194 protein-coding genes, 1 tRNA gene and 1 other RNA gene (2 of these 196 running past the window's edge) are annotated in these 230,686 nt (G+C 38.7%); 83 read left to right on the top strand and 113 right to left on the bottom strand.

Going from position 1 to position 230,686, the window contains the following annotated elements:
* The 8 genes from ACOQO5_RS09610 to ACOQO5_RS09575 form a co-directional block, all read left to right on the top strand.
* Window positions 1-3,962, top strand: the 3' end of a protein-coding gene (locus tag ACOQO5_RS09610; RefSeq protein ID WP_420581479.1) for a gliding motility-associated C-terminal domain-containing protein. The gene continues 19,609 nt to the left of window position 1, outside the view; only the last 3,962 of its 23,571 coding nucleotides appear in the window; its start codon lies off the left edge, out of view; it ends in the stop codon at window positions 3,960-3,962.
* A 6-nt stretch (window positions 3,963-3,968) separates the two neighbouring features.
* A complete protein-coding gene (locus tag ACOQO5_RS09605; protein WP_420581478.1) occupies window positions 3,969-4,898 on the top strand; it encodes a type IX secretion system membrane protein PorP/SprF in 930 nt (309 codons plus the stop codon).
* A 110-nt stretch (window positions 4,899-5,008) separates the two neighbouring features.
* A complete protein-coding gene (locus ACOQO5_RS09600) occupies window positions 5,009-6,265 on the top strand; it encodes a M24 family metallopeptidase (RefSeq protein ID WP_420581477.1) in 1,257 nt (418 codons plus the stop codon).
* Between the two features lie 127 nt (window positions 6,266-6,392).
* On the top strand, window positions 6,393-7,640 hold the full coding sequence (locus ACOQO5_RS09595; RefSeq protein ID WP_420581476.1) for a parallel beta-helix domain-containing protein: 1,248 nt from the start codon (window positions 6,393-6,395) through the stop codon (window positions 7,638-7,640).
* Window position 7,641: 1 nt separating this feature from the next.
* The gene (locus ACOQO5_RS09590; protein ID WP_420581475.1) at window positions 7,642-8,712 is read left to right on the top strand and encodes an SO2930 family diheme c-type cytochrome; all 1,071 of its coding nucleotides are present in this window, start codon (window positions 7,642-7,644) and stop codon (window positions 8,710-8,712) included.
* Window positions 8,713-8,795: 83 nt separating this feature from the next.
* Window positions 8,796-9,191, top strand: a transfer-messenger RNA (tmRNA) gene (gene ssrA / locus ACOQO5_RS09585).
* 235 nt (window positions 9,192-9,426) lie between these two features.
* Complete coding sequence (locus ACOQO5_RS09580) at window positions 9,427-9,975, top strand: REP-associated tyrosine transposase (RefSeq protein WP_420581474.1); 549 nt, start codon at window positions 9,427-9,429, stop codon at window positions 9,973-9,975.
* A 256-nt stretch (window positions 9,976-10,231) separates the two neighbouring features.
* The gene (locus ACOQO5_RS09575) at window positions 10,232-10,957 is read left to right on the top strand and encodes a porin family protein (protein WP_420581473.1); all 726 of its coding nucleotides are present in this window, start codon (window positions 10,232-10,234) and stop codon (window positions 10,955-10,957) included.
* A 78-nt stretch (window positions 10,958-11,035) separates the two neighbouring features.
* On the opposite strand, the gene ACOQO5_RS09570 is transcribed toward ACOQO5_RS09575, so the two are convergent.
* On the bottom strand, window positions 11,036-12,832 hold the full coding sequence (locus tag ACOQO5_RS09570; RefSeq protein WP_420581472.1) for a M2 family metallopeptidase: 1,797 nt from the start codon (window positions 12,830-12,832) through the stop codon (window positions 11,036-11,038).
* A 79-nt stretch (window positions 12,833-12,911) separates the two neighbouring features.
* Window positions 12,912-13,892, bottom strand: coding sequence for an SDR family oxidoreductase (locus ACOQO5_RS09565; protein WP_420581471.1), 981 nt, complete (start codon window positions 13,890-13,892; stop codon window positions 12,912-12,914).
* Window positions 13,893-14,212: 320 nt separating this feature from the next.
* Between ACOQO5_RS09565 and ACOQO5_RS09560 the strand changes: the two genes are divergently transcribed.
* Entirely contained in the window at window positions 14,213-14,662 is a 450-nt protein-coding gene (locus ACOQO5_RS09560; protein WP_420581470.1) for a hypothetical protein, read from the top strand.
* A 105-nt stretch (window positions 14,663-14,767) separates the two neighbouring features.
* Window positions 14,768-16,972: a B12-binding domain-containing radical SAM protein gene (locus tag ACOQO5_RS09555; RefSeq protein WP_420581469.1), complete on the top strand. Its 2,205-nt coding sequence runs from the start codon at window positions 14,768-14,770 to the stop codon at window positions 16,970-16,972.
* Here the strand turns inward: ACOQO5_RS09555 and ACOQO5_RS09550 are convergent.
* Both ACOQO5_RS09550 and ACOQO5_RS09545 read right to left on the bottom strand, forming a co-directional pair.
* Window positions 16,969-19,365 (bottom strand): PAS domain S-box protein, encoded by a 2,397-nt coding sequence (locus ACOQO5_RS09550; RefSeq protein WP_420581468.1) that lies wholly within the window; start codon window positions 19,363-19,365, stop codon window positions 16,969-16,971. The two genes, ACOQO5_RS09555 and ACOQO5_RS09550, sit on opposite strands and share 4 nt — an antisense overlap.
* 330 nt (window positions 19,366-19,695) lie before the next feature.
* Window positions 19,696-20,316, bottom strand: coding sequence for a histidine phosphatase family protein (locus ACOQO5_RS09545; RefSeq protein WP_420581467.1), 621 nt, complete (start codon window positions 20,314-20,316; stop codon window positions 19,696-19,698).
* A gap of 110 nt (window positions 20,317-20,426) precedes the next feature.
* Between ACOQO5_RS09545 and ACOQO5_RS09540 the strand changes: the two genes are divergently transcribed.
* The 4 genes from ACOQO5_RS09540 to ACOQO5_RS09525 are packed head-to-tail and all read left to right on the top strand — an operon-like array spanning window position 20,427 to window position 24,235.
* Window positions 20,427-20,792 (top strand): hotdog fold thioesterase, encoded by a 366-nt coding sequence (locus ACOQO5_RS09540; protein WP_420581466.1) that lies wholly within the window; start codon window positions 20,427-20,429, stop codon window positions 20,790-20,792.
* Complete coding sequence (locus tag ACOQO5_RS09535; RefSeq protein WP_420581465.1) at window positions 20,792-22,009, top strand: chorismate-binding protein; 1,218 nt, start codon at window positions 20,792-20,794, stop codon at window positions 22,007-22,009. The genes ACOQO5_RS09540 and ACOQO5_RS09535 overlap by 1 nt, the downstream gene beginning before the upstream one ends.
* A gap of 3 nt (window positions 22,010-22,012) precedes the next feature.
* Window positions 22,013-23,689 carry a 2-succinyl-5-enolpyruvyl-6-hydroxy-3-cyclohexene-1-carboxylic-acid synthase gene (gene menD / locus ACOQO5_RS09530; RefSeq protein ID WP_420581464.1) on the top strand — a complete coding sequence of 559 codons (1,677 nt, stop codon included), beginning with the start codon at window positions 22,013-22,015 and terminating at the stop codon, window positions 23,687-23,689.
* A 9-nt stretch (window positions 23,690-23,698) separates the two neighbouring features.
* On the top strand, window positions 23,699-24,235 hold the full coding sequence (locus ACOQO5_RS09525; RefSeq protein WP_420581463.1) for a DUF4136 domain-containing protein: 537 nt from the start codon (window positions 23,699-23,701) through the stop codon (window positions 24,233-24,235).
* Here the strand turns inward: ACOQO5_RS09525 and ACOQO5_RS09520 are convergent.
* Window positions 24,222-25,409, bottom strand: a complete 1,188-nt coding sequence (locus ACOQO5_RS09520) for an NlpC/P60 family protein (RefSeq protein ID WP_420581462.1) — start codon at window positions 25,407-25,409, stop codon at window positions 24,222-24,224. The two genes, ACOQO5_RS09525 and ACOQO5_RS09520, sit on opposite strands and share 14 nt — an antisense overlap.
* A 135-nt stretch (window positions 25,410-25,544) precedes the next feature.
* On the opposite strand from ACOQO5_RS09520, the gene hisS reads away from it, so the two are divergent.
* The 5 genes from hisS to ACOQO5_RS09495 are packed head-to-tail and all read left to right on the top strand — an operon-like array spanning window position 25,545 to window position 31,251.
* The gene (hisS, locus tag ACOQO5_RS09515) at window positions 25,545-26,915 is read left to right on the top strand and encodes a histidine--tRNA ligase (protein ID WP_420581461.1); all 1,371 of its coding nucleotides are present in this window, start codon (window positions 25,545-25,547) and stop codon (window positions 26,913-26,915) included.
* A 45-nt stretch (window positions 26,916-26,960) separates the two neighbouring features.
* Window positions 26,961-28,886, top strand: a complete 1,926-nt coding sequence (locus tag ACOQO5_RS09510; protein ID WP_420581460.1) for a gliding motility-associated C-terminal domain-containing protein — start codon at window positions 26,961-26,963, stop codon at window positions 28,884-28,886.
* Window positions 28,887-28,890: 4 nt separating this feature from the next.
* Window positions 28,891-29,229 (top strand): YbaB/EbfC family nucleoid-associated protein, encoded by a 339-nt coding sequence (locus tag ACOQO5_RS09505; protein ID WP_420581459.1) that lies wholly within the window; start codon window positions 28,891-28,893, stop codon window positions 29,227-29,229.
* Window positions 29,222-30,229 carry a glycosyltransferase family 2 protein gene (locus tag ACOQO5_RS09500; RefSeq protein ID WP_420581458.1) on the top strand — a complete coding sequence of 336 codons (1,008 nt, stop codon included), beginning with the start codon at window positions 29,222-29,224 and terminating at the stop codon, window positions 30,227-30,229. Before ACOQO5_RS09505 ends, ACOQO5_RS09500 begins: the two co-directional genes overlap by 8 nt.
* A gap of 11 nt (window positions 30,230-30,240) precedes the next feature.
* Window positions 30,241-31,251, top strand: a complete 1,011-nt coding sequence (locus ACOQO5_RS09495) for a metallophosphoesterase family protein (protein WP_420581457.1) — start codon at window positions 30,241-30,243, stop codon at window positions 31,249-31,251.
* Here ACOQO5_RS09495 and ACOQO5_RS09490 read toward each other — a convergent pair.
* The 17 genes from ACOQO5_RS09490 to ACOQO5_RS09410 form a co-directional block, all read right to left on the bottom strand.
* Window positions 31,248-32,705, bottom strand: coding sequence for a DUF5723 family protein (locus tag ACOQO5_RS09490; RefSeq protein ID WP_420581456.1), 1,458 nt, complete (start codon window positions 32,703-32,705; stop codon window positions 31,248-31,250). The two genes, ACOQO5_RS09495 and ACOQO5_RS09490, sit on opposite strands and share 4 nt — an antisense overlap.
* Entirely contained in the window at window positions 32,702-34,300 is a 1,599-nt protein-coding gene (locus ACOQO5_RS09485) for a hypothetical protein (protein WP_420581455.1), read from the bottom strand. The genes ACOQO5_RS09490 and ACOQO5_RS09485 overlap by 4 nt, the downstream gene beginning before the upstream one ends.
* Window positions 34,301-34,718: 418 nt before the next feature.
* Window positions 34,719-35,693, bottom strand: coding sequence for an NADPH:quinone oxidoreductase family protein (locus ACOQO5_RS09480; protein ID WP_420581454.1), 975 nt, complete (start codon window positions 35,691-35,693; stop codon window positions 34,719-34,721).
* 11 nt (window positions 35,694-35,704) lie between these two features.
* Complete coding sequence (locus ACOQO5_RS09475) at window positions 35,705-38,911, bottom strand: UvrD-helicase domain-containing protein (RefSeq protein ID WP_420581453.1); 3,207 nt, start codon at window positions 38,909-38,911, stop codon at window positions 35,705-35,707.
* An 11-nt stretch (window positions 38,912-38,922) separates the two neighbouring features.
* The gene (locus ACOQO5_RS09470) at window positions 38,923-40,710 is read right to left on the bottom strand and encodes an ATP-binding protein (protein WP_420581452.1); all 1,788 of its coding nucleotides are present in this window, start codon (window positions 40,708-40,710) and stop codon (window positions 38,923-38,925) included.
* Between the two features lie 14 nt (window positions 40,711-40,724).
* Window positions 40,725-41,147: a hypothetical protein gene (locus ACOQO5_RS09465; protein ID WP_420581451.1), complete on the bottom strand. Its 423-nt coding sequence runs from the start codon at window positions 41,145-41,147 to the stop codon at window positions 40,725-40,727.
* A 50-nt stretch (window positions 41,148-41,197) separates the two neighbouring features.
* On the bottom strand, window positions 41,198-41,428 hold the full coding sequence (locus ACOQO5_RS09460) for a hypothetical protein (protein WP_420581450.1): 231 nt from the start codon (window positions 41,426-41,428) through the stop codon (window positions 41,198-41,200).
* Window positions 41,429-41,484: 56 nt separating this feature from the next.
* Window positions 41,485-41,865 carry a hypothetical protein gene (locus ACOQO5_RS09455; protein WP_420581449.1) on the bottom strand — a complete coding sequence of 127 codons (381 nt, stop codon included), beginning with the start codon at window positions 41,863-41,865 and terminating at the stop codon, window positions 41,485-41,487.
* Window positions 41,862-42,308 (bottom strand): hypothetical protein, encoded by a 447-nt coding sequence (locus ACOQO5_RS09450; RefSeq protein ID WP_420581448.1) that lies wholly within the window; start codon window positions 42,306-42,308, stop codon window positions 41,862-41,864. The genes ACOQO5_RS09455 and ACOQO5_RS09450 overlap by 4 nt, the downstream gene beginning before the upstream one ends.
* 39 nt (window positions 42,309-42,347) lie before the next feature.
* Window positions 42,348-42,782: a globin domain-containing protein gene (locus ACOQO5_RS09445; RefSeq protein ID WP_420581447.1), complete on the bottom strand. Its 435-nt coding sequence runs from the start codon at window positions 42,780-42,782 to the stop codon at window positions 42,348-42,350.
* Window positions 42,783-43,064: 282 nt separating this feature from the next.
* Entirely contained in the window at window positions 43,065-44,915 is a 1,851-nt protein-coding gene (locus ACOQO5_RS09440; RefSeq protein WP_420581446.1) for a tetratricopeptide repeat protein, read from the bottom strand.
* A gap of 548 nt (window positions 44,916-45,463) precedes the next feature.
* On the bottom strand, window positions 45,464-46,792 hold the full coding sequence (locus tag ACOQO5_RS09435) for an efflux RND transporter periplasmic adaptor subunit (protein ID WP_420581445.1): 1,329 nt from the start codon (window positions 46,790-46,792) through the stop codon (window positions 45,464-45,466).
* Between the two features lie 4 nt (window positions 46,793-46,796).
* Window positions 46,797-48,245 carry a TolC family protein gene (locus tag ACOQO5_RS09430; protein WP_420581444.1) on the bottom strand — a complete coding sequence of 483 codons (1,449 nt, stop codon included), beginning with the start codon at window positions 48,243-48,245 and terminating at the stop codon, window positions 46,797-46,799.
* 6 nt (window positions 48,246-48,251) lie between these two features.
* Window positions 48,252-48,977 carry an L-serine ammonia-lyase, iron-sulfur-dependent subunit beta gene (gene sdaAB / locus ACOQO5_RS09425; RefSeq protein WP_420581443.1) on the bottom strand — a complete coding sequence of 242 codons (726 nt, stop codon included), beginning with the start codon at window positions 48,975-48,977 and terminating at the stop codon, window positions 48,252-48,254.
* A 118-nt stretch (window positions 48,978-49,095) separates the two neighbouring features.
* Window positions 49,096-49,890, bottom strand: a complete 795-nt coding sequence (locus tag ACOQO5_RS09420; RefSeq protein WP_420581442.1) for a thymidylate synthase — start codon at window positions 49,888-49,890, stop codon at window positions 49,096-49,098.
* A 141-nt stretch (window positions 49,891-50,031) separates the two neighbouring features.
* Window positions 50,032-51,024, bottom strand: coding sequence for an SMP-30/gluconolactonase/LRE family protein (locus ACOQO5_RS09415; RefSeq protein WP_420581441.1), 993 nt, complete (start codon window positions 51,022-51,024; stop codon window positions 50,032-50,034).
* An 87-nt stretch (window positions 51,025-51,111) separates the two neighbouring features.
* Window positions 51,112-51,312 (bottom strand): hypothetical protein, encoded by a 201-nt coding sequence (locus tag ACOQO5_RS09410; RefSeq protein ID WP_420581440.1) that lies wholly within the window; start codon window positions 51,310-51,312, stop codon window positions 51,112-51,114.
* A gap of 76 nt (window positions 51,313-51,388) precedes the next feature.
* On the opposite strand from ACOQO5_RS09410, the gene ACOQO5_RS09405 reads away from it, so the two are divergent.
* Both ACOQO5_RS09405 and ACOQO5_RS09400 read left to right on the top strand, forming a co-directional pair.
* On the top strand, window positions 51,389-52,204 hold the full coding sequence (locus ACOQO5_RS09405) for a hypothetical protein (protein WP_420581439.1): 816 nt from the start codon (window positions 51,389-51,391) through the stop codon (window positions 52,202-52,204).
* Window positions 52,201-54,273 (top strand): hypothetical protein, encoded by a 2,073-nt coding sequence (locus tag ACOQO5_RS09400; RefSeq protein WP_420581438.1) that lies wholly within the window; start codon window positions 52,201-52,203, stop codon window positions 54,271-54,273. The genes ACOQO5_RS09405 and ACOQO5_RS09400 overlap by 4 nt, the downstream gene beginning before the upstream one ends.
* Window positions 54,274-54,324: 51 nt before the next feature.
* On the opposite strand, the gene ACOQO5_RS09395 is transcribed toward ACOQO5_RS09400, so the two are convergent.
* Complete coding sequence (locus ACOQO5_RS09395) at window positions 54,325-54,558, bottom strand: hypothetical protein (protein WP_420581437.1); 234 nt, start codon at window positions 54,556-54,558, stop codon at window positions 54,325-54,327.
* Between the two features lie 214 nt (window positions 54,559-54,772).
* On the opposite strand from ACOQO5_RS09395, the gene ACOQO5_RS09390 reads away from it, so the two are divergent.
* Window positions 54,773-55,159, top strand: a complete 387-nt coding sequence (locus ACOQO5_RS09390; protein WP_420581436.1) for a hypothetical protein — start codon at window positions 54,773-54,775, stop codon at window positions 55,157-55,159.
* A gap of 3 nt (window positions 55,160-55,162) precedes the next feature.
* On the opposite strand, the gene ACOQO5_RS09385 is transcribed toward ACOQO5_RS09390, so the two are convergent.
* The 5 genes from ACOQO5_RS09385 to ACOQO5_RS09365 form a co-directional block, all read right to left on the bottom strand.
* A complete protein-coding gene (locus ACOQO5_RS09385; protein WP_420581435.1) occupies window positions 55,163-56,476 on the bottom strand; it encodes a hypothetical protein in 1,314 nt (437 codons plus the stop codon).
* A 65-nt stretch (window positions 56,477-56,541) separates the two neighbouring features.
* The gene (locus tag ACOQO5_RS09380) at window positions 56,542-56,703 is read right to left on the bottom strand and encodes a hypothetical protein (protein WP_420581434.1); all 162 of its coding nucleotides are present in this window, start codon (window positions 56,701-56,703) and stop codon (window positions 56,542-56,544) included.
* A gap of 176 nt (window positions 56,704-56,879) precedes the next feature.
* Complete coding sequence (locus ACOQO5_RS09375; protein ID WP_420581433.1) at window positions 56,880-57,350, bottom strand: DUF1987 domain-containing protein; 471 nt, start codon at window positions 57,348-57,350, stop codon at window positions 56,880-56,882.
* A gap of 153 nt (window positions 57,351-57,503) precedes the next feature.
* On the bottom strand, window positions 57,504-58,154 hold the full coding sequence (locus ACOQO5_RS09370) for a response regulator (protein ID WP_420581432.1): 651 nt from the start codon (window positions 58,152-58,154) through the stop codon (window positions 57,504-57,506).
* A 2-nt stretch (window positions 58,155-58,156) separates the two neighbouring features.
* On the bottom strand, window positions 58,157-59,593 hold the full coding sequence (locus tag ACOQO5_RS09365) for a histidine kinase (protein WP_420581431.1): 1,437 nt from the start codon (window positions 59,591-59,593) through the stop codon (window positions 58,157-58,159).
* Between the two features lie 265 nt (window positions 59,594-59,858).
* Between ACOQO5_RS09365 and hrpB the strand changes: the two genes are divergently transcribed.
* From hrpB to ACOQO5_RS09350, 3 genes are all read left to right on the top strand, one after another.
* Window positions 59,859-62,357: an ATP-dependent helicase HrpB gene (hrpB, locus tag ACOQO5_RS09360; protein WP_420581430.1), complete on the top strand. Its 2,499-nt coding sequence runs from the start codon at window positions 59,859-59,861 to the stop codon at window positions 62,355-62,357.
* 69 nt (window positions 62,358-62,426) lie between these two features.
* The gene (locus ACOQO5_RS09355) at window positions 62,427-62,861 is read left to right on the top strand and encodes a transposase (protein ID WP_420579690.1); all 435 of its coding nucleotides are present in this window, start codon (window positions 62,427-62,429) and stop codon (window positions 62,859-62,861) included.
* Between the two features lie 23 nt (window positions 62,862-62,884).
* Window positions 62,885-63,727, top strand: coding sequence for an IS3 family transposase (locus ACOQO5_RS09350; protein ID WP_420579689.1), 843 nt, complete (start codon window positions 62,885-62,887; stop codon window positions 63,725-63,727).
* Between the two features lie 58 nt (window positions 63,728-63,785).
* On the opposite strand, the gene moeB is transcribed toward ACOQO5_RS09350, so the two are convergent.
* From moeB to ACOQO5_RS09295, 11 genes are all read right to left on the bottom strand, one after another.
* Window positions 63,786-64,925: a molybdopterin-synthase adenylyltransferase MoeB gene (moeB, locus tag ACOQO5_RS09345; RefSeq protein ID WP_420581429.1), complete on the bottom strand. Its 1,140-nt coding sequence runs from the start codon at window positions 64,923-64,925 to the stop codon at window positions 63,786-63,788.
* A gap of 10 nt (window positions 64,926-64,935) precedes the next feature.
* Window positions 64,936-65,214 carry a MoaD/ThiS family protein gene (locus tag ACOQO5_RS09340; protein WP_420581428.1) on the bottom strand — a complete coding sequence of 93 codons (279 nt, stop codon included), beginning with the start codon at window positions 65,212-65,214 and terminating at the stop codon, window positions 64,936-64,938.
* Between the two features lie 4 nt (window positions 65,215-65,218).
* Complete coding sequence (locus ACOQO5_RS09335; protein ID WP_420581427.1) at window positions 65,219-65,647, bottom strand: M67 family metallopeptidase; 429 nt, start codon at window positions 65,645-65,647, stop codon at window positions 65,219-65,221.
* A gap of 1 nt (window position 65,648) precedes the next feature.
* Window positions 65,649-66,578 carry a PLP-dependent cysteine synthase family protein gene (locus ACOQO5_RS09330; protein WP_420581426.1) on the bottom strand — a complete coding sequence of 310 codons (930 nt, stop codon included), beginning with the start codon at window positions 66,576-66,578 and terminating at the stop codon, window positions 65,649-65,651.
* A 318-nt stretch (window positions 66,579-66,896) separates the two neighbouring features.
* Window positions 66,897-68,090, bottom strand: coding sequence for an L-2-hydroxyglutarate oxidase (gene lhgO / locus ACOQO5_RS09325; RefSeq protein WP_420581425.1), 1,194 nt, complete (start codon window positions 68,088-68,090; stop codon window positions 66,897-66,899).
* Window positions 68,091-68,137: 47 nt separating this feature from the next.
* On the bottom strand, window positions 68,138-68,533 hold the full coding sequence (msrB, locus tag ACOQO5_RS09320) for a peptide-methionine (R)-S-oxide reductase MsrB (RefSeq protein WP_420581424.1): 396 nt from the start codon (window positions 68,531-68,533) through the stop codon (window positions 68,138-68,140).
* A 2-nt stretch (window positions 68,534-68,535) separates the two neighbouring features.
* The gene (locus tag ACOQO5_RS09315) at window positions 68,536-69,369 is read right to left on the bottom strand and encodes a hypothetical protein (RefSeq protein ID WP_420581423.1); all 834 of its coding nucleotides are present in this window, start codon (window positions 69,367-69,369) and stop codon (window positions 68,536-68,538) included.
* Between the two features lie 51 nt (window positions 69,370-69,420).
* Window positions 69,421-70,101, bottom strand: a complete 681-nt coding sequence (locus ACOQO5_RS09310; protein WP_420581422.1) for an Ig-like domain-containing protein — start codon at window positions 70,099-70,101, stop codon at window positions 69,421-69,423.
* A gap of 50 nt (window positions 70,102-70,151) precedes the next feature.
* A complete protein-coding gene (locus tag ACOQO5_RS09305; protein WP_420581421.1) occupies window positions 70,152-70,940 on the bottom strand; it encodes a hypothetical protein in 789 nt (262 codons plus the stop codon).
* A 145-nt stretch (window positions 70,941-71,085) separates the two neighbouring features.
* Window positions 71,086-72,222 carry a response regulator gene (locus ACOQO5_RS09300; RefSeq protein WP_420581420.1) on the bottom strand — a complete coding sequence of 379 codons (1,137 nt, stop codon included), beginning with the start codon at window positions 72,220-72,222 and terminating at the stop codon, window positions 71,086-71,088.
* A 1-nt stretch (window position 72,223) separates the two neighbouring features.
* On the bottom strand, window positions 72,224-74,761 hold the full coding sequence (locus ACOQO5_RS09295) for an ATP-binding protein (RefSeq protein WP_420581419.1): 2,538 nt from the start codon (window positions 74,759-74,761) through the stop codon (window positions 72,224-72,226).
* A gap of 557 nt (window positions 74,762-75,318) precedes the next feature.
* Between ACOQO5_RS09295 and ACOQO5_RS09290 the strand changes: the two genes are divergently transcribed.
* Window positions 75,319-75,846 carry a hypothetical protein gene (locus ACOQO5_RS09290; protein ID WP_420581418.1) on the top strand — a complete coding sequence of 176 codons (528 nt, stop codon included), beginning with the start codon at window positions 75,319-75,321 and terminating at the stop codon, window positions 75,844-75,846.
* Window positions 75,847-75,849: 3 nt separating this feature from the next.
* On the opposite strand, the gene ACOQO5_RS09285 is transcribed toward ACOQO5_RS09290, so the two are convergent.
* Together ACOQO5_RS09285 and ACOQO5_RS09280 are read right to left on the bottom strand one after the other, a co-directional pair.
* A complete protein-coding gene (locus ACOQO5_RS09285) occupies window positions 75,850-76,173 on the bottom strand; it encodes a hypothetical protein (protein ID WP_420581417.1) in 324 nt (107 codons plus the stop codon).
* Window positions 76,174-76,220: 47 nt separating this feature from the next.
* Window positions 76,221-78,644, bottom strand: a complete 2,424-nt coding sequence (locus ACOQO5_RS09280) for a penicillin acylase family protein (RefSeq protein ID WP_420581416.1) — start codon at window positions 78,642-78,644, stop codon at window positions 76,221-76,223.
* Window positions 78,645-78,823: 179 nt separating this feature from the next.
* Here ACOQO5_RS09280 and ACOQO5_RS09275 point away from each other — a divergent pair, with 179 nt between their 5' ends.
* From ACOQO5_RS09275 to ACOQO5_RS09250, 6 genes are read left to right on the top strand one after another with little or no spacing between them, the layout of a single operon-like run.
* Window positions 78,824-80,305: a phytoene desaturase family protein gene (locus tag ACOQO5_RS09275; protein WP_420581415.1), complete on the top strand. Its 1,482-nt coding sequence runs from the start codon at window positions 78,824-78,826 to the stop codon at window positions 80,303-80,305.
* Entirely contained in the window at window positions 80,289-81,125 is an 837-nt protein-coding gene (locus tag ACOQO5_RS09270) for a phytoene/squalene synthase family protein (protein WP_420581414.1), read from the top strand. The genes ACOQO5_RS09275 and ACOQO5_RS09270 overlap by 17 nt, the downstream gene beginning before the upstream one ends.
* Window positions 81,122-81,574, top strand: a complete 453-nt coding sequence (locus tag ACOQO5_RS09265) for a hypothetical protein (protein ID WP_420581413.1) — start codon at window positions 81,122-81,124, stop codon at window positions 81,572-81,574. Before ACOQO5_RS09270 ends, ACOQO5_RS09265 begins: the two co-directional genes overlap by 4 nt.
* Window positions 81,575-81,577: 3 nt before the next feature.
* Window positions 81,578-82,099, top strand: coding sequence for an isopentenyl-diphosphate Delta-isomerase (gene idi, locus ACOQO5_RS09260; RefSeq protein ID WP_420581412.1), 522 nt, complete (start codon window positions 81,578-81,580; stop codon window positions 82,097-82,099).
* On the top strand, window positions 82,089-82,553 hold the full coding sequence (locus ACOQO5_RS09255) for a carotene hydroxylase (protein WP_420581411.1): 465 nt from the start codon (window positions 82,089-82,091) through the stop codon (window positions 82,551-82,553). Before idi ends, ACOQO5_RS09255 begins: the two co-directional genes overlap by 11 nt.
* Window positions 82,554-83,261 carry a lycopene cyclase domain-containing protein gene (locus ACOQO5_RS09250; protein ID WP_420581410.1) on the top strand — a complete coding sequence of 236 codons (708 nt, stop codon included), beginning with the start codon at window positions 82,554-82,556 and terminating at the stop codon, window positions 83,259-83,261.
* Here the strand turns inward: ACOQO5_RS09250 and pafA are convergent.
* Entirely contained in the window at window positions 83,234-84,868 is a 1,635-nt protein-coding gene (gene pafA, locus ACOQO5_RS09245; protein WP_420581409.1) for an alkaline phosphatase PafA, read from the bottom strand. The genes ACOQO5_RS09250 and pafA overlap by 28 nt on opposite strands.
* A gap of 113 nt (window positions 84,869-84,981) precedes the next feature.
* Between pafA and ACOQO5_RS09240 the strand changes: the two genes are divergently transcribed.
* The 3 genes from ACOQO5_RS09240 to ACOQO5_RS09230 all read left to right on the top strand — a co-directional run bounded on the left by ACOQO5_RS09240 (window position 84,982) and on the right by ACOQO5_RS09230 (window position 89,729).
* Complete coding sequence (locus ACOQO5_RS09240) at window positions 84,982-86,391, top strand: CCA tRNA nucleotidyltransferase (protein ID WP_420581408.1); 1,410 nt, start codon at window positions 84,982-84,984, stop codon at window positions 86,389-86,391.
* 38 nt (window positions 86,392-86,429) lie between these two features.
* Window positions 86,430-87,134 (top strand): tetratricopeptide repeat protein, encoded by a 705-nt coding sequence (locus ACOQO5_RS09235; RefSeq protein ID WP_420581407.1) that lies wholly within the window; start codon window positions 86,430-86,432, stop codon window positions 87,132-87,134.
* 210 nt (window positions 87,135-87,344) lie between these two features.
* Window positions 87,345-89,729 (top strand): ABC transporter permease, encoded by a 2,385-nt coding sequence (locus ACOQO5_RS09230; RefSeq protein WP_420581406.1) that lies wholly within the window; start codon window positions 87,345-87,347, stop codon window positions 89,727-89,729.
* Window positions 89,730-89,777: 48 nt separating this feature from the next.
* Here the strand turns inward: ACOQO5_RS09230 and ACOQO5_RS09225 are convergent, their stop codons facing one another.
* The 5 genes from ACOQO5_RS09225 to ACOQO5_RS09205 all read right to left on the bottom strand — a co-directional run bounded on the left by ACOQO5_RS09225 (window position 89,778) and on the right by ACOQO5_RS09205 (window position 98,227).
* Window positions 89,778-91,004 carry a hypothetical protein gene (locus tag ACOQO5_RS09225; protein WP_420581405.1) on the bottom strand — a complete coding sequence of 409 codons (1,227 nt, stop codon included), beginning with the start codon at window positions 91,002-91,004 and terminating at the stop codon, window positions 89,778-89,780.
* Window positions 91,005-91,006: 2 nt separating this feature from the next.
* Entirely contained in the window at window positions 91,007-91,792 is a 786-nt protein-coding gene (locus tag ACOQO5_RS09220; protein ID WP_420581404.1) for an outer membrane lipoprotein-sorting protein, read from the bottom strand.
* A 63-nt stretch (window positions 91,793-91,855) separates the two neighbouring features.
* Window positions 91,856-94,252: an efflux RND transporter permease subunit gene (locus tag ACOQO5_RS09215; RefSeq protein ID WP_420581403.1), complete on the bottom strand. Its 2,397-nt coding sequence runs from the start codon at window positions 94,250-94,252 to the stop codon at window positions 91,856-91,858.
* Between the two features lie 133 nt (window positions 94,253-94,385).
* Window positions 94,386-94,847: a MarR family winged helix-turn-helix transcriptional regulator gene (locus ACOQO5_RS09210; RefSeq protein ID WP_420581402.1), complete on the bottom strand. Its 462-nt coding sequence runs from the start codon at window positions 94,845-94,847 to the stop codon at window positions 94,386-94,388.
* A 614-nt stretch (window positions 94,848-95,461) separates the two neighbouring features.
* On the bottom strand, window positions 95,462-98,227 hold the full coding sequence (locus tag ACOQO5_RS09205) for a phosphoenolpyruvate carboxylase (RefSeq protein ID WP_420581401.1): 2,766 nt from the start codon (window positions 98,225-98,227) through the stop codon (window positions 95,462-95,464).
* Window positions 98,228-98,470: 243 nt separating this feature from the next.
* Between ACOQO5_RS09205 and ACOQO5_RS09200 the strand changes: the two genes are divergently transcribed.
* A complete protein-coding gene (locus tag ACOQO5_RS09200) occupies window positions 98,471-98,830 on the top strand; it encodes a LytR/AlgR family response regulator transcription factor (protein WP_318172083.1) in 360 nt (119 codons plus the stop codon).
* 19 nt (window positions 98,831-98,849) lie between these two features.
* Here ACOQO5_RS09200 and bglX read toward each other — a convergent pair whose 3' ends face one another.
* From bglX to ACOQO5_RS09185, 3 genes are all read right to left on the bottom strand, one after another.
* Window positions 98,850-101,102 carry a beta-glucosidase BglX gene (gene bglX, locus ACOQO5_RS09195; protein WP_420581400.1) on the bottom strand — a complete coding sequence of 751 codons (2,253 nt, stop codon included), beginning with the start codon at window positions 101,100-101,102 and terminating at the stop codon, window positions 98,850-98,852.
* Between the two features lie 121 nt (window positions 101,103-101,223).
* Complete coding sequence (locus ACOQO5_RS09190) at window positions 101,224-101,913, bottom strand: GIN domain-containing protein (protein WP_420581399.1); 690 nt, start codon at window positions 101,911-101,913, stop codon at window positions 101,224-101,226.
* Between the two features lie 71 nt (window positions 101,914-101,984).
* Window positions 101,985-102,794, bottom strand: coding sequence for a DUF481 domain-containing protein (locus tag ACOQO5_RS09185; RefSeq protein ID WP_420581398.1), 810 nt, complete (start codon window positions 102,792-102,794; stop codon window positions 101,985-101,987).
* A gap of 85 nt (window positions 102,795-102,879) precedes the next feature.
* On the opposite strand from ACOQO5_RS09185, the gene ACOQO5_RS09180 reads away from it, so the two are divergent.
* On the top strand, window positions 102,880-103,614 hold the full coding sequence (locus ACOQO5_RS09180; RefSeq protein WP_420581397.1) for a pseudouridine synthase: 735 nt from the start codon (window positions 102,880-102,882) through the stop codon (window positions 103,612-103,614).
* On the opposite strand, the gene ACOQO5_RS09175 is transcribed toward ACOQO5_RS09180, so the two are convergent.
* The gene (locus ACOQO5_RS09175; protein WP_420581396.1) at window positions 103,603-104,820 is read right to left on the bottom strand and encodes an NAD(P)/FAD-dependent oxidoreductase; all 1,218 of its coding nucleotides are present in this window, start codon (window positions 104,818-104,820) and stop codon (window positions 103,603-103,605) included. The genes ACOQO5_RS09180 and ACOQO5_RS09175 overlap by 12 nt on opposite strands.
* Window positions 104,821-104,919: 99 nt before the next feature.
* On the opposite strand from ACOQO5_RS09175, the gene ACOQO5_RS09170 reads away from it, so the two are divergent.
* The 6 genes from ACOQO5_RS09170 (at window position 104,920) to ACOQO5_RS09145 (ending at window position 114,219) form a co-directional block, all read left to right on the top strand.
* Window positions 104,920-106,515 (top strand): ABC-F family ATP-binding cassette domain-containing protein, encoded by a 1,596-nt coding sequence (locus ACOQO5_RS09170; RefSeq protein WP_420581395.1) that lies wholly within the window; start codon window positions 104,920-104,922, stop codon window positions 106,513-106,515.
* 115 nt (window positions 106,516-106,630) lie between these two features.
* Window positions 106,631-108,868, top strand: a complete 2,238-nt coding sequence (locus ACOQO5_RS09165; RefSeq protein ID WP_420581394.1) for a DUF5916 domain-containing protein — start codon at window positions 106,631-106,633, stop codon at window positions 108,866-108,868.
* Between the two features lie 226 nt (window positions 108,869-109,094).
* Window positions 109,095-111,071 (top strand): OmpA family protein, encoded by a 1,977-nt coding sequence (locus ACOQO5_RS09160; RefSeq protein WP_420581393.1) that lies wholly within the window; start codon window positions 109,095-109,097, stop codon window positions 111,069-111,071.
* A gap of 161 nt (window positions 111,072-111,232) precedes the next feature.
* The gene (locus ACOQO5_RS09155) at window positions 111,233-112,177 is read left to right on the top strand and encodes a DUF481 domain-containing protein (protein ID WP_420581392.1); all 945 of its coding nucleotides are present in this window, start codon (window positions 111,233-111,235) and stop codon (window positions 112,175-112,177) included.
* A gap of 295 nt (window positions 112,178-112,472) precedes the next feature.
* The gene (locus tag ACOQO5_RS09150) at window positions 112,473-113,330 is read left to right on the top strand and encodes a hypothetical protein (protein WP_420581391.1); all 858 of its coding nucleotides are present in this window, start codon (window positions 112,473-112,475) and stop codon (window positions 113,328-113,330) included.
* A gap of 55 nt (window positions 113,331-113,385) precedes the next feature.
* The gene (locus tag ACOQO5_RS09145; RefSeq protein ID WP_420581390.1) at window positions 113,386-114,219 is read left to right on the top strand and encodes a hypothetical protein; all 834 of its coding nucleotides are present in this window, start codon (window positions 113,386-113,388) and stop codon (window positions 114,217-114,219) included.
* Window position 114,220: 1 nt separating this feature from the next.
* On the opposite strand, the gene ACOQO5_RS09140 is transcribed toward ACOQO5_RS09145, so the two are convergent.
* From ACOQO5_RS09140 to ACOQO5_RS09115, 6 genes are all read right to left on the bottom strand, one after another.
* Window positions 114,221-116,470, bottom strand: coding sequence for a tetratricopeptide repeat-containing sensor histidine kinase (locus ACOQO5_RS09140; protein ID WP_420581389.1), 2,250 nt, complete (start codon window positions 116,468-116,470; stop codon window positions 114,221-114,223).
* A gap of 41 nt (window positions 116,471-116,511) precedes the next feature.
* Window positions 116,512-116,685, bottom strand: a complete 174-nt coding sequence (locus ACOQO5_RS09135; RefSeq protein ID WP_420581388.1) for a hypothetical protein — start codon at window positions 116,683-116,685, stop codon at window positions 116,512-116,514.
* A gap of 44 nt (window positions 116,686-116,729) precedes the next feature.
* Window positions 116,730-118,538, bottom strand: a complete 1,809-nt coding sequence (locus ACOQO5_RS09130; RefSeq protein ID WP_420581387.1) for a tetratricopeptide repeat protein — start codon at window positions 118,536-118,538, stop codon at window positions 116,730-116,732.
* 207 nt (window positions 118,539-118,745) lie between these two features.
* On the bottom strand, window positions 118,746-120,476 hold the full coding sequence (locus ACOQO5_RS09125; protein WP_420581386.1) for a DEAD/DEAH box helicase: 1,731 nt from the start codon (window positions 120,474-120,476) through the stop codon (window positions 118,746-118,748).
* A gap of 234 nt (window positions 120,477-120,710) precedes the next feature.
* Window positions 120,711-121,850 carry a saccharopine dehydrogenase C-terminal domain-containing protein gene (locus tag ACOQO5_RS09120; protein WP_420581385.1) on the bottom strand — a complete coding sequence of 380 codons (1,140 nt, stop codon included), beginning with the start codon at window positions 121,848-121,850 and terminating at the stop codon, window positions 120,711-120,713.
* A 345-nt stretch (window positions 121,851-122,195) separates the two neighbouring features.
* Window positions 122,196-122,387, bottom strand: coding sequence for a hypothetical protein (locus ACOQO5_RS09115; RefSeq protein WP_420581384.1), 192 nt, complete (start codon window positions 122,385-122,387; stop codon window positions 122,196-122,198).
* A gap of 400 nt (window positions 122,388-122,787) precedes the next feature.
* Here ACOQO5_RS09115 and ACOQO5_RS09110 point away from each other — a divergent pair, with 400 nt between their 5' ends.
* Window positions 122,788-123,375, top strand: a complete 588-nt coding sequence (locus ACOQO5_RS09110) for a hypothetical protein (protein ID WP_420581383.1) — start codon at window positions 122,788-122,790, stop codon at window positions 123,373-123,375.
* A 161-nt stretch (window positions 123,376-123,536) separates the two neighbouring features.
* Here the strand turns inward: ACOQO5_RS09110 and ACOQO5_RS09105 are convergent, their stop codons facing one another.
* The gene (locus ACOQO5_RS09105) at window positions 123,537-123,728 is read right to left on the bottom strand and encodes a cold-shock protein (RefSeq protein WP_420581382.1); all 192 of its coding nucleotides are present in this window, start codon (window positions 123,726-123,728) and stop codon (window positions 123,537-123,539) included.
* Window positions 123,729-123,841: 113 nt separating this feature from the next.
* Between ACOQO5_RS09105 and ACOQO5_RS09100 the strand changes: the two genes are divergently transcribed.
* Window positions 123,842-124,426, top strand: coding sequence for a hypothetical protein (locus ACOQO5_RS09100; protein WP_420581381.1), 585 nt, complete (start codon window positions 123,842-123,844; stop codon window positions 124,424-124,426).
* A 231-nt stretch (window positions 124,427-124,657) separates the two neighbouring features.
* Here the strand turns inward: ACOQO5_RS09100 and ACOQO5_RS09095 are convergent, their stop codons facing one another.
* Window positions 124,658-125,452, bottom strand: coding sequence for an alpha/beta fold hydrolase (locus ACOQO5_RS09095; RefSeq protein ID WP_420581380.1), 795 nt, complete (start codon window positions 125,450-125,452; stop codon window positions 124,658-124,660).
* Window positions 125,453-125,675: 223 nt separating this feature from the next.
* Here ACOQO5_RS09095 and ACOQO5_RS09090 point away from each other — a divergent pair, with 223 nt between their 5' ends.
* Window positions 125,676-127,331 carry a M1 family metallopeptidase gene (locus tag ACOQO5_RS09090; protein ID WP_420581379.1) on the top strand — a complete coding sequence of 552 codons (1,656 nt, stop codon included), beginning with the start codon at window positions 125,676-125,678 and terminating at the stop codon, window positions 127,329-127,331.
* Window positions 127,332-127,539: 208 nt separating this feature from the next.
* Here the strand turns inward: ACOQO5_RS09090 and ACOQO5_RS09085 are convergent, their stop codons facing one another.
* On the bottom strand, window positions 127,540-127,986 hold the full coding sequence (locus ACOQO5_RS09085; protein ID WP_420581378.1) for a nuclear transport factor 2 family protein: 447 nt from the start codon (window positions 127,984-127,986) through the stop codon (window positions 127,540-127,542).
* A gap of 108 nt (window positions 127,987-128,094) precedes the next feature.
* Between ACOQO5_RS09085 and ACOQO5_RS09080 the strand changes: the two genes are divergently transcribed.
* Both ACOQO5_RS09080 and ACOQO5_RS09075 read left to right on the top strand, forming a co-directional pair.
* Complete coding sequence (locus tag ACOQO5_RS09080) at window positions 128,095-130,500, top strand: ABC transporter permease (RefSeq protein ID WP_420581377.1); 2,406 nt, start codon at window positions 128,095-128,097, stop codon at window positions 130,498-130,500.
* A 201-nt stretch (window positions 130,501-130,701) separates the two neighbouring features.
* Window positions 130,702-131,169, top strand: a complete 468-nt coding sequence (locus ACOQO5_RS09075) for a CBS domain-containing protein (RefSeq protein WP_420581376.1) — start codon at window positions 130,702-130,704, stop codon at window positions 131,167-131,169.
* 35 nt (window positions 131,170-131,204) lie between these two features.
* On the opposite strand, the gene ACOQO5_RS09070 is transcribed toward ACOQO5_RS09075, so the two are convergent.
* From ACOQO5_RS09070 to ACOQO5_RS09015, 12 genes are all read right to left on the bottom strand, one after another.
* Window positions 131,205-132,113, bottom strand: a complete 909-nt coding sequence (locus ACOQO5_RS09070; protein ID WP_420581375.1) for a DUF4340 domain-containing protein — start codon at window positions 132,111-132,113, stop codon at window positions 131,205-131,207.
* An 11-nt stretch (window positions 132,114-132,124) separates the two neighbouring features.
* Entirely contained in the window at window positions 132,125-133,636 is a 1,512-nt protein-coding gene (locus ACOQO5_RS09065) for a GldG family protein (protein ID WP_420581374.1), read from the bottom strand.
* 44 nt (window positions 133,637-133,680) lie between these two features.
* Window positions 133,681-134,406 carry an ABC transporter permease gene (locus ACOQO5_RS09060; RefSeq protein WP_420581373.1) on the bottom strand — a complete coding sequence of 242 codons (726 nt, stop codon included), beginning with the start codon at window positions 134,404-134,406 and terminating at the stop codon, window positions 133,681-133,683.
* Window positions 134,407-134,417: 11 nt separating this feature from the next.
* Window positions 134,418-135,341 (bottom strand): ATP-binding cassette domain-containing protein, encoded by a 924-nt coding sequence (locus tag ACOQO5_RS09055; RefSeq protein ID WP_420581372.1) that lies wholly within the window; start codon window positions 135,339-135,341, stop codon window positions 134,418-134,420.
* Window positions 135,342-135,555: 214 nt separating this feature from the next.
* Window positions 135,556-136,302: an acyl-[acyl-carrier-protein] thioesterase gene (locus ACOQO5_RS09050; RefSeq protein ID WP_420581371.1), complete on the bottom strand. Its 747-nt coding sequence runs from the start codon at window positions 136,300-136,302 to the stop codon at window positions 135,556-135,558.
* A gap of 151 nt (window positions 136,303-136,453) precedes the next feature.
* Entirely contained in the window at window positions 136,454-136,828 is a 375-nt protein-coding gene (locus ACOQO5_RS09045; protein WP_420581370.1) for a hypothetical protein, read from the bottom strand.
* Between the two features lie 109 nt (window positions 136,829-136,937).
* A complete protein-coding gene (locus ACOQO5_RS09040; RefSeq protein WP_420581369.1) occupies window positions 136,938-138,770 on the bottom strand; it encodes a hypothetical protein in 1,833 nt (610 codons plus the stop codon).
* The gene (locus ACOQO5_RS09035; RefSeq protein WP_420581368.1) at window positions 138,771-140,645 is read right to left on the bottom strand and encodes a hypothetical protein; all 1,875 of its coding nucleotides are present in this window, start codon (window positions 140,643-140,645) and stop codon (window positions 138,771-138,773) included. It lies immediately after the preceding gene.
* Window positions 140,646-140,793: 148 nt separating this feature from the next.
* Window positions 140,794-141,906 carry a chorismate mutase gene (locus tag ACOQO5_RS09030; protein WP_420581367.1) on the bottom strand — a complete coding sequence of 371 codons (1,113 nt, stop codon included), beginning with the start codon at window positions 141,904-141,906 and terminating at the stop codon, window positions 140,794-140,796.
* 14 nt (window positions 141,907-141,920) lie between these two features.
* Entirely contained in the window at window positions 141,921-142,811 is an 891-nt protein-coding gene (locus ACOQO5_RS09025; RefSeq protein ID WP_420581366.1) for a prephenate dehydrogenase, read from the bottom strand.
* Entirely contained in the window at window positions 142,808-143,965 is a 1,158-nt protein-coding gene (locus ACOQO5_RS09020; RefSeq protein ID WP_420581365.1) for a pyridoxal phosphate-dependent aminotransferase, read from the bottom strand. Before ACOQO5_RS09020 ends, ACOQO5_RS09025 begins: the two co-directional genes overlap by 4 nt.
* Window positions 143,962-144,792, bottom strand: a complete 831-nt coding sequence (locus tag ACOQO5_RS09015; RefSeq protein WP_420581364.1) for a prephenate dehydratase — start codon at window positions 144,790-144,792, stop codon at window positions 143,962-143,964. The genes ACOQO5_RS09020 and ACOQO5_RS09015 overlap by 4 nt, the downstream gene beginning before the upstream one ends.
* Before the next feature lie 497 nt (window positions 144,793-145,289).
* Between ACOQO5_RS09015 and ACOQO5_RS09010 the strand changes: the two genes are divergently transcribed.
* Window positions 145,290-145,877: a tetratricopeptide repeat protein gene (locus tag ACOQO5_RS09010; RefSeq protein ID WP_420581363.1), complete on the top strand. Its 588-nt coding sequence runs from the start codon at window positions 145,290-145,292 to the stop codon at window positions 145,875-145,877.
* Window positions 145,878-145,887: 10 nt separating this feature from the next.
* Here ACOQO5_RS09010 and ACOQO5_RS09005 read toward each other — a convergent pair whose 3' ends face one another.
* Window positions 145,888-146,652 carry a DUF2490 domain-containing protein gene (locus ACOQO5_RS09005; protein WP_420581362.1) on the bottom strand — a complete coding sequence of 255 codons (765 nt, stop codon included), beginning with the start codon at window positions 146,650-146,652 and terminating at the stop codon, window positions 145,888-145,890.
* A gap of 245 nt (window positions 146,653-146,897) precedes the next feature.
* On the opposite strand from ACOQO5_RS09005, the gene ACOQO5_RS09000 reads away from it, so the two are divergent.
* Both ACOQO5_RS09000 and ACOQO5_RS08995 read left to right on the top strand, forming a co-directional pair.
* Window positions 146,898-147,311 (top strand): GNAT family N-acetyltransferase, encoded by a 414-nt coding sequence (locus ACOQO5_RS09000; protein ID WP_420581361.1) that lies wholly within the window; start codon window positions 146,898-146,900, stop codon window positions 147,309-147,311.
* A 47-nt stretch (window positions 147,312-147,358) separates the two neighbouring features.
* Window positions 147,359-147,817 carry an RNA methyltransferase gene (locus tag ACOQO5_RS08995; RefSeq protein ID WP_420581360.1) on the top strand — a complete coding sequence of 153 codons (459 nt, stop codon included), beginning with the start codon at window positions 147,359-147,361 and terminating at the stop codon, window positions 147,815-147,817.
* 6 nt (window positions 147,818-147,823) lie between these two features.
* On the opposite strand, the gene ACOQO5_RS08990 is transcribed toward ACOQO5_RS08995, so the two are convergent.
* Window positions 147,824-148,828, bottom strand: a complete 1,005-nt coding sequence (locus ACOQO5_RS08990) for a DHH family phosphoesterase (protein ID WP_420581359.1) — start codon at window positions 148,826-148,828, stop codon at window positions 147,824-147,826.
* A 279-nt stretch (window positions 148,829-149,107) separates the two neighbouring features.
* Here ACOQO5_RS08990 and ACOQO5_RS08985 point away from each other — a divergent pair, with 279 nt between their 5' ends.
* Window positions 149,108-149,476 (top strand): YccF domain-containing protein, encoded by a 369-nt coding sequence (locus ACOQO5_RS08985; RefSeq protein ID WP_420581358.1) that lies wholly within the window; start codon window positions 149,108-149,110, stop codon window positions 149,474-149,476.
* Window positions 149,477-149,525: 49 nt separating this feature from the next.
* Complete coding sequence (locus ACOQO5_RS08980) at window positions 149,526-150,134, top strand: hypothetical protein (RefSeq protein WP_420581357.1); 609 nt, start codon at window positions 149,526-149,528, stop codon at window positions 150,132-150,134.
* A 2-nt stretch (window positions 150,135-150,136) separates the two neighbouring features.
* Here the strand turns inward: ACOQO5_RS08980 and ACOQO5_RS08975 are convergent, their stop codons facing one another.
* From ACOQO5_RS08975 to pdxH, 3 genes are read right to left on the bottom strand one after another with little or no spacing between them, the layout of a single operon-like run.
* A complete protein-coding gene (locus ACOQO5_RS08975; RefSeq protein WP_420581356.1) occupies window positions 150,137-151,771 on the bottom strand; it encodes a hypothetical protein in 1,635 nt (544 codons plus the stop codon).
* 54 nt (window positions 151,772-151,825) lie between these two features.
* A complete protein-coding gene (locus tag ACOQO5_RS08970) occupies window positions 151,826-153,082 on the bottom strand; it encodes a glycosyltransferase (protein ID WP_420581355.1) in 1,257 nt (418 codons plus the stop codon).
* Between the two features lie 3 nt (window positions 153,083-153,085).
* Entirely contained in the window at window positions 153,086-153,733 is a 648-nt protein-coding gene (pdxH, locus tag ACOQO5_RS08965; protein ID WP_420581354.1) for a pyridoxamine 5'-phosphate oxidase, read from the bottom strand.
* A 128-nt stretch (window positions 153,734-153,861) separates the two neighbouring features.
* Between pdxH and ACOQO5_RS08960 the strand changes: the two genes are divergently transcribed.
* The 7 genes from ACOQO5_RS08960 (at window position 153,862) to ACOQO5_RS08930 (ending at window position 161,321) form a co-directional block, all read left to right on the top strand.
* Window positions 153,862-154,446, top strand: a complete 585-nt coding sequence (locus ACOQO5_RS08960; RefSeq protein WP_420581353.1) for a tRNA-(ms[2]io[6]A)-hydroxylase — start codon at window positions 153,862-153,864, stop codon at window positions 154,444-154,446.
* Window positions 154,447-154,609: 163 nt separating this feature from the next.
* Entirely contained in the window at window positions 154,610-155,188 is a 579-nt protein-coding gene (locus ACOQO5_RS08955) for a YqgE/AlgH family protein (RefSeq protein WP_420581352.1), read from the top strand.
* Window positions 155,189-155,232: 44 nt separating this feature from the next.
* Window positions 155,233-157,347 carry a DUF349 domain-containing protein gene (locus ACOQO5_RS08950; protein ID WP_420581351.1) on the top strand — a complete coding sequence of 705 codons (2,115 nt, stop codon included), beginning with the start codon at window positions 155,233-155,235 and terminating at the stop codon, window positions 157,345-157,347.
* A gap of 211 nt (window positions 157,348-157,558) precedes the next feature.
* A tRNA-Thr gene (locus tag ACOQO5_RS08945) sits at window positions 157,559-157,632 on the top strand.
* 114 nt (window positions 157,633-157,746) lie between these two features.
* Window positions 157,747-159,906, top strand: a complete 2,160-nt coding sequence (recQ, locus tag ACOQO5_RS08940; RefSeq protein ID WP_420581350.1) for a DNA helicase RecQ — start codon at window positions 157,747-157,749, stop codon at window positions 159,904-159,906.
* A 93-nt stretch (window positions 159,907-159,999) separates the two neighbouring features.
* Window positions 160,000-160,602, top strand: a complete 603-nt coding sequence (locus ACOQO5_RS08935; protein ID WP_420581349.1) for a transcriptional regulator — start codon at window positions 160,000-160,002, stop codon at window positions 160,600-160,602.
* Window positions 160,599-161,321 carry a DUF3307 domain-containing protein gene (locus tag ACOQO5_RS08930; RefSeq protein ID WP_420581348.1) on the top strand — a complete coding sequence of 241 codons (723 nt, stop codon included), beginning with the start codon at window positions 160,599-160,601 and terminating at the stop codon, window positions 161,319-161,321. Before ACOQO5_RS08935 ends, ACOQO5_RS08930 begins: the two co-directional genes overlap by 4 nt.
* On the opposite strand, the gene ACOQO5_RS08925 is transcribed toward ACOQO5_RS08930, so the two are convergent.
* From ACOQO5_RS08925 to ACOQO5_RS08900, 6 genes are all read right to left on the bottom strand, one after another.
* The gene (locus ACOQO5_RS08925; RefSeq protein ID WP_420581347.1) at window positions 161,318-162,343 is read right to left on the bottom strand and encodes a S1C family serine protease; all 1,026 of its coding nucleotides are present in this window, start codon (window positions 162,341-162,343) and stop codon (window positions 161,318-161,320) included. The genes ACOQO5_RS08930 and ACOQO5_RS08925 overlap by 4 nt on opposite strands.
* A gap of 120 nt (window positions 162,344-162,463) precedes the next feature.
* Complete coding sequence (locus tag ACOQO5_RS08920) at window positions 162,464-163,609, bottom strand: efflux transporter outer membrane subunit (RefSeq protein WP_420581346.1); 1,146 nt, start codon at window positions 163,607-163,609, stop codon at window positions 162,464-162,466.
* Between the two features lie 11 nt (window positions 163,610-163,620).
* Window positions 163,621-163,869, bottom strand: a complete 249-nt coding sequence (locus ACOQO5_RS08915) for a hypothetical protein (protein WP_420581345.1) — start codon at window positions 163,867-163,869, stop codon at window positions 163,621-163,623.
* 2 nt (window positions 163,870-163,871) lie between these two features.
* Window positions 163,872-164,087 carry an efflux RND transporter permease subunit gene (locus tag ACOQO5_RS08910; protein ID WP_420581344.1) on the bottom strand — a complete coding sequence of 72 codons (216 nt, stop codon included), beginning with the start codon at window positions 164,085-164,087 and terminating at the stop codon, window positions 163,872-163,874.
* Entirely contained in the window at window positions 164,087-167,023 is a 2,937-nt protein-coding gene (locus tag ACOQO5_RS08905; protein ID WP_420581343.1) for an efflux RND transporter permease subunit, read from the bottom strand. Before ACOQO5_RS08905 ends, ACOQO5_RS08910 begins: the two co-directional genes overlap by 1 nt.
* A 9-nt stretch (window positions 167,024-167,032) precedes the next feature.
* On the bottom strand, window positions 167,033-168,184 hold the full coding sequence (locus tag ACOQO5_RS08900) for an efflux RND transporter periplasmic adaptor subunit (RefSeq protein ID WP_420581342.1): 1,152 nt from the start codon (window positions 168,182-168,184) through the stop codon (window positions 167,033-167,035).
* Between the two features lie 135 nt (window positions 168,185-168,319).
* Here ACOQO5_RS08900 and ACOQO5_RS08895 point away from each other — a divergent pair, with 135 nt between their 5' ends.
* The 3 genes from ACOQO5_RS08895 to ACOQO5_RS08885 are packed head-to-tail and all read left to right on the top strand — an operon-like array spanning window position 168,320 to window position 170,044.
* Window positions 168,320-168,997 (top strand): hypothetical protein, encoded by a 678-nt coding sequence (locus ACOQO5_RS08895; protein ID WP_420581341.1) that lies wholly within the window; start codon window positions 168,320-168,322, stop codon window positions 168,995-168,997.
* Between the two features lie 50 nt (window positions 168,998-169,047).
* Window positions 169,048-169,548 carry a nuclear transport factor 2 family protein gene (locus tag ACOQO5_RS08890; RefSeq protein WP_420581340.1) on the top strand — a complete coding sequence of 167 codons (501 nt, stop codon included), beginning with the start codon at window positions 169,048-169,050 and terminating at the stop codon, window positions 169,546-169,548.
* Window positions 169,549-169,552: 4 nt separating this feature from the next.
* The gene (locus tag ACOQO5_RS08885; protein WP_420581339.1) at window positions 169,553-170,044 is read left to right on the top strand and encodes a glycine zipper domain-containing protein; all 492 of its coding nucleotides are present in this window, start codon (window positions 169,553-169,555) and stop codon (window positions 170,042-170,044) included.
* Window positions 170,045-170,090: 46 nt separating this feature from the next.
* Here the strand turns inward: ACOQO5_RS08885 and ACOQO5_RS08880 are convergent, their stop codons facing one another.
* Window positions 170,091-170,327, bottom strand: coding sequence for a hypothetical protein (locus tag ACOQO5_RS08880; RefSeq protein ID WP_420581338.1), 237 nt, complete (start codon window positions 170,325-170,327; stop codon window positions 170,091-170,093).
* Between the two features lie 112 nt (window positions 170,328-170,439).
* On the opposite strand from ACOQO5_RS08880, the gene ACOQO5_RS08875 reads away from it, so the two are divergent.
* The 6 genes from ACOQO5_RS08875 to ACOQO5_RS08850 all read left to right on the top strand — a co-directional run bounded on the left by ACOQO5_RS08875 (window position 170,440) and on the right by ACOQO5_RS08850 (window position 175,587).
* A complete protein-coding gene (locus tag ACOQO5_RS08875) occupies window positions 170,440-170,976 on the top strand; it encodes a DUF3347 domain-containing protein (protein ID WP_420581337.1) in 537 nt (178 codons plus the stop codon).
* Between the two features lie 357 nt (window positions 170,977-171,333).
* Window positions 171,334-172,071 carry an electron transfer flavoprotein subunit beta/FixA family protein gene (locus ACOQO5_RS08870; protein ID WP_420581336.1) on the top strand — a complete coding sequence of 246 codons (738 nt, stop codon included), beginning with the start codon at window positions 171,334-171,336 and terminating at the stop codon, window positions 172,069-172,071.
* A 25-nt stretch (window positions 172,072-172,096) separates the two neighbouring features.
* Window positions 172,097-173,053: an electron transfer flavoprotein subunit alpha/FixB family protein gene (locus ACOQO5_RS08865; RefSeq protein ID WP_420581335.1), complete on the top strand. Its 957-nt coding sequence runs from the start codon at window positions 172,097-172,099 to the stop codon at window positions 173,051-173,053.
* 7 nt (window positions 173,054-173,060) lie between these two features.
* Window positions 173,061-173,657 (top strand): bifunctional nuclease domain-containing protein, encoded by a 597-nt coding sequence (locus tag ACOQO5_RS08860; RefSeq protein WP_420581334.1) that lies wholly within the window; start codon window positions 173,061-173,063, stop codon window positions 173,655-173,657.
* 40 nt (window positions 173,658-173,697) lie between these two features.
* A complete protein-coding gene (locus ACOQO5_RS08855) occupies window positions 173,698-174,363 on the top strand; it encodes a uracil-DNA glycosylase family protein (protein ID WP_420581333.1) in 666 nt (221 codons plus the stop codon).
* Window positions 174,364-174,465: 102 nt separating this feature from the next.
* A complete protein-coding gene (locus tag ACOQO5_RS08850) occupies window positions 174,466-175,587 on the top strand; it encodes an aminopeptidase C (protein ID WP_420581332.1) in 1,122 nt (373 codons plus the stop codon).
* 8 nt (window positions 175,588-175,595) lie between these two features.
* Here ACOQO5_RS08850 and ACOQO5_RS08845 read toward each other — a convergent pair whose 3' ends face one another.
* On the bottom strand, window positions 175,596-176,048 hold the full coding sequence (locus ACOQO5_RS08845) for a hypothetical protein (RefSeq protein WP_420581331.1): 453 nt from the start codon (window positions 176,046-176,048) through the stop codon (window positions 175,596-175,598).
* Between the two features lie 114 nt (window positions 176,049-176,162).
* Here ACOQO5_RS08845 and ACOQO5_RS08840 point away from each other — a divergent pair, with 114 nt between their 5' ends.
* Window positions 176,163-176,597: a transposase gene (locus ACOQO5_RS08840; protein ID WP_420579690.1), complete on the top strand. Its 435-nt coding sequence runs from the start codon at window positions 176,163-176,165 to the stop codon at window positions 176,595-176,597.
* A 23-nt stretch (window positions 176,598-176,620) separates the two neighbouring features.
* Complete coding sequence (locus tag ACOQO5_RS08835) at window positions 176,621-177,463, top strand: IS3 family transposase (RefSeq protein WP_420579689.1); 843 nt, start codon at window positions 176,621-176,623, stop codon at window positions 177,461-177,463.
* 282 nt (window positions 177,464-177,745) lie between these two features.
* On the opposite strand, the gene ACOQO5_RS08830 is transcribed toward ACOQO5_RS08835, so the two are convergent.
* The 8 genes from ACOQO5_RS08830 to ACOQO5_RS08795 form a co-directional block, all read right to left on the bottom strand.
* On the bottom strand, window positions 177,746-177,922 hold the full coding sequence (locus ACOQO5_RS08830; RefSeq protein WP_420581330.1) for a hypothetical protein: 177 nt from the start codon (window positions 177,920-177,922) through the stop codon (window positions 177,746-177,748).
* A 9-nt stretch (window positions 177,923-177,931) separates the two neighbouring features.
* Entirely contained in the window at window positions 177,932-178,837 is a 906-nt protein-coding gene (locus tag ACOQO5_RS08825; RefSeq protein WP_420581329.1) for a WD40 repeat domain-containing protein, read from the bottom strand.
* Between the two features lie 561 nt (window positions 178,838-179,398).
* Complete coding sequence (locus tag ACOQO5_RS08820; protein WP_420581328.1) at window positions 179,399-180,313, bottom strand: glutaminase; 915 nt, start codon at window positions 180,311-180,313, stop codon at window positions 179,399-179,401.
* A gap of 74 nt (window positions 180,314-180,387) precedes the next feature.
* On the bottom strand, window positions 180,388-183,192 hold the full coding sequence (locus ACOQO5_RS08815; protein WP_420581327.1) for a CHAT domain-containing protein: 2,805 nt from the start codon (window positions 183,190-183,192) through the stop codon (window positions 180,388-180,390).
* A gap of 9 nt (window positions 183,193-183,201) precedes the next feature.
* Entirely contained in the window at window positions 183,202-183,648 is a 447-nt protein-coding gene (locus tag ACOQO5_RS08810) for a hypothetical protein (RefSeq protein WP_420581326.1), read from the bottom strand.
* A 2-nt stretch (window positions 183,649-183,650) separates the two neighbouring features.
* A complete protein-coding gene (locus ACOQO5_RS08805; protein ID WP_420581325.1) occupies window positions 183,651-185,705 on the bottom strand; it encodes a hypothetical protein in 2,055 nt (684 codons plus the stop codon).
* 80 nt (window positions 185,706-185,785) lie between these two features.
* Window positions 185,786-186,307 carry a flavodoxin family protein gene (locus tag ACOQO5_RS08800; RefSeq protein ID WP_420581324.1) on the bottom strand — a complete coding sequence of 174 codons (522 nt, stop codon included), beginning with the start codon at window positions 186,305-186,307 and terminating at the stop codon, window positions 185,786-185,788.
* Window positions 186,308-186,409: 102 nt separating this feature from the next.
* Window positions 186,410-187,627 (bottom strand): ABC transporter permease, encoded by a 1,218-nt coding sequence (locus ACOQO5_RS08795; protein ID WP_420581323.1) that lies wholly within the window; start codon window positions 187,625-187,627, stop codon window positions 186,410-186,412.
* Between the two features lie 67 nt (window positions 187,628-187,694).
* Here ACOQO5_RS08795 and ACOQO5_RS08790 point away from each other — a divergent pair, with 67 nt between their 5' ends.
* Complete coding sequence (locus ACOQO5_RS08790; RefSeq protein ID WP_420581322.1) at window positions 187,695-188,870, top strand: exo-beta-N-acetylmuramidase NamZ domain-containing protein; 1,176 nt, start codon at window positions 187,695-187,697, stop codon at window positions 188,868-188,870.
* A 6-nt stretch (window positions 188,871-188,876) separates the two neighbouring features.
* Here ACOQO5_RS08790 and ACOQO5_RS08785 read toward each other — a convergent pair whose 3' ends face one another.
* Window positions 188,877-189,257 (bottom strand): rhodanese-like domain-containing protein, encoded by a 381-nt coding sequence (locus tag ACOQO5_RS08785; protein ID WP_420581321.1) that lies wholly within the window; start codon window positions 189,255-189,257, stop codon window positions 188,877-188,879.
* Window positions 189,258-189,301: 44 nt separating this feature from the next.
* Between ACOQO5_RS08785 and ACOQO5_RS08780 the strand changes: the two genes are divergently transcribed.
* The 7 genes from ACOQO5_RS08780 (at window position 189,302) to ACOQO5_RS08750 (ending at window position 195,868) form a co-directional block, all read left to right on the top strand.
* Window positions 189,302-189,811, top strand: coding sequence for a GNAT family N-acetyltransferase (locus tag ACOQO5_RS08780; RefSeq protein ID WP_420581320.1), 510 nt, complete (start codon window positions 189,302-189,304; stop codon window positions 189,809-189,811).
* A 76-nt stretch (window positions 189,812-189,887) separates the two neighbouring features.
* Complete coding sequence (locus ACOQO5_RS08775) at window positions 189,888-190,838, top strand: bifunctional helix-turn-helix transcriptional regulator/GNAT family N-acetyltransferase (protein ID WP_420581319.1); 951 nt, start codon at window positions 189,888-189,890, stop codon at window positions 190,836-190,838.
* A 28-nt stretch (window positions 190,839-190,866) separates the two neighbouring features.
* Window positions 190,867-191,775 (top strand): DMT family transporter, encoded by a 909-nt coding sequence (locus ACOQO5_RS08770; protein WP_420581318.1) that lies wholly within the window; start codon window positions 190,867-190,869, stop codon window positions 191,773-191,775.
* A gap of 36 nt (window positions 191,776-191,811) precedes the next feature.
* Window positions 191,812-192,684 (top strand): TolB family protein, encoded by an 873-nt coding sequence (locus ACOQO5_RS08765; RefSeq protein WP_420581317.1) that lies wholly within the window; start codon window positions 191,812-191,814, stop codon window positions 192,682-192,684.
* 129 nt (window positions 192,685-192,813) lie between these two features.
* Window positions 192,814-193,437, top strand: coding sequence for a DUF4136 domain-containing protein (locus ACOQO5_RS08760; RefSeq protein ID WP_420581316.1), 624 nt, complete (start codon window positions 192,814-192,816; stop codon window positions 193,435-193,437).
* A 12-nt stretch (window positions 193,438-193,449) separates the two neighbouring features.
* Complete coding sequence (locus ACOQO5_RS08755) at window positions 193,450-194,046, top strand: hypothetical protein (RefSeq protein ID WP_420581315.1); 597 nt, start codon at window positions 193,450-193,452, stop codon at window positions 194,044-194,046.
* A gap of 85 nt (window positions 194,047-194,131) precedes the next feature.
* Window positions 194,132-195,868: an ABC transporter ATP-binding protein gene (locus ACOQO5_RS08750; protein WP_420581314.1), complete on the top strand. Its 1,737-nt coding sequence runs from the start codon at window positions 194,132-194,134 to the stop codon at window positions 195,866-195,868.
* Window positions 195,869-195,870: 2 nt separating this feature from the next.
* Here ACOQO5_RS08750 and ACOQO5_RS08745 read toward each other — a convergent pair whose 3' ends face one another.
* Both ACOQO5_RS08745 and ACOQO5_RS08740 read right to left on the bottom strand, forming a co-directional pair.
* Complete coding sequence (locus ACOQO5_RS08745; RefSeq protein WP_420581313.1) at window positions 195,871-197,181, bottom strand: hypothetical protein; 1,311 nt, start codon at window positions 197,179-197,181, stop codon at window positions 195,871-195,873.
* Window positions 197,182-197,330: 149 nt separating this feature from the next.
* On the bottom strand, window positions 197,331-197,876 hold the full coding sequence (locus ACOQO5_RS08740) for an REP-associated tyrosine transposase (protein ID WP_420581312.1): 546 nt from the start codon (window positions 197,874-197,876) through the stop codon (window positions 197,331-197,333).
* A 39-nt stretch (window positions 197,877-197,915) separates the two neighbouring features.
* Between ACOQO5_RS08740 and ACOQO5_RS08735 the strand changes: the two genes are divergently transcribed.
* Window positions 197,916-198,473, top strand: coding sequence for a hypothetical protein (locus ACOQO5_RS08735; RefSeq protein WP_420581311.1), 558 nt, complete (start codon window positions 197,916-197,918; stop codon window positions 198,471-198,473).
* A 225-nt stretch (window positions 198,474-198,698) separates the two neighbouring features.
* On the opposite strand, the gene ACOQO5_RS08730 is transcribed toward ACOQO5_RS08735, so the two are convergent.
* From ACOQO5_RS08730 to ACOQO5_RS08675, 12 genes are all read right to left on the bottom strand, one after another.
* The gene (locus tag ACOQO5_RS08730; RefSeq protein WP_420581310.1) at window positions 198,699-198,971 is read right to left on the bottom strand and encodes a hypothetical protein; all 273 of its coding nucleotides are present in this window, start codon (window positions 198,969-198,971) and stop codon (window positions 198,699-198,701) included.
* The gene (locus ACOQO5_RS08725; RefSeq protein ID WP_420581309.1) at window positions 198,952-199,704 is read right to left on the bottom strand and encodes a hypothetical protein; all 753 of its coding nucleotides are present in this window, start codon (window positions 199,702-199,704) and stop codon (window positions 198,952-198,954) included. The genes ACOQO5_RS08730 and ACOQO5_RS08725 overlap by 20 nt, the downstream gene beginning before the upstream one ends.
* Window positions 199,705-199,712: 8 nt before the next feature.
* The gene (locus tag ACOQO5_RS08720) at window positions 199,713-205,517 is read right to left on the bottom strand and encodes a hypothetical protein (protein WP_420581308.1); all 5,805 of its coding nucleotides are present in this window, start codon (window positions 205,515-205,517) and stop codon (window positions 199,713-199,715) included.
* An 87-nt stretch (window positions 205,518-205,604) separates the two neighbouring features.
* On the bottom strand, window positions 205,605-208,286 hold the full coding sequence (locus ACOQO5_RS08715) for a DUF6443 domain-containing protein (RefSeq protein ID WP_420581307.1): 2,682 nt from the start codon (window positions 208,284-208,286) through the stop codon (window positions 205,605-205,607).
* Between the two features lie 7 nt (window positions 208,287-208,293).
* Window positions 208,294-211,782 (bottom strand): hypothetical protein, encoded by a 3,489-nt coding sequence (locus ACOQO5_RS08710; RefSeq protein WP_420581306.1) that lies wholly within the window; start codon window positions 211,780-211,782, stop codon window positions 208,294-208,296.
* Window positions 211,783-212,270: 488 nt separating this feature from the next.
* Window positions 212,271-212,813 (bottom strand): hypothetical protein, encoded by a 543-nt coding sequence (locus tag ACOQO5_RS08705; protein WP_420581305.1) that lies wholly within the window; start codon window positions 212,811-212,813, stop codon window positions 212,271-212,273.
* Window positions 212,814-212,896: 83 nt separating this feature from the next.
* Complete coding sequence (locus tag ACOQO5_RS08700) at window positions 212,897-214,585, bottom strand: hypothetical protein (RefSeq protein WP_420581304.1); 1,689 nt, start codon at window positions 214,583-214,585, stop codon at window positions 212,897-212,899.
* Window positions 214,557-217,523 (bottom strand): tetratricopeptide repeat protein, encoded by a 2,967-nt coding sequence (locus tag ACOQO5_RS08695; RefSeq protein ID WP_420581303.1) that lies wholly within the window; start codon window positions 217,521-217,523, stop codon window positions 214,557-214,559. Before ACOQO5_RS08695 ends, ACOQO5_RS08700 begins: the two co-directional genes overlap by 29 nt.
* Window positions 217,524-217,604: 81 nt before the next feature.
* Entirely contained in the window at window positions 217,605-218,627 is a 1,023-nt protein-coding gene (gene holA / locus ACOQO5_RS08690; protein WP_420581302.1) for a DNA polymerase III subunit delta, read from the bottom strand.
* A gap of 109 nt (window positions 218,628-218,736) precedes the next feature.
* A complete protein-coding gene (locus ACOQO5_RS08685) occupies window positions 218,737-219,186 on the bottom strand; it encodes a hypothetical protein (protein WP_420581301.1) in 450 nt (149 codons plus the stop codon).
* 31 nt (window positions 219,187-219,217) lie between these two features.
* Window positions 219,218-220,024 carry an alpha/beta hydrolase gene (locus ACOQO5_RS08680; RefSeq protein WP_420581300.1) on the bottom strand — a complete coding sequence of 269 codons (807 nt, stop codon included), beginning with the start codon at window positions 220,022-220,024 and terminating at the stop codon, window positions 219,218-219,220.
* 14 nt (window positions 220,025-220,038) lie between these two features.
* Entirely contained in the window at window positions 220,039-222,150 is a 2,112-nt protein-coding gene (locus tag ACOQO5_RS08675) for a carboxy terminal-processing peptidase (RefSeq protein ID WP_420581299.1), read from the bottom strand.
* 128 nt (window positions 222,151-222,278) lie between these two features.
* Between ACOQO5_RS08675 and ACOQO5_RS08670 the strand changes: the two genes are divergently transcribed.
* From ACOQO5_RS08670 to ACOQO5_RS08660, 3 genes are all read left to right on the top strand, one after another.
* On the top strand, window positions 222,279-223,130 hold the full coding sequence (locus ACOQO5_RS08670) for a transketolase (RefSeq protein WP_420581298.1): 852 nt from the start codon (window positions 222,279-222,281) through the stop codon (window positions 223,128-223,130).
* 13 nt (window positions 223,131-223,143) lie between these two features.
* The gene (locus tag ACOQO5_RS08665; RefSeq protein ID WP_420581297.1) at window positions 223,144-224,103 is read left to right on the top strand and encodes a transketolase family protein; all 960 of its coding nucleotides are present in this window, start codon (window positions 223,144-223,146) and stop codon (window positions 224,101-224,103) included.
* A 160-nt stretch (window positions 224,104-224,263) separates the two neighbouring features.
* Entirely contained in the window at window positions 224,264-225,448 is a 1,185-nt protein-coding gene (locus tag ACOQO5_RS08660) for an aspartate aminotransferase family protein (RefSeq protein WP_420581296.1), read from the top strand.
* Between the two features lie 8 nt (window positions 225,449-225,456).
* Here the strand turns inward: ACOQO5_RS08660 and ACOQO5_RS08655 are convergent, their stop codons facing one another.
* The 5 genes from ACOQO5_RS08655 to ACOQO5_RS08635 form a co-directional block, all read right to left on the bottom strand.
* Window positions 225,457-226,626, bottom strand: a complete 1,170-nt coding sequence (locus ACOQO5_RS08655; RefSeq protein ID WP_420581295.1) for an aspartyl protease family protein — start codon at window positions 226,624-226,626, stop codon at window positions 225,457-225,459.
* Between the two features lie 195 nt (window positions 226,627-226,821).
* A complete protein-coding gene (locus tag ACOQO5_RS08650; protein ID WP_420581294.1) occupies window positions 226,822-228,702 on the bottom strand; it encodes a M23 family metallopeptidase in 1,881 nt (626 codons plus the stop codon).
* Window positions 228,689-229,297 carry a fumarylacetoacetate hydrolase family protein gene (locus ACOQO5_RS08645; protein ID WP_420581293.1) on the bottom strand — a complete coding sequence of 203 codons (609 nt, stop codon included), beginning with the start codon at window positions 229,295-229,297 and terminating at the stop codon, window positions 228,689-228,691. The genes ACOQO5_RS08650 and ACOQO5_RS08645 overlap by 14 nt, the downstream gene beginning before the upstream one ends.
* 92 nt (window positions 229,298-229,389) lie before the next feature.
* Window positions 229,390-229,929 carry a hypothetical protein gene (locus ACOQO5_RS08640; protein WP_420581292.1) on the bottom strand — a complete coding sequence of 180 codons (540 nt, stop codon included), beginning with the start codon at window positions 229,927-229,929 and terminating at the stop codon, window positions 229,390-229,392.
* 41 nt (window positions 229,930-229,970) lie between these two features.
* Window positions 229,971-230,686 carry the 3' portion of a hypothetical protein gene (locus ACOQO5_RS08635; protein ID WP_420581291.1) on the bottom strand. 619 nt of this gene lie beyond the right edge of the window, so 716 of the gene's 1,335 nt are visible here — the last part of the coding sequence; its start codon lies beyond the right edge, outside the window; the stop codon is at window positions 229,971-229,973.

Here is a 230,686-nt window from a genome sequence, read left to right as displayed (position 1 = left end):
GAGCTTCTATCAATGGTGCCGTAGGCGCTGCAGCTATGGTAGCTTCGGGTACATTGAGTGGCGTTGACGGTGGTTTCTATACACTTAGAGTCATTGATGAGCAAAATACTAGCGACAATTGTTTTGTAGATGCTACTTTCGAATTAACCGAAGAGCAGCCTACCATCTCTATTGCTACGGACGGAGCTGATTTCACCAACACCCCTAACGACAACTGTGCGGGTGGTGGATACAACGGTTCGTTCGAAATATTTGATATTGCCATCAACGGTGTACCTCAGGGTAACACCACAGGGTTTAACTTCACCTTCACCAAAGCAGGTGGTGCTGCTCATGGCGGTACCCAGGTAGGGTCTAACCCATTGGTCTCTGACCTGGAGCCTGGTGATTATCAAGTAGAAATCATTGATGCCACTGGATGTTCTAGTGGTTTGACCGACTTCACTATCGATGACATCTCTGTTAACCCTATCGCTGAGTTGAATACTAAAAACCCTGACACCAATTGTGTCTCTCCTGGAACCAACACTGGTAACGGTGACCTCACCGTACAAATCGTAGGTGGAGCAGCAGTAAGCAACTACTCGTTCAGATGGTTTAGAGGTACTGATGTGACCGATACTGACAGTGAAATCACAGCCGTGGCATTTACTAACGCTGATCAGGGATCTGCCGTAATCACCGGTGGTGATGATGAAACTATCTCTGACCTATCGCCCGGACAGTACACTGTACTAGTGACCGACAACGATGCCGACGATGACAATGACGGTTGTTTCTCTACTACCACTTTCACTATTACTAACGTGCCAGCTACTCATATACTTAATGAGGCTAACATAGACGCCGCTATTGTACATGTAACAGATTGTGGTGGCTCAAATGGAACAATCACCATTGCTGATGCTGATGTTACTTCAGGAGATGTAGATGACTATGAGTTCACATGGTATTCTGAAGGACCGCTGACTGATATAGGTGTACCAGTAAATACTACCATGATAAATACGTTGACTCCAGGTACGTACTATGTAAAAGCAACTCATATAGCCACCGGATGTAATACTGGCCAAATAGCATTTGAAATTGAAGACCAATCTGAAGCTCCCGGACTTAGCTTATCTGAGAATATAACTGACTCAAGTTGTGACCCAGATGCTAATGAAGGAAATGGAGCGATAGACTGGGTAATTGAAAACACAGCGGGTGGAACAGCCCCTGCCGGAAGCTATAATTTCCAATGGTATGTGGGTGCTACAGCTATTCCAGGTACTAATGAAGTAACAGGAGCAGGTATTGGTGGAATATCCGGAACTATCGGAGCAGGCTATAGTGGCACCATCACTGGACTAGATGGTGGTACATATACGTTAAGAGTAACTGATGGCACCAGCCCTAATAATACATGTTATGTAGATCAAACCATCACGCTATCCGAAACAATTCCGACATATGCAGTAACAGCATTCAATAACGATCCTAATACCAACTGTGTTGGAGGTGGATATAATGGAGAATTCGAGATAACCACGATAAGTGGTGGTGCATTGGCTGATTTCACTTACACCTTTGCAAAGAATGATGATCCAGGCTATGTATTCAACAATGTGACTGATTGGCACGTGGATCAATTAGCGCCAGGTAGTTATGAAGTATACTTCGTTAATACAGCTACTCAATGTGAAGGAAATGTGGTTGACTTCGTTATTGACGATGACACCACTCAACCCACAATATCATTCACGTTGGATCAAGCAGATGAATATTGTACAGGTGGAAATGGTCAAATTACGGTAGTTCCAGACGCAACTACTTTGGGTAATGCACCAACTTACCTATGGGCGCCTGGTGGAGAAACCACACAATCAATTTCTAATCTGGATCAAGCAACAACTAGTATATATACAGTGACAGTTACTGATCCAACTACAGGTTGTTCAGTGACTGACAGTTACGAATTGCCATTCGATCCAGTAGACATATTGGTAGATGTGAATGCTGATGTAAATATTAGTCCTACTACCATGTGTGGAGCGAATGTTAATGGTTCAATTGATATCACTAATATTTCTCCAGATGCCATAGGGAACTATACCTATACATGGTACCAAAATACCTATGATGCCACAGGTGCTGCCGCTATGGCAGCCCAAACCACAGCAAATGCTACCGGATTAGCTGCTGACACTTACTATGTGGAAGCTACCAGCGGGATATCTGGTTGTACTTCTAAAGTCTTTGAATTTATAGTGGAAGATCAAAGTGTAAACCCAGTAGTTGCATTAGTTGATTTTGAATTACAAAACAATTGTGATTTAACTCCTGGCAATGGAAATGGTTTCCTTTCTGTTACAGCAGATGGTTCTACTAATTTAGGAGACTATAGTTTCGACTGGACAAGTGCCTCTGGCGTACCTGGACCTGGTACTAACCCATTGTATTCAGACTTGGATGCAGGTACATATACCGTAGAAGTTGAGAATTTGACTACACTCTGTACAACATCTGAAACATACGGAATGATTAATGATACCAATAACCCTCTGGTTTTGAGTATCACTACAATTCCTAACGAAAACTGTGTGGATCCAAATGGTGCTTTGGCAATTAATGTATTGAATTCATTGAATCCAACGGCAGTATTTGAATATTACCTCATAGATGGCACAGACTCATCTCCTACTCCTTTTGATCCTACTGATCAAATGGCTAGCAACTTTGCGGATGACGTGGTTGATGGTGATTATACTGTCATGGTAGAAGATACAGATGGAGGTTGTTTGTCAGAGCCAACATTTATTACCATTGAATCTGATAAAGATGACATGCAGATGACTATTGTGGAAGATCATCCATTGACTAAATGTGACTTCCAAAATGTAAGAGCAGATGGGCAGGCAACAGTAACCCCTGGGCCAGAAAGTGCTTCTAGGTATACTATCTACTGGCATGATGGAGCAAGTTTGGCTGATGCCGTTATGGACTCTACACTTACTTTGCATGAATTACTAGGACAGACATATACTGTTGAAATGACGGATAGACTTACAGGTTGTTCTATTTCTGAATCAATTACCATTAACTCAGACATTGAATTGGTGCCAACTCCTTTGGTTGACTTGATCAGCGATGTAACCAATTGTATCACTCCAAATGGTTCCGTGAGTGCAGCGATTGACTCAGCAGGAACGGTTTCTGGATATACATTCGAATGGACAGACAATGGAGGTACAGTCATTAGCTCAACGTTTGGTGCTGCTGGTCTTGATCTGGGCACCTATTCTGTAAGAGCTACAGATCTGGAATCAGAATGTGTATCAGATGCAGCCTCTATCGAAGTAGTTGATGCGAGGGTTAATCCTGAGTTTAACGTAGAAACAACAGAATCAACATGCTCGGAATTAGAATTTGGCACTGATAATTATGCCGGCAATGGTGAGGCTTCTCTAACCTTCGCATCGTTTGTGACTTCAGGTATAGAGAATCAATATTGGGCTGAGGCTAGTGGAGTTGATGACACTTCACCAATAGATCCTACTGACGAGGCAAGTATTATAAGCACAAACGAATTGATGAGTGGAATGAACCCTGGAGATTACAAAGTTTTAGTTATAGATGATCAGGACTGCTCGTATCAAGCAAACTTCACGATAGAGACAGATATTGAGATTTTTAACGGAGTATCTGACAATGGGGATGGCAAGAATGACTACTTTAGAATTTCATGTGCAGATAGATTCCCACAGAATAGCGTGAAAATATATACGAGATCAGGTACGTTGGTATTCAAAACTTCTGGTTATGAAGATGATGTGAGTGGAAATGTATTTACAGGTAAACGTAATACTGGAGTAGGCGGTGGTAGTGACGGTTTGCCTGCTGGAACTTATTTCTATATTTTTGACAAAGGCGAAGGCAATGTAGGTGATGTATATCAAGGATATTTAGAATTGGTCAAATAACTATAAATGAAACTTGTAAAGGGATTTTTAATAAGTCTATTAATATGTATCTGCCAGCTGGCAACAGCTCAGCAGAGACCCGTATTCTCCACTTATCCGTATAATGGTTTAGCACTTAACCCGGCATATGCTGGAAGTTTAAATATGTTTTCGGCTATTTTGACTAACCGAAATCAATGGGTGAATATTGACGGAGCGCCTGTCTATCAATCTCTTACTGCGCATACTACTCTTCGAGAGAAGAATGTTGGTGTAGGTCTAAATGTAGTAAGAGATGTGGTTGGTGTTCATGAACAATACAGTGTTTACGGAAGTTTTGCCTATAAAATCAGAATGAATAAGGGTATTTTGGCCATGGGACTGCAAGGAGGATTCGATCAAAGAGCTTCGAATTTGGATCGCGTTAATGTATTGACACAAGATGATCCCCTGTTTGTATTTTCAAAAACTTTTAATCCAAATTTTGGTATGGGCATTTATTTTGCCAACAGGGATTATTTCATTGGTGCCTCCATTCCCTATTTCCTAACTCCAGATGTAATTGAAGGTTCTGGAGATGGAGCAATTCCATCGGAAGGCAAAGCGTCTAGATACTATTATATCAATGCAGGTTTTGTTAAAGATATTAATCGCAATCTCAAAATCAGCCCTTCCGTTTTGGTTCGGTTACAAGATAATTCTCCAGCAGCCTTTGACATTAATTTGAATTTCATAATCAATGAAATTGTCTATGCTGGAGTCTCTTATAGATATCAAGATTCTTTTTCTCTGATGACACAATTGGTGCTAAATGAAAACTTCAGGATTGGCTATGCTTATGATATTCCATTTGGAAGCTTAGGCACATATACAGCTGGGTCGCATGAAATATTTATAAATTATAGAATTCCACTCAAATTCAGTAAAAAAGATGGACTCTGTCCAGTTTACTTCTAAAAAGTACTGTCCCGCTTGATCGCGGGATTTTTTTTGACCGTTCATCAACTCTTCCTATTCTAATTTAGGATTTTCACTAAATTGGTTCTTCAATACAAAACTTACTCAAAGTGAATAGAAGAAAATTTATTGAAAATAGTGCCTTAGCCGGTTCTGGATTAGCTCTCGCAGGTGCTACCTCTTGTGTCACTCCAGACTCACCTAGTGAACCAGACCAAATTCAACCTATAGTCGGAGACATAGCGTTTATCAATACGAATGATAGAATTCAGCGTATTGAAAAAGCTTCTAAATTGATGCAGCAACATCAAATCGATGCCATTTTCATTGAGTCAGGCACCTCTCTCGATTATTTTGTGGGAATCAAATGGTGGCCCAGTGAGAGACTCACCGGAGTACTCATTTTTTCGGATGGCACATTAAAATATGTGGGCCCTGCTTTTGAAAAAGAAAGACTGGAAGAAATGATTGCACTAGACGGTGATGTATATAGCTGGGAGGAGCATGAAAATCCTTTTCAATTGGTAGCTAGACTATTTAAAGATAAAAGTGGAGCTACTGCTACTTTGGGTATGGAAGAGAACGTTAGGTTTTTTCAGTCAGATGGTATTTCTTCTTTTCTAGGGCAAGCAAATATTATCAATGCTAAACCAATTACTGCTGGATGTAGAGCTATTAAGTCACCAAAGGAGTTGGCTTTGATGAAAAAAGCCAATGAAATAACATTGGAGGCCTATCGGATAGGTTTCTCCAAGCTCAAAGAAGGTATGTCTCAATATGAATTAAGTGCGATTGTAGCCAATGCGAGCACCGCACTCGGAGCTATGGAAGCAGGTTGGGCTGGGTCTATGTTCGGAGAATACACAGCTTTCCCTCACGGAAGCAAAACTGCACAGCAGCTCAAGGAAGGCGATATGGTTTTAATAGACGGTGGATGCAAATTGGATGGGTATCAAGCAGATATAACCAGAACAACCATTTTCGGAAAACCAACACAGCGTCAACAGGACATTTGGAATATTGTGAAAGAAGCTCAAACAGCTGTTTATGAACAAGCCAAGGCTGGAGTTCCATGTGAACATCTAGATGCCACGGCAAGAGCTGTTGTCAACAAGCATGGATTTGGGGGTGGATATGAAAACTTTTTTCATCGAGTCGGGCACGGCATCGGAATGGACTTTCACGAATGGGAATATTTGGTAAAAGGAAACTCCACTCCTATGCAACCAGGCATGTGCTTTTCTAACGAGCCTGGTATTTATTTGTACGGCGAATTCGGTGTGAGACTCGAAGATTGTTTCTATATCACTGAAAATGGATACGAAGCTTTCACCCCTCAGATGGATTCAATTGACAGTCCAGTGTAGATCGATTGGCAAAGAATTCCAGGCAATATTTGAACGAATCATTGTTTTGTTCAAATATTGTAGTTTACATTTCATAACCAGGTAATTATTTGATTATATTAGAAGTTGCTAAACATCAACTCAGACTATGAAATTCATTGCTTATTACACGTTACTTTTGTTTTTATTTTCCTGTTCGGAAACATTGGAGTACAATCCAGAGCGAAATTTTTCGGATCAGCAAAAATCTATTCTTACCTCTTTCATTCTTGCCAATGATAGTTCTACAATCGAACTTCCCGAAGGACAATTCAGTTTTGATAAAAGCCTGATACTTGAAGGAAAAACTCAAGTCATCATCAAAGGCCAGGGAAAGGATAAGACTATACTCTCCTTTAAAGACCAAACACAAGGCGCGGAAGGCATTCGCATTGCCAATTGTAAAAACATTACGCTACAAGGCTTTACCATCGAAGATGCTGCAGGAGACAACATCAAAGTCACTGATACTGAAGGCATATTATTTGAAGATTTGGTTGTAGGATGGACCGGAAAGGTAGATTCAACCAATGGTGCTTATGGATTATATCCTGTTCTTAGCAAAAATGTAACGGTACGGAACTGCACGGTTTTTGGAGCAAGCGATGCGGGTATATATGTAGGCCAATCGGATACTGTCCTCATAGAAAACAACATTACTTATTGGAATGTGGCTGGAATTGAAAGTGAAAACTCCAAAGAAGTAATTATCAGAAACAATACTTCTTATGAAAATACTGGAGGCATCTTAGTCTTTGACTTGCCAGGCCTGACTCAATACGGAAAGAATATCGAAGTCTATGACAATAACGTGTATGAAAACAACACAGAAAACTTTGCTCCTCCGGGCAATATGGTAGGGGTCACTCCTCCCGGAACAGGCATTTTAGTATTGGCTACTAAGGGCGTACAAATCCATGACAATACCATTAGAAACAATAAAACTATTGGTGTCGGTATGGTTAGCTATTCCTTGTTAGAAGCTATGGGTGGTGAAGAAAATACTGGAGGCGGTGGTAGCCGAGAGGAACTGGAAAAACAAAATAAACTTGATACCAACTATGACCCATTCGTTGGAGACATTAAAGTTTATAACAACACTTATGAAAATACTTACCTCCTGCCCAATTTGAATAATGATTTTGGAAAACTTTTCTTACTGAAATTTGGCATGGACATTCCTCAGGTAGCGTGGGATGGACTACAGTCACCCAATTACTTCTTGGCAGATGGAAGTATAAATCCTGAGTATTCCATTTGTGTTAAAGAATCCGAAGGTATTCTATCGGTCAATTTAGATGCCGCCAACGAATTCGAAGGGCTCGAAGAGAACCCTGAAATTTTCAATTGCAATTGACATGAGAATTTGCATATACGGTTTAGTCGTTGCTGTCCTTGTGTCTTGTCAGCCACCTAAGCAACCGAAAATTGAAATACCGGTACCAAAAGGTAGTGACCAAACTATTTCTGAACAAGTACAGTATGCCTCGGTAGGACTTACTAAACTTTCCGATTACAATTTTTTCAAAGGAAAATTATCAGATCTGGTTCCTACAGAAAATGTACTTGCTTATGATCTAAATACTCCTTTATTCTCGGATTATGCAAAAAAGAAACGATTCATTTACATACCTAAAGGTGAAAAAATAGGCTATCGCGAAAAAGAAGTACTGGATTTTCCTGTGGGAACTATACTCATCAAAAATTTTTATTATGACGCTGGTCAATTGAATGAGAATTCAGATAAAATTCTTGAAACCAGATTGCTCATTCACGAAACTGATGGTTGGAAAGCCCTGCCCTATATATGGAATACAGAACAATCAGAAGCTTATCTAGAAATCACAGGGGGTAAAATACCTCTCTCATTGGCAGGCAAAGGCTCTATTAGCTACAATATTCCGGACATGAATCAATGTAAGAGCTGTCATGACCAAGATGGTAACATGACGCCGATTGGCCCATCAGTTAGGCAGCTCAATCGTGCGTCTCCAACAGATTCAAGTGGCACCAATCAATTGGCTCAAATGGTACAATTGAACTGGCTGAAAACACCTAATGGCGAACTTCCAATGCTTGCCCAATGGAACGACAAAACATCTGGAAGCTTAGATGAGAGGGCCCGTGCCTACTTAGACATCAACTGTGCACATTGCCACAATGATCAAGGACCAGCCAAAAACAGTGGATTAAACCTCACCATTCACGAATCAGATCCATATCGCATAGGTGTGAATAAAAAACCTGTGGCTGCCGGTCGTGGCTCAGCCAATCTAAAATATGGAATAGTTCCAGGTGAGCCAAATGCTTCCATCCTTGTCCATCGTATGCAAACCACTGAGCCTGGTACCATGATGCCCGAGCTTGGTAGGACGCTTCCTCATGATGAAGGAATAGCGCTGATAAAATCATGGATTGAGAAAATGTAGCATCTTCTCACGGCACTTCTCGTATTATCTACTAAGTTTGCAACCGCAAAAAGCGGAATGCTTCTTGCCGTTCATTGATTTATGGGGTCGACCGGTTTTGACAGTAAGTGTGGATATTGTACTTGCATGTCGGGTGTTGAGTAAGCACACGTGATCAATTTACTCATATTCTATTTGGCGAATCTAATTACGCCATGGCTGCTTAATTTTTTGCGATAGCGAAAATTATTAATCTTGGCTAAGAGTCAAGACAGACACATCCCTCCAGGCTTTTGTCTTATGAGCAGGATCAAGGGGTGTCACCCAGTAAGACTAGCTTGAGGCGAAGTTGCTAACCGATAGCGAAGCTAAAGTAACTGGTAGGAATAGTGGGTTGTTGAACGCCAGCTCTCCTACGAGATCCTAAGTTTCAACTATGCATGTAGACGGTCCAATATGACCTTATCTGGACGAGGGTTCGATTCCCTCCGACTCCACTTAAAGAAGGCTGCATTTTGCAGCCTTTTTTCATTTCGTCTACGGGGCGCCCCGCGACCTGGCCCCTCTTCGACACCCAACTAGCTCAAGTTTAGCGAAGCGTACCCCAACCGAGCGCGTTTGCAACCCTCTGGTCGTAGGTTAAGCGAAGCGATCCTAGGACCAATTATGGGAAAGGGCGTCCGCCCGATTGACTATATTAGCACTGCACATTAAACGATAATACCAATCTAACCAATGGGTAGAAAATATGCCATACGAGATCAGCTATCCATTTATAGCCTAACATTTACAGTTGTTAATTGGATAGACTTATTTATTAGAGATCAATATAAATTGATTATTCAATCCAGTTTACAATATTGTCAGGTAAATAAGCATTTAAAAGTCCATGCTTATTGTATAATGACCAGCCATATTCATATCATATTAAGTGTAGATAAGGGGGAGTTGTCCGATGTGATCAGGGATATTAAAAGTTTTACTTCACGAGCTTTGAGGGAGGAATTAGAAAATAAGGAAAACCGAGAAAGCCGTCGTGAATGGTTGCTTTGGATGTTTGAGAGGGCGAGTAAGAAGAATAAGAGAAATACAAATTTTCAGTTTTGGCAACAAAACAATCATCCGATAGAGTTAAGCACAAACGAAATGATAGATCAACGATTGGACTATGTGCACAACAATCCAGTAGAAGCAGGGTTTGTGTTTAAAGCTGAAGATTGGGTGTGGAGTAGTGCCAGACAATATGCAGGTGAAAATGGTGACATTGAGTTGGAATATTTATGACCGAGCGGACGCTCTCGTTGTTTTAGGTCTTAGCGGACGCTACGACCAGAGGGTTTATCTATCTTTATTTCATGTCAGAAAAGTATGCCGTAGGCATCCCTATGGGATAAATTCCAATCCCCATCAGGGTTGTACTTTGTCACCAGTACAGTGATTCAAATAGAGACGGCCTCTTTACTTTTTGTTCATATCTAAAAGAATTACTACCATAATTATAAAACTAGAGTAGTTTTACAACAGCTAACCAAATTTAAATATGAAAGCGATTTACCGAGTACTATTATTTTCCTTTTTGGTTTTTACACCTTCCCTTGTTCAAGCACAAGTATTGATTACACTACTTTTTGGAGATGCTTTAAATACAGACAAGATAGAATTTGGTCTTGTTGGAGGCTTAAATCGTTCATACATCAACACTATAAGCACTTCAGAAGGAATGAATAATTTCAATCTCGGCTTCTACTTTCATGTAAATCTTAAAAACAATACTTTTCTAAGTACAGGAGTCAATGTAAAGTCCAATGTAGGAGCCACCGGCATGCCTACCTATTCGCTAGGAGATGCCGATTTCGATTCGCTTTTTCTAGATGGAACTTTCACACGCAAATTACCCGTCTTTTATGTTCCCATTTTATTACATCAGCGATTCAATAATCGCTGGTACATCGAGGGCGGTCTACAATTAGGTTTGATACATAAGGCCGAGCATATTTTTGAAACTTCACAGCTCAATGGCACGATCACTTATACTACAAGTGCACAGGATGAGTACAAACATATTGATGCAGGATTAATGGGCGGTGTCGGCTATAAATTCAAGAAGAGGCTCAAGAGTACAGCGGCAGGAATCAACTACTATTATGGATTGGTAGATGTGAGTAACAACTCCAATGTTGAAGTTAGAAATTCTTCCCTCTATTTCTACCTTAAAATTCCAATTGGTCTTGGTAAGGCAAATGATAAAACAGAAGATTCTAATTGATTCTAGGACTTTCAAAGAAACAAAAAAGGGCTTTGAGTAAATATCAAAGCCCTTTCAGAGTCAGAGATATTCCCCCTATCACATAGGTTTATCGCCCAACGTATGAGTTCTTCCTTGATTTTGTTCCTTCAAGTAACTCACTAATGGCTCGAAGTATTTGAGCATGGCTCGGGCGCTGATTTCTTCCCCAGTGTTTTCTTTCATTAATTTTCTCCAATCTTCAGTTGCACCTTTGGACAATATATTCTGCAAGAAAGCTCCTGCTTCTTTAGAACCGTAATAGTTGGTTGAACGAGGATCTTGCTTCAAAATATTCTCGGCAATATGATTGTGCAATTGAAATAAAATAACCGTAGACAAGCTATAGTCATAGTATTGTGCAGGGTCATTGTTAATATGTGTTTTAGATGCCGCATCACAATACTCCTCTCCTCTTTCGGATGGAGGCACAATTCCTTGATACTTCTTTTTCAATTCCCACCACTTTTGATTGTATTGATCTATCGGTATAGATTCTGCATACAAACTGTTTTCAAACTGTGTCATCACGCCCGATCCCCACGGCATCACAACCACCATATCCAATGCCTCTTTGAGCAATGTTTGCATTTCATCAGTTTCTACACCAGCTTCTATCAAACCAAGTCCTTCTAAAAATGGTTTTTGCGTAGCTGCCAGACCCATTTGAGAACCCACACCCTCGTGGAAAGCTCTATTCGCTCCACCTCTCAACAATGGGGGTACGTTAGGGTTAGTGTATTCCATGTAGTAGTAGATATGCCCTAGTTCATGATGTGTAGTTTCATACCATCTAGAGTTCGGCGTCACGCTCATCAAACTTCTTACATCCTGCTGTAAGTCCATGTGCCAGGCTGAAGCGTGATTGTTTTTTTTATAATCTGCACCTTCAGGTAAAGGATATAAACTCGATTTATCATAAAAACTCTGAGGCAATGGCTCAAAACCCATACTTACATAAAATTGTTCGGCTTGCTTTACCAGCCATTCTGGGCCTTTTTCTTCCAGGATGCCATCCAGATCTATGCCTTCTACCTCTACCATCGATGACCAACTTTGTCCCCATCTATTGGGGAGCCAGTGCGCAGGCAGCATTTCTGGGACATCTTGCCCATATTTAGCTGCCAATTCATACCGAGCATACGTATGCAACTCTCTATACAAAGGCCAAATGTCTTGAATCAGTGTTTCACACAATACAAGCATCTCTTCTCTACTCATCCCATAATCTGACACCTGATAGGTAAAGTAATCCTGATAATTCAAAGCTTGCACCGTTTGGTTTCTCAAACTCACCAAACTAGACAGCCCATCTTTAAGGCCCACACCAACTTCTTTACTGGTTTCCCAAGCTTTCAATCTTTCCTCCAAATCATTGCTTGACTTGAGTATTTCATCCAATTCATTTGTGGTTACAGACTTTCCATCAATTTGAAAATCAAAACCAAATAGCGCTGCATTTTGAGCAGCGTCCGCTTTAATTTTTTGTTCAACCAACTCAGCCACTGTCCCTGGATTAGAAGCGGCCTCATACAAGATCGCTTCCAATTGTTTGACTTGAATATCACTTAAGGATTCTCGAACCTGAAGGTATTTGGTGGCATTTTCTATATTTTCTGCACTACCGGTAAAAGCAGCATAGGCACCACCGGCTTGAGATACGTTGTAAGCAGCCAGTGTGTCACCTTCTACAATCTTAGTATTTGCCTGCCATTCCGCTTCACTGTACTCAGCATATAGCTTCAGGTATTGTTCTGTGTAGGAATTAAGGAATTGATCTACTTCTGAGATGCTATTGTCTGTTTTACTACTACAGCCAACTGCGACTATCAGTAGAAAGAAAGCTAGTTTTTTCATGGGTCATTCATTTTATGAGTAACGAAAATAAGGAAGGGATAATCAAGTTCCTAAATACACCCCATTCAAAAGTTATAAACTATCTGTTTTCCCAAAACCACTTGACCGCCTCCTTCAACCCAGCTTGAAAATCAAATTGCGGATCGTAGCCCAAAAGTCGCTTAGCCTTATCAATATTGGCTAAGGAGTGCGGAATATCACCTTGGCGTTCGGGGCCGTGAGTAATTTCAATATTATTGATTTCAGCATCAAACTCACTTAAGTATTTCTGCAGCCATTGGGTCAAATCATTCAAGGTGTTCCGTTCCCCATAGGCTGTATTATAGACTTGATTCAAGGCTGCCTCATTCTTAGTACTCAGCGCCAAAAGATTCATCTGAATCACATTGTCGATGTATGTGAAATCTCTAGAGTATGACCCGTCACCATTGACTACCGGTGATTCATGCTTCATAAAGGTTTTAATGAACTTTGGAATAACAGCTGCATAACCACCATCTGGATCTTGTTTCCTCCCAAATACATTGAAGTACCTTAATCCAATAGAATTTAATCCGTAGTTCTTAAAAAATATGTCCGCGTACAGCTCATTCACATATTTTGTAATCGCATATGGAGAAAGTGGTTTCCCAATGTTCTCTTCTACTTTGGGTAGTTTTTCTGAGTCACCATAAGTGGAAGAGCTCGCAGCATATATGAATCGATTCACCTTGGCTTCTTTGGAAGCTACCAGCATATTTAAAAAGCCAGAGATGTTTACTTCGTTAGTGGTTATTGGATCCTTGATGGAGCGCGGAACAGATCCTAATGCAGCTTGATGCAGCACAAAATCAGCGCCTACTACCGCTGCATGACAATCGGCCAAATTCCTGATATCTCCTTCTATCAAAGTAAATCTGGCATCCTGCATAAAGGGTTCTATATTCTCCCTCTTCCCTGTTGAGAAATTATCCAGACAAATCACCTGATTATCTAATTCCAGCAATTTTTCACAAAGGTTAGAACCAATAAAACCTGCACCACCAGTCACAAGTATTTTCTTACCGCTTACAAAATCCATGGTCGCAAATTAAAAAGATTATTATCATTTGAATAGCATAAAATGACATCCCAGTCATATGCAAAATTTGGGCATTGATCGAAAATTATTGAAGTATCCATTCAAAATCACTCCATTAGCAAAAGAATCAATCTTCTTTTCACTAAATATCAAAACAAATGAGGGTAAACCCATCATCCGTTGTTTATAAAATATCCTGCTCGATACATAATATTGGTATCATTATTGAGTTTTAAAAATGTGTTATGAATTGGTCTCTCTAAGACCTCTAAATGGAGTCGATCGGTGGGTCGGCCTTTGAAATAAAAAATGTTAAGCAGATGAAAAAATTAGTAGCCATACTATTGGTCAGTGCTCTAGGAGCCACAGCGACCGCCCAGGAAATTAATTCCTACACTCAGCATAAAATCAATCAAGGGGTTAGTATTGAAGTAAAAAAAATCAAACGAGTCGAGAAATATGGCTGGGACAATTTCGAGGTGACTTATCGATTGAAAAACAATACCGAATTTGATTTATTTAAAGTAGATCTTACCTTGTATCTGGTAGACAAAAATGACCGTCAGGTAGGTATGGTTGAAGTTCACGATTTTAAAGTGCCAAAAAATTCTGACTCAGAGTATCACTACGTTGACTTGCATTCTCCTTATGTCAATGAAAAATTTGACAAGATAGTTGTTGTAAAAAACAACCTGGAGGTAATGATCGATACCCCTGAAGCGGTAAGCATTGCTAAAATCAACTGTGAACCTGCCTTCAGTATGAAGTAGCAAGAAAACATTAAACAGGTAATAGAGAGGGTGATTCATTGAGTTGCCCTCTTTTTGTTTTATGATGGTGGTAATTCAAAGACAATAGCGAACTTTACACCCAAGATGGCATCTAAAATTCACACACTACTAATCACGCCCCCATTTACACAACTTAATACCCCCTATCCTGCCACTGCCTATCTCAAAGGCTACTTGAACACCATCCATGTTCCAGCAAAACAAATGGATCTGGGAATTGAGGTTATACTCTCTTTATTCGCAAAAGATGGGCTTGCACGACTATTTCAATCCGTATCTGCTTCCAATGTAAGTCTTAAAGCCAATGAACAAAGGATATTCACCTTACAGGAAGAATATCTAGCTACGATCGAGCCAGTCATTGCCTTTCTTCAAAATAAGAATCCTACTTTGGCATACTCCATAGCGGAACGTGACTATTTACCAGAGGCTTCAAGATTCGAGCAACTAGATGATCTGGAATGGGCATTTGGCAACCTAGGCATTCAGGATAAAGCACGGCATTTAGCCACACTATATTTAGAAGACCTGGCTGATTTCATCAAAAACACCATCGACCCATTTTTTGGGTTTAGCCGCTATGCGGAACGCTTGAGCCTATCAGCTGAATCTTTTGATCCACTCTACAAGTCTCTTTGTAATAAGCCATCATTCACGGATGAAATACTCTTTAGCTGTCTCAAGCAAAAACTTGATAATCAAGCTCCGGAATTGGTCTGTTTGTCAGTTCCATTTCCTGGAAATTTGTATGGCGCCCTACGATGTGGACAATACATTAAAACCCATTATCCTAGCATTAAAATAGCAATGGGTGGTGGCTATCCAAACACCGAGTTAAGATCTTTGAAAGATGTCCGTCTCTTTGAATTTGTTGACTTTATCACCTTAGACGATGGTGAAAAGCCGATTCAAGTTTTGCTAGACTATCTGATAAACAAGACAGAAGTCTCAACGTTGAAGAGAACTCTCCTATTGTGTGATGGCCAGGTCAAGTATATCAATGGCTCAAAAACCCGTGATGTGTCTTTCAGTGAAACTGGAACACCTGACTATGAGGGGCTACCACTCAACCAGTATCTATCCGTAATCGAAATCACCAACCCCATGCATCGCTTGTGGAGTGATGGCAGATGGAATAAACTAACTATGGCTCACGGATGCTATTGGAAAAAGTGTACTTTTTGTGACATCTCTCTAGACTACATCAAAAATTACGAACCGGTAAGTGCTTCAATCATCTGTGATCGAATGGAGGGCCAAATTCGACAAACAGGAGAAACCGGCTTTCATTTTGTGGATGAGGCCGCACCGCCTGCATTGATGAGAGAGGTAGCCATTGAAATACTCAGAAGAAAACTCAAAGTCACTTGGTGGACTAACATCAGATTTGAAAAAAGGTTTACTCCGGACTTGTGCCGATTATTGAAGGCCTCAGGTTGTATAGCGGTTTCAGGTGGACTGGAAGTTGCTTCGGATCGATTGTTAGAAAAGATACAAAAAGGAGTAACTGTAGCTCAGGTAGCACAGGTAACAGATAATTTCACAGCTAGTGGCATCATGGTACATGCTTATTTGATGTACGGATTTCCTACACAAACCGAGCAGGAAACAATCGACTCTCTTGAAATGGTTCGTCAATTGTTTGAGCTAGGAGTAGTTCAATCTGGCTTCTGGCATCAGTTTGCCATGACAGCTCATAGCCCGGTAGGCATAGACCCTGAGGCTTTTGGAGCAAAGTCCCTTTTAGCTAAAGCTGGCAACTTTGCACATAATGATTTACCTCATGAAGATAATCTTGGCACAAATCACGATATGTTTAGTGAAGGCCTCAGAAAATCACTATTCAACTATATGCATGGTGCTTGTTTTGATTTCCCGTTACAAGAGTGGTTTGAATTTGACATACCTGAAACAATGGTTTCTCCATTTGAAATTGAAATGGCTATACAAAACAATCCCGGAACTCCAATAAATGATAACAGTAAACTCCTCTGGGTTATACCCCTACCAGAGATTTCATTTTATTCTAAAAAGCAAAAAGGAAAACAACAAGAAAAGTGTAAATTCTCAATTCACACCTATCAAATGACGGAAACTGCGATCTTTAGTAAATCTCAAGGTGAAATTTTAAAAGAACTGTTTTCAACATTAGCACTAAACACCAATGACCCGATGACACTTGCCATGTTTCGCAAGTCATTCGAAACCAATGGATCAGAAAATTTCGATAAGCTATCTAAATCCCAGGGTTGGCAGGTACTACGAAAAACGGGACTACTGATTGTTTAATCTACTCCAATGAGGTTAGGGATAGAAACGACGAATGTACTTCCCACTCCTACTTTTGAATCAACCTTAATGCTGCCTTCTAGCTTTGAAACTGCTTCTTTCACTATAAACAAACCTAAGCCCGTACCAGTAGCATAGTTGGTGGCTCTGTAGAACATGTTAAACACTTTGCTCAGATACCCTTGTTCTATACCTATTCCATTATCTTCTATTACCACTACTAGTTTTTCCTCATCTATATCCGCTACGATATTAATGAAGCCTTCTTGGCCTTTCTTAGAATATTTTATCGCATTAGACAATAGGTTATTAAAGATCACCTGAAGATTGTGTTTATCATTGACAAATTCAGCATTGGCATCTATTTTAATAGTCTTTTCGACATGATCATAGTTCTCCATGAATTGCATACCTTTCAAGATATTATTGATCATTTCTTCAACGGGAATCACATCTTTAGTCAAACCTAATTTAGCCACCTTTCTATAAGTGATAATATCCAAGATGATACTATCTAGCTGTTTGAGCTGTCCTTTCATGATGCCCAAAAGCTCTCGCTGTTCTTCGTCCTTTATCCTAACATCAAGCAAACTTTCTAATCCTAACAATGAAGCTATTGGCGCACGTAGATCATGGGATGTTCTATACACCAGCTGATCCATCTCAGAGTTAGTTTTGATAAGATTCTGACTCATTTCCTTAAGAATAGTGATATTCGTAATCACCCCATCAATAAGCTGTTCGTCTCCATCCATGGTTAAACTACAATCTAACAAACCCCAAAATGTTGTTCCGTCAGACCTTTTAAAATGCACCTCCTTATTTTCTACAGCACCATGCTGCAATATTTCATTATAAACTTTAAGATGCATATGTTTAAAAACATGAAAGTCTTGAATATTCACCAGCTTCTCACCAGGAGGCTCTACCCCAAACAAATCCAACAGTGCAGTATTCGAATACAAAAAGCCTCGACTAACACTGTATCTAAAAATTCCATCTTTAATGTTTTCGTTAATAGTCTGAATAAGCCTTTCTCGTTCTTCCAACTTCATTGAGACCATTTTTTCATCCGTGATATCCCGAATAAATGCCGTAACACCAATGATTTTTCCATCAATAGAATATAATGGAGAATAGAATTTATCGAGATAGCTGATTGAGCCATCTTTCTTATTCTTGTATTTTTCCAAACAGGCAAAGTCAGAACCATTTATGGCCATTTCAAAGCTCATACGGTACTCCGCTTTTTCAGCTTCATCACTTACAAAATCCAGGACATTCATGCCAATTTCAATATCTACATCAAAATCATCTTTAATAATTTTCGCATGATTTTTATTGAATGACCTATAGCAGAAATCATTGTCAATGGAGTAAGCCATTAAATCTTTAGGACTTTCTAGAATCTGATTCAGATATTGTTCCTTTTCACGAACATCCTTTAAGTTTCTTAATTCGGATATCTTTAATGCAGCTATTCCTGCAATTGCTTCTAAAAAATCTTTGTGCTTGATATTATAAAATCCAAATTCGGGAGACTCACTATCTATTACTCCAATCACTTTATCCTGAAACAGAATAGGTACACTAATTTCACTCAGTGCAGCGTAAGTGTCTTCCACATAATCCTTGTCTTTAGTCAGATCATCTACTACTACTGTTTTCTTCAATTCGGCACATTTACCAACAATACCTTTACCTAAGGTCAGACTAATCGGAGATAGCACTACTCCATCATTTCCTTTTGCACCGAAAGCAGCCTTTTGTCTAAGGCTTTGATCATTTTCATTATAGATATATATCACACAATCGCTGAGAGAAAGCAATCTGGCACACTCTTCGGCAAGCTCCCATAGTATAGCTTGCTCGCTATTGAGTTTTGAAATGGATAACGTCAGCTGCTGAATATTCTGGTAATGTTTCACACCTCTAGCCAACAAATTACTACTCATATAATTTTTTCCAATAGGTGTAATGAGTGCACTTATCCCAATTACTTTTCCTTTACTATCAAGTATGGGGGACTTTGAAGTTCGGGCTTGTTCAATTTTATAAGACGATTTGCTTCTGAAATCATAAAAGTTCTCCTGTGGTTGTTTCGAGTCTAAAACCTTTTGATCTTCAGCTCCCAATAATTCAAAGTCCTTGTAATCAGACGATATATCAAAAAGCTTACTATTGATCAAAGAAGTATGATCCATTTCGAATAAATCAAGCATCGCACGATTGGCGTAAGTCACCTTGCCATTTTCGTTAGTCAAATAAACGGCATCAGACATGGCATCCATGGCGGATATAAACAGTGAATGCTTATCTATTTTACCTTCAGCTTTGCGACTTGAATTGGATTTAGCTATGATCTTGAAATTAGGGTGAAATGTTGAAATCAATACCTCATATCAGTTGGGCATATAGAAAAGAGAACTATCAAAATAATGAATGAACACTTTGTATAAATCCTCAAAGGCTTGTTCTTTAGTATTCTCTTCCAAATGTGGCATTAAAACTGGGTTTAGGTCAATACAAAATAATAAAGAGTTGGGATACAGAGGGTGGATAATAAACCAAAACCCGGCTTCACCGGGTTTTGGGCTGAGTTAGCATTTTTAAAGATGGATTAAATCTCGCTGACTATGCCATGTCAACCGTTCAAGGACGGCTTCGGACAATTAAGTTAATCAATATTGAGAACAAGAGCAATGGCTCAATCAATAATTTGTTTACAAACCATGCAAATGTTCTGTGCTCCCATGTTGAACTATTTGATATTGACCATTTACATTTCGTAAATGGTACAGACAAAGGTTTGCATGTTCAAACACATCCATTTTTTCGAGTGGGTAATTCATCATCCAACACACCAACATTCGCATGGCACGCCCATGAGTAGCGATCAAAATATTTTCTTCAGCCTCATTGGCCATGATATGCTCCATGGCAACTTTTTGTCGTTTTACTACTTCCTTAGGGGTCTCGCCTTCCCCTACCGCCAAATCCAATTTGCCCATGGCCCAACCAGCAATAGTATCTAAATAAATTTTGTGCATCTCTGGATCATAGGACTGTCCCTCATGTTTCCCCCAACTGATTTCATCTAAACCATCATGGGTCTCGAATGGAATACCTAAGTCTATAAATTGCTGCACAGATTCTTTCGTTCGTTTCAATCCCGAAACGTATATTTTATCAAAAGGCACCTGTTTATAATATTCAAAAAATCCATTGGCCTGCTTACGTCCAGTCGCATTGATTGACGAATCTATCCCACGACCTTGCACTTTATTTTCTAGATTGAAATCTGTCTGACCATGTCGGATGATGTATATATTTTTGGTTTTCAAGTGAATTGTCTTTTTGTTTGTATCAAGCGAATATAACCCAGTAACTGAAAGAAAAAATGTTCCTCTCCTCGTTTACCCTCGAAGGTATCAATGGCTTTTCAAAAAACACAATGACTGACCACATTGGTATAGAATATACTGAAATTGGCGAGGATTATGTGAAAGCTACTATGCCGGTAGATAGCCGCACCGTGCAACCTTTCAGAATGCTTCATGGCGGAGCTTCAGTTGTGTTAGCCGAATCTCTAGGGAGTATAGCTGCTACTATGACAGTAGACCCCAACAAAAAATACTGCGTCGGATTAGACATCAACGCGAACCACATAAAATCCGTAAAAGAGGGACTGGTAGAGGGGACTGCCCGCCCTTTGCATGTGGGAAAAAAAACTCAAGTTTGGGAGATAAAAATCACGAATGAAGAAAATGAACTTGTTTGTGTAAGTAGGATAACTATGGCTGTGATTGATAAAAAATAATGGAAACAAGCAAACAATCTACACAAACCGTACTGACTACTGCATTCTTTGAAAAATTACAGAGCTTTTTTAGTACGGGAATTAAGATGGATCTGCCTTTTGCCATTTGGCGAAATCCTCAAGAAACTGTCATCCACTCTACCTTACAGCTAGATCAGAACAATGATATTCCAGAGGAATTAGAAAATTCTCCTACTGGTTTTATGGTGAGTCCCTTCGAACCTTCAGAAAATCATGACACTCAATTCATTAAATCTGATGTTCTACTTGATAGTGATCTCAACGAAATATTATTAAGTCCAGGGTTTAAAGACAAAGAAGGTAGATTTGAGAAATTTGTTCAACAGTTTTCTAAAGTTCATGAAGATTCTTCCTTTGATTATAGAGATTTTTTAGAAACTCCTTCCCCATTCAAAGCTTCCAAAGAATATTTTCTAGAACTGGTTCAAAAATGTAAAGACTCCATCAGTGAAGGTTACTATCAAAAAATAGTGCCTTCCAGGAGAGAAAAGTTCAGATTGGAAAAAAAATTCCATCCAGTTAATGAATTGATCAAACTATGCGAAGCGTATGAAAATGCATTCGTATCTCTTGTCTATTTACCCAATCAAGGACTATGGTTGGGAGCCACACCTGAACTTTTAATTGCTGTGGATGAGGCTGAAAATTTTGAAACGATTTCATTGGCAGGCACACAAGAGATCAGACCTGGTTTTGAACTGGCGCAAGTCAGCTGGACACAAAAAGAAATTGAAGAACAAGCGCTAGTGAGTCGATATATTGTGAATTGCTTCAAAAAGATAAGACTTCGGGAATTTGATGAATATGGACCGAAGACCGTTAAGGCCGGCAATCTCATCCATTTAAAAACTTCATTCAAAGTAAATATGAAGGAGGTTAATTTTCCTCAGCTAGGAAGTGTCATGCTTGATTTATTGCATCCCACTTCAGCTGTATGCGGTATGCCAATGATCCCAGCAGCTAAATTCCTTCAGGAAAACGAGGCATACGATAGAGAATACTATAGCGGTTACCTTGGTCCCGTAAACTACGATGGACAAACCGCTTTATATGTCAACTTAAGATGTGCGAAAGTCTATAAAAACGATCTTGTATTATTCGCTGGCGCTGGAGTTACGGAAGACAGTGATCCAGAGAAGGAATGGACAGAAACAGAAATTAAGTTTCAAACACTTCTAAATGTTATTCAAGCCTAAAGCATGAATATCCAACCTGTATTTGACCTAGCACAAATTTGCCATTTAAAAGGTATTAAACAAGCTGTAATTTCTCCAGGCTCAAGAAACGCAGCCTTGACAATTGCTTTTGCCAGGCATCCGGAAATCGAATGTTTCAGTGTTCCCGATGAGCGATCAGCTGCATTCATAGCCCTTGGTATAAGTTTAAAAACAAATCTTCCTACCGTACTCGTTTGCACCTCTGGTTCTGCAGCTCTCAACTATAATCCAGCTGTTTCAGAAGCTTACTTCAATCAAGTACCATTGCTTATACTTTCTGCAGATCGTCCACCTGAATGGATTGCACAGCGAGATGGTCAAACCATATATCAAGAACAGCTTTTTGGCCGCCATGTGAAACAATCTTTCGTCTACCCGTCGCTTGAAGAGAATGAAAAAGGCATCAAGCATGGTCATGAGATCATCAATGAAGCCATCAATACTTGCCTAGATGCTGAAATGGGACCAGTCCATATCAACTTACCTTTTAGAGAACCCTTTTACCCTACTTCAGAACAATCCCTTGTTTTCTCCAAGCAGCTACCGGTCATCGAATCAGAAAAACCTATTGCAAAAAATTGGCAACTTGAATTGAATAAAATTTCCAATTTCGACCGAGTGCTTATTCTTGTAGGGCAAACAAAAAGAAACGATAAATTACTGGGATTGCTTTCATTATTATCAAAGGAAAACAACATTCCGGTAGTAGCGGATATTATTTCTAATGTCCATGAAGTTGAAGGAGTTGTAAGCAGTCAAGACGTATTTCTTAAAAACTCAAAAAACAATGACCTTCAACCCGACCTATTAATCACATTGGGCATGTCAGTGATTAGTAAAAACCTAAAACTGTTTTTACGCAAATACAAACCAAAAACACATTGGCACGTTCGTAAAGAAACTCAGGCACCTGACACCTACCTTTCTCTTTCCAATCATTTTGCTGTTGGGGAAATTGAATTTCTACAAGAGTTGAAAAAATTACATTCAAATAAAATTATACAATCTGATTTTCAAAGCTTCTGGCAACAAATCAATATTAAGACTAACCAACACATAGAACAATTCAGCTCTGATGAATTTTCTGATTTCAACTGTTACAAGAAAGTATTACGTGCCATTCCATCGGGATCTGATCTTCACCTAGCCAATAGCATGGCAGTGAGATATTCCAATGTAATTGGATTGAATAAAGACAAGGACGTAGAAGTATATGGCAATAGAGGCACAAGTGGTATTGATGGCTCCAACAGCACTGCTGTAGGAACAGCTTTAATGACCAATAGGTCGACTTTTTTGCTCACCGGTGACATGGCCTTTCTCTATGATCGAAATGCCTTCTGGCATAATCATTTACCAGAGCATTTGAATATTGTCATTTTCAACAATCATGGAGGTGGTATTTTCCGGATGATCGACGGTCCTTCGAGTCAACCTGAACTTGAAGAATACTTTGAGACTCGCCAAATTCGAGATGCAAGTCATGTAGCAAAAGAATTTGATTTTGAATACTATCCTTGCACTACTTCAGCTGAATTAGATCAGAGTTTATCACATTTAGTCAAAACTGGAAAGAGAAAGATATTTGAAATTTTCACCAACGCTGAAGAAAGCAAAACTGCGTATAAGCAATTGTTTAAAACATTAATGATTGATTAACCTCATGCTATGAAATTGACCAGTTGGCTCTTCATTTTATTTGTGCTTCAAAGCTGTTCGTCTCCGAAGGTGATCAAGTTTCTAAATACTGATTTAGACTATAGTCAATACCATACTTATCGTCTCATTCACTACAAAAGCGATGACAAATCATACGCTGCCGAGGGTATGACCTTTTATACTGAAATAGAAAATGCCATAGAACAAAACATGGCAACTAAGGGATACCAACCGGCTGATCGGCCTGATCTTATCACCAGATACGAAATTGTATCAACTACGGCCACTGAAACTAGAAATCAAAACTACGACCCGTATAGATACAATTATTACATTCCTCCCACGACCAAAAAGTACACTGAAGGAATTGTACTTATAGAACTTCGAGATCGAAAACGCAAGAAATTGGTTTGGCAAGGAAGTTTAGACTTAAAATACACTATGAAAGGTGGTGCAAAACTCAACTTACTAACTTCTATTAATAGGATTTTTGAATCCTATCCTTACCAAGCTGGCTCAAATAAAAAATTGGTTACTGAAGAGTAAAGGCAGCGCTGACATCCATTATATTCCCTTCTTTATTTCTCAAATACCTCCTACTTCCCAGGTATCTGTTTTTATTGAATTCATCATAATTCAAGCTATTTGGATCGATAGAACTTACTCTTACTTGTTTGGACGCATGTATAAATTCATTATTCCCTAACCAAATACCGACATGCGTAGTTTTTTGTTTGGAGTTTTCAGTGGCAGGCTTTCCAAAAAAAAGAAGATCTCCTTTTTTCAATCCTTCGAATGTATTGTTTTCGTCTACCACAACACCTGCATTTATTTGTTGTGAAGCGTCACGTGGGATGATCAATCCATTCATAAAATAAACAGTCTTTGTAAAACCACTACAATCCATACCTTTCGCAGATGTACCACCCCATAAGTACGGTGTACCCATCATTGACCGCGCATAATATTCAACCAACAATTCAGAAGGTTTCATACCATCTAGCCACGTTTGAAAATCACTAACATCTGCAGTAGGAATGTACCCACTCCTTCCATCGGGAAATTGTACAGCAGTTACCTTCCCTTTAGTATTCACCCATTCCAGCACATTGCCCAATACCACATCGGCAACAACAGCAGATAATTTTTCATTTTTAAAAACTTGGCCAGCAGTTTTAGTGACTATCACTTTCTTGCTTTGCTGCCACCGCGCCATTTCAAATTTAGTTTTCAATTCAACGCCACCATGATCTACCCAGGAGATATAATCATCTGGCGTCTGAACCAGATACCATTCATCAGTGATTCGAAGCACTTTCAAGACAGTGCCTAAGATCGCTTGTGTGGCTAATTCAGCAGAATGCTTGGGTTTAGTTCTCAGGTTTGCCACTGAATTGTTAACTATAGCATATTTGTATTTCAATGTTGACGAATCAGGTAGCAGGGATACTTTATCTTCGATCTTTATTCCTTCAGCCAACATCTTATTCATAAAAGTCGCCAACACGTAGGGTTGATCTGTATCTCCTGAGATTTTCAATAAATCACCCGAAGTGCTTACCTCAATATCGAATCGAGCTACTCGACTATCAGGAATATATCGTGTCTTCAAGCTATCTAGTAATACTTCAGCTCTATCCAAGCTAGTATTAGAACTCTTTTCTTCACAAGCAAAAGAAAACCATAAAACCGCAGTAAAAACTAACAATCTGTAAACCATTCTTCATCTGATTTTAATGAGACGCTAATCTACAAAAATTATTCATTGAGCATTTGCTCAGAAATAATAAATAGAGAGATCACATTGCTTTGAAGAGTGTCGATTCTTAGTTTTGCTGCGAACAAAGAAAATCAAATGCAGAAGCCTGCTATACCAAGAGGAACACGAGATTTTGGTCCACTCCAAATGGCCAAAAGAAATTACATATTCAACACAATTCGAGGAGTCTACGAGCGCTACGGCTTTGCTCAATTAGAAACTCCTACCATGGAAAATCTGTCCGTACTCACTGGTAAGTATGGAGATGAAGGCGATCAATTACTTTTCAAAGTATTGAATTCTGGCGACTTTCTTTCTAAGACACATCAGGACGATTTTGCTACAGGTAGCAGAGCACTGCTACCCAAAATCTCAGAAAAAGGATTGAGATACGATCTAACCGTACCATTTGCCAGATATGTAGTGATGCATAGAAATGAAATTTCATTTCCGTTCAAAAGGTATCAGATTCAACCTGTTTGGCGCGCGGATCGTCCTCAAAAGGGGCGATACAGAGAGTTTTATCAATGCGATGCTGATGTAGTCGGCACTGATTCTTTGTTATGCGAAGCCGAAATCATCGCTATGATCAACGAAGTTTTCACCAGTCTGAAACTTCCTGATTTCACAATCAAACTGAATAACAGAAAAATCCTTGTAGGGATTACAGAAGCCATAGGTGCTGCAGGAAAGGAGGCTGAATTTTGTGTAGCTATTGATAAACTCGACAAAATTGGTTTGGACAAAGTCAATGAAGAATTGATCCAAAAAGGATTTACTCAAGAAAACATTGAAAGACTGAAGCCCATCTTTGAGTTTGAAGGTACAATTGGCGACAAATTGACTTTCTTAAAGGACTATTTCTATGCGAGCGAAACTGGCTTGAAAGGAGTTAGCGAAACGGAAGACATCCTGACTTACCTCCAATCTTACAATCTGGAAAATGACCACCTGGATCTGGACCTCACATTGGCACGAGGACTCTCCTACTACACAGGCACCATCTTTGAAGTAAAAGCCAACGGTGTGAAAATTGGCAGCATAACAGGAGGAGGAAGATATGATAACCTGACAGGAGTCTTTGGACTAAAGGATGTGTCAGGCGTTGGCATCTCTTTTGGAGTCGATCGAATTTACGATGTGCTGGAAGAATTGGACTTATATCCGGAATCTACATCCACCCAGGTACAAGTAATGATTGTGAATTTCGGAGAAGAAATGTTTGAAAAAGGAATTGATCTTCTTCAACGATTACGCCAAGAAGGGATAAGAGCAGAGTTATATCCAGACGCTGCTAAAATGAAGAAACAGATGTCCTATGCAAATAATCTCAATATTCCATACGTTGTGATGATAGGTGAAGATGAAATAGCATCTGGGAACTATACATTGAAAAATATGGTCGAAGGTGAGCAAGCCGCTTACAAAATCGATGATCTTATTTCTAAAATCAAGAATAGTCACTAGATTGATCACTTTAAAATTCAGTCAAACAGATCTGGTTAACCACCCTTGAGATATTACCAATACATCCTTCTTTTTTCAATATACATTGGCGCTCACATGTCCAATGCTCAGCATACCAGTGTGCTAGGAAGATTTGATATTGATTTCGTAAAAGGATGTACAGGAATGACAGTAAATGTCTCAGTCAATACAAATGTTCCTGCATGGACGGATGCTCAATTCTGGTATGAAGGTTTCGATATTAACGTGACAGGTGACGTCTCTGGAAATTACACTTATACTTCTGCTGGTGAATTTTATGTGACTATGCTTGTGTCAAACGGTGATGCTGACACAGGAGGAGAAAAAAAAGACTCTATTCGAGTGGAAGTCCTAGCTCCCGAATTACCCGAATTCACTATTCACAACTGCGCTTCTCACCATGTACGCGTGGAAGTAGAGGATGATTATTACGACAGCTACTTCGTAGAATTTACTGGAACAGACAATGAAGAAATTGCTCCTCTTAGTTTTACATCTGCCTATGATTATGGCACTCAAGGCAATTATCGAATAGATGTATCTGGTCGTTTTAATGATGGAAATAATTCAAGCTGTGGTACAGACAACAGGGCTTTCAATAGTATTAATTCTATAGTAAGTCCTGTACTCACTTCTGTAGAAACTACAGATGAAGCAGTAAATGGAGAAATGCAGTTAGGGTTCACGCTTGGAGATGATATTATTTACAATTTGGAACGCTCAACGAATGGCACCGAGAATTTTGAATTTGCAAAAGTAGTGACAGGTGCTACAGAAGTAGAAGCCAATCTAAATACCCTCAGCGAGTTTCATTGTTACCAAATCAATACCTATGACGCCTGCAATGACTTGAACTTATTATCTGATATCATATGCTCGGTTTACTTCGATGTAGCCGGCACAGAGACGGCCAATACCATTATGTGGCAAACAGATACAGTAGAGGCGCTATCGTACAATATTATTCGCGACGGAGATTTACTTACCAATATTACTAATTCGTCTATTGTGAGTTACGACGATAGCGAAGTCATTTGCAACAAAGAATATGTCTACAATGTGCAACCCATATTTAAGTCTGGTTCATCCGTGTCTGTTGATACGGCAGTTATCGCAAATAAATCGGCAGAATTGCCACCTGTAGACAACCCAGCTTCAACAGTAAACATCGACAACGATGTGGAGCTATCCTGGGGACCTCCAGATACTGGAGAGATACCATTCAGAAGATATATTATAGAAAGAAACATCCGAGATCGTGCTTGGAAGTATTATGATTCATCTGATGACACTACTTATGTGGATACCGAAGCCAATTTCATCGGCAAGCATGCCTATAGAATTCGGTATGATGATGATTGTGGCAATCTTGCTACGCCATCACCATCCACTGTGCCCATGATCATTGAACAAGGAGCTGTACGAGGAAAAGAGGTGAATTTTAATTGGAGTAAATATGAGACTTGGGATAACGGTATTCGAAACTATACTATAGAGCGCTTGGATGAATCCGGCGCTATTGTAGAAGAGTTTGATGTTCTGAGTGGACGTGAAAAATCGATTACCTTCTCCCCCAACGATTCTGAAAACAAACTGATCCGTGTTCGTGCAGAATCCCTGGATGCTATTCCTCTCTTTACTTACTCCAACATCATATTGACAGAACTAAGCACGACCATGTTTTTACCAAATGTCTTCACACCTGATGATGATGGTTTAAATGACCGGTTTGTTGCCAAAGGCCCTAAAGTATTTAACTTTGAAATGGAAGTGTATAGCCGGTGGGGAGTTCTGATTTTTTCCACGAATGACAATTTCAATGGTTGGGATGGCAGAATAAATGACAAAGATGCACCTGAAGGCACTTATATCTATAAGATTTATTTCGAGGATGCCGAAGGCAGAAAATACGATCAATCGGGATCAATGTTACTCATGAGAAAAGGATAGTGATATGTTTGATATGATGAAAATGATGGGCAAAGTGAAAGAGGTTCAGGAGAAAATGAAAGAAGCTCAATTAGCCCTATCTCAAATTGAAGTGCAAGGCGAATCTGGAGCAGGGTTAGTAAAAGCTACCGTGAATGGACAAAAAAAAGTAATAAAGGTTGATATAGATGACTCTTTGGTGAACACAGCGGACAAGGATATAGTCCAGGATTTGATTGTGGCAGCAATAAACAAGGCGATGGAAGAAGCCGACGTATTAGCCAAAGAGCATATGCAAAAAGAAACACAAGGTATTATGCCTAATATCCCAGGTTTTGACCTAGGCAATATGTTTAATGGCTAAAACAGCCGTTGTCATATTAAACTTCAATGGTGCTCAATATCTTGAGCAATTCCTACCTTCAGTCACACAGTATAGTACCGATGCTGAGGTGATTATCGCAGACAATGCATCCACAGATAATTCCATTGCATTTTTAAAATCCAATTACCCAGATCTGAGAATTATTCAATTTCAAGAGAATCTTGGTTTTACTGGAGGATACAACAAAGCATTAGAGCAGCTTCACTTTGAATATTGTGTATTATTAAATTCTGATATTGAGGTCACTCCAAATTGGCTAGAACCCATAGTCACTTTTATGGATGCGCATCCAGAAGTTGCAGCCTGTCAACCCAAAATTTTGGATTTCAATAATAAAAAGAATTTCGAATATGCCGGTGCCTGTGGTGGGTTCCTTGATTATATGGGGTTTCCATATTGTAGAGGAAGAATTTTTGACACATTAGAAGAAGACCAAGGACGATATGACAACATCATACCCGTAGACTGGGCGACTGGTGCGTGTATGTTTGTGAGAACAGTAGATTTTAAAAAAGCTGGCGGTTTTGATATCGATTTTTTTGCGCACATGGAAGAGATAGACCTTTGTTGGAGAATGCGTATGATGGGCAAAGCCCTTTATTGTATTCCAGAAAGCAAAGTATACCATGTGGGCGGCGGAACTCTTAATAAACTGAACCCAAGAAAAACTTATCTCAATTTTCGTAACAACCTCTCCCTCTTGTTCAAGAATGAATCCACCATGAATTTGGTTTGGAAGTTTCCAATAAAATGGGGTTTAGACATAGCAGCAGCTCTAAAGTTCGGGCTAGGACAATCCTGGAGTCACAGTTGGGCTGTAATCCGTGCACATATTGACTTTTTGATGTTTTTGCCCAAGAATTTAAAGAAAAGAAAACAAGTCCAAGCCAGCAGAAAAACGACTGTTAGAAACTCACCCTTTCTTTTACCGTTTCAATACTTCATAAAGGGTCGAACTACATACAAAGACCTCCATTAAATTAAAATGTGTTGGCTGAAAACATCAGCATTTTACTTTTGTCAGATACCCACATTGGATTTGACCATCCGTCTAATGACAAACCTGGAAAAAACAGAAGAAGAGGTTATGATTTCTTCAACAATTTTAAATTGATTGTTGACAAGGCCATTGATCTCAAAGTGAATTATGTCATTCACTGCGGAGACGTTTTTGAAAAAGCTTCTGTACCTACTTTTTTAGTTGATCAAACTTATGCAGAGTTTCTAAGAATCGCCAATGCAGGAATCCAGCTCTTTGTAGTACCAGGTAATCATGAAAAATCAGTGCTGCCTGCTTCTCTATTTTTGAATCACCCAAATATTCACTTGTTCGATGTAGCCAAAACATATTTTTTACCGAATATGTCGATTTCAGGATTTCCGTATTTCAAAGGGGACATTAGAGCAGAGTTTTCAACTATTCGTCGTAACCTGGAAAGTCATCTGAACGAGTCAGATTTCAATATCCTGTGTGTACATCATGCGATAGATGGTGTAAAAGCTGGTGCTCAATTTTTCGAATTTAAGAATAGAAAGGACACGTTGGCTATGAATGATCTCCCAGGATCATTTGATCTGATACTATCCGGGCATATACACAAACATCAAATATTGCACGCCACATCTGACTCAAAAATCCAAGTACCCATTCTGTATAGTGGTTCTACCGAAAGAACCATGTTCGATGAGATCAATGAAGCAAAAGGCTATCATATATTGAAGATTGAAGGCAAATCTATCAAGCATGAATTTCACACAATCAATACCAGGCCCATGCATCAAATTGATCTCAGACATGAATCAATTTCTTCTGAAGAGTTGAAAGGTCTATTGTCGAAACGTATGAAGCCTTTTGAACCTGACGCCATTGTCCAAATCAATTCAGATGATGAGGATTTATTGTATCAATTATCTCATCTAAAAACGAGTGGATTCTTTCCTGACACTATGAATATTGCCATAGCTGGCTTCTCTCAATTGCATCGGAAAAAAAAGCTTTAGTTTTCACTATCATTCAAATGCCCTAGATCATATTCATCCGGAAATGGGCCGAACTTTTCTTTCTGTGGTTTACTCTTTTCAGATTTTATTTTTTCTTGGGAATCTTTTTCTTTCTTCTCTGATCGACGACCAAATAAAAGATTTACACCAAATCGAACGTTCAGATTATTCATATTTCTAATGTCATTTATACCAATAGTATTATCCAGGGATGTGTATAATTGAATAATCCCAAACCGTGCGCCGACTGCCCCTCCAAGTGCAACTCCTTGTTTTGGCTTTTTAGAAATAGATCCAGACACGGTTAGCATTTTTCCTACATAATGGGTATATCCCAAACCATAAGTAAAACTAGCATCACCCAAATCATTTCTCGACATGACAGTAGCTGTTACAGTTCCTTTAGGGATTACTTTGTAGGATCCCGAAATAAAAACCCGAGTATTTAATTTCGACTTAAATTCTTCATCCTCAAACTCTCTATAGTCAAAAAGTTGCTCCAATGTGTCCTTAAGCACATCTCCTGCATTGTCCAAATCTCTTAAGTCCATTCCACCAAAAGTGGCCTCAGACTCAACGAGTTCATAATTTTTTATTCCTTCTCTCCAATTGATGCTGCCTATGTCATTCACCGAAAAAGCCACATTCAATTTTGGTGTGATTTGCATATCCGCTCCAAAATCGAATCCAAACCCATTGTTTCCATTCGACATTAAGTAGTCTGAATTATCAAAAGAATCTAAGCCTGCAGTTCGTAGAACAGAGTTATTGGTAGATATATTCACATAGTATGTGTCGGGATCTGTTAGAAAACTTACTGCAGCTTCTTTATCCACTTCAGCTTGGATAAAACCTTGTAGATATTTGAGTTTTAACCCGACTCTTAACTTCTTCTCTCCTAAAACTGACAGCTCATGTGAATACCCTACTCCATACTCACGATAGTAAGAACCTTGTCCTCGAAGGTTGTTTTCCGATACATTCTGACCCAAGAAATCTGCATTTCCTTCTAACAAGTACTGCAACAATTTCTTTGGATAAAAAAGACGACTCTTTACTCTTTCATTTGCAAACAACTGGACAGCTCCAGCTTTCCCAACATGAAAACCTACTTGGAGTAAGGAAATTGATCCATCAAAAGAGAGTCTATCCCCATCGTTAATATTTGAAAGTAAATGTTCAGTGTCAAATTGAACTGAATCCGTACCATCAATGGCTACAAACAAATCGTTATAAGTGAAGCTATTGTTTAGATTCGTACTAACTCCAGAAATAAGAGGTAGCGACACATAAAAATCTGCATCAGGAAAAAACACAGGATTAAAAATATTATTCTGAGGCGTAAGTTCTCCTAAATGGTAGAAAGACAAATCACTCTGAGCAAAGGCAACATGTGTAAACCCAATGAATCCGAAGCAAAGACTCAAGATTTTAGTTTTTAAATTTAAGATCATAGCTGTATAGTTACCTCACCCGCAAGTGACAGTTCGATATTTAATTTATAATCTGAATAAAGAGTCACAAAACGGTCATTCTCATGCTCGAATGTAGAAATGTTTGCTGTAGCTAAAATGTCTTTGGCATTGATAAGTGCTTCTATACCCTCAGCTGATAAGTCAATGTCCGAGTTAGAAATTTTAGCCTCCACTATCTTCCCATCATCGCCTACAGTGGGTGATTCTATTAATGCGGCATTTGGGATCTCAAAAAGCAAGTCACCTTGCTCATCGATAAACTTTAAATCAATATTTCCTCGAAAAGGAATTTCATTTGTCGATATAATATTAAACACCAGGCTTTCTGCACTTTCTATATCTAATTCACTCAATTGAAAATCAAAATCAACTGAAAACCCATCCATACGAAATTGCATAGGAATAGCTATTAAGCTTTCTATTTCTATCTGGCTATCTTCTAACAAGAAATTGCTAATACGACTACTTGAAGTTGGATTTGGAACCCCTGAAATTTCAAATTCCATGGACACTGGGGCTGAGTTTAATAATTCATCAATATTACTATTTTGATTATTCAACTCTACTGTATCCACTTTCACCTCTCCTTCCACCTCAGGTGACGAAACGAATCCATCAATTCCTGGAGGGTTGATTTCTTGAAGTAACAGTTCACCACCATCGCTAGCCATAGCTTTCAATTCATCAAATGAAAGCTCAACATCCATTCCATAAGAATTGGTAGATATTAAATAAACACGTGGGTCTTCTAGTTTTAAACCATCTCCGGAAAACTCATTAAAAGCAGTCATATCAATGGACTGATTTTGCAAATTGATTGGGTCACTTCCAAACTTTCCAAAAATTTTACTAAATCCTGGATTGTTATAAGCCAAATCAAATGTCATTTTCTGAGTTGGTAAAATTTCAGTTCCTGCTTCGAAGGTTATTGTACCTTCAACATGTACCTGAAATTCATTTTCGTCTGATGCGTTTTTATAAAATTTTGATTTGAGGCCTTCAAGAGGTCTTGAATATGAATCCATAACATCAGCTCCAGTATAATCCAGTTGGCGCGTGTTTGTCAGATCTTGATTGGTAGATACGATTTTTGTTCCTTCAATTGTCCAGGTATAATCTATATCTCCTTTGAATGTAGATAGCATTTCAAAATCCAGCGTACCCGAATTATAATACAATGAGTCGATCTCTTCGTCATTATTTGCCGGAAAGGAAAATGTGAATACTTCGTCTATGTCTATTTCGTAGCCTATAGGAGCAGATGGCACATTCCTATTAGGCGAAAACTCCTCTTGATTACTGACAGAATTTATGTCTATAAATTTCTCGTTATCATCATACAAAGTGTTTTCAGTAAAATACAGTGTCATAGATTGGTCTAACCCTGTACTAATCTCCACTGATTCGTCTTCTAAATCTTCCAGCAACTCTTGTACTGTATATTCAGAATAGCCCAAATTCAGAGCAAGGTTAGGAGAAATTGTACCTGATTTTATTTTCCCTAAGTCTTCGACATTACAGGAAGTACCTAAAAGGAAAGGCAACATCATTGCCCTTATTAAATTTTTTCTCATAGTCTTAAAAAGATCAAACGCAATATTACCCTACCACCAATAAAGAACTTATTCAATGCAAATATTTATGCGAGAGGATTGAATTTTTTCGATGAATAAGCATCCTGATCCCACCAAGACAAACAAATACTTGGACTAAACAAAGAGAGAGCTAACGGTAGAAAAATCAATTATTGGATGTTTTCATGTTGGTTTTGGATCATTTTTATTTCATCTTTTTGACATTACATTACTAATTCAGTATTTTAGTTAGAACAAATTGAACCTAACAAAGAACTTAATCCATTTTTCAAATTCCAATCTGCTTGTGAAAGTGATGAAAATTAGCTTTGGAACGTCAGTTTCAAGAAGTAGAAAAAGAAAAAAAGAGCCACATGTCATGTGGCTCTTTTGCTTTAGTTTCTTCTTAAAAAGATACTCAAGGAACAAAAATAATCTTGCCCTTCACTTTCTTACTTGTTAATTCCTGCATGGCTGAAGCAACTTCTTCTAAAGCATAGATCTTATGAATTTTTGCTTCAACCTTGCCCTCAACAAGCCATCGTACTATAGTCTTGAAGTTGTCAGCATTTACTTGAGGCTCATTTCTAAAGAATCCACCCCAGAAAACACCTATTATCGAACAGCCTTTGAGTAAGGGTAAGTTCATTGGAATTTTAGGTATTTCTCCAGCCGCAAATCCCACTACCAAGTATCTACCCTTCCAAGCCATAGCTCTCAATGCTGGTTCCGTATATCGATCACCAATCGGGTCATAAATCACATCAACTCCTTTTCCTTCTGTAAGTGTCTTCGCTTGAGTCTTAATGTCCTCTTGACTATAATTGATGGTTTGATCTGCTCCAATCGATGTACAATAAGCAAGTTTGTCTTCAGAACTAGCCGCAGCAATTACATTAGCTCCTAGTGCTTTCCCAATCTGTATGGCAGCAGTACCTACTCCTCCTGCAGCTCCCAAAACAAGTAGAGTTTCTCCTTTCTTTAATCCTGCACGATTGACTAAAGCATGATAAGATGTACCAAATGTCATCATGGTAGAAGCGGCTTGTTCAAAGCTAATCCCTTCTGGTAATGGAAAAACATTTGTGGCTTTACCGATAACTTCTTCAGCAAATCCTCCCCAACCAGTCCCTGCCATCACTCGATCACCCACTTTCAAATGGGTGACTCCTTCACCTACCATTTTCACAATCCCTGCTACTTCACCCCCTGGGGAAAATGGCATTTCAGGCTGAAATTGATATTTACCCTCTATGATCAATGTATCCGGAAAATTCAAACCGCTGGCTTTTACCTCGATGACCACTTCACCAGTGCCAGGGGTTAAAGAATCAATTTCTTTAACCACCAAACTTTCCGGAGGTCCATAAGATTCACACAAAACTGCTTTCATAGTTTTTATTTTTAATTTACGGCTAGCACATCAGGTTCAGATAAATAGATTAAATACCCATCAACATGATCATAGCCCATTTGACTAAGTATACTTTTATATTCACCTACTTGGTGAAGATGATTTTCTGATCTAGCACCTGTTTTATAATCAATTACAACAGCTTTATTATCTTTTACTATCACTCTGTCAGGCCGTTTTAGTTTTCCATCGGTCAATAGTATAGAAGACTCATTTTTCACTTCCCAAGAGAGATCAAACCAACCTGCTATTTGAGGTTTGTCCCATATTTCCCTCAATTTTATTTTGATGTCACTCATTTCTTGATCAGACAATCCAAATTTTATTTGGGCTTTATCCAAAGCCAACGTAAAATCCTTGCGTGAATGAATTTTTGAAAATATCCAGTGAATAATATCGCCATAATTGATAGACTCAACGATTGACTCCTCTAAAATCCGTGCTTTATGTCTCAACTTGAGCCTATCTACAGGAACTGAAGAGTTAACTGGCAACAAGCTCACCTGATTCAATAATTCTTTTTCGTAACTACTATAAGCTGGTAGTTTTCCAATTTCAATAGGCTCCAAATTTTCTTGAATCATTGACTTCTCTTTGACATAATTAAATAATAAATCGCCGACATGAGTGATCCTTTTTGATTTTGGATTGATTTGTGAAAGTATAAAAAGCGCCTCTTCAGTCCTCGTCAATGCCACATACAACAAATTCAAATTATCTAAATAAATGTCTGATTTTTCCAGATAATAGTCTTTGGCAAAAACTGTCTGAGACAAATCACTTTTGTATCTGACAGGCAAAAATGGAATCTGCTCCAAAACAGAAGAACCATTTGTATCACACCAAAGCAATTGTTCATTCGTTCCAGAATGATCGAACTTCCATTGACAATAAGGCACTATGACAACTTTAAACTGCAGTCCCTTGGACTTATGCACAGTCATCAGACGAATAGCTTCCTGATCCTCAGAAACTTGAATAGATCGATTATTATGATCTGACCACCAAGGTAAGAAGTCCGTTAAACTATCTTTTTCATATTTCAAATAATCCAAAATAAGATCTTGGAATGCCAAGACATAAGCATGGTCTTGTGGGAAACTGAATAAGCTAAAATGATCTATCAAAGTCTCTACCATTTGAGACATATTCATACGATTCAATTCACCTGCTCTGGCAATCAAAAGATCTATATGTATTTCAGAACCGCACCGATCTGCATATTGTTCACAGGCATAGTGCAATTGGGACAAGGCCAATGGTTGTTCGGTATTGGCTATCCAAGCCATACATTGCAGAATAAGATGTACAGCTGGATTGTTCTTTATATAAAGAGACTCGTTAGAAATAATATCATACTTATACCCATCATCACCAACCTTTAAAGCATGTTCCATCATACCTTGAGCAATTTTTCGTCCTTGAGGATTAGTCCTAACTAAAATGGCAATATCATTTAGTTGATAATTGGCATCCTGTAATCGTTGGATATGTTTAACCAGTTCTTGAATGACGAACTCATCGGCATCCTCTATTTCATCACTTTTTTCAAAGAATCGAATGTTAATTAATCCTTCTCCAGACTCATCAAAAAGTTGCTGTTCACTGTTTTGATAAACCGCCTTCATATTCAAATTAGCTTGAATGGCTTCGCCCATATTTAGTCCTAGATGACTCTCTAAAATTTCAGGAGCACTAATAAAGAGGTCGTTGTTGAACTCTATTATGTTTTGTTTACTCCTTCGATTAGTACTCAGTCCTTCATCTAGAATATGGCTTTCGCCAATATCTTTTCTTATCTGATCCAGAAGGATTTTCCAATTACCTCCCCGCCATCTGTAAATCGACTGTTTGATGTCTCCTACCACCATTGAGAAATTACCCGCACTCAAAGTATCTTGAATCAATGGTTTAAAATTATTCCATTGCAAGCCACTGGTATCTTGAAATTCATCGATCAAGTAGTGCTTATATCTTGTGCCTACTTTTTCGTAAATGTATGGCGCATCACTATCATTGATAATATCATTGAGAAAAACAGGAAAATCAGAAATCAGCAGTAAGTCATTGTCTTCGCGATAGTTGTTGATCTCATCAGATATCCTTGACAAAAGTCCAAAAGTGTAGATGTACTTGATGACTTGCTGGAGAGACTGAAATTCTATATTGTGTTCGTAATAAAAATCGATAGCGGCAGATAAATGATCGGCTAATCCCGAGGCCAGTGCACTTTCCACTGCTGCTACTGTCTCCGATCCCTTACTGTACCATTTACCTTGTTCCAGAGCATCATACACCCGCTTTCCAGGCTCTACAAACTCACCATTAATCACTTTATCCATATAACCGCCTACGCCTGCGGCTTTGTATGAAAAATCATCTCGAGATAAACTGAAATTTTCTAGATTCAATTTTATAGCTTCACCTATTTTTTTCAGTCCTAATTCAAGTTCCTTTCGCCTGCTATTGAGACTCAAAATAAAGTCTCCAATAAAATTGGGTTGATTCAATTGAGCAAACACTTTGTGTTTGTTTTGTACTAGAAACTCATTGAACAACTCACTTGACAAGCTTTTGATATCATTTCTTGTGTCCCACGATTTGCCTTGGTTGATTTGGTAAATAGCAAAATCCGTAAGCCATCGAATCAGTTGTGGATCGTCTGCCATTTCCAAAAGCATTTTATCTATGACTTCAGATATAACTTTAGGTTGATCCAATTCAATTTTAAAGCCTGTCTGAATACCGATCTCTCGAGCGAATGATCTTACAATGTTTTGAAAGAAAGCATCGATGGTTGTTACAGCAAAAAAGGAATAATTATGAAGAATACTTCGAAGCAAAGCATCAGATCTATCGGCAAGCTGCTTTTTATCTATATTCAATTCTCTCTGCAAATCAGAAGACATGGCATGCTCACCGTGAGCCAACTGTTCTAATGTCTCCAAGATTCGAGACTTCATTTCTTCAGTCGCCTTGTTAGTAAAAGTCACCGCAAGGACCGTTTTGAAATAATCTGGATATCTCAAAGCCAGGCGAATGTAGTTGTAGGTAAGTATGTAGGTTTTACCTGATCCGGCAGAAGCACGATATATACTGAAGTTTTTGATAGGCGTATAAATTAATACCCTTCTAAGAAAGGGTATTACCACCTTCAAAACAAAAAAGGCGAAGAAATTATTCTTCGCCTTTCCCAAACTGAATTAAACTAAGCCTCAATCAATTCCATATCTGCTATTTCTAATTGCAATTTCTTTATTATTTCGATGGTAGCATTCTCGACGTTTTTCAAATGCTCGATTTTAAATCCATATAAATCGTGATTTTTATTATTTTTTACAAAGGATTGTTTGCTTTCTTTCATCAATTTCATCAGCTCTTTTATTTCAAAATTGTTGATACTAGAATAAATTTTATGTCGAGTATTGCTCAACTGTTCAAAATCATCTGCTAATAGATTGGTAGAATATTCCTTTAAAAATTCTTCAAAAGCTTTAATAGACAGGTGTAGCACTTTTTTCAAGAAGGACTGATCACCTTTAGCTAACTTTTTTATATAATTGAATTTCAAATCTGAACCTTCTTGTTCAGAAATCATATCATTTGGATCATTTATTATATTTTGTTTTGAGCAATTTTCCGATCCCTGTTTTACAAATTTGGCAATAGTCCTAAACAACTCTGCAGGGTTAATTGGTTTAGAAACAATATCATTCATTCCTGCATCAAACACTTCAGATGACACCTCACTTATAGAGGCAGCAGTCAAAGCCACAATTGGCAGATTTCTGTATTTGTTTCTAGGGAGTTTTCTTATTTCAGAAGTAGCAATAAAACCATCCATGACAGGCATTTGAAGATCCATGAGTACGAGATCAAATTTTCCTGCTATCACCTTGTTAATAGCCTCCATTCCATTCTCTGCGAAATCGGTACTTACCTCCCATTCCGCAAGAAACTTCTCCACTACTAGTCGATTTACAGCAATATCCTCTACAATCAACACACTAGCACCTTTAAGGCTTAAATCTAGGTAGTTCGTGGATGCAGCTTGTCTTTCTCTAATCTCAAATTCATTTGGTAATTTAAAGGGAATTACAATTTTAAAATTAGAACCTACACCTAATTCACTTTCAACGCTGATTTCACCACCTTGCAATTCTATTAATTGCTTAGTTATGGTTAACCCTAACCCAGTACCGCCGAATTTCCGATTTATTTTTGAATCTGCCTGACTGAAATGTTCAAATATTTGCGTCAATTTATCTTCAGTTATCCCTATTCCACTATCAGAAACATTGACTTCCAACTCGATCATAGTCTCATCAATTGATCTATATTGAGCGTCTAGTCTTACAGTCCCATTCATTGTAAATTTGACAGCATTACTAACCAAATTATTTAGGATTTGTATGAACCTCGTTGGATCACCTATCAAAAAATCCGGCAAATTATCTTCAATAGATTTGATCAATTTACAATTTTGCTCGTTAGCCTTCATTCTCATTGATTCGAGCACACCACTAATTGAATGGCGAATATTGAATGGCGTGGATTCAAAATTGACTTTACCAGCCTCAATTTTATTGAAATCTAAAACATCATTGATTATAGCCAGTAAATTATCACCAGACCATCTGAGATTTTGGATATAGGTCATTTGATCTTGACTTGGAGATTCATGTGCCAAAATATGACCAATTCCGATAATGGCATTTAATGGAGTCCTGATTTCATGACTTATCATAGAAAGAAACTCTGCCTTCGCCTTTGTCGCCATTTCAGCCTTGCGCTTTTGCTTGTTAAGTTCTTCAATGATTAATTCGGATTCTTTCTTCTTAAATTTAATATCTTCACTGAGTTCGAGTAAAGCCACAAGAACCTCCTTATAGCTATCATCTTTCTCTTCTTCTATCATTTGTTCGGTCACTCTACTCTCACCGTTTGCGATATGCAAGAGTTCATCTAGTACCAAATTTTGAAAATCATTTCTCATATTGCCTGAAGGATTTAAATTCTGGCCAGGTTGATTATATCCAATACTTCTTCTTTACTACTATGAAATGTGATAAACTCAAAGTAATTCCTCATGAGCAGTTTTGAAGCCAACCTTAAAAAGGTCTGATCTTTTGTGACTATGTAGGCATGACGTAGCTTATTTTGGTTTACATTAAAAAATCTTCGACAAAGTTTTCTTTGAATAGGATTAAGCCTAATCTCTGATATTTTTTTTATATCAAATATGATATCAACTTTGTCAAATTCAGAAACCAGTTCATCGAATTTTTTATAAAGCTCAGGTATCTTTTTTTCAAAAGTTTGCTCAGTCTCTGACCAAATCAAAGTATTACCACTTACTTTTCTAATTCGGCTTTCAAATTCATATTCATTTATACTTTGAATTTCACAAAAAGTATTTTCATTTCTTACCATTGCATATTTGTTTTTAGCTGATTTTAAAATAAATAACAACAGAGTTATGCTCAGGAAAGCCTTTTCTGAGAAGGTTTGAGAAAACTGACTCCATAGATTTTAACTACCGTTTCATGCACGATCATTAGTTCATCTTTTGAAAACTTCAATTCATCGTCAGGATTCTCCAATTGTTCTAAGCTAAAGTTATCCATCCTCGGATACAAGGCCAGTACTATTCTGAGCCAAGCCAAAGGTGATAAGTTCTGTTGAGACCATTTTTTCAATTTGATTATCTTCAATATTATTTAATCGTTTTAAGTTTAGTTGGTACAAAAAAGCAACAGTATATTTTTAATTATTCTTTAAACAAATCAGTAAACCAGTTGAGTGGCCGTTTTAAAGTGTACGATATTTTCATTCTACCAGTAACCCGATCTAGCCATTCTATCTTAAATCCTTTTTTAGTTTTGAAATCGCTACTATAGGAACTTATAGCCTCAGGGATTACACAGTCATAAAGTTCCATGATGCATCTGTTCAAAACACTAATATGGTCTTCGTCAAACACAGATCGCTCATGAATATTAACAATAGATACCTTCCTATCACATTCAAGCAATTCAGGATAGCACCTTGAAATGATTATGAGCCAACTGGCCGAAGAAAAGGTTTCGATACACCAATTTTTTATCTTTAAAGCATTAGGCTTTCTATTCTTTGGAAAATTATTATTCATATTACCTGGGATTCAAATTCAATTTTTGATTCCATCGCTACTGCAGAAACAAGCGTCAAAAGTCTGTACCATGATATTGCAATTTCTTTTGTCCACAAACCTCTTAATGTAGACTTCATGGCTAAGAGATAAGCTTTCATCACTTTTTGTTCATCAGTCTTTTGGATGTACTGATGATCATTAAAAATACTCACAAGAGCTTTTTTAATACCTTCTCGAGCTACTATTAAATTATCAAGTGAGGCTACCACAAAGCCCATTACATATAATGCTTTATCTCCTTGCTTAATTATTCCAAATTCATTTTCAAATGAAGGAACGAGAGAAGGGTCTAATGAATGCAGATTGGAGTAAAAAGAAAATGCAAATTCATGAATATTTGGGGCCAAAACTTTCCATGTTTCTTTAATATTTTTTCGCTCTCTTATATTCAAATCTTTCATTTTTCAACAAGCTTCAATGAAATCCAAATAACAATCAACTTACTTCCAGAATTTCCAGGAGAATTTTTTCTTGGTTGCCCCTTCAATCATCATATCACCAACTGCCGAAATGAGTTTGTTCCAAGCATTTTCGTGTTCATTAGTCCACTCGTCATCCATGAATTGTGCGATAGCACCTACCAGAGCTTTTTGAACTGGTGGGTAATATTCTGGCAAAACCTTGAATTTTACATGTAAGGCCCCAAGCTTATGGATGGCATCTTTGATTTTGTCAACACGATCAACATTGGCCATCAAAAACCCCAAAGTCATCATGAGTTTTTCAGCTTGCTTATTCATGTCACCACTAAAAAGTTTTTTATATTCTGGCTTTGCATCAAATAGATCATCATAAAATTTCATTGCCAAAGGAATTGCATTTGGTGCTACCGTTTGCCAGCAAGATTTCACAAGCATTAGTTCTTTTTCATTCATATTACTTTTGTTTTAAACTTCTCAGTAAATCTAAAAAAGCAACACGCTAAGCACTTATTCTCTGAGTCTACAAATGGTATTCGTAGGTTTATTAAGCCAATGTTTAAGGTTTACAAATGGTATATTGGAGTGACAAAAAACCGTCAAAAAAACATAGATTACACACTTTTATAAAGTGTTGAATAAAAATCTTTCATCTGCAATGCTTGTTTACTAAATGCAGGTTCAACCCCAAAGAAAAGAATACATAATCAAGGCTGTACTAACTAGAAGTCATAGATACTAAAGCTCTTGCACATATTTGTTAAGATCATTGTGTTCTTCTAGACCGATCTTCTTTTTGATTCTGTATTTAATCATTACAGCACTTCTATTTTCAATATTCAATATGGTTGCAATTTCTCTATTACTTAGGTTTAGTTTTATGAGAGCACAAACTCTTTTTTCGTGGTTCGATAACTTATCATTAAGTCCTGTGAGTTTTTCATAAAACTCAGAATGGGAATTTGAAAAATAATTGTTAAAATTTTCCCAATCCTTCTTCAAGGATTTGTTCATCTTGATGGTCTGTAAAATCTTACGGTATTGAGGGTCCTGCTTTTTTGTTATGGTTTCCTTTACCTGATTCTCTAAATTATCCATCAAGTTATTCATATGAATCATATTGAGTGCCTGCTTGTATAGATCAGCCTGCCCTTGCTCTATGTCGCTCTGTAATTTGACTTGCTTTAATTCCTCTTTTCTAAGCCTACTTTTGTGCCTAGATATCATTGTCACAACCAGCAAAACAGCTACAACAGTGATAGCAATTATTAGTACCACTAACCGCTGTTTTTTCAGTGCTTCAAGTTCTTTGTCCTTTTGTAGAAGTTTTATTTCGCGCTCCTTTTCCAGCGTCTCCATTTTAGTATAGAGTTCAGTTACTTTTCTTTGATTCTCCTTATTAAACAATGAGTCCTCATAGGCATGATGTTCTCTTAGGTAAAACAATGATGAATCCAACACCCCAAGTTGCTCGAATGTATTTGACATTAAGCGAGTAATAATTGATGAAAATCGCTTGTGAGAGAATTGAGAAGTTGAGGAAAGTGCTCTTCTTGCATAGTACAATGTGCTGTCATACTTCATCTCATCATAAAACACTTCGGCCTTAATAATATCAAATTGTTCTTCAACACTGTTAATTCCTACACTATCAGCGAGTTGCAAGGCTTCTTTCATCATACTCTTTGCCAGCTCAATTTCTTGCTTGAGAACATAATATTGTGCTAAGTTTCCTAACGAAATTACTGCGGTACTATAGTTGCCAAATTTTTGTGAAGCCTCAAAAGCTTTCTTGTCATAATATATGGCGCTATCCAAGTCATCCAAAAGATTATAAATAGTTGCTAATCCATTGTATTTATTCATTTGACTTCGCCATCCGTTTTTTACATCTAACTCAAGGCCAATCTTAAAATGTTGCTTAGCTTTTTCAACATGGCCAAGGTATTTATAGCATAATGCTATATTGCCTAAGACTATTGAAGCGTTTAATGATTCCTTCTCTTCCACAAGATCATAAGCTTTGAGAAAATACTCCAATGCCTCAGAAAAATCACCTTTCATTCCATTGATACGACCCAAGGCATTCAGGCAATTGCGATACCTCTTAGTATCCCCTTCTTGATCAAACATTTTCATCCCTCTAAGCAAAAGTCTTTCGGCTTCATCAAAATTTCTTTTGTATATGTTCCAGGCTCCTTTTGTTAAATACAAGTAATGATATTTCGACTTAATAGTATCTCCGAAAAAATCATTCTTTCTAAATATTTCCTCAGCTTCTTTAAAGAGTATTTCTGCAGAATCAAGTTGAGCTTTATTTATGAAATAGCTGGATTGAACAGATAATGCTCTGGCTCGCCCAAAATCATAACCAATATCAATGCTTTTTTCAATTGCATAATTAGTCAGGATATATACGCTATCATTATTATTGTCTTGAATCAAATTGGACGCAACTAATATTACAGAGTCTATTTGCTGAGTAGAAATTTCTTGAGCAAGAGCATTAGGCAGGTTATGTATGAAAAGACTTGATATAAGGATGAACAAAAAAAGTCTTTGTTTTTTCAATTTTAGTAGCAGCTGCATTCTTTTTATTTGTATTGATTAGAGTTCAGAATTAAGTCTATCAGATTAAATTTCTTTTCAATTAGCTGAAGTCACTAATTGAAAAAAGTCATTTCAATCCAATTTGTCTATTTATTAAATAAACAAGTATCGACCTACAATAAACCTTAGCTCATAGCAATACTCCACAGATTTGGAAATCGTGCTACTATTACAATTGATTGGGTTAAAACTAGTTAGGTAGGAAATGAAAGTTAGAATATTTAATTGATTACAACAAGCAGATCAATTTAAGAAAAAACTTGGTGCAAGTTTAATTCTCATTAATGTGTCAAAAAAAGCACATAAAATTTTTATTACGAATACTTTGCGGAAGTTCGAGATGCTTTTTTTCATATAATAATTCTAATTTTTCTACACTCAAAAAAAAGAACTGTTAACCATATATATACATGAATTTGATTAAAAAAGAGTCTTGTAGACCCTTTGTAGATCAGTAAGAATTGTTGTTCTGCTATCATGGTTGAATCGCCAATCTAAGATGACATAATCAAGATCTATAACGGAAATTATTCCTCTCTCTTCTTGTCTTTCTTTTCTTCAGCCTTCACCAAATCCCCCTCTTCGAGCTTCTTAGAAACAGCTAAATATGGTCCCACTATCACCTGATCTGACTCAGAAACACCTTCAACGATTTCTATATTGTCAAAGTCGCTGATACCCGTCTTTACTTCCCTCAATTCAGCCTTGCCTTCTACATTTACAAAAACCACCTCTTTTAGCTCTTCCTCACGACCTCTTTTCTTAGACTCTTCTTCTTCATTCTCATTTTTTGGAATTCGAGTGGTTACAGCTCCTAATGGTACAGATAGTATGTCTTGTTTGGTATTGGTAACTATATCCACACTTGCTGTCATCCCAGGTCGAAAAGGCACCTTATTATTAGCCACCAAGTCTTTGTATGAACTGTTTAGTATTCTGATTTTCACTTCAAATTCCGTAACCGCATCTGCTGAAGCTTTTGCATTAGCTGTATTAGCTATGGCTGTGACCCGTCCTTTAAACTTCTTATCCAAAAAAGAATAGGCATCCACATCAATCTCCACTTCATTACCTACAGATACTCTTACGATATCATTTTCATTTACGTCCACGCGCACTTCCATATTTCCTAAATCGGCAATACGCATCATCTCTGTTCCTGCCATTTGGGAAGTCCCTACTACTCGCTCACCTTTCTCCACATCTAATTTAGAAACAATGCCTGCCATAGGCGCTGTAATAGTAGTAAACATCAGATTTTCATTGGCTTCTTTAACTGATGCCTTTGCACTTTGCACCACGTATTTGGCCGCTTCAACATTCTTTTCACCCGACTTTAAATCTTGCTCGGCAATTTTGAAATTTGCTTCTGCCAATTCCATATCTGCATTTGAAATAGCTTTCGAATTATGCAATTGTTTCTGGCGTTTGTACTCTAATTCAGATCTTTTAAATGAGGCTTTTGCAGAAGCTAATCGTGCTTCAGCATCCGCGAGGTTAGCTTTTTGCTGGTTCAAAGAAGCTCGTGTACGATCTAAAGCAGATTTTAGATTGTCTGGTTTTAATCGAACTAGTACATCACCAATTTTTACTGAATCACCTTCTTCCACATTGAGTTCAATAATCTCGGCAGAAACTTCTGGACTTAATTTGACTTCTACAATGGGTTGGATCATGCCTGAAGCACTGACTTTCTCAGTGATATCAACTTTCTTTACTTCTCCAAAAACCACTACAGTCCTTTCGCGTTCACCTATCCATCCCTTCTTTTTTCCTACTACAAGGAATACTATCAGCACTAATGCTCCACCGATCAATCCATAGATCAGGTTGTTATTGTTTTTTTTCTTCGCCATGAGTTTAGAAACTAATTGGTTTGCCTAAATAGAAATCCAGCACTTTTTGTTTGAAAATAAAATCGAATTTTGACCTAACGAGATCGGACTTTGCCATAAACAAATTATTGGTAGACACTTGATAATCGACAAAATTCACAGCTCCCAGGTTGAACTGATTCTCTGTCACCCGGAAGGCTTCTTCTAATGCTTCTACTTGTTTTTGATTCGCCGTGTGCGTTTTAGAAGCGGCCATCATGTCATTATAAGCAGTTTCAATATCTTGACGGAGTTGATTACGAACCTCTTGCGAAGTTACCTCTGCCCTTTGTTTACTCAACATGGACCGTTGTACGTCGGCCCGAGTTCTGAATTTATTAAAAACAGGAATACTCAAATTGAAAGCAATATTTTTACTAATGTTTTCTTTAAATTGTTCTCTTAAGGGAAAGTCAGGTAGGGTTTCAACTACGTTAGGTAGATTCACATCTGATACTACAGTTTCTCTTGATGAAGCCACATACCCTATCGGAACAGTAGAAGGAATAGTACCATCATAAATTTCACGTTCTCGATCAGCGAAGCTTGAATAATTTGTATTAAACCCTGCAGAAACGGTGAAGATTGGAGAATAAGCCCCTTTAGAAATTTTATAATTTAAATCAGCTTCTTCTATCCTCAATTGGGCACCCTTGATTTCAGGTCTGATAGCCTCTGCCGCTTTATATATCTCATCCGGCGTCATAAGATAAGTTTCATTCAGCGTCAATTCCAGCTCGGGAATCTCAATTTCAAAACGATCACCAGCAGGAATCAGAAGAGCCTGCTTCAAGTTCAATATGGCCAAATTATAGCTATTCTCTGCGTTAATCACGTTCACCTCATTGCTCGCTGATTCCGCTTGTAAGTCAAGCAAATTTGTTACTGGCAATGCTCCTGCATCTACAAGCTTTTTTGTTCTTTCCAGTTGCTGATTGGTACTGTTCAGTTGGTACTCAGCATTAGCCAATAGCTCTTGATTGAAAATTACATTGAGATAAAGTGTGGCAACATTTAGACCTACATCGTTTTTAGCTTTTTCTAAATCTGCATAGGAAGCCGCATAACTCACATTTGACTGTTTGATGCTATTATGGATCTGCATACCATTGAATACCGTCAAATTACTCCTTCCATTGATATTAGATGAATTGAGCTGTTCTGTTACGAAATTATTAGTAGTTGGGTCAATCGTTCGCCCCCAGTTGATGCCATAGTTTGCACCCATATTAAAGTCAGGCAAGCGTTCCAATTTGGACTGATTTTTTGTGACTTCACTCACCTTCAAATCCAGCTGGCTGCGCTGAATAGTGAGGTTCTTTTCAAAAGCAATATCAATACACTCTTCTAAAGAGTATTTGTTGTCCTGAGCTGTTGAATTGCTTATAGTTAAGCAAAACAAGCCGCTCAGTATCAAGCTAGTCAGGTTTCTCATTTATTCTTACTTATCAATGTCAGGAATATAGATGACATTTTTAATCCATTTTAGATTTCTTAAATACTCCAATGTAATATCATTGAGGCCAGAATCCATTTCAAGAATCTGGCAGGCCAAATCATTTTTACCCTTGCGGGACACTGTCATAGTAGCAATGTTGCAATCATCGTGAGCAATCACACTAGTAATAAAAGTGATACTTCCCGGGCGATCATCGGCTTCGATTATAATAGTGTGTAAATTGGCAGTGAATCCCGCCGCAAATCCATTTACTTCTACGATTTTCACCACTCCACCACCTCTACTTTCACCTACCATCGTGACTGTTTTACTACCTTTTTTGAGTTTCAACTCGATGGTATTTGGATGTCTTGTGGAAGCATTTCCTACTGATTTGAAATTGTATTTCAGTCCAGAATTTTTCGCTTCGTCAAATGAAGTTTTAATTCGTTTGTCGTCAGTTTTGAAATCTAGTAGTCCTGCTATCATGGCTTTATCACTTCCATGCCCCTCATAGGTACGAGCAAATGAGTTATAGAAAATTATTTCTGCTTCCTCGGGGATTCCACCAAGGAGTCTAACACCCACTCTGGCAATCCTCACTACGCCTGCGGTATGTGAGCTTGAGGGGCCGATCATCACAGGACCAATCATATCGAATACGCTACTTTTTTCCACTTGATTTTGGGTTGCATCACCTGACACATACTTATTATCACAATCACTCATTAGACCGAGTCAATAGGATAATCGTTACATCAGGTGATTAGTTGTATGAATGAATTATTTATTACAGCAAGTTAAAATTTATGTGCTGAATAATTGAAAAAGCTCGAATATTGAATAATTAGACCGCTACGGCTCCTTTGATATGCGGGTGCGGATCATAATTTTCTAATGTAAAATCTTCATATTTAAATCCGAAGATATCCTTGACATTCGGATTAATTTTCATTCGCGGCAACGACCTACACTCTCGGCTCAACTGTAATTCAGTTTGCTCCATGTGGTTAGAATACAAATGAGCATCCCCAAGTGTATGAACAAAATCCCCTGGTTCCAAATCACATACTTGAGCTACCATCATGGTCAACAAAGCATAGGAAGCAATATTGAAAGGAACCCCTAAGAACACATCAGCACTTCTCTGGTACAACTGGCAACTTAGCTTACCATCTGCTACATAAAACTGAAAGAACGCATGACATGGTGGTAAGGCCATGTTTTGTACTTCAGCTACATTCCATGCATTGACAATCAATCTTCTGGAATTAGGGTTGTTCTTAATGTCGTGAATGAGCTGACTGATTTGATCAATCGTTTCTCCGCTCTGCGTCGGCCAACTTCTCCATTGTACACCATAGACAGGACCCAATTCTCCATTTTCATCCGCCCATTCATCCCAAATGGATACCCCATTGTCCTTGAGATATTTGATGTTACTATCTCCTTTCAAAAACCACAACAACTCATGTATGATCGACCTCAAGTGCAGTTTTTTTGTGGTAACTACAGGAAATCCTTCGGACAGATCAAAACGCATTTGGTGACCAAACACACTTTTTGTTCCTGTTCCTGTACGGTCTCCTTTCTGAACACCCTCGTCCAGAATTCTTTGCATGAGTTCGTGATATTGCTTCATGAGTGGCTATAAAATTATGGATTAAACTTGAAGCGATAAAGGTAATTGATCGACTCGAATTGCACGAATTTACTTTACTACTTCTACACAAAAAAGGCCCACTCGAAGAGCAGGCCTTTCACTTAGCATACAATTATATTTTTATTGAACGGCTACTGGTGTTTTATAAAATACACTTTTGACGCCCTTCACACCAGGCACAGCCACAAATAGGCTACCTGCCAATGGATATGATTCCAACTCTTCGTCACTCATATCTACACGAGCTGAAGTGATGACTAACGAGTCCAACTCCTCACCCACAAAGGCGCACGAAGTAATGTTATGCGCGGGAACATTTATTTTCCCAATTAATTTTCCAGTATCAGGATCCCATCTACCCACCATGTTACCATTCCACAATGCAATCCAAAGCATATCCTCTGAATCGATCGCCATTCCATCAGGATAACCTATACCTCCTATCTCAACAACTACACGACCATTAGAAATCTTGCCAGTAGAGACCTCGTAATCATATGCCTTTACATGCTCATTCGGCGTATCTATATAGTACATGGTTTTTTGATCCTTAGACCAAACAATTCCGTTGGATATAGTGATGCTATCTAATTGTTTTTTTACCTCACCTTGATCCAGACTATATAATGAAGCACGGTTGGCTTTTTGTTCTAATCCCATCGATCCGACCCATAATCTTCCAGCAGGGTCACATTTACCATCATTAAATCGAATATTTGTTATTGTATCTAGCGGATTTACAATCAATTTCTTTGTCTTGGACTCAAGATCATAAGTAAACAATCCGTTTTGCAAAGCCACTACTGCTTGTCCCAAATCATTAGGTACGATTGTTCCAATTCTTTCTCCTACATCATAAGATTGTTGGGCTTTTGTTTTTATATCTGTTGTGAAAAACTGTTTGCCTTCAATATCTATATGCCAAAATTCTTTAGTCTCGTGATTATAGATAGCTCCTTCACCCAACTGATTTTGCATTTCTGAATACAGTGTAGCCTCCCATTCTATCATTAGATTGTCTTGAGGTGTATTCTTTCCTGATTCACTCTTTGCCTGACATGCTACCAATGCGCACCCCAATCCGAAAATGCCTAAGGCATTTAATATGTTCATTAGTTCTGATTTTGATTTCTAAAGCTAAATTGACTATTCTTCGCTTTATACAAGATGGGCATTTGTCACAAATGAGCTAGTCAAAGATTACTTTTCCCAAATACTGAAGTCCTTTCCCCGTCCTCTTCCTATCAATTCGGACATCAGGTAAAATTCTAATGTATTTAAGTCCTTTAGTACAAACTCATCATTTGGTTTGATTTCCACCACGGTAAACTCAAACTTTTCACCATAATTGGTCAATACATAATTCTTGTTGGTTCGGATATTATCTAGGGCAATACTCATCAGTAAATTTCAGTGGCAATATTACAATTTTGTTAAATGCCATGAATTGAAAATAAGAATTATTAGTTTGCAACTCATGAAAAAATACTTCCTGACTGGACTTATATGGCTAACTGCTTTTGCATCTATTGAAGCTCAAAATGGGAACTATACAATGGGTGCCAGGTCTGCTGCTATTGGAGGCTCTTCCATTACGCTTGGAGATGAATGGGCGCTATTCAATAACATTGGTGGATTGGCGAATTTTCAAGAAAAATCCATATTTACATCTTTCAAAAATAAATACGGCATTTCTGAATTCACCAGTCTAGCACTAGGCGGAACCTACCCGGTCTTAGGAGGAACGGCGGGCTTAGGTATGTTTCGATTTGGTGATGAGCTTTACAATGAACAACGGCTCAACCTCGGTTTTAGTAATCAATTTGGAATTGTTTGTTTGGGGCTGAACATAAGCTACTACCAATTGAACATAGAAGGCGCAGGGAGCCGGAAAACCATGATGATTGATTTTGGCGGCAGAGCTCAGCTTACTGAACAATTATTTTTTGGTGCTCACGTCTCGAATCTCAATCAGGCCAAGCTCTCAACTGTAACTGACGAAAGAATTCCGACGATCATGAAAACAGGACTGAGCTATAGACCCAGCCAGGACCTAATGCTCAATGCGGATGTAGAAAAAGTAGTAGATCAGGATGCTGTATTAAGACTTGGTTTGGAATACAAAATACTAGACAACTTTAGTTTGAGGACTGGGTTCAATACCAAACCTTTTGAAAGCAGTTTCGGATTAGGGTTTTATCCAGGGAATTTGAAAGCTGACTATAGTTATAACAACAACCCTGATCTCGGTGGCATCCACGAGATTTCAATAGGCTATACATTCGGTGATTGAAAAAGCTCATCACTATAGCGCTCATATGTTGTGTTTTTTCGTTTAACTCATCCGCTCAGCAACACAACCGCAATGACATTGATATTCAGGAATTTATTGAAGACCTGTTTCAAGTTCCGGATGAAGACATCAACTATGATGATCTGTATGAGACTTTATACCAGTTGTATTCAAACCCAATCAATCTCAATGAAACCACTAAAAATGAATTGAATAGCCTTTTTCAGCTTAACATCACGCAGATCAACAATCTAATCGACTATTTAAACTCAAATGGTCCACTTCTCTCTATTTATGAACTTCAAGTAATCGACGGGTTCGACAGAACCACAATAAATAATCTTCTCCCTTTTGTCGAAGTCCGTTCACCTGGGGACCATTCTACTCGTGGGCATTTGCTCCAAAGAATCACTTCAGAAAAAAACAACTACCTCATTGTTCGTACAGAAAGGGTTTTGGAAGATCAGGAAGGCTATTTGAGGTCAGACTCGACCAGATACCTTGGTTCTCCATACAAAATCTATGGCAGGTTTCGATCAAGTCACTCTAAGGATTTTAGTGTAGGACTTACATTTGAGAAAGACCCGGGGGAACAAGTGATTTTTGATCACAAGGCTAAACAATATGGATTTGATTATTATTCCTACCACCTATTCTTATACAATAAAGGGGCTTTCAAAAGCATTGCTTTGGGTGATTATCAAATGCAGTTTGGTCAAGGGCTGATACTTGGATCAGGGTTTAATCCCGGAAAAGGCGCCGAAACCATTACGACAGTAAAACGAGGAAACTCAGGTTTGAGACCTTATACTTCAGCGCTCGAAACTAGTTTCATGCGCGGTGCCGCTTTTACCTATTCTATTAAAAACTTTGAAATCACTCCTTTCTATTCTAGACTTAAACAAGATGGAGTGATACGATCGAGAGACTACGAAGGGAATTATGAAGAATACATTACTAGCATTCAAGACATGGGAATGCATAGGACGTATAGTGAATTGGCCTCACGCAAAGGCATCCAAGAAGAGTCAGGAGGCATCAACATCACTTACAATGACCTTAAAAAGAACAACCTCCAATTGGGCGCCACTTTTATACATAATAGTTTCTCTGTTCCTATTCAAAAAACTCCGAACAACTATAATCAATTTGAATTCAAAGGGGACAGAAACTACAATGCCAGCCTTTTCGTCAACTATAATTGGCACAATTTTTTACTCTTTTCTGAAGTTGCCCGATCAAAATCTGGCGGAATGGCCATCGTAGGTGGACTTATGGGGAGCCTTTCCCCTATTGTTTCCATGAGCTTTTTGTATCGAAACTACGCCAAGGATTATCATTCTTTCTATGGCAACTCATTTGGTGAGGGATCTAGAAACATTAATGAAGAAGGATTGTATTGGGGAATCAAAGTAACACCGAGTAAACGAACGTCTTTTTCAGCCTACTATGATAGGTTTAAGTTTCCCTGGCTTAGATTCGGGGTCAACTCACCTTCACAAGGCTATGAATATCTCATACGAGCTGAATACAAACCAACAAGAAAAATCAAGCTTTATGCACAGCTCCGTGAACAAGCCAAAGAAGTATCAGTATCTACTGAAAACGGAAACTTGCATCTGCTTGAAAACGGGGTAAAGCGTAATTATGCAGCGAATTTAGATTTTACAGCAAATGAAATATTTACTCTAAAATCAAGGATACAATTCAGCACCTATGATTTATCTGGAAATCAGACCAAAGGCATGGCTGTCATTCAGGATTTCAACATTAAAATTAGCAGATTCACTATCAGCACACGATTTGCTTTGTTTGATACCGAAGATTATGAAAACCGTCAATATGTATTTGAAAAAGACCTTTTATATGTTTTCTCTATCCCAGCTTATGCCAATCAAGGGACTAGAAGTTATGTGATGCTACAGTATAAGCCGACTAGAAAAATGTCAATTTGGGTAAGGTATGGTAGGTATAACTATAGAAATGTTTCCAGTATTGGATCTGGGCTTAATGAAATAATGGGGCAAAATAGAAGTGATCTAAAACTACAAGTGAGATACAAATTTTGAACCCCCATCTATTAAAAGATGAGGGCTCAATTGCATATTTGATATCTCATATTATCCACACATTTCTCTTACTACTGACAATTCATTTCTATTCAACAATTCGCCTTTAGCATCAATCATCAACGCTAACAATTCAGAAGGTTTATCAATTGGAATTAATTCTTCTTCAGCATCAATTTGATTAAACCATTGCAGAACATTTCTTGTAGCTTCTTTTCTTTCATTTTCGATCATCAATGAGTCCTCGATTACCTTTAATGATACGTTTGGATTTTCAATTTTCATGACTTTTTTTATTTAATTATTCTGCCAAGGTAGGATCAATTCATGTCCCATACTATGTAGGAAAAACCTAATTTATCAAATTGGTAAAATACCTATTTGGGATTACTGGTAGAAAATTCGTACTCAGTTATTAGTTCAATATTTCACTTGAATAAGTTCTAAGTATATCTGGTTTTTTGGTAATTTCACTCTTCCAACTACAGCCTATGAGAAAATGAAAATCATCCATCGTATTTTAAAATTCATTCAGAATGAGTCTATTACCTCCGACCAATTAAACAATAGCATAGGTCTTGGAAAAGATTCACTTCAAATGGTTGAATCTGAGGATGGATCCGTTAGTACGGATGTTTTAGAGGAAATTTGTAAGCAATATCCGCAACTCAATCCTATATGGTTAGTCACAGGAAAAGGAGAAATGCTAATACAAGACTATCATGAAATTGGAAAGGCGATAGAGAATGTAGAGTCTCAAGATGGAATCTATAATGTAATAGCTGGAAAAGATATTGAAATTCAATTATTAAAAGAACACATTGAAGGTCTTAATGAACTAATAAAAGTTAAAAATCAATTGATAGATGAGTACAAAAATGCTTAAGAATCAGCTACGGATTTTTTGATCCATAGATCTTTTCATCTCCTCTTTTTCTTTCCTAAACATGTCCAGCAGGTAGACCATTTCGTTAGAATTTTTTATCAACGACAGTCCTTTTTCTGCGGATTTGTAGTGGTAAATTTTCCAAAGTCTGACGGAAAGTACTCCAGATACAAAAATGAAAGTCATTATAAATGCCATCAACCAAGAAGTCTTGGCATACTGCTCTTGTTCAACTTTTTGATTTAAATAATTCTGGTATTTCGTCAACAATGCAATTTTCTTATCTTCTCCCTTTAACCAAGATTTGGTTTGTATCATAGGCAAAGCCATTTCATTAATCAACATAGTGAAATAAAGCAGGCTGTCTGGTTGATCTAATTTTTCAAATGTCTTTTTGAGTGCTTGATTGGTGATCGCTAATTCATTCATCTCACCTTTTTCACTATTATAAGTTAAACTTCGTTTGAAACAAGCCCAAGCATTCTCGTATTCCCCACTTTCATTGTAGACTTTACCCAGATTATTATAGGTTACCCATAATTGTTCTTTGTTCACATTATAGTTTAACGCCAACTGTAAATTTCTCTCTGCTTTTTCAAATTCTTTAGATGCTAAAGCGATTTTTCCAATATTGTTATATGAAATCCACAAATACTTATTGGGATTATTTGTTAATTCGGATAGGCTAATAACTGTATTGTAATGTTCCAATGCCAGTTCTATATTCCCTGCATCATCTTGAAGTTTTGCTAATTCGACATAGTCACCGGCTAAAGCATCATTGTTCCTTAAATTGTCATTTATATCAATTGCCTCAAGCAATGCATCCATCCCTGCGTCAAATCTCTTTAACATTCTGAGACTCTTTCCTATTCCAAAATAGTAATATGCTTTATCTTGAATGGTCGCTGCATCTGAATATTCTAATGCTAGTTGGAAATAATTCAACCCTTGTTCATACAACTCATTTTCAAAAAATATCTGACCAATTTCATTATTTAACCTTGATATCATTCGGTCGTTTCCAATGGTTTCAGCTATTTCAATTGCATTCAAATAGTCAGAATAAGCGTTTTTCGAACTATCCTGCAGATAGTTAATAAAACCTCTTAAATACAAAGATTTAGCTAAAATCTCACTCTGCTCTCCCTGTTCGGAACTGTTAAATACAGCTTTCAAAACATCTCGAGCTCTATTATATTCACTTTCTCGATAAAGAGTAAGCGCTTCTTGATATTTCGATTCTTTATCAACTTCAACCGAGTCAATACAAGACGTAAATACAAGTAAAATAGTTAAATAATTAATTACCCTCATTTTGAGAAAGATATAAATAGGATAGGCAAGTTTAGAGGTTTAAATTCATTTTATTTTAAAAAAAATCAACCTGGTCCAGATGTTTGATGACCAGTGCTGCCATTTCCTACTTCTGTCTTTTCAGGAACAACGTTATCATAAATTTCATCTGCTTGAGCGTCAACACAAGATGACAATAAACTACTTGCAAAAATGACTGCTAATAATAAAGATCCTAATTTTTTCATAACTGTAATATTTGGTATAACTGATTAATTTGTATTTCTTATATCAGAACGAAACCATTCGGAAACAATTGAAATAGTGGTTGAAAAAATCGGGGCAAGTAGGTTAGAAATTAGGTTAGGTTGATTTACCTTCAATTTTCTCTTTCAATATTTCCTCATGGCTTCATCTCAACTTTTTAAATCTTATATTTTGATGGTGATGTCGGTACCAATTTTAATTCTAATTGAGTATAACTACTAAAGTTCTTACCTGACAACAACATATCTTCATCATCTATTTTATAGTACCAATTCACCGCAACTTCTACCCCATCCTCTTGATATTGCTTCAATTGTGTCATGAGCATATACAGATAACGTGCTGAACTAGTATTAAAATAATCCAGGCTTAGGTTTACGGTTAAGGATTTTCGCCCTTCAGCTATATAAAATGCTAATAACTTATCGACTTTGTTATAAAATTCACTTGGATTTTCCGGATGAGATGATCCTTTAATAAGTAAAGTACGATTCGCCATTTCAAGGGCTACAAAAGGTGTGTTAGCAGTCGCTTTGATTACATAATTCCTAAATCTTCTTTGATCTACATTAGTATTCAAATTTTCACTTCTCGGAATTGCAATTATACCATCCATAGCCTGACCCATCAACATTATATTATCTAATGATTATTTCATTCAAACAACAAATAACTTATTTGTTATAAGATCAAAAGTATGAATCAAAGCATTTGACAACAATAGGTACTGATACCCAAATTCCTTATAGGCAAATCTCTTAGATTGCTTGAGATAAACCCTCTACATTCGCTCTACACCGTGTTTTAAGGCGAATTTCGTAAGGCCTACAGCGTTTTTAACTCCAGTTTTTTGCAGCAGATTTCTTCGATGAGCGTCGACGGTGCGAATACTTATATGGAGTTCGTCAGCTATCTCATAATTAGATTTCTCTTCAACAATCAATTTGAGCACATCCAGTTCTCTAGCAGTCAGAAAGTCAATTGGATTATCCTTCATCTTCTCTTCTTTAGTTTTAGAAAACTCGGACATGATCACTTTTGTAATTTCTTTTCCGTGGTATGCCTCTCCTTTACTTATGGAGTCCAATGCCTCTAACAGTACTTTTCTGCCAGCATCTTTAGAAATATATCCATTGGCCCCAGCCTGTAGCATATTAAGAATATGTTGTTCATCCACATACATGCTCATGGCAAGTACTTTAGTGTTTACATTTTTTTCTTTTATTGCTTTTGTACACGCTACACCATCGAGATTTGGCATATTAATGTCAATGACAACAATATCAGCCGTATGATTGGCCAGATAATCAAGTGCCTCTATTCCATCGGAAGCTTCCGACACTACATCATAATTTTGTGACTCTGTAATTATGGCTTTTATACCATCTCTCATGATCTTATGATCATCTACTAATAGAATTTTAGTACTCATTGCTAGATTGATATTTCTATGGTTATGATTGATCCTTGGTTAGATTCGAAGTTAATTTTACCTCCCAGGTAGGCAACTCTATTCGTCATATTTTTCAAACCTAAACCAGCTCCACTTTTCACATCACTGATTTGTTTAAAACCTACCCCATCATCCTCTATGCTAATGTAAACATAATCAGGGTGCTTTATGACTTGAATAGTTGCGATTTTTGCCCTGGCATGTTTGAGAATATTATTGATTCCTTCTTGGCAAATCCTATATATGTTAGTTTCAAATTCCTCTTCAAAACGATCATCAATGTCATTGTGAAAAAAAGTAAATTTCACATCAGATGATCGATCCACTTGATTAATCATAGTTTCTAAAGCTGGAATCAAACCATAATCAACAAGAGCTGGAGGCATCAAGTCATGAGAAATTGCCCTACTTTCCTGTATGGCCCCTGCAACTAAATCAGAAACGCTTTTGATTTTATTTTCAAAATCCGGGCTCTTGTTCAATTCCAAAAGCGTATCTAATTCCAAACGCGCTACAGATAGTGTTTGACCAAGACTATCATGTATTTCTGAAGCAATCCTCTTTCTTTCTCCATCCTTGGCTTTTATCATTGCTCGAATCCTTAAGAGTTCGGCCATCTTCTCTTTGTGTACATTTTTAACTACACCTATAACTCTCTCAGGATTGCCAGCTGAAGTGGTATGAAGAACACCTTCCATTCTCAACCAATGATAGCCCTCATTTTTATTCTTAAACTGAAAATCAATAGTAAATTTTTCGTCTGGCTGCTTATTCATGATCAGGCGATCTTCCAAATTCACCCTATCCGATGGGTGTACTCGTTCCAAAAAGAATACAAGATCATTCCCCATTTCCTCTTTAGGGTAGCCAAATACTTTGTAAACAGCGCCAAACCAAGATATTCTCTCTCTTGAAATGGAATAGTCCCAGGTCACCTCATCCAATGACTCCAACACAGAAGCATTGAATTCACTAAGGTTTTGCTGCTCTTCAATCACCTTGCTTTTCTCTAATTCCACAGAAAGCCTCTGACCCACTACATTAATTAGAGAGTAGTTTTCTATTCTAAATTCATCTCTATTAGAAACAGGCAATATAATTAGAGCAATGACCTTCGAGTGACTATCTAAACAAGGAAAAATGTAATAACTAGACCCAGGGACAATTTCCACTAGTTTAGTTTCTTGAAAAATTTTCGACGAAATCAATGATGGCTCCAGCATATGTAAGACTTCATTCTTTAAGTCCTCATTTTGCATTATTACTTGATCTGTTTTTTTTACTTTTCCCTTATCCAAAAAGCGCTCTATGGTCAACCCAGACTCCCCTACCATGACAATAGCCGCACTCTTCACATGGAGTAAATCCGTGATTACCTTCAGTGTTTTGTCATATATTAGGTCGATACTAGCGCTCACTTTTCTTTATTTGACACAAAGAATCACCATGCGATAATACTTCAAGTAGCAGGAAAAACAGAAAGAATAAAATGGCAACAAGCTGGTCATCTGAGATTTAAAGGTTGATTTTATTATTGGAGCAGAAATTAGCAAAAACCAAAATACTTATTACTGGATATTTGGAATTTATTCAAACAATCTTGGATTCAACTTTTCAAAATATCTTACCAACTCTCTCCTTGATACTATAATTTCGCACCTGCTCACGTAATAGTTTTAGACTTTGTCATTTGATTATAGAAATTTAGACTTACCGATAGTTGAATCGGTTGAGGAAATTCGCAGTAATTTTTCAGACCAAAATACTCAAATAGTAAATGCACCTCCCGGTGCAGGAAAAAGCACATTATTACCTCTAACCTTTCTTAAACAAGAATGGCTCAAGGGGCAAAAAATACTGATGCTCGAACCCAGAAGATTGGCTGCTCGAACGGTGGCCACTCGAATGGCAGAGTTACTCGGCGAAAAGGTGGGACAAACGGTGGGTTATCGAATCAGGTTTGAAAACAAAGTCTCCGATCAAACGCAAATAGAAGTACTCACTGAAGGTATATTGACACGAATGATTCACAGCGACAATTCATTAGAGGGAGTTGGAGTAGTGATATTTGATGAATTTCACGAGCGCAGCATTCACGCCGACGTAGCACTAGCTTTATGCCGAGAAGCACAGCAGGTATTGAGACCAGATTTGAAAATTCTGATTATGTCGGCCACACTGGATATGCCAAAATTGAGTAGCATGTTACAGTGTCCTGTGGTGAAAAGTGAAGGACGGCAATACCCTGTGGAAATCAAGTACACAGGCGATACAGATGTGACTTTGCTTCCGGATTTGACCGCCAGAGTTATCACCCAAGCTGTAAAGGAAAATGAGGGAGACGTATTAGCTTTTTTCCCTGGACAAGGGGAAATCAGAAAATGCGAAGAAATATTAAGGAGAAGTTTAAAAGGATTTGCGATTCACCCTCTTTATGGTCAGTTGCCACATGGCAAACAATTGGCAGCCATCCTACCAGACAAAAATGGCAAACGAAAAGTGGTATTAGCTACTTCCATTGCCGAAACCAGTTTAACGATTGAAGGAATCAAGATCGTGGTTGACACAGGTTTTGGAAGAACTTCCAAGTTTGACTCGAAATCTGGATTATCACGGTTGCACACTATACAAATCTCAAAAGACTCGGCTGACCAACGCGCTGGCCGGGCTGGACGTTTAAGTGCTGGAGCATGTTATCGTATGTGGTCGAAAGCCACCCAAGACAGAATGGAACTACATGCCTCTCCAGAAATATTAGAAGTTGACCTTTCTTCTTTGGCACTGGACTTGGCCAAATGGGGCATACTCGATCCGAATCAGATGACTTGGCTCACCCCCCCTCCATCAGGCACCATGCAGCAAGCCCAAGCCTCTTTGCATGAATTGCATGCATTAAATAATGGCAGAATCACTCCACATGGAGAACGCATGCACGCTTTACCTTGTCATCCAAGAATTGCGCACATGCTCATTGAAGCCGAAGATCAAGAGCTACTTCCGCTGGCGACCGATATCGCTGCTCTGATAGAAGAACGAGATCCCCTTGGTCCAGAAGCCGGAATCGACATTAATGAACGAATCATTGTTTTACGCCGCCTAAGAAGTGAAAATCGACTCAGTAGAAAATTTAGTAGGATTGAAAAAATTGCGGATTCTTACCGTCGAATGTTTGAACTGGATGCAATAGACAATTCCCCAGTAGATGCCTATGAAACTGGACTTTTATTGGCGCAAGCCTATCCCGAACGGATTGCATTTGCACGGCCGGGCAATAATGCCCAATTCAAATTATCCAATGGCAAAATAGCCATGGCTGGTCATCGTGATGACTTAGCGCACGAATCCTGGTTGGCCATTGCACACATGGACGCTCGAGAAGGTATGGGCAAAATATTTATGGCTTCCCCTTTGAATCCAAAAGATCTGGCTCCCATGGTCAAAAGCATGGAAGTCATCAAGTGGGATACTAAAGACGGTGGGCTCATTGCCAATAAGGAGCTGCGAATTGGTAGTATTATTCTGCAATCTTTGCCACTTCCCGATCCAGACCTCGATAATCTGGAACAAGCTATTTGTGATGCCGTAAAGTCTGAAGGTCAGCACCTACTAAATTGGGACGATGATGTGAATCAATGGCAAAATAGGATCCTTAGTCTCAGGCGCTGGAACCCTCAACAAAATTGGCCTGATGTAAGTCAAGCGTACTTATTATCATCATGTGAAGACTGGCTAAAGCCTTACCTGAACAAGGTAAAAAAACCCGAAGATCTCAAAAAGATCAGTTTAAAAGAAGTGCTACATTACCACTTGCCTACTGAACAACAGGGTCAATTAGATCAATTGGCACCAGACAAAATAGAAGTACCTAGCGGGTCAAAAATAAAAATTCAATATTTCGCTGATGGTGCACCACCAGTATTGGCAGTTAGGCTTCAAGAGTTGTTTGGCTTGCTGGAGACCCCAAAAGTAAATGATGGTACCACGTCCCTCCTGATTCACTTATTATCACCAGGCTTTAAGCCCGTTCAAGTTACCTCTGACTTAAAGAGCTTTTGGTCCGACGCTTACTTTGAGGTAAAAAAAGAATTGAAAAGACGATACCCCAAACACGCCTGGCCGGAGGATCCATTGGTAGCTCAAGCGATACGAGGTGTGGATCGATCAAAAAAGAAAAAACCCTGACTATTGTCAGGGTTTTTTCTTTTTTGATATTGTCTCGTCCTGAAATAGCGTTACACAAAAAACGACGTCATGAACGAACTCACAGAGAACAAGTATGTTAAAAGAACACAGAAGGACTACAGCTACGCTTTTAAATTGTCAGTTGTGTCAGAAGTTGAAAGCGGAGAGTTAGGTATAAAAGCCGCCGCTCGCAAGTATGGTATTCAGTCACACTCTACAGTTACCAATTGGCTTCGGAAATACGGTAACTTTGATTGGGTCAATAAATCAACACTTCGGATGCCAAAATCTAAAGACCAAAAACTATACGAACTCGAACAGAAAGTACGGCTGTTGGAAAAACAGAAAAAAGAGCTTGAACAGCAGGTTGAAAACGCAGATAAGAAAGCTATTTTCTTTGATATGATGATCGACATAGCCGAAGAAGAATTCAAACTCCCTATCAGAAAAAAGTCTTTACCCCAACAGTTGATCGATTCAAGGTTGAACAAAAAGAAGGGGTAACCCAGATCTGTAGACTGTTGGGGATGAATAGGCAAATCTATTACCGCTCTATCAGAAGGAGTAAACAAAAGCAAGAAATAGCCACCAAGGTAGTAATCATGGTTGAAAAGGTGCGTATGAAAATGCCTCGTATCGGTACCAGAAAGTTGTATCATTTACTTTATGACCAACTTCAGCCGCTGGGAGTTGGAAGAGACAGGCTATTTGCTATTATGAAAGCAAATCACCTCCAAATAGCACCTAAGAGACAATATCATATTACTACTGACTCACATCATCGATTTAGAAAACATAAAAACCTTATTGATGGGCTTTCCATACAAAGGCCTGAGCAAGTATGGGTATCGGATATCACCTACATTGGAACACGGAAAAACCCGATGTATTTATCGCTGGTCACGGATGCTTATTCAAAGCGGATCATGGGCTATGATGTATCGAAAAGCCTAGATGCTTCAGGTGCAATATCAGCCCTTAATATGGCTATTGCCAATCGTATATATCCTGAGCGAATGTTGATCCATCACTCAGACAGAGGGTTGCAGTATTGTTGCGATGCTTATCAGCAGTTGCTTGATGAGGCAGCAATTACTTGTAGTATGACAGAAACCTATGATCCGTATCAAAATGCTATAGCCGAAAGGGTGAATGGGATATTGAAACATGAATTTATCTTAGGGATCACCACATCAGATGTAACACTAATGGACAAACTCATTGAGCAGAGTATTTATATTTACAATCATGATCGGCCTCATTGGAGCTGTTGGATGAATACACCAGCCCTTATGCACCAGCAAGATAAGGTCAAGATCAGAAACTATAGAAACAAAAATAGCATCGAGTTGAAACCCGATGCTATCTAATATTTTATCCTAAAATCTGTAACGCTTATTTAGGACTAGTCAATTTATCAGGTAATCCTTAATACTTCGCCATCTCAGGATCCAACTGATCTGCCCAGGCCAAAATACCACCTTTGAGGTTGAATAAGTTTTTAAATCCTAATTTCTCTAACTGAACAATAGCATCGGCACTACGCTTGCCACTGCGACAATGCACCACCACCTCTACATCCGATCTGATTTCATTCACATGATCTTCGATTTCAGTCAGCGGAATCAACTCTCCTTCGAGATTAGCTATATCATACTCGTACCCTTCTCGAACATCAATCAATTGAAAGTCTTTCTTTGTGGCTTTCCACTGACTCAATTCTTCAACGGAAATTTCCTTGACTTTCTTCGATTCTTCTTTTTCACCCAAACCACAGAAAATTTCATAGTCTATGAGTTCTGTAACTGCCGGTGTATTCTTATTCTTGTGAATTTTCATTGTCCTTGTTTCAAAAGTCAATGCATCAAACAAAAACAACCTACCCGCCAATGGATCACCTACTCCGCTAACTACCTTGAGAACTTCATTGGCCTGCAACGAACCGATGATTCCTGGAAGCACACCAATGACTCCCCCTTCGGCACAACTAGGCACCAAACCCGGAGGTGGTGGCGTTGGGAATAGATCTCGATAATGTGGACCATATTCGCCATCTGAACTCTTATAATTAAATACTGACACTTGTCCTTCAAATCTAAAGATAGAGGCATATACATTTACTTTGTCCAGGATCACACAAGCATCGTTTACCAAATATCTGGTTGGAAAATTGTCCGTTCCATCAGCCACCACATCGTAGTCCTTTACAATGTCCAGTGCGTTCTCAGAGGTAAGCATGGTATTGTGGACGGTGAAATTGACATGCGGATTTAACTTTTCTAATCTGGCTTTTGCTGCCTCAGATTTTGGTTTCCCTACGTCTTCCACGGTAAACAGCACCTGGCGTTGCAAGTTGCTATCATCCACCACATCGAAATCAAGGATGCCAATGTTGCCCACTCCAGCTGCTGTCAAATACAGCAACAATGGACTACCCAATCCTCCCGTACCTACAACAAGTACTTTAGCTTCTTTGAGCTTTCTCTGCCCTTCAATATTAAATTCGGGGATAATCAGATGACGACTATACCGCTCGAGTTCTTCTTTTGAGAAATTTACTTCTGCCATGGGTTTGGGTTTATTGAACTCCTCCTGCTATCGCTGGAATGATGCTAATTACTGAACTACCATCTACTTTAGTATTCTCATTTTCCAAAGCATTGATATCTTCATCTCCCACATAGATTCTGATGAACTGTCGAATTTTCCCATCTGCATCAAAAATATGTTTGTTCAAATCAGGAAACTGCTTAGCCAGATCTTCAACAGACTGCTGAACCGTAGATCCATTGGATTCCACAGAAGCCTGGTTGTTTGTAAATTTTCTTAAGGGTGTAGGTATAATAATATTTGCCATAATGCTATTTATTGCTCTTTAATAATTCTTCTTCAAATTTGTTTTCTTCATTCAGTTGCCAAGAAGTTGTCTTCTCAACTTTTGTTTCATTTACCGAGGCGATGATGTACGAAAAAAATGGTACCGCTTGCTTCAGATCGTGCTCCGAAGGAACAGCCGGATGCAAAGGATGAGAATGATATATCCCCAAAAGCTCCAGCTGATTCGCTAGCGCATATTGCTCAGCCTTCATATAATCCAAGGGGTTAACCTCAAACCTTCTGCGTTGATCCCCTTCTTTGCTATTTTCTAACGGTCCATACTCAGTTACTGTTTTGGTATTTCCTTCTGATTGACCGTAGAAAAAGCCTACACATTCATTTGGAAAATCTGACAAAGCATGTCGATGCATCTCTTCCAGTATTTCTGATGCTATTTGAATCTGATTCTTCATCTTAAAACAAAGACTTGATCACCTCACTGTATTTTTCTGCATTGTCCGGGAACAAGGTTACAATCACTCCTTCATCGATTTCTTCAGCCAATTGCAAAGCGCCTTTCAGATTGGCTGCTGCAGATGGACTGATCATAAGACCTTCCTTTTTTGCGGCTAATTTCAATGTCTCATAGGCATCGAAGGTATCTACATTCATGAAACGATCCGCCAATGAGGGGTCATAAATACCCGGCACTTTGGCCGTCTCCATGTCTTTCCACCCTTCGAGCCCGTGAAGCGCACCATCTGGTTGTAAAGCTATCGTTGTAATACCTTCGTTTACTTCTTTCAGTCTTTTGCTAATCCCGGTGAAAGACCCTGTAGTACCTAGTCCTGTCACAAAATGTGTTAAACTTCCATTGACCTTAGAAATAATTTCTTCACTTGTGGTGTCATAATGTGCCTTCCAGTTATTTTCATTTCCATATTGGTCCGCCAGGAAGTACTTGTCAGGTTCATTTTCATAAAGCTCCATGGCCTTTTCTTGTGCCTCATCAGTCGATCCGAACTTCGATGTGTATACGATAGATACCCCTAGCCCTTTGAGCAACATCTTACGTTCCCAAGAAGCATTTTCAGGTAAACAGATGGTCACAGGAATGCCCAACCTAGCACCAATTGTAGCGTAGGCAATTGCGGTGTTGCCGCTTGATGCATCCAAAAGTATTTTACCTTGACCCAAGTCACCATTTAATACCGCCTGTTTAATAATGTTATATGCAGGTCTCGCTTTTACACTTCCACCGAACTGCATCCATTCTAGTTTTGCTAAGATGCGAACTGATTTCTTGGGTGAGATATGTTGCAACTCATACAAAGGAGTGTTTCCAATGTGATTTCCTAGCGCTAATACACTTTCAACAATTTCTGTTTCTTGACTGATTACCATTGTAGATATTGAGGTTTTAAAACGAAAAAGGCCTTACTCGAATGGAGAAAGGCCCTTTTTATATTTTTTATCGTATGATATTTCTATAAATTATAAACTTTCCCATAAACACCAATTAGGTGCACAACAGCAACAACATGCCATCATCGCGTTTTGAATTGTGTTTATGGTACTTCTAGTTTTCAATGTCTTAATTTTGAATTCTTCAACGCAAGTTTCTTGGATTAGTTTATGAATTCATAATTTTTAATTGAAAAATTTAAGCAAGTGCTAATAATTTAACGTTTTAATAATCTAAACCCACAGTTATTAACAATTTCAGAACCTTTTGATCACTCGACTCGCTATCTCGTCGCCAATGGCTAATGAGGAAGTCGCGGCTGGTGATGGCGCATTACAAACATTGACAAAATGATCATTTTCCAAAATATGAAAATCATCTAACAACCCTCCAGATCGATCGCAAGCCTGAGCACGAACTCCTGCCCCTCCAATTTCTAAATCTGACTCTCGGATATCTGGAATAAGTTTCTGGAGTGCTTTCGTAAAAGCAGCTTTTGAAAATGACCGATACATTTCTCCAAATCCAGTTCTCCAATACTTCATCGCCACTTTTTGAAAACCAGGCCATGATAAGGTTTCTAAAAGTTCAGGAAGATTAATATCCGACTTTGAATATCCTTCACGTGCAAAAGCCAACACTGCATTTGGTCCAGCTTCTACACCTCCACTCATCATTCTCGTAAAATGGACACCTAAAAATGGGAAATTAGGATCGGGCACTGGATAAATCAGGTTTTTCACCAAGTGCTTACTTGATTCTTTCAGCTGATAATATTCACCTCTAAAAGGCACAATTTTCAAGTCAGGTTTCAGTGGTGTCATTTTGGACACCTTATCAGAATAAAGTCCAGCACAATTAACAATCAATTTTGCATGATACTCATTATTGGTAGTAACTACTTCACTAGACGAGCCTTGATGTTTGACATTATTAACTTTCTCTTTATAAAAGATTGTTACACCTAATTCAATAAGTTTTTCTTCCAGTTTTTTACAAACTTCCTTATAGTCAATGATTCCCGTTTGAGGCACATAAATTCCTTTAACCCCAGACACATACGGTTCATGTTCCTTGATTTCTTCAGGGGTTAGCCATTGCATATTGGTCAAACCATTTTGTTCTCCACGAGCAAAAAGAGTTTCCAAATATGGAATTTCGTGATCACCTGTCGCTACCACTACTTTCCCACACAAATCAAAATCTACACCTTCCTTTTTACAAAAGTCAAGCATTAACTCATACCCTTTGATACAGTTTGTTGCTTTGAGGCTACCAGGCTTATAATAGAGGCCAGAATGGATCACTCCACTATTATTTCCTGTCTGGTGGTGTGCCGGGCCAGATTCCTTTTCTAATATGGTGATGGTCAGGTTTGGAGATTGCTGCTTGATCTGCCAGGCAGTGGCTAGACCTACAATTCCTCCTCCGATTACAATGACGTCTTTCATAGTATTTCGCTAATGAATGGCGAAAATAGGCAATGAAAAATGAAATGCTAAATTGGTTCTTTCTTTTTGATGAAATTCAAAGCGCCAGAATTGATGCAATACCTTTGACCAGTCTCAGTAGGACCATCATTGAATACATGCCCCAAATGCCCATCACAATTAGAGCAGGTAATTTCTGTCCGCATCATACCATGAGATTTGTCAAAGGATTCTTTGACAACTGTTTTATCCATCGATTGATCAAAACTTGGCCAACCACAACCGGAGTCAAATTTTGCTCCTGATTCGAATAATTCTTGTTGACATCCAGCACACAAGTACTTCCCTTCCTCCTTATGGTCATTATACTTTCCAGTAAAGGGTCGCTCGGTTCCTTTTTGTCTTAGAATGAAGTACTCTTCTTCTGACAGTATTTCTTTCCACTCTTCTTCTGATTTATCCATATCTATAATTTGAAATATACGCCCACCTCATAGGCAGGGCTCGCAAATATCAGCTTAGCAGAATAAACAGCACCATAATTAAAAGTGGCACCAAAGCTCTTCGTAATGTTATAGGCTAACTCATAGGTGTAACCTAAGTATTCTGCATTATTTGAAAATATACTTGCACCATTTTCTACTGTAGAAGTTCCATTTTTCAAAGAATTCAACCACCGCAATTTGTATATCAAAATGAGTTTTTCTTTTATAACTGCACCCAACTCAGCATTGACACGAGTCTCATCAGAAAACCCATTGGTTCTATTGTTGAATTCCGCACCTAAGCTTACAAATACATTCACTTTCCCATAAGTTTTTGATGTACTGGCTGTCAATCCTAGGATTTGATTGAATTCTCCATCACCCGTTAGCAACGGAACAGTATTCATATCATTGGGATCAAAATCACTCTTTCCCAATGGAAGGCCTAGCCATAAATGCGCACTTAACACCACTGGTTTTCCTACGATAAGTCCATATTTCAATCCAATATCAGTATCACCAATGGAATTTATTGCTCGTCCTGGTATGATTACCTCTCCTGTAGTACCAGACACAACTTCATTATGAAAAGACCGACTAAAAAATGGGAAATAAATCTGAGCATTTAATCGATCAGTAATTCCATACTCTCCATAAAAACTAGTATTGAAAGTACCCATCGTTACATTTGGATCTGTTTCGCCAGTGTCTGTATAGTGCTTGTCAGCAATCACCCACCATTGCCCAATTTTAAAATACCCTTTTCCTTTGGCATGCACCCAACCTCCTCCTGCCATCAGTTGATTTGCAAACATTATCATCAATGATAATGTACATGTGAATTTCAAAAATCTCATAAGTTAAGTTTAGTCTAGGATTTCACCATGGCCAACTTTTACGTTGAATGGCTTACAAAAATATAAGAGATAGGCGTAGGTATCCACCGTTAAGTCATCTTGGGTAACATTATAATTATGTGCTCCTGAAAAAACAGTCACTTCACCAATTTCAAGTGCACCACTTACTGTGCTCGGATTGTTTGAAAGATAGACATACAATCCAGGCAATGCTTCAGACGCTACATAATTGTCAGCTATCAAAATCTCTACGCCCCCGGCAATATTATTTATTGAAAAGTCTCCACTTAATTCATAGCTACTTGTAGTGGTAATCGTCCCAGACTTGTCGCTAGAAGAAACGACCATTGTTTCATCAGCTGCTTCAACAGTGATCTTATCCATGACTTCATCATTTTCTACTAGCACAACTTTAATTTCTGATTGCCCTTTTTCCAAGGCCATTAGTGCTCCAGTATTATCTATTTCCAATATTGAAACTTCGCTACTTTCCCAACGCACTTCTGTATTTTCTGGTAGCCCCACATTGTTCAAATATCTATACATAAGATCATAAGACTCGCCAACTTTGAGACTCATAATAGGATTCGTAATTTCAATTTTAGCAGGAACAAAGTCATCGATAACATCAGTACCAACGCAGCTGCTTGATAGTACAATGATTAGTAAATAGATTGATAATGGTTTCATAGAAAATAAAAACAAATCAAATGACAAAAAGTTCCTAGAAACTGGGAAAGCTAATCTTCTTGGAAATGATGGCGTTGAAATATATTACCAGGTGTAACTTTAAAATTAGAAACCCCTCTTACATTTTTGCATTTGACTTCCAAATCATCAAATCCAAAAACATAAACGTTCATTTCTACATTGAGATTGACATTATGAGTAAAAGCTTTTTTCAATAAGCCCCAATGACTTTTAAAGTCTTCTTTTTCATGTTTCGTCATTTTTCCAACGCCTTCATGAATTGTATTAGTTGAAATGAAAGTCTCATCAAGCTCTAGTTGAACTTCTCCCATAGTTGAATTTGTTTCATCCAACGCCTGATCGTATATATGCTCGGCTAGTAAGGCATGATTTTTAATGGACAATAGACTTGACTTGATGGAGTCATTCTTGAAATTGTCATAGGGAAATTCCCTCTCAAGCCAAATATCACTCACTTCCAGTACAGAAAATAATATGGTATCATAAACAGCTAAACTATAGATACTGATCGGCACCAGAATCATGGTGAAATTTTGATGCTCAGTGAAGTGTTTTACATAAATATCCACATCGTCACCAATCTTGACGTCACTTCTTTTCAGATTGCTTGCCTCTCCAATTATGTGCCGCTCTTTTTCCAAAAATTGATTCAGGAATTGCTTTGAGTACGCTAGTTTATGTACAATTTCTTCAACTTTCTCGAGATGATTTTCTTGAATATAATCCTCCATGGATTCACCCACTTCAGCATATTTATGCTGCCCAATCACACTAAAACTGAAAATGCAACACCCAATAAGACAATATAATAGTCGCATGCTCATCTATCAAGTTGTTTGCAATTCTTATGTATCAAGTATAAATGAAACTTGAAAAAGTGTTTTTGAAAATTAACAAAAGATTCTATCCTCAAATAAAGGAATAACGAATATACCTTAATGATGGTTTGATCTGTGTTCTTGACTAAACTATTTTCAGTGCTAGCATGCACTTCGTATTATCACCGCTTAGTTTTTCGTCAATTTGAGTCGCTTGATTCTTAAGGGATTCTTTGGAATAACCTTTAAGCATTTGTAAGAAGTTTTTTCCTTCTACCTTAGGATCGTCGGATGGTATTATTTGATTCACCATTTCCTTAGAAATCATATAAATCGTAGATACATTCTCAAATGCTTTTTGTTCTATATTCCCGTCAAAATCATTCAGGTCAATGGCTTCACTCGCTCCTTTTACAGATTTAAGTCCACCACTATCCTGTGAGCAATATATATCCTGATTGGCACCAGAATACGCTATTTTTTTAGTTTTATTATCCACAAGCACCACTGCTATATCAATCGATCCAATATCTCCGTGTGCTCCGAATCTTGATTTGATTTTTGAAGCTAAGTTTTTTATGATTTCTGTGGCCTTAAAAACACCATCCTTATATACAATCTCCGTAAGACTCATATTTATATAAGAATTCAAGGCAATAGCGTTCATTTTTGAATTTGCACCATTATAGAAGGCTGCAATTGATTTGTCACCGGTACTCCCAAACCAATACCCATGCTTATTTGATTTGTTCTTATCATAGATAGCAAACCCATCTTTGAATATTTTCTTGAGGTTTCCTTCATCTGGAAGAAAGGAATAAGCCAAATCTGCGGCATCTACCACATCTTTACTGGACTTGGATTTATCCTCCTGATCTTTTTTTTCAAGTGCCTTATCAAACTCAACCTTTAATTGGTCTCTGTCCCAAGGTTTTACCAAATATTTATCTAACCCAAATTCATTTACAGCTCTTATGATAGCACCAATATCACTGAAACCAGTCATTATCATTCGAACAATACTAGGATGTTTTGGAACTATTTTTGCCAATAAATCCACACCTGACATTCTAGGCATTTGTTGATCAGTAATGATCAAATCAACTTTTTTATTATTTAAAATTTCAAGCGCATCAAAACCATTCAATGCAGTAAAAACATTGTAATCTCTTTTGAATGCATGTTGAAAAATTCTAAGATTCACAGGCTCATCGTCCACATACAAAATACTGTACTTTTTTACGCTTTCCTTGCGCTGTGGACGTTGTAATACTAATTCCATACTAACCTAATTTCAAGTTTTCTTCTTCTTCTAAGATTTTATCGTCTACTTCTAACTTCTTGGGAAGATTAATTATAAAAGTGGTTCCCACACCCATCTTACTCTCTACCCTAATAGTTCCTCTATGTTTCTCAATGATACCATGAGAAATAGATAATCCTAACCCAGTTCCTTTACCTATTTCTTTAGTAGTAAAGAATGGGTCAAATATTTTATCCTTAACGTCATCAGGCATGCCTGTACCATTATCAGATATTCTAATTTCAATAGAATCATCATTCAAATTAATGGTCTTTATTTTTATTTCTCCAGTTTCATCGATGGCATCGATGGCGTTATTAATCAAATTCACAAAGACCTGATTTAATTGTCCTGGGAAACATTGAATTGGCTTCAACGTTTCATCCATTTCCTTAACTATTTCAGTCTTGTTTTTGTATTTGTTTTTCAATATCAGTAGTGCGGAATCAAAGCTCTCGTTGATATCAGTTTCTTTAACCTCTGCTTCATCATGCCTTGAGAAACTTCGCAGTCCGTTCACAATTTCAGTGATCCTTACAATTCCATAGCGGACATCATCAAGAAGCTCTTTACTCGAGTCACTCAACTCGCCCAATACGTCTTCGTCTTCTTCTAATACCGCAGCGTATTTTTTAATCTCTTCAAAAGAATCCAGACTCAATACTTTTTGATAGTTTTCTATGAAACTTTCTATTTCACCGAAATTCTTGGTTAGGGACTGCACACCACTAGAAACAAAATTAATAGGATTGTTTATTTCATGTGCAATTCCTGCGGTCAACAAACCAAGAGAAGACATTTTTTCTGCCTGAACCAGATGAACCTGAGTATTCTTTAAATCAAGATTAGTTTTTTCTAATTGCTCTTTGATTGCCTGTTCTTTTTTGAGGAGAACCTTTAGGTTGACATGAGCCTTTTTAAGCTTGTTATTCATGGCCAACATGGCCTCTGAGCTTTTCTTGAGTTGAATATTTCTATTAAGAATAGTTTTTTGCTGTTCAGCAAGATTTTGATTCTGCTCTCTAATGGTCTTACTATTATTATAAGTACGAAAAAAGGCTACCCCAAGAATAGCCAAAATAATAACCGTTGCCCCAATAGCCATGAAATAGAGCATTCTTGCCTGACGGTCGCTTTCAATTTTTTGAGCTTGCAATTCAGTTTGCTGTCGAAGAATCTCCCGTTCTTTTTCTATTAATTCCAGCCTTTTCTCTCTCTCTTCCTCACTTAATTTTTGTAATTCAGCATCTAATTGCAGTTTCTCCAATTCAGCTTCACGACTACTAGCCTCCACTGTTTTTTCTGTGAGTAGCAATTCCTGCTTTGCTCTTTCTGCTTCCAAACGTTTCGCTTGGAGCTCTTGTGCTTGAAGCTTCGCTTGCTGTTCGATAAGCTCAATGTCTTTTAGTTTTTGCTGTGCCTGCAAGCGTTCTCTCTCTTGAGCCAATTTACGATTTTCACTTGTAGAAATGCGAGCTCTTGCTTCTTGCTCATAGCTCTCAGCTAGGTTCTCCTTTGCACTAGACAATTTGCTCCTGTATTTATCTGGATCTCCAATTTGCAACCTTACAGCCTCATACATAGACTTATATTTTGCTTCCTGATCGTCATTTCCTTTTTCCTGATTAACCAGCGCTAACATTCTATACGTATTCAGAAGAGTAGTTCTAATGTTTCTCTCGATCCCTATGTCTTCAGCTTTATTCAAATTATTTGCCGCTACTCTCAAATCTCCTCGGTTTATAGCTAATTCAGCCATTTGATTGTAGTTGCGAGCCATCCCTTCTGAATTTCTTTTCTTTTCATTCGACTCTAAGGCTCTTTCAAAATTCTCAATTGCTTTGTTATAATTCTCATTGGCAGCATATGCTTTTGCCAATGTTTCTAATGACATTGTATTCAGACCATCAACATCCACTGATATATTGGCAAATTTCAGCGCATTCTTATTGTCACCTGTCTTAATAAATTGAAGTGCTAAGTTTCTTGTCGTATTAGACAGTTCTGTGTTATTTCCTTTGTCCTTTATTCTTTCATAATACGACAATCCATATTTCGTCGATTGAGCAGCGTTATTGATTTTAATATTATCTAGAAAAAGCTGCTTCTGTGCTGAACTTATGTATGAATATAAACTTTCGTTAATTGCGAGATTATGTAAAGTCTCAAAAGTCTTAATAGACTTATCAAATTGATTGGAGTTACTATAATTATAGCCAAGTGCTTGAATCGCACTTGCTTTATCCCTCTTCTTTCCTAACTTTTCAAAATTAGCGATTGCTCTTTGATAGTAATCACTCGCCTTTTCATAGGCTCCCATTCTCGAATAAGTATTTGCTAGTGCTAAATTGCCTTTACCCAAGTTTGCTTGATCAACTTGGCGTTCGGCCGCTAAAATTATTGCGAGATATGAAGATACTGCATTTTTATAGTCTTTCTTGGAAAGATATATGTCACCAATAACTTCTCTAAACTGAATGATTAATTCTTGGTTACCTAAGGCTTCTGCTTGATCCAATCCAAGAAGGGCATGTCCTATTGCGCCTTCCAAATTTCCTCTTTTCTTATTGTAATTTGTTTTTTCTAGAAGGGATACGGCCTCGTTGTAACTTGCCTCTTGGGCAATTACAGTAAACTGGCAACACATGATAAGTATCACAAAAATGACCGCCGTAAATCTCATAACCTAGTTTGCTTCGTTACTCTAACTAAGAGCTAATCTTTTGGATCGTTAAAAATCTAACCTAAATATCAATTTTCCAATATAAGGCCAACTTCTATTGACTATACAAGTATGATCTTTTTACCGACATTTCAAAAAGATTATGGACAATATATAACCAATATTCGACCAATTCAACAAATCCTTCTATGAATAAACGGAAGATTTTGGAATGTTTAAATATTCGAATATTTACTTAAACATAATAACTTGTACTATTCCAATATGAAATTTTATCTCTTCTACAAGTGAACAGACCTTAATCCATAACCTAAATTTTGAATATCTCAAATTCATTTTTGATTTCCAGAAAAATTCGAGTTATGTTTAATACTCATTCTTAACCAAACACTATGAAACGCTTATTTATTCTTTCTTTCTTATTAATAGGAACGAGCTTTACGACACAAGCCCAAGATGAAACTGAAAACATCACGACTATTATAGATGACCTCACAGCAAAATGGGATGCGGAAGCCATTAATTTAGGAAAGTATGAAGGTCTAGCACAATATTGTACTAATCGAAGTTATCGTGTAGAAATGGTAAGACTGCTCAATAAGATTCATCACTATGATACGGTTTTATACAAAACAGTAAAAGCAAAGTTTGACGAAAACAGTGATGCTGAAGCAAAGGCGACATTAAGTGACATTGAACATGTTGAAGAAAAATACACAACGAAAAACTTCTTAGACTTTCTACATAAGGAGTGTAATCAATTCAATGATGTTGAAAGAAACTATGGGAAAAAAGGTGGCAATAAATACGAAAAAGAAACAGCCTCTCTGGAAAAAGAAGCAGGAAAATACATACAAGTAATTACACAACGAATAGATCTAATTGATGAACATGTCCATCACCTAGAAGGTCTTGACTAATCTCTAATTGTAAAAACTCTTTTCTTTTTTTCTAATAAAAATTTGACGAAAGCTATTACCGCTAAATGCGCCCAATGCTCCAGCTAAACCGCCAATAATTGCGGTAATAATAATAAGCATATTCACATCGTCTACTGGAAAGAGTTCAATCATTTTATTTGACATGATTGATTTGGTTTCTACATCTATCTTCCATGCTAGGACCATCCAAATCAAACCAACACCCATAAACCCACTTAAAATCGCATTAAAATTATTTCCAGGTAAAAAAAATGCGACTAAAGCAGCTGCAGTTATGGCAGACCACCAAGGGGCAATCAAGCCCATTAGATAAGTCAATGTTGAAATTATTATTAATCTTAGAATAAAAAGCATTAGTTCTCTGGATCAATGGTTTGTGAAAAAATAACTCGTTCGCTCTCCTCTGACGAAGAGTATAAAAACAATAATGGAATGTAATTCTTAGAAGCCCAATCTTCAATCATATGACCATAGGTAGGATTTCCTGGATTACCACTTTGACTACCAGGGTATATCCCCCATGCTTTAGGCCCTTGAGTATCTAGCTCCACTACCATACGCCAACTAGGTCCATGACGTCCGCTGGCTGCATTAACAATATTTTTATAGCCACCAATTTTCACCTGTTCAAAGGAGAATGGCTCAAGCCCTAAAAGGTGCTTGATCCTTGTGTTTTTATACAAAAACCAAGCATACTCTGTATCATTGTCTTCTTCCCATTTTTGAAGCTTACCCATAGTAGACTCAAAAGAATAATTTACCAGATCTGCCAATGACTCTACTTTTGGAGTAGAAAGAATATCAAAATATTTACTTGATGAATCATTATCCATTATATGGATAGTATTAAAAACATGAGGTTTACTCAATTTGAGATCACTCTCATCAAATTCATCCCACACCAAATTATACAGCTCATCCCACCACACTTGATACACTGTAGGCGCGATCCAATCTGGCTCTGCAAAATAATCCCACTGCTTGAGCAGATGATAAATCTTTTCTTTATCAGCACCCATGTTCGTTGTATCCAAATATTCCAACATCATAGGCAAGCTTTCTGAAGCTCTATAGTTGTAATTGTCGTTCTGCAATCCAATCATATCCTTGACTGTGACTCGATTTAGAATATCCAAGCGTTCGTTTATTCTTCTATTTCTATAAAACTCATAATTATAATCATAAGCATAATAAGGATAAGTAGAATCCACTGGGTGCTGATTGGCAGAACTTACAAAACCTCGTTCTGGGTTCTTTACCGTTGCATTGTGTTCGTAGGGAATAACAGAAAGCCATTCTTGCCTGGAGTCCCTTCCATCCAATAGGAACTTACCTTGCCCCTGCCATTTCTTAGGAAATTTACCTTGTATGGTAAGCGCTATGTCTCCATTAGCGCTGGCAAAAGCAAAGTTTTGTGGCGGCCCAGTATAATATTTAAAAGCACTCAAGAACTCATCAAAGTTTTTGGCTCGATTTACCTCGTACAAGGTTTTCAATTCTCGGGATCCTTCATGGGCGGTCCACTTCATAGCCAGGTTAACTTTATTACTGTCACCCAGAAAATTTCTATCATAAGTCAACGGACCATAATGAGTATATACTATAGTATCGTAAAAATCCTCACTTGCTCTTACTTCGAAGCGCTCAACGACTTTTTCTGTTTTTAACCATTTGTCATCATATTGATATTCTTCTCTTTTCTCATTTCTGAAATTGATGTTATACCAATCCACCACATCTCGTTTGGCGTTGGTAAGTCCCCAAGCAATAGAATCATTAAATCCGATCACAACATTAGGCGCCCCAGGTAATGATGCTCCCATTGTGTTAATACCTGGAGCATTCAATTGAACCACATACCAAATAGAGGGTAGATTCAGGCTTAAATCAGGTTCATTAGCCAGGAGTACTTTTCCATTCGCGGTGCGCTCAGCCGAAACTACAAAATTATTGGAACCATTCCGTGGATCGGGTTTTTCGATAGTCTCAGAAGTAAAGACCTGCGGAAAATTTACTTGGGGTGATTCTATTGGGGTGGAATCAAAGCCCCAGTCAGTACCTGTTGGAATCACAGGATCGATGTCTGTATAAGATTCTGGAAATAGTTTATTAAAATCTTCTAACCCAAAGACCTTCAAAGCATTTGTATTTTCCAGATCATTTTCTCCCCTCGACAACATATCAGCCATGTTCTTCAGCAACAACATAACTTTCAAGTTGGTCCATGGCTCAGGCGTATAATCTAACAGCTTATATTCAATTGGATAATCCGCATAATCAAGTTGATCAATCAAATAGTTGATTCCATCGGTATATCCCTGAATCATATTCATGATTTCAGGATCTTTTTGTGCAGCTTCAAGAGATCTCTTTGCACCATAGGACAATCCTTTTCGTCTCTGTACTCTATCAAATTTCAACTGGCCTTGACCAATAATTTCAGCTGTTCGACCAGCGGCAGCCAATACCTGAAATTCCATTTGCCATAAACGGTGGAAGGCAGTCACGTATCCTTGTGCGAAGTAGAGGTCATAATCATTTTGAGCGAAAATGTGCGGAATGTAACTATCGTCAAATTTGATAATAACCGGATGGCCAAGTTGATCAGACTCAAGGGACGCAGGTATACTCAGTCCTTCGGCTTCACCATTTTGCCAAAAGCCTGTAAATGGACTTAGAAAACTACCCAGAGGAGGAACTTTACCTTGCTTAAAATTGAGATAGAAAATGAAGGTCAGTGTTAGACCAAAAGCAAAAATGAATCTGATGAGTTTCATACAATCGAAAAACTAAGAATAGCTGGACTGAAAAAGTCACTAATATATAACACAATAGAGAAGCAAGCAACAAATTATTTGACCACGCAGCTACCTTTAAAATATTCATTCTCTAAATAGTGTTATTAATTTTTGTCTAACTTTTTTAATTATTAGTTAAACATATATACTTTTACAGCATGAGACAAGCTTCAGTAATAGGTAGTGGTATCAGTGGTCTAGCCGCTGCAGCTAGTTTAGCTCAGCATAACACATCGGTGGATGTATTTGACAATCAAGCATTTGCAGGAGGACGTTGCAGGCAATTCTCTCAAGATGGATTTTTGTTCGATATGGGTCCTAGTTGGTATTGGATGCCGGATGTCATGGAAAAGTTCTTCCATAGGTTTGGTCGTTCTACCAGTGATTTCTTTGAACTCAAACAACTAGACCCAGGTTTTCGTGTTTTTTTTGGAAAAGACGACTTTATAGATATTTCGGCTGAAGTTGAGAAACTTAAGGAGCTTTTTGAATCCATTGAATCTGGAGCGGGAAAAAAATTAAGTAAAGTTCTACAAGACTCAAAAATCAAATACGATGTAGGTGTAAACGACTTAGTGTATAAACCATCTGAATCTATATTTGAATACTTCTCTTTTTCACTTCTTATCAAGATGATGAAACTGGGAGCGACAAGATCTTTTCATAGTTATATAAGAAAGTATTTCAAAGATTCACGGCTCTTGGCATTAATGGAATTCCCAATTCTATTCCTTGGTGGCACTGCCAAATCTACACCTTCATTATATAGCCTTATGAACTATAGCTGCTTCTCTCAAGGTACTTATTACCCCATGGGTGGATTTAGCAAATTGTCGGAAGCTATGCATAAGCTTTGCGTGGAATTAGGTGTTCAATTTCATTTCAATGAGGAAGTTAACACTGTGGAACATTCGAATCAGTTAGTGAATTCAGTCAAAGGTAATTCAGTAGATGGCCTCATATCTTCAATAGATTATCATCATTTCGATGAACATATTTTAAAACAAGGTAGCAAGAATTACCCTTCCAGTTATTGGGATAAAAAGGTCCTCTCCCCTTCTGCACTAGTATTCTATCTTGGCGTCAAAGGAAAAGTGAAAAATTTAATTCATCATAACTTATTCTTTGATGAGTCATTTGATCAACATGCTGAAGAGATTTATACAAACCCTCAATGGCCTAATAAACCACTGTTCTACGTTTGTTGTCCCTCCAAAACAGATCCAACTGTAGCCCCAGCGTCAGATGAAAACCTATTTGTTTTAATGCCTCTAGCTCCTGGACTAGAGGATAATGAAGTGCTTAGAGAAAGATACTACTCCAAGCTAATAACAAGAATGGAACAATTAACAGGAGATAATATACAAGAACGGATTGTTGTTAAAAGATCATATTGTATTAATGACTTTAGAAAAGACTACAATTCATATAAGGGCAATGCTTATGGCTTAGCCAATACGCTGAGGCAAACCGCCTTTATGCGTCCTAAAATGAGAAACAAAAAGCTTAAAAATTTATTTTATTGTGGCCAACTAACTGTACCTGGACCTGGTGTTCCGCCGGCAATTATTTCAGGTCAAGTAGCTGCTGCTCAATTATTATCCTTCTTCAACAAGAACAGTTATGAAAAATATTTATGATGAAGTAGCAATAGCGTCCAACAAGCTGATCACGCATAGATATAGCACCAGTTTTTCGCTCGGTATATATTTTCTTGATTCTCGCATTCACAATGACATTTATGCCATCTATGGTTTTGTGCGTTTAGCGGATGAAATTGTAGATTCATTTCACGGGTTTGATCAGCACAGTATGATGAATCAGATCAGGCAAGAAACAGAATTAGCTGTCCGGAACAAGATTAGTATTAACCCGGTATTGCATGCATTTCAACTCACGGTCAATAAATATCAAATCGAATGGGAGTTGATAGACACATTTCTAAAAAGTATGGAAATGGATTTGACACAAGAGAGTCATGATCCAAAGTCATTTAATAGTTATGTCTTGGGTTCTGCAGAAGTAGTAGGTCTTATGTGTCTTCGCGTATTTACTAACAACAATGATAATCAATACCAAGACTTGAAGGCATCGGCCATGAAACTTGGTTCTGCATTTCAAAAAGTTAATTTTTTACGTGATTTGAAGGACGATTTTGAAGGGTTAGGAAGAAGTTATTTTCCTGATATCGATCTCTCCAAATTTTCAAGAGAGGATAAAAAAAGAATTGAGAAAGATATCATTGATGATTTCGACAATGCATTGGTAGGAATTAAAAAACTACCCAAATGTGCCAAACTAGGCGTATATCTCGCTTATATATATTATCGTGCGTTATTCAACAAAATAGTAAGGTCTAGCCCAGGCAAAGTGATGAACGAACGCATAAGAATTCCGAATTATTTTAAATTTGGTTTGATGTTCGATTCTGTCATTAGATATAAACTAAATCTGATTTGAGTTTGCTCGCTGTTTTGTTGTTTTTTAGTTTCTCTGTTATAGATGAAATCCAATCTATAAGAGAGCAGTATTTAGAAGCTGCTTTGGACAAGGAAAAAATTGAACTTTTTAAAACATCTTGTTCTGAGACAACATCGAAGCATGCTTCTCTTGTAGGGTATTGTACAATGATTCACTTTTTAGAAGCAAAAAATGCTTTTAACCCATACAAAAAACTTTCATCATTTAATATGGGTAGAAAAACACTGGATAGCTTGATTCTCACAAATAACGAAAATATTGAGTTGAGATATCTTCGACATTCCATTCAGGACCGAGTTCCCGGATTTTTGGGTTACAACAATGAACTAGAGGATGATAAGAATTTTATGAAGACAAAACTAATATACGTCTCCGATTCATCAACATATCAGCTAATTTACAATTACTTAAATATTGAAGACGAATAATATATGGAAGAGGTAGTACTGGTAGACGAATTGGATAATGAAATAGGAACTTCCGAAAAATTAGCTGCTCATAAAAATGGCCAGCTTCACAGAGCGTTTTCAATTTTCATTTTCAATACAAAAGGAGAAATGCTTTTGCAAAGAAGAACGCTAGACAAGTATCACTCAGGAGGCCTTTGGACCAATGCCTGTTGCAGCCATCCAAGACCAAAAGAAAAATCTCTTGATGCGGCTAATCGGAGACTTGCAGAGGAATTGGGCATGAAAACAGAACTCTCATTTCTTTTCTCTTTTTTGTACAAAGCAGATTTTGAAAATGGATTAATTGAACATGAATTAGACCACGTTTTTATAGGCACTTCTGATTTGCTACCTCAATTAAATCTTTCAGAAGCCATGGATTACAAGTACATTTCTCCAGCTTCATTGTTGGATGACATTCAAAAGCATCCAACTCAATACACTTATTGGTTTAAGAAAATAGTAGATAGAGTATTAGATAAATACATGAAAGATGTGGATTAGAAATATCATCATACTTCTTGCTACAGCTTGCTTTATGGAATTTGTAGCTTGGTTTACGCATAAGTATATCATGCATGGGTTTTTATGGTTTTTACACAGAGATCACCATGACAAAACATCCAAAGGATTTTTTGAGGACAATGATTTCTTCTTCCTTCTATTTGCAGTGCCTGGTATTTTGTTGATCTATTTTGGCAAAGACAATCCAGTAGAGGATATCAAACTTTGGATAGGACTTGGCATTACTCTTTATGGTTTTCTATACTTCTCAGTTCATGATATTTTTATTCATCAGCGATTTAAATGGTTAAGAAATACCAACAGCAAATACTTTAAAGCAATTAGAAAAGCACATAAAGTACATCATAAACATCTGACTAAAGAAGATGGTGAATGCTTTGGGATGCTAATTGTTCCCAAAAAATATTTTAAAGAACAGAATAAGGAAGCATAGATGAAAGCCTATACTTACCTACTCATTGATTTTTTTACTATCATTATTCCATTCCTATTTAGTTTCCATCCCAAACTAAAATTCAAGGATAAGTGGTCAGTCTTTTTTCCGGCCATGATTATTGTTGCCATTATTTTTCTGATCTGGGATATTTATTTCACTAAAATTGGAGTTTGGGGATTTAACCCTGATTATCTGACAGGTGTTTACATATTGAATCTGCCGCTAGAAGAGATTCTATTTTTCATCTGTATTCCATACGCTTGTGTCTTTACTTATCACTGTTTTGGAGTGCTCGGCATACAGCCTTTCACGAGGCAAACCGGAAAATGGATTAGTCTAGCACTTACCATTGGATTAGGCATCTTATTAGTTATCCGTTTTGGAAATCTATATACGACGAGCACTTTTGCTCTACTACTATCTACGATTGTTTGCTTGGAATGGGTCAAAAAAATAAACCTTTCACCTTTCTATTTTTCGTATATGATATTGTTGATTCCATTTGCTATGACAAATGGAATTCTCACCGGTTCATTCATACCCAATGAAGTCGTTTGGTACAATGATGACGAGAATATGGGGTTTAGACTAGGCACAATACCAATAGAAGACATCTTTTATGGTATGCTTCTTATCCTTTGGAATATTCAACTCATGGAGTACCTTGAAAGAAGGGTTTATTCAAAAAGCTCTACCGCAGGATGACCCGTACAGCCCGAAGGAAATTTGATATTTATCAATGTGCTAATTGTCGGTGCAATATCAGTAATTGGGTGGTAGTTAACTGTACTTCCATTTTTGATTCCCCATCCATAAAATAACATAGGCACATGCGTGTCATACGAATAGCCAGCACCATGGTTAGTACCTTTATGATACAGATTGTAGTCACTTAGCCAACCGGGCAACAAGGTGTAAACTACATCACCACTAGCTTTACTATTGATCCCAGCTGAGAGCATAGCGACATCTAAATTTGTACCATTATACTGCTCTATTTCTCGAGAATCATAGGCTGAACTTATGCCTTCCAATTCAAGCAATAATTCAATGATGTACTTTTTCACCTCAGTGATATCAATATTTTTTTCTCTCAATAGACTATGATTTAAAAATACTTGACGGTTGGTGATACTTTCAATAATTCCAGTCGCTAAAAATTTTTCATCAACTGCTTTTTTCAAAAAGGGTTGATACTCTTTATTGTTAAAATAATCTACCCTTTGATTTTGCTCGTTGAGATATTTTGGCAATTCCGCTATGGCATGATCCGCCGTCAAAAATACCGTCCACTCCCCTTCTCCCACTTGATTATCCAAATAATCAAATAGCCTTTCCAAGTCTTTATCCAGTCTTATATAAGTGTCTTGAATTTCCTTTGAGTAAGGTCCAAATTCATGCCCGATTTTATCTGTAGACGAAAAACTAATCGCCAAAAAATCAGTAAAATCATCCGTTCCCAATTGTTCATTTTCAATAGCCAACTCAGCAAAGTCAACTAAAATTGTATTTCCAAATGGCGTATACATCAAAGTATTATGCACACCGAAAGTTTTCCCTATCGCCTTCAAATCATAAGGGAATGTAGGACTCAAATCCATAAAAAATGCATTCTCATAATCTCTATTGTCACGAGCGGATTCAACATAAGTGTTCATGTCTTTTAAAGTCGTCCACTTTCCTTTGGTGTATAGAGTTGAGAGTTTTTTCGCATTGAATTTCTTCACCCAATCAGGTAAATCGTCCGTATAAAATGTACTCGTAATGAAATTTCCAGAATTTTCGTCAAACCAATAAGCGCCATCCGGATTATGACCTGCAGGCAGTATCGAACCTCTGTCCTTCAGAGATATACCAACTACTTTTGATTTGTTTTGAGAATGAATCTTCAACTCATCTGTAATCGTACTACTCAATAAATTTCGAGGAGACCGCTGACCTATTTTACCTGTCCCGCCTACGCCAGTCACATCCAAATCCTCTACACAGTAGATCATTTTTTTCTGTCCTTTCTCGTACCAATCATTGGCTATTACACCATGTACTCGTGGCGTCGTGCCAGTATACACAGAAGCATGACCAGGGCCAGTCTTTGTTGGGATGTAATTGAAATGGGCATTTTTAAAAGAGAATCCTTCAGTAGTTAAACGCTTAAAACCACCATTTCCATAGTGATTTGAAAACCGATTAAGAAATTCATACCTCATTTGGTCCACTACAATACCGACCACCAACTTGGGTTTATCGGAATTTTGTGCTGAAACAGAAAAATAAGATAGGGTAAGTAGAACTGTAAAAAGAAGGTTTCTCATTATACCGGTTTATATATGCTTTATTTGCAGACTCGAAATTAATTCAACAATGACAAAACGTATTATCTCATTATTAAGAAATTAAAATTAATTTTGAAGCAAAGCTTTACGCATTGAATTTAAAATCACACCTCTTACCAGAAGTAGTCTTCTCCACGGTAGCCAAGTGCGCCACTAAAATCAACCTTGATGCCTACGTAATCGGTGGGTTTGTACGCGACATCATTCTCAAAAGATCATCCAAAGATATAGATTTTGTAACTGTTGGTAGCGGTATTAGTCTAGCTAAAAAAGTAGCGCAAGAATTAAAGTGTAAGAACCTATCTGTATTCAAGAATTTTGGTACAGCAATGGTGAAATATAAAGCACACGAACTTGAATTTGTAGGCGCTCGAAAAGAATCCTATCAAAGGGATTCCAGAAAACCTATAGTGGAAGATGGCACGCTTGAGGATGATCAGAATCGAAGAGATTTCACTATCAATGCGCTGGCGATCAAGCTCACTGCTGATGGCTATGGAGAACTGGTCGATCCTTTTGATGGTGTAAATGATTTGAAAAAGAAGATCATTCGCACGCCACTAGATCCTTCCATTACATTCTCAGATGATCCTTTGCGAATGATGCGGGCCATTCGATTTGCTAGCCAGCTTAACTTTGATATTGAGGCAGATACCTTCGATTCAATAATCAAACAAGCAGACCGCATAAAGATTGTATCTCAAGAAAGAATCATAGATGAACTTAACAAAATCATCTTATCTCCCGTCCCGAGTTATGGATTTAAGTTACTTTTTCAAAGCGGATTACTCCAGTATATTTTTCCAGAGATGATAGACCTGCACGGTGTAGAAACCCGGGATGGTAAATCTCATAAGGACAACTTCTATCATACACTGCAAGTTTTGGATAACATTTCAGAAAACACAAATTACTTGTATTTACGTTGGGCCGCTATATTACACGATATAGCTAAGCCTCCAACCAAAAGGTTTCACAAAAAAGCCGGCTGGACATTTCACGGTCATGAAGACAAAGGCGCTCGAATGGTTCCGGGCATCTTCAAGCGTATGAAGTTGCCAATGAATGACAAAATGAAGTATGTTCAAAAGTTGGTAAAATTACATTTGAGACCAATCGCACTTGTACGAGATGAAATTACGGACTCTGCCATAAGAAGATTACTTTTCGAAGCTGGAGATGATGTAGATGACTTGATGACACTTTGCAATGCTGACATCACTACCAAGAACCCGAATAAAGTCAAACGGTATTTGACCAACTTTAAGAAAGTAAAACAAAAGCTCGTTGAACTGGAAAAAAGGGATCAGCTTCGAAACTTTCAACCACCTATTACGGGGGAAGAGATTATGAAACGGTACAATTTACAGCCGTCAAGGATCGTTGGGGAAATAAAGAATGAAATTAGGGAAGCTATTCTAGAAGGAAAAATAGAAAACAACAAAGCGCAAGCAGAAATACTCATGCAAGAAATCGCTAGAGCAAGAGGATTGGAAAATTGAGCCTAAGCCAGTAGCTTGCACTCTTTCAAAAAATAATTATGAAGAAAATACTATTTGTTTTGGTTGTATGGGGAGGAATTCTTCAAAGCAACAACGTATCTGCTCAATCTGCGGACTCACTCAGTTTCATAGATATAGATATTCAAAAGAACGCAGCAATTTATCAGCTAGCTATGCAATTCAACGACCCACCGGTGGCTAGAATGGCACTATACAATTTACTGTTTTATAGCAACAATCAATCTGCCGTTCTGGATTCATTAGCCTATATGTATTATGACATGAATCAAATGCCATCTGTAGCATTGGTAACAAGAGAGAATCTTAAAATGAATCCCGACAATCAGGTAGCACTGGAGTTAGGTGCTATCGCTTTCAGTCAGCTAGGTGCTAAAGATCAAGCATTGGAGAATTATGAAAAGCTCTTTCTGAAAAACAACAACAGTCGCACTTTATATCAGATTGCTTTTATGCAATATGAATTAAACAGATATACAGAATCAAGTACCTCAGTAGATATCCTTCTCAAAAGAACTGATATTGACGAAATAAAAATGAGGTTTTCTAAACTAGACCAAACTCAACAGGAAGTTTCTATGCGAGCAGCACTGCTTAATTTACAAGGATTGATCGCTCAAGGTAATGGTGATATTCAAAAAGCAAAAGAACTTTTTCTCGAGGCTTTAAAAGTTGCTCCTGGGTTTGAATTGGCTCAGGTGAATTTGAGCAAAGCAGGAAAATAGATTTCAAATCATTGAAATTCAAAGCCAATCTCAAGCGCTGAGATTGGCTTTTTTGTTGAACTGAACGCAACCGAACACTTGTTGTCTCATTGGCGAACAAAATAACACGAACAAAGAAGTCTTTCCAGTACGTAATTAGTTGATATAATGACAGTTACACTCATGGCATTCTTATTGAGAATAGCGTAGTTAGTAATAACAGAACAACTAATGATCAATAATTACCTCAAAACCGCCGTACGCTATCTCACCAGACAAAAGGGATATACTGCATTAAACATTATAGGACTCACTTTAGGCATTGCCTCCAGTTTAATCATTGTACTTTATCTATATAATGAGCTTAGCTATGATAAGCATCATGAAAAGGCCAACTTGATATACCGGATCGGTTCGGACATCAAGGAAACCGATAATGCATTTAGATGGTCATCAACTCAAAATCCATTAGGCCGAAAATTAGTATCGGAGTTTGCCGAAGTAGAACAATACGTTCGTTTCTCTAACAACGGTCGGACGGAATTCAAACTTGGCGACATCAGTTACTTTGAAGAGGACATTTTCAATGCGGACTCCACAGTCTTCGACGTCTTCACCTTTGATTTTATTTTAGGCAATAAAGAAACGGCTCTCGACGCTCCAAAATCTGTCGTTATCAATAAGACAATGGCAGACAAAATTTTCAAAGGTGCCAACCCAATTGGACAATCTGTTAGAATTGATGGCGGGGACCTGTTTCAAGTCACTGGCGTTTATAAAGACATGCCTAAAAATTCTCATCTGATTGCCAATGCTCTAATTTCAGTAGACAACAGGCCCAACATGGCCAATGACAATTGGGGAGGTTTCAATATATATACATACATATTGTTAAAGCCCACTGCCGATCCTAAAGTGCTGGAAGCTAAGCTTGACGAGGTCATTCAAGAGCACGTCGCACCAATTTTTGAAAGGTTCAATATTGAAATTAGATACGAGTTAATAAACATTAAGGACATCCATTTATACTCAGACTTCCAGGGCGAACCACAACCTTTGGGTGACATTACCTACATATACATCTTTTCGGCCGTGTGTGTGTTCATGGTGTTTATCGCTTGCATCAATTACATGAATTTAGCAACAGCTCGATCGGTAAAAAGAGCTACAGAGGTAGGGATCAGAAAAGTAATGGGAGCTGGTCGTCAGCTACTTATTGGTCAATTTCTAACGGAGTCTATTATCATTACCTTGAGTGCCTTTGCTCTCAGTTTGATAGTGGTACTGTTTTCCCTTCCTTTTATAAATAGTGCGCTTGATATATCGTTAGACATTTCCATGTTGAGTCAGCCAACGATACTGCTAGTCATTTTTAGTATATTGTTAATAGCTGGTATATTCGGTGGCAGCTACCCGGCTTTCTACCTATCAGCTTTTTTGCCTGCCGAGGTACTCAAAGGTGGTAAATCCAAACGTTCGGGCAATGTATTTCTACGCAAAACACTGGTCGTTATCCAGTTTTCCATTTCCATTTTCATGTTGGTAGGAACAGGGATCATATATGATCAGATGAGGTTTGTGAGTAACAAGGATCTGGGTTTCGATAAAGATCAAGTGATCAGTTTTAGTTTCACAGACGGAAGCCAAAGACAAAAATGGGATGTGCTCAAAAGCAACATGATGCAAGATCCCAATATAAAAGGAGCGGCTACAAGTAGCTCTATTCCTGGCAACGGATTTAGCAAAAATTTAATGCGCACTGAGTTGGAAGAAGGTGGTTTTGATGAGAAAGGAATCAATATGTATTCAGTGGACTATGACTACTTCCCTACTCTAAATATATCATTTGCAGAAGGACGAAATTTTTCAAGAGATTTCCCTACAGACACGGCCACTGCTGTGATTGTCAATGAAGCCATGGTAAAACGATTTAACTGGAGTGAACCCATAGGCAAAAGATTTCAATCCATGGGTGGCCCTGACACCACCACATATTTCAAAGTCATTGGAGTGGTCAGAGACTTTCACCAGCAATCACTCTATAACCCTATAGAAGCGCTCATGTTTTTTCCTAATACTAACAACGGAAATGCATTGGTGAAAATCGAAAGAAATCCTCAAGAGTCATTAGCCTCTATTAAGCAGAGTTGGCAGGAAGTGTTTCCAAACCTTCCTTTTGAATATACCTTTTTAGACGAAGATTTTCAGGAACAATATGAAACAGATCAGTTGAGAGGCAATCTATTTCTGGGTTTTTCGCTCATGACGATTATTATATCTTGTATGGGCTTGCTGGGGCTGGCATCATTCACCGCTGAACAGAGAACAAAGGAAATAAGTATTAGGAAAGTACTTGGAGCCAATGTTTCCGGATTGATCCGCTTGCTTGTCAAAGACTTTATTGTATTGGTTTGTATTGGGGCCATTCCAGCTTTTGCAGCTTCATGGTACTTTGCTCAAAACTGGCTTCAGAATTTTCAGTACAGTGTAGAAATCAATTACCTCATCTTCATTGGTGTTCTATTCATTGCAATGATTATTACTATACTATCCACAGGATTCTTTGCGCTTCGAGCTGCTACCTCGAATCCAGCAGAAAATCTGAAATACGAATAGAATTTTCTACAGTTGGGTTGACAAGCATTCAACCCAACTGTAGACATATTAAAAATACCACCCCAATTCAAACTTCAGGAAGTCATCCTGTCTGAACAGATAAATAAATTCTTCATCACTGACATTCTGAAACAATCTCATTTCCACGCTGGCTTTAAAAGAATCTCCAAAACGACGGTTGCCTTCCAAGCTAATCAGGCGTGTACTACGATTGATATCCAGAATAGTCCCAAACAAAAATTCGGTACTCTGCACATCATTGAACGCTAATCGACCGCCTAAAAACACATCACTCTGCAAACTATTCAAGGCGATGTCTCCTCGATCATCGTAAAGGTATTCAGCCAACAAACCCAAATCTATACCACTTCCTCCGATGTTTCCGAATGTATATTCAATCCCCACATCCATAGCCTTCATGTTTTGGATATCGCTTCTTCTGATAATTGATTCGAATTTCCAAAGTATTGGCCCTGTGGTGGCTTGAAGATCTAGCCCGGTCTGATGAATCACAGGATAAACACCTATTAGACTGCCATCATTTCCTATGCTTACGATAGGTTCCCTACCCGTACCATAAAAATGCGAAAGACCAATGTCAACCGGCCCAAAATAATGCGACCATCGAATGGCAAGATCAGGTCTTGATTCTTTCATTTCACTTTCAAAGGTCAATTCATTGGTTCGAATGGGTTCTGGTGTCCTGAGCCGTCCATTCACGCCAGGGAAACTTCTCTTTCGAAACCACGTCATCGCAAAAAGATCAAAGGTCCCGAAATTTGATAGATATGAATAATGAGCCATGAGCTGCCCCAGTTTTTGCTCACCATCGAATGTCTCAAGATTATCAGTCTGATTGATGATATCGACCAAATGAACAGCTTCTGTTACTCCCCAATAAATTTTCTTTAGTCCAACACTGAATTCCCAATTACTGCTAACCTTTTGAAAATACAGCTCTCTGATGTCCAAATGATTCCGATCAGCATCCGTAAAATCAACACGACCGAACCCTGTGAAATTCAATATATACTTTCCTCCCTGCCATTCCACATAGTATTCTGGCTGAATGCTTATGGCTGGGAAATGATCCTTCTGTCCCGGATACAACCCATCTTGCATAAAATATCTGTATTCAAAACTAAAGTTGCCTAAAAACTCGGTGTATACTTCTTCTGATTGGCCAACTACAGTCCTTGAGATTATAAGGAATACAGCGAGCACCATCGCTCGCTGTATAGTAAAAAACCAACCTAAACTACTCGTATTTTTCATGACTACCTACCTGCCCTGATCAGGCTGTTTTGAGAAAAGTCAGCTTCCGCCAACCCGATTTTGAATTGATAATCTTCAAAAGTTAATGTGGTTTCTTTTCCTGTTTGGTGATTCACCATTAAGAACTCACCTGCCCTCCAATGCTTACCCAAGTAAACTTTATAATTAGAGTAAGTCAGTGTTTTGAGCAATTTATTTTTACGATCATAAAATTCAACTTTTTCTTGTCTATAGTTTGATTTATTCAACCAAACCAATTGACGGGTATATCCAGATTTTGGGTCTACTGGATCCCTTTCGATTACATAAGAATCCTCACCATTGATGTTGTCATCTTTGATATACTTATAAGTGTATTTCTCTACCTCCTGAGAAGACAAGTCCTCATAGGCAAACTCACTCCCCATAAAAGGACCTGACTTATTATCTGATGAGATCCTTTTCACCCTTTTTATAGATGGTAGATACAACCATTGGTCATCAGAACCCTCCTTATGCGTATAGGTCAATGTAGAGGTGCCTTTTACATCTCTTGGACTATTGAACACAATGAGTGACTTATCACCATCTTCAATTAATTCAAGCGTCTGAGTGGAAAGAAATCTTGTGCTTTTCTGGCCATGTTTATTTTTTAATGTCATGGTCAGATTAACCTCTGAGCTTCCAAAACCTTCGTCATATTTAGAAGCATCTTGTGCAATTTTCAATCCTTTTTGTTCAGGTGTTTGCGCCCAGGCCATTGATCCTCCGATCAATAACAGTGCTATTGTTTTGATTGTTTTTTTCATAATTATGAGATTAGTTGGGATCAGACCATCATAGTCCGACCCCAGATTTTAAAACTGATATAATTAAGCAGGGCTTAGTTGGCCCGCATTTACAGTGGTAGACTGTGAATTGGTTTTAGATTTGGTACTTTTCCCAATGTTGAGCAATAGTGCTGGTAGCAATAAGAAGTCTAGTGCCAGAGCAAATGTTATAATCAATACGGTCACCTTTGCCATCCCACTATTCATCCCAAAACTTGACTGAGCTAGAATCGCAAAACCAGCGACTAAAACAATAGTAGTCACTACCAGTGCCTTGCCTACGGTATCAAATGCAAATCGAACGGCTTCTTCCTTACTCTTGTTTAGTTCTCTTCTAGCTCTTAGATATTTAGAAAGGAAGTGAACCGAATCATCCACGATGATTCCCAGGGTCATACCAAACACAATAGATATACCTACATTGATGATACCATTGGTGACTCCCCATACACCGAATCCCACTGCTACAGGTAACAAATTGGGAATCAAACTGATCAGACCATGCCTGAAGCTTCTCAGCACAAACATCAAAATCACTGAGATCAGAATCAAGGCTGCTATACTTCCATTCATCATACTATCCACTTGTCTCTTGGTCAGGTGAGAGAACATGGTTGCTGTACTGGTAGCATCTGAATACATTTCTGCAGGTGCATTTGTTCTCAACCAATTTTGCGCTTCTTGCCCTAAGGCAATAAACTCCTTGGAGGATAGATTTGTCGTCGTAGCTATGAGTCTTGTTTCAGACTTGTCCACATTGATTTGGTTATTCAAATCCAATCCAAAAGGCAAAGACATTTCATAGAGCAATAAAAATTGAGCTGCCTCCTCCCTACTGTCTGGCACTCTATAATAGTTCAAACTATCTCCGTGCATACTCTTGTTGATGCGTCGCGCGATCTCAGAAAAAGCACTTACATGCACTATTTCAGGTTTAGCTTCTAGCCAATACTCAAACTCCTCCAATTTCTTTAAATAAGCGGGGGCATTGATACCTCCCTCTTCCCCTGATCCAAGTGAAAACTCCAGGGTATATATACCTGTCAGATTCTCTGAAATAAAATCAGTATCCTGTCTGAATTGTACTTCTTGATCAAAGTATTTGATAAACTCTTCATTGAATTCATTTTTGGTTATCAAGAGTGTAATCAATAAAGAAGCAGCCACTGACCCCCAAAGTACTTTCTTATCATTGCGAATTACGAACTCAGCCAGTCGACCAAAGAAAGAATTGATTTGAATATCAGATTCGTCCGTTCTTTTCACTTTGACTTTTACTGGAAGAATAGCCATTAAAGCTGGCAGCGTAAAAATTGAATAAGTGAAAGCTCCCAACATACCTACAGAAGTAATATTCCCTAAATCATGGAATGGAGGAGAATCACTAAAATTCATTGATAAGAATCCGATCACTGTAGTCAAACTTGTGATCATCACTGGCACAAAATTGACTCTGATACTTTCTACCAAGGCATCATGTTTAGTCAAACCTTTTCGCATACCTTGCATAAAGGTGATGAGCAAATGAATACTGTCCGCAACAGCCAAAGTCATAATAATAGTAGTGGCTGCCGATGAAGGTGGCGTTAGCATAATTCCAAACCAGCCCGCAAAGCCCATCCCTGTCATGATAGACATGATGATCACAAGCAAAGTGGCAAATGTTCCTGAAAGTGTCCTAGTAGTAATAAAAATGGTAATAATAACCACTAAAAACATGAGTGGAACCAGTGACTGCATATCTCCATAAGCAGACTCTTGAAATGCCCCCGAAAGCATGATCATTCCAGACAGGTAGGTTTTCAGATTTGGATTCTCTTGTTCGAATTTGGTAGTTAGTTCTCGAACATGGGCGATGATTTCCGAACCCTCCTCCATATTTTCACCTGGGAGTTGCACCGTAATATTCACAGCAGTTAGGTTGGCATCCTCATTGATCAAACGATCCTTTAAAAGGATTTCGTCAATAGCGATTTGCTTTACTGCTTCAATCTGTTCCGGTGCATACTCGGTAGAGTTTTGGATCAAATCATCCACGTACAAATCATCTGCGACAGCCTTGGTGTGCTGAAAATTAGTAATGGCGTCTACCCTGGTCGAATATGGGGTCTGCCACGAATCCGCAGTTAGTTTTTCTACGGCAGCCAATGTTTCCTTAGTAAACACCTTCCCATCCTTGGGTTCAATGACTATGAAAACGTTATCGTCTTTAGTGTACTTATTTTGTAGGGCGTCGAACGCCAACATCTGAGGATTATCATCACTAAAAAAAACATGATAATCACTATTGAAGCCTACATGTCGGCCTCCACTTCCTATTAATGCAGTGAATGCTAAACTCACTACTAATACTAACCATCTCCACTTAATCACCCATTTAGCGAAGCTGATCACTTTCTGTTGTCCCTTTTCCTTGAACTCGTTGATTGCTTTTGTCATTAGTATCTGGTTATTGAATGAGCGGGTGAATCTCAACAAAGTATAGATCACCCTGGTTGGATGACTATTACGACAACCAAATACTATGGTTTCAATATATTACGATTTTCGTAATATTAATATTTAGGGATAATTATTTAGCAGTAGGAACGTAGTTGACCAGGTTATCTGATATTCGCTGGAGCAAATGAATGAGCTCGACTTGTTCTTTTTCAGAAAGCCCACCGAGCATAGCCCCTCCCATGTGATGTAGTGTACTTTGAAGCAAGTTGAAAGAATCTTGGCCGAACTTACTCAAACCGATCTTAATTGTACGACGGTCCTCCTTTGAGTGATAGCGTTTGAGGTAGCCTTTTTCTACCAACTTGTCAATCACCCCTGTCGTAGTGCTCACAGGAATACCCAAATAGCCTGCTATATCACGCATGATCACATCGTGATTCTTTCCAACAAAAGTCAAAACTGAAAAGTCCCGCTTACTGATATCTTTAGAAAGCTCGATACAAGTATTATCTGCTTCTTGCATTTTCATCAATAATGCTTCCAAGCATTGTGTAAACTTACAAATCTTCTCATCCATTAAGTCCTCTTTCATTTTGCCTTAAGTTCCCGTTTAATTGGATATATAATTTACAAAGATAATTGAATTCACTCTTCTCTAAAGATCAAAAAACTCCCGCTTCACTCATTCCCTAGTGTTAAAACTAAAAATTCGGAGATACAATTAATTCCATCCAAATAGTCATTAATTGTACTTTGACTATGTATTTGAGAAATATTTAGGCAATAATTGTCGTAAATTGTACTTTTTCTACATTTTGTTTTATTTATTCAATATGATTATTTATATTTGAATTATAATAATTCGCAGTTAACAAACCTCTAAACGAAAAACCCATGTTACAGGCACTATTTTCCCGAACAAAAGACACAAGCAAATCGCTCAAATTAAAATTCAACAAAAACGAAAAATCGTGGGTTGTACTAAAAGGTCATAGTATCATGTTCATTGGTGGCGAAGATCAATGCAAGACCTACATCAATAACTTTTCTTAAAAAAAAGGCATAAAAAAAGAGATCTGCCGATCTCTTCGAAATAATTGAATTCGTCTCTTTCAGACGAAAGCGTGAAGGACTTCACCCCTTTTCCACCTGCCTTATTAAGCAATGACACATTTATAGTATGAATGTGTTTTTTTATGGTTTTTTTTATCCTGTGTTCCGCATAGCACTTGCAATTGCGTTAATAGTTAACATTAACTCACGCTGCATTTCACTGACACCTTTTCCATTCGCTTTATCCGCTCTCCAAAGCTTGAGCAATTCAATTTGCTTCTCATGTAAATGAGCCATCAATGGAGACCTTAGATGGTTTGAATAATAGTGGTTTACTCTTCTGGATTCAATTTCTTCACCTAACAAGTCCAACAACAATTCACGCGTCAGCTGCAATTCAGATAAAAACATTTCCGAGAACTCTTTCTTGACCTTGTCATCTTCAACCAGTTCTGAATATGCTTTTATAACACTCTCGTCTGTTGCTGCCAAACTCGTGTCTACATTGGTGAGTACATATCTTATAAACGAATCTTTCTTTGTAGCCTCTTTAAACTTTTGATAATCTTCAGGATTTGAATTTTTTAAGTTATTCAATGAACTACCTACTCCATACCAACTCGTCATATGAAATCTAGACTGACTCCATGAGAATACCCAGGGAATAGCTCTTAAATCATCTAATGAATTGGCCCCGGTTCTTTTAGCCGGTCTGGATCCAATCTTGCTCGTTTCAATGGCATCGATAGGCGTAGCTTGACGGAAAAACTGAATAAAACCTTCATGATGAGTTAAAGCTTCATAATGGTCTTTGCTTTGCTTTGCCAGATTATTCAATACATCAGCTAATGGGTGATATTCTCGTTGGGTACGCTCATCCAATATCGTTTTTGAAAGTGAGTTCGCCACCAGAAGCTCTAAGTTGTATTCCGCATTTACCTTGTTTTCATACTTCTGTGCAATGGTTTCCCCTTGCTCAGTTAATCTCACATTTCCTTGAATGGCTTGGTATGGCAAAGCTTTGATGAAATAGTGTGTAGGTCCAGATCCTCTGCTAATGGATCCTCCTTTTCCATGAAAGAATGTGATTTTTACTCCATGCTTTTCTCCTATTTCACTTAATTTAAATTGAGCTTTATACAAATTCCATTGACTGGCTATAATACCTCCGTCTTTGTTACTATCACTGTACCCTACCATGACTTGTTGGCGCAGATTTCTATAGCTTCTTACTTTTCTAAAATGCTCCAGGCTTCTCTTTGTAAAGTCATGGTTCAGGAAGCCCTCTAGAATAACCGGTCCATTTTCTAAATCTTCAATAGTCTCCAATAATGGAACCACAGGAATTTCACAAACTAACCCTTCTTCAATTTGCTTGGTCAACCCAGCCTCTCTAGCCAATAGATAGACAGCAAGTAAATCAGAAAGTGACCTAGTCATACTAACGATAAAAGACCCTATACCTTCTCCACCATATTTAGAAACATGCGCTTCTACTACTCTATAGCAAGACAATACTGCTTGAGCATTTTCTCCTAGTTCAGCACTTTGATGCGTGAAGGGTCTATTGGATTTCAATTCTTTATTTAAGAATTCAAGCCTCTTTTCTTCGCTCCATTCAGAGAAATTAGTTTCTTCAAATTGTGCTGCCTGCAAGAGTTGTTCAATAGCCTTATCATGGAACGCACTGTTTTGACGAACATCTAACTTAGCCAGGTGAAAACCAAAAGTCTGCACATTTCTGATAGTAATGTTCACATCATCAAAGGCAATCGATTTTGCTCCATAAGTCAACAAACTCCTTTTTAGCAGATCAAGATCCTCTAACATTTGATAGGCAAACCTATAGCTACCAGGATGCTCAGATAACTGTGTGGCATGACCACGCTGTGTATCTACAGGTAGTTTTGCTAATATCAAATTTGAAAACTGCCTGAAGGCTTCTCCTTTATTTCTTTCAAGCGCCTCATTTCCTATTTCACCTAATTCAGCAACCATCTCATCTATTCTCGATTTGAGCGGCGCATCGCATTCATTGAGTTCACAGGCAAAACTCAATTGTTTCACCAGTGCAATAAGTTTTCTTCTAATAACCACAAATGCATTCAACCGGAGCGCTTCCAAAGTCTCAGCAGTAACCGTGTCTGTTACTAATGGATGGCCATCCCGATCACCACCTACCCAGTTACCAAAACTGATCTTAGGAAAACTGTGATGATCAAGCAATTTTTGCTTCGACAACCCACAAGCTTTCCATGCCTGTATCAATCGTCTATCAAGAACAGGAATTACTTCCGGGAACACATTCACCAAATAATGAATAATGTTTCTAAGTTCAGAACTGAGATCTGGTTTTTCCATGTAGATTTCACCAGTCTTCCACAACCTATAAAGTGTCAATTTGATATTGTGCCTTATGTTCATCAGTTCCTTTTTAGAAAACATCTTGTTTTCTAAACTGACGAGAAGCAAATACAAATCTCTGTGATGATCTAAAACAGTGGCACGTTTTGCTTCGGTTGGGTGAGCTGTCAGGACTGGTTCGATTTGCATCTGAGGCATTTTATCCAAAATCGCCTCTTCAGTTACACCCTCATCCAATAAACTTTTAATATTATTGGCGAACAATCCGCTTACTGAGGTGAAATCCTTTTCATTTTCTACAGAACGTCGATGTTGAACCGCACCATTGACCTCAGCCATATTCACCAACTGAAAAACAAGCGAATACAATTGTATATGCTTGTCTGACATCTGCGTGCCATTTTCAAAAGGATAATCATTGATAAAAGGGATCTCATTAGCAATAGTCTCTTCACCATTATCAATTAATACCTCTTTCAAACACTCTAGTAAAAACTCAAAATCCTCGTATGGCTTTCCAAGTCTCTCCTTTACTTCTGCTAATATTGAATTCATTCCCAATTAAATTATGAATATTGTATAAAATTGGGCTTATTGTTGTTAAATGTTACTGCAATTTAGAGAAATATTGCAAGGACTCATAAAATAAATTAAAATTGTTAAATAATAAACATATCAAGATTACATTGAAAATATTAAAGATGAAGTACTAATTTGTGAAAGTAAATTTCGATTACTTAAATAAATTGGTTAAGATTGAAGTGCTTTTAAATTAACACACCACCACCACGATTATTCATGGAAAAATATAGATGCGTTGCAATTGATGATGACTTAGTTTATCTCGAGATTTTCAAAAAATTAGCAGAAAAAGTAGACTGTATAGACTTGGTTGGTACTTTTAGTAGTGCAATTGATGGAGCGGTAGGTGTATCTAAGTTGAAACCCCAAGTTCTATTCTTAGATATCGAGATGCCGTATTTAGACGGTTATGAAACGATTTCTACTTTAGAAGAGAAACCAAAAATCGTTATCGTGTCTTCACACCTCGAATACGAAACTGATGAGCTTAAAATCGACGTAAAAAAATACGTTCGCAAGCCGTTCGAAGGGCCTGAGCAATTAGAAGAAATTGTAAAAGAGGTGATGGAAGCTTAGTCCACCACTCTCCTTTTCATCACTTAACCCAAAAATTCTTTTTCATACTTGCCTCAGCATGACTTCCTACATAGACAGAGAACTGACCTGACTCAAGCACCAGTTTATTTTCTGCATTGTAAAATTTCAAATCTGAAGCGTCAATTGACAGTTCTATTGTCTTTGACTCATTCGGGTTCAATTTCACCCGCTGAAATTTCTTCAGCTCTTTGACTGGTCTGGTAAGTGACCCAACATGATCTTGGATATACAATTGTACAGTTTCTGTACCAAAGGACTTTCCTGTATTCGTTAATTTGAATTTCACTTTAAGCATGTCATTTGAAGCTAAAGTATCTTCCGATATACTGAGGTCGGTATATTCAAAACTAGTATATGACAATCCATAACCGAATGGATACTGAGGCCTAAAACCATCGTCTAGATAGTGCGAGTTATTACCCAATGAACTTTGCCATGCACCAATAGGAATGTCATCTATCCCGACAAATGAAGCCTCACTCGCAGGTCGTCCAGTATTCTTATAGTTGTAATATATCGGTACTTGCCCCACTGATTTAGGCCAAGTCACTGGCAACCTACCAGAAGGATTATACTCTCCCAGCAACACATCAGTAATTGCTGGTCCGCCCATTGTACCTGGATGCCAAGCCATTAAAACTGCATCTACGTCATGAATAATATTCTCAAGTACGATTGGTCTGCCAGCCTGAATTACCAGCACAATTGGTTTATTAGTTTTTGCTCGGATGGTTTGAATCAATTCTTCCTGTGCTCCAGGTAAATTGATATGTGCCCTACTGTGTGCCTCTCCAGACAAAATAGCCTCTTCTCCTGCAAAGAATAAAACGACGTCGCTTTGCTTTGCTGCGCTTACGGCATCCGAAAATTGAGAAGTCGAACGATCCCTACTATATTCCAGTCCTTTAGCCACTTTTACCTTTTGCTCTCCAATTCTATCCAACAGGGCAGTCAAAGGCGTCACTGAATCTTTCTGATCTCCATCGAATATCCATGTCCCCAATTGATCCAACGGTGCATGGGCCAATGGCCCAATGACTGCTACTTTTTGAGTTGTTCGCAAGGGCAATATATCGCCCTCGTTTTTCAGTAGCACTATACTCTGCAATGCTGACTCCTGAGCTTTTTCTAAGTGGCTATCTGACAGAATAGCTTCTTCATTTTCTTTCCGATAAGGCTGGTCAAATAATCCCATTCTGAATTTAACTCGTAAAATGGCACGTACCATTCGATTGAGTACCTTTTCATCTAGTTTTCCTTCATTTATTAGTTCCTCAAGGAAATTGTCATACGCCTGACTGGTCATTTCCATATCAACTCCAGCTCTTGCTGCTTTGAACGCCGCATCCTTTTCGTCCGCACAATAGCCGTGGGCTATCATTTCTGTCACAGAATTCCAGTCACTCACCACAAAACCATCAAATGTCCATTCCTGTCTCAACACCTGATTCAATAAAAGTTTATTTCCAGAAACCGGAATGCCATTCAATTCATTGAATCCAGACATGAAGGTTTGGACACCAGCATCCACCGCAGATTTGAATGGTGGTAGGTATACATTTCTTAGCAATGCTTCGTGAATTATAGCCGTGTTGTAATCACGCCCTCCTTCGGCTGCTCCATAGCCCACAAAGTGCTTAGCACAGGCCACCATACTCGTTGGATCTTTCAAGTCTTTGCCTTGAAAACCTCTCACATAGGCAGCCGATAATTCTGAAGCTAGAAAAGGATCCTCTCCTGGAGACTCTGCAATTCTACCCCAGCGAGGGTCCCTGGCTATATCGAGCATAGGCGCAAAGGTCCAGCGCACACCATAGCTGCTTGCTTCTACAGCCGCAACTCTTGCTCCATCTTCAACCAATGCGGGATTCCAGGTAGCTGCCTGTCCTAATGGAATTGGAAAAATGGTCTTAAAACCATGAATAACATCTCTGGCAAAAATAAGCGGGATACCGTTTGGACTTTCTTCTACTGCTATGCGCTGAAGCTCATCAACAAACTCTTTATTCATCACATTGATCAGTGAACCCACTCTACCTTCTCTGACGGCCGTCTTGAGTTCTTCTGACAAAGTACCTTTGACTCGACTGGACGTGCCACGTTGCGCTGTTTGCCCAATTTTCTCTGTTAGTGTCATTTTTGACAGTAACGAATCAATTTGTTGCTCCAAAGTATCTTGAGCAATTGGTTGATTCGGCTCACAGCCAAATGAACAAAAGAGGACAACGAAAGGTAGAATTAGTATTCTCATATTTTAAATTTTCATCAAAATTCAAAAAAATACCAGCTAACCTACCATGAGATTTATAACATAAAAAGGGGGTAATTCTATTGAATCACCCCCTACCTTTATTAAGAGTAAAATTTGGCACTTATCTTTTTTGTATTCTGCCTCCCAGATTACTGTCGGCAAGCACTTTATCAGGATCACCTTTATAATACAAAGAACCACCTGTTCCAGCATCCACTTCGAGTCTATCTTTCACTGAAACTTCCCCAGAACCTCCTGAGCTAACATCTGCCTTAATGGCGCCGCACATGAGATCATACCCTTCGAATTTACCAGCAGAGCTCGCATCCAAATCTAAAGAAGCACAACTACCAGAAAGCTCAACACTACCAGCACTACTTACATTCACTTCCAAGTCAGTAACATCCAATTCCAGCTCTATACGACCTGCGCTACTCGCGTTTACCTCGAAGCCCTTGGCCTTGATATTAGATTTTGAATAGACAGAAGCTGCAGAGCTTACTGATATTTCATCAATGTTTTTATAAGTCAAACGAACAACAACTTCTCCTCTATTATTGGAGTTGTTTCGATTCGAATTCTTCCGTTCGATATTCAATTCAGACCCTCTGATTTCTGTAATCACATCATCTAATTCAATATCATCCACTTCTACAACAGCCTCATTCTTATTGCCTTGCGTAATGATCAACTCAATAGCTTCGCCTACTTCAATTGAACTAAAACTATCGAAACTTCTGGTTTCTTTTTCTTGAGCTACTCCGACCATTGTCATTGAAAGGAGTATCATGAATAGCAGTATCTTTTTCATAATTGTATATACTTTGAGTTTTAAAATTTACATCAAAGACTAATATGTAAGTCAAAGGGTTGCATCAATCGTCAGAATTGATATCTCAATCCATTCTGAAATGAATAAATGGTCTTGTTAATAGGAATGACTGGCTTATTTTCATAATAAATAGCGCCTTCAACAATAAATCCAAAATGTTTAGAAATGGTAAAGGCCAATTGAAGTTGGCTGCTTATTCTTTGCCTTACTTGTTTAATATCCCGATCATAACCAAATTGATAAAAGGCAATAAATGCCAAATTCACATGGTCTGAGAGTCCTATATTACTTTTCACATAGTTAGACGACTTAGTCATTTTATTGACAGTGTATGTCCCATCATCGGCCAAATTGCCCCATTTCTCATGTTCATAAAGCACACCTGACCCAATATCCAACTCAACAACATCTGAATTGATCAATCGATATTTTAGACCTCCTCCTCCTAATGCTCTTAAATCCAAAAATCTACTATAATCAAAAGAACATTGTACGTATAATTCAATTGACAGATCCTTTTTTCTATCAAAATTGATCCGATAGTGAGCAAACCCTGTACTAATTACAGGATCTCCAGTAGCCTGATAATGATTAAGTTGACCAGACAAAAAATGTGCATTTCTTTCAGACACATAAATTATATCTAAGCTTGATTCCAGAGCCAATAGTGAAGCTTCCTCATTAGGTGTTGGGCTTCGGTTGTCTATTTGAAAAAAGAAATTCAACCAACCCATCCAATAATTAGCTGAATCTGTAGTCACATCATGTTTGTTCACATTTAGAATTTGAGCTTTTGTGGTCGAGGTCAAAGAAACAAGCACAACCAAAAAAACAATCCTCAGAATTTTCTGAATGACCATCTTCATATTATTGAATTTAGAAATTGTTGTGGCAAGTCACAACTATAGTTAACAATAAGAGGTGACAAACTTGTAATTTTGGCAAATGCAGGAAGATCTGGCATCCAAAGCTAACGCCACAAATACACTGGACATACTATATCAAGACGAACATTTTGTTGCGATCAACAAACCACATGGACTACTTGTCCATCGCTCTAAAATGGCTACTAATACCAATGAGTATGCAGTTCAGCAATTACGTGATCAGCTAGGCCAGCACGTACATCCTGCTCACAGACTAGACAGAAAAACCAGCGGCGTGTTGCTCTTTGCTCTTAGCAAGTCTGCATTATCAGCCATAAGGGAGGTATTCGAAAATGAGGAGATGACTAAGAAATATTGGGCCATTCTTAGGGGTTTCGCAGCACCTGAAGGGTTGATTGATTACGCGCTAACCAATGACAAAGGAAAAACTCAAGAAGCGCAAACAGCCTATATAACTCTGGACAAAACTGAAATCGATGTGCCCTTTGGGAAACATACTACCTCCCGGTACTCATGGGTAGAAGCCAGACCCCGTACAGGCCGTATGCATCAGCTGAGAAAACACTTTGCTCATATATTTCATCCTATCATAGGAGATAGACCACATGGATGCAACAAACAGAACAAATTATTTTTAGAAAAATGGAAAATGGGTACCATGCTATTGCATGCCAAATCACTGCATTTTATTCACCCTATCACAGGCAAGCCAATTGATATCCAGGCACCTGCTCAATCTGAATTTGTCAGGATGGTTGAAGTATTAAAGTTTAATAATGAACTACTGAGCTAATTTGCCAGCCACAAAACCCGTAGACCAGGCCGCTTGAAAATTGAATCCACCGGTAATGCCATCTACATCTAATACTTCTCCAGCGAAGAACATTCCCGGCAATTTTCTGCTTTGCATCGTATTGAAATCAACTTCCGATAGATCCACACCACCACAAGTCACAAATTCTTCTTTGAACGTTGTCTTACCCACTACAGCATATTCATCATTGAGTAACACATTGATTACACGATTTTTGTCCTTCTTTTTCACTTCCGCCCAAATGGTATTTTTATTAAGGTCGATCCTCACTAATAAATAGTCCCAAAGACGATTAGGAACATCAATCGGTTTTGCATTGTAGACCTTCTTTTTTGACTCTTTCTCTGACACACTTACCACCTGCTTTCTGAGTTGCTCTTCGTTCATGCCACCTGCCCAATTCACCTGAACTTTAAAGTTGTAATTCATGTCAAACAATTGCCTTGCGCCCCACGCAGATAATTTAAGAACAGCTGGTCCACTCAATCCCCAATGCGTAACTAGTATAGGTCCATCTTGCACCATCTTGGTTCCCTGAATCTTAACTACTGCATTAGGAATGGCCAATCCCATCAATGCTTTGAGTTTCTTTTCCTGAGGAATATTAAATGTAAATAGTGAAGGCACGGGTTCTACTATTTTGTGCCCCAATTGGCGCAACCAGTCATAACCATTTGATTTGGGACTGCCTCCTGTAGCTACAATGACTGCATCGAAGAGATCAGTAGCTGCAGATTCAAAAGTTACTTCAAATCCCCCCTGGGCATGAGGTATTAACTTTGAAATACTCTTTTTGGTAAACAACATGACATCCAATCGTTCCACCTCATTTCGCAAACAATCTATGATAGTCTGTGAGTCATCAGTGATTGGAAACATCCTTCCATCGGATTCAGCCTTCAATTGCACTCCTCTGCTCTCGAACCATTGTATGGTGTCCATTCGGTTAAAGTAATTGAAGGACTTCTTCAATTTTTTTTGTCCGCGGGGATAATAGCGTAAAAAATCAGCTTGCTGCTCGCAAGCATTTGTCACGTTACACCTTCCTCCACCAGATACCTTCACTTTAGCCAACGTTTTGGCTGATTTTTCAAAAATCGAAACGATGGCTCCCGGATGATGTGCCTTACATGAAATCGCTGCAAAAAAACCTGCAGCACCTCCTCCTATTACCGCTACTTTCATATTAGAGCGTGTCTATTTTGATGCTATGCCAATATTAGAACTTATTTTTCTTTTGCCCATTAAAAGAAGTAACTTTGCGCCTTCAAAATTACAGTAGATATGATTTCAGTAAATAACGTTTCTTTACAATACGGTAAGCGAGTTTTATTCGACGAGGTAAATATCAAATTCACTCAAGGCAACTGCTATGGAGTGATTGGAGCCAATGGCGCCGGTAAGTCAACGTTTCTGAAAATACTCTCAGGAGAAATATCACCCAATTCTGGTCAGGTAGTATTGGACCCAGGAAAAAGACTAGCCGTACTTTCTCAAAATCACCACGCATTTGATGAAGAAACAGCCATCCATACTGTGATGCAAGGTCATGGTACATTATGGGAAATCATGCAAGAAAAGGATGCTTTGTATGCCAAAGCTGATTTTTCAGAAGAAGATGGAATTCGAACGTCGGAATTGGAGGAAAAATTTGCCGAAATGGATGGTTGGAATGCTGAGCCAGATGCAGCGGCCTTATTGAGCGGCTTGGGAATTGTAGAAGACGATCACTACAGGCAGATGAAAGATCTAAATGGTAACCAAAAAGTAAGAGTGCTTTTGGCTCAAGCTCTTTTTGGAAATCCGGATGTTTTGATTCTGGATGAGCCTACCAACGACCTGGATATCAATACTATTTCCTGGTTAGAAGACTTTTTACTTGAATTTAAAAATACTGTGATTGTAGTGTCTCACGATAGACACTTCTTGGATACGGTGTGTACTCATACTGCAGATATTGACTTTAGCGCTATCAATGTATTTACTGGAAACTATAGTTTCTGGTATCAGTCTAGTCAGTTGGCCCTAAACCAAAGAACTTCAGCCAACAAAAAGGCAGAAGAAAAGAAAAAAGAACTGCAGGACTTTATAGCTCGATTCAGTGCAAATGCAGCCAAATCCAAGCAAGCTACTTCCAGAAAGAAATTACTAGACAAGATAAATATCGAAGAAATCAAACCTTCTTCGCGTAGATATCCTGCGATCATCTTCAATCAAAACAGAGAAGCTGGTGATCAAATCCTTGAAGTCAAAGGACTATCAAAATCACTGGATGGCAAGCCACTTTTCAGTAATCTCGATTTCTTCGTTAACAAGGGTGATAAAATTGCATTCCTAGCTAAAGATGGCTTAGCCACAACTGCCCTATTCAAGATTTTGAATGAAGAAATGGAGGCTGACAGCGGTCAATATAAATTTGGTCAGACGATCACAAAAGCCTTTCTACCCAACGAAAACGCCGAATACTTCGAAGAGAAACTTAACCTGATCGACTGGTTGAGACAATATTCTGATGGAGAAAAAGACGAAGTTTATATCCGTGGCTTCCTTGGCAAAATGCTATTCTCTGGAGAAGAAACATTTAAAATGTGTGATGTATTATCTGGAGGAGAGAAAGTACGTTGTATGATTTCAAAAATGATGCTTGCTGGTGGCAATGTATTGATACTTGACGAGCCAACGAACCATTTGGATCTCGAATCTATCCAAGCCTTCAATAATGCTTTGAAAGATTTCCCTGGCACTGTACTATTCACTTCTCATGACCATGAGTTTGTTCAAACTGTCGCAGACAGAATTATAGAATTGAAGCCTGATGGCTATGTAGATAAGCTAAGCACTTTCGATGAATACATGAGTAGCATTCAGACAACTGATTAATATTTATCATTGAATTAGTTGACTCAACACTCAGATCAACCGTTTAGCACAATGTCACTAGTCGAACCAAAGAAGAAGAGTTTTCTTTGCCGACTTATTGAGTAAATAAAGAATCTTGAGTAAAAAAATTCTATACACGGCACTGCTAGTTATCTTTTTCCTCCCATCCTTTGGTCAGGATATGATTTATCATATTAGGAAGACGGATTCTCCAATTAAAATTGATGGCGTATTAGATGAGGCCGTTTGGGAACAACTGGATGTGGCTCAAAATTTCTTCCAGTATTTTCCAAGTGACAGCTCTAAAGCAGATTCACAGACTGAGATAAGGCTCACTTATGATGATCATTTTCTATACTTCTCAGCTAAGATGTATAATCAATCTGAAGACAGAGATTATGTAGTGCCCTCTTTCAGAAGAGATTACAGAGGAAATCAAATTGATGGCATCTCTCTACTATTTGATACTTTTCAAGACAAAACCAATGCGTTTCAATTTGGAGTAAACTCATATGGTGTTCAGAGAGAAGGTCTTATTGCTGGAGGATTTGGCGGAACTTCCTGGTCCTGGGATAACAAGTGGTATGCGGAAGCCAAAAAGTATCCCGGCTATTGGGTAGCTGAAGGAGCTATTCCTTTTAAATCCATTCGATTTAAAGAGGGCATGGACCAATGGAATATTAATTTCTATCGTTTGGATAGTGAAAATGGTGAGAGGTCTACTTGGAATCAAATACCAAGAAATTATGATATAAAATCCTTAGCATTTACAGGCGTATTGCAATGGGACCAGCCCTTACAAAAACCAGGATCCAACATTTCCATTATACCGTATGCTGCGACAGAAATCAACAGAGATTTTGAAGATGAAAATCAATCAAGCGCGGATTCAAAAGTCAACTTTGGTGGAGATGCCAAGATCGCTATTGGATCTGGGCTCAACTTAGACCTCACAGTTAATCCCGACTTTTCTCAAGTGGAAGTAGATCAGCAAGTGACTAACCTGGATCGATTTGAGCTGTTCTTTCCAGAAAAAAGACAGTTCTTTTTAGAAAACGCGGACCTCTTTTCCAATTTTGGGCATCCCTACTATGCGAGAACATTTTTCTCAAGACGGATAGGTATTGTCAATGACACAATCAATGATGAAATCAGACCAAACAAAATACTTTACGGTGCACGTTTGAGTGGTAAGCTAGATAATAATTGGCGAATTGGACTTTTAAATATGCAAACTGAATCAATTGAAGATATTAATTTACCTTCTTTCAATTATTCATTCGCCGCTCTTCAACGCAAAGTATTTGCAAGATCCAACATTGGGGCTGTAGTAGTCAACAAACAAAGTTTCGACTCTCCAAATGACAACATGGATTTTGACCCAGATCACTATAACCGCGTTTTTGGGCTAGACTACAACCTTGCATCAGCCAATAACAAATGGATAGGAAAAGCTTCTTATCAACGGTCTTGGGATAGCGATAGTATAGATGTAGAAGAATATGCTCATTCCTTTTGGTTGGCTTACCGTGGACGAGATTGGCGTGTTGAATGGGCACATACATTGGTCGGTAAAGGTTTCAATGCTGAAATGGGATTTGTACCAAGAAATGGACTTTTCAGGATTGAAAATACCTTAGCTCGGAACTTTTACCCTAAAAAAGGACCAATTAATTTCCATCAATTAGAAGCAACTTTAGAGACGCTTTGGGGAGATACGGAAACCACTGGTGAACAAGTAAAATCTGATCAACTAGTTGCAATCACGGAGAATATTCAATTTCAAAACACATCGAGACTAGACCTCTCATTGAGAAGTAGATTTACGTATTTATTCAACTCCTTCGACCCAACCAATACTGATGGGCAAGAATTGCCCGCAGATACTGAATATACTTACCGATGGTTTTGGGCTAGATATGGATCAGATCAACGCAAACTATTTTCTTATAGCATCGTCGGGCAATACGGTGAATATTTCAATGGAAAACGATTTAGACTAGGCGGAGACATCAGTTATAGAATCCAGCCTTTCGCAGCATTTAGTTTAAATCTGAATTACAATAGATTATCCATGCCTGTTCCATACAACAGCGCTGACCTTGTATTGATTGGTTCTAGAATAGACCTGACCATGACCAGAAATCTATTTCTTACGTCTTTTCTACAATACAATAATCAAGCAGAGAATTTCAATATCAACACAAGATTACAGTGGAGATTCAAGCCTGTGTCAGATTTTTTTATTGTGTATACCGACAACTACGCTACGATGGATATGAACCAAGATTTTGGTCTTCAGAAAAGGAACCGAGCACTGGTTATAAAGCTGACCTACTGGCTAAACTTGTAATCGAAACCTGTTTAAGTACTCATATCTTAACCATTAAAAATCAAGTACATAAAGTGATTTATTTCTATTTTTCCTAAATGGATACTAGAATCACATATATATGCTTTAAGAAAATCTCTTAAATAGCATATAGCATCCACCTAAATCTACTCCTCTTACAGGTTTCGCTTCATATTTAAGCCATTTTATTTCTAGGTTTGTCTACTTAATTATTGAGTCAGTCAGCATGAAAAGTTATTTAGTATTGGTATTGGTGCTTTGTTTGCATACAGTTTCTCAAGCTCAAAACATCGAGAAGAAATTGAGCAAAAAGCAATTAATCGAACAAGCCGATTACTATTTCTTCAAAGAGAATTTCACAAAAGCATTAGAGTTATATACTCAGCTGATGGAGGACTACCCCAAGAACCATTATATCCAATATCACTCTTTTGTTGCCTATCATCTTTCTACTGGCCGAGGTAGCGATATGACTGCATTGAAGGAATACGAGGAAAATGAAGGAATCACAGATAAATTCTATAATTATTGGTTAGGCAGAATACATTATGAAAGATATGAATTTGAACTGGCTGAAAAACATTTTCAGGCCTTTCTAGCAATGGATATTTATAGAACCAATGAAATAAAGAAAGAATCTGAACAATTATTTAAAAAAGCACAAAGAGCAAAAGCATTCTATAACAACCTGAATGATTATGAGATTGAATCTCTTGCTGCACCACTTAATTCCGAATATGCCGATGTCTCGCCAGCATTTTACTCAGGACATGACGAGTTGCTTTTGGTTTCATCCAGACCAGCAGCCATGCAAGTAGGTCAATTTCAGGTGTTTTACAGTCTAAAATCAAACGACAAGTTTAGTCCTCCCCGAGTGCTAAGAAACCTTGGGACTTTAAACGAAAACAATACGAATATTGAAGTTGTAAATAATGATGGCCGTCTCTTTCTATATAAAGAAGATAATGGCGGAGATCTCTACTTTTCAGAACCATTATCCTCTGGTTGGAGCAACCTGCAAGAATTCAACTCAGAACTTCGAGAACATTTGGTTGAGTCTCATTTTTTCATCAATGATGATGAATCTGTCATCTATTTTGCTTCTAAAAGTGACAATGGTAAATTAGATATTTTCCAAAGCACACTTGATCCTACTATTAATACCTGGTCTACTCCTCTTCCAATATTAGGAGCTGTCAATTCTGATTTCAATGAAGACCATCCATTTTTATCACATGATGGCAAATCACTCTACTTTAGCTCTGACAGACCTGAATCGATTGGTGGTTATGATATTTTCAAATCTGAAATAGATCCAGTCACCGGATTATGGAGTGAAGCCATTAATCTTGGCTACCCAACGAATTCTATTGATGATGAAATCAATTTTCAATTAAACGAAGATAATATTTCAGGTTTCTTAAGCTCCAATCGTCTTCATGGACAAGGTGACTATGACATATATTACTTTCATAAACAAGGAAAGGTGCTTGCCTCAGGAGTAGTTTATGATCAACTCACCATGAGACCAGTCACAAATGCAAAAGTGGTTTTCCACCCTGTCAAGTATCAAGATGAATCTTTCACAACGTCAACCAACAACTTTGGCGAATTTGAAATAGAGGTTTTTGAGAAAGAAAAATTTCGTGTAGAAGTATATCTTAAAAACCAAATACTACATTCTACTGAAGTATATACTGCGCATGACGAACACCACAAATCTTTTGAACAGAATTTTTACATAGAAGTTCCAGACCAGTTTGACCAAGAAACTAATTTTGTTACTCTTTATCAAGGAGAAAGCAGTACTGAACCTCAATACGAAAGATTAGAAATGATTGGGAATAAGTTTCGATCTGGAGAAAAAGCCATTCTCAACAATATTTATTTTGATTTACATGCGACGTCCTTTCAACAAGAGTCTCTTCCTGCATTGAAAAAGATTCAACATGTCCTGACAGAAAACCCAGATTTAGTGGTAGAAATTGGCGGTCACACCTGTAACATTGGTTCACACGAAATCAATCTGGAAATTTCAAAAGCAAGAGCAGAAAGTGTAAAAGCCTACTTAACCTCCCAGGGCATCTCTTCAAAAAGACTAGTGACAATGGGTTACGGAGAATCCCAACCACTTGCCTCTAATGATGATGAACTAGAAGGAAGAAGCTTGAATCGTCGAATTGAACTGAGAGTATTACATTAACCAACCAGGCAACATTGAATAAGGTTCAATTCATTTGTTCTAAAGGGACTGGTTTGTACCTTTGCTTCTTACAGAGCATCTCTATGACAAGAAGTATTCTTTTTGGTCTTTTTTTTCTATTGCCATTTTTATCTATTGGACAGATTCAAGACACTGTCTTCATGAAAAACGATCATGTGTTGATCGGAGAGATAAAAGTAATGGAGAATGGAATTCTTAAAATGAAAACCGAGTACAGTGAGAGCGATTTCCTGATAGAATGGGATGAAGTCAAATCACTTACTACGAATACTCAATTCATTATCATGCTGTCCCATAATTACAGATTCAACGGGACTATTACTGCGGATCCTAACAATAGTGACTATTTAATATTATATCCTGAAGGGGGATCTAAGATGTTTGCCAAGTCACAAGAAATCGTTTTTTTAAAATCATTTGAAGACGCATTTTCAGATCGGATATCGGCAAATATCGATGTTGGAATTTCCATTACAAAAGCCAGCAATACTCAACAGCTTAATGCTTCTGGAGGCATTTCCTATCTCGGAACAAAGCTACAAACCGATCTATATGTGAATACGTTAAATAACGTAGTTCAAGATACTATTGAAACTAATCGAGATAACTACGGCACAAGTTTAAAAGTATTCTTTGGTAAGAAATGGTACGTCTTAGGTGCGGCTGATTTCTTAAAAAGTGATGAGCAGAACCTCGACTTAAGAACTACTATTCAGACTGGTATAGGTAGGGATATTACAAGAAACAATAAATTGTATCTTGTCATATCTGCAGGACTGGCACTAAATGCTGAAAAATATACAAATGATGAAAAAGCATCAGGAGAAAGTATAGAATCATTTGCTGAATCCGAACTCAAAGTATATGGGATAAAAGACCTAACTTTAAGTACAAAATTTCAGTATTTCTCCATTATAGCTCAAAATGACCGGCACAGAATGAATTTCACCTTTGATGCCAAATATGACCTGCCTTTGGATTTTTACATCGGAGGTAATATCACTTACAACTTTGACTCCAACAAAGAAACTTCCGGTTCGAGATCAGACTATGTAATCAAAAGCAGTGTAGGTTGGAAGTTTTAACTTCAATTCTGCTTCATTTTTATACAACCTACTCATTCCATAGTGGACCTTTTCTCTTATAGGTTGATTGTAAATTCAGGAACAAACTAAAATTGAACGAATCAGAATGTACCACTCTTTTTTGAAAGAAAAAATCCAAAAACATAGGAAATTCTCTTAGAGCAAATACGTGTTAATCCCTAATTTTCAGCCTTTTATCGATATAATCATTGTTATCTCTCAATATAATCAGGAGCTTTGCAGCTGTAATTGATTAGAACGTGACATATTGCCACTGACGAAAAATACAACCGCTATGAAAACAGCCTCCTTTGCTTTACTTATAAGTTTACTTATTCTTCGCTCTTATTCTGTAAATGCACAAACCGATAATTACAAAAAAGGTCTTGATGCTATGCAGTCTAATCGCTATCATGAAGCGATGGTGAGTTTCACCAAAGTAGTAGAGAATGAAAAATTCGAAATTTCAGGAAAAGACCTTTCTCAAGCTTATGCTTATTTGGCTGTGATAAGAACAGCTTACTTGGAAAAAGACGTGAAGACTTTCAAGTTTAGCAATATCATCGCCAAACAAGGTCAGATTCAACAAACCATTGAAGAAATGGTGCGAGCAGTAAAGTACCAGGACAACAACACCAAATCAATGCTGAATGATGCCAAAAAAACGCTGATCGAAGTGTCTTCGAAGGCATTGAAAGTCATTGGGGATTCACTAATGACATATGATGAAAGTCAACCCAATGAGACCACCGAATTCTTGGCCAACTTCGCTATACAACAATTCGGTGATTTGGAAGAGATTAGTGTAGACGACTGGGAGCTTCATGACATTCTCGGATTGGCACATTTCTACCTTGGTCAAAATGACAAGGCTATGACAGAGTTCAAAAAAGGAAGAGAACAGTTTTCAAAATTAACTGAACAGCCTCTAAGTCCATTGCACCTTAAAAACTTCGTTCTAAGCGCTAACTACTATTTCAAAGTTGAAAACAATAAGAAAGAAACACAGAACGTCTGCAAACAAGGCAGTTCATACACTTCAGTGCTAATCAATAATTTGGACGATAGTCAAATGAATGAGATTCTTCGTCTTAATAAAATTGAGAATCGATTCCGATCATATATGACACGAATAGAAGATTCAAGCAACTAAAGATAGATTCAATTCCATAAACAACATTTACTCAAGTCAAACTGTACATTCAAGGATGAAAATTCTTCTAAAACTCTGTTTTTCTATTTTCATAATAGAAATATTACTCAACCAGCCCTTGCTAGCTCAAAATCAATTCTATGAAAATGGTATGGCTGCATATGAGAAGAAAGATTATGAAACTGCATTATTGAGCTTTACTCAGGCTCTAGACAACAAGTACCTGATGAAAGGGAAAGATGTACCAAAAGCATATAACTATAGAGCAAAAACTGTAGCTGAATACTTTAGCGTAATGCTCAGTAACAACAATGCTCAATTCATCTCAGACAACCCAAATATTCTTGTCAATGCATTTGAAGATTTGGACCAAGCGATTCGATTCGACGATGGCAAATGTTCGGAGTTAATCGCTGATACTAAAGGAGACTTACTAAATGTTACTTTTCAATTTGGCAAAACCATTGCCGACTCATTGCGAATTGATCGAGGGTCTAATGACCCTAAAACAGATAGTCTGGTTATTTTGGTAATAGACGAATTGCTTATTCTAAAGGACCTCATTGGGGATTCTTATGAAATCAATGACTTGTTGGGCTTATTGCAATACAAACAAGGAAATATAGATGAGGCCATTAACTATTTCAGTCAATCAGAAACACTATATCAACAGGATCCTCAAGTGTCTGCTGATTACAATCACGTTTACAATTACTATTACAGCGGGCTTATAAATTACTCTAAGCTCCATGATTTTGATCAGGCATTGGCGGATGTGAAAAAAGCGAGAAAATTTGTCTACGATAATTTTAATGGCAATGAAGAAGCAGATGCATTAGATGCAAAAATGGAAGCTTTAGAGTTTCAAATAAAATTACTTCAAGAATAGTCTAAACCATCTCCTCTTCTACGGCAGATTTAAATCTTACAATGAAGCTGGTACCTACTCCGACTTCACTTTCACAGCTTATTTCTGCCTCCATGGCATCTACGAATTTTTTAACAATAGACAAACCCAGTCCAGTTGACTGTTCGTTGTCTGTAGGTTTTGCACTCAACTTCTGAAACTTAGTAAATAAACGAGGCTGATCCTCTTCACTGATCCCGGGGCCTTCGTCTCTAACAATCATAGTTTCGTTTCCTTCTTCCTGAACAACACTCAGAAATATGTTCTTCCCAGATTCTGAAAACTTCAAGGCATTTGACAACAGATTCTCAATAACCTGCAATAGATAGTTATAATCTGCAAAGATGAAATGCTTCTCTATATCTATGTTACTATGAATGACAATAGTTTTTTTACTAGCTAAGAGCTCGAAATTACTGGCCACAAAATTCATAGTCTGGCCAAGATCAACTTTTTTCAGATTGAGATTGACTTTCATATCTTCAACAACACTTACATCCAATACACGATCTATCATATCTCTCATACGTTCCATCGTATCATCTACTAGATGAAAGTAATGACTTTGTTCAGGAGTCAAACTTGCTTTCTCCATTTTCACCAGGGAGATTAATCCCTTAATATTATTCAATGGACTCCTTAGGTCATGAGCTACTACACCCATCAAAGTGTTTTTTTCCTCATTAAGGGCTGTCAATTTTTTGTTGTGATTTTGAAGTAAATAATATGACCTTCCTAAACTCGCTGCCAATAAAGTAGTGAGTACCAATACAACCAAAATGCTATTTTGAAAAGATTGTTCCTCTCGTAATTCTTCATTCAATCTCATCTCCTCGGCCATTTTCTTGTATTCTAAAGATTCCATTTCCCTGCGGAAATCATATTCCGCTGTCATTCTTGCGATCTTCTCTGTTGACTGAGCATTGAACAATGAGTCCTTCAACTCATTATATTGCTCCTGATATTTCAAAGCATTTTTATAATCGTTCACAGATCGGTAATGATTGTAGAGTTCTTTTGTAGTTTCTTTCATCTCAGATAAGTAACTCGATTGCTTTCCAAGACTCAATGATTTTTGAAGAAATGTCACTCCTTTGTCGTATTTTCTTTCCTTCAAGGCTAGTCGACCCATGTTGCGATATATGCTGGTCTGGCATCCTGTCATTTCACAAGTGTTTGCCCATTCCAATGCCTTATTATAGTAGTATTTAGCTGAGTCAAATTCATTTTGCCATGCTTTGATTTCACCTAGCCCTTCATAAGAATAGGCCAAATCACAATTCGACTCCTCTTCTAAATGAATAGCATGTGCTTGTCTTACCAACTTTGCTGCTGATAGGGTGTCTCCTTCTTCCATAAGCACAATGGAAAGATTATTCAAGATCATGGCCTCATCTTGTTTCAAATTGGCGGCTCTTGCCATTTCCATTCCTTTCGCAAAATAATCTTTGGACTGTTGTGTCTTGCTTAGTTCATGATAAATCGTACCTAAATTGTTAGCTAATATAAGTTTAGCCCCTTTATCGTCTTTTTTATCAATTATATCATAAGCTTTCAGATAATGGGCCAATGCTTCGGGATACAATCCCATTTCATCATATACAATAGCCAGACTATTAAATGAAACCCATGCACTATCTAACTTTTCTGGTTGATTATAATAAGCATGTGCAGATTGAAGATGCCTCAATGCTGACACATTATCACCATTGATATTTAATAGATTACCGATGTACAAATGATATAAGGCAGCACTTGATTTGTCATGGATTGAATCGGACAATTCGATCGCTAGTTGGTAGCAAGCTTTAGCTGAATCCAACTGATAGGTTTGCTCCATGCAAAAAGCCAAATAATGAAGAGACTTTGCTTTTAACTTAGCATTTCCGACTGTCTCGAAAATATCAATTGATCGAAGAATATGGAAACTAGCAGAATCTGGCATTTGAAGATTGGCATAGCTCCTCCCCATACTTTGGTCTACTCTGCCTTTTAATAATTCTTCATCCGTATGCTGAAGCAGTTCTAGTGCCGACTTGGCATAGGTAAGCGATTCTTCGGGACTTTCTGATTCAGTCGATAAGCTGAGAAAAAGAGCTATCTTATCTGCTCGATTGGTAGTTTTGTTTAATTCGCTAAGCAAGCTATCTATTGATACTTGCCCAAAGGCTATAAGCCTTGACAACAGCATAAATACAAAAACCACGCAAACTGACCTTTTTGCTTTAGTCATTAACTCCCAATTTGATTCCACTCACAGATTGGATGAAAGAATTAGTTCTTCTCCTTTTTTTTCCCTCTGCTTTTTGTCCATTCTAAGGCACTTTCATCAAACTCTTCAGCCACATTTTTATCTAACCCTCCAATCTTGGTAGGATCGACGTTGGTGATTTCGTTATCATCCAGATCTTCAAGCGGATTTTCTATTTTTTCTACTTTTTTGCTCATGACAATCAATTTATTCCCAAAACGCTTAATCTTCTAATTGGATATTAAATACCCAAGTACTCCTTTTTCATATTTTCTATGATAGGTAGTAATATAACGAATTTCGTTCCCTTATTTAAGTCACTGGCTAGTGTAACTTCTCCTTCTAGTTTCTCAACAGCAGATTTTAAAATAAACATACCCAATCCAGATCCTTGCACATCATCATTGGCTCTATAAAACATATCAAAAACTTTCTCCTGATATCTGGGGTCAATTCCTATCCCATTGTCTTCTACGATGATACACATATAGTCTTCTGCAGATTTCTTGATCTGAACATTCACATAAGGATCATTGATGTCTTGTCTTGAATATTTAATACTATTTTCAATCAAATTTTGAATGATTGTATTCATCAAACTTCGATCTGACTGTATTTTCATCCCATTTTCGATATCTATTGAAAATTTGATTTTCTCAAATCCCGGCAAATAATTAAATGACTCAATACAATCCGAAACCATTTCATCAAAATCAATAATCGTCTTTGAAAGCTGCCAATCTCTTACTTTAGAAAGCTCCAAAAGGTCTATAATCGTTTGATTGATTCGGGTGATTCTATGGTGATATAAATCAAAATATTTTAAAGCCTGTTCGTCTTCTATTTCAGATTTCACTACATCGTAAAGGCCCATTAATGAAGAAATAGGCCCTCGAAGGTCATGAGATACTCTAGACGAAAATTTATCTAGCTCTTCGTTTTTCTTTTCTACTATTAAATTATTCTCTCGCTGTATTCTCGCTTCGGATTCAAGTGATTCCATTTTCCACATCGATTCCAAACTTTTGATTTTACTCTTGGTTTCAGAGTTGATTACTTGTTCTTTATAATCATGATACTTGATATGATATGCCAAAGCTTCAGCTTGATCATTAGCGGTCATTGCCATGTTGAAAAGCTCATAATAAGCCTTATACATGATTTGCTTATTATCAATTTGCTCTCCTACCTTTATGGCTTCATGAAAATATTTTTTGGCATCTTCAAAATGGTTGGAAGCCAGACTCACTTGCCCAAGTTTAGTGAGGGCCATTCCACAACCCATTTTTTCACCAACCTCGTGATGCACTTTCAAACTTGTTTGAAAATACTCTTCTGCCTCTTTGTATTCATTCAGGTGTAAGTGAATTTTACCTTTTCCATACCAGGAAAATGCCAACCCACGTTTATCTCCTGTTTCCTTTTTTAAATTTATACTTGTGTTGATGGACTCCAAAGCATTCTTATAATCTCCTTTTTTGAGATAAAGTCCAGAAAGTGGATTGCAAGCATTTGATTCTCCGTTTTTGTCATTATTTAGATGACTCAACTCACGGCATTTCACATACGTTTCTAAAGCCTTGTCCAGTTCCCCAAACGCTTCGTAAATAAAACCAATAGCTTTTAGCGATTTTGATTGCCCAACAAAGTCTTCTATTTCTTTCTGCAAACGGAGGCACTCGTACAAATGCTCTAATCCCTTATGGTACTGCGTGGATTTATATTCGATGCTGCCGATATTATACAGCGCATCTGCCATTCCTTGCTTATCATCCAGTTTTCTGAAAGCTGTCAAAGCCTCTTCTGAATGCTCTAACCCTGACAAATGGTCTCCCATAATCATGTAAAACAAACCCAACTGACAGGAACATCTAGCCATACCAAGTTCATACTTGATGGCCTCACTTTTTACTTGAGCTTGAATAGTGAGATCTATAGCATTCTTCACGTTGCTCACGCGCGAATCCATAGCGTATTTTAGTGTGGAATCCACACTTTTTACCTGTGCCTCATGGTTGAGGGATGGCTCGTCTTGAATTTTGGGTTGCATTATTTTAAAATTTGGAAGACAGTCTTCTACAAGTTCTAATAAAATAATACAGGCGGACTTTAAATATACAAGTTAAACCCCATCCTATCAAAGGGAAATTGAAATTTTTGTTAAAATACTTCAATTCAATATCCTTATTATTCAATTAAGAATAAATTAAACCGTTGTATGCAACAAGATAACTATTTTTTGAGCCAAATAAATAAACTACCGTCTTCTTCCACCTCCTGAGCGTCCCTGTCTACCTCCGGACCTACCAGAACCAGAAGGCTTTCGAGAGCTTCTACGCTTTCTATCTTGATATCCTCTATGATTTGAACGTCCGGATTTTTGAGGAGCGTCATCAAGGTTTACCCGTAGTTCCCTTCCTTCGAACTCGTAACCCTTGAATTTTCCCATGACATCTTTGGCAATGTCTTTTTCTACTTCAAAGTAGGCTCTTTTTTGCTGAAGTTCAATTTTACCAATTTGTCCTTTCTTAGCTCCAGATATATCACAAATCATATGCAATAGTTCTGCATTGGAGATATCATCGATCTTCCCAAGATTTATAAGCAAACGAGAATGCTTACCTCCTGAACGCTCCCGGTCGCGCCCTTCCTTTGATCTACTATTTTCTGTTTGATTGAGGTCTCCACTATTCGATATGCTAATCTTGGACAACTCCAATGCTAGCAACTTGTCCACTAATTCTTCCTTAGACAAAGAGGCAAACATTTCCTGCGCTTGCTTCTTCAAGTCATCAGGCAATTCCTTTTTGATTTCGTAATCAGCGATCAACTTCAAAGAATTGTCCATTCGAGACGACATTACTTCGTCGGCAGTAGGAATTAATTCTTTTTCGAATTTAATTTTCAGCCTACGTTCAATCTCAGCGATTCTCCTAACTTCACCTTTGCTTACTAAGGCAATAGAAATTCCTTTTTTTCCAGCTCTGGCCGTTCTCCCACTTCTGTGAGTATAAAACTCCAGCTCATCTGGCAATCTATGATGAATCACGTGCGTGACATCGTTCACATCAATACCACGAGCTGCTACATCTGTAGCTACAAGCATAGACAATGTACCGTCTTTGAATTTTCTCATTACAGAATCACGCTGTTTCTGAGTAAGATCCCCATGAAGTGCCTCAGCTCTATATCCCGCTCTACTGATGTCATCGGCCAGATTCTGCGTATCAATCTTAGTACGACAAAACATTACACCATAGAAGTTTGGATTCACATCCAACACTCTTTTAATGGCCTCTAACTTGTCGCTTACTTTCACCACCAGGTATTGGTGGGATATATTTTTATTCACTTCCACCCCACTTTTCACCGAAACTTCCTTCGGGTCATTCATGTAGGTGTTCACTATATTTTTGATGGCAGACGGCATAGTTGCCGAAAACAGCCAGGTAGTCTTCTCTGCAGGAGTATCAGCTAAGATCTTGTTGAGTTCTTCTTTGAAGCCCATATTAAGCATTTCATCAGCCTCATCCAATACCACATAGTCGAGTGCTTTCATGCTGATCACTTTACGATTGATCAAATCGACCAATCTACCGGGTGTGGCCACCACGATTTGTGGCTTGGCTTTCAACGCTTTGATTTGATTGGTGATGGCAGCTCCGCCGAAAACCACTTCAACCTTCAGCTTTGGCTTTTTCTTTGAAAAGTTCTTTAGCTGCTCGGCTATTTGTTGAGCCAATTCCCTCGTAGGTGCCAGTACTACTGCCTGACAGGTATTTGAGTCCTCATTTACAGTCTGTATCAGCGGTAAGCCAAAAGCAGCGGTCTTTCCAGTCCCGGTTTGTGCCAAACCAATAAAATCCTGCATGGAGTCAAGTAAAATGGGAATGGCTTCTTGCTGAATCTGTGTGGGTTTAACAATGCCTAAATCGGTGAGCGCATCAACCAAACGTGGTTCGAGCCCGAGTTCTGAAAAAGTATTCAATCTGAAAATCTTATGATAAGCTGCAAAGGTAGGCAATTAATAGCCCTGCGCTACCAATTGCCCATAAGATTCTCTCTTTGAGGAAAATTATCACAGAATTATTGCTCTTGTTGGTGTTGTCCACCAACAAGCCTCCACATCCAGCTACTTACACGAATTTCTCAGAGTTCTCTAACGAGTAACTCTGAGGGAGTAATTGAATCAATTACCTTAAAATTCTCTGATTAATGAGGTTTACCCCAAAATGGTCTCTTTGCGATAGACCACTCCTCTTTCACTCAAGTATTGAAGAATAAAGTCAAAACAGCCCGAATGATTGCTCACCAACTCAGGTGGAAACACGCCTTTTTCATTGAATCGTTTTTCTAGCACCAAATTCACAGCCGCAGTAGCTGTATATCCAGTCGTTCTCGCCATCGATGAAGTTTGTGTCTCGGGATCATAGGCATCATGCAAATGGTAAATGATGGTTTCTTGATCTCCAGATTCATTCTTACCCGACACAGAAATCCGCATCACTGTGATTTCCTCCTCGGTTTCTCCTAGTTTCCACTCGTCAAACAACACCTTACAAGTGAAATCCAAAGGACTAACTGTCGTACCTTTTACATCAATAGGTTGCTCACTGAAAAATCCGCTGGACTTCAACACTTGGATGTATTCTACATGCCCAGGATATCTCAACGTTTTCTCAATCATATTTGGAATGTGTCCCATAGTAAACAGTAAGGACCGCAGGCCATCAGAATTAAAAGATTCCAGCGTGCCTACGCCTTCAAAATCTTCCTGTGCAACATCTGACAAAGCAGGCTTCGTCACAATATGGCTGTTTTCGACATATCTGGCTGGACGTGTGTATTCTTCGATCACGTCTATGGGTGAAAATGGTGCTTTGTAGGCAAATGGCCATTTTTTCACTTTGGGCAAGCCACCGACCAAACATTCGAAATTTTCAATTTGCATAGATTCGTTGTGATAGCCAAGCACCAGATTACTCATACCCGGAGCCACACCGCAATCCACAATGGCAGTCACTTCCATGGCTTTTGCCAATTCCTTAAGCTGTAAAGCATCTTCAGGAAAGAAGGAAATGTCAACCACATCTTTTTTGGCTTCAATGATCCATTGGAGGGTTTGATAACCGAGAAAACCCGGCACCGCACAGACTACCAAATCAAATGTAGATATTAAATCCTTCAGTTCTGTTTCTTTGGTGACGTCTAGCTGAGTGACTTCGATCTGTGGGGCTTTGGTTTTTAGTTTGTTTAGCGCTGCCTGGTTGAAATCAGCAACGGTGACTTTATGATTTTTTGCCAGGTCGATAGCCATGGCGCTTCCGACCATGCCACCGCCTAATACGATGATATTATTCATGTTTGATATTTTGTGATTGAATGATAAAACATTGCCCTTGTTGGTGTTGTCACCAACAAGTTTTAGTGCAGAAAGATGTTGGTCACGCCACGGTATCTGACTGCCGTCAGGCAGGTATCCGGGGCATCTGTTTGAATAGCTGCAGAGGGTAACAATCAAATAATTGCACCCTACTCAAAAGTTAACCGTCATTGCGAACGTAGTGAAGCAATCTTGTAGTATGATACGTGATCGAACATTAAGATCACTTCGCTTCACTCGTGATGACGTGTCATTTTTACTTTTGAGTAAGCTTCATGACAATAAAAAAGCTACAACCCCGGAATGAGCACCCAGGGCATTTGATTAGAGGATGGTATGGAGATGTGTATTCTCATTTTCTTGAATCGCTAAGCTAGTGATAAATATTTTCATTCTCCATATCGTACGGGTGACGAGTGAGACATCTCTTATAATAGTGAAGTCCGAAGGATAATTCCCAGTCATACTTCCTTCGAAGTGACGCTGTTTTACAAAGCATTTATTTAGCGCAGGCATCCCCAGACCTGTTCTGGGGTCTGTTAGTGTCTGCACCTGCGATACTGATACCGCAACAGGTGCGGTAAGGCTGTAAATTAAAATGCTTTGGATTCAAAAGCCTCTATTGCCATTCTCCTCTCCTTTTAATATCCTTGTATAGTAAGCCAGTCAGCAGCTGGTTTGTGAGGCATTTCTGAGAATCAATTATTAAAGTATTGATGCAGTGCGGATATAGTACACTGGTCACTTTACACAAATGTTAGCCTGCATCAAGGAATAGAATGTTAAATTCAAATAATACATGTATACAAACGTTTATACTTCCAGGACGGAAGTTAAGTTTATTCTGATACTGTCATTGCTATTTTTTTCCACAAAACTTAGTTTCAGCCAACAACCGAAAGTTATTAGGTACTTTGTGTCAACAGGTGATTATTTAAGCAATAATATTTCTACAGACACAGTTCTCTCAAAGAAAGTCGATTTTGAATCTGACCGTCTGTTAAAGATTCCAAAGCTTGTAAATTCGAAGACAGGAAAAAAGAGCAGAGAGGCTGGATTCCCATGGGCTATAGTTATTGATTCTACTGTCTATTACAATTTAAGGTACTCAAAAGAACTATTGGGTCCAGAATTGTATGCAATACCTGATAACATCGGAAGGTATTGCGTCATATATGCTAATAAAGAACTAGTAAATCAAATACACAATCTGAGTATGACGGTTTATTATGGAGGAGTATTACCACCAGCGTTATTAAAGGAATCCGAAAAATGGGGTGAAAAGTGGGAAACTCAAGAATATAAGTATAGAATATATATAGTGGACACGAAAAAACTTGAGCTTAAACATTTAGATGGGCATGTCAATGCAGCTTGGAAAATTTTGGATAAAAAGAACATAAATGAGATTTTAGAAACTCAACTGTCAAAACAAGAAATCGAGGAAATGACTTTTCAAGAAGTACAAAGAATTATTGCAGAAAAAAATAACACAGGCCAATAATCACTAATAAATACTTTAACGATCAAAATCGAAGGTTTTCCTACATTGTAACCGAAACAAAATACTCGTCAAGTACCACAGGGGATAACTGGTCGTTAAACAAAAAAATCCCGCTCTGCAACCAGAACGGGATCAATACCTTTAATAAAAATGAGTATAATTTAAGCTTGTTTTACGTCTACCGCATTCAAGCCTTTTTTACCTTCTTTTAAATCAAACGTCACCGCATCTCCTTCTTTCACTTGGTCAACAAGACCAGAAATGTGAACGAAATACTCTTTTGAATCTTCATCATCAACGATAAACCCATAACCTTTGGATTCGTTGAAGAATTTTACTTTACCTTGTTTCATTGTACTATATTAGAATAAATTATAGTGTAAAGTATGTAGGTTCTACGATAATACAAAAGAATGATAAATTATTTTTACTTTACATTTCCACTAACTAAACAGCAATTCCCATCATGAAAACATTATCTATTCTCTCACTTAGCCTTTTTGTTTCAACCAGTATCCTCGCACAAATACCTTCTGCGGAGGATCAAATCAATGCCGCCATTCAGGCTGGACCAGAAGAACAAAGGGCCGACGCCACCGTACTTGGCTACAACGGTAAAGGAGAGCTGATCGAACTCAGAAAAGGCAGTAATCAGCTGGTTTGCTTAGCTGACAACCCAAGCAAAGATGGTTTTAATGCCGCATGTTACCATGCTAGCCTGGCGGACTTTATGGCCAGAGGCCGTGCTTTAAAAGCTGAGGGAAAATCCAGGCAGGAAGTTTCGGACATCAGAGAAGCCGAAGCCAAGGCAGGCACCCTAAAAATGCCAAAAGAGCCTGCTACACTTCATGTGCTCTATGGCAAGGAAGCTTCTTACAATCCAGAAACTAAAATGGTAGAAAATGCCAACTTGAGATATGTAGTCTATATGCCTTGGGCCACTCAAGAGACTAGTGGCCTGCCTTTGAAGCCTATGGTTCCTGGCGGGCCTTGGTTGATGTTTCCAGGTACACATGCGGCACATATTATGATTACGCCACCAGGGAAATAGAATTCTTGTTTTCTCAGAGTTCTCTATTGAGTAACTCTGAGGGAGTATATCAAAGTAACTAATCCCCCTGCCCCCTTTTCAAAAAGGGGGAGAAACTCCCTCTTGGAGAAGAGGGTTGGGGAGATTGAATGGCCATCAACTTTGATGAGAGTTCTCCTTTTATCTAAATGCCCATCTAAACGCAATAAGATTTCTCGTAACTCTCGAAATGACAACCGTTTCTTTTTTTCATTAATGTACTCCATTCAAAAACACTTCCATGGCCTCGATGACTTGTCGGGGTTCTTCTATCGTTGATGAATGGCCGGCTCGTTTGATTACTGCCAGGTGGGCCTGAGGAATCTTCAGTTTGATGTTTCTGGCTTTTTCTAAAGTGGTGGCCACGTCCTCATCTCCAGCAATGACTAAAGTGGGGACCGAGACCTTCCCCAATTCTTTGCTCACGCTGTCTCTTTGAATAACGCCAGTGACGGATTTCGTAATGGTTTTTTGGTTGTTTAGGATCTCTCCTCTCCAATAGTCCACTTCATCCTGTCGGTTCGGATCGTTCAGAAAGGTTTTACCAAACATGATTGGCATGACTTTGTTGATTACGGCCTTCACCCCAAATAGCTTAACAATGGTATTCAATACATTGTATTTGAATTTATTAGGTTCGAGATCCGCCGAAGTTTCAATCAGCATGATGGACTTAAGTAATTCTCTGTGACGAGCTGCCATGCGCATGGTAACGAATCCGCCCATGGATAGACCTACCATGTGACAAGGACCTAACTTCAATTCATTGATCAAACCTATGGCATCTGAAGTCAGACTCTCCATATCATATCCTTCTTCAGTGACTTCACTTCTGCCCTGTCCTCTGTGATCATATATCACACACTTATACCTCGCCTTGAAGTAATCGACCTGAGCTTTAAACATTTTTCCACTCATAAGAAGTCCATGGCTGAAGACTATAGTCTCAGGGCCAATTCCGTGAGTTTCATAATAAATTTCGGCACCGTTGATATTTACTGATGGCATAAGTGTTATTTGCTTTTTCGACTTAAAGTCAGGTTTATGATTGATTTTATTCAAACCAAAGTTATCAAAATTTATGAATGAAAGATTCGATCTCATTGGATACCAACTATCCAAGTATAGTTCCACCCAAACCGACAAAGTGTTCAATAAAAACATTCCTCAACCCGAAAAACATCTGCTATTGATTTCTTTCTATTTTTGACTTCCAAATAATAATCCCAAAATGAAACGAGTAGCCATCATCATTTTTACCACTTTATCTTCTTTTATTATTCTTCAGTCATCGAAAGTAGACCTGCCATCAGACAGCAAGTATTCCAGACTCGATAGTCTCAGAGGTTCTATTACTCCAGAGCGCGCCTGGTGGGATTTGACTTATTATCATTTGGATATCAGCGTTGACCCGGTTACCAAAACGATAGAAGGCACCAATCGGGTGAACTATAAAGTACTGACCGAAAATCAAATCATTCAAATTGACTTGCAGGCACCCTTAACACTCAAAGGCGCTACTCAGAACGGTCAATCACTTGACTTTACGAATGAAGGTCCTGCTCACTTCATTACGTTAAAGGACAGACAGGAAATTGGGAGTGTAAATAGTCTGGTACTGACTTATGGAGGACAACCCGTAGAGGCCGTCCGCGCACCCTGGGATGGTGGTATTTCTTGGGATAAAGATTCTAATGGAATTGACTTTGTGGGTTCTTCATGTCAGGGATTGGGAGCCAGTGTCTGGTGGCCGTGTAAGGATCATATGTATGACGAAGTGGATAGTATGCTGATGAGCGTTACAGTTCCAGATCACTTGATGAATGTATCAAACGGCAGACCCCGTGGTGTAGATGACAATAAAGATGGCACCAAAACCTACCATTGGTTCGTCAATAATCCGATCAATAACTATGGCGTCAATATTAATATCGGAGACTATGTTCACTTCAATGAAACCTACCAGGGGGAAAATGGGCCTTTGGACATGGACTACTACGTCCTTCGAGAGAACCTTAAAAAAGCTAAGAAGCATTTCAAACTAGCACCTAAAACCATGGAAGCTTTAGAACATTGGTTTGGGCCATACCCCTTCTATGAAGATGGTTACAAACTAGTAGAAGCGCCTTACCTGGGTATGGAGCATCAAAGCTCCGTTACTTATGGTAATGGCTACCAGTACGGTTATAAAGGCAATGATCTCTCAGGTACAGGCTGGGGATTAAAATGGGATTACATTATTACACATGAGACAGGACACGAGTGGTTTGCCAACAACATTACCTACAAGGACATGGCTGATATGTGGGTTCATGAAGGTTTCACTTGCTACTCAGAAGGATTATATACAGAATACTTTTTCGGCAAAGAAGCTGGGGCTGAATACATCAGAGGACAAAGAGCTGGCATAAATAATGTCAAACCTATGATCGGAGATTATGACGTCAATTCCGAAGAACATGGCAACGTCTACTCTAAAGGAGCCAATTTCTTGCATACGCTAAGACAAGCAATCAATGATGATGAAAAGTGGCGAAACATATTAAGAGGATTGAATGAGGAGTTTTACCATCAGACGGTAACGACACAACAAATTGAAGAGTATATCAGTGAGCAATCGGGGCGTGATTTTCAGTTTGTGTTTGATCAGTATTTGAGAAACAGCAGTTTGCCTGTATTTGAATATATATTTCGAGATGGACGCATGGGCTATCGCTGGTCTGGTGTGGTAGGCGGATTTGATTTACCACTCAAGGTTTATTTAAATGAAAAGGAAACGTGGTTAGAGCCTAAAACCAACTGGCAGTTTATTGAAGCTAATGAGGATACCTCTATTAAGTTGGATCGTAACTTCTATGTAGCTGTGTTGAATGTGATGGGTAGCTAATCAATCACCTTGCCGCATTTATTGCGGCATCCATTTCGGAAAGTACTGCTCTCTTTTCTGGTAGAACGTGGAATAAATCCGCGAAGGAAAACCAAATCGCACAAATGGATTGTAACATTAACACCTTGCCGCACCTGTTGCGGCATCTGTTTCGGGTGCGTCGTCTGTTATTCAAGCAGATCGCGGGACAAGCCCGCGAAGGAAGCACTTAAGACTTCAACTTATCGAAAAGCACGCCTCCTTTAAGCTTGAGTTTATCAAAGGTAGTCATCCTACCTAGCTGAGATAGCATTCTCTCTTTGACAAAATCTATAGCCTTTAGGGGGCGTATCATCACCTTAAATTCTGTGATTTTACCAGCTTCGTTCCAAGAGATCAAATCAATACCATCAATGAGGATTCCATCAATTTCAGTGTTAAACTCTAAGGCCGCATTTTGATTCTCCACAATTTCTTTGATATACTTAAAATAATCAGCTTCCATAAACATTTGAAATGCCGCAGTCAAGTACATCAAAGTCAATCGCTTGCCCTCTTGTGGTTTGAAAACAATCGGGGAATGAAAAATACATTTGGCATCTATGATCTGATCCAATTGACTGATGTCTTTGGATTCCAACATCTCATGCCATTGGGTTAAAGGTGAATTGTTCATTGGACTAAGATAAATGGTTTTTGGGTATGCAAAAATCACCATTCATGTAAAACTTATAACGAGCCAACTGCATCTACGTAATAGCTAACAATCAAAAACTCAACTCATATGCTAACGGACTACATAAAAGTAACTCTCAGAAGCCTAGCCAAAAACAAGCTAATTTCATCGATCAATATCCTTGGATTAGCTATCAGTCTTTCCGCCTTTATCTTTATCACCCTCTACATCAAAAAAGAGCTCAGCTACGATACAGGACACCCCAACTCGGATCGGATGTATCGCGTCGCTGAAATCATCAAAAGTGACAACTTCACCGAAAACTCGTCGAGCTGCCCTCCCAATACTGGGAAATACATGCTCAAAGAATTTCCTGATGACATCGAGTACATGGTTCGATTCTTCGATTTTCAGAATCCGATCGTCACCATTCAGCTAGAAAACCAAGGACTCTATAATGAGAAATATGTGTACTTCACGGATTCCTCTGTCTTTGACATGATGGATTTTGAATTGATTCAGGGAAACAAAGAAACTGCACTTACCGCTCCTAACACAACAGTAATCTCCGAATCATTAGCAAAAAAATACTGGGGAGATGAAGACCCTATGGGTAAAAAAATCACTCGTGTGGGCTTTCAAAATCAATTTGAAATCACTGGAGTGTACAGACAAAACTCGGTTTCTCACATCAAGACTAGTATGCTCCACTCCTTTGCTACTGTCGATGGCTTTCAGTTTTTGCAACGCAACTGGGTTTGGAATCCGGCCTGGACCTACATCACTCTCAAAGAAAATGTATCTCCTAAAAATTTTGAAGCCAAGCTACCAGAATTTATCGATAAGTTTTATGATGAAAGAGCAAAGGATGGGACTTCCCATTATTTAATTCCCATCGAAGATGTGCATCTCAAGTCTCATTTGGAATTTGAAATGGCTCCTAATAGCGACATCAAATACATCTACATATTCGCTTCATGTGCAGTCTTCTTGTTGATCATCGCCATGGTGAATTTTGTAAACTTATCCACTTCCTATTCTCTTTTGAGAGGAAAAGAGATTGGGGTGAGGAAAGTGACCGGGGCTACTAAAAGTCAGCTGATTCTTCAGTTTTTAGCGGAGTCTATCTTTATTGCCTTCATCGCCTATATTTTCGCACTTGTCATTTCTTTTGCTTCGATATCATTTTTAGAACCTACTTTAGAAATTGGTGTAGGTGAACTATTCAATTTAAAGATGCTGTCAATCATGACAGGCATTGTATTCCTTATCGGATTTTTGTCTGGTGTCTATCCTGCTTTCTTCATTTCTTCTTTCGACCCATTAGTCGTATTCAAAGGGAAAATGATCTCTCAAGGCAGTGGAAAAGTATTGAGAAAAGTACTGGTGATTGCCCAATTTACCATCGCGATTGTGCTCATCATATTCACTTATGTCACCTATAATCAGTTGTCCATGATGAACAACAAAGATTATGGTTTTGATGCGGACAAAATTATGGTTTTGGATGTAGCGAACACCCGGATAGGACAAACCTATGATGCGTTCCGTACGCAACTTATGAGCAATGTAGCTGTGGAAAATGTAACGGTGATGAGTGATATCCTGGCTGTGAACAACAACAACCATGAGTTTAACCATGAAGGCATGACAGCCGGTGAATGGAACTACTATCCTGCGCTAATTGTAGATGAAGAATTTGTTTCTTCTTTAGGTATGGAGATCATAGCTGGTAGGGACTATTCGGTGAGTTATGCCAGGGAGGACTCTCTTTCCATGATCGTCAACAAATCCATGGTTAAAACCCTCGGATATGCCAACCCTCAAGATGCCATAGGTAAGCGTATGGTCACCAGAAATGGGAATGAGAAAATTGTAGGTGTGGTGGAAGACTTTAATTATAAATCGTTGCATTCTCCGATCGGGCCTTTTGCTTTGGACGTCCGAAGAAATAGACAAAATAATAATGGCAACTTCTTCACCAGACACATCGCTATACGATTGAATAATACAGACAAGGCCACTTTAGCTCACTTGGAAGAGGTATGGAAAAAGAATGTAAACAACGTCCCATTCACTTACAAAATGCTTGATGACGAGCTGAGAAAGCTCTATCAGGAAGAGAACAATATGGGTTCAATCTTGGGGACGTTTGCTGTACTGACTGTAATCATTGCATGCTTAGGTCTGTTTGCACTGGCCTCCTTCCTCGCCCAACAAAAAATGAAAGAAATAGGGATCAGAAAAGTATTAGGCGCCAACTTCTTGAAGCTTTTCTATGTGGGATACAAAGAACAATTTATCCTTATCGTAGTCGCCTTTGCCTCAGCCATCCCGCTAAGCTATTACTTTGTGGAAGGCTGGCTAGATGATTTTGCTTATCGAATTAATATAGGGGTAGTTCCTTATATATTGGCTGGCTTCCTCGCGATAGTGATCTCCTCGATCACTGTACTGAGTAATTTCTATAAAGTAATTGTTTCTAACCCTTCTGAAGTGTTGAGAGATGAATAAAATATTTAGTTAAAAATGAAATGCTACCCATCAGACGGATAGGTAGTTGAAATCTTGGTGATGGCGAAGTTCATTTGATCATTTACAAATCTCCCTAATGATCAGGTGGCTTCGCTTTTTTATTGTGCTACATCAATTCGCCTAAATTGCGATTGAATTTGAAAATGAGTAACTTATTAGTCCACCAAATAATTCACTAGCATGGTAAAAAGTTATAAAGGCGCTCAAATAGAAAAGGAAACTACGGTAGAATCACAACCGGTATCGGTAAGTGACTACATGTCTACCAAACTCATCACATTTCACCCAGATCAATGCATGATGGAAGTGGTAGATGAATTACTCAAACACCGAATTTCCGGCGCTCCGGTGGTCAATGACCAGAAAGAACTTTGTGGAGTTATCTCCGAAGGTGATTGCCTCAAAGAAGTGGTAAAGGGCAAATATCACAATCATCCTATCATGGATGGAAAAGTCAGTGAGCACATGGCTAAAAATGTGATCACCATTCGCCCTGGAACCAACATTTTTGAAGCGGCTAATATGTTTCTAGAGAAGAAAATCAGAAGATTTCCTGTATTAGATGAAACGGGCAAGTTAGTTGGGCAGATTAGTCAAAAGGATATCATGAGGGCCGTTAAAAACATAAAAAGCGAGAACTGGCATTAAACCAACTCTCGCTTTAAACTAGTTCATGATTTAGACTATCTCAATTCAGATAGCCCAACAAACACTTTGTCCAGTATAGTCTCATCTTTAAAGTATCCTAATTCATTGTCGGACGAATGAAACACCCAATCTCCTTCCTTTTGATAGGCATCGAACAATATGGTTTGACCGTTGTTCATATCTATTGTCGCTGACATCACCGGTACGGTTAGATCTTTCTCCTCATCCATAAATTCCTTGCCATTCACGTAACCTAAGCCTCCCAGGTAATTCGCTACTGCTGCTGAGTCAGCAGCACTACCATTGACTTGCCAGGCATCTCCTATTCGTTCTAGTCTGAATGATGAATCTGCAGGATAGTTGAACGTAATGGCTGACACGGAATCTTTCGTAATTCTGGCCAACACCTGATCTCTATAGGCTGAAGCATCAGCTGAAACAGAGAAGCCCATGAAATCTTTCGCCACATATACTTCCTTATCTTCGAACAGACGTACAAAAGTATGGTAAGCTTTTTGGCCTTCCATTCCGAAACGACCAATGACCAAGTCTAAAGAATTGTTATTTCCTTCGTACACTTTCACTCTGGTACCTGCAGAGTCTACTTGATAGTCTTTCCATTTGGTTTCAGACTTAGTCGCCATTCTTGAAGGTTTGATGCTAAGTAAGGCATAAAGGGCATTATCCACTGCACTTGGACTGGCCACCACATTTTTGCCATTGTCTAAGGTAAGCTCCCACTCTCCTTGCACCTTATCCAGTTGTACTTTAGACTTCCCTGGCGCTTCCACCGTGATCTGACTCACTTTGGCTGTATCAATCTCTACCAGCTCAGTTCTCAGCGATTTGCTCTTACTTTTGCTACCTGTAAAATCCACCACAAAGTAGATCAAACACAAAGCCAGAAGTAATCCTATTAATTTACCGTTAGATAGTTTTTTCATTTTTTAGCTGATTAAAAGTTGCCTTCCATCCATTGTTGTTTTTTGCTGATATACTGCTGTCTTCTGATGAATGCATAGATGAACACAAGTAAAATCGGTACGATGACGTTTCCATATTTCAACATTTCGCGAGCACCATCCTCCACTGCTTCCAATGGTCTATTAGTAATGCCTTTTGTTCTCAAATCTATCAAACCTGTATCATCAGACAACCAGTCAATGGCATTGGACGCGAAGTTAACATTATCCTCACTGATCTGCTGAGGAGGGTTACCATTGATGATGAATTGTCCGTTGGCTATCACTACCAACTTAGATTGCTGGTTGCCGACTAGTGCACCGTCAAGAGCCACAGCCAGAGTTTGAGTGCCTTCTCGGAAATCATTTTCATCCCATCTCTTCTGAATATCCAAACCTGATGGTGTTGGAGCCAAACCAGACATTTCAGAAGTAAACATCAAAGGGTTATAATTGACCGTAGAGTCATTTCCGGTATAATTAATAGCACTTACGAAAGGCAACATCAAAGTTTCCAATCCATTGGTTGTTGGGTGCTCAGGGAAATCTGTGATCATAGGAAAATACGGAAATTTTAGCTGTGAGCGATAGGTGAACACTCCATTATTCTGCTGAACGCTTACAGAGCCGCTCTGTGCATCAACCACAAATTGGCTACCCAAACTAACGTTTTTACCTCTTAACCAACCTTCGATTCCTATTTCGTTGCCTTTGCTTAAATAACCTTGCTGCAAGTCTCCATTCATATTCGAATAAGCGACAAACACAGCCCCACCTTTGCTCATAAAATCATCGATTCTTGAGAATTCAAGTGCTGAGATGGTATCACTAGGATTAATGATCGCTAAAGTCCTTACATAGGAAGGCACTTCGGTCTTATCGGACAAATCGATAGTCTCTACTTCATATAATACGGATAGTTGTTGCGCCAATTGAGCCACTTCTTGCAAAGATGGCTCTCCATGCCCCTGCAGCAACGCCACTTTAGGTTTATCTGTCACGGACAATTTTTTGATAGAAGTAGTCAAACCATACTCCATATCCACACCTGGCTGAACCACAGGAATAATCTCTTTCTGATCTCCCATCATCAGCACAGCACCCATGTAGGCCTTCAACTGCTGCACCTGATCCTTTTCAGATACATTAATGATAATGGGCTGGATACCGCTTTGCTGAGCTTCTGCTTCTAGCGCTTCATCCTCATTCGGACTGATAAACTCATACACAATATTGCCACCACTCCTGTTTTCATATTCTAAAAGCAGGTCTTCAAAATCTTGCTTATTGCTAATTAGCTGTGTGGGCAGGTCCTCAGAGAAATAAGCCTTCACGGTAATGACATCATCCAAGCTAGTGAGTATATCATCGGTAGCTTTGCTCAAGGTATATCTTTGATCTTCTGTAAAATCCAACCGGAAATACAGTTTCGAAGAAATCATGTTTAACACTACCAAAATGAGTGCAAACACCATCAATCTGATTATTACAGTATTTTTCTTCATGTTTCTAATTCTTTATTCTTTTTGGTAATTCCTTTCTTCTCTCCTTAAGATTGCCAGTTTCTTCGAGACAACATCGCCTGCGCAAAAGTTAACCCGACACCAACTACTGAGAAGAAATAAATCAAATCACGGCTATCAATCACTCCTCTGGACAAGGAATCAAAATGCGTTCTCATGCTTAAATAGTTTAATACATTACCCACGGCACCCCTGAAAGTGAAGCCCAAGATATCAAACAGCAATTGAAAGAAGATGCCGATCAATAAGGCAATCAAAAACGCCACAATCTGGTTGTTGGTAATGGAGCTAGCAAACAGACCAATGCTGATATAGCCCGCAGACAATAACAAAAGTCCCATGTATCCGCCGATAACAGCCCCATGATCCACTGAGCCCAATTGACTGACTGTTGCATAATAAGGTATGGTACAGGATAGCGCTATGAGCACCAGGAGTAAACAAGCTAAGAATTTGCCAGTTACAATCTCCCAATCAGAAATCGCTTTGGTACTTAATAATTCAATTGTTCCTGACTTGGTTTCTTCAGCCAGCATTTTCATGGTTAAAGCCGGGATAAAAAAGAACAACGTCCAAAATCCGATCTGAAAAAAGACCTGTAAATTGGCTTGTCCCATAAGGAAGACATTGTTGCCCGACAGCCAAGTAAAAAAACCGGTGAACCCCAAAAACATGATAATGATTACATAAGCAATCAACGAATCAAAAAATGAGGCTAGTTCTCTTCTGGTGATAATCCAAATTTTGTTCATTTCTTATGTTTTTAGTTCGTTAAATCTCTAAATACGTCCTCCAGCTGGGTTTCTATTCCCCTCAATTCTGTGAGGTACCACTTCTTGCTGACGCACATATCAAAAATGGCTTTTCTCGATTCTTGATCTGGCTTGCTTTGCACGGTAAACAACCCTGACTTACCGTCTACAGGAGTTACAGTTTCTACTGTCGCCAGTCCAAGCAGTTCCTTCTTCACTTCTATATCTGAAGCTTCAATACTTACATTGAGCAGCTCTTGGCCTTGAGATTGTTTTCTCAAAGTTTCCGAAGAACCATCGGCTACAATTCTTCCCCTATTGATGATCAAAATCCGATCACAGGTCGCTTCTACTTCAGATAGGATATGCGAACTAAGAATCACAGTTTTTTCTTTACCTAGTTTCTTTATCAGCTTTCTGATTTCGATAATCTGATTGGGATCAAGTCCAGTCGTAGGCTCATCCAAAATCAATACATCAGGGTCATGGATCATGGCTTGTGCCAGACCTACCCTTTGTCTATATCCTTTAGATAGCTCATTTATTTTTTTATGCTTCTCTAGATCCAATCCACACATCTCAATCATTTCGGCAATGCGAGATGATATCTTAGCTTTTTCAACTCCTTGAATTTCGGCAGCAAACCGGAGATATTCTACGATCGGCATATCCGTATAAAGTGGATTGTTTTCAGGTAAGTAGCCTATTTTTTTCTTTACCTCTTCTGGTTGATCGAGGATGGACATGTTGTCCAACTTAACATCACCTGAACTTGGAGACATGTAGCAAGTGATCATTTTCATGGTTGTACTTTTTCCAGCGCCATTGGGCCCTAGGAAACCAACCACCTCACCCGTTTTAATTTCAAACGAGATGTTGTTCACTGCTTTTTGCTCTCCGTACTTCTTGGTCAGATTTTCAATTACTATCGACATGTACTAAAACAAATTGAGTTCAATAATTTTTATACTGCGTCCGCAAGTATAGAAATCGGATTGAAAATATTCAAGATTCAGGAATTCCTAAGCTGTTAAATTTTGTTAAGCTTGATCTAGAGTGGAGGTACGACTTGTTGTCAGAAGGCTTTATACAATCCAAATGTAATCTAGTGCTTAAACCAAAGCTGATTTAGATTGAGTATTAGCTCCCCTATTCTGTAAACCAACTCTTCGCTACGATATGAGATACACCTGTTTCCTGATGATCAAGTGAATGACACCATGCTTTTTCGGTATCATCAAAATAGGATTTAGAAATAAAGGCATCTCCATACTTTCCTTCGTGTTTGAAAGTAATGTCTATCTTCTTTAGGTGATGTTTATCCAAATACTCTCCGCCCAAACTATCGAGAACCCATTGATAGTATTTGATATTGTTGACATGATCATTAATATCAATATCAAACCATGACACTAGAATACCCTTTTCCTTTTCGGTTTTCTCAGCATTGTATTTCACCTTATCGGTAATTGCGAGCACATTATTCCTATCAACAATAAAATTGGCTTCCTTTATGTATTCTGGTACTGCAATTAACTTTCTTTCATTGATGTCCATGACCAACCAATTGGAAGTCGCCTCTACTAATAATTCTCCTTCTTGACTCCAGACCCTAAAGTCACGTTTAGTAAAATACTTATCCATAGCCGCCGGCCAGGTCTCCACTTTGATTTCCTCTTTGTGCTCAGGTAGTCGAATAATTTCCAGGCGCATTCTATTCATTACCCAGGTGATGTTGTTTTCCATCAGGTCAATAGTAGAAAAGCCTAACTTCGTAGCGTTGAACCAAGCAGCTTCCTGCATGTGATCCAATAAGTTGGGCAGTTTAATGGTTTTGTGTTTAGTACAGTCTTTCGATGAGACTTGTAGCTGATGGTAATAGATAGAGTCATCCATTTTAGGAATACGTTATCAGTAGAATGGTTAAAGAGTAATAAGTCATTGGGTAAGGCTAATATTGCTCCTTCATTTTGATTGTCCAAAAAATGGATAAAAAAAACCATCCCGGTTGCCCAGAATGGTTTCTTGAGTGTAAGCTTGATGCTTATTATTTTTCCTCTTTGTTTTCTTTTTTCTTAGGAGCAGCTTTTTTCGCAGCTGGCTTCTTAGCAGCAGTTTTCTTAGCTGCAGGTTTTTTCTCTGTTTTAGCTTCAGCATCCTTTTTAGGAGCAGCAGCTTTTTTCTTTGGTGCAGCCTTTTTTTCTTCAACTGGAGCTTCTACAGCAGCAGCCTTAGGTGCTTCCTCTTTTTTAGCAGCGGCTTTTTTAGGTGCTTTAGCAGCAGTTTTGAATTCTTCTTTCATCTGCTCAACATCCACTTGCTTGATTACTGGACTAGCGCTCAATCGTTGGATTGTAGCAACTTTTGTCTTCGCAACCACTTTATTTCTTCTTCCTTTTCTTTTTAATCTTGTTACAGCCATTGTTCTGCTATTAATTTTCGAGGTGCAAATCTATGATAATAGATTTTTAATTCAAAGCCGAGTTATAGGATATTTGAAAACTCTTCAGTAATAATTACAAAGAGTTGAATCAAGTCTTATTATTCAACACTAAATACTTCTTTTCAATCCTCGAAACCCTTCTTAGATACTTGAAAAATTTATCAAATTCTTCGTTAGAGTATTCTCTTTTATAAAACTCAAATTCACGTACTACATGAATTTTATCATCTATTCTTTCAATGATCAGTTCATAAGTTCCATACTGAGTGTCTAACTTTTGAGATGGTGGCAATGTTTCAATAAATGTTCCCTTAGGAGGAATTATATCCACATCATCTTTAATTCGAAAAGCTCTTTTAATTTCAGCATATTTATTATACCGACTGTAGCTTACATAATGCTCAACCGAATTTAACACATTCGATGGAACCATTAAATTTTCATCGATTTCCTTAGCAAATCCATTGATGTTCAAAATAAAATTCGAATAGTATTTCGGATTATTTCTATCCAATGGTTCAATATCATAATTGCTAATTACAAAGTCGGAATAGTCAAAGTTTTTTGTTGCTACTTGTTCATATTTTTTTTCACCAAGATTTGCAAATATTCGATGTTCATCTGAAAACAACCCTTTGTTTAAAGATTTAACCTTGAGAATTGCATTGCCATCATCTTCCAAAGTGAGTATGGCTTTAGATTCTTTGAAATTCAACTTCTGATTATAAACTGGACTTCGTATAATCTTACTATTATGATCTTCAATCCAAAGCACATACCTATCATCTGTAAACGACCCTAAATAATCAAAGGGCTGAGTTTGGCTTGTACATTCCAAATAGATCGTATCATTTTCATTTGGTATCCCTAAAAAAATATGATTGAATTGATTTGATGGAAAATCTATATTAATCTCTGGCACATCTCTTCCTGCACGTACCAATACACCATTCGAGGGAATTCCCATATAATTAAGCATAGCCATGGTATAATAAGTTAGTGCTTTACAATCTCCAAATCCATTCTCATCTACTTCTTCAGACGGCAGAGTTTTCCAACCACCTATTCCTAATTGAATTGAAACATACCTTGTTCGGTCTTGCATATATTGATATACTTGACGTATGACTTCTTTTCTATTTGAGCGGTCAATTCCTGCTAAATATTCCATGGTCTCTGGAAGAAGTTCATTAGTGCCTCGATTTAAATCAAACATCCATTGTCCAAAAGACTGCCAGGATTCAGTACTTCCTTCACTCCCATCGATTTGAAAATCTTTTAAGGCCAGATATATTTTTGGTTGATTTTTATAAAATTTTTGATAATCGTTATTCTTACTACTCACAGCCATGAGATTAGAAACTTCCCATTTATGAATTACTGTTTCCCCAACCTCGACAGTTCCTCCTGAAATCTGCTGTTCTAGTGTTTTTAATTGCACTGAACTTGGTGTCCTAATCTCTAAATTCGCTTCACTCACAGCTTGGTCAAAACTACTTTGCGGCATCCAAGTTCTTAATCCCAAAATTCCATTGACATTCCACTCTACTTCCACCTCAATGGTATATGGGTACAAAGCATATTCAGGTTTGAGATACAAAGATTTTGTATCATCTATTTCGTAGCTCGCATCAAAAGAATATTCAACTATATCATACCGGCCATATTTTTTTACTTTATTCCCATTGCCATCAAGCAGATTCATTTTGAAAGAAGAGAGTTTCCTGAATTTATCCATATAATCATGGAATACGGCAAACTTGTTACCATTTTTATTATGAATGGTTATACTGTAACTCTCTATCATTGAATACTTCGATTTTGAATCAAAATCATAAGTAGTGTTGTGAAAGTTTACCGTTGCGTTTTGACCAAATAATGCAAAAGGCAATAGCAATGCAAGGATAAGAAGGCTTCTCATTTAAGTGTTTTTTACAAGTACTACAGGTTGATCAACAATCTGCAAAATTTTGGAGTAAAATGTCTGAAGGTTTTCATAATCCATTTCAGTAAAAATCACTTGATTGAGATGATAGTCTACTCTTAATTGTACATTTCCAAATTGCTCACTAACCAAATAAGAAAACTCAATAGACTTTTCTCCAAGATATATTTTTTCAGGAGAAGGTAAATTTTCTACTGAGTATCCCTCAGGCACCTTTAGAGTTATCATAAGACTAATGTCTTTTTGTGTTGAAAAATCGATAGGATATTTTCGTTCTTTAGACTTGAAAGGATTATTCTTGAAGGGATTGATAATAATAGGATATATGATTTTTTTAACTCCATGATCAGATATGTCTTCTGTGATATCAACAATTATTTTTTCTCTACTTGTACTTTTCACAGAGTCATCTTTGACTACTTGATAATCTTCTAAAAACCATGTCGGATGTTGTTCTTCCAATGTCCGAGCATAATCATCTACACTTGAATACGAACTGATTTTCTTTTTCCAGGACAAGTAATCATAATTTTTATTGGTACAAACTATTCCGGCAGACCATTCATCTGATTCATTTTTAGAAATATTGGCAAACACTGACATACTAGCAGATTTTCCAGCATCCAAATCAATCCATTCTCCGTGGTCTCGATCTACAAGCCAACCAGATCCATTCATGCATTTTTCCGGTAAAATACCTGGAGCCAAATCATCCATAGATGCGTCTAATAATATCATTCTATCACCTAATTTTACACAGGCGACTACATAATTTAGTTTATTAAGTGATGGGTAGAATGGTGTTAGTAAACCATTATCCCGTGTACTCAGCACTACAGGCCATGCTTTTATTTTCGCTTTATCCAGCAGTGCCAATAGTGCCAGATTTACTTCTGCGGTTGATCCCTGATGCTTGTCTTTAAAATTTGATGCGTAGCTACTACTTACCGTAATGGATTCTCTGCCATTACCTTTAATGTTCTCTTTTATAAAATAGTACGCCTCATAAATTTTTTCTTCAATACTCTTTTCTGAGTCCCTCAGCTCTTTTCCTTTCGCACTTAAAAAGCTCGCTCCTCTAATGGCTCCTCCAAAATAATCGTATTCCAAAAGTTCACTACTAACAGCTTCCCATGTAGTAGCTAGTTCATCGTAGTAATTCGGGAAACTTATTTTTGAAATCTCAAATTCAAATTTTGAAATGTAATTGGAATAATGTGGTGACAAAGGCTCGGATACAAATGCAGGAACATTTTTTACTATCCAGTGATCTGTTTCAACTTGAGGCACTTGAATAAATCCATAAAATCTTTGATTAAACTCTATATATGGAGATCGAGTAATTTCTAACTCTGAATATTTAACTGGAATTAAATCTTGAAATCTCCATTGATAAGGCATGCCAATGAAGCTATATTTTAAGTCTATAACACTTCCCTCCTTCACTCCAGTAAACAAAACTTTATATCTAAGCCTACCTTTAAGGTATTCTTCAGAGTAAACAGACTTGTTATCTAGTTTCTCCTGAACAATTTCTCCAGCTTCATTCAAATTAGAAGTAACCCCTTTAAAATTACTTTTGGACGGAACATGCAATGTCCAGTTCGCACGATTAAGTCCTTCCTTTTTCAGTATTTTAAGTCTTACATGTCTGGTGAATTGATAATTTCTATTATCAAATTTTCCATAGTCAAATAGAATAACTGCATTAGCGGTTGAGTCTAACTCATAATACTCCATTTCGAGTTCATTACGAGTAACTTTCCCAAACTTTGAACGATCTTGACTCCAAGCAGAGAAACAAGAAAGACATGAAAGGGCAATAAGAAAGAATCCTTTTGAGAGGTTCATAGTTGGTTTCATATGAGTTGATAGAAGCTTCAAATATAAAAATGCTTTGTAAATCAGCAATTATTTTCTTAAAATATTTTCACCAAGTTTTAATAAAAAAGCCGAATCACACAATGGCGATTCGGCTCCAATTTGAGTTAGAAAATTCTTAGGCTGTTTCTCCTGCCTTATTCTCTGTGTTCATTATTTCTGTCTGACGCTTGATCGAATTGTCATGGATCAATTCATATAGATGCTTGACAAACTCTTCTTTCAATAATGCACTTTTTCCTTTTTGAATACGATCATTCATGATCTCTTCGTATCTATTGACTTGAAGGATAGTAATGTTATGCTCTTTTTTATGCAGCGCGATTTCTTCTGCCACTTGCATTCTCTGTCCCATTACTTCCAGTAACTCGCTATCAATCTTATCAATTTTAGATCGCAATTCTTTCAATCTTAATTCGAAATCAACATTTTGAGTTTCTGGTTCTCTGATGATTAACCTCTCCAATATACCGCCCAAAGTTTTTGGTGTAATCTGCTGCTTAGCATCACTCAAGGCATTATCAGGGTCAATATGTGACTCAATCATGATGCCATTCATTTGCATATCAAAAGCCTTTTGAGAGATAGGTTCGATCAAGGTTCTGTTACCCGCAATGTGACTAGGATCACAAACAATTGGCAACTCAGGAATAATTCTTTTCAACTCGATAGGAATCTCCCACGAAGGATCGTTTCTATATTGTGAACCACTCATTGGTGAGAAACCTCTATGGATACCACCTAACTTGGTGATGCCTGCTTGATTGATTCTTTCTAGTGCACCAATCCACAACTGAAGATCAGGATTGATTGGATTTTTCACTAATACAGGAACATCATAACCTCTCAATGCATCAGCTACTTCCTGCACTGCAAATGGATTAACTGTAGTACGTGCACCTACCCAAAGGATATCTACACCAAACTTCAACGCCAGCTCCACATGCTCTGCGGTGGCCACTTCAACAGCTGTTAATAAGCCAGTTTCTTCTTTGGCTTTTTTCAACCATTTCAAGCCAACTACTCCAATACCCTCAAAAGCGCCTGGTCTGGTTCTAGGTTTCCAAATCCCAGCTCTTAACACTTTAATGTCAGTATGCTCCTTCAATTGTCTGGCAGTCTCTAGTACTTGCTCTTCACTCTCTGCACTACAAGGTCCAGATATCACTAGCGGTTGATCGAGCCCTTCGATCCAATTTTCTAGCGGGGATAAAGTTAATTTTACGTCCATGTCTATTATATACTCTAAATAATTTGATTCAGTTTTTCTCTTTCTTTCGATTTATCATTGATACCATCCAAAACCCGACGGATCTCATTCGCATTCTCCATACAATCCATCATGGCATCTTCTTGTCCATCGTCGATCATATTTTTAAATGCCTGCAAATTTTCTATATAAGCTCCTAAGGAGTCAGAAATGTGTTTTTGATTTTGTTTAAATATTGGTCCCCACATCTTTGGCGAACTCTTCGCCAAACGCACGGTAGATTCAAATCCACTACCCGCCATGTTGAAAATGGTAGCCTCATCTTTTTCTATCTCCAAAACGGTTTGCCCTAAAACAAACGAACTGATATGTGACAAATGAGACACATAGGCAATGTGTAAATCATGAGACTTACTATCCATTTCTACTACATGCATATCCAAGGATTCCAGACATGCTTTCGCTAAGTTGAAAGAAGCCTCCTGGCTTTCTTCCCTATCACAAAGAATTCCGGTTTTACCGTCAAACAAAGAATCAAAAGCTGCCTCCGGTCCTGAATTTTCAGTACCCGCAATCGGATGCGCTGCTACAAAGTTCTTTCTGTTGGGGTGCCCCAACACAGCACCACAAATTCCAGCTTTGGTTGAGCCCAAGTCTATCACTGTTGTCCCCTCTTCGATTCTATCCAGCACGCTGGGTAATAGCTTTCTGATAGAATCCACGGGAATTGCTAGGATGACCAAATCCGAAATAGCCAAAGCTTTGGGCAACACCAATGTATCATCAACTAATCCTAATTGAATGGCTTTTTCGGCATGTTCATCATTCACATCCACACCGATAACTTGACTTGCGAATCCACTCTTTTTTAGTTTCAGTGCTACTGAACCACCTATCAATCCTAATCCAATAATTGATACGATCATGCCTTCACCATTTCCAGCCTTTCGATGGCTGTGTTGAACATTTCTTTATTGGAACAAAGTGAGATTCGAACATATCCCTCTCCATTAGTACCAAATACAGTTCCTGGAGTAATAAACACAAAGCGCTCCTGCAAGATCTCTTCGATAAACTCTTCGCTCTTTCTCCCCGCGGGAATCTTAGCCCACATAAACATTCCAGATTGTTTGCTGTCATAAGTACACCCTATAATATCTAAAATCCTTTCAGCTAACTTTCTTCTTTGAGAATATTCCAGGTTTACATCTTCGAACCAGGAGTCAGGTAAATTCAGAGCTTCAACAGATGCCTCTTGTACGGGTTTGAACATCCCAGAGTCCACATTCGATTTCACTCTCAATATAGCATTCACATACTCTTCGCGTCCACTCACCATTCCTACTCTCCAGCCGGCCATATTGAATGCTTTGCTCATAGAGTTGAGTTCCAAGCAATTTTCTTTCGCGGCTGGTGCAGACAACAAGCTCATAGGGCTTTCATTCAAAATAAAACTGTAGGGATTATCATTGACTACCAATATGTTGTGCTGCTGAGCAAACTTGGCCAGTCGCTCATACAATGCTGCCGTGGCTTTTTGACCAGTAGGCATGTTTGGATAGTTGACCCACATCATTTTGGCAGAAGCCAAAACTTTAGCATCTATATGGTCTAAATCAGGAAACCAATGATTTTCTTCTTTAAGATCAAATGACACTGCCCTTGCTCCCATCATATCAGCTGCAGTTTTATAGGCTGGGTATCCAGGATTTGGAATCAATACTGTATCTCCTGGATTCAGAAAAGCCATCGAGATATACATCACCCCTTCCTTCGACCCCAATAGCGGTAAAATTTCGGTATTGCTATTCAAATTCACATTATAGTGACGTCTGTAGAAAGCCGCAATCGCATCTCTCAACTCAGGGATAGATCGATAAGACTGATAAGCATGCGTATTCGCCTGACTGGCACTGTGCACCAATTTATCCGTTACCTGCTTAGCAGGAGGTAAATCGGGACTACCAATACCTAAGTTAAGCACATCACATCCTCGACTATTCATCTCCCTGATCTCGTCGAGTTTTTTAGAGAAGTAATATTCTTTTACTTCTGCTATCCTATTGGCTACTTCTATCATACCGTTGGTATATTTCCTTTTTTATATTCTCCATGCACTTTTACGAGTTCAGCTTTGGTGTTCAACGCGTGCAATGCGTCTTTGTAGTTATCATAGTCTTCCCAAACCACATCTATGTTAAATGCATATTGGTAAGGCTTACCCAAAATGGGCATTGACTGAATTTTAGTCATATTGATGCCATTGAGTTTAAAAATCAACAACACATCAGCCAAAGCCCCAGGATCATGTTTCGTAATCACACGAAGCGAAGCTTTCTGAGGAATCTGATTATGTCCATTCATTCGACTCTTCATGATGAGAAATCTCGTATAATTTTTTTTGTTCGTTTCGATATTGCTATCCAGTATATCCATATCAAAAATCGATGCTGCTGACTTACTTGCAATGGCACCAGCATTCTCCATTTTTTTATCTCTTATCATGCGAACACTATCGGCGGTATCATCGTACTCAGATAGTTTGATCTGAGGGTAGTTTGCCAAAAAATCAGCACATTGCAGCAAAGCCATCGGATGTGAAAACACTTGATCCAGATCAGTTGCTTTTTTGCCTTTGTGAGCAATGAGATTCATCTCAATCCTGGTATAGATCTCTCCAGTGATCTTTAAATCATATTCGTTGATCAAAGCATAGTTGGGCAGAATAGTGCCTGCGATGGTATTTTCTATGGCCATTACTCCATAGTCCACCTCTTTGGCCTGAATAGATTTAGCCAAAGACCGAAAGTCATGAAATGGCTGGATCGCAATCTCCTTGTCTACGAAATACGAACTTGCCGCTTCGTTGTGAAATGATCCTTCTACACCTTGTATGCCTATTTCCATTAGATTTTAAAATTCAGATTTTTGGTAAAAAAAAAGCCCCGAATAATTTCGGGGCTTTGCTATATTTCTTCAAAAACATTAAAGAACTATTCTTTCGACCCCTTTGCTATCGCATAGAAATAAAAGTAATAATAGTTCCAGAAAAATGTTCTTGTGTTGTTCATCTTGTTATTTAACGATTCAAATGTGCTCATCTAATTTTTAATATCAAAACTTATCAAGGAAAAAAATGACACATTTTCAATTATTCAAGAAAACACTATCATATTTTGTAATTATTCTATCAAATACTGATTAGTTGCTCTAATTTGCAACTTTAATTAATGTCAATGCATTAAGATAAGGAGCCTGATCACAAGGATCAATATAACAATACCAGTAGTCATTTCGACCAGCGGGAGAAATCCAAATGCACTACTGGACAAAAAGTAAGATTTCTCCTAGCGTCCAAAAGACAGGGAAGGCACTGAATGAATTTCCCTATTTACAATTAATATATGTCCCTAATTAAGACACTCTTGGTAATAATTCTTTTCTCTTGCTTAAGTCAGGTCACATTTGCTCAAGGTATTATCAAACGCGAAGCCCTGACCAGTATGGATCGTGGAGTTGAGGCTATGGAAGCTGGCTACTACGAAGCAGCAGATCAGTTTTTTAGAGATGCGCTGAGTAAGATGACTCGATTACCAAGTAATCTCGCTTACTACTTTGGCAGAAACTCCTACCATCTAGGTAAATACAAACAAGCCATCAACTGGTTGAATAAATATGTGGAATTGAAGGGAACCACCGGACAGTACAATGACGAAGTTCGAGAGTATTTAGAATTGGCCAATGAAGCATTTAAAAAGCAGCGAGAAGATGAAATAGGGCGGACAGAAAAGCAGTTGACCACACAAGGATATTTCGACTGCCCTTCTGATTTTATGCATTGCCCACTATGTAACGGTACTGGCGTATTGATCACCCCAGGAAAATTTGGAGCAGTCTATCAAACATGCCCCTACTCGGGTCTGTCAGGAAAACTCACCTGTGACGAATATAATCTATACCTGAGAGGTGAATTAGAGAAGAAAGTGGAATAAATCGATCAAATTAATGGATCGGTATATCCCGTTTCTCACGGTGCTTATCGAGGTGAAAGTCCAAATGATGGTATAAACTCAAGCGAAAAATACTTCGCTGTTCATAGATGTGTGGTGCGCCATAGTGTCTAAAAGAAAACATATAGCCTCCTTGTATTTGTAGCTGCTCACTAAGATTATAACCTAATCCCACGTATGTTCTATTATCCTCTAAATGATTGTAGATGATGCTCTCACCTGCCTGAATAAATATCTCTTCATAAAAACTTAGGAACAAGGTGTGATTTTCAAAAGCCGGTTTGTTCAGTGGCACATACAAAGTAATCTTATATCTGAATCGATGCGTCAATTTAAAGCTGGAACCTTTTTCATATCCTCGTTTGTAACGCTGCTCAAATCTTAACTGATGATATAATTTAATATGATCAAATGGCGTAGCGAAAACCAACTGTTCCCAGGTTCGGAATTGCGGTACCACATCATCCAGCTCTGGATTGCCCTGATCAGGTGACCAGTAGTAGGGGTTAACAATTCCGATAGTCAAATCTGCATATTTGGCCAGGGTATAAGTAACTCCAAATCTCAAATAGAGCTGCGCCATATCCTGAATACCATTTCTACGACGGATATGGTATTCACCATAGTATGCCCATTTATCATTGAAGTGATATTTAGTGTAGAACCCAAACCAAACCCCAGTACTTTTAATTTTTACTTTTTCTGGAGGTGGTTGATAGGACAGCGATTGTGCCGAAATATGGGAAGTAGTGCTCACACAAAACAGTGCAAGCCAGATAATTACACGAAAATTACCCATGAGCTAGTTGAGAGTATTGAAATGACGGTTGAATTATTTCAAGTAATTAAGGTAATATTTTGATAGAATAAAAAGCAATCATGCATTTAACTACCATAATTGCCTTTTTATCAACTATGACTAGTTGATATTTTATTATTTCATCAGACGATTTTATTATCCTTGCCACCTACTCAAAAACACTTCAAATTCCATTCGGTATCATGCAACCAAAAATCTCAGAAATAGCTCCCGAAGAAACTTTTAACATACGCCATCAAGTCATGTGGCCAAATCGGCCTATTGACTATATCAAGCTATCTAACGATAATCAAGGCAAACACTATGGCCTTTTCATCAATGGCCAGTTAATATCTGTGATCTCTTTGTTTATAGAAAACCAACAAGCCCAATTTCGAAAATTTGCTACACTCAACGAACATCAGGGCAAAGGATTTGGCTCACAATTATTGCAGCATGTATTTTTCCTCGCAGAGCAACAACAATTCAAAAGAATTTGGTGTAATGCTAGAACGGATAAGTCTTCATTCTACACCAAATTCGGCATGAAAGAAACTGATAACACGTTCAAAAAAGGAGGTATCGACTATGTAATCATGGAGAAAACTTTTGATTAACTCAAGACCTGTTTTCATCTGAAATCCGTATTACTTTTGCACGCATCATGATCGTTGACAATCTAAAACAAGGCTATTTCGGAATAGGTATACAAAATGGCAAGACACCTGAGAACCTCGGTGTTTTGTGGCGATCGGCACAAAACATGGGTGCCAGCTATATCTTCACCATTGGTAAGCGATACGCCAAACAAGCCAGTGACACACACAAAGCCACAGGTGCAATGCCCTACTTTCATTACAAGGACTTTGATGAGTTTTATAATCAACTACCTAAAGGTGCTATGCTAGTGGGAATCGAACTCGGTGATCGTGCCGTTCCTCTTGAAACTTTCGAACATCCTAAAAACTGTGTCTATCTGCTCGGCGCAGAAGATCATGGCCTACCAAAAAAAGCCCTTGAAAAATCACATCACTTAGTCAAGTTCAACACTACACTCAGTATCAATGTAGCGGTTGCTGGAAGCATAGTAATGTATGATCGAAACTTGAAGGCTGGTAATTAGTGCCTGTCAGCTATTTAAAAAATAATCTGGGATTATTTGCTTCAGTTTCTTTACCGTTTCATCAACAGATTCTTTGCACATTCCCCCAGCAGCATTGGCATGACCACCACCATCGAAATGATCTGCAGCTAAAGTATTGACTGGATTCTCCTCTCCTTTAGATCGGAAAGACATTTTCACAATTCCATCACGTTCGGCTATCATCACTGCGGCCTTCATGCCTTTGATAGACAAAGCCAAATTGGCCAGCGCATCCGTATCTCCTTTTTTGTAATTGTATTTGGCTAATTCTTCCTTAGTCAGGGGAATAATCGCCACATGGTAATCTTCTAGTATCTCTAACTTCTCTGCCATTGCGAAACCCTGTAAGCGCAAGCGATCGGCTGTATTGTTGTCATTGAGCACTTCGTGAATGAGATGATGCTCCACTCCTGCCGCTAATAGTTTGGCAATCAACTCATGAGTTCTTGGCTCGACAGCTGGAAATCGGAAAGTACCTGTATCTGTAAGGATACCCAGGTACAACGGCGTGCCTATATGTGCATCTAGCAAGTCTTCGTGACCTGATTGCACCACCAACTCTGCAATGAGCTGTGCAGTAGATGAAGACGATGTTTCAGACACCATCAGCGCGGCAAAATCTTGTGGATTCAGATGATGATCGATCATCACTTTCTTGCAAGTAGCCGCTTCTAGCAATGCCTGCATATCCGGCCCGATACGATCCGTACCATTGTAGTCCAAACAGAAAATCAGATCCGCTTTTTCAAAGGCTTTTGTCACTTCGTTTGACTGATCGGTCATAAGCAGTATCGGTTCAAGCCCCACCCATTCCAAAGAATCAGGAGCTTTATCAGGATGACAAACGATAGCAGTTTGCCCTAACTTCTCGATAAACCTTAGCAAGCCCAATGAACTCCCAATCGAATCTCCGTCCGGCGACTTATGAGAGGTAATGACCATATGCTTGGCTGACTGGATTTCGGCGACAATCTGTTCGTATATATTCATGGAGGCTCAATTTAGCAGATCGCGAAGTTACAAAAGTGATGGTCAAACTTGCTATCCCTACCAGCTATTCTTACGACTCAGGGCTACGTCTTTTGTGATCTTGCCATTAATTAGGTATTCTTGTTTTTTGGGTTAGTCTAGTTACCCAAACTAATCGAAGCACTTCTGAGATAATTAAAGCTATATATTTTAAGAAGAATCTCTGTTTAGGATAAAACCTTAAAGCTCTTTAGCAACACTAGTGATACTTTAATTTAATACTGACAAACAAGCAACAATATGAACAATTTGGGAAATGTTATTTGGCTAATTTTTGGAGGAATAATTGTCGCAATCGAATACTTCATCTCAAGTATTTTACTATTCATCACTATTATTGGGATTCCATTTGGAATTCAAACTTTAAAACTAGCAGAACTGGCACTTTGGCCATTTGGAAAGGAAACGCGAGTTATAGAAAAATCAACTGGTTGCTTAACTACACCAATGAATATAATTTGGATTTTTATTGGTGGTATATGGATTAGTTTAACGCATGTGATTTTCGGGGTAATTTTGGGTATTACAATAATTGGAATTCCTTTTGCAAGACAACACTTCAAACTAGCTTCTTTAGCATTAACTCCTTTTGGAAGACAGGTAGAATAAAAGAAAGCGGTAAAATTCAATTGCATTTACATCAATCCCACCTCATCAATTGAAAAAAATCATTCCATTCCTTATTACTTTCACCTTCTACACCATAGCATGGACTCAAAATATGGAGGATATTAATCCAGATCATAAAAACTCAAATAAAGACGCTCTGGTGGAGCAGGCTTTTCGGTTATTAGAGTCCAACTACTCAGAGTACTCATTCGATGCTGAGGATTACGAAATCACAGCCTGGACCAACACCGAAAAGACCATCGTAAAGTTCAGGCGGATCATCCGATTTACTCCCTTGGACAAAAAGGATGAGAATTTGGATTATGATTTTGAGGTGAACCTCACCCATCAAACCATTTCACCTTTTGATACTTGGGGAATGAAACGGTTTTACAAGCCAACCAAGATAGAACAAGAAAAAATTGACTTTGTGGTCGATGCATTTGGCATGCCACGATTAGGTTTCAACAATAGTATTGTGGAAGACTCAACCATGTATAAAATACATATTGACAACGAAGTAGCTTTTGGACATTACTTCCTGGACAAAATAACTGGTGAGGAATGCATGGGCTCTATAGAAGGGAGTTATGCTCCGATGCCTGATGATATTCCTGAGCTGGTAGATCCAGATCCGTTGATAGAAATTGTAGACTAGAGCTAATTCGATTCTGGATCCTCAATCTCCAAATCAAACGATATTCGGATTTGCTCTTTCCCATGAGGTATTTCTGCAATATATACATCGGTTACCTGTCCCGCAAAACAGTAATTGATACTATTTGGTTTTTTACTGAAATAGAAATCATCGTCAATCATTACTAACCAATCCCCAGATTTATTCTTTGCCCAAATTTTTTGACCTGCAGTATGATTTTTAAAATCTCTATGTGTCTCATATCCCAGTGAATCCAATGTAATACTGACTATAGAATTCTCATCTACAGCATATTGACTAGGTGACAGCTTATTGAATTCAACATGAGTAGCATAGTCGAAGACAAACTCTCCTTTCACCCGGTTCGCTATAGCTTTCTTGTTATCCAGAGTACCGAAAAAGCCATGATAAACCTGGGTATCAACACCCGAGAATCGTGTATTTCCTTCTAATATTTTTTTGCTTTTATAAAACTCAACATTTATCAATTCTACATCCAATTCGTCATAGCCTTTAGATATTTCATTGTCGCTCCAGGGAAGTCGCAAGTCGATCTGTGGTTGGTAAATTTCGAGATACGAATTGTAATAATTACTCACTTTAATTTCAGACTGGGATACAAGTTCTTCCACTGTAAACTTGCCAAAATCCACATGAATCTGGTTGCTATTTAGTTTCAGATCACCTTGGCGTTGCCATCCTTCAGAACCTACTGTTTTCGGCATAATCCATACAGAGTCCTCTACATAGTCCCAGTCATTTTCTAATCGTACTACAACCATCACTTGATCGATCTTTCCTTCAACAGATTCAGCATAATTTACTCCTAGGTTCGCGAATTTATTTTGAGTGATCGTCGACATGTACTCGCTCAATTTTTCTCCATCGACCGCCTCGTCTTTTCCTTTTTCTATTATCAAGTCAATTAATTCCGAGGCGCCTTCCATGCTATGGAGAGAAGTACCAAATACTGTACTCAATTCCTCCTGTTCGTCATTCAGTGCATAGACTCTCAATTCCAAATAACCTGTAGAATAGTATTTATCATAGCTCAATGAGTCCCCCGGACCAATATTGACTTTGAAATAATTATCTTCCAATTCTATCAGTTGAGCATAGATGCCGTCCTTCCATTTTTTCCGGTTCATTTCATCGGCATCGAAAGTGAAAACTTTGATCCGCTCTGGGTACCAATATCTGACCTTTCCTACAATAGACTTTACAGGACTATGGAGTGTATCGGGGTCAAAGTCAAATCTTCCTTCTGAGAAATGACCGCCGTCGTTGATGTTTGTATAAAACTGCTGACCATCGACTAATGTTACCAACAAACTGTCGTAGTAGAATTTACCGAAAGGATAGTCACTGTAGGTATAGAGTTCATTCTTGCCTGGTTCAAAGTAGAGGCTATTGGAGAAGTTAATCGCTCTTCGTTGAGCTTCTTTGACTGACATTTCAGAGAAATATACAGAATCCAGGAGACTGGATCTATCCACAGATTTCCATCCCATTTGTTTGGAATCAGCCAAGGTATTTTTCATCTCTTTCAAAAATGAAATGAGATCTTCCTTCGTCTGTGCTTGAGTTGAAAACACAATAATCATCAACAGAAAGAAAGCAGCGAGTGGTTTGAACATTTGCAGAAATTGAAAATTGATTAATCAGCCGGCAAAACTAACAGACCTTTCTATTTATCCTATAGTTTGCATGTATTGCAGGTCAGCTGTTCTCAACTCCTCCAACTTCCTCCTCAAATCCCATGCTGTGGCGTCTTTACCCAAAGTCCCAAACAGCCAATTTACGCCTTCAGCAACAGGCATGTTAGTATAAAACTCATCACGAGCGAAGTGCACAAACTTCAGGACCTTGAACCCATCAAACCATCGAAAGAAACGTTGCTGAAATGCAGCCAAACTATTGGCTTGGCTGTTGAATTCTTGTATTTGAGTTTTGAATTCTTCAATAGGAATAAACTTACGAATGGAAGCTGGGAGTCCATTCCAAACTTTTTCCATATCTTCAACCTGATAGAGGTTATCAACTGAAGAAAAGAACACTTTTAGTTCTTCAAAAACCTGAGGGTCATAGCTCAACAATTCAGACTTGCCCTCATCCAGCCAAGTGCCAATCGCCCTTCCTGTTCCGAAGGGCACCCTATCCGATCGTCTGGGAGACGGGATAATTTTGGTAGTATTCAATTCTTTGAAATTCCCTAGTGGAATAATTTTGTGAAGAAAGTAGAAGTCCTCTCCTGCTTTTCGCCGATTCATGCCGCCTTGCTTTTGATATGCCGAAGTTCGAACCGCCATGCTAGATCCAATGGTCTGAAAGGCATAAGGAAACCCAGCAAACTTCAGTCCATCTACATAGTAACGTAGGTGTAATTCGTAATTGAGAATACCTTCGTATACATCTGGCTCTAAATCTCCATCCAACGGATGCTCAAAGTGAATGGAACAACCGGGAGCCTTTGGGTTTTGATCAAATAACTTTTCTACTTCCACTAGTAGGTTAGTATCACAAGTACTGTCGGCATCAAAGCAAAGTATGATTCCATCTTTGTCTTGTTCTTCGAACATGCGAACAGCTTCGTCCATACCAATTTTTCTCGCCAACCCAACACCTGCATGTTTTTTGGGTAGTTCATTTTCTAATACGAAATGGTACTTGTATTTTTTAGTAGATTGGCTCAACCAACTTTGGCAAGCTCCAAAGGTCTCTTGATTATGTTTCTTTGTTTCAAGCGGGCTTACTACCGAAGCATTTATTACAACAATCACGGTGACTTTTCCTATTGGAGAATCACATGACTCTAGTGCATCCAAAGAAGCCAACAGCTCCGGCTCTTTGTGACAAGGCAATACCACAATCAAATCAGGTTGCCCGTAGTCATTCTCAGCAATGTAGGTTTGCGGAGAAGCATAGCGTTCTAAGTATATGTTTTTCAAACCTTATGGAGCCAATCGCTTGGTTACCCACTCGCCATCCACCAGATCGTAAATAATCCGGTCATGCAGGCGGCTCGGTCGCCCTTGCCAAAATTCAATTTTGACAGGTGTCAATAAATAACCTCCCCAAAACTCTGGTCGGGGAATATCATTTTGATTTTCAAATTTGTCTTGAATCTCTTCGACACGATCCTCTAAAAAATCTCGATTAGGGATTTCCTGACTTTGCGGAGAGGCCCAAGCCCCTATCCTACTACCATATGGTCGTTCGCTGAAATAGGCATCGGATATTTCGCCAGGCACCTTTGAAATATTACCTTTTATTCTCACCTGTCTCTCTTGGGATTTCCAGTGGAAGGTCATAGAAGCATAAGGATGTTTTTCTAATTGCTTTGCTTTATTGCTCGTATAGTTGGTATAAAAAGTAAATCCATCCTCAGCATAAAATTTTAATAATACAATTCTACCTTCTGGGATTTGATCTTCACCAAGCGTTGAAAGTGTCAATACATTAGCCTCATCCCCATCCGACTTCATGGCATCTTTAAACCATTCTTCAAATTGTATCATAGGATCAGGGTGTACACTCTGCTTAGTCAGAGAGTCTTTGCCATAGTCCTTTCTCATTCCCGGTAAAAATTCTTTCGCCATCCGAATTGTTATTTATTCTAGTGTCCACTACAAATATCACTAAATGTTGGACTTTACATGATAGATTTTAGACTTTAGATGTTAAACTTGAAACTTTAGACTTTAAACTAATTTCACTATATTAAAATATGCAGTTACGAGTTCCATTATGCTACGACAGTTCTCCCGAATGGGTTGAAACAGTGATGAATGATTTTGATTCTTTTTTACAAGATCATGCTGACTGCGAACGCAAGGCTTCTTCGATGGCCATGAGTTTTGTAGCCAAATTTCCAGATCGATTAGAAATCCTTCCTGAACTCATTGATACAGCCGTGGAAGAATTAGAACATTTCCGCTCCGTGTATGAAATCATGCAGGAAAGAGGCATACGGCTCAACCATGAAATCCAAGAAGACAAATATGTCAAGCAACTTATCCAAAGCTGTAGAAGCGGAAGAGAAGAACGATTCATGGATCGACTTTTATTGGCCTCTATCGTAGAAAACCGAGGAGCTGAGCGATTCAGATTGGTTTATGCAAATTTACCCCAAGGCAAACTCAAGGAGTTTTATCAAGACCTTTGGGCTTCAGAAGCCAAGCACGGTGAAGTATTCGTAAAAATGGCCCTGATCTATTTTGATGAAGACGACGTATACAAACGACTAAAAGAAATGAATGAGATAGAAGGCAAAATCATGGAAGCCATGCCTTTATCTCCAAGATTGCATTAAATGGTTAAAGGTTATTTATGAAAAAGTTAATTGGTTTTGATTGAAAAGAATATACATCAAGTCACAACACATTAGACTCGATCATAGACAAAGCGTCATTCATTCTTAACTGTTTATTTGAGTAATAACTTAATCATCATAAATTTAATAACACGCATTGCTTATGGATTACTTTCATTCCAAACAAAAATTCAATCCCGAAAAAGGAGACGTACTCATTTCCGAACCTTATCTCCCCGACCCCAATTTCGAAAGAACTGTGGTACTTATCTGCGAACATGATGAGAATGGGACCTTTGGATACGTTTTGAATAAAGCATCCGATGCCACATTCGAAGAAGTAATCGACCAGGTATCAGATTTTAAGGAAAAGCTATTTATAGGAGGACCAGTGCAGCAAGACACTTTACACTTTATCCACCGAGCTCCAGACCTAATGCCTGAAGGCAAAGATGTCGGTGGAGGCATTTTCTGGGGTGGTGACTATGACAAACTGCTCTCCATGATAGACCTTAAACAAATTAATCCTCGCGACTTTCGCTTCTTCCTAGGCTATTCAGGCTGGGCAGTGGGTCAGCTTGAAGAAGAATTAGAAGCAAAGTCATGGATCGTATGTAAGGGTATCTCCGCGCAACGTGTTTTTGATATAGACGAAAGTCTATTATGGAAAGATGTATTGGAAAGTTTAGGCGGTAAATTCAAAATGTTTGCAAACTATCCTGCAGATCCCAATATGAACTAATGCCACAAAAAATGCATAAATTGCTGGTATAGAGAAAAAGTATTATGACTAACGAGAATGAAATGACTGGATCAACAGATGAAAAATCGACGAATCCGGGGGCTGTTCAGGAAAACCCTGAATTAACAAATGAGAATGAAAACAATATTGATTCCACCTCCGATTCTACTGAAAACCAAGTACCACAAGTTGAAGTAGCGGATGAAGCACCAAGCACAACAGAAGCTTCCGCACAAGAAGAATCTGCTGTGTTAGAGCAAGCAAATGAGGAACCCTCAGCTGCACCCGAAGAAAAGGCAGCTGTACCGGAATCTCCACAAGCAGCATCTAAAGAAGAATCTATTTCTCCAACTGATAAAGGTAAGACAGCTGATACACCAACTGAACCTGCTTCACAAGACAATTCTGCTTCAGAAGCAAAAGAAGAGGAAGAAGTTGAAGAAGAGATAGACTACTCTACTTTCAGCAAAGAAGATTTGACAGCTGCCCTAGCCGATTTATCCAGTCAGGATGACGGATTCAAAAAAGGCAAAAAGATCAGCGACATCAAGAAGGCTTATGATGAGATATTCCAAGTGGAAAGAGCAGAGGCCCTAAAAAAATTCGAATCAGAAGGTGGGTCAAAAGACGACTTCCAATACAAGCTTGATGAGTTCTCGATTAAATTTGAAGCTTATTTCAAAATTCTCCGAGAGAAAAAATCTAAGAACGCCAAAGAACAAGAAAAGCAAAAAGAAAAAAATCTAGAGCTTAAAAATGCATTGCTTGAAAGACTGAGGGTCTTTGTGGATGATGATGAAAATACCTCTAGCATCAATGCGTTGAAAAAAATGCAGGAGGAATGGAAGGCCATAGGCCCAGTACATCATCAGCACAACAGAACGCTCTGGGCGAATTACAATGCACTAATGGATCGCTACTACGATCACAGAAGCATTTACTTCGAACTCAAAGAATTAGACAGAAAGAAAAATCTGGAAGCCAAACTGGAGCTTTGCAAACAAGCTGAATCTCTGGATGCACTTGAAAACCTAAACGAAGCCATCAAAAGATTGAATGAGCTTCACGAAGAATATAAGCATATTGGCCCTATCCCGAAGGAAGTTCAAGAAGAAACATGGCAACGCTTCAAGGCGGCTTCAGATCTGGTATATGCCAAACGCAAAGACTATGTTTCTCACCTCAAAGAAGAATTGAGTGAAAACTTTGAAAAGAAAACAAAAATCGCTGAGAAGATTGCCGAATACGCCAATTTCACTTCTGACAACATCGGTGAGTGGAATTCAAAAACTAAAGAGTTACTAGCGATTCAAAAAGAATGGGAAGCAGTTGGCGCCATGCCAAAGGATCAGGCCAAAGCAGTAAATAAAAAATTCTGGGGAGACTTCAAGTCTTTCTTTCATAACAAATCAGCCTTCTTCAAAACGCTCGACTCTCAGCGTGATGATAATTTGAAGAAGAAACAAGAGTTAGTAGACAAAGCCATTGAATTACAGTCCAGTGAGGACTGGAATGAGACTGCCAATGCTTACAAAGCACTGCAAAGGGAGTGGAAAGAAATTGGTCCAGTACCTGGCAAAGAACGTGAGAAAATCTACAAAAAATTCAAAGCGGCATGTGACGAATTTTTCAACAAGAAAAGAGGCCACAACAAAGAGATGGAATCATCATATGATGACAACCTAAAGAAAAAAGAAGACATCTGTAATTCTCTGGAAGCCTTAGCCGGTGCAGACGATCTGCATCCTGAACAAGTATATGAATTACAAGATGCATTTAACGCTATCGGCTTTGTCCCTAAAAAGGCTATTAAGTCTATTCAAAACAGATATCAAGAGGCGCTAAACAAAGTCATTGCCCAGGCTAAAGATTTTGATGAAGAAGAATTGGCAGAATTGAAATCATTGGTTAGAATCAATAAGATTAAGTCTGGCCCTCATGGAGATCATAAATTGCAACGTAAGGAGCATTCGATCAAAAGGAAGATTCAAAGTCTAGAAAAAGACGTCTCTACCTGGAAGAACAATTTGAGCTTCTTTGCTTCTTCGAAAACAGCTAATGAAATGCTCAAAGATTTTGAGGAAAAAATTAAAAAAGCGGAAGAAGAGTTGGAAGAGTTGAAAGAAGAATTAAAGTTGATTACCTACGCGGAACATTGATAATCAATGGCTTAAAAAAAACTTTAAAATTAAATTATTGAGAAACTTGCAGAAGAAAAATTCTGCTTTACTTTTGCACTCGCAATTAGCCAAAAGGGCTAACAATAATTAAGATTTTATTGCCTTCCATCGCTTAGTTGCGGTTCGACGATTGGACCAGAGCAACTAACTTGGAATCTCTTCCAAAGAAGAGAAGGCCGCAAAATATTTTGCCTCCATAGCTCAGTTGGCCAGAGCAACTGACTTGTAATCAGTAGGTCGTTGGTTCGAATCCGACTGGGGGCTCATTCGAAAGCAGCACTTGAGAAAGTAGCTGCTTTTTTTTATGCCTTATCATTACTTTCTCATTACATTTGAATCGCATTTCTGAGAGCTTACTTTTATTGACGTACTACCAAAATGGAAACCACCTCCCCTGATACAAGCCTTTTGAAACACGCACAGGAAATTCTCAAAAATACTTTTGGCTATGACAATTTCAGGCTGAAACAAGAGCAGGCCATTTCCCACGTACTAAATGATGAAGATGCCTTAATCATCATGCCTACAGGAGGTGGAAAATCACTTTGTTATCAAATTCCAGCCTTGGTTAAAGAAGGGGCTTGCCTGGTTATTTCTCCTTTGATTTCTTTGATGAAAGATCAGGTAGAGGCATTGAAGCAAAATGGAGTGGCAGCCGCATTTCTGAATAGTTCTATTAGTGCTGCCCAACAACGACAAGTCGAAGAGGACTTCATGGCTGGTCAAGTCAAACTACTTTATGTATCACCGGAGAAGCTCATGACACGTGACTTTTTTAATATCATAAAGTCTAGCACACTCAATCTCATTGCTGTAGATGAAGCTCACTGTATTTCACAATGGGGTCATGACTTCAGGCCAGAGTATACCAAACTCAAGTTCCTAAAAGAGCAGTTTCCAAAAGTTCCGATAATGGCCTTGACTGCTACTGCAGATAAGGCCACGAGAAGTGATATTTTAAATCAACTGAATATACCGCATGCGCAGACTTTCCTTTCCTCTTTTGATCGTCCTAATCTAAGTCTGGCAGTACGGCCTGCGCAAAAAAGAGTTGACGCGATTATCGATTGGATCAAAAGCCAACCGGAGGAATCTGGTATCATCTACTGTCTGTCTAGAAAAAGCACAGAATCACTAGCTCTGAAATTGCAAAAGCAAGGAATAGATGCAGATTTCTATCATGCAGGAATGGACTCACAAGTCAAGGACAAAGTACAGGAGAGATTCATCCGAGACGATTTGAAAGTGGTATGCGCAACCATCGCTTTTGGTATGGGTATAGACAAGTCCAATGTCCGGTGGGTCATCCATCACAACTTACCCAAAAATCTGGAGAGCTACTATCAGGAGATTGGTCGTGCAGGTCGCGATGGGTTAGATTCCAAAACTTTGTTATTCTACAGTTACAGCGATGTGATGCAACTCAAGCAGTTCATTGAAGAAGGTGAACAGAAGCAACTACTAGAAGCCAAACTGCAGCGCATGCAGCAATTTGCAGAGGCTACCTCCTGCCGTAGAAAGCTCCTACTGAGCTACTTTGGTGAGCAACTGGAAAAGGACTGTGGCAACTGCGACATTTGTAAAAACCCACCCGAGTTTATGGATGGACTCAAACTAGCCCAAATGGCGCTTTCGGCCGTTGCTCGCACCCAACAAAAAGTAGGCACTAGAATGCTCATCGATATCTTGCGCGGTTCTGGAAGGAATGACTTATTCCAGCTCGGCTATCAAAACATCAAAACCTATGGTGTAGGCAAATACCAAAGTTATGTAGATTGGCAGCACTACATCGGACAGTTTCTCAATCTCGGACTGCTGGAAATCGCCTTTGATCAACACAATATTTTGAGAATAACTGACTTAGGTAAAAAAGCACTCTATGGCGAGATAGAGGTAAAAATCAGCAAACCAGAAACTCAAGAGCAGCGCAAACAACGGCTCACTCCTGCTCAGCCCACTAAAAAAACACAGCAAACCAATATCCTTTTCGAACGACTCAGGGCTCTAAGGAAACAAATTGCAGAATCTCAGGGTGTACCTGCCTATGTGGTTTTTAGTGATTCTACGCTTCAAGAGTTATCTACTCACCGCCCCACCACCGACGACGAACTCCTCAATATCTCTGGAATCGGTCAACGCAAAGCTGATCAGTATGGTCGTGAATTCATTCATGAGATCATGAGTTTCATCAAAGAAAAAACTCTCGAAGGGGAAAAAATAAAAGGCACCTCTCATCTAGTAACTTTTGAGCTACTAAAGGAAGGACTGACACCAGAAGAGATTGCTACCAAACGAAAGCTCAACAAGGTAACAATCATCTCACATATTGCAACACTCTACGAACACGGACGTGAGATTGACATCCACCAATTCATTACCAAAGAGAGCCTTGAGAAAATTTCTACTGGCATCGATAAAACAGGACAAACAGAGCAACTTAAGCCACTTTTCGAGTATTTTGATGAGAAAATTCCTTACGACCAACTAAGATTGGCGATGGCGGTTTACAAACGCCAAGCAAATATTAATAATAGGTAATACCTACATTGGCTTATATGCCAATATCGATTATTATTGGTATATAAGCCAATATTTGCAATTATTGGCTAAAAAGCCGATATTTACTTAATTATGACCAGTATCCTTACAGGCGATATTATCAATTCTAGAGATGTAGACAGTCAAATATGGTTGCCCATACTCAAGAGTGCCCTCAATAAATATGGTACAACGCCTAAAAAATGGGAGATTTATCGTGGAGACAGTTTTCAGCTGGAAGTAGAGCCAACAGAAGCCTTACTAGCCGCCATCCACCTCAAGAGCAGCATCAAACAAACGACAACTTTAGATATCAGATTAGGAATTGGTATTGGAAAAAAAGATCATACCACGTCCAAAATCACCGAAGCCAATGGTGAAGCTTTTATCAACTCTGGCCAAGCCTTCGACCAGCTCAACAACAAAAAAACTATGGCACTTGTCACCCCATCGTCGAACTTAAATCAACAAATGGAGCTGGCACTTGATCTTGCGCTGCTTACCATGAATGCGTGGCCGGCAAACGCCGCCAAATACATTCGAACTTCCATAGAGCATCCAGACTGGAAACAGAATGAATTAGCCAAACATCTGGGCAAGAGCCAGGGTACAATAAGTCAGAGCCTCAATCGAGCGGGTTTTGACGACATCATGAAACTCGAAAAAAGATACCGTGAACTATTAACCAACCTATGATTTCACTAACCCTAAAACTCCTACTCGCACACCTAATTGGAGACTTTCTTATCCAACCCGATCAATGGGTAAAGGACAAAGAAGAAAAGAAGCACAAATCAAAGTACTTGTTTCTACATCTATTGATTCATGCAATAACTACTCTCCTATTACTGGAATTTGATTTCTCATACTGGAAAGGCCTGATGATTATCGTAGTCTCTCATTTTGCTATTGATCTGATCAAAATCAGCTGGCAAAACACTTCAAACAAGCGATGGTTATTTTTCATTGATCAGTTGGCACATCTCCTTATTGTAGCATGGGTCGTTTACCTATACGAACCGTATAATCTTACTCTCTCCTTTCTAATGGGAAATCAAATGATTCTATTCGTGATAGCACTACTCACTACCACGGTGGTATCTTCTATTTTCATGAAAGTGATCATTACCAAATGGGAACTGGAGAAAGACATCAACAGTGCGTCTCTGGAACACGCCGGTAAATACATCGGTATGCTTGAGCGCCTGTTCGTTTTTGGCTTTATTGTACTCAATCAATGGCAAGCCATTGGATTCTTACTAGCTGCAAAATCAGTGTTTAGATTCGGTGACCTGTCCAAAGCCAAGGACAGAAAACTAACAGAATATATTCTCATAGGCACACTTTTGAGCTTCGGGCTTTCTATCCTTAGTGGATTGGCATACAATTACTTTTCTAAAGCTATTGGTGGTTAAATCCCACCTACAGTTCCTTTTAGTTTAAGTTTCTTGCCTTCACGTAATACAAGGATATTAAACGATTCCCCTTTCTTCAATTGCCCAAACTCTAAAGCTACCTTTTCGATACCAGCTTCAGTAGTCAATGGGGTTCCGTTAACAGCAAGAATTATATCTCCACCTATTAAAATAACTTCATCATTATATTCCACTGGAATTGTTCCTCCTCTAATCCCCAACGCACCTATAGGTGAAAATAAGGTAACTTTTTGAACAAGCAACCCTACATTTTGAGGAATATTTAAGGCACGACCTAACTCTCCCCCAACATATTCAGCTTCCATACCAGTCCATGGAGTCACTTCATCTAACAATAAATCTTTGCAAACATTAGAAGTGGCAGCAAAGCCTAAACCTTGAAAACCTCCTGATTCTGAAAGAATATAACTGGCTAAACCTACCACTTCCCCTTTCATATTGAACATAGGACCACCTGAATTGCCTTGATTGATCGAAGCATCCGTTTGAAAGAATTCCATCACATGGGAACCATTAGCAAATCGACTTTTTTTATGTCGCCCACTGATATAGCCGACAGATAGGCTATAATCTAATCCATAAGGAGAACCTATTAAAAACACTTCATCTCCTATTCTCACTTGATCAGAATCACCCAACCGAGCAACTGTATTGTTTTTTGGTGCCCAAGACAATTGTATGGCAGCTACATCGGCAAATGGTGCTGAGCTCACAACTTTGGCGGGTATTGTCTCGCCATCGATAAACTGCACTTTGATATTCTCTGCAGTTTGCACTACGTGAGAAGCAGTTAAAACTAATCCATTTGCGTCTATCAATACACCTGAACCAATTCCTTGATTGGTCACCATCTGACCTTCTCTAACACTGAAGTCCTTTCCTTCAATAAGAATTTTTACAACAGACTTCGACAATTTTTCATAAAGATCACTAAGTGACTGAGCTTCAGATCGACCTATGATTAACACAGAAAAAATACACAATGATAAAAATCTCTTCATATCGATATAAGTAAAATATTAGTTTGAATTTGAGCTCTTAAGAAATTACCAAATAAGATGGAATCTGATACTTAAATTCAGCTATTAGGAACTCCTTATTTTCTCCTTTGAAAAAGGTCATTATTCTGTTGGCTGATTTTCCAATTCTTCTTCAGTAAGCCAACCACCACCCAAGGCCTTATAAAGCTGAATATACGACGTCAATAGATCACTTTGAACAGCAGCCAATCCTAGTTCGGCATCAAAGGCCTGACGCTGCGACTCTAAATATTCAAGGTAACTCGTAATCCCTTTATCATAACGTTCTGAGCTCAAGTATTGCGCATTTGTTGCTGCACGTACATGGTTTCGTCTAGCCACTACTTCCTGCTCATAGGTTTCAACCGCAATCAATGCATCCTCTACCTCTCGGAAAGCATTAAACACTACGGCTTCATAGTTGAGATAAGCTGATTCAGTTCGAACCTTTTCTATCTCTACTTTCCTCTTGTTCTTACCCCAGTTAAAAATTGGACCAACCAAACTCGCTCCAGCATTCCATGCCAAACCCCCTGAGTTAAAATCATTCAGTTCATTACTAACCCCTAATACGCCTGTCAAGGAAATAGATGGAAAACGAGCTGCCTGAGCTACTCCAATTCGCGCATTTTGAGCGACAATAAGCTGTGTAGCTAAGGCCACATCTGGCCTAGACAATAGTACTTCTGACGGAACTCCAACAGGAATATCAACAGCGACTGTAAGGCTATCCAAAGGCAAGCTATTCTCAATAGCTGTAGGAAATCCTCCCAGCAGTACACTAAGCGCATTTTCTGTTTGCCCCGCAGCCCTTACATAAATCGGTACAGCATATGCAGCAATTGCTTGCTGGATCTGTGCTTGGTTAAGATCAATTTCAGCAACAATCCCCTTATTATATCTCTCCTGAATCAGGTTTAATGAGCTGTCTCTCAAAGCAACGGTTCTTTCTGCAATTTCTATACTTGCTTCATATCTTCTCAATTCAAAATATAAGAAAGCCACTTCACTGGCTATAGCCAATCTTAGGTTTTGAAAACCCGCTTCCGAAGCTAAATACTCTGCAAGAGCAGCTTCATTCAACCTTCTGAGTTTCCCCCAAAAATCAATTTCCCAACTTACAGCCGCCAGTCCGGCATAATTTCCATTAGCTTCCGTATTAAGAAATCCCGCGTAGGTACCATAAGCGATATTACCCTGCGCATTTAATTGTGGTAGCAACTCTACTTTTTGAATCTTATATAGCAATTGTGCTTGTTTCAAATCATTGGCGCAATGCTGACATTCCTATTGCTATCAAGAGCTACAAGGATAAGAGAATCTAAAACTGGATCGTTGAAAAGTTCCCACCATTTGATTGTACCCAACGAATCAGGTTGGTTTTCAGCATATCTATAAGCTTCGGGAGCTTCCATCTCTGGGCTTTTGAATGCAGGCCCCATTTTGCATGAATACACAAACAATCCTATGCTTAACCAAAATACAATACTCTTTATCATCTTCTTCATACTTATTGCTCTGTTGAAGGCTCGATGCTTCGATTTTTTTCGTAATTAAATAGTTTACCTATCAACACAAAGAGCATAGGATATAAAAACACACCGAGAAACGTTGCCAAAGTCATACCACCAAGCAGCGCCATACCCATAACCTTTCTCGCTTCAGCGCCTGATCCACTGGCTATCACTAATGGAAATACGCCCAATATGAATGAGAAAGCCGTCATTAATATTGGCCTGAATCGTGATCGGGCAGCCGCGATAGCTGAATCAAAAGAGAAAGGCCTTTTTGAAACTCTTCATTAGCAAACTCTACTATCAAAATAGCATTTTTTGCAGCCATACCGATCAACATCACAAAGGACACTTGTGCAAAAATATTATTCTCAAAAGTCGGACTAAACTGTCGGGATGCCCACAATGCGAACAAAGCTCCGAAAATTGCAAATGGTGTTCCTAACAGAATACTCAGAGGTAAAGACCAACTTTCATACTGAGCAGATAATATCAGGAATACAAAAACAAGAGAAAAAGTTAAGATTATACCCAAGGACCCTGAGGCTTTCTTTTCTTGAAACGACATGGCATTCCATGAAAAGCTCATGTCAGAAGGCAACACCTCTCCTGCTACTCTCTCTAGTGCTTCCATTGCTTGTGCAGAAGTGAATCCAGCAGCAGGGCTACCAGTTACCTCCACAGATCTAAAAAGGTTGAACCTATTGGTATAATCTGGTCCTGAAATCTCCTCAATATCTACTAATGTTGCCAATGGCACCATATTCCCCTTATCGTTTTTGATAAAGAAATTACTTATTTGAGATTCGTCTACTCTGTATTCTGGTTCGGCTTGAATATAGGTTTTATAAAGACGGCCAAATCTTGTGAAATCATTGACATAGGCTCCTCCCATAAATGCGCCAACAGTAGTATATAAATCATTCAGCTTCACGCCCATCTTCAGCGCCTTTTCTTTGTCCACATTCATATATCGCTGTGGAACTGTGGCTTGAAAAGTAGTAAATGCTCGCCCTATCTCAGGAGCTGCATTAGCTGCTTGTATAAATTTCATGGTATTTTCGGATAAATAGGCTGGAGAGCTCCCTAACCTATCTTGAATCATAATACTAAACCCTGATCCATTTCCAAGACCAGGAATGGCAGGAGGCCCAAAGGCAAAAGCTTGGGCGCCTTTGATAGCGAAATACAGCTTCTTATTCACTTCATCCACAATCTCCTTGGCTGTTCGATCACGCTCTGCCCAATCTGTAAGTGTGACAAACATGAAGCCATTGTTGGACGACATAGCACCAGACAGTAAACTGAAACCCGTAGCTGTGGTAACATACTTCACTTCAGGTACTGTGGCCATAATTTTTTCTATTTCTTTGGCGACCACATCTGACCTCTGCAATGATGCGGCATTAGGTAATTGCATATTCACAAAGAAATATCCCATGTCCTCTTCAGGAATAAACCCACCTGGAACCATTTTACCAAAAATACCAGCGGCAATTGTCATGATTACAATGAAAATGACTCCCCTTTTAACTTTACGCGTAACCACATTGGTGAAGCTCATATAGGCGTCGGTACTTTTATCCATCCCTTGGTTAAATTTCCCAAAAAACCAACCTAGCGCCCCACCATACTTCTCTGGCTTCTTGAGTAGAATGGAACACAACGCTGGACTTAATGTCAAAGCGTTCACAGAAGAAACCATAACAGATACCACAATGGTTATAGCAAACTGTTGATAGAGCAATCCCGTAATCCCTGCCATCCCAGCAACTGGAATAAATACTGCAATCAACACCAAGGTCGTGGCTATAACTGGAGCAGTCACTTTACTCATTGCATCCAAAGTAGCTTCCTTGGTACTCATTCCTTTTTCAATATTTACCTGAACCGCTTCTACCACTACAATGGCGTCATCCACTACAATACCAATGGCTAGCACCAATCCCAGTAGTGACAGAACATTGATGGTAAAACCAAGCGCAGGGAAAAACATGAATGCTCCGATCAATGAAACAGGAATGGCTAAAGTAGGAATCAATGTTGCTCTCCAGTCTTGAATGAATATGAACACCACTAAAACCACTAAAATCAAAGCCACAATCAAAGTCACAATGATGTCTCGTATACCTGCAGTAATAGGTGCTGTAGAATCCAAAGACACATCATATTGCATACCCTCAGGGAATGCAGCCTTGAGGTCTTCCATATCTTTGATTACATTTTCTGCCAATTCCACAGCATTAGATCCAGGTGCCTGATACAAGGCAACTATTGAACAAGTTTCCCCATTCAATCGAGTAAATGAATTATAGGTCTCTACGCCCAGGCTAACTGAAGCAATATCTCCAAGTTTGACCTGAGAACCGTCTTCTTTAGTTCTCACCACGATCTCTTCAAATTCCTTAGGTGAATTGAATCGTTCTGGCAATCGAACAGTATAGGTAAACTCAGTGCCAGGAGGTGCCGGTTCAGCACCAAATTTACCTCCAGGCACGATGATGTTTTGCTCGTTGATGGCTGTCAAGATTTCAGGTACCGTCAATCCCAAATGAGACAGACGGTCAGGTTTGATCCAAATCCTCATGGAGTAGTCAGAAGCACCTAAGACATTCACCCGACCAATCCCTTTGATCCTTGATAATCTATCCTTGATATTGATTAATGCATAATTTCCCAAAAAGTCTTGATCGTATCTTCCATCGGAAGTCAATGCCACTAGCATCAATATATTAGGCAAAGATTTCTCGGTGGTAACACCGAGTTTCTTCACTGCCTCAGGTAGTTTGGCTGTAGCCGCCGACACACGATTTTGAGCCAAGACCGTATTCATATCTGGATCGGTACCTACATCAAATGAAATATCAATCACCATAGAGCCATCGTTGGCATTGGTAGACTTCATATAAATCATGTTGTCTACTCCATTGATTTGCTGCTCCAGAGGTGTAGCCACCGACTCTTCTACATTGATCGCATTGGCACCGGTGTAGTTGGCTCTTACCTGAACTATGGGTGGTGTCAGGTTTGGATATTGTTCAATAGGTAAATCTATTACTGATACCGCCCCAACTATTACGATAATGATGGCAATAACCATAGCCACAATTGGCCGATGAACGAAGAAATTTCCTTTCTGATCTGACATATCGGACAATTATTTTAAACTAACGCTTTTGAATTCTGTCACTTCGGGAGCCACTTTATCTCCAGTTCTCACCTTTTGAATTCCTTCCAAAATGACAAGCTCACCTTCCTTTAAGCCCTCCTGAATCATCCATAAATCGTCCATTCGCTCACCTACTTTCACTTGTCGTGCTTGTACAATTCCCTCTTGATCAACCACAAAAACAGAATATTGCCCCTGCAATTCCATAACACATCTTTGTGGAATGGTAATAGCACCTTTCTTATCATCCATTTTCACTCTAACTCTACCAAATTGTCCAGGACGAACAATAAGGTTAGGGTTTGGAAATGAACCCTGAACTAAAATTGCTCCTGTAGTAGCATCTACTTCTCTATTGATAAAATCAACACTTCCTTTGAAAGGGTGCTCTATACCATCCGATAATATTAAGGTAAGCGATTCTTTTCGCCCTTCTTCATCATTTTTATTTAATTCTTCTCGGTTTTTACTCACATATCTCGCAATGGTGAGATACTCGCTTTCTGTCAAGAAAAATTGTACTCTAATAGTATCAATTCTTGAAACCGTATTTAGTATTACCGGATTAGGGTCTCTTCCAACAAACTCTCCAACCCGAGCATTGGTCTTTCCAATAAATCCAGTAATCGGAGAGGTTAATTTACAATATCCCAAATTTATCTGACTCATTCTTAAATTGCCCTTGGCGGCATTTACAGAAGCAATAGCAGCATCTCTTTTTGATTGTGCGTAATCCAAATCACTTTGACTTACCGCATTGATTGCAGCCAATGGCTTATAGCGTTCCAGTTCGTTTTCTGCATTGGCCAACATGGTTTGAGCTTCAGCCAGTTTGGCTTGCATAGCAGACACTTCTGCTTTGAATGGTTCGGGGTCTATAGCGTATAGCAGTTTACCTTTCTCTACTCGCACACCTTCAGTAAAGTAGATTCCCTCCAAGAAACCCTCTACTCTGGCACGAATTGGAATATCCTTCAATCCAAAAACTTGACCTACAAACTGCCGATACAAAGGCACATCTTTTTTGGTGACTTTGACTACTGGCAACTTTTGAGGTGGAATGACGGCAGCTTGTTTTTCTTTGCAGCTAAATATGATCACACATAGGATCAAGACCATCAATGTATGGCGTAGTTTCATTTGGTGAGTTTAGAAAGTATCAAATCAGACTTTTATTGATGGATTGCCATCACATTTCGAAATTAAGAAACTAATGGCTAATTATTCTTTTTAATAAAGAATTTTCGCATTCTTTGTTAACCTTAATCTATCAATATGTATTTCAAACAATTACTTTTAATAAATAGCCTTTGGCTTACACTGGTTTATTTTATTGCAGGATGTGCTCCTACACACCCTTTGGTTTTAGATGCAGCGTGGGAAAACGCTGTATACGAACCCAGAAATTTTCGAAAAGTAGCTGTTTTTGGCATGTCTAAAGTTGAGAAAAACAAAAAAGACTTCGAAAAAGATGCTGTCAAGTATTTCAAAAGCAAGGGAGTACCCGCTGTCGCTGGCCATACCATTATCGACATTGGACCGGAAGGTGACGATGTCGACAATTCCGCCATCAAAAAAGAACTCTATGCTCAAGGATTTGACGGTGTGCTGACTGCCGCTTCCATTGAAAACATTTCAAAAGATGATGAAGACATTACAGATGAAGAATTGGCCAGCCATGCACAAGGTCTGTATAAATTTGGACAATACTTTGAAGCGAGATATGACCATCTTCAATCAGATGTAGATCACTCCCATCACAAGTATTCTATCCTGGAGGCCAATTTCTACTACCTCATGGATTACAATGAGTTTGATGGTAACAGTCTGGTTTGGATTTCACACTTCAAATATGATCTGGAGAATAAATCTGATGTCGCACTAAAAATCGACAACTATGCACACGTAGTAGTTAATGCCCTATTTGAAGATCAGGTGATTTTGGAGAGATAAAATTCAAATTATACATTTAAAAAAATAACTAATCAATTAATACTAATCTTATGAAACTTGTATTATACCTGACACTAGTGGTCTTAGTGGCTTCGAGCTGCGATTCGACAGAGGTGACCCAAAAGAACAATGTCAAACTCATTGAAAATTATATATCAGCCGTGGAAAATAAGGATTATGATACTATGGCATCACTATTAGCAGATAGCTATGTAGGAATCGGTCCGTCCGTTTCTGATACTACCACCAGAAATTTGGCACTAGCTGCGTGGAAATCAAATAGCGCTGAGTTATACGAATCTATTAAATACTCAAAGTCCAGGGTGTTTCCCATAACTGTCAAAGATGGTGATTATCCAGGCGAATGGGTATCCAACTTCGCCTTGCTCACCGTGAATTATAAAAATGGGAAGTCTGTTCAATTGTTGGCAAATACTTCATATAAAATAAAAGATGGAAAGATCACCAACAGCTTTACTTTTTACAATGAAGCTGACGCTCTTGAGCAACTAGATTATGTATTTATCGACCTCAATGACCTAAACAATTAAGATCATGAAGATATTTTTAAGCCTCCTATTTACAATGAGTGTATTTACATCATACGCTCAGTCTGATATGAATCTAGCTAAAGGCCTAGGGCTTTTTGTATTCCCTGCAAAAGATCAAGACGCCACCACTCAAAGCAACGAAGAATACGAATGCTACAAATGGGCAATGAAAGAAACCGGTGTAAATCCATTAGATCCGCCAAAAGTAGAAGCTGAAAAAGTTGAAACAGGACCTGATGGATCTGCAGTAGTAGGCGCTGCGGGAGGTGCTGCTGCTGGAGCTGCTATTGGTGCTATCGCGGGCGATACAGGTAAAGGTGCGGCCATAGGAGCTGTAGTAGGAGGACTTCGAGGACGAAGAGCTCGCAAATACAGTGAATACAAAGAAGCTGAACAAAATCAAGCAGCGGCTAAAGCTACCGAAGAAGAAATGATGAATAATTTCAAAAAAGCATTTACCGCTTGTATGACTGCCAAAGGTTATACAGTACAATAAGTGCAAGGGGTGTAGTTTTTTCTACTCCCCTTGTTAATTTCCTAATTTAAATCTTCCTCACCTTCTGCTGTTCGGTACTCGCATCGATCATTTTGGCATAACTCACTTTTTCGCCGGAAGCAGATTCGTAGTAGTAATGCAAACCCTCCAACGTAAGTGTACACTCGCCCAGTTCATACCTCAACACTTCTACCTTATCTCCCTCTAACAAGGGTTCTCCATTGATATCCAATAACTGTGGGGCTTGCTTTTCTTTTTTCTTTTTCTTGAATAATCCAAACATCAAATGTCGCTGTTTCTTGTGTGGCGCAAATTATTTATTTCTGATTATAAAATTGAGCGGTAATGGTCTAATTTTATCCTCTCAATTAAGACCATAACTAAATCAGTAGAAAATGAAATATTCTCATCTAATTATAGCAAGTATTTTCATCACTGCTTGCAACAACAATCCACAATCTTCATCAGAAACTGCTTCTGAACCTACAGAAACCACTACTGAATCGGTAAAAGATACGGCCACCGATGGCGTAAAGTTTAAAAGCAAAGGCATCCAAACGATATACAGCGCTTATGAAAAACTAAGAGACGCTTTGGTAGCGACAGACTACGAAACAGCCAAAACGTTCGCCAAAGACTTGAGCGATGCACTCAAAGCAGATGAGAGCACCTGGCAACAGGCGAGCATCGCAGATGGAATTATGAATGCTGGGGACGTCGAAAAAGCCAGAGAAGTGTTTTCAGAATTGAATAACTCTATGGAAAGTGTATTCGAAGGTGCCGTAGAATCTGGTGAGATTAATAAGTGCTACTGCCCTATGGCTCTAGACAATGAAGGAGCATCCTGGTTCAGTACAACAAAGGAAATCAAGAATCCATATTTCGGTGACAAAATGCTGAAGTGCGGAATGGTAAAGAAGACGATTAAGTAAAACTCGGAATCAGCAGATATTCGCAAATGTCATCCGTCATGGCAGACAACGCGGGACGCGAAGTTTGAAGCAATCTTGGTCTAAGATTCATTTTCGAAATCTAAGATCGCTTCGTTCCTCGCGATGACGTTATTTAATGACATTTGAGACAGTTACTCTTAGCAGATCCATTCTTTCTGCATGCAATTTTACTCTCCTTTTCAATTCCAAAATTAATATTTAGGGTCTACCGTGATCTTGAACCTGTTTTTGCTATATTCGTGGCTCATTGAACCTAGGATTTTAGTCTGCTAATAATTCGCAATTGGGTTCAAAATTTAATAGATTAAATAGCAACATTAATTAATAAATAAGCACATGAAGATTCTTGTTTGTATTACGCATGTTCCAGACACGACTTCCAAAATTGCCTTTACCGATGGCAATACCAAGTTTGATCAGACAGGTGTTCAGTATATCATTGGACCTTACGACGATTATGCTTTGGCAAGAGCCGTAGAACTGAAGGAACAATCTGGAGGAAGTATCACTGTATTGAACGTAGGAGAAGCCGAAACCGAACCTACCTTGAGAAAAGCATTGGCCATTGGGGCTGACGACGCCATTCGCGTAAATGCTTTCCCTAAGGATTCATTTTTCGTGGCTAATCAAATAGCGAATGCAGCTAAAGAAGGCGGATACGATCTGATCCTGATGGGTAGAGAATCTATCGATTTCAATAGTGGCGTTGTTCACAGTATGGTAGGAGAATTGTTAGGCATGCCTTCTCTATCTCCTGTAATGACTTTAGATATCGAAGGCAATACAGCCAAGATGACCAGAGAGATCGAAGGTGGAAAAGAATATTTAGAGGCAGATTTACCATTAGTATTAGGTTGTCAAGAACCTATTGCAGAATGGAAGATTCCAAATATGAGAGGGATCATGACGGCAAGAACCAAACCTTTGAACGTTGTAGAACCTGCTGACGATTCAGTTAGGACTCAGTTGAGTACATACGAGATGCCTCCTGCCAAAGGAGCAGTAAAAATGATCGATGCGGACAACGTATCTGAATTGGTTGATTTGTTGAAAAACGAAGCCAAAGTACTCTAATTATCAAGCCCAAAAAATTAAAGAAATGTCCATATTAGTATTCATAGAAATATCAGAAGGCGAAATCAAAAAATCGTCATTGGAAGCAGTAAGTTATGCTGCAGGTATCGGTGGTGATGTGTCTGCCATTGCATTTGGAGAGGCCAGCAATGATGCATTGGCTGCAGCCGGAAAAGCAGGTGCAACTAAAGTACTGCATGTATCCGACGAAAAATACAAACAAGGAAATATTCAAGCTTATGCTTCAGCTTTGGCTGCGGCTGTTGAAAGCACAGGTGCTGAAACTGTGGTTTTAGCCAAGTCATCACTAGGTGATCCTGTATCTGCAAGATTGGCGATTAAAATCGGTGCTTCGTTAGCGACTAACGTAACCGAATTGCCTGACACCTCAAATGGATTTACTGTAAAAAGAAGCATCTACACAGGTAAAGCTTTCGCTAACGTTGACTTGACTGAAGGCAAGAGAATTATCGGGATCAAAAAGAATGCAGCCATTATCAAGGAAGATGGTGCAGAGGCAGCTGTAGAAGCATTTAGCGTGAATGCTGACGATGCTGACTTTAAAGTAACTGTAACCTCACAGGAAAAAGCAACAGGAGACATTCTACTTCCTGAAGCTGACCTGGTAGTATCAGGTGGCAGAGGCTTGAAAGGTCCAGAGAACTGGGGAATGATCGAAGATTTGGCTAAGACATTAGGAGCGGCTACAGGATGCAGCAAACCAGTATCCGACATGGATTGGAGACCGCATCACGAGCACGTAGGGCAAACAGGAATTAAAGTAGCTCCTACCCTTTATATTGCAGTTGGTATCTCAGGAGCAATTCAGCATTTAGCTGGTGTCAATTCATCGAAGTTTATCGTAGTGATCAACAAAGATCCTGAGGCTCCATTCTTCAAAGCAGCTGATTATGGAATCGTGGGAGATGCTTTTGATGTGGTTCCTAAATTAACAGAAGCTATCAAGGCTATAAACAATTAAAAGAACGTTGGAGAAAATAAAACTAGACATTATAGGATTATCCTCCAGCCATGCACAATCGGGCTCATTTGCGCTGGTGTTAGGCGAATCGGAAGGTGGTCGGAGACTACCGATAATTATTGGCATGTTTGAGGCTCAAGCTATTGCCATAGAAATTGAGAAGATTACGCCTAACCGGCCCATGACCCATGATTTATTCAAGTCCTTTGCCGGTCATTTTGAAATTGACGTAAAGGAAATCATCATTTCTGATTTAAAAGAGGGTGTTTTCTTTGCCAAAATCGTCTGTGTAAACAACAATGGAAAAAAAGTAGAGATAGACGCAAGACCATCGGATGCCATCGCCATTGGCATTCGATTCGATGCTGAAATCTACACCAATGCAGCTGTAATGGAAGAAGCCGGCATTGTCGTAACAGACGAATTTGAAGAAGAGCTAGACACCCTTTCCTCTCCAGAGGACCAACCGAAAGAAGAGAAAAAAGGAAAGGGCATTAAAAAGCATTCGGTTGAAGAATTGAATCGACTTTTGGACAAAGCACTGGCCGAGGAAGATTACGAGAAGGCCGCTCAGCTTCGCGATGAGTTGAATCGTCGGAATTAGGATCCAAGACAATAGAATCAAGATTAATAGTATAGGATATATGCTCGTAGCAGATCGCATTCTTGAGTTTTACCAGTCCCTTGCACCTCCAACCAAACTTCCCAAGAAAGTAGAAACGATGAATCCCTATCGGTCTGAAGATGGATGGGACGCAACAACTCAATTCTACCAGAAATATTATTCCGACAACAATTCACGGAGAATGCTTTTCGGCATCAATCCGGGTCGGTTTGGTGGCGGTATTACTGGAGTTCCTTTTACCGATCCGTTGCTTCTTGAAGAAGTTTGCGAGATTCCTAACCCATTCAATAAGAGAGCTGAATTGAGCTCCCGATTCATTTATGAGATGATTGATAACTATGGCGGGCCAAAAGCCTTCTATGACAAATTCTATATCACTGGAATGTCTCCGTTAGGTTTTGTGATGGATGGCAAGAATTTGAATTATTACGACCTCAAGGACTGGCAGAAGATTTTCGAAAAAGACATGATTCAATGGATCAAAGATCAATTGACTTTCAATATCGACACCTCAGTGGCATATAGCATTGGACAAGGTCAGAATCTAAAATTTCTCAAACAACTCAATGACAAGTACCTGTTTTTCGATGAGATAGTACCAGTACCCCACCCCCGCTGGGTCATGCAATACCGACTCAAAAGAAAGCAGGAATTCATTGACGAATATTTGCAAAAACTAGGCTGATTTTTGCCGTTCATCAAACTCATTCTCATTTTGATTTCGATGATTTCTAGATTTTATATCTTAGGATTTGAAATCATCAAGAATCCATTAATTCAATCAACTATGAGAAAGTTAGCCACAATGGTTGCGCTATATGCAACTATGTCCTTACAAGCACAAGACCCTTACGAATTTACATCTGTGATAGACTTGGAGGCTACCCCGATTATCAGTCAAGGGAGAACGGGAACCTGTTGGAGTTTTTCAGCCTCATCTTTTATCGAATCTGAAATCATCAGAAAGACTGGAAAAACCATAGACCTATCGGAAATGTATACGGTTCGCCAGACATACATGAACAAAGCTGAAAACTATGTTATGAGGCAAGGAAAAGCCAACTTCAGTGAAGGTGGCCTGGCTCACGATGTATTGAATTCTATCAAAGCAAATGGACTGGTGCCGAGTGAAGCATATCGTGGGTTGGATAAAGGAAACAACTACCACAACCATGCAGAAATGGTCGCAGTTTTGGAGTCAATGGTTAAAACCTATGCAAGTAACCCTGGAAAAAAATTAAGCAAAAAATGGAAGCCGGCTGTTGAGGCCGTACTGGATGTCTATCTGGGTGAAGCTCCAGAATCATTTACCTATGAAGGGAAAACTTACACCCCTCAGTCCTTTTTTGAAATGACACAAATCAATCCTGATGATTATGTATCCATTACTTCATTTAGTCACGCGGATTTCTATTCTTCGTTTATTTTGAATATCCCGGACAACTTTAGCAATGGCAGTTTTTATAACCTACCACTAGATGACTTTATCAAAACATTGGACAACTCCTTGGAGAATGGCTACTCTGTAGAATTCGACTGTGATATCAGTGAACCAACCTTCTCAGCTAAACATGGCCTGGCTATCATCCCTGAAGTAGCCGGCAACAATAAAGCTGCACTGGAGGGACTTTATCCCGAACTGGAGGTTACACAACAGTATCGTCAGGAAGAGTTTGAAAATTTCGCCACCACTGACGATCATTTGATGCACATCATGGGACTGGTAAAAGACCAAAAAGGCAACAAGTATTACAAAGTGAAAAACAGCTGGGGCAACAACTCAGACAGAATCGGCAACAATGGCTTCATCCATATGAGTGAATCCTACATGAGATTGAAAACCATAAGCATCACCGTTCACAAAGATGCTATCCCGAATGATATTGCTAAAAAACTAGGAGTAAAATGAAATTCCAATTACTTGGGGTTACTGATAGCTTGAAGGTAATACCCAAGTATTTTCCAATCACCGTCTTTCTTACCTAACAGCCAGGTGGTTTGTTCACGCTCCCAACTTCTAAACTTGTTGCGCCCTGTATCTAAGGTCACAACAACGGCGGAATTGTCTCTCACATTAACTGAAAGCACATCAAAGGAATTAGTATAGGGTCCGGCTTGTTCTATCATCCATGAAGGCCATATATCTAAATCGTCTCCTGACAAAGACATGTGCGCCTGCCAGTTGATTGGATCTGGTGAATAATTGCCATTCCACATAATAAATTGATCACCTAATGCTGATAAAACTAAGTCGGGCATACATAGACTTAGCCCTTCATGATAGTTACTGATAGTTTCTTTTAAATGGACGTGTTCTTCGTCAACTGGAACAAATGCAGTCACACGGTGATACTTCCAGTGATGAGTCAATTGCCATGTTTCTCCATAGTCTGTAGAGAGGTGTGTGGTCCATTCAAATGTATCAGCTGTTTTAAAATTAAGCAGTGTCTCGTCCTGAAATAGCGTTACACAAAAAACGACGTCATGAACGAACTCACAGAGAACAAGTATGTTAAAAGAACACAGAAGGACTACAGCTACGCTTTTAAATTGTCAGTTGTGTCAGAAGTTGAAAGCGGAGAGTTAGGTATAAAAGCCGCCGCTCGCAAGTATGGTATTCAGTCACACTCTACAGTTACCAATTGGCTTCGGAAATACGGTAACTTTGATTGGGTCAATAAATCAACACTTCGGATGCCAAAATCTAAAGACCAAAAACTATACGAACTCGAACAGAAAGTACGGCTGTTGGAAAAACAGAAAAAAGAGCTTGAACAGCAGGTTGAAAACGCAGATAAGAAAGCTATTTTCTTTGATATGATGATCGACATAGCCGAAGAAGAATTCAAACTCCCTATCAGAAAAAAGTCTTTACCCCAACAGTTGATCGATTCAAGGTTGAACAAAAAGAAGGGGTAACCCAGATCTGTAGACTGTTGGGGATGAATAGGCAAATCTATTACCGCTCTATCAGAAGGAGTAAACAAAAGCAAGAAATAGCCACCAAGGTAGTAATCATGGTTGAAAAGGTGCGTATGAAAATGCCTCGTATCGGTACCAGAAAGTTGTATCATTTACTTTATGACCAACTTCAGCCGCTGGGAGTTGGAAGAGACAGGCTATTTGCTATTATGAAAGCAAATCACCTCCAAATAGCACCTAAGAGACAATATCATATTACTACTGACTCACATCATCGATTTAGAAAACATAAAAACCTTATTGATGGGCTTTCCATACAAAGGCCTGAGCAAGTATGGGTATCGGATATCACCTACATTGGAACACGGAAAAACCCGATGTATTTATCGCTGGTCACGGATGCTTATTCAAAGCGGATCATGGGCTATGATGTATCGAAAAGCCTAGATGCTTCAGGTGCAATATCAGCCCTTAATATGGCTATTGCCAATCGTATATATCCTGAGCGAATGTTGATCCATCACTCAGACAGAGGGTTGCAGTATTGTTGCGATGCTTATCAGCAGTTGCTTGATGAGGCAGCAATTACTTGTAGTATGACAGAAACCTATGATCCGTATCAAAATGCTATAGCCGAAAGGGTGAATGGGATATTGAAACATGAATTTATCTTAGGGATCACCACATCAGATGTAACACTAATGGACAAACTCATTGAGCAGAGTATTTATATTTACAATCATGATCGGCCTCATTGGAGCTGTTGGATGAATACACCAGCCCTTATGCACCAGCAAGATAAGGTCAAGATCAGAAACTATAGAAACAAAAATAGCATCGAGTTGAAACCCGATGCTATCTAATATTTTATCCTAAAATCTGTAACGCTTATTTAGGACTAGTCACAGAAATTTTACCTGTATTTTATTTTTGGCTGGATTGCGCGACCAGTTCGCTTCAAAGCCATTATTATTTATAATTCCATTCAAAACCATCACATTCGAATGTTCAGAATCATAATACACTCTTTGTACCTGCATCGAATCCTTCATGTACATAGAAGCTTCTACTGCAAAGTGCTTTTCCTTAAATATGCCTTTATAGGATTCTTGAATAGAACATCCTTCCAGACGATTAGATATGACTTAAATACCTGCATTCATCTCATAGTTACCAGGAGATGTTCTATCCATAGCTTCTACCTTCCAGGTTCCAACCAATTCGGAAAGCCTTTCATATCCTATATGCTGGCAAGGAAGACTACCTACTTGACAATAGCCATTCAGAGTAGACATCAATATTAGGAGAAGTAACTTTTTCATATTTATAAATTAATTCAATAACTGATTCATCGACCAAATTTTGACCTTACCATCACCGCCTCCACTTACCAACATAGATTGATTCGGAGATAGAGAAATACCAGTACAATACTTTTCATGTGCAGCTATATTTTTGATCAGCTTACCACCTAACTCCCAAATGTTGATATGGCCATCTACCGCACAGGTGATGATGTACTCTCTCAACATCACTATTCCGGAAATTGCACCATCATGTGCATTCCACTTTGATATCACTTCAAAAATATCATTCCAGACTACGACAGTACCTTGCTGATCACCAGTTACCATATAACCATCCTTACCAGCGGCCAATTCCCAAATAGCAGATTCATGAGGAGTTTCCACAGATCGGATCAGTTGGCCGGATAGATTCCAAACCTTCATATATGAATCATCTGCTGCAGTTATAATTCGTTCACCATTAAAGGTCACTTTTCTCACTTGCCCCTTATGTCCGGCCAACTTTGCTATCAACTCCCACTCTGAAGTCCAAATTTTCGCCACTTGATCTCTACCCGTGGTCACATATCTATTCGCTGAAAGTATTTCATGGATATCTAGAATAGCTTGGTTATGAACTTTCAAAGCGTCCATTGACCCGGTTTTTAAATCCAGCATATATATGAACCCTGCATAATCCCCTGCAACCACTTTTGAATCAGCATCAGTAAATATAACCTTGGAAAGCGAGTGACTAAATCCAGTAAAATTCCTCACGAAATTTCCATTTAAAGTGTAAATGTTTACAACTGAGTCTTTCCCTGCAGTAGCTACCTGATCACCCATTCTGGAAATTGCTACGTCATATATAGTATTGGGATGATCTAGAGTTATGCTTTGGGCCAACGCGTTGCTTCCTAAAATTGTCCATAGAAAGATGAGGGTTCTCATGATTAGCTCGATTTTAGTTTTCTCTAAAATACGAGCACTACATTCACAACTATGGGAAGTACCGTCGATTAACCATTTCTAAGTAACGAACTGATAGAATATGAGACCCAAATTGATTTTGCAAAGCATCTTTTCAAGGTTTAATCATTAGAGAATCTCCTATTCTTGGATTAATATAATCTCTTATTGATATTATGCTAAATCAACTAATAGTACAATTGAAGTCTATAAATTCTACAACATTTTCCACTTTCCTATACCCAACCAATATTAGTATTGTCCAATAATAATTGACTTATCACAATGTTTTCTTTGAAATACACAAATTAGGAATTTTACCTAAGAAAATAAATAGGTAATTCTACGAATTACAATTGTCCAAGTATTAGTACATATTTGTAATAGATACTTAAACAAACTGTTATGAATCTCGTCAGAAAATCTATCATCATCGGTACACTTTTAATGAAAGTCATTCCATTAGCATTGTACTTGATATTCGTTTGATAAAAGAAAATTGAAGACCGCAGGGTCTTTTTTATTAGCTATAGAGGAAGATAGTCAGAATATTGACGACTCTGTTTTTGTCGTCAATAATTCCAGGCTATGAAAACCACGAACAGAATTACCCTTCTTATTTAGCTTAGGGCTCCAAACCGCCACTGCAAATTCTTCTGGATAGACTGCAGCTATCCCGCCCCCTACTCCACTCTTTCCTGCCAACCCCACCTTGAAAGCAAACTGACCAGATTCGTCATAAAAACCACATGAGAGCATTAAAGCATTAAGGCGCTTCACTTGACTTTTCGTCAAACTGAATCCAGCATGCTCGTATGACATTCCATTTTCACCAAAATGAAGAAATGATGCAGCAAGCGCCCTGCAATTCATCTCAATGGAGCACTGCTTATAGTAGAAATCTAAGATATCATCTGTATCATTCACAATATTGCCCTTCGCCTTCATCATATTAACAAATGCGGCATTTAGATAGCCCGTTTCTTTTTCAGATTTGGCTACCACTTCATTGTATGTGATGTCATGCAAACCAGCAAGCGATCGTACAAAAGCAAACAGTTCAGCTTCTGGGTCTTTCAGTTCAGACAACAAAACGTCCACAACCACCAGGGCACCAGCATTTACAAATGGGTTTCTAGGAATACCATTTTCATATTCGAGTTGAACGATGGAGTTAAATGGATTGCCTGAAGGTTCTACGCCTACACGCTTCCATAGTTTTTCTCCTAAAAGTGAAAAAGCCATGGCAAGACTGAATACTTTGGAAATACTTTGGATAGAAAAACTCTCCTCTGAATCACCGATGGCATAGTGTTCATTGCGAATAGTAGTTAAGTGCATGCCGAATTTATTCGGATTGACTTTCGCCAATTCAGGAATGTAGTTGGCTACTTCGCCACCATTCTCTATTGCATTGACCTCCAAGGCAATTTCATCAAGTATTTGCTGATAATCCATACTCAAAATTGAATGGATAAATTGATATCATGAAATTCCCATCCGCTTTTTTTGAATAGGAAATTGAAAATTATTTATTCATTATTGACCATAACAAATGCGGCCCAATAATAAGGATCTTCATATTCTTCTTTAACCGCTTTTTGAGCTTCATTAAAAGCCATTTTTATATTTTGGCCACCTAACCAGTTTTTATAAAAACTGCTCATCAGTTTCATAGTAGCTTCATCATCCACTTTCCACAAACTCATTACCAAGTGTTTAGCTCCGGCCACACTAAATGCCCGTGACAATCCATAAACGCCTTCACCATTCACAACTTCTCCGGTTCCTGTTTCACATGCGCTCAATACGACTAGTTCAGTATTGGTCAAAGTCAAATTCATGGCATCGTACGCAGTGAAAACACCATCTGAAGGATTCTCTATACTTGGTTCTTCCTGCTGACCCGCGCCTGCTAATAATAAACCTGATCTCATCAAAGGATTGGAAGATCGAAGTGTCCGGCTAGCAATGTTTCCTTCGTTGGATACTTTGTCTCCCATGAAAAATCCATGTGTGGCAATATGAAGAATGGATGGATTGGATACTTTCTTCAAAGTCGCCTCGGTAGCCTGATTTTGTTCATAGAACTGGGTGCTTACATTATTCTGGCTGAGCAGACCATCGATGGTTTTGATTTCTGTTGCGGTACCTGGCAACGGTGTTATTTTTCCGGAGCCAAAGATTGGATTCCCCATCAACACACCCTGACTGATAGTTGCTTCTTTCTTTTTATTGGACACCAATACGGCGCTATTGGGGATGATCTCGATTTGCCTCCGATCAATCAAATATTGTCCATTGGTCATCAGCGAGATGAGATTGAGCATATTATAAACACCATCGAGCGAAACATATACCCGAGATGTGCCAGCAGTTTCCGCAGCCAGTGGTTTCCAAAATTTATCGTACGACAAGCTGTCCTGCCATTTGAGTCTAACGGCATTTTTATAATACTTAATCATTCTGGATTCTAACAAGTCTGCTTCACCAATCATCTCAAATTGCAAACTACCATTGCGAACGACCCATGCACCATATTGATCCTTTATATCTTCACCTTTGTTGCTTAATCGTATGATTTCAATGGCCGCTTCGCCTTCAGCTAAACTCTTGGCTACCATTTCAAAGGTGACTTTCCCCGATTGTCCGCCTATACTCCCGGATACAGCCAAGTTGATTTCCTTCTCCAATTCATTAGCTTCTTGCTCTAAAACCGAAAGGTCTATCTGCATTTCAGCAATGGTAGCTGGACTCATGCTATAGTAGTTGGACAAGTCTTGTCTGAGCAATAGCCAATCCTGATATTTTTTCTTGACTGCTGGATCCTGCATTTTATTGACCTCAGCCACTACTTGGTTAGAGCTGTGTAGTAAAAGCCCCTTTGTTTTCAGACGCACCTCATAAGCATATTTCAGTGCGCCATCAATTTGACTTCCTTCCTGAGCTACGAAAAAGTACATTTCTTCAAGTGCAGGTTTAGTCGCATGCCAAAACCTTGTTTTTTCCTTCTCACTCATATTAAAGAAAAATTTGTCGATCACTTGAAGGAAACCGTCAGAAGACTCTTTGAATTTATTGTAGGCTACACTAGTCTGCTCTAATCTCCAAGCACATGTCGCCTGTTTATTGAGTACGGACAAATAGCCTTTGTGCAGAATACCTAACTTTACTTTTCTGATATCAGCCACTTGCTGATAAGTAGAATAAGCTTGTGTAAAGTTGGATGACACTCTGAAGTAATCTGCCTGTAACTCCAAGGCGTTAGCGTAAGGCAAGGACGAAGCCCCATATGTCTTTTCCATTCCTTTCTGCACCTCAGCAATCAACTGTTCCAGTGCATCAATCTTATTCAAACTCAAATAAACTTCTCCTAGATAAGTCGATAGCTGAAGGTAATCTGGGTCTTTTTGATTTCCACTGTTGATATAAGTTGCTAAAGCCGATTTCAACAATTCTTCTGCCTGAGAGGGCTTCTCTTCCTCAAGTAACATCAAGGCATAGTTGGTTTGTATCCTTGATGGATCAAATGACCAACTAGCAAATTTCGTTTGCTCCAACACTGACATCTGTTGTTTCAATAGGCTCACTGCCTGTTCCTTCCGCCCCATTTCATTGAGCAACAGTGCCTGATTATTTGCCACGATGGCATATTCCCTACTTGTTTTAGATTTTTTCTGCCCGTAGTATCGAGCCACATATTTCAGGATGTCTTCAGCTGCATTGTAGCGACCCTGATCTTTTCTCAATACGCCCAGATTATGCAAGCAGCTTACATAGTGTTCACTCGTATTTCCGATAGATTTTTTTCTTGATTCTAATGCCCTTACGTATAATTTTTCAGCTACTTTATAGTTTCCAATGGCGTGGTAATAAATGGCCAGGGCATTGGCAGCCCTTCCAAACAGAATCCACTCCTCCTTCTTCAAGGGGGTTTGTGCGGTAATCCTTTTTAGCAACCGCTCGGTTCGGGTAAATCGATTATCACGACTTTTCGATATGGTGAACACATCAATGGTTCGGGGGTCTTTATCACTTTTTTCTTTGGGCGCTAATCGCTCCAATACCTTATGGTAGTAGCTAATGGCCGTACCATATTTACCTTTATACATATAATAGTCGCCCATACCCAGTTGATATCGCAAACTACCTTCTCCATGAGACTGTGATATTTCTCTAGGAGTAGCCCTAGATACTTTATCATAAGCCATACGCACTTGATCCCCAACGCTAATGACAAACTTGATATCTGCAACGCTCTGCTGCTGGGCCAATGTATTAAAGACAATAAAAAGGGAGCAAAATATAATTACTCCCTGAGTTAGTTTTTTCACCATTCTATTTAATTAGAAAGTAGTGTCAAGATATTTTAATGTTTCGCTTGGGTTGTTCAATTTGCGCAACCCTTTTTGCGCTTCCGACTCCATCGTCAAATAATCAATGGACCCCATAAGTTCTCCTTCTATAAATTGATAATTCTTTCCAGGGACATACATAGCGTATCGATTATTTTTCAAATCCATGATGATGTGTTCTTTGGCATACAAGGCAAATTGGTCGTACGAAGTATAATCTGTTCGTTCTCTATCTAGAAAATCTGCAGCTGATTTCGCAGCATTTTCATTGCCTTTCAACGTCTGAACAGCCGCATACTCCGCTACTTTCTGATCTACATATTCCTGAGAGGCATTCATCGCAGCCCCAGTAAAGGCATTCATCCAATTGCTCAAACCTGTAGGTGTAGTGGGATGTGGATTTCTAAAATGCACCCAGTCGCCCTCATGATCCAGCACCTCTATGTATGCGCCATCAAAAACACAAATTCCTTTTCCTGACCATCAATCGAGGTTACTAATCTCTGGATGCCACCAGCAGCTGAATAGTCAGTGACTGTACCATCTTCTTGCGTCAGAGAAACATCCGTAGCAAACCAGAGTTTCGGAGGAAAGGACATTTCAATTTGCCCATCAATTCTCTCACCATCAGTGGTAATCACATAGCCGTTGCTCTCAATGTCTGTTTCTATTGTTTTCGACAACAAGAAACTGTCATCTGCAGGGTCGTAAGCTTCAAATTCCTCCTCGACGGTCTGGGTAACGTCTGAGGCTCCTTTGCTCACGTAATACATGTTAGCTACACCTTCTTTAGAATCAGCGTAATAAAATGCATCATAAGCGCCTTTCTTAGCCGGCTTGGCCCAAGCGATATATCCTGACTTCGAAGATCCGTCTATAGTAAACGAACCTGGATGAAAGTTTCTCTTTTCATCTTCATAATACACCGTGCCATCACTTGTCAAATCACTGACAGGAACATCAACGAGTCCATAGTACGCAACTTCCGGCTCCTTATAGCTGTTTCCATCCTGAAACTTGAAAATCTTCATGGGCGCTGATTTATCACTTTCTTCAATTTCGATGGACAGCGGACCTTCCACTTTTTGCTGCCCATCCATCAGCACTACGAATCCTTTTCGCTTGCCATCAATAAGGCGTTCATTAAAAGCTGTAGTAGCCTCATGTGCTATAAGCCCATAACTCTCCATGTCTTTGTAAGCATACTTTACTGGCTTCTCTCCATTCTCTGAAATAAATGCTCTAATCATACTCATAGGAGAACCATTCTTTTTAAGATAAAGCGTTCCCACCATTACTTGACCTGTTTTCAGTTTTACAAACCCAAATTGCGGTCTGGTCTCATATATCCCAGCAGTACCTCCATTGATCATTTTATAATCATACTTAGGTGGATTCTGAATCAAAAGACCCTTGACATGGGTAGCATCATATACAAATTGCTCATATGCATCTATATCCTCTTGTGGAATATCCTGGGTGGCTTCATCAATATCTACTGACTTAACGCCTACCAGCTTTCTATCCTCTGGATTTACATAGAAAAGATCACCATAAACATTGTTGGTAGCAAAAGCCAATTCAGCTTCGATCGCAGTACCATCTACCAATACAATTTTACCAGGGTAAAACTTCATCGAAGGCGGATAGCTTTCAATAAGATTCCGCTCTGACAATAACTCATAATAAGAGTCTGGTGTCAAGTTTACACCATATTCCTGTATTTCACCGGACTTTATTTTGGTGGGCTTGGCATCTTTCGAACTTCTCAAATGGACCTGAGTAATCATGGTCTCTTTTTTCAGCAACTGGATATACCCCTCCTGCTTTTGACCATTAGTTAATATCACATAACCAGGTAGCAATTCAGATTTGGTGCTGGCCAAATCACTCTGAAAGGCGGCCACCTTCCATCTAATCAATGACCACAAGTTGTTGAATTTCTCATCCTCATATACGCGAACGCCATAGTTAGATACTTCTGCCGCCTCATATTTAAACTTCTCCTTATTGGCGTCTTTCACCTCCATACTTTGCACTCTACCTTTATACTCCTTAAGCCTCAGCTCTCCTTCTTTTACCGTTCCATCCTTGAGCACCACATAGCCAAAATCAGTGTAGCCCACTTTCAATCCTTTCAATTTGACTGCGGCTTCTCCCCAAGAAAACAACTCTGGTGTATCATTCACGCTAGAATTGGATAAACCATATTCTTTCAAACTACGTGCCTGAAAATTGTACTTTTCACCAGCGTAAGTCTTAATTTTTACTCCGTAGATATTTTCATAACTACTGCCGAAAATTGAAATCTTGCCGTCAATCTGAGTGCCGTCTCTAAGCGTAACGTATCCATTGGCATAGGAGGACTTAAAACCGTATTCCCCTTTAGAGTTTTTGTAATTGCTAATGTCACTGGTGTTGACCTGGCCAACTACAGGCAGAATGATGATCAAGCACATAACAATAGCGCCCAATCTTCTTGATAAGTAATTCATTATAAGTTTAGCTTGATGATTCTAATCTAGAAATATAACCAATCTATTAAACTTTCTATACTATATACACGTGTTGCTAGCTAATCCTGCAATATCTCAGACAATTCACGAAGTCTATGAGCAAATTCACTTTCCACCTTACCATTCTCTATAGAGACATGCACATGTCCTTTGTAATCCATTCCCAGATATTTAGCCGTCAGACTAATTGGCTCCGCGAACCAATCATAATAAAAATCGCCTTCGGTTTGACTGATCAAGGCCATTGACTTGCCTCTCAACTTACGACCAAGATCCTTCTCAATAGTTAACAAATCAGAAATTCGATCCAGGAACGTCTTCACTTCAGCACTCATGGTATACCAATAGATCGGTGTGACAATCACCAATACATCATAATGATCAATAAAATCTTTGATCAAAGGCAAAAAGTCGTCTGCTCTATTTTTATGATCGTAGTCGTAGTATGAGATATCCTTTTTACCTAGATCAACGACCTCACTTCCAGAAATGTCGGCGAATGTATGGGTGACTAAAGTAGTATTTCCATTTTGATGAGAGCTACCAATCAATGAGAGTATTCGAGAATTTTTAGTATCCATCTAATTTGAGTTTTATTCTGCGCAAGAAACGAGAATTTTGAAGGTGGTTATTAAAATAACCATCAGAAGAATTGATGAATCAATTGAATCTCTTGATTAAAACTAGTTGAACCGAATAGCTGCGATCGGCTTGATTCTGGACACTACGGTCATTGGAATACCTAAGGCCAAGGAGACCACCAAAAAAGTCAATACATTGAGCCCAATGAGCGACTCGTAATCCCAAGAAATGGGCACATAATACATGTAATAATTAGCTGCATCGAGTGGTACCAATTGAAATTGATCCTGTACCAGGGCTATGATCAAAGCGATTAAATTGCCATAAACGAGTCCCTTAGTTACGAGCAACATTCCTTTAAACAAGAAGATGCGTTTAACTTGTCTTTTACTAGCTCCAAGCGCTTGAAGCACGCCAATCATATAGGTCCGCTCAAGAATGAGTATCAGCAATATGGAAATCATGTTAAAACAAGCAACAATTAGAATCAACCCTAAAAAGACAGATACATTTTGATTGAGTAAACCGAGCCAATCAAAGATTTGATTGTATTTATCACTCACCTTATCTACATACAAATCAGCGTCTATTGCATTGAAAAGCACATTTTCAGCTTCATCAATTTGGGACTTGTCTTTGACAAAAACTTCGAACCCACCCACTTGATCCTTATTCCATTCATTCAATCTTTGAATCATTCCAAGGTCACCGATGATCACACTTTTATCAAACTCTTCTAATCCCGTTTCATAAATACCCACCAATTTCAATCTTCTAAACCTTGGAGGATTTTGAACAAAGTGAATCATAAATTTATCACCCAATTCCATGCTCAGTTTTTTGGCAATGTGCTTACTCAATATCACCTCGTCGGAATAACCATCCGCTTTATGCTTGATAAACCTACCATTCTGCATATTGATAGCGAAACGTGCCGTATCAAATTGAGCATCTACTCCTTTGTAAACGACTCCTTCTACTTCTTCTTTGGTCTTAATCAATCCAGGCTTATAGGCAAAAGCCTGTACATGGTCTATAAAATCAAACTCATCCTTTTGTGTATAAAAATCAGAACCAAAACTGATGGATTTTTCATCCAACGCATTCCCCATATTGTATTTGGTGATTTCCAAATGACCTTTGAAATTGTAGATTTTTTGTTTGATCGTTTGTTGAAAACCACCCAGAATAAAAAACGCTAAGATCATTGCAGCCAGCCCCACACTGATACTAATGATGGCCAGTTTAGATATGATGGAAGAAAAGGACGAATTGGCCTCTGAGGTAATGCGTTTGGATATGAAATAAGGAAAATTCAATTTTTACAACTACTTTCGTTGAGTACTCTAAAAAAGGGTGTAAAATAATTAAATCAAAGCAATTCCGTTGATCCTAATCAAATACTTTAGTCGCGTCCTTGTTTTCACTGCAAGTCTAGCCTTTTGTAGCTGTCAGGCACAAGTGACCGAACCGCCATTTATAATGACTGGTGCAGAGCAAATGGATCAGTACCTACCAAAGTTGGCAGGCAAATCCGTGGCATTATTGATCAATCACACTTCGCTGGTGAATGACACTCACCTGCTTGATACTTTGCTTTCATCCGGAGTAGAAGTAGTCAAAATATTCGCACCTGAACATGGTTTCCGCGGTGACCTCGCCAATGGTGAACAAGTAGATGATGGCTTTGACCAAAAAACAGGATTACCCCTTATTTCTCTTTATGGTAAAAATAAAAAGCCAACCAAGGAACAATTGGAAGGAATAGATGTGGTGATCTATGACATCCAGGATGTAGGTGCACGATTTTACACCTATATAAGTTCTATGCACTATATGATGGAGGCCTGTGGAGAAAATGGCATTAGTTTTTTAATTTTCGACCGTCCCAACCCGAATGCTCATTATGTAGATGGCCCAGTGTTAGAAATCGAAAAGGCCTCCTTTGTAGGCATTCACCCTATACCTATTGTATATGGAATGACCGTTGGTGAATTAGCACTCATGATCAAAGGAGAAGGCTGGATCAAACAATCAGAAACCCTTGACTTGCAAGTCATTCATCTGAAAAATTGGACACGAGATAGCAGCTATATTCTACCCGTGTCTCCCTCTCCCAATTTACCAAATTCGCAGGCTATTTCATTGTACCCATCATTATGTCTTTTCGAAGGCACTCATGTAAGCATGGGAAGAGGTACTGATTTTCCCTTTCAAGCAGTCGGTTATCCAGACCCAGCCTTTGGCGCATTTGAATTCACCCCTCGGAGCATCCCCGGCGTTTCCAAATACCCTCCACACAAAAACAAAATTTGTTACGGTTATGATTTGCGTTCAGTCCCTCAACCCAATAGAATTGACCTCTCCTATTTGATCCAATTCTATAATCAATCCAATCAGAAAGATGATTTTTTTAATGCGTTTTTCACCAATCTGGCAGGCACCAAAACGCTACGTGAACAAATTGAAGATGGATGGACAGAAGAAGAAATTCGAGCCAGCTGGGAATCAGATCTGGTTGCATTCGAAAGTAAAAGAAAGTCTTATTTAATCTATAAATAAACTATTTTACTCTATTTCTAACCCTTTAGCCTTCCAGGCATTCATCCCACCTCGCATCTCATATACTTTTTTAAATCCAAGATCCTTCATTTGACTTAAGGTCTTCCCACTTCTACCTCCTGATCTACAATAGATATAGTAGGTGGTCTCTTTATTTAGGGCCTTCAATTTTTCATCAAAATCATCACCATAAAAATCTAACTGTTCTGCGCCAGGCACTTTACCCTCAGCTACTTCTTCATCTGTTCTCAAATCCAGAATCACAAAATTCTCTTGCTCCTGATCGATTTGAGCCTGGAAAGATTTTGGCGACAATTGATTAGCTACTTGTCCTTGACAAGAAGTACCCACAGCGAGTAACAGTATCAAACAAATTACGTTTCTCATTTCACTCTTATTATGTTTGTTTGCTAATATAATCATTTCAATTCATGCCTATCCATCCGCTAATTACAACAGAAAGAACATACCTCTGCACGCCAGACACACTCGAGTTTGCTCAAATTCGAAAACTTGACTCAGACCCTGAAATTTTGAAATATATCACCGGTGGCAAGACGAGATCTGAATCAGAATCAAAAGATTGGATATCAAAAAGACTCTCAGAGTATCAAACCGATGGCTATGGCCTCATGCCAGCTTATCTAAAGGAAAACGACGCATTCATTGGCTGGGGTGGCCTCAAACGTTTGGACCAAACGGACAAAATTGAAGTCGGTTATAGATTCGATAAACCCTATTGGGGACAAGGTTTTGCAACTGAAATTACTAAAGCTGTGGTGAAGTACGCCCAAGAAAAACTAGGCATCACACAATTAGTAGCTGTTACAGATCTGGATAACACCGCTTCTCAAAAGGTGTTAATCAAATGCGGTTTCCAAAACTTAGGACAGGCGCACTATTATAACAACGACGTCCTATACTTTGAACTCAATATGTGAATGATGTTCGGTTCATTGCTTGAAACATAATGTTTAATATATACGTAGTTAACTACGTTTCTAATAACTTTATGAAATGGATACTATCAAACAACTTGGTGAATTGGCCTTAGGGAGCAGACTCAAAAGACTGAGCGATGAAATAATGAAGGATGGCAAGAAAATATATGCCGCCAACAAAATCGACTTTGAGCCCAAATGGTTTCCGGTATACTACGCCATATCTCAACAAGAAAAAACGACAGTCACAGATATAGCCGAAGCTATTGGATTCAAACACCCGTCTGTGAGCCAACTAGTCAAAGAACTAGAAAAAGAAGGACTCATAGAAACTAAAGCCAATTCCAAAGATGCAAGAAAGCGTAATCTGAAATTGTCTAAAAAAGGCTTGGAATTGCTACCGGGTATTGAATCCATTTGGTCTGACATATCAAATGCGATGAATGAGATGATTGACCAACACACACATAACATTCTATGTGCTATGGAACAATGCGAAGATGATTTTGAAAAAACACCCATGTATGATCGAGTACAAAAACACCGTAAACAAAGATTGATGAGTCAAATAGAAATCGTCGACTATCAACCCAAATATGCCCCCGACTTTTTACGTCTAAATACGGAATGGATTGAGAAATACTTCAAATTGGAAGAAGAAGACAGAAAGACCCTAGAAAACCCTGACAAATTCATTATTAAACCCGGAGGAGCGATCAAATTGGCTAAATACAAAGATGAAATTGTTGGAACCTGCGCCTTGATCAAAGTCAATGAAAAAGTGTACGAATTGGCAAAAATGGCAGTAACTGAAAAATGTCAGGGTCTACAAATTGGCAAAAAATTAGGATTGTCCGTATTAGAAAAAGCAAAGGAATTGGGTGGAACCAAGGTAATTCTTGAATCCAATAAAAAACTGACTCCCGCCATTAATCTGTATAAGTCACTGGGATTCAAATCTGGTCAACATTTTGGAGGAAAGTCTGTATACGAAAGGTGCGATATCGAAATGGAAATCATGATATAGTATATAACTTGCGGGCCAAATAAATCGCATGACAAACTCAACCAACAATCAGCAAAAAGGGCTCATTTTCGCTTGCCTCACTGCAATTTTATGGGGCTTTTTAGCGATCGCTCTGAAGGTAGCTGTCACAGAAATTGATCCTATCACTGTTTCCTGGTTTAGATTTTCTATAGCCACCATATTTCTATTAGTCTTTATCCAAGCCAAAGGCAAAGGAGAGCTCGGTTCTTTGAGAATATTTCCCTGGCTGGCGGTAGTTGCTGCTGCAGGGCTCTCATTAAACTATATCGGTTATATCGCGGGTATTGAGATGACCAGCCCTAGCAATGCTCAAATTATCATTCAATCTGCCCCAATTACTCTTGGAATTATTGGAATTTTTTTCTTCAAAGAAAAAGTTTCAAAAAGGCAACTGGTAGGCATAGCCATTGCTGCCGTAGGCTTTTATTTTTTCTATCTCAATCAGCTAGATAGCCAAGCTGTCAGTGGACAATCCGTTTATAATATTGGCTCATTTTATGTTCTACTTGCTGCCATATGCTGGGTAGTTTACGCAGTATGTCAAAAAGTCCTCGTACGCACTTATCCAGTAAGAGCAATAAATTTCATTTTATTCGTATTTTCCACATTTGCTTTGGCGCCAATGGTGGATTACCAAAGTATTTTTCAAATGAGTATAGGGATGTGGGCTCTGATGTTGTTTTTAGGTCTGAATACGTTTTTGGCGTATAGCTTTTTGGGTGAGGCTTTTAAATATGCTGACGCCAACAAAGTAGGCATCATCATTACATTAAATCCTTTGATTACAATTTTTGCAATGACTGTATTGGCCTACATAGAAGTCAGCTGGATCACTCCCGATGTGCTATCACCACAAGGATTCATTAGTGCATTAGCTGTAATTGCCGGTGCAATTTTGGCAGTTAAGTCTAAATAACAATTGAAAACAAAATAATATTTGTACTTTTAATCTATGAGTAGAATTATTACGACCATACTAACCACATTAGTGCTTTTGGCCAAATTTTCGGTGGGACATGCTCAATCCTCAACCGAGATTTTTCTATTTGAATTAATCAAGGAAAATGGCACTTATAAATTGGCGAACCCTAAGAATATTTCGAACAACCCGGGGTACGACAATCAACCTTCCTTCATTAGCGAAAATGAATTGGTTTATGCCGCGAATTTCGATAATCAAACCGACATTGTAAGACTCAATCTGGAGTCAAATGAAAAAACAAGAATGACCGAGACACCGGGAAGTGAATTTTCTCCTAAACTCACTCCTGATGGCAAATACATTTCGAGTATTATCCTGGATCGCAATGGGAGTCAGACCTTGGTGAAGTATCCTATGAAAGGAGGCGACCCAAAAATCATTCCTTCTGAACAGAAAATTGGATACTACTGTTGGTTCGATAAAAAAACCGTTTTCTCTTTCGTCGTAGGTTCTCCGCCTTCATTACAAGAATGGAACACCAAAAATTCGGAATTCAAAATTATCATGATGAACCCTGGAAGGTCGTTAAGTAAAATCCCAAGTCAGAAATCCATCAGTTTCATTCATAAAGAATCGGATGATATTTGGTATGTAAATAGTTATGACCCATTTACAGATAAAGTGACCTATATCACCGAATGCATCAAAGGAGCTGAAGACATGGCTTGGGCATCTGATGGAACCGCATTTCTAAGTGATCAAAAGAAGATTTACAAATTCAACTCCGAATCAGATAATTCTTGGCAACTTGTAGCCGACATGGAGACATTCAAGCTATCAGAAGCGTCAAGACTTGCCATCAGCCCAGACTTGAAATGGATGGCGGTTGTTATCGCAGAATAATAAAAGCAAAATCGTTTATGGAATGAACCTTAAATTCTTTTTTAAGGTTTATTATATCTTAGATAAGCACTAGATTTACATGCAAATACGCACTTTAATTAAAATAATTTCCCTTTTAAAATTGAATAAATGAAATTATCGAACTACATAATAATAGTAATAGCTCTCCTTGGACTGAATAGCTGTTACCCCTCTGAAGAAATACCGGTGACGGATTTAGATATTGTCATCACTTACAGAAATGAGAATACTGCCTTCTCTGGATATACCACCTATGCTGTTGCAGAAGAGGTGCTTTGGAACCCTGACAATACTGCGGATTATGATGGTGAATATGATGCTGCACTTATTGCTCAGATTAAATCTAATATGAACGCGCTGGGGTATGTGGAAGAAACGGATCCAGAAAACAATACACCTCACTTAGTCATCACTCCAGAATTGATATTTACCGACAATTATGTCGTAGGTGGTGGCGGCTGCTACTATGGATGTTGGGGATGGGGATGCCCTGGATGTTGGTGGGGAGGATATCCTCCATACTACCCGCCTACTTATGTGGTATCATATTCATCAGGAACTATCTTAATGCATATGCTAGACCCTGCTCAACCAGGCGCAGTAAGCGGCACTTACTTAACTGTCTGGAATGGTGGAGTCAATGGATTACTCAGAAAATCCCTAAGCGAAGCTCAATTAAATACCTATGTAGATCAAGCCTTTGATCAGTCAGCTTATTACCTAAAAAAATAAATAGTAGATCAGATGAAAAAATATATATTAATAGCCCTAGTAATTGGCTTAGCTCATTCAACTGCATCTGCGCAGATGTCAGTATTCAAAATAGACTGGAATGTTGGTGTTCCTATGGGAGACATGAAGGACTTCATCGAAAATGAAAGTTATAGAGGCATAAGGATTGGCGGTCGCGCATGGATCTATGACGAACTATCTGTAGGTGGTGAAGCTGGTTGGCAGGTATTCAACGGCAAATGGAGAGGAACACAAAATGTAAATGGCAATATTGATGCCTCTGGTACTCAATTCAGATATATGAATATTTATCCAGTGATGGCTAACATCCACTACTACTTAGGTGAAGATGGTGGTATGCGCCCATACCTGGGAACTAACGCTGGTGTTACTTTTATCAATACCAGGACCGAATTTGGTTTATGGGCAGTATCTGAAACATCCACTCATTTTTCAGTTGCTCCAGAAATTGGTGCTTTCATTCCAGTGGGTGTAGCTGGCGCAGGACTAAATATTGGCGCGCGGTATGACGTGGCTTTCAAAACCAGTAAGCTTGACATGAACGTTCAGTCATTCTCCTTTTTCTTAGGATTTATATTCCTGAACTAATACTTTTTAAAGACTTACTCAGATATTCTAATCTATTTTGGCAAATTGCCGTAATAGATTAGAATATTTTTTTTGACCCCATCGTATGAGTAAGCAAAAAGCCACTTTTGGACACGTCTTCAAAACTATAGTTTTACCTCGCAAGAATTTATTACTTCTTGGCTTGGTATTGATCATTATTAGTAGACTAGCTAGTCTAGTCTTGCCATGGGCAAGTCAAATACTGATAGATGATGTGATCAAATCCAGTGACTTTGATTTACTCAAAAAACTTCTTGCGGTAGTCGTAGGTGCCATTGTCGTTCAGGCCTCCACCAGCTTTGCCCTCACTCGCCTACTGAGCGTAGAAGCACAACATCTCATCGCTCAACTGAGGGTAAAAGTTCAAAAACAGATCATCCAGCTTCCTATTAACTTTTTTGACGACAACAAAAGTGGCGCACTAGTTTCGCGTATCATGAGCGATGTAGAAGGAGTAAGAAACCTGGTAGGTACTGGCCTGGTTCAACTGTTTGGCGGCTCCCTTGCTGCTATCCTTTCGCTAGTACTTCTGATCAGAATCAGTCCGATGATGACACTATACGTACTTGTACCTGTTGCTATTTTTGGTGTTATCTCCTTGAAAGCTTTTGGCTACATTCGGCCCATCTTTCGGACCAGGGGCAAGATCAATGCAGAAGTCACCGGTCGTTTGACAGAAACTTTAAACGGTATTCGCGTGATCAAAGGATTCAATGCGGAGGAACAAGAAATCAAGACGTTCGAGTACGGAGCTATGCGCTTGTATGAAAATGTAAAGAAGAGCCTCACCTCTACCGCACTCGTCACCAGTTCGGCTACTTTTCTTTTGGGCCTTGCTACAGCTGGCATCATGGGTATTGGTGGATATATGATCATCAATGATGATTTGACCTTCGGGGAATTCCTATCCTTTACTTTGTATTTGGGTTTTATGATTGCTCCTATAGTACAGATGAGTAATATCGGTAGCCAAATGACAGAGGCATTTGCAGGCTTAGATAGAACGGAAGAAATCATGTCTATGCCGACCGAGGAAGAAAATACTGAACGCGTTCATGACATGACTCGCATCGAAGGTTCGGTCAAATTTGATCAGGTCAGCTTTGCTTATGAAGAAGATAAAAACGTAATCAAAGACATTTCTTTCGAAGCCAAACCGGGTTCGGTTACTGCACTCGTAGGCACCTCAGGATCTGGCAAGTCTACGATCGCTGGATTGGTAGCCTCCTTTATCAGCCCTCAGTCGGGAAAGATTTTGGTTGATGATGTAGACCTTTCTACCATGACACTCAGCAGCTATCGAAATCAATTGGGCGTAGTACTTCAAGATGACTTTTTGTTTGAAGGCACGATTCGAGAAAACATTTTATTTCCTCGTCCAGACGCTACCGAGGAGCAGGTACAACAAGCCGTACATGCCGCTCATGTCCAGGAATTTACCGATCGATTTGAGGATGGGCTAGATACAGTCATCGGTGAGCGAGGGGTAAAACTATCCGGAGGACAAAGACAACGCATTGCCATCGCCAGAGCAGTTTTGGCCGACCCAAGAATTCTTATTCTGGACGAAGCGACTTCCAATCTGGACACAGAGAGTGAATCCTTTATTCAGGAAAGTTTAAAAACGCTGATGAAAGGCAGAACGACCTTCGTGATTGCGCACCGATTGAGCACCATCAAACAAGCAGATCAAATCCTGGTCATAGAGCAAGGCCAAATTGTGGAATCTGGCACACATGACGCTCTAATCGCTCAAAAAGGAAGGTACTTTGATTTGTATACTTATCAGGCGAGGATATAGGATTAGTCCTTATTCTTTCCTTTTTTGAAGTTGAAACCAAATCGTACATTCCAAGGGCTGTTATACAGTGGGTTGTCTTTGTGCATGAAGTTGTAGAGTAAGGAAATTTGCGCCTGCGTATTGGAGCCCAAATTAAACCTTCGCTCTATTCCAAGTAATAGGCTATTGTTCCATTCTACGGTATTTCTATCGGTAGGTGCGGTAGACTTGGCGGCCAATGATTCGAATTCTAAATGTGCGTAAAAATTCTTAAGTAAGAAATACTCTGTAAACACGCGATAACCATAGATCTGCCTATCTTGTGCCTGACCCAGTAAATCATCGAACTCTCCATTGAGTCGATAGTTGCCTCCGATTCCTACATCCCATTTCTTATTGATTCGATAAGCCAATTCAGGATTGAGATCTATTGAAGTTTGCTGATCAATGTGAATTTGAAAAGTACCGCCAAACACCAGTCGCTCCCAAAAAGTATCTCCTTCTAACGAGCTTCTCTTGGTAGCTGTGGACAGGTCATTAGAATTGACCACCTTGGAATACTTCTGCTTGAGTTCAGCACTCTGGGCCATGGCTTGCGCCAACACTTCCTCCTTTCCTTCGAAATAATTGACCCCCTTTACCTTGGATTGATTCACATTCAATAGTTCATCTGCCATTTCTTTGTACCCGAGTATTTTTTGCAGCTCGGGATTGTTAGAAGGGAAATTGATCTGACCTTGCTCCATGGCCTCCTTGGCCGCTCGCTCTTCCAGGTCATTGCCGTATTTTTTTGACAGTTCTTGTTTTTTGAGAATGATCAGATACTCTCGTTTTTCCTTATCATCTTCATGTGCTTTTAAGCTATCTCGATAGTCTTTCAGTTCGCTATGATAGCCCATGATCTGATTGTTCATACCATTATACTTGTCGTAGTAATAGTTTCCTTCCAGTCGATCTTTGGAATACAAGAGCAAATCTTCTTTAGATTTCATCTCCGTAGAGTCCCAGGCGGCAATTTCTTCTACTTCATACCATTCATTTGTAAAGATGAAGTGCTGCTTCTGCAGGCGTCTTTCTCTATTGGTGCTGTCTTTCCATTCTTGATTTCGCAAGGCATCCAGACTGTCTCTTTTCGCCTTATAGGCTTTACGCTGGGCTTTGAGGAATGCTTTGTTGTCTTTGGATATCTGATCTAATTCTGCCTTGTTTTTTTCTACCTCACCAATGGTATTGCTTCGGGTATTTTCGAAGAGTTTGATGTCGAAGGTCTGGGCGCTGGCTGAATAAACACAACCCAATAGGAAAAAGTATAGTAGGTAAGATTTGGTTTTCACTCGCATTGAATTACGCTGCTAAAATATACTAGTCTCCTCAGATAACCCACTAAATAGTAAAAGGTAAACAGATATTAACGGTTTATTTGTTTTGGACATTGATGCTTACTTTCTAATTCTCTGGCGCGCTTTTGTAAAGCGTGACAAATCTACGTCAGCATTTGTAATACGAACAGCCCGGGTAATCCTGCATAATCTTTGGCACTACTATACACATAGTGTTTTGGCTCATAAACATATCCTTCTTCCACCGGGTTTAAGTGAATGTAATTCAGCCGCTGGTCTATCATTTCATTTGTTGAAAGGTGAACCGGATGGTAGCCATCTTGCCAAACTTTATAATTCACTCCTTTTCTTACGCGCTTGGCAGCATATTCAAATTTCTTCAACATCCACTCTCGTCGACTCTCATTGATCTGACCGATCGTTTCAAGGAGTCGTTTGCTGGTGAACTTCTTTAAATCTCTCATGATCTCTCCCAACTTGGTATCATTAGAACTAACAATAGCATGCCAGTGATTACTCATTATCACATAGGCATGTACGTTCAGTCCTTTGTTCGATTGGCAATATTTAAGTGATTCTATGATAATCTCTTTATACACCGGTCTGGTCAATACATCTACCCAATCTACTACGGTGATTGTAATGAAATATAGTTCTCCGAGGAGATTCGCTTTATACTTTTCGGACATGAATACAAGATAGAAGCTGTATCATTGTATTACAAATACATGACAAAATCAGCACGCTTTACAAAAGCGCGCCAGTGGGGCATAATGAACCACCACAACCTAGCTTTTTCAGAAACACCATTTAAGTACAAGGATGAAGAAGGTATAACTGATTATGATGTTACATTCCCAAGAGATAAGAAGTGCAAAGGTTCTCCAAAAATACCCAATACAACAATTTGCTCAGGCTGCTTGATCAATGACTTTTTTGACCTCCTAATTGAAACAAGAAAATCAAAAAGAAAGAATTTCATTAGCCATCAAACCGAGCTTAGAAAGGATAAGTTAGCGTTTCTGGAAGAACTCAATGATATGTTAACGGATTATGAAGATCAGTTCTCTAGCCCTAGGTTAGAACAATATGACCTTGTAGGAGACTGTCAATATATCATTTCAGAGATGATTGAAGCATTTGACACTAGAGGAAGCAACGGTTACTATCCTGATGACCCTATTGTTACCACAGAGGCTGAAACCATAAAAGAAAAGCTAGATGAGATTTTGACGCGATTGCATAAAATCGAGCTTGCACAAGAATTTACTTACAATGTACTATAGAGGAGTTTGAAGAACTTAAGGAACTTGTACCTACCATTGGTCGCAAAAAAATCAATCAGATTTTCAAAGGAATATTATTTGATTTGATTAAAAAAAAGGCTTTAGATCCCAATACTTTGAAATTCATCTACCAGACTTTTACTGGTGAGGAATATCCTCTTATAACAAATTGACCCAATCAAGGTCATAAATCAAATCATGTAATCTGCATATTAGAAGTCTAAGTCATTCTTTCTTCTTTTTTGATGTTGACTTAAGTCTGCCCTCAAAAAACTTTCTTATTGCCCCAAAAGGAGGTAAGGTGTAATAGTAGACTAAAATCACAACGACTCCAATTAGCAATAAAAAATATCCACTGTATCCTGATCCTAACTGAGTCAAATAATCGATCCCAACGACAACCTTTCCAGAAACAATCATCCCTAGTCCAAGCAACAATAAAAGCAAACCTAAAACTAGGTAAAACAAATCCCCATACTTATTCTTTTTTGAACTCATTGCATTCGAGATATTTTATACACTTATTAAAAATCGAGCGAACATCTTTTTCCAAATAATCTGCCCAATGCCTATAATCATCGCCTTTCAATAATGCATAATATGCTAGCGCATATGCCCAAACTTTAAAATGAAGATAACCTGCTCCTCCTTTGACTTGCCAGCCAGAAAAACCCCCATCATTCCATGATTGCATTTCAACGATTGAAGTATTAGCTCCAAAAACCCCTAAACCATAAACGATCGTCAACAAATCTGTCACAAACTCATTATTCTCATCTATTCTCTGTTCATAAAGTAATTTATAATGGGCAAGTTCATGAGCAAGTGTTGCAATGAGAGCAATTGGATTTTTATATTGTTCTTCTTCTAACAATATTTCTACGTCACCAGATTCAAACTGGACATACTTTCCCGCAGTCAATTCCACATTCTCGCTATATTGACTAGACAAGCCACCTCCGAAATCTATTTGTTTTCTTTCGTTATAATATTTAATACAAATTTTTTCTTTGGGAACACCCATAATGCTACAAAGAGAAGTAAATATTGGATCAACGTCAGTTTCAGTACCAGTTATTTTGAAACAAAATGACTCACCTTTAGGCAAAATAACTTCATTCTCTAAAACATCATTTCCGAAGGTTGATAGAACCCATGAAAACGATTGATCAACGAACAATTTATCTTCTTCAGTAATCGGACATTTTGGACTTTTATTTAAAAACCACATAAACAGTTTTAATTTGCTCGTATCATTGTTTCGTCTTTTCGAATCGTCTCACCCTTTTCTGATTGTGCAATTTTTTCTTGCGCAAGATCAAACGGGGAAGCACCTGCTGTTAATTTTGCACCTGCAATTCTCTGAGTTTGCTCTGAGGCATCTAATTTATTAAATTCTTCTGTAGACAAATCACCTCTTGCCGCATCCATCACGCCAGTCGTCCATTCATTTTGCAATCCTTGGAGCTCCATTGTCGTACTCATGTTGTCGATGACAATATCTGAACCTAATGATTCAACAAATGCCCCTGATTCGGTAAAAGATTCTGTAACAGTTATGGATTCAGCTTTATCTAAAATAGTTTGAGCATCTTTAAGTACTCTCCCCAATGTTTTGGCAAGATTACCTGCTGTGTTTCCAAACCCATGCTCTCTATCACCAACACCTCTCTCTGCACCTGAAGGAATATTATTGGATATTGAACCATTTCCTCGACTAGCAGAATAAGTTGTTCGTTTGGTAAACATGGCTCCTTGTCTTCTACCTAGAGTTGCAAACCCTGAAGGTCGTCTAGAAATAGTAGCTGCTTCAGAAACAGTTCGCCTTATGTTTGCTGAATTCCCCCCTGCTCCTGATCGTCTCCCACTTGGCCTAGGTGCTCGTACTGCTTCTAACCCTTCTAATTCTATATGAGCAACCACTTTATTCTCACTAAAAGCATATGGTGAATTATGTACGTAACTTTCTGCCAGTGGATCAACACAAAAGAATCTACCCAATGCAGGATCACTATTTCTCCATTTAAAGGAGTCCCAGTTCAGCCCTAAATCACTTATACGTTCTTGCCCTTGAAATTTCCAATTCTGCACCGTACTAGCCGCTCTTGAGTAGCTACCGAATGTCAGCCCAAAAGGATAATAATCATCCTTGCTAACAATCGGCGTATGATGCTGCGTCACAGTAAAATCGTCAAAGAACACATCGATAGGAGTATCTTCCTCATTCGATAGGTAAATATATACATATCCCGAATGAGAGATCGTGATACTATGTTCCAGTTTTTCGTGAGCCTCTCCGGTTGGGTTTTCATCCGTCACATTTATTCCTGTTTCCTTGGCAAGTTCACTGATTTGCTGATGACCTGTGAGTTCACTGATTGGATTGTAGTACTCGTCAAAAACCATATAGTTGAGATAAGCCTTGGGTGCTGAGGTAGGATTGGTCTTACCACTCCAGTCTACAAAAGGGTTGGCATCTGCTCCTATGCCGCCTCCGTCAACTACTATACCTCCTACATTGGATGCGATGTTGGATACCATGGTATTCATGGCATTTGTCCAGCCTCCCGACTCAGACTGTAGGAAGTACTTGGCATATACTTCCATATCGATCACATCTCCTGGTTTTACTTTCAGCGACTTGCCCAGCCCTTCTCTTTCGTTGGTCGAACCATTCAAGCGAATTGAGGTATTGCCTCCAGCGGTATGGTTGAACAATTCTGCTGTGATCTTTACCATGCCGTCATAGCCTGTGAAATAGTTTGATTCATTGGTTTGTACTGCTGGCTCAAAGCTGGCTAATGATTGCTCCTGATCTCCTTCTTCCTTGAATGTTGCTCTCACATTGCCCAAATGATCTTTGAGATGGTATTGGTATTCGTACTCGACGAAATTACCATCGACATCTGTTTCATACACGATCCTTCCTTCCTCATGCTGTATGAACTGCAATTGGCTTGGGTCAGCATCTTTTGTTTCATAAATAAATGCGCCTTGATAGTCCGTGCGTTTAGTTTGGGTACCACCTTCATAGACGATCTGTGCTAGTTTGATACCTGCAGCATCGTAGATGTATTCGATACGGTCTGAGCCATCGCCATTCATTTCTACTCGGATGGGCAAATTCAAGTGGTTGTACTCAATCTTTTCTATGCCTTTGTTGGCATCGCTGATCATGTTGCCGTTGGCATCATACTCATATTCTGTACTTGCACTAGCGCCGTCTTTGAAACCTAAATCTGCTGATCCACTATCATCCACTTTGGTCAATTGATTGCCTACATACTTGTAGTCAAGGTTATCCCAATCTGTGGTGCTTCCAGTATCATCGAGCCCTTTTCTTTCGAGTGCCAAGATATTTCCATTCGCATCGTAGTCGATGTTGGGTACTGAGAAAGCGCCACTGTTATAGGAAGCTGACTTCAGTCGATTCACCGGATCGTAGGTGTAGTCATATTCGTTTGCCGTAGTTTCAAATGGATTCTTCCAGTCGATCGCACCTATGTTGCCGTTGTACTGGCCGGCTTCATCATACTTGAGCTGCATAGCAAAGTAGTCCTCAGGATCTGGTGTGACTGGGTCATTTATCTTAGTGAGCCAGCCTCGGATGTTGTACTGATAGTCTACTTCCTGACTGAAGTTTCCTCCGCCTTCATCGTTGAGTTTCTTTTTGATCAACTCCCCTAGTTCATTGTATTCATTTGCTAATATCACTACTGCAGGGTCGCTATTGATTTGATGGCTCACGCTCATCAATCGATCGGCATGATCGTAGTCAAATACCTTAGTAATGGTGTCGGCAGCATTGGTCAATGCACTTTCGTGATAGTGTGTGGTTTTGACCACCAGTGGGTGCACCAAACTATAATATTCATTGACCAAGGAGTCGTAGTTGTCCTGATAGTCCTTGGAAACACTACTAGCTACTCGATACCTACTGTCATAGAGGGTCACAGATTCGTTCCAGTCATAGCTACCATCCGGAAGGTCTACTCGTACCTTGGCTCCTGTCACATAGGTTTTGGCTTGATTTTCACTGGTAAAGTCACCCAAGCCCCAGTGGCCATCGGTAGAGAAATCGTAGTTGTCGTAGTAGGTGACGGTAAGCAAACCAGCTTCTGTGGCTGCTGTTGGATAACCGCTGTTGTCGTACCCATGTAACGTGCCTGTGCCGGTATATTCTTCGTAATACGGAGATCCATCTACCAGCGCATTTACCTCAGTTTGGATAGCTGTTCTTGATCTGGAGTCATTTATTATTCCAGTCAATACTGGTCGGTTCAATTGATCATACTTGGTGAAAGTCCATTCTCCAGCTTCTCTTTGTTTACCGTCCTGGGTCATTACCAAACGGTCCCGATTGTCATAGACCATCAGTACTGAATCAGCACTAGGCACTTGCTTCATGACCATGCGCTGGCGCTCGTCGTAGCGGTATTCGAAAGCATAATTACTCAAAAAGGTAGAAGTCACTTTATTGAATTCCACTTTGGCAATCATTTTGTCTTTTCTTTCTCCACCGGGTGCACTGCTATAGGTGTAAGTCAATTCATGCTCTCCAACACCCGCGACTTCAGGGTGAAATACATTGTCAACTACTCCTCTTCCATCCCAATTTCCACCTAACGGAGATCCAACTAATTCCATGGGTGAATCATCATTGAGCGTAATCTGATCGATACCTGCATCTGGTGAGCAGATAATTGCCTCCATCCATTTTGCATTCGAAAAATTGATACACCCATATTTAATAACTCCACGGCGGTAATACTTGGTCTCAACTGGTGGTGTATAAGCCGGATGGGTCGCTGCGGGTATATCAATCCAAACTGACTCATCGTCAGAAGACTGCCATTGATAAGCCAATTCAGGATCGGCTAATACCGTTCCGGTCAGTGTTTCTGGTGAATCCTCTACGCATATTTGTATATCACTTCCTATCGTACCAGCCTCGGGTAACTCCTTTACAGTGATGTCTACCACGTTCGATACGGCACTACCGCAAGCACTGGTCACTGTCCTCCTGTAACTTGTGCTTTGATTTACTGTACCAAAAGAATAATTTGCTTCGGTTGCTCCCAATTGCGGGTTCCATACAAGTCCATCAGTAGAAGATTCCCATTGATAGGTATAATTACCATCTCCACCTATAGGTGCGGTAGGAATTAGATCATTGGGTAAATCCCCAAAGCAAACTTCTTGATCACCAGAGTCTATGGATCCAGCATCGAGATCGTTAAAAATCATGACCGAAACAGGTACTGTATAAACTGTTCCACAAAAATGTCCTGAGGTCGCAGCTCGTCTATACCATGTATTTTCTGTAATAGGTTGAGCATCATATAGAACGCCTTCCGCACCTTCAATATTTGCAAATCCGCTACTTTCACCTTCTAAGGACTGTTGCCATTGATAGGTGATTGAAGTTCCACCGGAAGCCAAAGCTGAGCTTGTAAACTCACCAGGATCGCCACCTGTACACAAAATCTGACTATTTTCAACTATACCCGGAAGCAATTCGTCATATACTGAGATTTCAACTGGAGAAGTATGATTAGTCCCGCAACTAGAATTCACCACTCTACGAAACCAGGTCGTTTCTGTCAGTATGGAAGGATCAAAGTTTTCATTAGTAGCCCCACTTATATCTACAAAATCCGCCTCTGGACCAGTAGTTGATTGTTGCCATTGATAACTGCGTTCAGTTCCTCCTCCGGCGGGAGTCGCGCTATTTATAATATTTGCGTCACTATTGTAACAGAGTGTTTGAGCTTCACTAATACTTCCTGCTGTTAAATTACCGTACACGGTCAGTTTAATGACATTGGTATACTTGGTTCCACACCCCGAACTAGAGGTAACTCTTCTACGAAACCAAGTAGTTTGAGACAAAGCTGGAGGGTTATAGGTACTTCCGGTAGCCCCACTAATATTTGCAAATCCACTCGAAGAGTTGGTAGTTGATTGTTGCCATTGATAACTCCGAGTAGCTCCACCAGAAGCTGATGCTGTATTAGTTAACGTACTTGCATCATCATTGTAACAAATCGTCTGAGCATTTCCTATGCTTCCTGCATTCAAATTCGATCTCACTGTGACCTTAATTGCATTGGAGTCTTTGTATCCACAATTAGAACTCGAAGTAACCCTTCTTCTATACCATGTAGTTTTTGTAATACTGGGCGGGTTATAAGTACTACCTGTAGCTCCACTAATGTTCGAAAACCCACTAGATGAGCTTGTCGTAGACTTTCTCCATTGATAGGTACGTGTAGCACCACCTGAAGCTGAAGCCGTATTGGTCAATGTACTAGGATTTCCATTATAACAAACGGTTTGTGCATTCCCAATGCTTCCTGAGTTCAAGTTAGCTCTTACCGTGATTTTTTCACTGGCGGCGTACTTGGTTTTCCCGCAGGAGATTACTCTACGGCGGTAATATCTGGTAGCAGTTAAATTTCCTGGTGAATACGACGTACCCGTGGCGCCAGAAATATTGGACCAATTGGAATTATTGGTAGACACTTGCCACTGATAACTGTAAGATGATAGTCCGCCGCTCGCACTTGATGAATTACCCAATGTACCAGCAGAGGCTCCATAGCATATGGTTTTGGCTCCACTTGTATTGCCTGGGTTTAAGGTATTCGGATTTACACTTTTATAGCCAGCGCTCTGGGCACTGCCCCATTTTCTACTGTAAGGATTGTATGATCTAAGGTATACAGATCTAGAACTGGTAAATGAATAGTAGGTACCCTGGTACGATTTACTTGTTCCACCAGAAGAAGTCTGCCAGTACCACACCGTTCCTGCCGGTGCGTTCGAGTTTCTTTTCACTTTTGTAGTACCACATTGGTAATAAGTACTAAATGATGTGGATGGCCTAGCTGGTGTTCCACTAGTGCCACCTCCTCCTCCGCTTCCACCCCCTCCACCAGTGTCTGGGTCTGGGGCTGGGCCTTGAGCGAAACTGCTGAGACAGGCCATAGCAAAAAGAAAAACAAGGCCGAAAAAAATTGTGTTATCAGGTCGTAATCTCATGATCTTATTGCTATTTCTATTGATTATTGAAATAAAATATTGCTTTAACAGGATTCCCATTTCGTTATTACCATACATGTTGCTCAATTATTTGGATAGGCGAATGGCTTCAGGAGGAAGAACAAATCGTAAATTTCCAAAATCATCATAGATGTAATAGGTTTCAAGCCAGTCCTTATCGTCTACCGGCTCTCCTGCGGATTCTTGAACTTTTTTCAAAACCACTCGACCCTGAAGATCTTTAAATTCCTGTAATTGGTTCCCATTTTCATCCGTGGTGACTGTTTTGTTCAATGTACCTGGGGCATACGAGCTAAGCTGTTTCAATTCATTGTCTTCCAGTTCCCAGCGCACAACTTCGTTCACAGCATTCACTTGATAGTCATAAGTCATAGGCTTATTCCCATAGGATTTAGACCAGGTCTGGCCTGGAGCATAAGTTTTCACCGGACGGTTCAGTGGGGACGGTTCGAATTCAGTTTCTGAATAGGCAAAATCCCCAGAATTATCATTGAAATGACTATTGTAATATCTATCATGATCGACAAGCATTTCAGTTTTGAAAGAACCATCACTAGATCCATACTCCGGCTCTACAACATATGTCAAACGATCCTTTCTCTGTTGCCCTAAACTATTATATTCAATTGGCTTTACTATATCAAACGACCCTGGAGATCCTTTTTTAATCACTTCCTGTATTGGTCTTCCTAACCCATCCAAATACTGAATGGACTCTCTATATTCGTTAGAACTAGCTAATTCTAAGTCGTCCCAGTTAGATATTCCTTCTGAAGTGACCATATATGATCTTACTTCACTTTGATCTTCCGCAACTACCGCAGAGCTTACTATCCGAGCATCAGATATTTCTTCCTTGCCTTCTAGCGTTACACGAATCTGATAGCTACCTGGAACGCTGGTCGAATATACCGCCTGAGTTTCACCCACTAGGTCTTCCCCATCTAACATCCATTGATAACTATCATAGACCTTTAGTCGGGATTCAAGTTGTATATCTTCATTATAATCAGGCACTGAACCACCAATGCTAATGATCTCGGGTACTGGATACACCTTGTTAGTAACGATATTGGAATACTCCGTAGGGCAATATCTATAGATAGCCCGAACTCTCCAGTCTGTGTCTTCATACTCAGAATAGCTTTGAGTAACATCATCGTTTCCTATATCTAACCATTCAGTATCCTGGCGTTTTTGCCATAATAAATCTCCGTTAGCACCAGTCAACAATAGTGTGCCGTGTACAGAACCAAAACCTTTGCTATTACCTGTAATCGTACCACCTTCACTTTTATCTTCCACTCGCACAAGCACAGGGTTTCTCGAACTCTCACATTCCGTGACTGTATTATACTGGGAAACGTAATAAGTCTTATCTACTAACAATTCAGGTGTTTGATAATCATTTCCGGAATGAAAGGAATCGCTTGATTCGTTATCATTACTGTACCAATGTATCTCATGGTTTTGCTCAGATGCGATATTAATTTCTGCAGACTGACTGGCACAAATAGCAACAGGTTGCGTAGCTGGTGCCTCAGGGATATCTTCTATTTTATAAGGAATAGTTAACGCTCCCGACCAAAATTTGAATTGATCATTTTGGCTTTTCAAATAGATTTCTCCCCCGCTTGATATCTCATCTTTTGTTGTCAACTCACGAATTGGTTCATCATGATTAGTAGTTTCTTCTCCCCTTATTGGAGAATTTTGCCAATACCATGTTTCCCCATCTGGAGCATCAACAAGTTGAGTAATTCGAACAACGCCACAATGTTCAGTTATTTTAACATTATTAATTTTTGGGGTTTGAGGTGGATAAACGATTTCAAATCCTCTGCTATAGGCATCAGACCAGCATTGTGAAGTCTTTTGCTTAGCTCTTAAATAAATAATACTACCTGAAGAAACTGTGTAATTATCAGCTTTGTGATCACCTCCCGTTTCTTCACCATCTGCTGTTTCTTGCCAGTAAACCTCATATTGCTCCGTAAATTCATTTGAATGCCTGGTGAATTTTGTAGCTCCAGCTTGATTCTCTACCTTTTTTATCAAACTACTGGATGGAGTGGGTGGCTTTCCATTTATATTGTAAGTTGCGAATGTACTTTGATCAGACCAGCAATTTTCGGTTTCATGTTTGGCTCGTAAATAGTACTTAAATCCAGTAGACCTTTTGACTGATTCTCTAGCATCGCCCGTGCTTTTTCCATCTTCCTCTGACTGCCAATACCAAATTACACCATCAGGTGGTGTTGACCTTGTTAGTGTAACTTCGGCTAGACAATCATTCGAAACAATTGGAACTGATGGAATGGTTGGTTTTGGGGTAATATTACTAGATTCTACTGTTACTTTAAGTGATTCATCACTCCATTTATCCCCTTCATCGGCACCACCATTATAGGCACGTAAGTAATATGCTTTTGCAATATAAGCATTGAACGTTTTTCCATCTTTAGCCGAATAACTTCTGTTTTCATCAGTTTTCGCATTTTGCCAGAACCATTCCACACCAGGCATTGAAGGGTTAGAGTTGGCCTTCAATATGGCCTTACCACAATCTTTGGTAATCGTAAAAGTCGTAGAAGCCTTTGCTGGCTTTCCTGTATCTGCAATCTGCGCACTAACACTAAAAGTTGTTAAAATAAAAAACAACATCAATACGTTAGCTAGCCCATTGTAAAAACGTCCACTAAACATAGTTTCTGCACATTTCATAAAACTCATATACTTTGTATTCATAGGTCTATTATTGTGTTGAAAGGTCGGCATACTGGTATTTATAAGCTTTTAGAACATGTCCATCTTGATCCTTTATAAGGTTTACTCTTCCTAAATCGTCATATTCAAAATAACTAATCTTGCCATCTGGTCCAGTTTCCGATGTCAATCCAATAGAAGGGTCATGGGTATATGTAGTAATTAATGCATTAGATAATTCAGGCGCATTTCTAAGAGACTGCAGTGCCGACAATAGCAATGCCTCATTGCAACTTTCTCCAAGCAAACAGTGGTCGTTATCAGCATTTGATGCAGATTGGATGGCAGTAACATATCCGGCAACCTCTGTAAAAGAAGCGTTGATTACTTTAGCCACCAGTTTGGATTTTTGATAGCCCCATATGTAAGATACTATTAGGTCATTTTCCTTTTTGAGAGACAAAATATTACCGCGTTCATCTCTTTCAAGAACATTTCCTGTAATGCGATACTCAGGAAAAGATTCTCCATTCACTGAACCAGCAAAAATTACTGAAGGAGAATTGCTATCAAAAACATAATATGTTTTTGGTGCTATCATATCCTCACTAATTAAGTGTTCATATTTAACTGCTTGTGCAGAAACAACAGCTTCTCCAACTTTTTGAATCTTTTCTATTGGTACACCTGTCATATTACGATCGATCATTTTATCCAAAACAGAATGAACTTCATATGAATAGTCTTGAGCGTATTTGAACTTAGATATCAGCTCCTTTTCCAATTCTCTTTTTGTAACTGTCTGTGACAATTGAAGATGATCAGGGTTATCATATATATACTCCGTCACTGTTTTTATCCAATTTTGTTCAGTTTCATCAAACAAGAAGTGTGTGCTTTTAGACAAATAACTCCAGAAATTTTTAAAGTAGTACTCCATAATATCTATACCACCTTGATGCAAATTAGAAGTAAAAGACACCGTTTCTCCGGGGGTAATTCCGTAGCACAGTAGACGCCTTTCCGTATTAACATTATCATTGCCTTCCGCAAAACATTTCAATCGCTTCTCTTCCTCAACATATCGATATTCATGAATGTGACTTTCTGTAGCTGCACAGTGGTGTATTCTCACCACGTCATTTTCCGTATCACTATCACAAACAACCTCAACAGAATTACTATACAGACTTTGCATCTTTTTATCAATTACAATACTGTTGGCAGTATATTGTTTACCTTGATCTAATGTATATTCATTTATTGTTCTGGTTACAACCTTAGGGAACCCATTCTCAAACCGATAAGTTTCTACCTCTAATTCTTGTCCATTCTCATATCCTGAATTATTCAGGTTCTGCCTGTGATGATCATTATCTCCAAATATTAATTTTCCATTAGAGTCTTGACTAACTTTGAATTTATGTTGTTCTCCTCCTCCTTCAAAATTCTCGCCATAACTAACATTGACATATTCATATGTCACATGGCTCCCATTCGTTAAATAGAGATTTTGTATACTACTTGATTGCAATTGACCATAAACCAATGTTTCATAAAGTCCACTAATGCCAGAACCGCTACTACCGTCTTCACACTGTTGGGTCTGGAGGACCTCTCTGTAATATGTCGGTTGATTTCTACTTTTTCCGGATGTCACATCGAGGTTGGTTTTAGGACCATAATGATAAGTTTTGATATTATTTTTACCCGTAAGATCACTATTAACAAGTCTCTTAATACGAAGCCCACCCAGCTTTTTAGTCACAGGTTTCATTTCAGGTTCAATCGAATAATATTCAAAACCAAAATCTATGCTCATTTGACCATTTGCTTCCAACTTTAATTCATAGTGATGACCAGCTTTTACGGGAAAGGTATTATTTGCATTATCTGATTCATCATTGTTTAAATTTTTATTTAAAACAATTTTATTATCCGTCTTATCTGATATGGAAAACTTAGTACTAGCAAGCTGTGGCAACTTACCTTCCCAAATTGAAGATTTTGCATAATACTTGATATTCTGATCGTATTGAAAAGTACCCAGCTGATAAAATTCTTCTCTAGTTACGTCACTAGCATTTTCACCTCCATCTAACGACTTTTTAATTTCAGTAACAGGAGGTTTTTCTAGTTCCGATTCTCTTATCAAATTAAGCTCATAATCAAACAAAGTACTCCCCCCTGTTGGGTAAGTGATCCGGTTCAATACTCCTTTTCTAGTAGCTTCTAGATTAGGCTTCCGATCCGCATTATAAGAGGAAAACTGACTAGAAAGACCACTACCATCCAGCAAAGTCGAATTGTTCACACCATTGTAATACCCCCAATGATCACGGCTTTTACTTAAAATTTCTGGAAATTCATCTTTATCATGATAGTCAAACTTATAATCCCTTTGCTGATTCAATGTAGCTCCTCTTTCTACTATTGATTTCAAAAAAGTTCTTTGGTTTTGAGTTATTTCATATTCAAAATCAAATTTTCTTCGTGTGCCCTGAACTCCAGAATTGTCTGTTATATCCTTTAAAAAGTAAGTATTATCTGTGTGGAACGTCATTTCACCAAACCCGACTCCATAGATTCTTGCCAACCTTTTCTCCTTGACTTCAATAGTATTGATGCAATCAGTCGACTGGTAACTTTCTACTGGTTGTTCCGCTGCACATCTATTAATTCTATTTATGAAGTACTTTGCTGTCTCATTTACTCCAGCAGGATAAGAATGATGATATAAATTATATTCAAAATGAACTGCATTGCCTTTTGGGCTTTCAATCTTAATCAAGTGAAAAGCCGTGGCAGCGAAAGTATCAAAGTTTTTTCCACAGTTTAAACCAGACCATTGAGATTTTGAGAATTCAGTTCCTTCGTTACCTCCAAAATAATATTTAAAACCCCGACTGTCAATGAGAATAATCTGCATTTTCTCCGCACCCGAAGGATCAACTCTCCTTATCAAGTCAAAATTTTGTCTAGGATAAATAACAGCCTTCCCATTTCTATCAATGACAAACTTTCCTGCTTTGCCTTGAAAATTATATGAATATATATCCAACTCTGAATCGAAATGTATATCCCCATCATCCATCGCGTTTTCTATATAATTAATCGCCTCTAAATCTTCAGTATCCATATTTTCGGGATATGGTAAAGCACCAATTTCATCTGGTCGATCAACAATAGTTCTCGTGATCACACCACCTGCTAACAAAGACCACCCCATACCTACCCAGCTAGGAGATTGATCAACTTTTAACCCTCCAGAATAGTAACTTAGTGTAATTGGGACATTAATATCGCCTACTTCGAAATCGGTTAAAGGAACCGAAACACTCGGCAATCCTGAAGACAAACTCACAGGGATTTCTCCATACCTTCCTAATTGTCCTGCTGTAGGTGATGGAGGAAGGATAGAACGTTCAATTTCGCTCATATCAAATTGTGCTATTAATTTGGTCTGAAATACGACCATCATCACTATAATAATGCACCATCTAATTTTCTTATCTTCAGAGGTAAACTTATAATTCATATAATGCGATTTTAAATGTTTCCGTTTTTTTATTAATAGAATGTCAGTTGGTGTTTCTGTAGCATATGTTTTGAACTAATTTCAGACAATAGCTTTTTAAAGAAATGAATGTTAAAAACTATTATGAAACACAACGGTATGGACGGTATTATTCTGGTCAGTAGATTAAGCATAGTTCGAGTGTGAACCAGCCTAAGGCATACCTAGTCGAGGAAACACAGCTGGTCGGCGTTAAATAAAATAGTTGAAAAAGCCTTTTGAGAATTCAAAAAGCCACGGTCGTTACAGGTTAGTTGTCATAGGTCAGTGGTCGGGTTTAAATAGTGTTAAAATTCATTTCAAATTGATTCTTCTTGAAATTGAATTTTTCTCATATGCTATTGCAAGTGTACAAACAAATTTTATTCTTTCAAAATTGAAATATCATAGATGCCATTCCGCCTACAAGGAAGTTTGAAAAGCAATACCAAATAAACATCGCCTTCGACTCATTTCTTTGCCTTTTTAAAGGCTTTCATGGCTTCTTTGAGCTGATGTTCTTTGCAGGCGTGATAGCAGTCGGAGTCTACTTCATAGTATGGCATCAAGCGGCTGCCGTTGATGTCCACATCAACGTAACTCACCTGTTCGGCTATGCCTTCATCCATCTTACCTAAGACTGTGAAAGGCTCTGCCCCTGCGGGTTCATTGTAAAATTCGAATTCAGGAATGGGATGTCTGTATATTTCTTTGTCGTCTTCTGATAGAAACACCAATTCCAGTTGTAATGCAGCTGCAGTATCGACTCCATGAATATACAAATCTCCGGTGGCTAGAAAATTGCCATTCTTCTTGGTGGCGATTTCCATGTTTCTAATTTCCCATTGCTTGTCCTCTTCTAGCGGAAAATAGATGGTCGATGTGAATGTGATATAGATACAACTCTCCGTCGGGCATAGTGCCTGAAGGTTTTTTCCATTGTCAGAAATATCTTGTGCAAAAATAGTGAAACCGATGAGACAGTTCACTAGTGTGAATAGACCTTTTTTCATAACTTTCCCTTTATGCTGATTAGCCAATTTAATTAAAAAAAGGAGAAAAAGTCAAGTAAAATCAGTTAACAAGCTGAGAAAAATTAGAGTCTAAAGGTGGCGCCCACTTTGATTTGAATTCCTCTTTGTGGGTAATGTAAGTATCTGGAATAATTTTTATTGAACAGATTCTCGCCAGATAAAAACACACCCCACTGTTCTTTGAGTTGATAATGCAATCCAAGATCAAGTTTAGGAATGGCATCCAATGCTACATCGGAATCTGTTCTGGACAAGTCCTGTCCTACCAGGCCATTGACCAAAGTAAAGTCCCATTGTGCGTTCAATTTAGGGATGACTTCATGATCACCAGATACAAAAACTTCTAAAGTAGGTCTATGATACATTTGATCATACCCGTCAGACGAATACGCATACGCATTCAAACCTGCGGATAATTGATGGACAGCATTGATTTTATATTGAGCTTCTCCTTTGAAAGTAAATACCTTTGATTCTTCACTATCATAGGTGATGTCCATTCTGGATTGATCCGTCGCATTGTTCACCAAAATGGGTAAATACCTGATTGATTGAAACCCTACTTCTGCTTTTACACGGAGTTGACCTATTGGATTTCCTTCTATGCCTCCCGACAAATCAAACAAGCGTTCCGAGTTGGTCACGCCCACCGTCTGATTGAGTATGGCGACATCTGTTGCGAAGGCGTACAAACTATTGAAAGTATACCCTCCATCAAGTTTGGCATAAACGCTATAATCAGGACTCAATGAATACTTGGCTCTGGCATAAGGAAATATTTTGCTCGTACTCAAATCTGGCAAGTCGTCATTTTGCAAACTAATGGACAAACCAACATCCAGAGTAAGCTCGTCCAACAAGAGTCTATAGTAGGGATTTAATCTCAAGTAAGTTCTCGACTCATCTATCCCTGTGTCTTTATATCCGGATAGTTGCACCTCCCCATCCAATAGGATATTCTCACCATAACTCGTATTAAAATCTAGTGCGAGCGTATTTTCTTTCGCTTCAAAGTTGTCTGAATAGTGCTTGAAGTTTATTGAAGCATCATAAGATAACAAGTCTTCACTTTGTCTGCCTAAAGCTGAAATACCGATATTTAAGAAATTCCCATTATGCTTGATATCATTCTTATCTACAACTGTTCCAGTTGGATATCCATAATAATAGTTGTTTTCCAAACGGTAGTTTATTACAGACTCTAATTTCACCTTTTCGCCTATCAGCGCTCCATATACGTTGACCCCAGATGCTGCAGAAGCACTATTTTCATCATCCACTGCTCCTTTGCCAAAAGACAGATGTTTGACATTCAATCCCAAAATTTTATTGGGGTCATCCATTGAAGTAAGACTTACATCCACAAGTGGAGAGGTATAATTGCCAAACCCTATTTTTCCGTAATGTTCGTAGCTTTTACTTTTTGACGTGACACTGGCTTTTGCGGGTTTAAACTGCATGGGCTCATTGGCTACATCATAAACATACCATTTGAACTCACTAGGCTTGGAAACCGGCGCAGTTCTTTCAGGCTTCCATTTAATGAATTCGTACAGTTTCTGTTCTTTATTCAGTTCAATTTTTCTCTCTTTTTCAATTAAGATTTCTGCATCCTGAACTTCCCCATCAATTCCATCATCAGTCTGGGCCTGAGCCAATTGACTACAAACAATCATCAAGCAAACACTAATAACTAAGGACAACTTTTTCATCATACTCATCTTATTCATTTGCGGCAATGGATTCTTCAATCTGTTCTAGTTTTGCTTCCGCTAATGCGGTCACCTCCTGTAACGTCGAATGCTCAATCAACGAGTTCAATGTCGCTTTAGCCTGAAACAATTCGTTAGTCTCTATGTAGATGTCGGCCATCAAAAGATAAGCCTTGCCCAACCAAACTTCATAAGCTTGAAAATTATCGGCAAGCACAAAAAGGCTTTCTAAAGCACGTTCATATTTGGCCTGATCGTAATAAATCTTGCTGATATAATAATAAGCCTCCGCTCCTCTTTCATCTGGGGAATTACTGACTAATGGCAGCAAATTTTCAAGAGCAGCATCCATATCCCCTTTCTCATACTGAGATTTCCCAATGATCAGATTGGCTTGAGCACTAACTAAAACACCTGTTCGAGGATTATTCAACAATGAATTTCCATAATATATGGCTGAATCAAATTTTGACTCTATAAAATGATTTTCCATCAAGCCTGCATGGACGTTGATTACGTTTCGTGAGGAACGAGACACTTGGGCCAGACGGTAGAAATAAGCATTGCCCGATGCAATATTGCCTAGACTGCTTTCTATTGTTGCTATTCGGTACAACACGCGTGCGTGTTTAGAAAAATCAGTCATTTCTTCTATTTTCCTGAAATGCACTAGCGCTTTATCGAAATGCTCTTGTCTATAATATGCATCACCTATTAAATATTGGGATTCGATGATTAACGAACTATTGGGATAAGCCTGAACGAAACTCTCTAACCCCTGTATTGCCAATTCGTATTGCTGACTATAATATTTAGCTCTGGCTGATTCAAACTCAATATTCTCCAGGGCTTCGCTATTAGGATTGGCTTGTTTGTATTTTTTCAAGTATTCGTCGAATGCATCAAATTGCCCTGCAGTATGCTTGTCTTGCAATCCTAACAAAGCACTATTGGCTGTTTGATGACGAGGAAACCTATTTAATATTTCCTTGTAGTTGGAAATACTGGACACAGCCTGACCTTCATTATCAAATGCAACAGCTTGATTCAAGAGAGCAAATGGAATAAACTCACTGGTCGGATACTTCATCATAAAACTCTGATAAGAGGCTACCGCCTGTTTGCTATTTCCCGATTCAAACTCCATTTGAGCAATCTGATAATAAGCATGATCGGCTTTTGGTGATTCCGGAAAATCTTTAATTAACTTATTAAAATAACGCTTGGCCAACTCCTCTTTATCCAGGTATCTATTTAACAATCCAATCTGGAAATAGATACGATCCTTATCTCTATTCCCTTCTTTTTCAGCTTTGGTATAATACTCGATTCCTCTTTGATATTCCTTCAACGCGAAATAACAATCTCCCAATCGAAATAGTGCATCAGCCAAGTATTTGCGATTAACTGCTTCGGTATATTGAGATTCAAATTTTCCGAAAGCGATGGCCGCGTTGCTGTAGTTTTTTAAGTTGTAATGAGCGTAAGATTCACCATATATTGACTTTAAGTAGACTTCGGTATTTGGTTCTGGGCTAACTGATTTATAATAGAACAATGCCTCATCATTCTGATCCAATAAGGAAAGAGACTCTCCCATCCAATAATAGGTCTGTTGGGTAAGAGCAACATCTTCGTCGTAAATAAGTGATTTTTGAAAAATCTCCGCAGCCAAATCAAATTTCTTGTCATTAAACAATGCTACTCCCTTCAAAAACGACACCCGTTGATACGTTCGCTTTAATTCAGGAGTGAGTCGATCCAATTCTTCTATATGCTGAATGGCCAAATCATAATCATTGGTCTGAGCATAACAAATGCTTAACATTTCTTTTATCTCAGCATTGAATCTACCGGCAACGTAAGAAGACTCATACGATTCTATGACGCCAATAGCCTCGTGGTAATTGGGCAACTGCATGAGACTTCTTGCTTGGTGATATAAGGCATCCTCTCGAATCACAGTGGGATACTTCGCTGTATTTTCAAACGAGCTGATAGCAAAATGCCAATTTTTCTGTTCGCTATAAATGACTCCAAGGTAGTATGAAGCATACGCACCTACACTGTCATCCGCAACTGCCGAACGCTTCAGGTATTGAATTGCGTCATCTTTATTTTCAATTTTAAAACTACTGTATCCTGCTCTGAAATAATTCCTCTCATTTCTATGTTTAGCATGCGACTTGAACAACTCTTTATAGTTCCCTGAGGCAGATCTATATTTTTCCAAAGCATATTGAGAATCGGCTAAAAAATTCAATACGACCCCATTATCTACGGGTGACAGTTCTGTTTCAACCAACTGAATCAATTCTTTATATTCGCCATTTTGATAAAGCGTACTAGCATACAACTCCATCGCTGGTTTTCTGTATTCTTTGGAATCAAAAGCCTCCTTGAGAAACTTATAACAAGCATCCAATTCCCCACGACTGTGATAGATATAGCCTTGAAAATATGCCGCATCGCTTTGAGCAGGCGAATAACTTCCTTCTAATTTTTCAAATGTTTTTAATGCTTCATCATACGCATTAAGGTAAAACTGACAGTATCCTTTGTTGAATGTATTTTCAGATGTTAAGTGCCCATCATATTTCTTGAAATTTGAAAGCGCATCCTTGAATTCGCCCTTATCAAAATAATAATCAGCTATGTCCAGAAAAGCACTTTGCGCAAAAACATGAAATGGAAATCGTGTAACGAAGTCATTCATTAATTGCTCTCCATCATCATGACCTGCTCTGATCGCACTCGACGCTAGGTAAAAACTTGATTCTGCCAGATAGGGCTCCTTAAGCATCTTGCTAAACTCAACTCTTGCCGCTTTGTAAGCACCTCTTTGATACAATTCCTGAGCATGATTGTATTGTTGCTGCAAATCAAGAATAGGTTGCGCTATTCCAATTGTACCAAACAAAACAAAAAACAAGAAATGTATGCCGAACAAGAATCGTTTGGGGTTCGATATATTCAAAGTAGAATAATTTAATTTTTTCAACAGACAGATAAGTCTATAACGTTTAATTGCGGATACTATTAAAAATAACACAATGAATTAATGAGTCAGGTTAAAAATCAACTCCTTCAGAATTTCCCCTTCTGGCTGACTTGGATAGTCTATCCCCTTTGATTTCATATCCGCAATTTTCAAATGTCTAACATTGGCCATTACTTTGGCCAACGGATAATTCTTAGCTGCCATTATATATTCTTTTACGAAAAATGGATGAACACCCAATAAAGATGCCAAATGTTTTTCTGACTTGTCTTTTGAGTGATGCAGTAGCAACAGTTTATTGAAAAAGGAAAACAAATTCGCAATTATTGGAATGATTGGGTTTGATTTCGGGTCGGATTTAAAGTAATGAATAATCTCATTCGCTTTCATCACATTTCTAAAGGACAGGGCTTTCTGCAATTCGAAAACATTATACTCCTTACTGATCCCAATGTTCTTGTACACGTGATCAGCGGTGATCTTAGGCTCCTCTCCTATATTGATCAGCATTTTATCTACCTCATTGGCAATTCTGGTCAGGTTGTTTCCAATGTTCTCAACAATCAGTTGCAAAGCCTTTTGATCGATTTGACGATTTCTTGATTTCACAAATGACTCAACCCAAGCAGGAATTTGATTATCATAGAATTTTGTCGCTGTCATAAGCACAGCTTTTTTATCTATGACCTTTCCTAGCTTTTTTCTTTTATCAAGGGATTTGTATTTATAGCCAAAGACCAAAACTGTAGATGGCTGAGGATTTTCCAAGTAGCTCAGAAGCATCTTTTCATTCTCTTCTTTATTAAATCCAGCTATTTCTTGCGCCTCTTTGACAATAACAACCTTGCGCTCTGCCATCATTGGAAATCCTTTGGCATGATTCAATATATCTGGAATATTGGCATCTTTACCATATACCACCACTTGATTGAAACTCCGCAAACTTTCGTCCATGGCATGTTTCTCAATATGATTGATCACCTCATCGATAAAAAAAGACTCCTCTCCCTGTAAGAAATACACAGGAGCATATTGATTATTCTTAAGATTATTTAGGATGTCCTGATAGGTAACGGCCACGCTTCTTTTTGATTAAGTTCTGACAAGGCAAATAAATGAAATTAATCACAGAAAGTGCAGAAAATAAACACTCTGTTTAAACATCAAGAGACAGAAATTTTAAAAATAATTAATTAGTACGAATAGCATCATTCACTATTCGAATGAGTGACTTGTTTATTTCTTGGATTATATCGTCGCAGTCACGAATCATATATCTGTGTTTCAAATTACTGGCATTTGAAAAGGATATAAAAGTATCTCCATCTTCCTGCCAGACTAGTATTTTGAATGGCACTTCTAATAATGCGGTAGGCTCACATGAACCCAATCGAGTAACGTCATCTGTTTCAAAACTAATCACCTTTACTCTTCCTTTGAACTGTCCATTTGAGCCTTTGGGACTCACTTTGTATTCCTCCGTATTGACATAAGTAAAACTATTCTTATCAATACTGAAATATAGCTTTGAAATAGTTTCGTCCAAGTCGTGTGGACTGTTGTAAACTGTAACTTGCTGCGCATGGAGCGCAAAGCCAATGGTAAATAAAAATAGAAATGCAGCTATTCGTTTTTTCATATTAAGAAAGACCCCAAGAAATATTCTGGCGTTAATTTAAAATTCGTTCCATAGCATGCTGATACTTCTCAAAAGTATCCAAATTATTGTGTTTACCCTGATTTATCCTAATAAATTTTTTATCTGGTCGATCTATTTCCAAATACAGCTGATATCCTAATTCAAAAGGAACAATTCGGTCGTCAGTGCCATGAAAAATGGTGATTGGACAATGTATGGAGTCAATTCGTGATATTGAATTGAATTCAAATTGCAACCAGTTTTTCTTTATTAAAAGGAAGTCCAACATAGGAATTACAGCCCGAATATTTGTCATTGGAGTTTCAAGAATCAAATGCGCTGATTCTCGTTGAGAGGCTAAGTATGTCGCAACTGCAGTCCCTAATGACCTGCCATGAATTACAATCCGATTATAATTCAATTCTTGCCTTGCGTAATCATATATAACGGTTGCATCCTGATACAAACTTTGTTCACTGCGGTTTCCAGTACTTTTCCCATAACCTCTGTAATCCATAAGTAGCACATCATAGCCATGCCTATTTCGGACCTCATTTACAATTCTACCCCACCGATCCAAATTACCTCGATTACCATGAAAATAAAGCACGAGCCCTTTGGCAGAGTCACTTCTCAGAAGCAGCCCATGCAATCGCGCACTTGAATCTGCTTCTATTACAATTTCTTCGTATGAAAAATTGAATTCAAATTCATGGTCCTCCTCTAATGGGTCCCCTTGAAAAAGTATATTTTCATAAAATAGCACAAAAAACAGGTTGTATAATAGCAACAGAGCCAGTACAACTGCCAAGCCAATTCCAATGGAGGTGGAACTCATTTATAAATTTTCCGCTACTTGATCAACTCAGCCAAAAGCCTCAGTCCTTCCTTGAGGTAAGGATCCTCTCTGAGTTTCTTTTGATCCTCTTCTGAAGTGCTATACTCCTGATAGATTTTTCCTGCTGACTCTGATAACTTTTTCTGCATGTCACTTTCCTCTTCAAATTTATCCTGCTCAGCTTTTCTTTCTTCCAGGTTCAATGACAGCTCGTTTCGTTCCTGACTGGCCTTCATTTTAGCAATGTCTTTTTGAAGGTTTTTAAGATCTACATCTACTTCTAAATCCTCCTTATACAGTGCTTTAAGATTTTCAATAATGTCATCAGTAATAGTATTAGTTGGCTGATAATACGATGAAACTATTTGATCCCATTTTAGAGAGTTGGGTCGGGCGCTTTCTCCAAACTCTTCAGCATCAAAAGCAGATGGAAATTCTATATCAGGCGTCACGCCAATATTCTGTGTACTACTTCCAGATACTCTGTAGTATTTGGATAGAGTCAGTTTTAGATTGCCCATTTTTTCAGTAAAACTTGGGATCATACGATTATAACTAGCCATTTGCTGAACCGTGCCCTTCCCAAAAGTAGTTTCTCCAATGATGACTCCGCGACTATAGTCTTGAATTGCTGCGCTAAAAATTTCTGAGGCAGAGGCAGAAAATCGATTCACCAGCACCGCTAATGGTCCATCATAAAACACACCTGTATTACGGTTTCTTTGAACGTCAATTTTGCCGTTACTATGTTTCACTTGTACCACTGGCCCCTGATCAATAAATAAGCCTGTAAGGTTGATAGCTTCTGGTAAAGCACCACCTCCATTATATCTTAAGTCAATCATAATTCCATCCACATTTTGCTTTTGCAAATCCTCAATCAGTTGCTGAACATCTCGAGACACGCTTCTGTAATCAGGCACCCCATTTCTTGCATCTTCAAAATTCATATAAAAGCTAGGAATAGTAATTACTCCTAAGTTGAACACCTTATTTCCTTTTGAAATTGGAATCATCTCTGCTTTTGCTGATTCATCTTCCAGATTGATTTTTTCTCTAATGATGGTCACTTCCTTTACTATAGTCTCTTCCCCGTGCTTCAAATACTGAAGTCTAACTTTGCTTCCTTTTGGACCTCTAATCAGCTGCACCACATCCTGCAACCTCCATCCGATTACATCCACATAATCTTCATCTCCCTGCGCTACACCTACGATCTTATCATCCTTGTGCAATTGTTTACTTTTATAAGCAGGTCCTCCAGCAATTACTTCATTGATCACTGTATAATCCATGCTCTGAGTTAGACGTGCGCCTATCCCTTCCAGAGAAAGATTCATATTAATATTAAAGTTCTCAGATGAAATTGGTGAGAAATAATTGGTATGTGGGTCATAAGTTTCAGCTACAGCATTCATGAAAAACTGAAACACATCATCAGAGTTGTATTGATTGATTCCTTTTCTGTAACGCTGATATCTTTTAGTTAGCGTTTCCTTAATTCCTGCCTCGTCTTTTCCAGAAAGCTTCAAGCTTAAGGCCTGACTTTTTATTATTTTCCTCCATCTTTCATTGATTTCAGCATCGGAGCTTGCCCATGGTAATTCTTCATCCGAAAGTTCAATAGATTCCTCTTTGGTAAAGTCAAAACCGTTTTCTATCAAAACTTGGATATAATCAATTCTTGAATTAGCTCGTTCTCTGAAAATCCTGAAAATCTGAAAGGCCACATCTACATTACGCGCTTTTAAGTCATCATCCAGCTGATACTTGTATTTGGTGAAATAATCAACATCTGCTTTAGAAAAGTAAGTTCTATTATCGTCTAATGATGACAAGAAATTGTCAAATACCACTGCAGATATGGAGTCATTCAAATCAATTTTCAAATAATGATTTGTAGCCAACAGGCCGATTGTCAACTCAATTTCAGTGGCATGCTTTTCTGCGGGTGCTAAAACAGCAACTGAATCTATTGGTGTAAATGCCTGTGATGAAAAGGCAATCAATCCCAACAACCCTGCAACAAATAACTTCTTCAATTCCTTCAAATTCATATTAGATTTTAGTTTTCTTACCTTTTGTAATTGGTAAATATGGATTATATCAACGATAATTTGGAGCATTGGGGTGTATTTTGTCTTCTTTTTATTTGGGTGGTGAAACAAGTTGACAAGAATCTTAGGATATCTTTTCATTTCATCTGGTATGTCACTGCTTTCTATTATATCTTCGCGTCAAAAATCTCTTTCCCATGGATAAGTATCCAGACATAGAAAAATTAAAATCAATCGCAAGCCAAGTCCGACGTGACATCGTACGTATGGTCCATGGCGCACAGTCCGGTCATCCGGGTGGTTCTTTAGGATGTACTGATTATTTGGTCGCCTTGTATTTTCACATCATGAGTCACGACAAAGGTTTCAATCCTGATGCCAATAACGAAGATCTTTTCTTCTTGTCGAATGGACATATTTCACCTGTATTCTACAGCGTCCTGGCTCGTAGCGGATACTTTGACGTGAAAGAACTAGCCACTTTCAGAAAACTAGAAACACGCCTGCAAGGTCACCCTGCCACTGAAGAAGGACTACCAGGTATTAGAATTGCCTCTGGCTCGCTAGGACAAGGATTGTCCGTTTCAATAGGCGCAGCATTGACTAAAAAAATTAATGAAGATGATTCAACTGTTTTCACTTTGATGGGGGATGGTGAATTGCAAGAAGGTCAAATTTGGGAAGCGGCCATGTTCGCAGCTAGTAACAAAGTTGACAACCTCATAGCAGCAGTAGATTTCAATGGTCAACAGATCGATGGCCCGACTTCAGAAGTCAATGACATGGGTGATTTGAAAGCCAAATGGGAAGCGTTTGGTTGGACGGTCATTGAAGCAGATGGTAACGAAATGGAAGACATTGTTTCTAATCTTAAGCTCGCTAAATCTCTATCTAAGAAAGAGAAGCCGATCCTAATTCTTATGAAAACAGAAATGGGCGCAGGTGTTGACTTTATGGAAGGCACACACAAATGGCACGGTATAGCTCCAAATGATGAAGACTTGCAAAATGCCTTGGCTCAACTGGAAGAAACTTTAGGTGATTACTAAATCTTGACTGACGATGACTAAATACACATACACAGAAAAAAAAGACACAAGATCAGGATTTGGAGCTGGCTTATTGGAAGCTGGAAAAAACAATCCTAATGTAGTTGCCCTTTGTGCTGACCTCATTGGCTCATTGAAAATGGGAGACTTCAAAAAAGAACTCCCAGAGCGATTTGTACAAGTAGGAATTGCGGAAGCCAACATGATTGGTATTGCAGCAGGTATGACCATCGGTGGAAAAATCCCATTCACTGGCACGTTCGCCAATTTCTCTACGAGTAGAGTTTATGATCAAATCAGGCAGTCGGTCGCCTATTCTGAAAAGAATGTGAAAATCTGCGCTTCTCATGCAGGATTAACTCTCGGAGAAGATGGTGCTACTCACCAGGTACTCGAAGACATAGGAATGATGAAAATGTTACCTAACATGACTGTGATCAATCCATGTGATTACAACCAAACTAAAGCAGCTACGCTTGCATTAGTAGATCATCATGGACCTGCTTATTTGAGATTCGGACGTCCTGCCTGGCCGATCTTCACTGATCCAAATCAAAAATTTGAAATAGGCAAAGCGATCAACTTTGTTGAGGGTTCTGATGTATCGATTTTTGCTACTGGTCATATGTTATGGTTGGCGATTGAAGCTGAAGCTATATTAGCTGAGCAAGGTATTTCTGCAGAAATCATCAATATCCACACCATCAAACCTTTAGATGATGAGGCAGTTTTGAAGTCTGTTGAAAAGACTGGTTGTGCAGTATCTGCAGAAGAACATCAAATAGCAGGTGGATTGGGAGAAAGCATTGCTTCACTCCTCGCAAGAAACACACCTAAGCCTTTAGAAATTGTTGGCGTTAACGATTCTTTTGGTGAAAGTGGTAAACCTGTTGAGCTTTTGGCTAAATATGGTTTAAGTGTAGAAAGTATTGTAGAGTCGGCTAAAAAAGCAATCGCAAGAAAGAACGCTTAAGATTAATAAAAAAATATACACAGAGACTGTATCACAAGTCACTCGTCATTGCGAACGTAGTGAAGCAATCTTGACACTAGTTCTACACACGAACTTTAAGATCACTTCGCTTTATTCGTGATGACGTAAATTTGCTTGTGATACAGTCTCTTTTTTATTTATGAACAACAGACAACTCTTCCTCAAACACCTCGGACAGACATCAGAATTTCCATTGGCTCTTGAAATCGAAAGAGCTGAAGGGCTATACATGTATGACAAGGACAACAAAGCTTATTTGGACCTCATTTCCGGCATTGGAGTGAGCTCTGTTGGCCATAGACATCCGAAGGTAATAGAAGCCATCAAAACCCAAGTAGACAAGCATTTACATGTGATGGTTTATGGAGAGTTTGTTACGGCACCCCAAGTGCAATTGGCGCATGCGATTACTCAAACTCTACCCGATCATCTGGACAATGTCTTTTTAGTGAATTCGGGTAGTGAAGCTACGGAAGGTGCGTTGAAGCTGGCTAAAAGACACTCAGGAAGAAAGAAGATCATATCATTCGAAAACGCTTACCACGGTTCCACTTCGGGTGCATTATCAATTGCTGGAGACGAAAAACTAAAGGCACCCTTCAGACCTTTGCTTCCAGATATACATCAAATCCGATTTGGTGAAGTACAAGATCTGAATCAAATTGACGAAGAAACTGCAGCCGTTATCATAGAAACTGTACAAGGAGAAGCTGGCGTGAAACATGCGAACAATAGCTATTTTGAAGCCTTGAGAGCAAAGTGCACAGAGACTGGTGCATTACTCATTATGGATGAAATTCAATGCGGATTTGGACGAACAGGTAAGTTCTGGGCTTTTGAGCATTATGGAGTTAGTCCTGATATTTTACTTTGTGCCAAAGGTATGGGCGGCGGCATGCCTATAGGCGCATTTATATCTTCCAAAGCTATTATGCATGACTTGACGCACGATCCTATTCTTGGGCATATCACCACTTTTGGCGGTCACCCAGTGAGTGCAGCAGCTGCATTGGCGACAATAAAGGTATTGCAAGAAGAAAGTCTGATTGATTCTGTAATTGAAAAGGCCAAACAATTTTTAGCACTTCTCAAGCATGACAAAATCAAAGAAGTGAGAAATGTAGGATTGATGATGGCTGTAGAATTTGAATCTTTTGAATATTTGGATCAAGTTATTCACCAATTGCTGGACGATGGAATTCTTTCTGATTGGTTCCTGTTTTGTGACAACTCTATGAGAATAGCTCCACCTCTTACCATTACCTCAGAAGAAATAAAAATGGCTTGCAATAAAATACTGCAAGCCATTGATAAAGTGGGCTAATGTCTTGCTTAAAGCATTGACTTCAGCTCCAATTCAATATCTTTCCCATCAATAGTCACTGTTACTGTTTGGCCATCCTGAGCGAATATATCCCTCAATTTGGCCAATCCTAATTCAGTAGCACTTTCCCCGTTTACTGATTCTATAGCAGAATCCACAACCACTCCTGCAGCTGAGGCTGGACTGTTTTCAAATACCTTATGTACCAGTACTTCCGACTTGTTTCTGCTCAATTGCAATTCCATCCCAGAAGCATTGACTGGAAATGCTTCATCATATGATTTCGCTTTTTCCCAGTACATTTTTTTATCCTTATAGTTGTAAACAATATTGAACTTACTCAACAATGTGCCTCCTATAATTCCTGATATTTTTTTGTGGTTTTGGATACCATGTTTTGCATGGCTCAATCCTACAGGCATATCTTTAAAAGAGAAACCTTCAAAGTCAAACGATTGCACTCTCCCTCTATGATGTTCGTACTCTTTATCTCCAAGACCTGCTACCAAATAGATATAGCTATCTCCTATCTTCGATGCCATTCCATTAGACTCTACAAAAGGAGTATTAAAATCTACTGTAGCTTTTGCTCCTGTATCTACAAAAAATTCTCCTTTTACTTTCTCCCCATTGCTAAGAGTTACTTGGCCTGCAATGTGAGGAATGAACGATGTTAAATTGATACTCATCATTTTACCTGAGCCCTTATACTTGTAGCTCGAAGGATCATACAATTCAATCATCTTAGTGTCGAAATTCATTGACACCACATAATTATTCAATATATCATATCCGATAATTCCATCGATATTTCTACCAATACTGATTTCCAAATGGTTGAGTGAAGTTTCATACACCTTGATATTGTGCACCGGAGCACCACCCACAGTTAGTTCATTGTGCTTAACTAATTTCCCACTTATCGTACCTTCGGCACTTGTAGTTGTGGCATTAGATCCAGCTTTCATTCCCAACTCAATGGCCCTGTCGATATTGAGGACCGTCAATCCATCACCGGTATCAAAAATGAAATCCAGTTCTTCTGAATTATTGACCTTAACCTTAATGAACGAATGCGAGCCATATTGTTCAAAAGGGAAACTTGCTACTGGCTTTTGAGCCAATACCACACCAGCATAGAATACTGCTGCTATTGCTATTCCTATTTTTCTTTTCATTATTTAATAGTTTTTAGAAGTGATCAAATCAAAATTAGCTTGTGCTTAATTCAGGTTGATGATAAAAAATGCAGCACTGAATCCCTGATTTGTCATAAGTGCATGAAATTAATCTCAAATAGCCGAATATCAAAACACGCCACCTTTTTATTAAGCACAATTTGAACTTACTAATCAGAGATTATGCCAAAAAAATCAAAAGGTCGCTTCGAAGCGGGTAATATTGGTTGCATTGTCTTTGACAGCCAAAGAAAATTGCCCAGCAATTTCGACTTCCTCATCCGACCAGATATAGCCTGATTTGGCATCAAAATTCATAAGAAGCCACGCTCCATTAAGTGTCGCACGTATGGACTGAATACCAGACATTTTATCTTCAATTTTAAATTTTACGCGACCTTTACGAGAAGGCTTTTTTACTATAGTTGGAGCAACTGAATCCGTTGCGATGGTGAATGATACCAAATCACGTGTCTTAAAAACAAGCTCCTCTCCTTCCCATTCTCCACCGACATAGCCTAATTTATTTTTACTCGAGATAGAATACACCCCTGACTTCATCAAATCATACACACCTTTCGGTTTCAAATAAACTGTAGCAAACTGTCTAAAAGGCGTTGTTCTGTTTTTAAACTCAAATATTTCAAAGCCATTTCTTTCTGATTTTTCGTAGCGCAAATAAGTAGTATCAAACAATGCATATTTCGGCAATGACAACCTAATCTCTTCACTCTCCCACTTAATTTTCTGCTCAGATGGGATACAATCCACTAAAGAAAACTGATACGTTTTATTGCACAATTGCGCTGAGTCAGGAAGACCATTTCTCAAGTCCCATAAAAAATGATGGCTCGTATTAGTATAATATGCCATGTCTATTGTCCGCTTTTGTCCATCGATGTAAAAATTCGCATCACAATAGCCTTCCTCACTTTCAATTTCGATCCAATGTTTGAACAAATCAAAACCCTCATGGTCTAGCCCATAGGTGTGCTTTAGCTTACGACTCCTTTCAAACCCATTGTCATTGATCTTGATGTTTACTTGATTGATGTTGCCGTACGTATCTTCGAGTCTAATATCTATCTGATGCTCCATTGGATCATAGATTCTCAATAGACCTGATTGGTCATTGGTGTCGTAAAATGACAGTTTATTCCCTGTATCCTTATAGAGTTTATTAAACCTTCTTCCCCCTTCCCTGGAACGTTTATAATTTGTATGTACTAGTATATTCCTTTGCGTACTGAAACTAAGTTGATCAATACGCTGAGTAAATGCAGGCTTTCCATCAAAAAGCATGGTTTGATAACGAATACCATTTCGATTTCTGGCTCCATCAAATTTATCATAGGCATATATCTCTATTCCAATGTTGCCGAATAAAGAAATACCTTCTTCTATTCTGGCATTTCCATTTTCATCAGTGATCACATCAAATTCGACCCTTCCCCACATACCATTTACTCTGGCATGTTCATCCATGGTAACAAAAGCTACAGAGGAGAGTACGGGAGGTGTCTCATCTACAATTTCTTCAAACCCATATTCCAATGGGTCCAAAGCACGATGTCTCAAATTTCGAACTTCGAAATGAAGGTGAGGCCCTGAGGAAGATCCGGAATTTCCTGAAAGGGCAATGACATCTCCTTTCTTAAATGCAAATTGATTCTTAGCAGGATAGAGATCGACAGAAAATGATTCGTCAGCATACTGCTCTTGCCTCACATAAGCTGCAATATCTTCATTGAAGGATTTCAGGTGCGCGTAAACAGTCACGGTTTCATTCTCTGGATGAACCAGATACAAAGCATTTCCATAGCCACCCAAAGCCACTCTAATCCGTTGAATATACCCATCCGCTGCCGCATAAATAGGCAAACCGGTGATGCCACTTGTTTTAATATCTAGTCCTGAATGAAAATGGGAAGACCGGAGTTCGGCCATGGTACCCGCCAAATAGTTTTCTTGTTTAGGTCGAACCGGAAACATAAAATCTCCTTTCTTTGGTCCGACTTGAGCAAACACTTGAATGCTAAAAAAAACGAGTATTACCTGGATTTTACTTGATTTCAAAATCCATCATTTTTTTATCCTCAATAAATGCTTCCAACCGTTGCCCAATCTCTACTGGACCAACGCCTGCTGGAGTTCCAGTAAAAATGATATCCCCTTTTTTCAACATGAAAAACTTTGAAACATAAGCAATGATATAATCAATACTAAAAAGCATCATAGAAGTATTACCGACTTGCACATCCTTACCATCTTTTTTCAAACTAAAATTTAAATTGGATAGGTCATAATTGGATTTTGGTACAAATTCAGAAATTGGTGCTGACCCATTAAAGCCCTTAGCCAAATCCCAAGGCAATCCTTTGGTTTTTGCTTTTGATTGCAAATCGCGGGCTGTGAAGTCCACCCCAATGCCAATTTCATCGTAATATTTGTGTGCAAACTTCTGATCTATATTCTTTCCAACTTTGCAGATCTTGACCAAAATTTCTACTTCGTGATGAATATCACTAGAGAAATCAGGGTAATAGAAAGCGGCATTTTTCTTTAGAATAGCAGTTTCCGGCTTACCAAAAACAACTGGTTCATCTGGCCGTTCGTTATTCAATTCTTCTATATGCTTGGCATAGTTTCTTCCAATAGCCAGAATTTTCATGTGTTTGTTGCTTTATCTAGATTTGATAACTAATTCGATGGTGAAGATAATTTATTGCAAAACATAAACTAAACACATCATAAAAAAACACTCTAAAAAAGTTTTGCTATTCCTAACCCCAAACCGCAAGATGTATATGCATCCAATTTAAAATCGACCGTCATAGAAACTGCAATCTCCCATTGCTTTGGAAGTTCCCAAGAATAATCAGAACCTATTCTTAAGAGTTTTAGATTTTTTTCTTTAGCTAATTCTATACCTCCTCCGATTAATAATATCAAATGCTCTCCAAATTTTCTTGATCCAACCAATACTGTCGAAAACGGTCTTGTTCGTTCAAAAACGATTTCATTGTTTTCATATTCAAAATTCTCAACCACAAGATCTGTGTGTACACCAACGCTCCACTTTTCGTTAAATCTAAAATCATAATCTAATGCCCAACTTGGTAATATTGTCCATACTTTATCACCATGTCTATTAATTCCGGCCGGTATAGCTGCATGCCCAATAGCAAACATCACTTTGTGCTTTCGAAATTCGTTTTCTTGAACTTCTTCAATTTGAGCTACCACCTTGATTGAAGAGGTTAATAAAATTAAAAGTACTGCTACAACTTGTAATACTTTCATAATTCTATGGGTTATAAAATTCTGATATATTTAAACGCACGTTACGGATTTATCCAGTTTAAAGAACCTCTGTGAACTACATTTTTCAATGAACCAAAATACCTTTTTCTAGCTGACTTCCAATCATTCAAATGGAATTCAATATCCAATTTTTCCTCTTCTAAATCTTGTATTTGATTCTTGAAACTTGTTGATCCAAATATAGATGCCCAATCTAAAAAGCCACCATTTTCAAATTCAAGTTCATCGAACCATCTATAGGCCGCCTTTACTATTTGACTCCGATCTTTTTGCTCCAAGGCATTTTTTAATTGGTCGAAGTAATAATCTTCTGAATGAATGTAAGCCTTCCGTCTTGCTTGCAATGAGTGGACTATTCTTTTTATTAAGAAGATCAGAATTGAGAAAAGAAAAACTGTAAAAACTCCAATCTTCACCAATTGCTTCCATGACATTCCCAAAAAAGCAAACACCTCTTCATCATTAGCCAATCCTTCTTCTAACTTCTTCTCAACCAATAATGAATCTCTTACACTTGCTAGCATTTCCAGATCAGGATTTGGAATCACCGTATATGTGACGGCTTTTAGTGTCTTTTTATATAATTTCTTACGTGTAGGATGGTACCAAGTAAAGATCATTTCGGGAAAAGTTACTTTTCCTTCTTTTTCGAATAAATACCTCATTGACTCGGTTCGTGAAGAACTGATAGACGTTTTACCTTTATAGTTCTCTACCACACTTCTTGTTGGGTATA

Origin of the sequence: Reichenbachiella sp. (genome assembly GCF_965223055.1) — a bacterium.
Lineage (GTDB): Bacteria > Bacteroidota > Bacteroidia > Cytophagales > Cyclobacteriaceae > Reichenbachiella.
Note: the sequence above shows the minus strand (reverse complement) of the source record. Positions and strands in the feature narration are given on the sequence as shown.

Excerpts from the sequence above, each read along its gene's own strand:
- ACOQO5_RS08660 (WP_420581296.1), top strand. The coding sequence starts at position 224,264 with ATGAACAACAGACAACTCTTCCTCAAACACCTCGGACAGACATCAGAA.
- ACOQO5_RS08865 (WP_420581335.1), top strand. The coding sequence starts at position 172,097 with ATGTCCATATTAGTATTCATAGAAATATCAGAAGGCGAAATCAAAAAA.
- ACOQO5_RS09185 (WP_420581398.1), bottom strand. The coding sequence starts at position 102,794 with ATGGTCATTCAGAAAATTCTGAGGATTGTTTTTTTGGTTGTGCTTGTT.
- ACOQO5_RS08995 (WP_420581360.1), top strand. The coding sequence starts at position 147,359 with ATGATCGTTGACAATCTAAAACAAGGCTATTTCGGAATAGGTATACAA.
- ACOQO5_RS08775 (WP_420581319.1), top strand. The coding sequence starts at position 189,888 with ATGGATACTATCAAACAACTTGGTGAATTGGCCTTAGGGAGCAGACTC.
- ACOQO5_RS09490 (WP_420581456.1), bottom strand. The coding sequence starts at position 32,705 with ATGATCTTAAATTTAAAAACTAAAATCTTGAGTCTTTGCTTCGGATTC.
- ACOQO5_RS09255 (WP_420581411.1), top strand. The coding sequence starts at position 82,089 with ATGTGGATTAGAAATATCATCATACTTCTTGCTACAGCTTGCTTTATG.
- ACOQO5_RS09065 (WP_420581374.1), bottom strand. The coding sequence starts at position 133,636 with ATGAAGAAAAATACTGTAATAATCAGATTGATGGTGTTTGCACTCATT.
- ACOQO5_RS08925 (WP_420581347.1), bottom strand. The coding sequence starts at position 162,343 with ATGAAGAGATTTTTATCATTGTGTATTTTTTCTGTGTTAATCATAGGT.
- ACOQO5_RS08950 (WP_420581351.1), top strand. The coding sequence starts at position 155,233 with ATGACTAACGAGAATGAAATGACTGGATCAACAGATGAAAAATCGACG.
- ACOQO5_RS08855 (WP_420581333.1), top strand. The coding sequence starts at position 173,698 with ATGCTCGTAGCAGATCGCATTCTTGAGTTTTACCAGTCCCTTGCACCT.
- ACOQO5_RS09075 (WP_420581376.1), top strand. The coding sequence starts at position 130,702 with ATGGTAAAAAGTTATAAAGGCGCTCAAATAGAAAAGGAAACTACGGTA.
- ACOQO5_RS09565 (WP_420581471.1), bottom strand. The coding sequence starts at position 13,892 with ATGGATTTTGTAAGCGGTAAGAAAATACTTGTGACTGGTGGTGCAGGT.
- ACOQO5_RS09175 (WP_420581396.1), bottom strand. The coding sequence starts at position 104,820 with ATGAAAGTAGCGGTAATAGGAGGAGGTGCTGCAGGTTTTTTTGCAGCG.
- ACOQO5_RS09080 (WP_420581377.1), top strand. The coding sequence starts at position 128,095 with ATGCTAACGGACTACATAAAAGTAACTCTCAGAAGCCTAGCCAAAAAC.
- ACOQO5_RS08960 (WP_420581353.1), top strand. The coding sequence starts at position 153,862 with ATGCAGTTACGAGTTCCATTATGCTACGACAGTTCTCCCGAATGGGTT.
- ACOQO5_RS09465 (WP_420581451.1), bottom strand. The coding sequence starts at position 41,147 with ATGGTAAGAAATGAAAATACTTTTTGTGAAATTCAAAGTATAAATGAA.
- ACOQO5_RS09060 (WP_420581373.1), bottom strand. The coding sequence starts at position 134,406 with ATGAACAAAATTTGGATTATCACCAGAAGAGAACTAGCCTCATTTTTT.
- ACOQO5_RS09580 (WP_420581474.1), top strand. The coding sequence starts at position 9,427 with ATGGGTAGAAAATATGCCATACGAGATCAGCTATCCATTTATAGCCTA.
- ACOQO5_RS09160 (WP_420581393.1), top strand. The coding sequence starts at position 109,095 with ATGAAAAGTTATTTAGTATTGGTATTGGTGCTTTGTTTGCATACAGTT.
- ACOQO5_RS09070 (WP_420581375.1), bottom strand. The coding sequence starts at position 132,113 with ATGAAAAAACTATCTAACGGTAAATTAATAGGATTACTTCTGGCTTTG.
- ACOQO5_RS09410 (WP_420581440.1), bottom strand. The coding sequence starts at position 51,312 with ATGAGTATTGCCCTAGATAATATCCGAACCAACAAGAATTATGTATTG.
- ACOQO5_RS09105 (WP_420581382.1), bottom strand. The coding sequence starts at position 123,728 with ATGAAACAAGGTAAAGTAAAATTCTTCAACGAATCCAAAGGTTATGGG.
- ACOQO5_RS08820 (WP_420581328.1), bottom strand. The coding sequence starts at position 180,313 with ATGGATTATCAGCAAATACTTGATGAAATTGCCTTGGAGGTCAATGCA.
- ACOQO5_RS08990 (WP_420581359.1), bottom strand. The coding sequence starts at position 148,828 with ATGAATATATACGAACAGATTGTCGCCGAAATCCAGTCAGCCAAGCAT.
- ACOQO5_RS08725 (WP_420581309.1), bottom strand. The coding sequence starts at position 199,704 with ATGTGGTTTTTAAATAAAAGTCCAAAATGTCCGATTACTGAAGAAGAT.
- ACOQO5_RS09275 (WP_420581415.1), top strand. The coding sequence starts at position 78,824 with ATGAGACAAGCTTCAGTAATAGGTAGTGGTATCAGTGGTCTAGCCGCT.
- ACOQO5_RS09130 (WP_420581387.1), bottom strand. The coding sequence starts at position 118,538 with ATGCAACCCAAAATTCAAGACGAGCCATCCCTCAACCATGAGGCACAG.
- ACOQO5_RS08885 (WP_420581339.1), top strand. The coding sequence starts at position 169,553 with ATGAAGATATTTTTAAGCCTCCTATTTACAATGAGTGTATTTACATCA.
- ACOQO5_RS08830 (WP_420581330.1), bottom strand. The coding sequence starts at position 177,922 with ATGAAAAAGTTACTTCTCCTAATATTGATGTCTACTCTGAATGGCTAT.
- ACOQO5_RS09090 (WP_420581379.1), top strand. The coding sequence starts at position 125,676 with ATGAAACGAGTAGCCATCATCATTTTTACCACTTTATCTTCTTTTATT.
- ACOQO5_RS09440 (WP_420581446.1), bottom strand. The coding sequence starts at position 44,915 with ATGCAGCTGCTACTAAAATTGAAAAAACAAAGACTTTTTTTGTTCATC.
- ACOQO5_RS08875 (WP_420581337.1), top strand. The coding sequence starts at position 170,440 with ATGAAATATTCTCATCTAATTATAGCAAGTATTTTCATCACTGCTTGC.
- ACOQO5_RS08765 (WP_420581317.1), top strand. The coding sequence starts at position 191,812 with ATGAGTAGAATTATTACGACCATACTAACCACATTAGTGCTTTTGGCC.
- ACOQO5_RS08890 (WP_420581340.1), top strand. The coding sequence starts at position 169,048 with ATGAAACTTGTATTATACCTGACACTAGTGGTCTTAGTGGCTTCGAGC.
- ACOQO5_RS09205 (WP_420581401.1), bottom strand. The coding sequence starts at position 98,227 with ATGAATTCAATATTAGCAGAAGTAAAGGAGAGACTTGGAAAGCCATAC.
- pafA (WP_420581409.1), bottom strand. The coding sequence starts at position 84,868 with ATGAGAAACCTTCTTTTTACAGTTCTACTTACCCTATCTTATTTTTCT.
- ACOQO5_RS09335 (WP_420581427.1), bottom strand. The coding sequence starts at position 65,647 with ATGAAGAATCAGATTCAAATAGCATCAGAAATACTGGAAGAGATGCAT.
- ACOQO5_RS08750 (WP_420581314.1), top strand. The coding sequence starts at position 194,132 with ATGAGTAAGCAAAAAGCCACTTTTGGACACGTCTTCAAAACTATAGTT.
- ACOQO5_RS09055 (WP_420581372.1), bottom strand. The coding sequence starts at position 135,341 with ATGTCGATAGTAATTGAAAATCTGACCAAGAAGTACGGAGAGCAAAAA.
- ACOQO5_RS08770 (WP_420581318.1), top strand. The coding sequence starts at position 190,867 with ATGACAAACTCAACCAACAATCAGCAAAAAGGGCTCATTTTCGCTTGC.
- ACOQO5_RS09210 (WP_420581402.1), bottom strand. The coding sequence starts at position 94,847 with ATGAAAGAGGACTTAATGGATGAGAAGATTTGTAAGTTTACACAATGC.
- ACOQO5_RS08985 (WP_420581358.1), top strand. The coding sequence starts at position 149,108 with ATGAACAATTTGGGAAATGTTATTTGGCTAATTTTTGGAGGAATAATT.
- ACOQO5_RS08705 (WP_420581305.1), bottom strand. The coding sequence starts at position 212,813 with ATGAAAAAAGGTCTATTCACACTAGTGAACTGTCTCATCGGTTTCACT.
- ACOQO5_RS09520 (WP_420581462.1), bottom strand. The coding sequence starts at position 25,409 with ATGGTTTACAGATTGTTAGTTTTTACTGCGGTTTTATGGTTTTCTTTT.
- ACOQO5_RS08645 (WP_420581293.1), bottom strand. The coding sequence starts at position 229,297 with ATGAAAATTCTGGCTATTGGAAGAAACTATGCCAAGCATATAGAAGAA.
- ACOQO5_RS09030 (WP_420581367.1), bottom strand. The coding sequence starts at position 141,906 with ATGGACGTAAAATTAACTTTATCCCCGCTAGAAAATTGGATCGAAGGG.
- ACOQO5_RS08740 (WP_420581312.1), bottom strand. The coding sequence starts at position 197,876 with ATGTCCGAAAAGTATAAAGCGAATCTCCTCGGAGAACTATATTTCATT.
- recQ (WP_420581350.1), top strand. The coding sequence starts at position 157,747 with ATGGAAACCACCTCCCCTGATACAAGCCTTTTGAAACACGCACAGGAA.
- ACOQO5_RS09015 (WP_420581364.1), bottom strand. The coding sequence starts at position 144,792 with ATGGAAATAGGCATACAAGGTGTAGAAGGATCATTTCACAACGAAGCG.
- ACOQO5_RS09385 (WP_420581435.1), bottom strand. The coding sequence starts at position 56,476 with ATGAGGGTAATTAATTATTTAACTATTTTACTTGTATTTACGTCTTGT.
- ACOQO5_RS08915 (WP_420581345.1), bottom strand. The coding sequence starts at position 163,869 with ATGAAGAAGATGATAAAGAGTATTGTATTTTGGTTAAGCATAGGATTG.
- ACOQO5_RS08805 (WP_420581325.1), bottom strand. The coding sequence starts at position 185,705 with ATGAATTACTTATCAAGAAGATTGGGCGCTATTGTTATGTGCTTGATC.
- ACOQO5_RS09145 (WP_420581390.1), top strand. The coding sequence starts at position 113,386 with ATGAAAATTCTTCTAAAACTCTGTTTTTCTATTTTCATAATAGAAATA.
- ACOQO5_RS09150 (WP_420581391.1), top strand. The coding sequence starts at position 112,473 with ATGAAAACAGCCTCCTTTGCTTTACTTATAAGTTTACTTATTCTTCGC.
- ACOQO5_RS09235 (WP_420581407.1), top strand. The coding sequence starts at position 86,430 with ATGAAGAAAATACTATTTGTTTTGGTTGTATGGGGAGGAATTCTTCAA.
- ACOQO5_RS09555 (WP_420581469.1), top strand. The coding sequence starts at position 14,768 with ATGGCATCTAAAATTCACACACTACTAATCACGCCCCCATTTACACAA.
- ACOQO5_RS09115 (WP_420581384.1), bottom strand. The coding sequence starts at position 122,387 with ATGCCTGCGCTAAATAAATGCTTTGTAAAACAGCGTCACTTCGAAGGA.
- ACOQO5_RS08910 (WP_420581344.1), bottom strand. The coding sequence starts at position 164,087 with ATGACGGCTTTCTCATTCATATTGGGCGTATTTCCATTAGTGATAGCC.
- ACOQO5_RS08850 (WP_420581332.1), top strand. The coding sequence starts at position 174,466 with ATGAGAAAGTTAGCCACAATGGTTGCGCTATATGCAACTATGTCCTTA.
- msrB (WP_420581424.1), bottom strand. The coding sequence starts at position 68,533 with ATGGATAAATCAGAAGAAGAGTGGAAAGAAATACTGTCAGAAGAAGAG.
- ACOQO5_RS09430 (WP_420581444.1), bottom strand. The coding sequence starts at position 48,245 with ATGAGAAACCTGACTAGCTTGATACTGAGCGGCTTGTTTTGCTTAACT.
- ACOQO5_RS09140 (WP_420581389.1), bottom strand. The coding sequence starts at position 116,470 with ATGACTAAAGCAAAAAGGTCAGTTTGCGTGGTTTTTGTATTTATGCTG.
- ACOQO5_RS09355 (WP_420579690.1), top strand. The coding sequence starts at position 62,427 with ATGAACGAACTCACAGAGAACAAGTATGTTAAAAGAACACAGAAGGAC.
- ACOQO5_RS09535 (WP_420581465.1), top strand. The coding sequence starts at position 20,792 with ATGGAAACAAGCAAACAATCTACACAAACCGTACTGACTACTGCATTC.
- ACOQO5_RS08665 (WP_420581297.1), top strand. The coding sequence starts at position 223,144 with ATGACTAAATACACATACACAGAAAAAAAAGACACAAGATCAGGATTT.
- ACOQO5_RS08675 (WP_420581299.1), bottom strand. The coding sequence starts at position 222,150 with ATGCTCCAAATTATCGTTGATATAATCCATATTTACCAATTACAAAAG.
- ACOQO5_RS09480 (WP_420581454.1), bottom strand. The coding sequence starts at position 35,693 with ATGAAAGCAGTTTTGTGTGAATCTTATGGACCTCCGGAAAGTTTGGTG.
- ACOQO5_RS08975 (WP_420581356.1), bottom strand. The coding sequence starts at position 151,771 with ATGTTCAAACCACTCGCTGCTTTCTTTCTGTTGATGATTATTGTGTTT.
- ACOQO5_RS09455 (WP_420581449.1), bottom strand. The coding sequence starts at position 41,865 with ATGAATAATAATTTTCCAAAGAATAGAAAGCCTAATGCTTTAAAGATA.
- ACOQO5_RS09405 (WP_420581439.1), top strand. The coding sequence starts at position 51,389 with ATGAAAAAATACTTCCTGACTGGACTTATATGGCTAACTGCTTTTGCA.
- ACOQO5_RS08895 (WP_420581341.1), top strand. The coding sequence starts at position 168,320 with ATGTATTTCAAACAATTACTTTTAATAAATAGCCTTTGGCTTACACTG.
- ACOQO5_RS08835 (WP_420579689.1), top strand. The coding sequence starts at position 176,621 with ATGAATAGGCAAATCTATTACCGCTCTATCAGAAGGAGTAAACAAAAG.
- ACOQO5_RS08930 (WP_420581348.1), top strand. The coding sequence starts at position 160,599 with ATGATTTCACTAACCCTAAAACTCCTACTCGCACACCTAATTGGAGAC.
- ACOQO5_RS09300 (WP_420581420.1), bottom strand. The coding sequence starts at position 72,222 with ATGGAATTAGTATTACAACGTCCACAGCGCAAGGAAAGCGTAAAAAAG.
- ACOQO5_RS08840 (WP_420579690.1), top strand. The coding sequence starts at position 176,163 with ATGAACGAACTCACAGAGAACAAGTATGTTAAAAGAACACAGAAGGAC.
- ACOQO5_RS09250 (WP_420581410.1), top strand. The coding sequence starts at position 82,554 with ATGAAAGCCTATACTTACCTACTCATTGATTTTTTTACTATCATTATT.
- ACOQO5_RS09285 (WP_420581417.1), bottom strand. The coding sequence starts at position 76,173 with ATGGGCTTGATTGCCCCTTGGTGGTCTGCCATAACTGCAGCTGCTTTA.
- ACOQO5_RS09395 (WP_420581437.1), bottom strand. The coding sequence starts at position 54,558 with ATGAAAATTGAAAATCCAAACGTATCATTAAAGGTAATCGAGGACTCA.
- ACOQO5_RS09380 (WP_420581434.1), bottom strand. The coding sequence starts at position 56,703 with ATGAAAAAATTAGGATCTTTATTATTAGCAGTCATTTTTGCAAGTAGT.
- pdxH (WP_420581354.1), bottom strand. The coding sequence starts at position 153,733 with ATGGCGAAAGAATTTTTACCGGGAATGAGAAAGGACTATGGCAAAGAC.
- ACOQO5_RS09120 (WP_420581385.1), bottom strand. The coding sequence starts at position 121,850 with ATGAATAATATCATCGTATTAGGCGGTGGCATGGTCGGAAGCGCCATG.
- idi (WP_420581412.1), top strand. The coding sequence starts at position 81,578 with ATGGAAGAGGTAGTACTGGTAGACGAATTGGATAATGAAATAGGAACT.
- ACOQO5_RS09570 (WP_420581472.1), bottom strand. The coding sequence starts at position 12,832 with ATGAAAAAACTAGCTTTCTTTCTACTGATAGTCGCAGTTGGCTGTAGT.
- ACOQO5_RS08870 (WP_420581336.1), top strand. The coding sequence starts at position 171,334 with ATGAAGATTCTTGTTTGTATTACGCATGTTCCAGACACGACTTCCAAA.
- ACOQO5_RS09025 (WP_420581366.1), bottom strand. The coding sequence starts at position 142,811 with ATGATCGTATCAATTATTGGATTAGGATTGATAGGTGGTTCAGTAGCA.
- ACOQO5_RS08780 (WP_420581320.1), top strand. The coding sequence starts at position 189,302 with ATGCCTATCCATCCGCTAATTACAACAGAAAGAACATACCTCTGCACG.
- ACOQO5_RS08785 (WP_420581321.1), bottom strand. The coding sequence starts at position 189,257 with ATGAGAAACGTAATTTGTTTGATACTGTTACTCGCTGTGGGTACTTCT.
- ACOQO5_RS08815 (WP_420581327.1), bottom strand. The coding sequence starts at position 183,192 with ATGGTGAAAAAACTAACTCAGGGAGTAATTATATTTTGCTCCCTTTTT.
- ACOQO5_RS09435 (WP_420581445.1), bottom strand. The coding sequence starts at position 46,792 with ATGGCGAAGAAAAAAAACAATAACAACCTGATCTATGGATTGATCGGT.
- ACOQO5_RS09525 (WP_420581463.1), top strand. The coding sequence starts at position 23,699 with ATGAAATTGACCAGTTGGCTCTTCATTTTATTTGTGCTTCAAAGCTGT.
- ACOQO5_RS09050 (WP_420581371.1), bottom strand. The coding sequence starts at position 136,302 with ATGGATGACTCTATCTATTACCATCAGCTACAAGTCTCATCGAAAGAC.
- ACOQO5_RS09270 (WP_420581414.1), top strand. The coding sequence starts at position 80,289 with ATGAAAAATATTTATGATGAAGTAGCAATAGCGTCCAACAAGCTGATC.
- ACOQO5_RS09045 (WP_420581370.1), bottom strand. The coding sequence starts at position 136,828 with ATGGCTGTAACAAGATTAAAAAGAAAAGGAAGAAGAAATAAAGTGGTT.
- menD (WP_420581464.1), top strand. The coding sequence starts at position 22,013 with ATGAATATCCAACCTGTATTTGACCTAGCACAAATTTGCCATTTAAAA.
- ACOQO5_RS09445 (WP_420581447.1), bottom strand. The coding sequence starts at position 42,782 with ATGAATGAAAAAGAACTAATGCTTGTGAAATCTTGCTGGCAAACGGTA.
- ACOQO5_RS08760 (WP_420581316.1), top strand. The coding sequence starts at position 192,814 with ATGAAATTATCGAACTACATAATAATAGTAATAGCTCTCCTTGGACTG.
- ACOQO5_RS08720 (WP_420581308.1), bottom strand. The coding sequence starts at position 205,517 with ATGAGATTACGACCTGATAACACAATTTTTTTCGGCCTTGTTTTTCTT.
- ACOQO5_RS09035 (WP_420581368.1), bottom strand. The coding sequence starts at position 140,645 with ATGAACCTCTCAAAAGGATTCTTTCTTATTGCCCTTTCATGTCTTTCT.
- ACOQO5_RS09420 (WP_420581442.1), bottom strand. The coding sequence starts at position 49,890 with ATGAAGCAATATCACGAACTCATGCAAAGAATTCTGGACGAGGGTGTT.
- ACOQO5_RS09230 (WP_420581406.1), top strand. The coding sequence starts at position 87,345 with ATGATCAATAATTACCTCAAAACCGCCGTACGCTATCTCACCAGACAA.
- ACOQO5_RS08880 (WP_420581338.1), bottom strand. The coding sequence starts at position 170,327 with ATGTTTGGATTATTCAAGAAAAAGAAAAAAGAAAAGCAAGCCCCACAG.
- ACOQO5_RS09280 (WP_420581416.1), bottom strand. The coding sequence starts at position 78,644 with ATGAAACTCATCAGATTCATTTTTGCTTTTGGTCTAACACTGACCTTC.
- ACOQO5_RS09155 (WP_420581392.1), top strand. The coding sequence starts at position 111,233 with ATGAAAAACGATCATGTGTTGATCGGAGAGATAAAAGTAATGGAGAAT.
- ACOQO5_RS09000 (WP_420581361.1), top strand. The coding sequence starts at position 146,898 with ATGCAACCAAAAATCTCAGAAATAGCTCCCGAAGAAACTTTTAACATA.
- ACOQO5_RS09540 (WP_420581466.1), top strand. The coding sequence starts at position 20,427 with ATGACTGACCACATTGGTATAGAATATACTGAAATTGGCGAGGATTAT.
- ACOQO5_RS09390 (WP_420581436.1), top strand. The coding sequence starts at position 54,773 with ATGAAAATCATCCATCGTATTTTAAAATTCATTCAGAATGAGTCTATT.
- ACOQO5_RS09085 (WP_420581378.1), bottom strand. The coding sequence starts at position 127,986 with ATGAACAATTCACCTTTAACCCAATGGCATGAGATGTTGGAATCCAAA.
- ACOQO5_RS08955 (WP_420581352.1), top strand. The coding sequence starts at position 154,610 with ATGGATTACTTTCATTCCAAACAAAAATTCAATCCCGAAAAAGGAGAC.
- ACOQO5_RS09020 (WP_420581365.1), bottom strand. The coding sequence starts at position 143,965 with ATGATAGAAGTAGCCAATAGGATAGCAGAAGTAAAAGAATATTACTTC.
- hisS (WP_420581461.1), top strand. The coding sequence starts at position 25,545 with ATGCAGAAGCCTGCTATACCAAGAGGAACACGAGATTTTGGTCCACTC.
- ACOQO5_RS08715 (WP_420581307.1), bottom strand. The coding sequence starts at position 208,286 with ATGAATACAAAGTATATGAGTTTTATGAAATGTGCAGAAACTATGTTT.
- ACOQO5_RS09485 (WP_420581455.1), bottom strand. The coding sequence starts at position 34,300 with ATGAGAAAAAATTTAATAAGGGCAATGATGTTGCCTTTCCTTTTAGGT.
- ACOQO5_RS09310 (WP_420581422.1), bottom strand. The coding sequence starts at position 70,101 with ATGAAACCATTATCAATCTATTTACTAATCATTGTACTATCAAGCAGC.
- ACOQO5_RS09315 (WP_420581423.1), bottom strand. The coding sequence starts at position 69,369 with ATGTTTGCAAATCAACTGATGGCAGGAGGAGGTTGGGTGCATGCCAAA.
- ACOQO5_RS09605 (WP_420581478.1), top strand. The coding sequence starts at position 3,969 with ATGAAACTTGTAAAGGGATTTTTAATAAGTCTATTAATATGTATCTGC.
- ACOQO5_RS09190 (WP_420581399.1), bottom strand. The coding sequence starts at position 101,913 with ATGAAAAAGATACTGCTATTCATGATACTCCTTTCAATGACAATGGTC.
- ACOQO5_RS09370 (WP_420581432.1), bottom strand. The coding sequence starts at position 58,154 with ATGAGTACTAAAATTCTATTAGTAGATGATCATAAGATCATGAGAGAT.
- ACOQO5_RS09375 (WP_420581433.1), bottom strand. The coding sequence starts at position 57,350 with ATGGGTCAGGCTATGGATGGTATAATTGCAATTCCGAGAAGTGAAAAT.
- ACOQO5_RS09575 (WP_420581473.1), top strand. The coding sequence starts at position 10,232 with ATGAAAGCGATTTACCGAGTACTATTATTTTCCTTTTTGGTTTTTACA.
- ACOQO5_RS09500 (WP_420581458.1), top strand. The coding sequence starts at position 29,222 with ATGGCTAAAACAGCCGTTGTCATATTAAACTTCAATGGTGCTCAATAT.
- ACOQO5_RS09225 (WP_420581405.1), bottom strand. The coding sequence starts at position 91,004 with ATGAAAAATACGAGTAGTTTAGGTTGGTTTTTTACTATACAGCGAGCG.
- ACOQO5_RS09470 (WP_420581452.1), bottom strand. The coding sequence starts at position 40,710 with ATGAGAAATGATTTTCAAAATTTGGTACTAGATGAACTCTTGCATATC.
- ACOQO5_RS08655 (WP_420581295.1), bottom strand. The coding sequence starts at position 226,626 with ATGAAAAGAAAAATAGGAATAGCAATAGCAGCAGTATTCTATGCTGGT.
- ACOQO5_RS09170 (WP_420581395.1), top strand. The coding sequence starts at position 104,920 with ATGATTTCAGTAAATAACGTTTCTTTACAATACGGTAAGCGAGTTTTA.
- ACOQO5_RS08640 (WP_420581292.1), bottom strand. The coding sequence starts at position 229,929 with ATGAAAGTATTACAAGTTGTAGCAGTACTTTTAATTTTATTAACCTCT.
- ACOQO5_RS09590 (WP_420581475.1), top strand. The coding sequence starts at position 7,642 with ATGAGAATTTGCATATACGGTTTAGTCGTTGCTGTCCTTGTGTCTTGT.
- ACOQO5_RS09220 (WP_420581404.1), bottom strand. The coding sequence starts at position 91,792 with ATGAAAAAAACAATCAAAACAATAGCACTGTTATTGATCGGAGGATCA.
- ACOQO5_RS08825 (WP_420581329.1), bottom strand. The coding sequence starts at position 178,837 with ATGAGAACCCTCATCTTTCTATGGACAATTTTAGGAAGCAACGCGTTG.
- ACOQO5_RS09305 (WP_420581421.1), bottom strand. The coding sequence starts at position 70,940 with ATGCGACTATTATATTGTCTTATTGGGTGTTGCATTTTCAGTTTTAGT.
- ACOQO5_RS09135 (WP_420581388.1), bottom strand. The coding sequence starts at position 116,685 with ATGAGCAAAAAAGTAGAAAAAATAGAAAATCCGCTTGAAGATCTGGAT.
- ACOQO5_RS09505 (WP_420581459.1), top strand. The coding sequence starts at position 28,891 with ATGTTTGATATGATGAAAATGATGGGCAAAGTGAAAGAGGTTCAGGAG.
- ACOQO5_RS08685 (WP_420581301.1), bottom strand. The coding sequence starts at position 219,186 with ATGAAAAAACGAATAGCTGCATTTCTATTTTTATTTACCATTGGCTTT.
- ACOQO5_RS09180 (WP_420581397.1), top strand. The coding sequence starts at position 102,880 with ATGCAGGAAGATCTGGCATCCAAAGCTAACGCCACAAATACACTGGAC.
- ACOQO5_RS08730 (WP_420581310.1), bottom strand. The coding sequence starts at position 198,971 with ATGAGTTCAAAAAAGAATAAGTATGGGGATTTGTTTTACCTAGTTTTA.
- bglX (WP_420581400.1), bottom strand. The coding sequence starts at position 101,102 with ATGAGAATACTAATTCTACCTTTCGTTGTCCTCTTTTGTTCATTTGGC.
- ACOQO5_RS09450 (WP_420581448.1), bottom strand. The coding sequence starts at position 42,308 with ATGAAAGATTTGAATATAAGAGAGCGAAAAAATATTAAAGAAACATGG.
- moeB (WP_420581429.1), bottom strand. The coding sequence starts at position 64,925 with ATGGCAGAAGTAAATTTCTCAAAAGAAGAACTCGAGCGGTATAGTCGT.
- ACOQO5_RS09340 (WP_420581428.1), bottom strand. The coding sequence starts at position 65,214 with ATGGCAAATATTATTATACCTACACCCTTAAGAAAATTTACAAACAAC.
- ACOQO5_RS09215 (WP_420581403.1), bottom strand. The coding sequence starts at position 94,252 with ATGACAAAAGCAATCAACGAGTTCAAGGAAAAGGGACAACAGAAAGTG.
- ACOQO5_RS09415 (WP_420581441.1), bottom strand. The coding sequence starts at position 51,024 with ATGAACATATTAAATGCCTTAGGCATTTTCGGATTGGGGTGCGCATTG.
- ACOQO5_RS09560 (WP_420581470.1), top strand. The coding sequence starts at position 14,213 with ATGAAAAAATTAGTAGCCATACTATTGGTCAGTGCTCTAGGAGCCACA.
- ACOQO5_RS08670 (WP_420581298.1), top strand. The coding sequence starts at position 222,279 with ATGGATAAGTATCCAGACATAGAAAAATTAAAATCAATCGCAAGCCAA.
- ACOQO5_RS09595 (WP_420581476.1), top strand. The coding sequence starts at position 6,393 with ATGAAATTCATTGCTTATTACACGTTACTTTTGTTTTTATTTTCCTGT.
- ACOQO5_RS09100 (WP_420581381.1), top strand. The coding sequence starts at position 123,842 with ATGAAAACATTATCTATTCTCTCACTTAGCCTTTTTGTTTCAACCAGT.
- ACOQO5_RS08800 (WP_420581324.1), bottom strand. The coding sequence starts at position 186,307 with ATGGATACTAAAAATTCTCGAATACTCTCATTGATTGGTAGCTCTCAT.
- ACOQO5_RS08755 (WP_420581315.1), top strand. The coding sequence starts at position 193,450 with ATGAAAAAATATATATTAATAGCCCTAGTAATTGGCTTAGCTCATTCA.
- ACOQO5_RS08905 (WP_420581343.1), bottom strand. The coding sequence starts at position 167,023 with ATGTCAGATCAGAAAGGAAATTTCTTCGTTCATCGGCCAATTGTGGCT.
- lhgO (WP_420581425.1), bottom strand. The coding sequence starts at position 68,090 with ATGAAAGACGTCATTGTAATCGGAGGAGGAATTGTAGGTCTAGCCACT.
- ACOQO5_RS08680 (WP_420581300.1), bottom strand. The coding sequence starts at position 220,024 with ATGAGTTCCACCTCCATTGGAATTGGCTTGGCAGTTGTACTGGCTCTG.
- ACOQO5_RS09095 (WP_420581380.1), bottom strand. The coding sequence starts at position 125,452 with ATGCCATCAGTAAATATCAACGGTGCCGAAATTTATTATGAAACTCAC.
- ACOQO5_RS08900 (WP_420581342.1), bottom strand. The coding sequence starts at position 168,184 with ATGAAACTACGCCATACATTGATGGTCTTGATCCTATGTGTGATCATA.
- ACOQO5_RS09010 (WP_420581363.1), top strand. The coding sequence starts at position 145,290 with ATGTCCCTAATTAAGACACTCTTGGTAATAATTCTTTTCTCTTGCTTA.
- sdaAB (WP_420581443.1), bottom strand. The coding sequence starts at position 48,977 with ATGAGTGATTGTGATAATAAGTATGTGTCAGGTGATGCAACCCAAAAT.
- ACOQO5_RS08935 (WP_420581349.1), top strand. The coding sequence starts at position 160,000 with ATGACCAGTATCCTTACAGGCGATATTATCAATTCTAGAGATGTAGAC.
- ACOQO5_RS09290 (WP_420581418.1), top strand. The coding sequence starts at position 75,319 with ATGAAACGCTTATTTATTCTTTCTTTCTTATTAATAGGAACGAGCTTT.
- ACOQO5_RS08735 (WP_420581311.1), top strand. The coding sequence starts at position 197,916 with ATGACAAAATCAGCACGCTTTACAAAAGCGCGCCAGTGGGGCATAATG.
- ACOQO5_RS09200 (WP_318172083.1), top strand. The coding sequence starts at position 98,471 with ATGGAAAAATATAGATGCGTTGCAATTGATGATGACTTAGTTTATCTC.
- ACOQO5_RS08710 (WP_420581306.1), bottom strand. The coding sequence starts at position 211,782 with ATGAATTATAAGTTTACCTCTGAAGATAAGAAAATTAGATGGTGCATT.
- ACOQO5_RS09040 (WP_420581369.1), bottom strand. The coding sequence starts at position 138,770 with ATGAGAAGCCTTCTTATCCTTGCATTGCTATTGCCTTTTGCATTATTT.
- ACOQO5_RS09330 (WP_420581426.1), bottom strand. The coding sequence starts at position 66,578 with ATGGTAATCAGTCAAGAAACAGAAATTGTTGAAAGTGTATTAGCGCTA.
- ACOQO5_RS09350 (WP_420579689.1), top strand. The coding sequence starts at position 62,885 with ATGAATAGGCAAATCTATTACCGCTCTATCAGAAGGAGTAAACAAAAG.